This window comes from Streptomyces nitrosporeus (assembly GCF_008704555.1).
Classification (GTDB): Bacteria; Actinomycetota; Actinomycetes; order Streptomycetales; family Streptomycetaceae; genus Streptomyces; species Streptomyces nitrosporeus.
On the sequence record NZ_CP023702.1, the window covers coordinates 4,065,776 to 4,295,243 of the forward strand.

197 protein-coding genes, 2 tRNA genes and 3 pseudogenes (2 of these 202 cut by a window edge) are annotated in these 229,468 nt (G+C 71.9%); 116 read left to right on the top strand and 86 right to left on the bottom strand.

The genetic code is table 11. The annotated features are described in order from the left end of the window. From CP967_RS18125 to kynU, 6 genes are all read left to right on the top strand, one after another. Positions 1 to 73 carry the end of an aldose epimerase family protein gene (locus CP967_RS18125; RefSeq protein WP_150488972.1) on the top strand. Its footprint begins 722 nt before the window's first position, so 73 of the gene's 795 nt are visible here — the last part of the coding sequence; its start codon lies off the left edge, out of view; the stop codon is at positions 71 to 73. A 59-nt stretch (positions 74 to 132) separates the two neighbouring features. Beyond that, the gene (gene pyrE / locus CP967_RS18130) at positions 133 to 672 is read left to right on the top strand and encodes an orotate phosphoribosyltransferase (protein WP_150488973.1); all 540 of its coding nucleotides are present in this window, start codon (positions 133 to 135) and stop codon (positions 670 to 672) included. 189 nt (positions 673 to 861) lie between these two features. Next, positions 862 to 1,884, top strand: a complete 1,023-nt coding sequence (gene fbaA / locus CP967_RS18135) for a class II fructose-bisphosphate aldolase (RefSeq protein ID WP_150488974.1) — start codon at positions 862 to 864, stop codon at positions 1,882 to 1,884. A gap of 158 nt (positions 1,885 to 2,042) precedes the next feature. Then, a complete protein-coding gene (locus CP967_RS18140; RefSeq protein WP_150488975.1) occupies positions 2,043 to 2,456 on the top strand; it encodes a DUF3151 domain-containing protein in 414 nt (137 codons plus the stop codon). A 210-nt stretch (positions 2,457 to 2,666) separates the two neighbouring features. After that, the gene (locus tag CP967_RS18145) at positions 2,667 to 3,515 is read left to right on the top strand and encodes a tryptophan 2,3-dioxygenase family protein (protein WP_150488976.1); all 849 of its coding nucleotides are present in this window, start codon (positions 2,667 to 2,669) and stop codon (positions 3,513 to 3,515) included. Next, the gene (kynU, locus tag CP967_RS18150; RefSeq protein ID WP_150488977.1) at positions 3,508 to 4,695 is read left to right on the top strand and encodes a kynureninase; all 1,188 of its coding nucleotides are present in this window, start codon (positions 3,508 to 3,510) and stop codon (positions 4,693 to 4,695) included. Before CP967_RS18145 ends, kynU begins: the two co-directional genes overlap by 8 nt. Before the next feature lie 95 nt (positions 4,696 to 4,790). On the opposite strand, the gene CP967_RS18155 is transcribed toward kynU, so the two are convergent. Continuing rightward, a complete protein-coding gene (locus CP967_RS18155; protein ID WP_150488978.1) occupies positions 4,791 to 6,008 on the bottom strand; it encodes a L,D-transpeptidase in 1,218 nt (405 codons plus the stop codon). A gap of 225 nt (positions 6,009 to 6,233) precedes the next feature. Here CP967_RS18155 and CP967_RS18160 point away from each other — a divergent pair, with 225 nt between their 5' ends. The 9 genes from CP967_RS18160 to CP967_RS18200 all read left to right on the top strand — a co-directional run bounded on the left by CP967_RS18160 (position 6,234) and on the right by CP967_RS18200 (position 16,254). Then, complete coding sequence (locus CP967_RS18160; RefSeq protein WP_150488979.1) at positions 6,234 to 7,406, top strand: lipid II:glycine glycyltransferase FemX; 1,173 nt, start codon at positions 6,234 to 6,236, stop codon at positions 7,404 to 7,406. Next, positions 7,403 to 9,094: a murein biosynthesis integral membrane protein MurJ gene (gene murJ / locus CP967_RS18165; RefSeq protein WP_150488980.1), complete on the top strand. Its 1,692-nt coding sequence runs from the start codon at positions 7,403 to 7,405 to the stop codon at positions 9,092 to 9,094. Before CP967_RS18160 ends, murJ begins: the two co-directional genes overlap by 4 nt. Before the next feature lie 49 nt (positions 9,095 to 9,143). Beyond that, the gene (locus CP967_RS18170; RefSeq protein WP_150488981.1) at positions 9,144 to 9,827 is read left to right on the top strand and encodes a response regulator transcription factor; all 684 of its coding nucleotides are present in this window, start codon (positions 9,144 to 9,146) and stop codon (positions 9,825 to 9,827) included. Next, a complete protein-coding gene (locus CP967_RS18175; RefSeq protein WP_150488982.1) occupies positions 9,824 to 11,260 on the top strand; it encodes a sensor histidine kinase in 1,437 nt (478 codons plus the stop codon). The genes CP967_RS18170 and CP967_RS18175 overlap by 4 nt, the downstream gene beginning before the upstream one ends. Then, complete coding sequence (locus tag CP967_RS18180) at positions 11,257 to 11,772, top strand: GerMN domain-containing protein (protein ID WP_229888489.1); 516 nt, start codon at positions 11,257 to 11,259, stop codon at positions 11,770 to 11,772. Before CP967_RS18175 ends, CP967_RS18180 begins: the two co-directional genes overlap by 4 nt. Positions 11,773 to 11,870: 98 nt before the next feature. Continuing rightward, entirely contained in the window at positions 11,871 to 12,746 is an 876-nt protein-coding gene (locus CP967_RS18185; RefSeq protein ID WP_150488983.1) for an alpha/beta hydrolase, read from the top strand. 255 nt (positions 12,747 to 13,001) lie between these two features. Next, positions 13,002 to 14,315, top strand: coding sequence for a sensor histidine kinase (locus CP967_RS18190; protein WP_150488984.1), 1,314 nt, complete (start codon positions 13,002 to 13,004; stop codon positions 14,313 to 14,315). Then, positions 14,312 to 14,983 carry a response regulator gene (locus CP967_RS18195; RefSeq protein ID WP_150488985.1) on the top strand — a complete coding sequence of 224 codons (672 nt, stop codon included), beginning with the start codon at positions 14,312 to 14,314 and terminating at the stop codon, positions 14,981 to 14,983. The genes CP967_RS18190 and CP967_RS18195 overlap by 4 nt, the downstream gene beginning before the upstream one ends. Positions 14,984 to 15,048: 65 nt before the next feature. Next, complete coding sequence (locus tag CP967_RS18200) at positions 15,049 to 16,254, top strand: cytochrome P450 (RefSeq protein WP_150488986.1); 1,206 nt, start codon at positions 15,049 to 15,051, stop codon at positions 16,252 to 16,254. Here the strand turns inward: CP967_RS18200 and CP967_RS18205 are convergent. The 3 genes from CP967_RS18205 to CP967_RS18215 form a co-directional block, all read right to left on the bottom strand. After that, positions 16,237 to 16,623 (bottom strand): hypothetical protein, encoded by a 387-nt coding sequence (locus tag CP967_RS18205; RefSeq protein WP_150488987.1) that lies wholly within the window; start codon positions 16,621 to 16,623, stop codon positions 16,237 to 16,239. The two genes, CP967_RS18200 and CP967_RS18205, sit on opposite strands and share 18 nt — an antisense overlap. Positions 16,624 to 16,690: 67 nt before the next feature. Beyond that, positions 16,691 to 18,346 carry an ABC transporter permease gene (locus tag CP967_RS18210; RefSeq protein WP_150488988.1) on the bottom strand — a complete coding sequence of 552 codons (1,656 nt, stop codon included), beginning with the start codon at positions 18,344 to 18,346 and terminating at the stop codon, positions 16,691 to 16,693. After that, positions 18,343 to 19,275 carry an ABC transporter ATP-binding protein gene (locus CP967_RS18215; RefSeq protein WP_150488989.1) on the bottom strand — a complete coding sequence of 311 codons (933 nt, stop codon included), beginning with the start codon at positions 19,273 to 19,275 and terminating at the stop codon, positions 18,343 to 18,345. Before CP967_RS18215 ends, CP967_RS18210 begins: the two co-directional genes overlap by 4 nt. 91 nt (positions 19,276 to 19,366) lie before the next feature. Between CP967_RS18215 and CP967_RS18220 the strand changes: the two genes are divergently transcribed. Continuing rightward, positions 19,367 to 19,861 (top strand): GbsR/MarR family transcriptional regulator, encoded by a 495-nt coding sequence (locus tag CP967_RS18220; protein WP_150488990.1) that lies wholly within the window; start codon positions 19,367 to 19,369, stop codon positions 19,859 to 19,861. A gap of 66 nt (positions 19,862 to 19,927) precedes the next feature. Here the strand turns inward: CP967_RS18220 and CP967_RS18225 are convergent, their stop codons facing one another. Then, complete coding sequence (locus tag CP967_RS18225; protein ID WP_150488991.1) at positions 19,928 to 20,785, bottom strand: diacylglycerol kinase family protein; 858 nt, start codon at positions 20,783 to 20,785, stop codon at positions 19,928 to 19,930. 185 nt (positions 20,786 to 20,970) lie between these two features. Here CP967_RS18225 and CP967_RS18230 point away from each other — a divergent pair, with 185 nt between their 5' ends. Then, positions 20,971 to 22,254, top strand: a complete 1,284-nt coding sequence (locus tag CP967_RS18230; RefSeq protein ID WP_150488992.1) for an adenylosuccinate synthase — start codon at positions 20,971 to 20,973, stop codon at positions 22,252 to 22,254. A gap of 71 nt (positions 22,255 to 22,325) precedes the next feature. On the opposite strand, the gene CP967_RS18235 is transcribed toward CP967_RS18230, so the two are convergent. Then, positions 22,326 to 24,620, bottom strand: a complete 2,295-nt coding sequence (locus CP967_RS18235; RefSeq protein ID WP_150488993.1) for a serine/threonine-protein kinase — start codon at positions 24,618 to 24,620, stop codon at positions 22,326 to 22,328. A gap of 332 nt (positions 24,621 to 24,952) precedes the next feature. On the opposite strand from CP967_RS18235, the gene CP967_RS18240 reads away from it, so the two are divergent. From CP967_RS18240 to CP967_RS18255, 4 genes are all read left to right on the top strand, one after another. Then, the gene (locus CP967_RS18240; protein ID WP_280116544.1) at positions 24,953 to 25,837 is read left to right on the top strand and encodes a glycoside hydrolase family 19 protein; all 885 of its coding nucleotides are present in this window, start codon (positions 24,953 to 24,955) and stop codon (positions 25,835 to 25,837) included. Positions 25,838 to 25,969: 132 nt separating this feature from the next. Next, on the top strand, positions 25,970 to 26,854 hold the full coding sequence (locus tag CP967_RS18245; protein ID WP_150488995.1) for a glycoside hydrolase family 19 protein: 885 nt from the start codon (positions 25,970 to 25,972) through the stop codon (positions 26,852 to 26,854). 97 nt (positions 26,855 to 26,951) lie between these two features. Continuing rightward, a complete protein-coding gene (locus tag CP967_RS18250) occupies positions 26,952 to 27,434 on the top strand; it encodes a hypothetical protein (RefSeq protein WP_150488996.1) in 483 nt (160 codons plus the stop codon). 493 nt (positions 27,435 to 27,927) lie between these two features. After that, positions 27,928 to 29,385: a helix-turn-helix domain-containing protein gene (locus CP967_RS18255; RefSeq protein ID WP_190175154.1), complete on the top strand. Its 1,458-nt coding sequence runs from the start codon at positions 27,928 to 27,930 to the stop codon at positions 29,383 to 29,385. 52 nt (positions 29,386 to 29,437) lie between these two features. Here CP967_RS18255 and CP967_RS18260 read toward each other — a convergent pair whose 3' ends face one another. Continuing rightward, entirely contained in the window at positions 29,438 to 31,447 is a 2,010-nt protein-coding gene (locus tag CP967_RS18260; protein WP_150488998.1) for a serine/threonine-protein kinase, read from the bottom strand. A gap of 229 nt (positions 31,448 to 31,676) precedes the next feature. Here CP967_RS18260 and CP967_RS18265 point away from each other — a divergent pair, with 229 nt between their 5' ends. From CP967_RS18265 to CP967_RS18275, 3 genes are all read left to right on the top strand, one after another. Continuing rightward, complete coding sequence (locus tag CP967_RS18265) at positions 31,677 to 33,068, top strand: aspartate aminotransferase family protein (RefSeq protein ID WP_150488999.1); 1,392 nt, start codon at positions 31,677 to 31,679, stop codon at positions 33,066 to 33,068. Between the two features lie 107 nt (positions 33,069 to 33,175). Further along, the gene (locus CP967_RS18270) at positions 33,176 to 33,895 is read left to right on the top strand and encodes a GntR family transcriptional regulator (RefSeq protein WP_150489000.1); all 720 of its coding nucleotides are present in this window, start codon (positions 33,176 to 33,178) and stop codon (positions 33,893 to 33,895) included. 344 nt (positions 33,896 to 34,239) lie between these two features. After that, positions 34,240 to 34,890, top strand: coding sequence for a hypothetical protein (locus tag CP967_RS18275; RefSeq protein ID WP_150489001.1), 651 nt, complete (start codon positions 34,240 to 34,242; stop codon positions 34,888 to 34,890). An 86-nt stretch (positions 34,891 to 34,976) separates the two neighbouring features. Here the strand turns inward: CP967_RS18275 and CP967_RS18280 are convergent, their stop codons facing one another. Continuing rightward, positions 34,977 to 35,762, bottom strand: a complete 786-nt coding sequence (locus CP967_RS18280; protein ID WP_150489002.1) for an SLATT domain-containing protein — start codon at positions 35,760 to 35,762, stop codon at positions 34,977 to 34,979. A 374-nt stretch (positions 35,763 to 36,136) separates the two neighbouring features. Between CP967_RS18280 and CP967_RS18285 the strand changes: the two genes are divergently transcribed. From CP967_RS18285 to CP967_RS18320, 8 genes are all read left to right on the top strand, one after another. Further along, positions 36,137 to 36,472: a YbaB/EbfC family nucleoid-associated protein gene (locus CP967_RS18285; protein WP_150489003.1), complete on the top strand. Its 336-nt coding sequence runs from the start codon at positions 36,137 to 36,139 to the stop codon at positions 36,470 to 36,472. A 92-nt stretch (positions 36,473 to 36,564) separates the two neighbouring features. After that, entirely contained in the window at positions 36,565 to 37,164 is a 600-nt protein-coding gene (recR, locus tag CP967_RS18290; RefSeq protein WP_150489004.1) for a recombination mediator RecR, read from the top strand. Between the two features lie 95 nt (positions 37,165 to 37,259). Continuing rightward, on the top strand, positions 37,260 to 37,919 hold the full coding sequence (locus tag CP967_RS18295; protein ID WP_150489005.1) for a DUF5063 domain-containing protein: 660 nt from the start codon (positions 37,260 to 37,262) through the stop codon (positions 37,917 to 37,919). A 306-nt stretch (positions 37,920 to 38,225) separates the two neighbouring features. Beyond that, a complete protein-coding gene (locus CP967_RS18300) occupies positions 38,226 to 40,235 on the top strand; it encodes a LamG domain-containing protein (RefSeq protein ID WP_229888488.1) in 2,010 nt (669 codons plus the stop codon). A 220-nt stretch (positions 40,236 to 40,455) separates the two neighbouring features. Then, the gene (locus CP967_RS18305; protein WP_150489007.1) at positions 40,456 to 41,727 is read left to right on the top strand and encodes an aspartate kinase; all 1,272 of its coding nucleotides are present in this window, start codon (positions 40,456 to 40,458) and stop codon (positions 41,725 to 41,727) included. Further along, complete coding sequence (locus CP967_RS18310; RefSeq protein ID WP_150489008.1) at positions 41,724 to 42,788, top strand: aspartate-semialdehyde dehydrogenase; 1,065 nt, start codon at positions 41,724 to 41,726, stop codon at positions 42,786 to 42,788. The genes CP967_RS18305 and CP967_RS18310 overlap by 4 nt, the downstream gene beginning before the upstream one ends. A gap of 358 nt (positions 42,789 to 43,146) precedes the next feature. Next, positions 43,147 to 43,722 carry a SigE family RNA polymerase sigma factor gene (locus CP967_RS18315; protein ID WP_150491919.1) on the top strand — a complete coding sequence of 192 codons (576 nt, stop codon included), beginning with the start codon at positions 43,147 to 43,149 and terminating at the stop codon, positions 43,720 to 43,722. Between the two features lie 386 nt (positions 43,723 to 44,108). Then, complete coding sequence (locus tag CP967_RS18320; protein ID WP_373300406.1) at positions 44,109 to 45,125, top strand: hypothetical protein; 1,017 nt, start codon at positions 44,109 to 44,111, stop codon at positions 45,123 to 45,125. Between the two features lie 212 nt (positions 45,126 to 45,337). Here CP967_RS18320 and CP967_RS18325 read toward each other — a convergent pair whose 3' ends face one another. The 5 genes from CP967_RS18325 to CP967_RS18345 all read right to left on the bottom strand — a co-directional run bounded on the left by CP967_RS18325 (position 45,338) and on the right by CP967_RS18345 (position 52,758). Further along, positions 45,338 to 46,120 (bottom strand): SURF1 family protein, encoded by a 783-nt coding sequence (locus CP967_RS18325; RefSeq protein ID WP_150489010.1) that lies wholly within the window; start codon positions 46,118 to 46,120, stop codon positions 45,338 to 45,340. Between the two features lie 138 nt (positions 46,121 to 46,258). Further along, positions 46,259 to 48,064, bottom strand: coding sequence for a S9 family peptidase (locus tag CP967_RS18330; protein WP_150491920.1), 1,806 nt, complete (start codon positions 48,062 to 48,064; stop codon positions 46,259 to 46,261). A 586-nt stretch (positions 48,065 to 48,650) separates the two neighbouring features. After that, entirely contained in the window at positions 48,651 to 49,445 is a 795-nt protein-coding gene (locus tag CP967_RS18335; protein WP_150489011.1) for an SGNH/GDSL hydrolase family protein, read from the bottom strand. A 619-nt stretch (positions 49,446 to 50,064) separates the two neighbouring features. Continuing rightward, the gene (htpG, locus tag CP967_RS18340; protein WP_150489012.1) at positions 50,065 to 51,981 is read right to left on the bottom strand and encodes a molecular chaperone HtpG; all 1,917 of its coding nucleotides are present in this window, start codon (positions 51,979 to 51,981) and stop codon (positions 50,065 to 50,067) included. 123 nt (positions 51,982 to 52,104) lie between these two features. Continuing rightward, positions 52,105 to 52,758, bottom strand: coding sequence for a TetR/AcrR family transcriptional regulator (locus CP967_RS18345; RefSeq protein WP_150489013.1), 654 nt, complete (start codon positions 52,756 to 52,758; stop codon positions 52,105 to 52,107). Positions 52,759 to 52,870: 112 nt separating this feature from the next. Here CP967_RS18345 and CP967_RS18350 point away from each other — a divergent pair, with 112 nt between their 5' ends. Beyond that, positions 52,871 to 53,431, top strand: coding sequence for an NAD(P)H-dependent oxidoreductase (locus CP967_RS18350; protein ID WP_150489014.1), 561 nt, complete (start codon positions 52,871 to 52,873; stop codon positions 53,429 to 53,431). Positions 53,432 to 53,528: 97 nt separating this feature from the next. Here the strand turns inward: CP967_RS18350 and CP967_RS18355 are convergent, their stop codons facing one another. The 16 genes from CP967_RS18355 to CP967_RS18405 form a co-directional block, all read right to left on the bottom strand. Then, a complete protein-coding gene (locus tag CP967_RS18355) occupies positions 53,529 to 53,777 on the bottom strand; it encodes a hypothetical protein (protein ID WP_150489015.1) in 249 nt (82 codons plus the stop codon). A gap of 86 nt (positions 53,778 to 53,863) precedes the next feature. Next, complete coding sequence (gene lanKC, locus CP967_RS18360; RefSeq protein ID WP_150489016.1) at positions 53,864 to 56,575, bottom strand: class III lanthionine synthetase LanKC; 2,712 nt, start codon at positions 56,573 to 56,575, stop codon at positions 53,864 to 53,866. 45 nt (positions 56,576 to 56,620) lie between these two features. Continuing rightward, positions 56,621 to 58,267: a daptide biosynthesis intramembrane metalloprotease gene (gene mpaP, locus CP967_RS18365; RefSeq protein ID WP_150489017.1), complete on the bottom strand. Its 1,647-nt coding sequence runs from the start codon at positions 58,265 to 58,267 to the stop codon at positions 56,621 to 56,623. A 74-nt stretch (positions 58,268 to 58,341) separates the two neighbouring features. After that, a complete protein-coding gene (locus CP967_RS18370; RefSeq protein WP_150489018.1) occupies positions 58,342 to 59,082 on the bottom strand; it encodes an ABC transporter permease in 741 nt (246 codons plus the stop codon). Then, positions 59,075 to 59,872 carry an ABC transporter ATP-binding protein gene (locus CP967_RS18375; RefSeq protein WP_150489019.1) on the bottom strand — a complete coding sequence of 266 codons (798 nt, stop codon included), beginning with the start codon at positions 59,870 to 59,872 and terminating at the stop codon, positions 59,075 to 59,077. The genes CP967_RS18370 and CP967_RS18375 overlap by 8 nt, the downstream gene beginning before the upstream one ends. A 148-nt stretch (positions 59,873 to 60,020) precedes the next feature. Continuing rightward, entirely contained in the window at positions 60,021 to 60,164 is a 144-nt protein-coding gene (locus CP967_RS34045; RefSeq protein WP_167535402.1) for a daptide-type RiPP, read from the bottom strand. 58 nt (positions 60,165 to 60,222) lie between these two features. After that, positions 60,223 to 60,366, bottom strand: a complete 144-nt coding sequence (locus tag CP967_RS34050; RefSeq protein ID WP_167535402.1) for a daptide-type RiPP — start codon at positions 60,364 to 60,366, stop codon at positions 60,223 to 60,225. Between the two features lie 58 nt (positions 60,367 to 60,424). After that, positions 60,425 to 60,568, bottom strand: coding sequence for a daptide-type RiPP (locus CP967_RS34055; protein ID WP_167535402.1), 144 nt, complete (start codon positions 60,566 to 60,568; stop codon positions 60,425 to 60,427). 58 nt (positions 60,569 to 60,626) lie between these two features. After that, positions 60,627 to 60,773, bottom strand: a complete 147-nt coding sequence (locus tag CP967_RS34060; protein ID WP_167535403.1) for a daptide-type RiPP — start codon at positions 60,771 to 60,773, stop codon at positions 60,627 to 60,629. A 64-nt stretch (positions 60,774 to 60,837) separates the two neighbouring features. Beyond that, positions 60,838 to 60,984: a daptide-type RiPP gene (locus CP967_RS34065; RefSeq protein ID WP_167535404.1), complete on the bottom strand. Its 147-nt coding sequence runs from the start codon at positions 60,982 to 60,984 to the stop codon at positions 60,838 to 60,840. 90 nt (positions 60,985 to 61,074) lie between these two features. Continuing rightward, complete coding sequence (gene mpaC, locus CP967_RS18380) at positions 61,075 to 62,277, bottom strand: daptide-type RiPP biosynthesis dehydogenase (protein WP_150489020.1); 1,203 nt, start codon at positions 62,275 to 62,277, stop codon at positions 61,075 to 61,077. After that, positions 62,274 to 63,575: a daptide-type RiPP biosynthesis aminotransferase gene (mpaD, locus tag CP967_RS18385; RefSeq protein WP_150489021.1), complete on the bottom strand. Its 1,302-nt coding sequence runs from the start codon at positions 63,573 to 63,575 to the stop codon at positions 62,274 to 62,276. Before mpaD ends, mpaC begins: the two co-directional genes overlap by 4 nt. Further along, entirely contained in the window at positions 63,575 to 64,399 is an 825-nt protein-coding gene (mpaM, locus tag CP967_RS18390; protein WP_229888486.1) for a daptide-type RiPP biosynthesis methyltransferase, read from the bottom strand. The genes mpaD and mpaM overlap by 1 nt, the downstream gene beginning before the upstream one ends. Then, complete coding sequence (mpaB, locus tag CP967_RS18395) at positions 64,399 to 65,469, bottom strand: daptide biosynthesis RiPP recognition protein (protein WP_190175148.1); 1,071 nt, start codon at positions 65,467 to 65,469, stop codon at positions 64,399 to 64,401. The genes mpaM and mpaB overlap by 1 nt, the downstream gene beginning before the upstream one ends. A 138-nt stretch (positions 65,470 to 65,607) precedes the next feature. Next, positions 65,608 to 66,606: an LLM class flavin-dependent oxidoreductase gene (locus CP967_RS18400; protein ID WP_150489022.1), complete on the bottom strand. Its 999-nt coding sequence runs from the start codon at positions 66,604 to 66,606 to the stop codon at positions 65,608 to 65,610. Positions 66,607 to 66,679: 73 nt separating this feature from the next. Then, the gene (locus tag CP967_RS18405; RefSeq protein ID WP_150489023.1) at positions 66,680 to 66,895 is read right to left on the bottom strand and encodes a hypothetical protein; all 216 of its coding nucleotides are present in this window, start codon (positions 66,893 to 66,895) and stop codon (positions 66,680 to 66,682) included. 287 nt (positions 66,896 to 67,182) lie between these two features. Between CP967_RS18405 and CP967_RS18410 the strand changes: the two genes are divergently transcribed. After that, the gene (locus CP967_RS18410) at positions 67,183 to 68,199 is read left to right on the top strand and encodes a helix-turn-helix domain-containing protein (RefSeq protein WP_150489024.1); all 1,017 of its coding nucleotides are present in this window, start codon (positions 67,183 to 67,185) and stop codon (positions 68,197 to 68,199) included. A 213-nt stretch (positions 68,200 to 68,412) separates the two neighbouring features. Here CP967_RS18410 and CP967_RS18415 read toward each other — a convergent pair whose 3' ends face one another. Together CP967_RS18415 and CP967_RS18420 are read right to left on the bottom strand one after the other, a co-directional pair. Further along, a complete protein-coding gene (locus CP967_RS18415; protein WP_150489025.1) occupies positions 68,413 to 68,595 on the bottom strand; it encodes a hypothetical protein in 183 nt (60 codons plus the stop codon). A 647-nt stretch (positions 68,596 to 69,242) separates the two neighbouring features. After that, entirely contained in the window at positions 69,243 to 69,554 is a 312-nt protein-coding gene (locus CP967_RS18420; RefSeq protein ID WP_150489026.1) for a hypothetical protein, read from the bottom strand. 702 nt (positions 69,555 to 70,256) lie between these two features. Between CP967_RS18420 and CP967_RS35455 the strand changes: the two genes are divergently transcribed. From CP967_RS35455 to CP967_RS18445, 4 genes are all read left to right on the top strand, one after another. Beyond that, positions 70,257 to 70,520, top strand: a complete 264-nt coding sequence (locus CP967_RS35455; RefSeq protein WP_425281763.1) for a GIY-YIG nuclease family protein — start codon at positions 70,257 to 70,259, stop codon at positions 70,518 to 70,520. Continuing rightward, positions 70,495 to 71,772 carry a DNA sulfur modification protein DndB gene (locus CP967_RS18430; protein WP_150489028.1) on the top strand — a complete coding sequence of 426 codons (1,278 nt, stop codon included), beginning with the start codon at positions 70,495 to 70,497 and terminating at the stop codon, positions 71,770 to 71,772. The genes CP967_RS35455 and CP967_RS18430 overlap by 26 nt, the downstream gene beginning before the upstream one ends. Positions 71,773 to 71,983: 211 nt before the next feature. Then, a protein-coding gene (locus CP967_RS18435) for an IS3 family transposase (RefSeq protein WP_150489029.1) occupies positions 71,984 to 73,224 on the top strand; the annotation gives its coding sequence in 2 pieces (ribosomal slippage) (positions 71,984 to 72,320 and positions 72,320 to 73,224; 1,242 coding nt in all). A gap of 226 nt (positions 73,225 to 73,450) precedes the next feature. After that, positions 73,451 to 74,652, top strand: a protein-coding gene (locus tag CP967_RS18445; protein WP_425281756.1) for an IS3 family transposase whose coding sequence is annotated in 2 segments (ribosomal slippage) — positions 73,451 to 73,742 and positions 73,742 to 74,652 — 1,203 coding nt in all. Because the reading frame shifts where the segments join, the coding sequence is not laid out codon by codon here. Between the two features lie 29 nt (positions 74,653 to 74,681). On the opposite strand, the pseudogene CP967_RS18450 reads toward CP967_RS18445, so the two are convergent. After that, positions 74,682 to 75,242, bottom strand: a pseudogene (locus CP967_RS18450) (helix-turn-helix domain-containing protein); the annotation flags it as partial. A gap of 615 nt (positions 75,243 to 75,857) precedes the next feature. On the opposite strand from CP967_RS18450, the gene CP967_RS18455 reads away from it, so the two are divergent. Beyond that, positions 75,858 to 76,172: a hypothetical protein gene (locus CP967_RS18455; protein ID WP_150489032.1), complete on the top strand. Its 315-nt coding sequence runs from the start codon at positions 75,858 to 75,860 to the stop codon at positions 76,170 to 76,172. Between the two features lie 55 nt (positions 76,173 to 76,227). Here the strand turns inward: CP967_RS18455 and CP967_RS18460 are convergent, their stop codons facing one another. From CP967_RS18460 to CP967_RS18475, 4 genes are all read right to left on the bottom strand, one after another. Further along, positions 76,228 to 76,680, bottom strand: coding sequence for a DUF5615 family PIN-like protein (locus tag CP967_RS18460; protein WP_150489033.1), 453 nt, complete (start codon positions 76,678 to 76,680; stop codon positions 76,228 to 76,230). Next, a complete protein-coding gene (locus tag CP967_RS18465; protein ID WP_150489034.1) occupies positions 76,677 to 77,351 on the bottom strand; it encodes a DUF433 domain-containing protein in 675 nt (224 codons plus the stop codon). Before CP967_RS18465 ends, CP967_RS18460 begins: the two co-directional genes overlap by 4 nt. 254 nt (positions 77,352 to 77,605) lie before the next feature. Then, positions 77,606 to 77,679 (bottom strand) — tRNA-Pro (locus CP967_RS18470). 112 nt (positions 77,680 to 77,791) lie between these two features. Then, a complete protein-coding gene (locus tag CP967_RS18475; RefSeq protein ID WP_150489035.1) occupies positions 77,792 to 78,730 on the bottom strand; it encodes a metallophosphoesterase in 939 nt (312 codons plus the stop codon). Between the two features lie 79 nt (positions 78,731 to 78,809). Here CP967_RS18475 and CP967_RS18480 point away from each other — a divergent pair, with 79 nt between their 5' ends. Next, positions 78,810 to 79,274 (top strand): GatB/YqeY domain-containing protein, encoded by a 465-nt coding sequence (locus tag CP967_RS18480; RefSeq protein ID WP_150489036.1) that lies wholly within the window; start codon positions 78,810 to 78,812, stop codon positions 79,272 to 79,274. 216 nt (positions 79,275 to 79,490) lie between these two features. Here CP967_RS18480 and CP967_RS18485 read toward each other — a convergent pair whose 3' ends face one another. Next, positions 79,491 to 81,728: a transglycosylase domain-containing protein gene (locus CP967_RS18485; protein ID WP_150489037.1), complete on the bottom strand. Its 2,238-nt coding sequence runs from the start codon at positions 81,726 to 81,728 to the stop codon at positions 79,491 to 79,493. A 699-nt stretch (positions 81,729 to 82,427) separates the two neighbouring features. Here CP967_RS18485 and CP967_RS18495 point away from each other — a divergent pair. Then, positions 82,428 to 82,778 (top strand): WhiB family transcriptional regulator, encoded by a 351-nt coding sequence (locus tag CP967_RS18495; RefSeq protein ID WP_190175392.1) that lies wholly within the window; start codon positions 82,428 to 82,430, stop codon positions 82,776 to 82,778. A 286-nt stretch (positions 82,779 to 83,064) separates the two neighbouring features. Here the strand turns inward: CP967_RS18495 and bagB are convergent, their stop codons facing one another. Both bagB and bagA read right to left on the bottom strand, forming a co-directional pair. Next, entirely contained in the window at positions 83,065 to 84,582 is a 1,518-nt protein-coding gene (bagB, locus tag CP967_RS18500) for an ATPase BagB (RefSeq protein ID WP_229888633.1), read from the bottom strand. After that, entirely contained in the window at positions 84,579 to 85,664 is a 1,086-nt protein-coding gene (bagA, locus tag CP967_RS18505; RefSeq protein ID WP_229888634.1) for an ATPase BagA, read from the bottom strand. The genes bagB and bagA overlap by 4 nt, the downstream gene beginning before the upstream one ends. A gap of 71 nt (positions 85,665 to 85,735) precedes the next feature. Here bagA and sp36 point away from each other — a divergent pair, with 71 nt between their 5' ends. The 4 genes from sp36 (at position 85,736) to CP967_RS18525 (ending at position 88,351) form a co-directional block, all read left to right on the top strand. Then, positions 85,736 to 85,894, top strand: a complete 159-nt coding sequence (gene sp36, locus CP967_RS18510; protein WP_003967454.1) for a Sp36 family protein — start codon at positions 85,736 to 85,738, stop codon at positions 85,892 to 85,894. Continuing rightward, on the top strand, positions 85,894 to 86,364 hold the full coding sequence (locus CP967_RS18515; protein WP_150489038.1) for a RidA family protein: 471 nt from the start codon (positions 85,894 to 85,896) through the stop codon (positions 86,362 to 86,364). Before sp36 ends, CP967_RS18515 begins: the two co-directional genes overlap by 1 nt. A gap of 161 nt (positions 86,365 to 86,525) precedes the next feature. After that, positions 86,526 to 87,521 (top strand): NUDIX hydrolase, encoded by a 996-nt coding sequence (locus CP967_RS18520; RefSeq protein ID WP_150489039.1) that lies wholly within the window; start codon positions 86,526 to 86,528, stop codon positions 87,519 to 87,521. Next, positions 87,518 to 88,351, top strand: coding sequence for an MBL fold metallo-hydrolase (locus tag CP967_RS18525; RefSeq protein WP_150489040.1), 834 nt, complete (start codon positions 87,518 to 87,520; stop codon positions 88,349 to 88,351). Before CP967_RS18520 ends, CP967_RS18525 begins: the two co-directional genes overlap by 4 nt. A 154-nt stretch (positions 88,352 to 88,505) precedes the next feature. On the opposite strand, the gene CP967_RS18530 is transcribed toward CP967_RS18525, so the two are convergent. Further along, positions 88,506 to 89,180 (bottom strand): Crp/Fnr family transcriptional regulator, encoded by a 675-nt coding sequence (locus CP967_RS18530; protein WP_150489041.1) that lies wholly within the window; start codon positions 89,178 to 89,180, stop codon positions 88,506 to 88,508. Positions 89,181 to 89,561: 381 nt separating this feature from the next. Here CP967_RS18530 and nth point away from each other — a divergent pair, with 381 nt between their 5' ends. The 3 genes from nth to CP967_RS18545 all read left to right on the top strand — a co-directional run bounded on the left by nth (position 89,562) and on the right by CP967_RS18545 (position 92,566). After that, on the top strand, positions 89,562 to 90,398 hold the full coding sequence (gene nth / locus CP967_RS18535; RefSeq protein ID WP_373300448.1) for an endonuclease III: 837 nt from the start codon (positions 89,562 to 89,564) through the stop codon (positions 90,396 to 90,398). Positions 90,399 to 90,530: 132 nt separating this feature from the next. Next, positions 90,531 to 91,268 carry an NUDIX hydrolase gene (locus CP967_RS18540; protein ID WP_150489043.1) on the top strand — a complete coding sequence of 246 codons (738 nt, stop codon included), beginning with the start codon at positions 90,531 to 90,533 and terminating at the stop codon, positions 91,266 to 91,268. A gap of 92 nt (positions 91,269 to 91,360) precedes the next feature. Next, positions 91,361 to 92,566, top strand: coding sequence for a MarP family serine protease (locus tag CP967_RS18545; protein WP_150489044.1), 1,206 nt, complete (start codon positions 91,361 to 91,363; stop codon positions 92,564 to 92,566). Between the two features lie 222 nt (positions 92,567 to 92,788). On the opposite strand, the gene CP967_RS34705 is transcribed toward CP967_RS18545, so the two are convergent. The 6 genes from CP967_RS34705 to CP967_RS18575 form a co-directional block, all read right to left on the bottom strand. Further along, positions 92,789 to 92,992, bottom strand: a complete 204-nt coding sequence (locus CP967_RS34705; RefSeq protein ID WP_150489045.1) for a hypothetical protein — start codon at positions 92,990 to 92,992, stop codon at positions 92,789 to 92,791. Positions 92,993 to 93,097: 105 nt separating this feature from the next. Next, on the bottom strand, positions 93,098 to 94,078 hold the full coding sequence (locus CP967_RS18555; RefSeq protein ID WP_150489046.1) for an alpha/beta fold hydrolase: 981 nt from the start codon (positions 94,076 to 94,078) through the stop codon (positions 93,098 to 93,100). Beyond that, positions 94,075 to 94,605: a phage holin family protein gene (locus CP967_RS18560; protein ID WP_150489047.1), complete on the bottom strand. Its 531-nt coding sequence runs from the start codon at positions 94,603 to 94,605 to the stop codon at positions 94,075 to 94,077. The genes CP967_RS18555 and CP967_RS18560 overlap by 4 nt, the downstream gene beginning before the upstream one ends. 39 nt (positions 94,606 to 94,644) lie before the next feature. Further along, positions 94,645 to 96,081: a Na+/H+ antiporter NhaA gene (nhaA, locus tag CP967_RS18565; protein ID WP_150489048.1), complete on the bottom strand. Its 1,437-nt coding sequence runs from the start codon at positions 96,079 to 96,081 to the stop codon at positions 94,645 to 94,647. Between the two features lie 611 nt (positions 96,082 to 96,692). After that, positions 96,693 to 98,660 (bottom strand): acetate--CoA ligase, encoded by a 1,968-nt coding sequence (acs, locus tag CP967_RS18570; protein ID WP_150489049.1) that lies wholly within the window; start codon positions 98,658 to 98,660, stop codon positions 96,693 to 96,695. 192 nt (positions 98,661 to 98,852) lie between these two features. Then, on the bottom strand, positions 98,853 to 101,489 hold the full coding sequence (locus CP967_RS18575) for a bifunctional SulP family inorganic anion transporter/carbonic anhydrase (RefSeq protein ID WP_150489050.1): 2,637 nt from the start codon (positions 101,487 to 101,489) through the stop codon (positions 98,853 to 98,855). A gap of 283 nt (positions 101,490 to 101,772) precedes the next feature. Here CP967_RS18575 and CP967_RS18580 point away from each other — a divergent pair, with 283 nt between their 5' ends. Beyond that, positions 101,773 to 103,077: a polysaccharide deacetylase family protein gene (locus CP967_RS18580; RefSeq protein WP_150489051.1), complete on the top strand. Its 1,305-nt coding sequence runs from the start codon at positions 101,773 to 101,775 to the stop codon at positions 103,075 to 103,077. An 83-nt stretch (positions 103,078 to 103,160) separates the two neighbouring features. Here CP967_RS18580 and CP967_RS18585 read toward each other — a convergent pair whose 3' ends face one another. Next, positions 103,161 to 104,156, bottom strand: coding sequence for an ATP-binding protein (locus CP967_RS18585; protein WP_150489052.1), 996 nt, complete (start codon positions 104,154 to 104,156; stop codon positions 103,161 to 103,163). A 102-nt stretch (positions 104,157 to 104,258) separates the two neighbouring features. Here CP967_RS18585 and CP967_RS18590 point away from each other — a divergent pair, with 102 nt between their 5' ends. Continuing rightward, a complete protein-coding gene (locus tag CP967_RS18590; RefSeq protein WP_150489053.1) occupies positions 104,259 to 105,083 on the top strand; it encodes a Fic family protein in 825 nt (274 codons plus the stop codon). 487 nt (positions 105,084 to 105,570) lie between these two features. Here the strand turns inward: CP967_RS18590 and CP967_RS18595 are convergent, their stop codons facing one another. Continuing rightward, positions 105,571 to 106,410, bottom strand: coding sequence for an HAD family hydrolase (locus CP967_RS18595; protein ID WP_150489054.1), 840 nt, complete (start codon positions 106,408 to 106,410; stop codon positions 105,571 to 105,573). Between the two features lie 497 nt (positions 106,411 to 106,907). Between CP967_RS18595 and ssd the strand changes: the two genes are divergently transcribed. The 7 genes from ssd to CP967_RS18630 all read left to right on the top strand — a co-directional run bounded on the left by ssd (position 106,908) and on the right by CP967_RS18630 (position 112,100). Further along, positions 106,908 to 108,041 carry a septum site-determining protein Ssd gene (gene ssd, locus CP967_RS18600; protein WP_150489055.1) on the top strand — a complete coding sequence of 378 codons (1,134 nt, stop codon included), beginning with the start codon at positions 106,908 to 106,910 and terminating at the stop codon, positions 108,039 to 108,041. Further along, positions 108,038 to 109,186: a TadA family conjugal transfer-associated ATPase gene (locus CP967_RS18605; RefSeq protein WP_150489056.1), complete on the top strand. Its 1,149-nt coding sequence runs from the start codon at positions 108,038 to 108,040 to the stop codon at positions 109,184 to 109,186. The genes ssd and CP967_RS18605 overlap by 4 nt, the downstream gene beginning before the upstream one ends. A gap of 44 nt (positions 109,187 to 109,230) precedes the next feature. Then, complete coding sequence (locus CP967_RS18610) at positions 109,231 to 110,055, top strand: type II secretion system F family protein (RefSeq protein WP_150491925.1); 825 nt, start codon at positions 109,231 to 109,233, stop codon at positions 110,053 to 110,055. A 59-nt stretch (positions 110,056 to 110,114) separates the two neighbouring features. Next, positions 110,115 to 110,858, top strand: coding sequence for a type II secretion system F family protein (locus CP967_RS18615; RefSeq protein ID WP_150491926.1), 744 nt, complete (start codon positions 110,115 to 110,117; stop codon positions 110,856 to 110,858). Positions 110,859 to 110,984: 126 nt separating this feature from the next. Then, complete coding sequence (locus CP967_RS18620; RefSeq protein ID WP_308436227.1) at positions 110,985 to 111,281, top strand: DUF4244 domain-containing protein; 297 nt, start codon at positions 110,985 to 110,987, stop codon at positions 111,279 to 111,281. Then, complete coding sequence (locus CP967_RS18625) at positions 111,268 to 111,690, top strand: TadE family type IV pilus minor pilin (RefSeq protein WP_150489057.1); 423 nt, start codon at positions 111,268 to 111,270, stop codon at positions 111,688 to 111,690. Before CP967_RS18620 ends, CP967_RS18625 begins: the two co-directional genes overlap by 14 nt. Beyond that, positions 111,687 to 112,100, top strand: coding sequence for an Rv3654c family TadE-like protein (locus tag CP967_RS18630; protein ID WP_150489058.1), 414 nt, complete (start codon positions 111,687 to 111,689; stop codon positions 112,098 to 112,100). The genes CP967_RS18625 and CP967_RS18630 overlap by 4 nt, the downstream gene beginning before the upstream one ends. A gap of 309 nt (positions 112,101 to 112,409) precedes the next feature. Here CP967_RS18630 and CP967_RS18635 read toward each other — a convergent pair whose 3' ends face one another. Further along, on the bottom strand, positions 112,410 to 114,899 hold the full coding sequence (locus CP967_RS18635; RefSeq protein WP_150489059.1) for a DEAD/DEAH box helicase: 2,490 nt from the start codon (positions 114,897 to 114,899) through the stop codon (positions 112,410 to 112,412). 79 nt (positions 114,900 to 114,978) lie between these two features. Between CP967_RS18635 and CP967_RS18640 the strand changes: the two genes are divergently transcribed. From CP967_RS18640 to CP967_RS18685, 10 genes are all read left to right on the top strand, one after another. Further along, positions 114,979 to 115,332, top strand: a complete 354-nt coding sequence (locus CP967_RS18640) for an STAS domain-containing protein (RefSeq protein ID WP_003967428.1) — start codon at positions 114,979 to 114,981, stop codon at positions 115,330 to 115,332. A 203-nt stretch (positions 115,333 to 115,535) separates the two neighbouring features. Beyond that, positions 115,536 to 115,991 (top strand): ATP-binding protein, encoded by a 456-nt coding sequence (locus CP967_RS18645; RefSeq protein ID WP_150489060.1) that lies wholly within the window; start codon positions 115,536 to 115,538, stop codon positions 115,989 to 115,991. 540 nt (positions 115,992 to 116,531) lie between these two features. Further along, complete coding sequence (locus tag CP967_RS18650) at positions 116,532 to 117,200, top strand: prolipoprotein diacylglyceryl transferase (RefSeq protein WP_150489061.1); 669 nt, start codon at positions 116,532 to 116,534, stop codon at positions 117,198 to 117,200. Between the two features lie 225 nt (positions 117,201 to 117,425). Continuing rightward, positions 117,426 to 118,943 carry a DUF7059 domain-containing protein gene (locus tag CP967_RS18655; RefSeq protein WP_150489062.1) on the top strand — a complete coding sequence of 506 codons (1,518 nt, stop codon included), beginning with the start codon at positions 117,426 to 117,428 and terminating at the stop codon, positions 118,941 to 118,943. Between the two features lie 270 nt (positions 118,944 to 119,213). Continuing rightward, positions 119,214 to 119,411: a hypothetical protein gene (locus tag CP967_RS18660; RefSeq protein ID WP_150489063.1), complete on the top strand. Its 198-nt coding sequence runs from the start codon at positions 119,214 to 119,216 to the stop codon at positions 119,409 to 119,411. Between the two features lie 281 nt (positions 119,412 to 119,692). Beyond that, positions 119,693 to 122,572 carry a type I DNA topoisomerase gene (gene topA / locus CP967_RS18665; protein WP_150489064.1) on the top strand — a complete coding sequence of 960 codons (2,880 nt, stop codon included), beginning with the start codon at positions 119,693 to 119,695 and terminating at the stop codon, positions 122,570 to 122,572. A 236-nt stretch (positions 122,573 to 122,808) separates the two neighbouring features. Further along, positions 122,809 to 125,892: a dTMP kinase gene (gene tmk / locus CP967_RS18670; protein WP_150489065.1), complete on the top strand. Its 3,084-nt coding sequence runs from the start codon at positions 122,809 to 122,811 to the stop codon at positions 125,890 to 125,892. Positions 125,893 to 126,059: 167 nt separating this feature from the next. After that, positions 126,060 to 127,265 (top strand): DNA polymerase III subunit delta', encoded by a 1,206-nt coding sequence (locus CP967_RS18675; RefSeq protein WP_150489066.1) that lies wholly within the window; start codon positions 126,060 to 126,062, stop codon positions 127,263 to 127,265. 256 nt (positions 127,266 to 127,521) lie between these two features. Continuing rightward, on the top strand, positions 127,522 to 129,051 hold the full coding sequence (locus tag CP967_RS18680) for an alpha/beta hydrolase (RefSeq protein WP_150489067.1): 1,530 nt from the start codon (positions 127,522 to 127,524) through the stop codon (positions 129,049 to 129,051). Between the two features lie 99 nt (positions 129,052 to 129,150). Next, positions 129,151 to 129,227 (top strand) — tRNA-Thr (locus tag CP967_RS18685). A 43-nt stretch (positions 129,228 to 129,270) separates the two neighbouring features. Here CP967_RS18685 and CP967_RS18690 read toward each other — a convergent pair. Together CP967_RS18690 and CP967_RS18695 are read right to left on the bottom strand one after the other, a co-directional pair. Further along, complete coding sequence (locus tag CP967_RS18690; RefSeq protein WP_150489068.1) at positions 129,271 to 130,677, bottom strand: tyrosine-type recombinase/integrase; 1,407 nt, start codon at positions 130,675 to 130,677, stop codon at positions 129,271 to 129,273. Between the two features lie 65 nt (positions 130,678 to 130,742). Then, complete coding sequence (locus CP967_RS18695; protein WP_150489069.1) at positions 130,743 to 130,946, bottom strand: helix-turn-helix domain-containing protein; 204 nt, start codon at positions 130,944 to 130,946, stop codon at positions 130,743 to 130,745. A gap of 325 nt (positions 130,947 to 131,271) precedes the next feature. Between CP967_RS18695 and CP967_RS18700 the strand changes: the two are divergent. Further along, positions 131,272 to 132,080, top strand: a pseudogene (locus CP967_RS18700) (IS5 family transposase). A gap of 21 nt (positions 132,081 to 132,101) precedes the next feature. Here the strand turns inward: CP967_RS18700 and CP967_RS18705 are convergent. Continuing rightward, positions 132,102 to 132,919, bottom strand: a protein-coding gene (locus CP967_RS18705) for an IS5 family transposase (RefSeq protein ID WP_150491928.1) whose coding sequence is annotated in 2 segments (ribosomal slippage) — positions 132,102 to 132,577 and positions 132,577 to 132,919 — 819 coding nt in all. Because the reading frame shifts where the segments join, the coding sequence is not laid out codon by codon here. 99 nt (positions 132,920 to 133,018) lie between these two features. On the opposite strand from CP967_RS18705, the gene CP967_RS18710 reads away from it, so the two are divergent. Then, complete coding sequence (locus CP967_RS18710; protein WP_150489070.1) at positions 133,019 to 134,632, top strand: ATP-binding protein; 1,614 nt, start codon at positions 133,019 to 133,021, stop codon at positions 134,630 to 134,632. Positions 134,633 to 135,053: 421 nt separating this feature from the next. Here CP967_RS18710 and CP967_RS18715 read toward each other — a convergent pair whose 3' ends face one another. The 3 genes from CP967_RS18715 to CP967_RS34710 all read right to left on the bottom strand — a co-directional run bounded on the left by CP967_RS18715 (position 135,054) and on the right by CP967_RS34710 (position 137,915). Continuing rightward, positions 135,054 to 136,493 carry a hypothetical protein gene (locus CP967_RS18715; protein WP_150489071.1) on the bottom strand — a complete coding sequence of 480 codons (1,440 nt, stop codon included), beginning with the start codon at positions 136,491 to 136,493 and terminating at the stop codon, positions 135,054 to 135,056. After that, on the bottom strand, positions 136,490 to 137,416 hold the full coding sequence (locus CP967_RS18720) for a hypothetical protein (RefSeq protein ID WP_150489072.1): 927 nt from the start codon (positions 137,414 to 137,416) through the stop codon (positions 136,490 to 136,492). The genes CP967_RS18715 and CP967_RS18720 overlap by 4 nt, the downstream gene beginning before the upstream one ends. Positions 137,417 to 137,585: 169 nt before the next feature. After that, on the bottom strand, positions 137,586 to 137,915 hold the full coding sequence (locus CP967_RS34710) for a hypothetical protein (protein WP_229888614.1): 330 nt from the start codon (positions 137,913 to 137,915) through the stop codon (positions 137,586 to 137,588). Between CP967_RS34710 and CP967_RS18730 the strand changes: the two are divergent. After that, positions 137,809 to 138,605 (top strand): annotated as a pseudogene (locus CP967_RS18730) (IS5 family transposase). The gene CP967_RS34710 and the pseudogene CP967_RS18730 sit on opposite strands and share 107 nt — an antisense overlap. Before the next feature lie 345 nt (positions 138,606 to 138,950). Here CP967_RS18730 and CP967_RS18735 read toward each other — a convergent pair. The 3 genes from CP967_RS18735 to CP967_RS18745 are packed head-to-tail and all read right to left on the bottom strand — an operon-like array spanning position 138,951 to position 141,922. Next, positions 138,951 to 139,937, bottom strand: coding sequence for an aldo/keto reductase (locus tag CP967_RS18735; RefSeq protein WP_150489073.1), 987 nt, complete (start codon positions 139,935 to 139,937; stop codon positions 138,951 to 138,953). Positions 139,938 to 139,986: 49 nt separating this feature from the next. Beyond that, positions 139,987 to 140,760: a thioesterase II family protein gene (locus tag CP967_RS18740; protein ID WP_150489074.1), complete on the bottom strand. Its 774-nt coding sequence runs from the start codon at positions 140,758 to 140,760 to the stop codon at positions 139,987 to 139,989. Between the two features lie 7 nt (positions 140,761 to 140,767). Further along, positions 140,768 to 141,922 (bottom strand): cytochrome P450, encoded by a 1,155-nt coding sequence (locus CP967_RS18745; RefSeq protein WP_229888613.1) that lies wholly within the window; start codon positions 141,920 to 141,922, stop codon positions 140,768 to 140,770. Positions 141,923 to 142,399: 477 nt separating this feature from the next. On the opposite strand from CP967_RS18745, the gene CP967_RS18750 reads away from it, so the two are divergent. The 9 genes from CP967_RS18750 (at position 142,400) to CP967_RS18790 (ending at position 159,913) form a co-directional block, all read left to right on the top strand. Beyond that, positions 142,400 to 144,037: a condensation domain-containing protein gene (locus CP967_RS18750; protein ID WP_229888612.1), complete on the top strand. Its 1,638-nt coding sequence runs from the start codon at positions 142,400 to 142,402 to the stop codon at positions 144,035 to 144,037. Then, entirely contained in the window at positions 144,034 to 147,474 is a 3,441-nt protein-coding gene (locus CP967_RS18755; protein ID WP_150489076.1) for a non-ribosomal peptide synthetase, read from the top strand. Before CP967_RS18750 ends, CP967_RS18755 begins: the two co-directional genes overlap by 4 nt. Continuing rightward, positions 147,471 to 148,709, top strand: a complete 1,239-nt coding sequence (locus CP967_RS18760) for a cytochrome P450 (RefSeq protein ID WP_150489077.1) — start codon at positions 147,471 to 147,473, stop codon at positions 148,707 to 148,709. The genes CP967_RS18755 and CP967_RS18760 overlap by 4 nt, the downstream gene beginning before the upstream one ends. 2 nt (positions 148,710 to 148,711) lie before the next feature. Beyond that, entirely contained in the window at positions 148,712 to 152,611 is a 3,900-nt protein-coding gene (locus CP967_RS18765; protein ID WP_150489078.1) for a type I polyketide synthase, read from the top strand. Continuing rightward, entirely contained in the window at positions 152,608 to 154,068 is a 1,461-nt protein-coding gene (locus CP967_RS18770; protein ID WP_229888611.1) for an MFS transporter, read from the top strand. Before CP967_RS18765 ends, CP967_RS18770 begins: the two co-directional genes overlap by 4 nt. Next, complete coding sequence (locus CP967_RS18775) at positions 154,068 to 155,381, top strand: cytochrome P450 family protein (protein ID WP_229888610.1); 1,314 nt, start codon at positions 154,068 to 154,070, stop codon at positions 155,379 to 155,381. The genes CP967_RS18770 and CP967_RS18775 overlap by 1 nt, the downstream gene beginning before the upstream one ends. A gap of 1 nt (position 155,382) precedes the next feature. After that, entirely contained in the window at positions 155,383 to 156,126 is a 744-nt protein-coding gene (locus CP967_RS18780) for a thioesterase II family protein (RefSeq protein WP_150489079.1), read from the top strand. Further along, positions 156,117 to 156,941, top strand: coding sequence for an SDR family oxidoreductase (locus CP967_RS18785; RefSeq protein WP_150489080.1), 825 nt, complete (start codon positions 156,117 to 156,119; stop codon positions 156,939 to 156,941). Before CP967_RS18780 ends, CP967_RS18785 begins: the two co-directional genes overlap by 10 nt. 188 nt (positions 156,942 to 157,129) lie before the next feature. Beyond that, positions 157,130 to 159,913: a non-ribosomal peptide synthetase gene (locus CP967_RS18790; protein WP_150489081.1), complete on the top strand. Its 2,784-nt coding sequence runs from the start codon at positions 157,130 to 157,132 to the stop codon at positions 159,911 to 159,913. Between the two features lie 107 nt (positions 159,914 to 160,020). On the opposite strand, the gene CP967_RS18800 is transcribed toward CP967_RS18790, so the two are convergent. Continuing rightward, positions 160,021 to 161,070: a DUF2804 domain-containing protein gene (locus tag CP967_RS18800; RefSeq protein WP_150489082.1), complete on the bottom strand. Its 1,050-nt coding sequence runs from the start codon at positions 161,068 to 161,070 to the stop codon at positions 160,021 to 160,023. A gap of 203 nt (positions 161,071 to 161,273) precedes the next feature. Between CP967_RS18800 and CP967_RS18805 the strand changes: the two genes are divergently transcribed. Beyond that, positions 161,274 to 162,638: an alpha-lytic protease prodomain-containing protein gene (locus tag CP967_RS18805; RefSeq protein WP_150489083.1), complete on the top strand. Its 1,365-nt coding sequence runs from the start codon at positions 161,274 to 161,276 to the stop codon at positions 162,636 to 162,638. A 61-nt stretch (positions 162,639 to 162,699) separates the two neighbouring features. Next, entirely contained in the window at positions 162,700 to 163,572 is an 873-nt protein-coding gene (locus CP967_RS18810) for a dioxygenase family protein (protein ID WP_150489084.1), read from the top strand. A 114-nt stretch (positions 163,573 to 163,686) separates the two neighbouring features. Here CP967_RS18810 and CP967_RS18815 read toward each other — a convergent pair whose 3' ends face one another. Continuing rightward, positions 163,687 to 165,393, bottom strand: a complete 1,707-nt coding sequence (locus tag CP967_RS18815; RefSeq protein ID WP_150489085.1) for a bifunctional 3'-5' exonuclease/DNA polymerase — start codon at positions 165,391 to 165,393, stop codon at positions 163,687 to 163,689. Positions 165,394 to 165,473: 80 nt separating this feature from the next. Here CP967_RS18815 and CP967_RS18820 point away from each other — a divergent pair, with 80 nt between their 5' ends. Both CP967_RS18820 and CP967_RS18825 read left to right on the top strand, forming a co-directional pair. After that, on the top strand, positions 165,474 to 166,655 hold the full coding sequence (locus tag CP967_RS18820; protein ID WP_150489086.1) for a DUF2786 domain-containing protein: 1,182 nt from the start codon (positions 165,474 to 165,476) through the stop codon (positions 166,653 to 166,655). A 199-nt stretch (positions 166,656 to 166,854) separates the two neighbouring features. Beyond that, positions 166,855 to 168,945, top strand: a complete 2,091-nt coding sequence (locus CP967_RS18825) for an FUSC family protein (RefSeq protein ID WP_150489087.1) — start codon at positions 166,855 to 166,857, stop codon at positions 168,943 to 168,945. 33 nt (positions 168,946 to 168,978) lie between these two features. Here CP967_RS18825 and CP967_RS18830 read toward each other — a convergent pair whose 3' ends face one another. Next, positions 168,979 to 169,512 (bottom strand): hypothetical protein, encoded by a 534-nt coding sequence (locus tag CP967_RS18830; protein WP_150489088.1) that lies wholly within the window; start codon positions 169,510 to 169,512, stop codon positions 168,979 to 168,981. Between the two features lie 268 nt (positions 169,513 to 169,780). On the opposite strand from CP967_RS18830, the gene CP967_RS18835 reads away from it, so the two are divergent. After that, positions 169,781 to 170,023: a DUF397 domain-containing protein gene (locus CP967_RS18835; protein ID WP_150489089.1), complete on the top strand. Its 243-nt coding sequence runs from the start codon at positions 169,781 to 169,783 to the stop codon at positions 170,021 to 170,023. 223 nt (positions 170,024 to 170,246) lie between these two features. Here the strand turns inward: CP967_RS18835 and CP967_RS18840 are convergent, their stop codons facing one another. Further along, positions 170,247 to 170,813 carry an ATP-binding protein gene (locus CP967_RS18840; RefSeq protein WP_150491932.1) on the bottom strand — a complete coding sequence of 189 codons (567 nt, stop codon included), beginning with the start codon at positions 170,811 to 170,813 and terminating at the stop codon, positions 170,247 to 170,249. Between the two features lie 341 nt (positions 170,814 to 171,154). Between CP967_RS18840 and CP967_RS18845 the strand changes: the two genes are divergently transcribed. From CP967_RS18845 to CP967_RS18860, 4 genes are all read left to right on the top strand, one after another. Then, entirely contained in the window at positions 171,155 to 172,036 is an 882-nt protein-coding gene (locus tag CP967_RS18845) for a helix-turn-helix domain-containing protein (protein ID WP_150489090.1), read from the top strand. 54 nt (positions 172,037 to 172,090) lie between these two features. Further along, positions 172,091 to 173,545 carry an aldehyde dehydrogenase family protein gene (locus CP967_RS18850; RefSeq protein WP_150489091.1) on the top strand — a complete coding sequence of 485 codons (1,455 nt, stop codon included), beginning with the start codon at positions 172,091 to 172,093 and terminating at the stop codon, positions 173,543 to 173,545. Positions 173,546 to 173,645: 100 nt separating this feature from the next. Continuing rightward, positions 173,646 to 174,200 (top strand): DinB family protein, encoded by a 555-nt coding sequence (locus tag CP967_RS18855; RefSeq protein WP_150491933.1) that lies wholly within the window; start codon positions 173,646 to 173,648, stop codon positions 174,198 to 174,200. A gap of 18 nt (positions 174,201 to 174,218) precedes the next feature. Beyond that, complete coding sequence (locus tag CP967_RS18860) at positions 174,219 to 174,854, top strand: PadR family transcriptional regulator (RefSeq protein ID WP_150489092.1); 636 nt, start codon at positions 174,219 to 174,221, stop codon at positions 174,852 to 174,854. A gap of 64 nt (positions 174,855 to 174,918) precedes the next feature. Here the strand turns inward: CP967_RS18860 and gad are convergent, their stop codons facing one another. The 3 genes from gad to CP967_RS18875 all read right to left on the bottom strand — a co-directional run bounded on the left by gad (position 174,919) and on the right by CP967_RS18875 (position 177,413). Beyond that, the gene (gene gad / locus CP967_RS18865) at positions 174,919 to 176,340 is read right to left on the bottom strand and encodes a glutamate decarboxylase (RefSeq protein WP_150489093.1); all 1,422 of its coding nucleotides are present in this window, start codon (positions 176,338 to 176,340) and stop codon (positions 174,919 to 174,921) included. A gap of 10 nt (positions 176,341 to 176,350) precedes the next feature. Then, positions 176,351 to 176,974 (bottom strand): NAD(P)H:quinone oxidoreductase, encoded by a 624-nt coding sequence (gene wrbA, locus CP967_RS18870; RefSeq protein ID WP_150489094.1) that lies wholly within the window; start codon positions 176,972 to 176,974, stop codon positions 176,351 to 176,353. Between the two features lie 73 nt (positions 176,975 to 177,047). After that, a complete protein-coding gene (locus CP967_RS18875; RefSeq protein WP_150489095.1) occupies positions 177,048 to 177,413 on the bottom strand; it encodes a YbjQ family protein in 366 nt (121 codons plus the stop codon). 237 nt (positions 177,414 to 177,650) lie between these two features. Between CP967_RS18875 and CP967_RS18880 the strand changes: the two genes are divergently transcribed. Then, entirely contained in the window at positions 177,651 to 179,060 is a 1,410-nt protein-coding gene (locus CP967_RS18880; protein WP_150489096.1) for a DedA family protein, read from the top strand. Positions 179,061 to 179,123: 63 nt separating this feature from the next. Here the strand turns inward: CP967_RS18880 and CP967_RS18885 are convergent, their stop codons facing one another. After that, positions 179,124 to 180,821: a threonine/serine exporter family protein gene (locus tag CP967_RS18885; RefSeq protein WP_150489097.1), complete on the bottom strand. Its 1,698-nt coding sequence runs from the start codon at positions 180,819 to 180,821 to the stop codon at positions 179,124 to 179,126. Positions 180,822 to 181,024: 203 nt separating this feature from the next. Beyond that, the gene (locus CP967_RS18895; protein WP_150491934.1) at positions 181,025 to 181,516 is read right to left on the bottom strand and encodes an inorganic diphosphatase; all 492 of its coding nucleotides are present in this window, start codon (positions 181,514 to 181,516) and stop codon (positions 181,025 to 181,027) included. An 86-nt stretch (positions 181,517 to 181,602) separates the two neighbouring features. Here CP967_RS18895 and dacB point away from each other — a divergent pair, with 86 nt between their 5' ends. The 6 genes from dacB to folE all read left to right on the top strand — a co-directional run bounded on the left by dacB (position 181,603) and on the right by folE (position 189,253). Further along, positions 181,603 to 183,087, top strand: coding sequence for a D-alanyl-D-alanine carboxypeptidase/D-alanyl-D-alanine endopeptidase (dacB, locus tag CP967_RS18900; RefSeq protein ID WP_373300446.1), 1,485 nt, complete (start codon positions 181,603 to 181,605; stop codon positions 183,085 to 183,087). A gap of 48 nt (positions 183,088 to 183,135) precedes the next feature. Continuing rightward, the gene (locus CP967_RS18905) at positions 183,136 to 184,281 is read left to right on the top strand and encodes a zinc-dependent metalloprotease (RefSeq protein ID WP_150489099.1); all 1,146 of its coding nucleotides are present in this window, start codon (positions 183,136 to 183,138) and stop codon (positions 184,279 to 184,281) included. Between the two features lie 189 nt (positions 184,282 to 184,470). Next, positions 184,471 to 185,550, top strand: coding sequence for a tRNA lysidine(34) synthetase TilS (gene tilS, locus CP967_RS18910; RefSeq protein WP_150489100.1), 1,080 nt, complete (start codon positions 184,471 to 184,473; stop codon positions 185,548 to 185,550). Between the two features lie 96 nt (positions 185,551 to 185,646). Beyond that, positions 185,647 to 186,186 carry a hypoxanthine phosphoribosyltransferase gene (gene hpt / locus CP967_RS18915; RefSeq protein ID WP_150491935.1) on the top strand — a complete coding sequence of 180 codons (540 nt, stop codon included), beginning with the start codon at positions 185,647 to 185,649 and terminating at the stop codon, positions 186,184 to 186,186. 218 nt (positions 186,187 to 186,404) lie between these two features. Further along, positions 186,405 to 188,462, top strand: a complete 2,058-nt coding sequence (ftsH, locus tag CP967_RS18920; protein ID WP_150489101.1) for an ATP-dependent zinc metalloprotease FtsH — start codon at positions 186,405 to 186,407, stop codon at positions 188,460 to 188,462. Positions 188,463 to 188,647: 185 nt separating this feature from the next. Further along, positions 188,648 to 189,253, top strand: coding sequence for a GTP cyclohydrolase I FolE (gene folE / locus CP967_RS18925; protein ID WP_150489102.1), 606 nt, complete (start codon positions 188,648 to 188,650; stop codon positions 189,251 to 189,253). 203 nt (positions 189,254 to 189,456) lie between these two features. Here the strand turns inward: folE and CP967_RS18930 are convergent, their stop codons facing one another. From CP967_RS18930 to CP967_RS18955, 6 genes are all read right to left on the bottom strand, one after another. After that, positions 189,457 to 189,939, bottom strand: a complete 483-nt coding sequence (locus CP967_RS18930) for a DUF3180 domain-containing protein (RefSeq protein WP_150489103.1) — start codon at positions 189,937 to 189,939, stop codon at positions 189,457 to 189,459. 139 nt (positions 189,940 to 190,078) lie between these two features. Then, positions 190,079 to 190,690 (bottom strand): 2-amino-4-hydroxy-6-hydroxymethyldihydropteridine diphosphokinase, encoded by a 612-nt coding sequence (gene folK, locus CP967_RS18935; protein WP_150489104.1) that lies wholly within the window; start codon positions 190,688 to 190,690, stop codon positions 190,079 to 190,081. Further along, positions 190,687 to 191,046, bottom strand: coding sequence for a dihydroneopterin aldolase (gene folB / locus CP967_RS18940; protein ID WP_150489105.1), 360 nt, complete (start codon positions 191,044 to 191,046; stop codon positions 190,687 to 190,689). Before folB ends, folK begins: the two co-directional genes overlap by 4 nt. 193 nt (positions 191,047 to 191,239) lie before the next feature. Beyond that, positions 191,240 to 191,722 carry a nuclear transport factor 2 family protein gene (locus CP967_RS18945; protein ID WP_150489106.1) on the bottom strand — a complete coding sequence of 161 codons (483 nt, stop codon included), beginning with the start codon at positions 191,720 to 191,722 and terminating at the stop codon, positions 191,240 to 191,242. Next, positions 191,719 to 192,579: a dihydropteroate synthase gene (gene folP / locus CP967_RS18950; RefSeq protein ID WP_150489107.1), complete on the bottom strand. Its 861-nt coding sequence runs from the start codon at positions 192,577 to 192,579 to the stop codon at positions 191,719 to 191,721. Before folP ends, CP967_RS18945 begins: the two co-directional genes overlap by 4 nt. Before the next feature lie 86 nt (positions 192,580 to 192,665). Beyond that, entirely contained in the window at positions 192,666 to 193,847 is a 1,182-nt protein-coding gene (locus CP967_RS18955; protein WP_150489108.1) for an ABC transporter ATP-binding protein, read from the bottom strand. 134 nt (positions 193,848 to 193,981) lie between these two features. Between CP967_RS18955 and CP967_RS18960 the strand changes: the two genes are divergently transcribed. The 4 genes from CP967_RS18960 to CP967_RS18975 all read left to right on the top strand — a co-directional run bounded on the left by CP967_RS18960 (position 193,982) and on the right by CP967_RS18975 (position 197,521). Continuing rightward, complete coding sequence (locus CP967_RS18960; RefSeq protein WP_150491936.1) at positions 193,982 to 194,680, top strand: ABC transporter permease; 699 nt, start codon at positions 193,982 to 193,984, stop codon at positions 194,678 to 194,680. Between the two features lie 3 nt (positions 194,681 to 194,683). Further along, on the top strand, positions 194,684 to 195,358 hold the full coding sequence (locus CP967_RS18965; protein WP_150489109.1) for an ABC transporter permease: 675 nt from the start codon (positions 194,684 to 194,686) through the stop codon (positions 195,356 to 195,358). Between the two features lie 52 nt (positions 195,359 to 195,410). Beyond that, positions 195,411 to 196,388, top strand: a complete 978-nt coding sequence (locus tag CP967_RS18970) for an ABC transporter substrate-binding protein (RefSeq protein WP_150489110.1) — start codon at positions 195,411 to 195,413, stop codon at positions 196,386 to 196,388. Between the two features lie 107 nt (positions 196,389 to 196,495). After that, entirely contained in the window at positions 196,496 to 197,521 is a 1,026-nt protein-coding gene (locus CP967_RS18975; RefSeq protein ID WP_150489111.1) for a hypothetical protein, read from the top strand. A gap of 52 nt (positions 197,522 to 197,573) precedes the next feature. Here CP967_RS18975 and CP967_RS18980 read toward each other — a convergent pair whose 3' ends face one another. Then, entirely contained in the window at positions 197,574 to 198,716 is a 1,143-nt protein-coding gene (locus CP967_RS18980) for an NADH-quinone oxidoreductase subunit D (RefSeq protein ID WP_150489112.1), read from the bottom strand. 53 nt (positions 198,717 to 198,769) lie between these two features. Beyond that, positions 198,770 to 199,756: an SAM-dependent methyltransferase gene (locus CP967_RS18985; protein ID WP_150489113.1), complete on the bottom strand. Its 987-nt coding sequence runs from the start codon at positions 199,754 to 199,756 to the stop codon at positions 198,770 to 198,772. A 96-nt stretch (positions 199,757 to 199,852) separates the two neighbouring features. Between CP967_RS18985 and CP967_RS18990 the strand changes: the two genes are divergently transcribed. Next, a complete protein-coding gene (locus CP967_RS18990; RefSeq protein WP_150489114.1) occupies positions 199,853 to 201,058 on the top strand; it encodes a sensor histidine kinase in 1,206 nt (401 codons plus the stop codon). Between the two features lie 20 nt (positions 201,059 to 201,078). Beyond that, a complete protein-coding gene (locus CP967_RS18995; protein ID WP_150489115.1) occupies positions 201,079 to 201,753 on the top strand; it encodes a response regulator in 675 nt (224 codons plus the stop codon). A gap of 204 nt (positions 201,754 to 201,957) precedes the next feature. On the opposite strand, the gene CP967_RS19000 is transcribed toward CP967_RS18995, so the two are convergent. Next, positions 201,958 to 203,058: a DUF5937 family protein gene (locus tag CP967_RS19000; protein ID WP_150491937.1), complete on the bottom strand. Its 1,101-nt coding sequence runs from the start codon at positions 203,056 to 203,058 to the stop codon at positions 201,958 to 201,960. Between the two features lie 103 nt (positions 203,059 to 203,161). Here CP967_RS19000 and CP967_RS34070 point away from each other — a divergent pair, with 103 nt between their 5' ends. Then, positions 203,162 to 203,326: a hypothetical protein gene (locus CP967_RS34070; protein WP_167535406.1), complete on the top strand. Its 165-nt coding sequence runs from the start codon at positions 203,162 to 203,164 to the stop codon at positions 203,324 to 203,326. 81 nt (positions 203,327 to 203,407) lie between these two features. Here the strand turns inward: CP967_RS34070 and CP967_RS19005 are convergent, their stop codons facing one another. After that, positions 203,408 to 204,556, bottom strand: a complete 1,149-nt coding sequence (locus CP967_RS19005) for a threonine aldolase family protein (protein WP_150489116.1) — start codon at positions 204,554 to 204,556, stop codon at positions 203,408 to 203,410. Positions 204,557 to 204,716: 160 nt separating this feature from the next. Here CP967_RS19005 and CP967_RS19010 point away from each other — a divergent pair, with 160 nt between their 5' ends. From CP967_RS19010 to CP967_RS19050, 10 genes are all read left to right on the top strand, one after another. Next, a complete protein-coding gene (locus CP967_RS19010; RefSeq protein ID WP_229888609.1) occupies positions 204,717 to 205,838 on the top strand; it encodes a Rossmann-like and DUF2520 domain-containing protein in 1,122 nt (373 codons plus the stop codon). After that, positions 205,835 to 206,842 carry a pantoate--beta-alanine ligase gene (panC, locus tag CP967_RS19015; RefSeq protein WP_150489117.1) on the top strand — a complete coding sequence of 336 codons (1,008 nt, stop codon included), beginning with the start codon at positions 205,835 to 205,837 and terminating at the stop codon, positions 206,840 to 206,842. The genes CP967_RS19010 and panC overlap by 4 nt, the downstream gene beginning before the upstream one ends. A 1-nt stretch (position 206,843) precedes the next feature. After that, positions 206,844 to 208,607, top strand: a complete 1,764-nt coding sequence (locus tag CP967_RS19020) for an L-aspartate oxidase (protein ID WP_150489118.1) — start codon at positions 206,844 to 206,846, stop codon at positions 208,605 to 208,607. Further along, positions 208,604 to 209,650, top strand: coding sequence for a carboxylating nicotinate-nucleotide diphosphorylase (gene nadC, locus CP967_RS19025; protein ID WP_150489119.1), 1,047 nt, complete (start codon positions 208,604 to 208,606; stop codon positions 209,648 to 209,650). The genes CP967_RS19020 and nadC overlap by 4 nt, the downstream gene beginning before the upstream one ends. After that, the gene (locus CP967_RS19030) at positions 209,650 to 210,447 is read left to right on the top strand and encodes a type III pantothenate kinase (protein ID WP_150489120.1); all 798 of its coding nucleotides are present in this window, start codon (positions 209,650 to 209,652) and stop codon (positions 210,445 to 210,447) included. The genes nadC and CP967_RS19030 overlap by 1 nt, the downstream gene beginning before the upstream one ends. A gap of 139 nt (positions 210,448 to 210,586) precedes the next feature. Continuing rightward, on the top strand, positions 210,587 to 211,162 hold the full coding sequence (locus CP967_RS19035; protein ID WP_150491938.1) for a hypothetical protein: 576 nt from the start codon (positions 210,587 to 210,589) through the stop codon (positions 211,160 to 211,162). Positions 211,163 to 211,339: 177 nt separating this feature from the next. Next, complete coding sequence (locus tag CP967_RS34075; RefSeq protein ID WP_167535407.1) at positions 211,340 to 211,510, top strand: hypothetical protein; 171 nt, start codon at positions 211,340 to 211,342, stop codon at positions 211,508 to 211,510. Positions 211,511 to 211,687: 177 nt separating this feature from the next. After that, a complete protein-coding gene (locus CP967_RS19040; RefSeq protein WP_150489121.1) occupies positions 211,688 to 212,122 on the top strand; it encodes a BlaI/MecI/CopY family transcriptional regulator in 435 nt (144 codons plus the stop codon). Between the two features lie 9 nt (positions 212,123 to 212,131). Further along, the gene (locus tag CP967_RS19045) at positions 212,132 to 212,713 is read left to right on the top strand and encodes an amino-acid N-acetyltransferase (protein WP_268253062.1); all 582 of its coding nucleotides are present in this window, start codon (positions 212,132 to 212,134) and stop codon (positions 212,711 to 212,713) included. Between the two features lie 144 nt (positions 212,714 to 212,857). Further along, positions 212,858 to 213,193: a histone-like nucleoid-structuring protein Lsr2 gene (locus CP967_RS19050; protein ID WP_150489122.1), complete on the top strand. Its 336-nt coding sequence runs from the start codon at positions 212,858 to 212,860 to the stop codon at positions 213,191 to 213,193. On the opposite strand, the gene CP967_RS19055 is transcribed toward CP967_RS19050, so the two are convergent. Beyond that, positions 213,172 to 213,756, bottom strand: coding sequence for an SCO3374 family protein (locus tag CP967_RS19055; RefSeq protein ID WP_150489123.1), 585 nt, complete (start codon positions 213,754 to 213,756; stop codon positions 213,172 to 213,174). The genes CP967_RS19050 and CP967_RS19055 overlap by 22 nt on opposite strands. A 431-nt stretch (positions 213,757 to 214,187) precedes the next feature. On the opposite strand from CP967_RS19055, the gene CP967_RS19065 reads away from it, so the two are divergent. Both CP967_RS19065 and CP967_RS19070 read left to right on the top strand, forming a co-directional pair. Next, positions 214,188 to 216,713 (top strand): ATP-dependent Clp protease ATP-binding subunit, encoded by a 2,526-nt coding sequence (locus CP967_RS19065; protein WP_150489124.1) that lies wholly within the window; start codon positions 214,188 to 214,190, stop codon positions 216,711 to 216,713. A gap of 878 nt (positions 216,714 to 217,591) precedes the next feature. Then, positions 217,592 to 218,275 (top strand): M23 family metallopeptidase, encoded by a 684-nt coding sequence (locus tag CP967_RS19070; RefSeq protein ID WP_150489125.1) that lies wholly within the window; start codon positions 217,592 to 217,594, stop codon positions 218,273 to 218,275. Between the two features lie 150 nt (positions 218,276 to 218,425). Here the strand turns inward: CP967_RS19070 and cseC are convergent, their stop codons facing one another. The 5 genes from cseC to CP967_RS19095 all read right to left on the bottom strand — a co-directional run bounded on the left by cseC (position 218,426) and on the right by CP967_RS19095 (position 222,826). Beyond that, positions 218,426 to 219,742 carry a two-component system sensor histidine kinase CseC gene (gene cseC, locus CP967_RS19075; RefSeq protein WP_150489126.1) on the bottom strand — a complete coding sequence of 439 codons (1,317 nt, stop codon included), beginning with the start codon at positions 219,740 to 219,742 and terminating at the stop codon, positions 218,426 to 218,428. Continuing rightward, positions 219,739 to 220,452 carry a two-component system response regulator CseB gene (gene cseB, locus CP967_RS19080; protein WP_150489127.1) on the bottom strand — a complete coding sequence of 238 codons (714 nt, stop codon included), beginning with the start codon at positions 220,450 to 220,452 and terminating at the stop codon, positions 219,739 to 219,741. Before cseB ends, cseC begins: the two co-directional genes overlap by 4 nt. Before the next feature lie 11 nt (positions 220,453 to 220,463). Continuing rightward, positions 220,464 to 221,180, bottom strand: coding sequence for a hypothetical protein (locus CP967_RS19085; RefSeq protein ID WP_373300455.1), 717 nt, complete (start codon positions 221,178 to 221,180; stop codon positions 220,464 to 220,466). Beyond that, on the bottom strand, positions 221,168 to 221,752 hold the full coding sequence (locus CP967_RS19090; protein ID WP_150489128.1) for a SigE family RNA polymerase sigma factor: 585 nt from the start codon (positions 221,750 to 221,752) through the stop codon (positions 221,168 to 221,170). Before CP967_RS19090 ends, CP967_RS19085 begins: the two co-directional genes overlap by 13 nt. Before the next feature lie 171 nt (positions 221,753 to 221,923). Then, positions 221,924 to 222,826, bottom strand: coding sequence for an HhH-GPD family protein (locus tag CP967_RS19095; RefSeq protein ID WP_150489129.1), 903 nt, complete (start codon positions 222,824 to 222,826; stop codon positions 221,924 to 221,926). A 293-nt stretch (positions 222,827 to 223,119) separates the two neighbouring features. Between CP967_RS19095 and CP967_RS19105 the strand changes: the two genes are divergently transcribed. Continuing rightward, complete coding sequence (locus CP967_RS19105) at positions 223,120 to 223,902, top strand: hypothetical protein (RefSeq protein ID WP_150491941.1); 783 nt, start codon at positions 223,120 to 223,122, stop codon at positions 223,900 to 223,902. A 126-nt stretch (positions 223,903 to 224,028) separates the two neighbouring features. Here the strand turns inward: CP967_RS19105 and disA are convergent, their stop codons facing one another. Both disA and radA read right to left on the bottom strand, forming a co-directional pair. Next, complete coding sequence (disA, locus tag CP967_RS19110; RefSeq protein WP_150489130.1) at positions 224,029 to 225,153, bottom strand: DNA integrity scanning diadenylate cyclase DisA; 1,125 nt, start codon at positions 225,151 to 225,153, stop codon at positions 224,029 to 224,031. Positions 225,154 to 225,233: 80 nt separating this feature from the next. Beyond that, complete coding sequence (gene radA / locus CP967_RS19115; protein WP_150489131.1) at positions 225,234 to 226,646, bottom strand: DNA repair protein RadA; 1,413 nt, start codon at positions 226,644 to 226,646, stop codon at positions 225,234 to 225,236. 186 nt (positions 226,647 to 226,832) lie between these two features. On the opposite strand from radA, the gene CP967_RS19120 reads away from it, so the two are divergent. Continuing rightward, positions 226,833 to 228,596: a BACON domain-containing protein gene (locus CP967_RS19120; RefSeq protein ID WP_425281757.1), complete on the top strand. Its 1,764-nt coding sequence runs from the start codon at positions 226,833 to 226,835 to the stop codon at positions 228,594 to 228,596. A 141-nt stretch (positions 228,597 to 228,737) separates the two neighbouring features. Here the strand turns inward: CP967_RS19120 and CP967_RS19125 are convergent, their stop codons facing one another. Continuing rightward, on the bottom strand, positions 228,738 to 229,468 hold the 3' portion of the coding sequence (locus CP967_RS19125; RefSeq protein WP_150489133.1) for a DUF3109 family protein. The gene runs 100 nt beyond the window's last position; only the last 731 of its 831 coding nucleotides appear in the window; the start codon falls outside the window, past its right edge; it ends in the stop codon at positions 228,738 to 228,740.

Sequence of the window (229,468 nt, forward strand, 5' to 3'; positions counted from 1 at the left end):
CACCACGCCCCGCCTGGTCACCCCGATCGACCCGCTGGAGATCGGGATGACCTGGAGCTGGAAGCGGCTCTGACCACCGGCGACCGGGCCGGGAGGACCGGGCCGGTCGCGGCAGCGCTTACCCTCGTGGGCATGACTGACGTACGTGCTGAGCTGCTCCAGCAGATCAAGGACAAGGCCGTGGTGCACGGCAAGGTGACCCTCTCCTCGGGTCTGGAAGCCGACTGGTACATCGACCTGCGCCGGATCACGCTGGACGGCAAGGCCGCACCGATGGTCGGCCAGGTGATGCTGGACGCCACGGCCGAGCTGGACTACGACTGTGTCGGCGGGCTGACCCTGGGTGCCGACCCGGTCGCCACCTCGATGCTGCACGCCTCCGCGGCGCGCGGGAAGAGCCTGGACGCCTTCGTCGTCCGCAAGGCGCAGAAGGCGCACGGGATGCAGCGCCGGATCGAGGGCACGGACGTGAAGGGCCGCCGCTGCCTCGTCGTCGAGGACACCTCCACGACCGGCGGGTCGCCCCTCACCGCCGTCGAGGCGGTGCGCGAGGCCGGCGGTGAGGTCGTCGCCGTCGCCGTGATCGTGGAGCGGGGGGCCGCCCCCGCCGTCGCCGAGGCCGGTCTGCCCTATGTCCACGTGTACTCGGTCGCCGACCTCGACCTGGCCTGACCTGCGCGTTTCCTGAGGGCGGGGGGTTTCACGCGAAACCGCCCGCCCCTCGTGCCGCTCAGCGGCCCTTCCGGCGCCCACGGGCGGAGTGGAGCCGCGGCGGGAGTCTGGAAAGATGGGGGCGACGATGACGTCGCCCCCAGGTCAGGGACCAAGCACGCACACCCGCACATACCAAGGAGCGGACAGATGCCCATCGCAACCCCCGAGGTCTACGCCGAGATGCTCGACCGGGCGAAGGCAGGCAAGTTCGCCTACCCGGCCATCAACGTGACGTCGACCCAGACCCTGCACGCGGCACTGCGCGGCTTCGCCGAGGCGGAGAGCGACGGCATCGTCCAGATCTCCACCGGTGGGGCCGAGTTCCTGGGTGGCCAGTACAACAAGGACATGGTCACGGGCGCCGTCGCCCTGGCCGAGTTCGCGCACGTCGTCGCCGCCAAGTACGGCATCACGGTCGCGCTGCACACCGACCACTGCCCCAAGGACAAGCTGGACGGTTACGTCCGTCCGCTGCTCGACGTCTCCGCGGAGCGCGTCGCCAAGGGCCAGAACCCGCTCTTCCAGTCCCACATGTGGGACGGCTCCGCCGAGACCCTCGCCGACAACCTGGCCATCGGCCAGGAGCTGCTGGCCAAGGCCGCCGCCGCCAAGATCATCCTTGAGGTCGAGATCACCCCGACCGGTGGCGAGGAGGACGGCGTCACCCACGAGATCAACGACGAGCTGTACACGACCGTCGACGACGCGCTGCGCACCGCCGAGGCCCTCGGTCTGGGCGAGAAGGGCCGCTACCTGCTGGCCGCGTCCTTCGGCAACGTCCACGGCGTCTACAAGCCGGGCAACGTCGTCCTGCGTCCGGAGCTCCTGAAGGACCTCCAGGAGGGTGTGGGCGCCAAGTACGGCAAGACCTCCCCCTTCGACTTCGTCTTCCACGGCGGCTCCGGCTCCACCGCCGAGGAGATCGCCACCGCGCTGGAGAACGGCGTCGTGAAGATGAACCTCGACACCGACACCCAGTACGCCTTCACCCGCCCGATCGTGGACCACGTGTTCCGCAACTACGACGGTGTGCTGAAGGTCGACGGCGAGGTCGGCAACAAGAAGGTCTACGACCCGCGCAGCTGGGGCAAGTCCGCCGAGGCGGGCATGGCCGCGCGCGTCACCGAGGCCTGCGCGAACCTGCGCTCCACGGGCACCCGGATCAAGTAGGCACCGGCACGGACGCCGTCACGGGCCCGGTCCCCCCTCGGGTGGGGGCCGGGCCCGTGGCATGCCCGGAGGGGCCGCGGCGGGGCCCGGGGCGGGCCGCGCGGGGGGTGCGGGCGGGTGGTCTTGGTGGTGGTGCGGGGGGCAGGCACACTGGGGGCATGTCCATCCACGAGAACCTGCTCGGGGGCCCCGCCCCGACCCATCTGCCCGACGATCCGGAGCCGCGTGAGCTGCTCGCCGCCGGCACGGCGCCCGCCGACGTCGCCGCGAAGTACCCCACGTCCTCGCTGGCCTGGGCGCAGCTCGCCGACGAGGCGTTCGAGGGCGGCCGGGTCGTCGAGTCGTACGCGTACGCGCGCACCGGTTACCACCGCGGGCTCGACGCCCTGCGCCGGGCGGGCTGGAAGGGACACGGTCCCGTCCCGTTCGAGCACGAGCCGAACCGCGGCTTCCTGCGGGCCCTGCACGCCCTCGCCCGCGCCGCGCAGGCCATCGGCGAGCAGGAGGAGTACGAGCGCTGCTCGTCCTTCCTGCGCGACTCCTCGCAGACCGCGGCCGACACCCTGGGCTGACCCCCGGACCCCGGAGCCCTCGGTCTCCCGGTCTCCCGGGCCCGGACACCCGGATCCCCCCGGACCCCGCGGGTGCCGCCCGCGGGGTCCGGGGCGTACCAGGACCGGAAGCCGGCGCAGGCTTTAGGATGCGAACAGGGGACCGGAGCTCCACCACCTCACAAGGAAGGGGCGGACCGCTACCCGGAAGCTCGTGTCGAGGAGACAGCGATGTCGACGTATCACCCCGACCCCGAAGCCACCGGTGCGGAAACCCCGTACCTCGACTTCGCGGGAACGACTCCGTACGAGGACTACGTCCAGGCGGATGTCCTGACCCACCTCCAGCACCTGCGCTCGGACGATCCGGGCGAGATGGTCTTCCTGGTCACCACCCAGGTCATGGAGCTGTGGTTCACCGTCATCGTGCACGAATGGGAGACGGCCGCGCACGCGCTGCGCGAGGACCGCCTCCCGGACGCCCGTGACGCGCTGAAGCGCTCGCTGCGGGAACTGGAGGCGCTGAACGCCTCCTGGAAGCCGCTGGCCGGCCTCACCCCCGCCCAGTTCAACTCCTACCGCGGCTCGCTCGGCGAGGGGTCCGGGTTCCAGTCGGCGATGTACCGGCGGATGGAGTTCCTGCTGGGTGACAAGTCCGCGTCCATGCTCGTGCCGCACCGGGGCACGCCCCGGATCCACGCGGAGCTGGAGAAGGCGCTGCACCAGCCCGGCCTCTACGACGAGACGCTCGCCCTGCTGGCCCGGCGCGGGTACCCGGTGCCGCGGTCGGTGCTGGAGCGGGACCTGTCGCAGAAGTACGAGCCCTCGCCCGCGGTCGAGGCCGTCTGGGCGGAGATCTACTCCGGCCAGGACCAGGACGCCGAGCTGGTACGGCTCGGCGAGGTGCTGACCGACGTGGCGGAGCTGGTCTGGCGCTGGCGCAACGACCATCTCACCGCCACCCGCAGGGCGATGGGCTCCAAGACCGGCACCGGCGGGTCGGCGGGGGTCGCCTGGCTGGAGAAGCGGGCCGGGAAGACCGTGTTCCCCGAGCTGTGGACGGCGCGCAGCCATGTCTGACCTCCGGGAGCGCGCCGAGGCGCTCGACACCGCGGACGAACTGGCCGCACACCGGGGGATGTTCGCCCTGGACGACACCGTCTACCTCGACGGCAACTCGCTGGGCGCGCTGCCGGCGCACGTACCGGACCGGATGCGGGACGTCCTGACCCGTCAGTGGGGCGAACTGCGCATCCGTTCCTGGGACGAGAGCGGCTGGTGGACCGCGCCCGAGCGGATCGGCGACCGGATCGCCCCGCTGGTCGGGGCGGGCCCCGGCCGGATCGTGGTGGGCGACTCCACCAGTGTGAACGTCTTCAAGGCGGTGGTGGCCGCGAGCCGTCTCGCCGCCGGGGGACGCGACGAGATCCTGGTCGACGCCACCACCTTCCCGACCGACGGGTACATCGCCGCGTCGGCGGCCCGGATGACCGGCCACCGCCTCGTCCCGGTCGCGCCCGCCGACGTGCCGGACGCGCTCGGCCCCCGTACCGCGCTCGTCCTGCTCAACCACGTCGACTACCGCACCGGCAGGCTCCACGACCTGCCCGGTCTCACCGCCGCCGCGCACGCGGCGGGCGCCCTCGCGGTGTGGGACCTGTGCCACAGCGCGGGCGCCCTGCCGGTCGGCCTCGACGCGCACGGGGTGGACCTGGCGGTGGGGTGCACGTACAAGTACCTGAACGGCGGGCCCGGTTCGCCGGCCTTCCTGTACGTCGCCGAACGCCACCAGGCGGCCTTCGACTCACCGCTGCCGGGCTGGACCTCGCACGCCGACCCCTTCGCGATGACCCCGGGCTACACCCCCGCCGAGGGTTCCGTGCGGGGCCGGGTCGGTACCCCGGACATCCTGTCGATGCTGGCCCTGGAGGCGTCCCTGGACGTCTGGGACGGCGTCCGTGTGGACACCGTGCGGGCCAAGTCGCTGGCGCTGACGGACTTCTTCCTGGAGTGCGTCGCCGCCTACGTCCCCGCGGGGCGGGTCGTCCCGGTGACCCCCTTCGCCCACGCGGAGCGCGGCAGCCAGGTCTCGCTCCGCTGCGAGGACGCGCCCGCGGTGATGGCGGAGCTCATCGCGCGGGGCGTCGTCGGGGACCTGCGCCGCCCGGACATCCTGCGCTTCGGTTTCACCCCGCTGTACGTCGGCTTCGCGGACGCGGAGCGGGCGGCGAGGGTCCTCGCCGAGGTGGTGGCGGTGTGACGCCGTCCCCGACCCGGCCGCGCACACCCCGGGGGTGAGGCGGCCGTCCGCCGGGCGGGGGCCGCGTTCCCGCGCCCCTCGCCCGGCGGCCCGGGTCAGCCCAGTGCGCTCTTCTTCCGCCAGTCGGCCCAGGAGACGTTCCACGCGCCGTACCCGTTGCCCTCCGCCACGGTGCCCTTGGCGTCGGCGCCGGTGATCTCGAAGGGGTCGCCGGCCCGCACCTGCCCGTACAGGGCCGCGGCGTTCGCGTCGCTGAGTCCCACGCAGCCCGAACTCCGGTTGGCGACACCGAAGTACGCGGCGTTCCACGGGGCGGCGTGCACGTACATCCCCGACCAGGTCAGCCGCATCGACCAGTCCACCATCTTGTCGTACGCGTCACCGAGACCCACCGTCTCCGAACGCATGTTGATGGTGCCCTCCTTGGACATCAGGACGGCCGTGCCGCGCCAGGACGCCTTGTCCCCGCCGGGCGTGCCCGCGGACATGGGCAGGTCCAGGACCGTCTTCCCCTCGCGGACCAGGGTGAGGCGGTGCCGGTCCAGGTCCACCCGGGCCACCTGGGCGGAGCCGATCGTGAACGTGGTGGCGTAGTCGCGTACGAAGAAGCCGCCGTCCGGGCCCGAGTCGACGCCGTCGAGGCCGGCGGCGAGCGTGACACGGGTGCCGGGCTTCCAGTACTCCCGGGGGCGCCAGTCGACGCGGTCCTTCCCGGAGTGGTCCCGCAGCCAGCCCCAGGAACCGGTCGTGTCGTCGGTCGTGGTGACCGTGAGGGCCTTCTCGACCGCGGCCTTGTTCTTCACCGGGTGGTCGAACACGATCGACAGCGGCTGCGCGATGCCGACCGTGGTGTCCTTGCCGGGCGCCAGCGTCAGCTTGTTGACCTTGTCCGCGGCGGCGGTCGTGAACCCCGTCCGGTCGCCGCGGCCCGCGGCGTCCTTCGCGCTCACGGTGTACGCCGTGCCGGGGGCCGCGACCCGGTCGGACGTCCAGGTCCTGCCGTCGGCGGATATCCGCCCGGCCAGCGCCTTGCCCCCGGCGGCCCGCACCTGGACCGTCTTCAGCTTCCCCGACTCCGCCGTCACCTTCACCGGTACGCCCGCGACGGCCTTTGTCCCGTGCGGGGCCACGGTGATGTCCAGGGCGGGGGCCGGCGCGACGGCGGTGCCGGCGGGCGCGGCACCCTCCGCCGGGCCGCCGCCCGCGCACGCGGTGAGCGCGGCGCAGACCACGGCGGCCTGGACGGCCAGGAAGAGCCGGGCACGGCTGCGGACCGGACCGGTACGGCGTGCGGACCGACATGCGGAACTCAACGGAGACCTCCAAGGGATGCGCTTCTCGTGAAAGGAGAGGCGATCACCCGAGCGTAGGTTCCGGATTCCGGCGCTCTTCGGGTAATTCCCTCCACGGCGGGGAATGCAGCACAACGGTCATCGTCCGGTCACATGCGCCGCGCGGCCCGGTCACGCTCCCCTGTGAACATCCTGTGCAGCACCCGGGACCGGCCACAGGGGCGGGTACGGGGAAAGGACCGGACGATGTCGATGCTGCTCCTTCCAGGCAACCGCAGCCGTGACCAGGAGACGGTCGTCCGGCCGCTCGGCGCGGCCGAACACCGCGCTTTTCTCGCCACCCGGCCGACGACGAGTTTTCTCCAGTTCCCGTCCTGGGCCGCGGTAAAGGACCAGTGGTCCTCCGAAATGATCGGATGGCACGGTGCGGAAGGGGAATTGGAGGGGGCCGCCCTGGTCCTCTACCGCCAATTCCCCGGCACCCGGAAATACTTCGCCTATCTTCCGGAAGGGCCGGTCGCGGACTGGGCCGGACCGGGGATCGACCGGTGGCTGCGCCCGCTGATGGCCCACCTGCGCCGCGCGGGTGCCTTCGCCGTACGCATCGGCCCGGCACCGGCGTTCCGTGTCTGGGAGGCCGCCCGGCTCAAGGCGTCCACCGGGCCCGGGCAGAGGGTCGCCGACGTCCTGGCCTCCGAGGTGGACCCGCTCGGCACCGTCGTCGCCGAGCGGCTGCGGGCGCGCGGCTGGCGGCGCTGCGGCGGGGACGGCGAGGACGGGGGCGACGGCGACGCGCAGCCCCGCTACGTCTTCCACGTGCCGCTCGCCGGCCGGACCCCCGACGACCTGTGGGCCGGGCTCAACCAGGAGTGGCGGCGCAATGTGCGCAAGGCCCGGAAGGCCGGGGTCGAGGTCGTCACCGGGGACGCGTCCGACCTGCCCGCCTTCCACCGGCTGCTGCGGATCACCGAGGAACGCGACGGTTTCCGGCTCGGCCGCTCCCTCGCCTACTACCAGCGCCAGTACGCCGTCCTCAACGCCGAGCGGCCCGGCCGGATGCGGCTCTGCCTGGCCGTCCACCGGGGCGAGATCCTGGCCGCCCACACCATGATCCTGGCGGGGCGGCGGGTCTGGTACCAGACCGGCGCCTCGGCCGACCACCGCCGCGAGGTCCGGCCCAGCAACGCCCTCCAGTGGCAGATGATGCTCGACTCCCACGCCATGGGCGCACACGTGTACGACATGCGCGGGGTACCCTCCACCCTCGATCCCGAGGACCGCTCGTTCGGGCTGCTGCGCTGGAAGCTCGGCACCGGCGGCCGCCTCGTCGAGACCCTCGGAGAGTGGGAGACATCAGTGGGCGGAGCCGCCAACAACACGCTCTACCGGGCGTTCCACGCCTACCTGGCCCGCCGATGACGGCCACCGGCCCCGCCCCCGCCCCCGCCGCGACACCCGCTCCCGCCGGGGGCGCACCGGAGCGGAAGTCCCGGTCCGTGCTGCGCGGCGGTGCCGTCATGGCCGCGGGCTCCGTCGTCTCCCGCGCCACCGGGTTCGTACGCTCCGCCGTCGTCGTCGCCGCACTGGGCACCGGCCTCCAGGCCGACGGCTACGCGGTCGCCAACACCGTCCCGAACATCCTGTACATGCTGCTCCTCGGCGGCGCGCTCAACGCGGTCCTCGTACCGGAGCTGGTACGGGCCGCCGGGGAGCACCCCGACGGCGGCGCCGCCTACACCGACCGGCTGCTCACCCTCTGCACCGCGGGGCTGCTCGCCCTCACCGCGCTCGCGGTCGCCGGGGCGCCCCTCATCGTCTCCCTCTACACCGGCTACACGGGCGGCCAGGCCGAGCTGACCGTCGCGCTGGCCCGCTACTGCCTGCCCCAGATCCTGTTCTACGGGCTGTTCACCCTGCTGGGACAGGTCCTCAACGCCCGCGGCCGGTTCGGCGCCATGATGTGGACCCCGGTCCTCAACAACCTCGTGATCATCGGGGTGTTCGGCCTCTACCTGGCGGTGGCCGCCGGGTCGGACGGCAGCCTCACCGACGGCCAGGCCCGGCTCCTGGGGTGGGGGACGACCGCCGGTGTGGCCGTCCAGACCCTGGCGCTGGTGCCCGCGCTGCGCGGGGCCGGGTTCCGCTGGCGCCCCCGCTTCGACTGGCGCGGCAGCGGCCTCACCCGGCCGCTGCGCTCGGCCGGCTGGCTCGTGCTGCTGGTCCTGACCAACCAGGCCGCCTACTGGGTGGTGACCCGGCTCTCCACGGCGAGCGGGCAGCAGGCCGTCGAACAGGGTGTGGCGGGCGGCGCGGGCTACACCGCGTACAGCTACGCCTACCAGCTGTGGGTCGTGCCCCAGGGCATCGTCACGGTCTCCCTGGTCACCGCGCTGATGCCGCGGATGAGCCGGGCCGCCGCCGGCGGAGACACGGCCGGGGTGCGGCGCGACGTCTCGTACGCCCTGCGCACCAGTGCCGCCGCCGTCGTCCCCGCCGCCGCCGCGCTGCTGGCGCTCGCGCCCTGGGTGATGGGGGCCGTCTTCGGCTACGGGCGGGCCGGGGCCGACGACATCGCCGTGATGGGGGGCATGATGGCGGCCTTCGCACCGGGACTGATCGCGTTCTCCGGGCAGTACGTGCTCTCCCGCGGCTTCTACGCGATGGGCGACACCCGCACGCCCTTCTTCCTCAACCTCGTGATCGCGGGCGCGAACGCCGGGCTCTGCGTGGCCGCCCACCTGCTGCTGCCGGCCCGCTGGGCGGTGACGGGGATGGCGGGGGCGAGCTCCGTCGCCTACGCGCTGGGCTTCGCCGTCACCGCCTGTGTGCTGCACCGCCGGCTGGCGGTGCGGGAGGCCGCGCCCCGGGTACGGCTGTGGCGTTCGCCCGCACTGGGGGTCCACCTGCGGCTGACGGCGGCCTGCGTGCCGGCCGGCCTGCTCGCCCACGGCGCGGCCCGGGCCGCCGAAGGGGCCGGGGACATCGCGGCCGTCTCGGCGGGAGCCCTCGTGCTCCTGGCGGTGGTCGCCCTGCTGGCCGGGCCGCTCTCCGTCACCGAGATAAACTCCCCGCTGGCGGCGGCGGGCCGGAAGCTGTGGAAGCGGTGAAGCCCGACGGGGGCAGCCGCGTCGCGACGAGTGTGGGGACCAGGGTGCGATGCCTCGCATACTTCTCATAGAGGACGACCCCTCCGTGCGCGAAGGGGTCGAACTCGGCCTGCGCCGGAGGGGCCACGAGGTCCTGGCGGTGGAGACCGGGGAGGCCGGGCTCGGCGCCCTGGACCCCTTCCGGCCGGATCTGGTGCTCCTGGACCTGATGCTGCCCGGCATGAACGGCGTCCTCGTCTGCCGGCGCGTACGCGAGACCAGCCAGCTGCCGATCATCATGCTCACCGCGCGCGGCGACGACTTCGACGTCGTCGTCGGCCTGGAGGCGGGCGCCGACGACTACGTCGTCAAGCCGGCCCGCACCGAGGTGCTCGACGCCCGGATCCGGGCCGTACTGCGCCGGCTCACCGACCCCGTCGAACGCACCGGCACCGAGGTCCACGGCGAGCTGACCGTGGACCGGGCCGGGCTCTCGGTGACCAAGGGGGGCGAGCAGCTGGCCCTGGCCCCCTCCGAACTGAAGCTGCTCCTGCACCTGTCGGCCTCACCCGGCCAGGTGTTCAGCCGGCAGCAGCTCCTCGAATGCGTCTGGGAGCACGGCTACCACGGTGACGCGCGGCTCGTCGACGCCTGTGTGCGGCGGCTGCGGCGGAAGATCGAGCACGCCGAGTCCGCCCCCCGCTACATCCAGACCGTGCGCGGCTTCGGCTACCGCTTCGGACCGCTCGGATGAGACCGGGAGCCACCGGCTTCGGCCTGCGCACCCGGCTCGTCTTCGCCTTCCTCCTCGTGGCCGCGATCAGCGCGGCCACGACCGCCACCCTCACCTACCGGGCGGCGCGTTCCGCGGTCCTGCAACAGGCCCAGGACACGGCGGTCGGCCAGTTCCGGGACCGGATCGCCGCGTACACCGTGAGCCTGCCGCTCGACGAACCCGCCCTGAAGGACCTCTGCATCACCCTGGCCCGGGAGGGGAAACCGCACAGCTGGATCGTCTTCGCGGAGTACGGCCGGCTGCGCGCCTCCTCCTCCGACCGCCCGGTCTCCGACGTGATCACCCGGCAGCTGCGCGACACCGCCCGGACCGAGGCGCACGGATCGTTCCAGCGGGTCGTCAAGGACGGGAGGCCATGGCTCACGGTCGGCATGCCCACGCTCTACGAGCGCGCCGGTGAACGCCGGCCCACCGGCCTCGTCCTGTACGCCGTCATGCCGCTCGACGTGGAGGAGGCCAACGTCGCCGCCATGGTCTCGGCCGCCCGGGACGGCGCCCTGCCCGCGCTGCTGATCGCCCTGGTCCCCGCGCTGCTCGCCTCCCGCAGCGTCCTGCGTCCCGTACGCGATCTGCGGCGGGCCGCGGCGGGTATCGGACGGGGCGAACTCGACACCCGTATCGAGGTCAAGGGGTCCGACGAACTCGCTGAACTGGCATGGACGTTCAACGAGTCGTCCAGGAACCTGGAGCGTTCGGTCGCGGAGCTCCGGCAGGCCGAGGCACGGGCCAGGCGGTTCGCCTCCGACGTCTCGCACGAACTGCGCACCCCGCTGGCCGGTATGCTCGCCGTCACCGAGGTGCTCGACGAGGACGCCGCCCATCTGAGTGCCGACACGGCGGCCGCCGTCCGGCTGATCAGCGCCGAGACCGGGAAGCTGGCCACCCTCGTCGAGGACCTGATGGAGATCTCGCGCTTCGACGCCAAGGCCGCCCGCCTCAACCTCGACGAGGTCGACGGCGCCGAGACGATACGCAAGACCCTGCAGAGCCGCCGCTGGGAGGCATCCGTACACACCGAACTCGCCGAGGGCGTCCGGGTGGTGCTCGACCCGCGGCGGTTCGACGTGATCGTCGCGAACCTGGTCGGCAACGCGCTGCGGCACGGCGCGGAGCCCGTCTCCGTACGCCTGTGGACCGAGGCGCGGGAGGGCCGCTCCTGGCTGGTGACAGAGGTGTCGGACCGGGGGCCGGGCATCGGCCCCGACGCGCTGCCCCACATCTTCGACCGCTTCTACAAGGCCGACGAGGCCCGGACCCGGTCGGCGGGGAGCGGCCTGGGACTGGCCATCACCCAGGAGAACGCGGCACTGCACGGCGGTACCGTCCACGCGGCCGACGGGCCGGACGGCGGGGCGGTCTTCACCGTGACGATCCCGCTGGAGGGCGTGTGAGGGCGCGGCCGGCACGCCGGGTACGGCTGCTGGCCGCCGGGCTGCTCCTCCTCGCCACCGGCTGCGGCATCAGGGCCACCGGCGTCGTCGAGGTCGGTGGCGCGGCCGAGGTGCAGGTGTCCGGGGGCGGGCCCCAGGACACGGTCCTGTACTTCGTCCACGCGGGCGGGCTCATGCCCGTGGTACGCCAGGTCGAGCCGCTGGGGGGAGACCCCTCCGGCACCGTGCGGACGGAGGAGAAGGTACTCGCCATGCTCCTCGCGGGCCCCGACGCCCGGGAGCGGGAGGCCGGGCTGCGGACCGAGCTGCCGTCCGGGAGCGGCGTGGTCTCCCTCGACCTGGTGGAGGACGGGGTCCTGGTGCGGCTGGGCAGGCCGGTCACCGGACTGTCCGGGCTCGCCCGGCGCCAGCTGGTCTGCACCGCGGCGGAGGCCCTCGTGTCCGGCGGGGGCGAGCCGGTGACGGTCGTGGGGACCGACACCTCGTTCGGCCCGGACACCTGCGAGCTGTGAGCGGACCTCCGCCGCGGGAGCGCGCCGGCCCCCTGATAGCGTCCCCGCAGTTCGTACCGGCCGAGCCGCCGGGGCACACACAGGACGGGTGGAGCAGTATGCCGGATTCCGCTGCGCGTGAACGGGACGCCGCCGAGACCGCGTCCGCCTTCGCGCACCCCGCCGTCGCGCCGGACCGGACCGCCGCCTACGGCGGCCATCCCGACCAGGTGATCGACTTCTTCGCCCCGCGGGGCGGCCGGGCCGGGGCGCCGCTCGTCGTCGTCCTGCACGGCGGTGCCTGGCGGGCCCCGTACGACCGGGTCCATGTGTCACCGTTCGCCGGTTTCCTGGCCCGGCGCGGCTTCGCCGTCGCGAGCGTGGAGTACCGGCGCGGCGGGGAGACGCCGGGCCGGGACGGGGGCGCCCCGGTGGCCGGGCGCTGGCCGGACACCTTCGACGACGTGGCCGCGGCGCTGGACGCGCTGCCGGAACTGGCGGCCCGCGAACTCCCGGGGGCCGACGTCCGCAGGACCGTGCTGACCGGCCACTCCGCGGGCGGCCACCTCGCCCTGTGGGCCGCCGCCCGGCACGTACTCCCGCAGGGTTCGCCCTGGCGGCTGCCGGAGCCGCCCCCGCTGCGCGGGGTCGTCGCGCTGGCGCCGGTCGCCGACCTCGCACGCGCGGTGGAACTGGACGTGTGCTCCGGTGCGGTGCACCAGCTCCTGGGCGGTGCGGAGCACTTCGAGGAGCGCCGGGGCCACAGCGACCCCGCCGTGCTGCTGCCCACCGGGGTGGCGACGACCGTCGTCCAGGGGTCCTGGGACCTGACGGTGCCCCGGGAGGTGTCCGAGGCGTTCGTCGGTGCGGCGGCGGAGGCGGGTGAGCTGGTGGGGCTGACCGTGCTCGACGGGGCCGGCCACTTCCCGCTCATCGACCCGGCGGCGGACGCCTGCGCGGTGGTCGCCGAGGAGATCGCCCAACTGGCCTGGTAGGCACCCGCGGTCACGGTCCGGAGGGTGGGCGCCCGCGGTCACGGTCGGGGTGCGGGCGCCAGCGGACCCGGCCCGCGGGGCGGGGCCCGCGGTCACGGTCCGGGTGCGGGGGCCCGCGGTCACGGTCCGGTGGACGGGCCCGCGGGTGTGGTCCGGCGGGCGGGGGACGTCGGCCCGGTAGTCCTCAGGACGGACGGCCCGGGATCCGCATCACTGCTGACGACCCGGGACGAAGCGCCGCCTACCGTGGGACGCGTGACCGAGAACAAGACCAGAAGCCCGGAGTTCCGGCTGGCCGCGGGGGCGATAGGCGGCGCGCGGCAGGACCTCTTCCACGATGTGCTCGCCTACCGCCCGCTGCCGCCCCTGGCGGAGGACGGGCCGATGGTCCGGTGGCTGCCCGGGCGGCTGCGGAAGCGGGCGGTGTGGACGCCGCACGCCGCGGTCGGGGCCCTCGCGCTGATCGTGCTGCTGGCGGGCCTCACCTCCACACCGGCCTCCATGCTGGGGATCTCGGCCCTCATCGCCGGCGGGGCGCCGGCCGCGGCGCTGGGGCTGACACTGATCCGCCCGGTCCTCGCGTTCTGGGTGTCGGTCCTGTCGACCCCGGTGGTGGCCGTCGCGAGCAGCGGTGACTGGCCGTGGGTCCCGAGCTCCTTCGCCGCCCACCTGGGGGTGCTGATCGTCGTCGCGGCACGGACCCGGCCGCGCACCGCCGCCTGGATGTGGCTGATCACGCTCCTCGCCGGCAGCTTCCTGGACAACTTCGGCGGCCACTACTCCTCCACCGTCTCCGGCATGGCCGTCGTGTCCGCCTTCGCCCTGCTCCTGGTCGCCATGGTGCAGGTGCGGCGCGACGCCGAGCGTGAGGTGACCGTGCAGCGCACGGTCACCGCCGTGGAACGCGACCGGCGCACGCTGCTGGAGGAGCGCACCACCATCGCCCGGGAGCTGCACGACGTCGTCGCCCACCACATGTCCGTCGTCGCGATCCAGGCCGAGGCGGCCCCGTACCGGGTGGAGGACCCGCAGCCCGAGCTGGTGCAGGCCTTCGCCACCATCCGGGAGAACGCGGTGGCCGCGCTCACCGAACTCCGCCGCGTCCTCGGTGTCGTACGCGCGGAGGACCACGAGGCGCCGGACGCCCCGCAGCCCACCCTGGCGGACCTCGGCCGGCTGCTGGACAACGTCCGCGAGGCCGGGCTGGAGACGACGAGGGCGGTCACCGGCGCGGTACGCGAACTCCCCCAGGGCGTCGAGCTGTCGGCGTACCGGATCGTGCAGGAGGCGCTGAGCAACACCCTCCGGCACGCGCCCGGCGCCTCGGCCCGGGTGGAGATCAGCTACGTGCTCGGCGGCCTGGGCCTGCGCGTCCTCAACGGACCCGCCCGGGGCCTGGTCAAACCGTCGCCGGGGGCCGGCCACGGGATCACCGGGATGCGGGAGCGGGTGGCGATGCTGGACGGCGAGATGACGGCCGGGGCCACCGAGGACGGCGGGTACGAGGTCGCGGTGTTCCTGCCGGTCGCGCCGGCGGACCGCACGGGGCAGAAGGGGGAGGGGGCATGAGCGGGGAAGGCGCCATCAGGGTGCTGATCGTCGACGACCAGATGATGGTCCGCGAGGGCTTCTCGGTGCTGCTGAACGCGATGCCGGGGATCGAGGTCGCCGGCGAGGCCGTCGACGGCCGGCAGGCGGTGGCGCGGGCCGCCGCGCTGCGGCCCGACGTGGTGCTCATGGACATCCGGATGCCGGAACTCAACGGCATCGAGGCGACCCGGGAGATCGTCGCCGCCGACCCCGACGCCAAGGTGCTGGTGCTGACCACCTTCGACCTCGACGAGTACGTGTACCAGGCGCTGCGGGCCGGCGCCTCCGGCTTCCTGCTGAAGGACGCGTCCGCGCACCAGCTCGCCGAGGGCGTACGGGTGGTGGCCGCCGGGGAGGCGCTGCTCGCGCCGACGGTGACCCGGCGTCTGATCACGGAGTTCTCGAAGCTGGCCGAGGCGCCGAGACCGCCCGCCCTGGCCCGCGTCGGCGACCTCACCGAGCGGGAGACCGAGGTCCTCGTCCTGATCGCCCAGGGCCTGTCGAACCAGGAGATCGCCTCGCACCTGATCGTCGCCGAGTCGACGGTCAAGACGCATGTGAGCCGGATCCTGGTGAAGCTGGGCCTGCGCGACCGGACCCAGGCGGCGGTGTTCGCGTACGAGGCGAGGCTGGTCACCCCGGGGTGAGGGCCCGGGGCGCCGCGGCGGGGTGCTCCCCGGGCCGGCGGGCGGGCGCGGATAGCGTCGGTCCCATGCACGTGTCCTTCGACCCCTGGTCACCGGCGTTCGTCGCCGACCCGTACCCCGCCTACGCCGCGCTGCGCGCCACCGGCCGGGCGCACTACTTCGAGCCGACCCGCCAGTGGCTGATCCCGCACCACAGCGACGTGTCGGGGCTGCTGCGGGACCGGCGGCTGGGCCGGACGTACCTGCACCGGTTCACGCACGAGGAGTTCGGCGTGGCCCCGCCGCCGGCCGAGCACGAACCGTTCCACACCCTCAACGGCCACGGGCTCCTCGATCTGGAGGCCCCCGACCACACCCGGATCCGCCGGCTCGTCTCCACGGCGTTCACGCCCCGCCGTGTCGAGGCGCTCGCCCCGACCGTGGAGCGCCTGGCCGCCGGGCTCGTCGAGCGGTTCGTCCTGGCGGGCGGCGGCGACCTGCTCACCGAGGTCGCCGAACCGCTGCCGGTGGCCGTGATCGCCGAGATGCTCGGCGTACCCGAGTCCGACCGGCCCCTGCTGCGCCCCTGGTCCGCGGCGATCTGCGGCATGTTCGAGCTGAACCCGCCGGAGGAGACCGCGCGGGCCGCCGTGCGGGCGTCGGCCGAGTTCTCCGCCTACCTGCGCGAACTGATCGGCGTACGGCGCGCGGACCCGGGGGCGGACCTGGTCTCCGGGCTCATCGCCGCCCACGACGACGAGGGCCGGCTGACCGAGCAGGAGATCGTCTCCACCTGTGCGCTGCTGCTCGACGCCGGCCACGAGGCGACCGTCAACGCCACGGTCAACGGCTGGTGGACGCTCTTCCGGCATCCGGCGGAACTGGCCGCCCTGCGCGCCGACCACCGCCTGCTGCCGACCGCGGTGGAGGAACTGCTGCGCTACGACACCCCGGTGCCCATGTTCGCCCGGTGGGTCCTGGACGACATCGAGATCGGCGGCACCGTCATCCCGCGCGGCTCGCAGGTCGCACTGCTCTTCGCGTCGGCCAACCGGGACCCGGAGCGCTTCGCCGACGCGGAGACGCTGGACCTGGCCCGGCGGGACAACCCGCACATCTCCTTCGGCGCGGGCATCCACTACTGCCTGGGCGCCCCCCTGGCCCGCCTCGAACTCGCCGCCTCGTTCGGCGCGCTGCTGCGCGACGCCCCCGGTATGCGGCTGGTGGCGGAACCGGAGTGGAACCCCGGCTACGTGATCCGGGGGCTGCGGGGGCTACGGGTGGAGATCTGAGACCAGGGTGCCGGTGAGCCCCACGCGGTCCGGGTCGTACGGGTTCGCCCAGGTGTGCAGGGCCCACGCCGAGACGGCGAGGACGCCCGCCGTGCACACGGCCGCGACGAGGACACGGGAGGGCGCCGCGCCGCGCCCGCGCAGCAGACGCAGCGTCAGCAGCCAGGTCACCGGGGGGGCCAGGGCGCCGGCGAGCAGGACGAGTGGCAACTCCGTCCACAGGACGGAGAGGTCCCGGCCGTGCCCTTCGAGGCCGGTGCCCATGTGGATGCCGGTGCGCCGGGACGAGCCCCAGACGAACAGGGCGGTGGCCGCCCCGAGCGCCGCCGCCGCGCACCCGCCGTACCCGGCCGTGTCACGTTGTTCCATGGGGATCATGACGCCGGCGGGGGCGTGGCCGGTTCCTGGCAGGACACCGGCGGGGCGCGGCCGGTTCCTACGCGGTCCGCAGGTCCCGGCGGCGGTAGCCCTCCAGGCCCAGCAGGAGGAGGCCGGCGGCGATCAGGGTGAGGACGGCCAGGGGCGTCCAGCCCATGGCCGCCGAGGGCAGCCGCGGTACGTGCGCGAAGGGGGACAGGCCGTCCGCCCAGCCGGGGAACCGCAGCAGCGGGCCCAGGTAGCCGGCGACGAAGGCGTACACCGGCACGGCCCAGGCCGCCGGAGCCGCACGGGGCAGCCAGCCGTGGAGGACGGCCGCCACCCCGGCCGTGACCCAGAGCGCCGGCGCGTACGCCAGGGCGGCCCCCACCAGCTCCGGGAGCAGCCCGGGGTCGCCGGCCGACGCCGCCCCCGCGGCGCCGATGCCGAGCCCGGCGAGGAGCAGCAGGAACGTGCCGCCCGCCATGGCCACGGCGAGGTGGCTGCCCGCCCAGCTGGCGCGTGACAGACCGGCCGCGAGCAGGGGCTCCGCCCGGCCCGCGCTCTCCTCGGACCTCGGCCGCAGGGCGGCCGTCACCACGTACACGGCCGTGACGACGGCGAGCACCACCATGACCATCGACGCGAACGACTCGGCCGTGGTCGCGCCGCCGATGCCGTCCAGCGCCTCCTGGAGCGGGTCGATGTCCTTCAGCATGCCCTCCGCGTCGCCGAGGACCGACCCGTACATCGCGCCCATCAGGAAGACCCCGGCGCCGAATCCGGCCAGCGCAGAGCGGTGCAGCCGCAGGGCGAGGCCCGGCGGCCGGACCAGGGACGCGGACGCGGCCGGACTGCCGGGCCGGGCGGCGCGGAGCCCGGCTCCCACGTCCCGCCGGGCGGACAGGGCGAATCCGGCACCGGCGCAGAGGACGGCGAGCACCAGGCAGAGCAGCAGCGGCCACCAGCGGTCGTCCGCGTACGGATAGGCGCGCTGGACCCAGCCGACCGGGGAGAGCCAGGAGAGCGCGTCGCCGCCGCCCGCGTCACCGGCGGCCCGCAGGGCGTAGGCGAGGCCGATGACGGCCACGGCCGTGCCGGAGGCGCCCCGGGTGTGCGGGGTGATCTGCGCGGTGACCGCCGCGACGCCCGCGAAGACGGCTCCCGCGGCCGCGTGCGCGAACCCGTAAAGCAGGGATCCGCCGGGGTCGAGGCCCGTCGCGCCGAGGCCGAGGGCCAGCAGCAGGGCGAGCGCGAGGCCGGCGAGCGACGCGATGGCCAGTGCGGCGGCCAGGTGCGCGTGCCGGCCGACGGCGGTGGAGCGGACCAGCTCGGCGCGGCCGGTCTCCTCCTCGGCGCGGGTGTGCCGGATGACGGTCAGGGCGCTCATCAGGCCGGCCAGGACGACGGTGAAACCGAGCAGCTGATGGGCCGTCATCGCGCCGGAGGTGTAGTCGTCGAGATAGTGGCGGGGCCCTGTCATGGCGAGCCCGGCCGGGCTCGCCATGGCGGCGGCGGCCGAGGCGCGGTCGGCCGGGCCGGCGTACAGCGTGGCGTAGTTGGCGGCCGTGGCGGCCGTGCCGGCGGACAGGGCGAGGAGCCAGACGGGCAGCCGGACGCGGTCCCTGCGGAGGCCGAACCGGATCAGGGCGAGGGTCCCGGCCAGGGCGCCGCCGCTTCGCGCGGGGGGCCGGGCGGGCGCGGGCGCGGGCGCCCGGGTGGCGGCGGAGGTCATCGGCTCTCTCCGCGGGGGTGGCCGCTCACGGAGAGCTCGTCGCCGTAGTGGCGCAGCATGAGCTCCTCCAGGGTCGGCGGGTGGCTGGTCAGGCTGCGTACGCCGCACGCGGCGAGCTCGCCGAGGGCGGCGCCGAGGTGGTCGCCGTCCACGTCGAACCGCACCCGGCCCCCGGCGCCGTCACCGGTGAACTCCACGGAGTGCACACCGGGCAGCCGGCCGAGTCCGGTGGGCGGGCGGTCCGTCCCGGCCTCGATCGTCGTGCGCGTCAGATGCCGCAGCTCCTCCAGCGACCCGGACCGCACGGTCCTGCCGCGCCGGACGATGCTGATCCGGTCGGCCAGCTTCTCGACCTGGGCCAGGATGTGGCTGGAGAGCAGGACGGTCCGGCCCGCCGCCTTCGCCCGCAGGATCTCGTCCTGGAAGACCGCCTCCATCAGGGGGTCGAGTCCGGAGGTCGGCTCGTCCAGGAGCAGCAGCTCCACGTCGGAGGCCAGCGCGGCGACGAGGGCCACCTTCTGGCGGTTGCCCTTCGAGTAGGTACGGCCCTTCTTTGTCGGGTCGAGGCCGAAGCGCTCGGTCAGCTCGTCCCGGCGCCGCCTGTCCGCCCCGCCGCGCAGGCGCGAGAGCAGGTCGATCGCCTCGCCGCCGGTGAGCCCCGGCCACAGCTCCACGTCGCCGGGCACATAGGCCAGGCGCCGGTGCAGCTCGACGGCGTCGTGCCACGGGTCCCCGCCGAGCAGCCGGGCCGTGCCCGCGTCGGGGCGCAGCAGCCCCAGCAGGATTCTGAGGGTGGTGGACTTCCCCGCGCCGTTGGGCCCGAGGAAGCCGTGGACCTCACCGGTCTCGACGGTGAGGCCGAGGCCGTCCAGCGCGTGTGTCCGGCCGAACGACTTCTGCAGCCCGGCCACGGTGATCGCCTTCGTCATGTTTCTGAACGTACGGTGATTTCACAAAATTGTGAAGTTAAGGAACCGTATAAAATCGGGGCCGGAACCGGGCAGGGAAGGCGGCACAGCGATGACCAGCGGCACCGAGGAGAAGGCGGGGCGGGACGAGGAGGCCGTCTCGCGGTTCGTCGAGCGGTTCGCCGCCGACATGACGGAGGCGGGGATGCAGCGGATGGCCTCCCGTGTCTTCGCGGCCCTGCTCGCGGACGACGACGGCTCCATGACCTCGGCCGAACTCGGCGAGCGCCTCAGGATCAGCCCGGCCGCGGTCTCCGGCGCGGTCGCCTACCTCACCCAGGTCAGCATGGTCGGCAGGGAGCGCGAGCCCGGCTCGCGCCGCGACCGCTACCGGCTGCACAACGGGATCTGGTACGAGACGTTCGCCAACCGCGACCATGTGCTGACCCGCTGGGAACGGACCCTGAGGGAGGGCGCGCGCTCCCTGGGCGAGGACACCCCGGCGGGCGCGCGCATCGCGGAGACCGCGGAGTTCTTCGAGTTCCTGCGGAACGAGATCGCCGGTGTGATGGAACGGTGGCGCGAGAGCCGCAAGGCGGCGGAGTAGGGCCTGCCCGGCGGCCGGGGCGCTGCCCGCCGGCGGTTCAGGGTCCGGTGCCCCGCCGGGCGGCGCTCACTCCTCGGGCGGGGCCGGCAGCACCAGGCCCCACGCGCTCGTCCGCACGGTCCAGGTGCGGGTGCGCACCGGGCCGGCGGACTGTATGTCGGCCCGGTAGCGGAAGTCGGGCCCGGAGACCGTGACCGCCTTCGCACGGGTCGTGACCGTCTCGCCGGAGACGGTGTGGATCACCACGTCCGCCGGGCCGCCGTCCCCCCGGGGGGCCATCGCGAGGCCGGTCACCGGCCGGTCCAGATCGGTCAGCAGCACCCCGTCAGCCTCCACCCGCAGCCGGTGCGAACCGGCCGGCGCGGACGGCGCCGGCGGGGCGGGGGCCGGGCGGACCAGGGACGTTATCAACGTCCGGCAGGTGTCCCAGACCGCGGTGACGCCCGTGGGGTGCGGGCCGCCGTCCGGCGCGGGCGCGGGGACGCGCAGGTCGGCCAGCACCACACCGTCGCTGTCGTCGACCAGCAGGTCGAGCCGGCGGGGGGTGCCGTCGAGAGCCGTACGGGCCGCCGCCACCGCTCCCCGGGGGACCCCCAGGGCGTGGGCCAGCCCCAGCGAGCGCGGGGCACCGACCGGGATCAGGGCGAGGGTGCTGCCGGTCAGCTCGCGCTCCCGGTGGAGCTGGGTCACGGCGCGCAGCAGGGCGCGGTCGTCACCGACCACCACCGGGCGCCGGGAGCCCCGCCGGGCCAGGGCCCGTGCGAACTCCTCCGGGCCGTCGGCGAAACAGATCTTGGCGTCCGCGCCCGCGCTCAGGACGTCCTTCGCGATACGCACGGACTCGCCGTCACTGCGGCGGGCCAGGGGGTCCACGAGTACGAGCAGCTGGTGGTCGCCGTCGCCGGGGGGCTCTGCAGCCGACACCTCGGTCCTTCCTCGGGTAGCATCTTGGTGCAAGAGCCCCTTGCGCTATTGCGCCAGGGGCTTCGTCTATTCCGGGGCACCCGGTTCGACGGCTCAGGCTTTGCCGTACATCGTCGTGCGGCAGTACGACCTTGACGTACGCCCCCTGACCTTGGACATGCCCCGCCCGGAAGGGGTGTACGCCTGTGCCCGCACTTGTGCTGCTCGGTGCTCAGTGGGGTGACGAGGGCAAGGGGAAGGCCACCGACCTCCTCGGTGGATCCGTCGACTATGTGGTGCGATACCAGGGCGGCAACAACGCCGGCCACACGGTTGTCGTAGGCGACCAGAAGTACGCACTGCATCTCCTCCCCTCCGGAATCCTTTCGCCGGGGTGTACCCCGGTCATCGGTAACGGTGTCGTCGTCGACCCGGCGGTCCTGCTCTCCGAGCTGAGCGGTCTGAACGACCGGGGCGTCGACACGTCCAAGCTCCTGATCAGTGGCAACGCCCATTTGATCACTCCGTACAACGTCACCGTCGACAAGGTGACGGAACGCTTCCTCGGCAAGCGGAAGATCGGTACGACCGGCCGCGGCATCGGCCCGACGTACGCCGACAAGATCAACCGTGTCGGGATCCGCGTCCAGGACCTCTACGACGAGTCGATCCTGACGCAGAAGGTCGAGGCGGCGCTGGAGCAGAAGAACCAGCTGCTGGCCAAGGTCTTCAACCGGCGGGCGATCGACGCGGAGAAGATCGTCGAGGAGATGCTCCAGTACGCGGAGCAGCTGAAGCCGTACGTCGCCGACACGACGCTGATCCTGAACAACGCCATCGACGACGGCAAGGTGGTCCTCTTCGAGGGCGGCCAGGGCACGCTGCTCGACGTCGACCACGGCACGTACCCCTTCGTCACCTCCTCGAACCCGACCGCCGGCGGTGCCTGCACCGGCGCCGGCGTGGGCCCCACGAAGATCTCCCGGGTCATCGGGATCCTCAAGGCCTACACGACGCGCGTCGGCGCCGGCCCGTTCCCGACGGAGCTGCTCGACGAGGACGGCGAGGCGCTGCGGCGCATCGGCGGCGAGCGCGGGGTCACCACCGGCCGCGACCGCCGCTGCGGCTGGTTCGACGCCCCGATCGCGCGGTACGCGACCCGGGTCAACGGCCTCACCGACTTCTTCCTCACCAAGCTGGACGTGCTGACCGGCTGGGAGCGGATCCCGGTGTGCGTGGCGTACGAGATCGACGGCAAGCGCGTCGAGGAACTCCCTTACAACCAGACCGACTTCCACCACGCGAAGCCGATCTACGAGATGCTGCCCGGCTGGTCCGAGGACATCACGAAGGCCAAGACCTTCGCCGACCTGCCGAAGAACGCGCAGGGGTACGTGAAGGCGCTGGAGGAGATGTCCGGCGCCCCGATCTCGGCGATCGGTGTCGGCCCCGGCCGGACCGAGACCATCGAGATCAACTCCTTCCTGTAGGAGCGGCCGGTACGAAGGGCCCCGGCGGGCGTGTACGCGCCCACCGGGGCCCTTCGTGTGCCGCGGGCCGGTCAGTTCACCCTGCGGTAGGTGAGCGGTTCCTCGCCGTCGTCCGAGTCCAGCCAGGTGAGCGAGAGCCCGTCGGCCCCCTTCATCTGCACCAGGCGGGAGCCGTCGTCGTCGCACTTGTCCTCGGGTTCCGCCGCCGTCACGATCCGGGGGCCGAGCCGAAGCTCCTCGCTGTTGGCGTACACGAGGACGCTCTCCTCCTCGCAGTGGTGGGAGGGGCCGTCGCTGGTGTACTTGGCGACGACCTCCCCGTAGGCGCCCTGGCTCAGCACCAGGCTGGTCTCCTCGGTGTCCGGTGAACTGCCCGTCGCCACGTACTCCCAGGTGCCGAGGAACTCCGCGGGGATGGGGGTGGCGTTCTCGGTGGCCTTGGTGAGCACCGCCGTCTCACCCCCGTCGGCGGTCCAGATGAGCGTGGAGTCGTCCGACGCGCGGATCGTCTGCCGTCCCCCGTCGGAGCACTGGTCCTCGGGGCTGCTGCTGGTCGCCCGGGTGTCGAGCACCATCAGGTTGTCGAACGAGACCAGTTCGCCGGAGCCGGTGCACAGCGCCGAGTCGAAGGAGTTGAAGGTGGTCACGACATCGGCACCCACATTGCCCTGGGTGATGGTGATGCGGCGGAAGGCGAGGAGGTCGCCCTCCTCGTCCTTGCTGGTCCCCTCCCAGACACCCAGGTAGTCGGGCGCGATGATGCCCTCCACCGCGCCGGACGGGGCGGAGGAGGCCGCCGCGGACGGGGACGCCGTGTCCGGGGAGGAGGGTTCCTCGGACGGCGTCCCCTCCGTCTCCCGCGAACTCGGCGAAGCCGCCGCCTTGCCGTCCTTGGAGCCGGTGTCGTCCGACCCGAACTGCACGGCCGCGTAGGTGATCCCGCCGGCGGCCAACGCCACGGCGGCCACCGCCGCGGTGACGATCAGCGCCGTACGCCGGCGCGTCGAGGAGGGTGCCGCGGGCCCCGGACCGCCCGGCGGAACGCCGAGGTCGGCGGGGGTGGTGAGGGGTGCGCCGAAGACACCGAGCGGGGCGGGCGTGCCGGGCGGGGTGGTGCCGGGGCCGCCGGGCGGTGTCCCCTCGGGCCCGGGGCCCGGGACGGACGGGGTCGCGGAGGCCGGTGCCGGGTCCGGGCCGGCGAGAGGCGTGGCGGGGGGTGCGGCCGCCGGGTACGCGGGGGCGGCGGACGGCAGAGGTGTGGGCTCCGCGGCCGGCGGCGGGGCGACGGGAGGCGGCGGTGTGTGCGCCGCGGGCGGCAGGGCCGAGGGCGCCGAGGACGGCGGGGGAGTGGGCGGCGCCGCGGGGAGCGGTGGCACCGCCCCGGTCGTGGGCGCGGCGGACGGCGGGGGCGGTGTCGCACCCGGGGGCGGACCGGCGGGCCTGGCGGGGACCCGCTGCGCCGGGCCGTCGGAGTCCAGCAGTTCCGCTGCCTTGCGGCCGAGTTCGGCGATCAGCCCGGCCGGCAGCCACGGCTCGGTGTCCCCCTCGGCCTCCTGGGTACGGCTGACGACCTCCTGGGGGGACGGGCGGTCGGCCGGGTTCTTCGCGAGGCAGGCGCGCACCAGCCCCTCCAGGCCCTCGGGCAGCCCTTCGAGGTCCGGTTCCTCCTGGGCGATGCGGTACATGACCGCGTGCATCCCGCTCTCCGACGAGCCGAACGGGTGCCTCCGCGTCCCGGCGAACGCCAGCACCGACCCCAGGGAGAAGACGTCGCTGACCGGGGTGAGGGTCTCACCGCGGACCTGCTCGGGCGACATGTAACCGGGCGAGCCGATCACCGCCCCGGTGCGCGTCAGCTTGCCGTCCGCGGTCACCGCGTCCAGGGCGCGGGCGATCCCGAAGTCGATGACCCGGGGCCCGTCGATGGTCACCAGCACGTTGGCGGGCTTGAGGTCGCGGTGGATCAGTCCGGCCGTGTGGACCGCCGTGAGCGCCTGGGCGAGCCGGTGGCCCAGGATGCGCACCGAACGCTCCGGCAGCGGCCCCTCCTGGCCCGCGAGCACCGCGTGCAGCGAGGGCCCGGGGACGTACGCCGTCGCGACCCAGGGCGCGGCGGCATCGGTGTCCGCGTCCAGGACGGCCGCGGTCCACAGCCCGCCGACCCGGCGGGCGGCCGCGATCTCCTGGGCGAAGCGCCTGCGGAACTCCGGCTCCGTGGCGAGCTCGGAACGCACGAGCTTGACGGCTACGGTCCGCCCGCCGCCGGAACGCGCCAGATATACCTCGCCCATACCGCCTGCTCCCAGGCGGGCGAGGAGGCGGTAGGGGCCGATGTGTGACGGGTCGTCATGTGTCAGCTGATCCACGCCCGGATCCTCGCACAACGGCCCCTGTCCGGGCGCCGGGAAGGCGCGCTGTGGTGCAGTTCCGTTACCGAGAGGGCGCCGGTGTGCCCGGAGTGCGCGATTCCGCCACCGGGCCAGGGGAGGGCGGAGGGGCCGGACCCGTGGGCCGCGAGGAACCGGCCCGGGGTCCCACTGCTTCCGGCCCCGGATCCGCCGCTTCCGGCTCGGGGAGCCGTAACGAGGGGCAATGGTCCAGACCTTGACAGGTCCAGACCATTCGGATTCAGTGTCCGGCACCCGTCAAGTCGGCCCGCCGAACCGTCCGGTGCGCCGCGCCGAAGGAGTGAGCAGCGCTGAAACGCATCAAGAGGTTCCTGACCGTCCTGAGCGCGGTCGTCGCCGCGGCCGCCGCGCTCCCCCAGGCCGCCACGGCCGCCGCCGCTCCCGCCGCGGCCACCCAGGCGTGCGCCCCCACCTGGAACGCGACCACGGCGTACACGGCGGGTGGCACGGTCTCCCACCACGGGCGCAACTGGAGCGCCAAGTGGTGGACGCAGAACGAGAATCCCGGCGCCACGACCGTCTGGTCGGACCGGGGGGCGTGTACGGGCGGGGAGCAGGACTTCGTCATCAGCGAGGAGCAGTTCGACGAGATCTTCCCGGACCGCCACCCCTTCTACACCTACCAGGGGCTCGTCGACGCGCTGCACGCCTATCCGCGCTTCGCCAACACCGGGACGCCGCAGACCCGGGCCCGGGAGGCGGCCGCCTTCCTGACGCACGCCGACTTCGAGTCGGTCGGCCTGCGGTACGTCAAGGAGATCAACGAGGCCAACTACTGGCGCAAGTGCGACTACAGCCAGCCGTACGGCTGCCCGGCGGGGCAGGCGGCGTACTACGGCCGGGGACCGATCATGTTCAGCTGGAACTTCAACTACAAGGCGGCCGGTGACGCGCTCGGCCTGGACCTGCTGAACGATCCGTGGCTGGTCGAGCGGGACCCGTCCGTGGCCTGGCAGACCGCCCTCTGGTACTGGAACACCCAGAACGGCCCCGGCACGATGACCTCCCACGAGGCGATGGTGGGCGGTGCCGGCTTCGGCGAGACCATCCGCTCGCTGAACGGGGCGCTGGAGTGCGACGGCGGCAACCCCGGATCGGTCGAGGCGCGGGTCGCCCGCTACGAGCGGATCACCGGCATCGTCGGTACCGCACCCGGGTCCGGTCTCACCTGCTGAACCGGCCGAACTCACCCTGAAGAATGAAGTGTTGGTCTAGACCTTGACAGGTCCAGACCACTCTCGCTTGAGTAGGGACACCCCCATGGCGGCGTACGCCCGTCGGCGGCGCCGCGCCGAAGGAGTGATCACGTGTTCAGACGTGTCATCGGCCTGTTCACCGCGCTGGCCGCGGTCGTCGCCGCTTTCGTCCTGCTCCCCGCCGCCACCGCCTCGGCGGCCGCCTGCGCCACGCCCTGGAGCTCCTCGTCCGTCTACGTAGGAGGCCAGACGGCCTCGTACAACGGGCACAACTGGTCCGCCAAGTGGTGGACGCAGAACGAGAAGCCGGGCTCCACCCAGGTCTGGGCCGACCAGGGCACCTGCGGTGGCGGCGGAACCGAGGAGCCGAACCCCACGGGCTTCGTCGTCAGCGAGGCGCAGTTCAACCAGATGTTCCCGAACCGGAATTCCTTCTACACCTACAGCGGTCTCACCGCGGCCCTGAGCGCCTACCCGGGCTTCGCGAACACGGGCAGCGACACCGTCAAGAAGCAGGAGGCGGCGGCCTTCCTCGCCAACGTCAGCCACGAGACCGGCGGTCTGGTGCACATCGTCGAGCAGAACACCGCCAACTACCCGCACTACTGCGACACCACCCAGTCCTACGGGTGCCCGGCCGGCCAGGCCGCCTACTACGGCCGCGGCCCCATCCAGCTCAGCTGGAACTTCAACTACAAGGCCGCCGGTGACGCCCTCGGCATCGACCTGCTCGGCAACCCCTGGCAGGTCGAGCAGAACGCCTCCGTGGCCTGGAAGACCGGTCTCTGGTACTGGAACACCCAGAACGGCCCCGGCACCATGACCCCCCACAACGCCATGGTGAACGGCGCCGGCTTCGGCGAGACCATCCGGTCGATCAACGGCAGCCTGGAGTGCAACGGCGGCAACCCCGCCCAGGTCCAGAGCCGTATCTCCAAGTACCAGGCGTTCGTCCAGATCCTCGGCACCACGCCCGGCTCCAACCTGAGCTGCTGAACCCGGTCCCACCTTGAGGAGGGGGGCGTGTCCGGCGGCGGCCGGACGCGCCCCCCGATTCGTTCCCGGGGCAGGGCGGTTGGCAGGATCACCGCCCATGACCACGGACAGCGCCACACCCCCCGCTCCCGGGCCCGGGAGCGCACTCGCTCTGATCGACGACGCCCTCGCCCGCCCCTTCCCGGCCGGGGAGGAGAGCGAGGACAACGGCGTACGCAGCAGTGGACCGGGCCACCACCTGCTGATCCTGCGGGCGAGCCGGGACTTCTGGGACGATCGGTCCCTGGAGACGGTGGAGCCCGCCGAGCAGGAGATCGAGGAGGAGTTCAGCCTGCTGGCAAGCGCGTTGAGCGAACGGTGGGGTGAGCCGGAGACCGTCGAGCTCTGGCCCTACCTGGAGGAGGACGGCCCGACGCCGGAACCCGTGTCCCAGCTCAGCAACCTGGCCGGCAGCATGCAGGTCTGGCGGCTGCCGGACCGCGGCGGGCGGTGGCTGGGCCTGGCGGTGGGCCAGGCGGACCCCGAGTTCCCGATCTGGCTGCTCGCCGCCGTCGGCGAGGACTCCGTCCTGCCAGGCTGAACGGGAGACGGCGGAGCGGGGGCGAGACGGCCCGGACGAGGGCACGACGGCCCGGACGAGGGCACGACGGCCCGGACGAGCGGGAGACGGCCGGGAGATGAGGGGGAGACGGCCGGTGCGGCGCGGTGCCGGGCGGCTCTCCGGGCCGTCACCGGCGGCCGGCGACAGCGACCACCCCCGTGGGCCGCTGTCGCCGTACCCCCGGCACGGGCGCCCTCCGGCACCACGGGCGTCCGTGTGGCGCCTCGGTGCTCTTCGGAGTCCTGGATCCGGGACGTTCCCCGACGTCCCCCGACGTTCCCCGAACGTCCCGGAACACCCTGGGGACTCTAGGGGGGCGGGGCCGGGAACCGGGAGATTCAATTCGCACGGTGAGATTGCAGGGGGGTATCAGAGCGCACAGCGAACCGGTAGCCTGCACTCCGGTTTGCCGAGCGGAGCGTGGAGCGGGGGACGGGTGCACACGCGGGAACGGGCCGACGACGTGCTGCGGATGCACCGGCTGACACGCACGGGCGGATCGCCGGAGCTGCTGCGCTGGCTGGCCCAGCGGTCGGACGGGTGGGCCGGACTGCTGGACTGCGACGGCACGGTGCTCCAGGGCGTGTCCGGGACCGCCCGGTGGCCGGGCCAGGACGCCGCCGCGCTCGCCTCCCGCGCGGCACGGGAACTGACGGTGCGCGGGGCGCGCGCCTATTCGCTGGAGACCGAGGAGTGCACGGCCCTGCTGCTCCCGCTCGACGACGTACCCGAGGACCGCGGCACCCTCCTCGCGGTCGTGGCGCCGCGGCCGCTGCCCGGCGGGCTCGCCACCCTGCTCGGTGACGCGACGATGCCGCTCCTGCTGGCCTGGTCGTCGGAGAGCGTGGAGCGCAAGCGCCGCCGCGTCGACCTGGCGGAGTCCCGTGGACGGGAGGCGGTGCTGCACCTCCTCATGACAGGGCAGCTGTCCATCGCCCACCAGGTGGCGGGCGCCCTGCGGCCGAGGCTCCCCGACCCGGTCCGGGTCTGCGTCGTCGAATGCCCGGGCGGCAGACGGGACGAGGTGGCTCGGATCTGTACGGAGGCATCCGGCGGCCGGACCTGGATCGTGCGCTGCCCCGTCTACGCCCGCCATCTGATCCTGATCGCCCCGGCGGACGCGGGCCCGGCGGGCGGAGGGCCGCACGCCGGCACCCCCTTCGACCGGACCGTGGCCGACCTGGTGGACGACTGCGTCGTCGGCGTCAGCGAGGACGTACCCCTGTCCGACACGGCGACGGGCTACCGCCAGGCGTTCCACGCCCTGGCGGTGGCCCGCGGACTCCCGGACCGGCACGCCCGCTTCGGTTCCGCTCCCGAACCCGCGCTCGTGGCCGGCGCCGCCGGAGAGCTGTGGGCGAACACCCTGCTCGCCCCGCTGCTCACCTACCTGCCCCGCCGCTCGCAGGACCCGGGCAGCCAGGAACTGGTGGCCACCCTGGCGTCCTGGCTGGCGTTCTCCTCCCACGCCACCCAGCACCTGAAGATCCACCGCAACACCTTGGCCGCCCGGCTCAGACTGATCGGCGAACTGCTCCACCTGGACCTGAACCGGCTCGCCGACCAGGCCGCCCTCGACCTCGCCCTGTGCATCCGGGCCGTCCCGGCCCCGTACCGCTCCGAGGACGCCGGGGCCGGCGCCGTGCCCGACCTCGACACGATCCTGCGCGGCGCGGGCATCCAGAACTGGGCGGCCCAGCAGTTCCGCGCGCTCGCCCCGGCGGGCCGCACGGCGGAGGAGACACTGCGCGCCTGGCTGCGCTGCGAGGCCCAGCTCGCCCCCACCGCGGCCGATCTGGGCATCTCCGTGCCGGGGACGCGCAAGCGTCTGGTCCGGCTGGAGGGCGTCCTGCACCGCTCGCTGCTCCGGTCGCCGAGCGCGCGGTACGACCTGTGGCTGGCCTTCCGCGCGGTGGACCTGGCCTCCTGAGGAGCGGAGCCCGGAAGCGGTCTGCGGTCTGCGGTCCGTGCTCCCGGCCGGGTCAGTCCGTCCTGGTGTAGGTCAGGCTCTCCCCGGTCTCCGGGATCTCACGGCGCAGGCCGCCGTCGGGCAGCAGGGTCAGGACGGTCGGCCTGCCGGGGGTGCAGGAGGCCGCGGGTTCACCGACCGTGACCCGGGAGGGGCCGATGCGCACCGGGTCGCCGGGGGCCGGTCCGTCCGCCAGCTCCGCCTGGAAGACGCAGTGGTAGGAGCCACCGGAGCCGAGCGGGCCGTCGGCGGTGAGGGAGAGCACCGTGTCGCCCACCTCCCCCTGCCGGATGACGAGCCGGCGGGTGGACGTCCCCGCGTCGCCGCCGACGGTGCCCGTCCAGGTGCCCACGTAGTCCGCGGGGACGGCGCCCCCGGTGCCGTCGCCGGAGCCGCTCCCGGTGGGATCCGGATTCCGCGGGGCCGGGTCCGCGGAGGAACCGCCGGACGAGGACGCCGTGGGGGACGGGGAGGCCGTGGTGCCGCCGTCGTCCTTCATGAAGGCGTAGACGCCCCAGCAGGCACCGGCCGCCACGAGAGCCGCCACCACGACCAGCAGCACGGCCGCCCCTCTGCGCCGCCCCCTCGGACCGGACGAGGGGGAAGGCGCGGAGCCGGGGGCGGGGTGGGGCGGCGGCCCGTACGGGCGCGTGGGACCGAAACCGCCGGTGTGTCCCGGCGCGGGCTGCGTGGCGTAGCCGTACGGCGAGGGCGGGGGCGCCTGCTGCGGATAACCGTACGAGGGCGGGGGCGGCTGCTGTCCGGGGTGGCCGTACGGAGGCGGGAGCGGCTGCTGTCCGGAGTGGCCGTACGGCGGCGGGGGCGGCGGTGTCGCCGGCGGACCCGGAGCGTGTATCGGGGCGGGTCCCGGGGCGGACGGAGGCCGGACGGGCACCGTCCCCGGGGCGGAAGCGGCGGGGGGTGCGGAGGTGCCGGGTGCGGCGGTGGTGACAGGAGGGCTGGGAGGGGCGGGCGTGGCGGGAGCGCCGAGGGGGGCAGGTGCGCCGGTTGTGGTGGGTGCGCCGGCTGCCCCCGCCACCGGTGCGGCCGGGCCGCCGTCCTCCGGCCCGTCCTCCGCCGGCCCGTCCTCCTCCGGGTCCTCGGAGTCCAGCAGTTCCACGGCGTGCCGCCCCAGCTGGGCGATCAGCGCCGCGGGCAGCCACGGTTCCGCCGAGTCCGTACTGCCCAGCCGCTCCAGCACGCTGTCGGTGGACGGGCGGGCGGCCGGGTCCTTGACCAGGCAGTCCTGGATCAGCTCCACCAGGTCCACCGGGACGCCGGTGAGGTCCGGCTCCTCCCGGGCGATACGGAACATCAGCGCGTGCACCCCGCTGTCCGCCGCGCCGAACGGCATCCGCCCCGTGGCCGCGTACGCCAGGACGGACCCCAGGCAGAACACGTCGCAGGCGGTCGTCACCCGCTCGCCGCGCACCTGCTCGGGCGCCATGAAGCCGGGGGACCCGACCAGCGAGCCCGTACGGGTCAGATCGCCCTCGGCGAGGGTCTCCAGGGCCCGCGCGATCCCGAAGTCGATGACCCGGGGGCCGTCGATCGTCACCAGGACGTTGGAGGGCTTCAGGTCCCGGTGCACGATCCCGGCCCGGTGGATGTCCTGGAGCGCACCGGCCAGCCCGCTGCCCAGCGCGCGTACGGAGTGTTCCGGAAGCGGGCCGTACGAGCCCGAGCGGTCCGCCGGGACACCGGGGTGCCCCGAGACGACCCGGTGCAGCGAGGGACCGGCCACGTACCCCGTGGCCACCCACGGCACCGCGGCATCGGTGTCGGCGTCGAGCACCGGCGCGGTCCAGGCGCCCCCCACCCGGCGGGCGGCCCGCACCTCCGCCCGGAAACGCTCCCGGAACCGCTGCTGCTCCGCGAGTTCGGGGCGGACCAGCTTGATGGCGACCGTGCGGCCCCGTTCCGAGCGGGCCAGGAACACCTGGCCCATCCCGCCGGCCCCGAGTCTCCCCAACAGGCGGTAGCCGCCGATGCGTTGCGGGTCCGCGGAGCCCAGCTTCTCCATGGTGCGCTTCCTCCCCCGAACGGCCTCGTGGGGCCGTACGTCCAGAGAATAGCGGCGTGCCCCGCCCGCACACCCGCCCCGCCCGGCGGCCTCCGTGAGCGGGCGGGAGCGCCCGCGGGCGGGAGGCCGTGGGCCGGGCGCGGGGGTGTCGACACCCTGCCGAACGTGGCGGCGCACGCCGTACACAGTGGCCATGGAGTCGCGGCCCGGGGCCGCCTACGCTCGCCGCATGACCCCTCATGCCGCGCGCGCACCCCGTGCCCCCGAAGCCGACCCCGCCGCCGGTGCCGCCGTGAAGGCCACCGACCGCGCACACGTCTTCCACTCCTGGTCCGCCCAGGGCCTGATCGACCCGCTCGCCGTCGCCGGCGCCGAGGGGGCGTACTTCTGGGACTACGACGGCAACCGCTACCTCGACTTCAGCAGCGGTCTCGTCTTCACCAACATCGGCTACCAGCACCCCGCCGTCGTCGCCGCCATCCAGGAGCAGGCCGGCAAGCTCGCGACGTTCGCGCCCGCCTTCGCCGTCGAGGCGCGCTCCGAAGCCGCCCGGCTGATCGCCCGGCACACCCCCGGCGACCTGGACAAGATCTTCTTCACCAACGGCGGCGCCGAGGCCGTCGAGAACGCGGTCCGGATGGCCCGGGTGCACACCGGGCGCACGAAGGTGCTCTCCGCCTACCGCTCGTACCACGGGGCCACCGCCGCGGCGATCAACCTCACCGGCGACCCGCGCCGCTGGGCCTCCGACAACGGCTCGGCCGGGGTCGTCCGCTTCTGGGCGCCGTTCCTCTACCGCTCGCCCTTCTACGCGGAGACCGAGGCGGAGGAGTGCGCCCGCGCCCTCCAGCACCTGGAGGACACCCTGGCGTTCGAAGGCCCCTCGACGGTCGCCGCCGTGGTCCTGGAGACCGTCCCGGGCACCGCGGGCATCATGCCCCCGCCGCCCGGCTACCTCGCCGGTGTGCGCGAGATCTGCGACCGGTACGGGATCGTCTTCGTCCTCGACGAGGTCATGACCGGCTTCGGACGCACGGGGGAGTGGTTCGCCGCCGACCACCACGGCGTCGTACCGGACCTGATGACCTTCGCCAAGGGCGTCAACTCCGGTTACGTCCCGCTCGGCGGGGTCGCCATCAGCGCGGAGATCGCCGCGACCTTCGAGACCCGGCCCTACCCCGGCGGGCTCACCTACTCCGGTCACCCGCTGGCCTGCGCGGCGGCCGTCGCCACGATCAGGGTGATGGAGGAGGAGGGGACCGTCGGGAGCGCCGCGGACCTGGGCGAACGCGTCCTCGGACCCGGGCTGCGCGCCCTCGCCGAACACCACCCGTCCGTCGGCGAGGTACGCGGCCTCGGCGCTTTCTGGGCGCTGGAACTGGTCCGGGACCGCGAGACCCGCGAACCCCTGGTCCCCTACAACGCGACCGGTGAGGCCAACGCCCCGATGGCGGCCTTCGGCGCGGCCTGCAAAAAGAACGGCCTCTGGCCCTTCGTCAACATGAACCGCACCCACGTGGTCCCCGCCTGCAACATCACCGAGGCGGAGGCGAAGGAGGGACTGGCCGCGCTGGACGCCGCCCTCCACGTGGCCGACGAGCACACCGTCCGGGCCTCCTGACGAACGGTACCGGCAGGTCCGGGCACACGCGCCCCCTCCTCCGCGCCCCGCTCGCCGCCGCGGGCGAGGCCGTAAGGTGACCCGAGCCGAGAACGGGAGGGGGCGCCATGCCTGCGAGCGGAGCTGTGAACCGCAGTACGCTGCGGCAGCAGATCGCCGGCGCGCTGCGTGACGAGGTGCTCGCGGGCCGTATGCGCCCCCGGACCGAATTCACCGTCAAACAGATTGCCGAGCAGTACGGGGTCTCGGCGACCCCCGTCCGCGAGGCGCTGTTCGACCTCTCGGCGCAGGGCCTCCTCGAATCCGACCAGCACCGGGGCTTCAGGGTGCGCGAGTTCAGCGTCACCGACTACCGGGCCATGGTGGAGGCCCGCGCGCTGGTCCTGGACGGGGTCTTCCGGGCCGTCTTCGAGGGGGCGGACCCGGACGCCGTACGGACGGGCGAACACGCGGCGGCTCTGGCCTCGGTACGCCGCAGGGCCGAGGAGGCCGCCCGCGCGGTCCGCGTCGGCGACCTCGACATCCTCATCGGCTACGACCTGCGGTTCTGGCGCGAGCTGGGTGCCTTCTTCGGCAACCCGTACATCGCCGACTTCATGCACCGCCTACGGGTGCAGGCCTGGGTCTTCGCCGTCCCGTACCTGCGGGGCGACGCCGATGTGTGCGACTGGCTGTGGAACGGCCACCAGGAGCTGGTGGAGGCCCTCACCGCCCGCGACACCGCCGCCGTACGCTCGGTCCTGGACGCCTACCACGCGCACGGGCTGAACTGGGCGGACCGCCTGGCCGCCGGCGACCCGCCGCATCCGGGACACGGCACGGCCTGACCCGGAGCGGCGGGCCTCCTGTGCCGGGGCGAGGGACGGCCTGGTGCCGGCACGCGGGGGCCAAGCCCCGCACCGGGGGCACGGGGCGACCTGGTGCCCCCGTGCAGGCCGCACGGGAGAGCGTCCCCGCGCCGGACGTGCGGGGGAGCGTCCCCGTACCGGACGTGCGGGAAAGCGTCCCCGCGCCGGACGTGCGGGAAAGCGTCCCCGTACCGGCCGTGCGGGGGAGCGTCCCCGCACCGGGGGGCGCGGGAGGGCCTCGTGTCCCCGCGCCCTGTGCGCCGGGACCCCGCCGCATTACGCTGGCCCGACCATCGCACGAACCCTTCCGAGAGCGAGACTTCGTGGCCTGTGACCTGTGGCTGGTCCCCCTCGTCGATGTGCTGTGCCACAGCCCCGACAACCCCTTCGCCGAAGAGATCGCCCTCTACGACAAGGCGCTGGGCGAGGCGGGTCTGCCGTCCGTCCCCGTCTACGCCTACATGCCGGGCCTGACCGGCGACGTCGCCCCGGTCGCCGGTTTCGACTACGACGCCCTGCACCTCCTGCGCCGCGCCTATCTGCTCCAGCTCAGCGGGCTCGCCGTCACTCCCGTCGACGAACTCGGCGGGGACTACGAGCAGTTGCTGGAGATGTTCGAGCAGAGCGCGCAGGGCTCCCATCTGGTCTGGCACTACGACCACGCCGGGGCGTACGTACCGGTGGACTTCCCCGCGCCGCTCTTCGACGACCAGCTGCTGGAAGGCGGCGGACCGCTGGGTTCGTCGCACGGGCTGCTGCGGGAACTGGAGTTCGTCGCCCCGTCCCTCGGCATCGACCCGGCCAACCCGCCGGCCGCCCCGCTGCCGCCCATCGGACCGACCGATCTCGAGGAACCGGCCGGTCCGGTCAGGGACGACGGCAGTCCCTTCGCCCGGGAACGCCACGTGTGGCTGGGACTGCACGCCGCGGCCACCCGCAGCCTCGCCCAGGGATCCATGATCGTCTTCAGCTGACCGGGCCGCCCCTGCGTACCCCGACCGCGGGGCGCCCTGACGACCAGGCGCCCCGCGGGCACGGGACCCGTACCCGCGGGGGCTTTCTACCGGGGGGGCTCCGGCGGACGCTGGCGCGGCATGTTCGGCCGGGCCACCGGCATGGTCAGGCGCCCGGGATGCGTGCCCGGTTCCGGGCGGCCCCCCGCCGCGCCCGAGACCATCGACTGCACGCCCATGGGCGCGGGACCGGCCCGGAACTCCACCATCCAGTCCGCCGTCTCCATCCGGACGAGCTCGGTGATGTCCTCGGAGAACCGGCGCAGCACCCCCAGGCACCGCTCCGCGGCCTCGCTGGCCGTCCCCTCGGTCGGCCCGAGCACCTCGCGTACGGACTCCGAGGCCCAGTCGAACTGGAGGACCTGGAGACGGCGCTGTACGGCCTGTGCCGTCGCGAGATCCCTTATCCACCCCGAGGTCAGCCCGAAGTACCGGTCGCAGGCCATGCAGGCGGCACCCAGCAGCAGCGAGAGATAGCCCCAGCCGGCCGAGCCGTGCAGCTGCCCCGTCAGGTCGAGCAGCGGCAGCGAGGCCCCGGCGACCAGCCCGGTCGCCGTGCCGGTCCGCAGCGCCCTGGCCACACGCCGTTTGTGGATCCGGTCGTGCAGATACCAGTCGGCGGTCCGCAGGGCGCCCGCCTCCACCCAGCGGTACAGCTCGTCGAGCCGCTCGGCGGGCTCGCCCCAGTCCCCGAGGGGGAAGGGGCGGCCGGTCAGGTCCCCGGGCCCCGGATCACGGCGTGTACCGGACCCATCAGTTCCGGTACTCGCGCCGGGTCCCGCGCCGGACTCCTTTCGGGGCGGCCCTTCGGGCTGCATCTCCGGCTGACTCACCGGGGCACTCCTCTGCACTCTGAGTTTCGGCGCGCATCAGCGCGTGGTGACGCGGATCTGGCACGGCTGGAACGACGGACACGGACGGGTGGACTGCGGCATATGACGTGGGCCCACCGTGTAACTCTGCGTTACCTGGGGTGTGTTTTCGGGTACGGGTACGCCCGCTCTTCCTACCGCCGAATGGTGGGCCATGGGGAAGAAAACGCGGGATTCCCGCCTGCACACGGTCTCTGGTCAGGTATAGGAGCGTGGCAGCCGCTTTTTAAAACTCACTCGAAAGAGTTGGTCCCCGGCGGGTGGGGCAGGCCGTCCGGCGAGCACGTAGGCTCGGTTCACCGAAACAATCCGTCGTCGATGTGCCAGGAGTGACCGTGATTCCCGGTGGTGGCCAGCCCAACATGCAGCAACTGCTCCAGCAGGCCCAGAAGATGCAGCAGGACCTCGCCGCGGCCCAGGAGGAGCTGGCCCGGACGGAGGTCGACGGACAGGCGGGCGGTGGCCTGGTGAAGGCCACCGTCACCGGGTCCGGCGAGCTCCGCGCCCTGGTGATCGACCCCAAGGCGGTGGACCCGGAGGACACCGAGACCCTCGCCGACCTCGTGGTCGCCGCGGTCCAGGCGGCGAACGAGAACGCCCAGCAGCTGCAGCAGCAGAAGCTGGGCCCGCTCGCCCAGGGCCTGGGCGGCATGCCGGGCCTCCCGTTCTGAGTCCCGTCCGGTCCGGGCCCCCGCGGGCCCGGACCCTGTAGCTACCCGCCCGTACCGGCTACGGTACGAGCAGGAGAAGGAAAGGCGTTCCGTTGTACGAAGGCGTGGTTCAGGAGCTCATCGACGAACTGGGCAGGCTGCCCGGCGTCGGTCCCAAGAGCGCGCAGCGGATCGCTTTCCACATCCTCCAGGCCGAGCCCACCGACGTACGCCGGCTGGCCCACGCGCTCCTGGAGGTCAAGGACAAGGTCCGCTTCTGCGAGGTCTGCGGCAACGTCGCCCAGCAGGAGCAGTGCAACATCTGCCGCGACGCGCGCCGCGACCGGACGGTGATCTGCGTGGTCGAGGAGCCCAAGGACGTCGTCGCGATCGAGCGGACGAGGGAGTTCCGGGGCCGCTACCACGTCCTCGGCGGGGCGATCAGCCCCATCGAGGGCGTCGGCCCCGACGACCTGCGTATCCGGGAGCTGCTGGCCCGGCTCGCCGACGGCGCCGTCACGGAGCTGATCCTGGCGACCGACCCCAACCTGGAGGGGGAGGCCACCGCCACCTACCTCGCCCGCATGGTGAAGCCGATGGGGCTGCGGGTGACGCGCCTGGCCAGCGGCCTGCCGGTGGGCGGCGACCTGGAGTACGCGGACGAGGTCACCCTCGGCCGCGCGTTCGAGGGAAGGCGGCTGCTCGATGTGTGATCCGGCCACTCACGTCGCTCTTATACGAAGCGGTACTAGGTTCTACCCACGCCCTGCCCACCGTTCGTGACCGTGCCCACCGGGAGGTCTCCCCGATGTCCGACGCCACGCTGAACTCCGTCACGCAGGCCCCGGACGACTTCGCCGTCCAGATCGCGGACCAGATCAAGACGTTCATCGTCGCGGTCACCGAGGTCTCCAAGGCCGAGGAGCCCGAGGAGGCCGTGCCGGTCCTCCTCCTGCAGGTCTCCCAGCTGCTGCTGGCGGGCGGCCGGCTCGGCGCGTACGAGGACATCCTCCCGGACGAGCGGTACGAGCCGGACCTCGGCGCCGAGCCGGACGCCGACGGCCTGCGTGAGCGCTTCGCCGCCCTGCTGGAGCCGATCGACGTCTACTCCGAGGTCTTCGACCCGTACGAGCCGCGCAAGCCCCCCGTACCGCACCGCATCTCCGACGACCTGGCCGACCTGGTGACCGACCTCGGCCACGGGCTGGCCCACTACGAGGCGGAGCGCACGGCCGAGGCCCTGTGGTGGTGGCAGTTCTCGTACTTCTCCAACTGGGGCTCCACCGCCTCCGCCGCCCTGCGCGCCCTCCAGTCCCTGATCGCCCACATCCGGCTGAACCAGCCCCTGGAGGAGCTGGACGGCCTCGACACCGACCAGGACCCGGGCGACGGCGACCTCGCCGAGGAGGCGGGCCGGGTGATGCTCCAGGAGATCGCGGGGCCGCTGGGGCTGCGGCCGGTCAACTGAGACCGGTTTGCGGGGGCCGGCCCCGGACCGGTGCCCGCGTCCTCGCGCCGCCCGGATGAACGGATCAGGTCGTCCACCGGTCCCCTTCGTGAACCGGGCCGTGAACACGCGTAATTCGAGGGCGGACGGTGGACGCCGTTGCTAGCCTCCCGCCGGGCCCGTGATCTCCACAGGCCCGACGGGAGGGGTACGCACGTGGTGCGAGGCATACGGAGTGGACGAGCGAGACGGACAGCGGGTGCGGCGGCGGTCGCCCTGTGCACGGTGCTGGCGACGCCGGGCATCGGGGCGGCAGCGGACGGACTCGTGCCGAAACAGCCGCTGACGGCGGATCTGGGCACGGGCAGCCTGCCGTGCGCGACGGGTGACGCGCGCCTGTACGTGAATTCCGTCCCCCAGCTCACGGCCCGGCTCCACGGTCCCGGGGACAAGCAGCCGGGCGAGGCCGACCGGGTGCGGGGAGAGTACGAGGCGTGGTGGCGGGGGGAGGACGGCGTGGAGGAGCGCCTGGCCTTCACCACCAGCACGATGTCGGACACCGCGCCGTTCTCCTGGCAGTTGCCGGCCACCGTTCCCGCGGAGACCGTCGTGTCGTGGAGGGTCCGTGCCGTGAACGACGCCGGTGCGTCCGCCTGGAGCAGTGACGGCAGTGGTCACCCCTGCGAGTTCGTGTACGACCGCACCGCGCCCGCGGCCCCCGTCGTCAGCTCGTCCGACTACCCCGCCGACGACGTCTGGCGCGAGGGGGTCGGCCGACGGGGGACCTTCCGCTTCCAGGCGTCCGACGACGACGTCGTCGCCTTCGTGTACGACGTCTCGGCCAAGGGAGCGCCCCGGACGGTGGCGACCGGGCCGGACGGGGCGGCCGACATCCGGTGGATGCCCGAGGAGAAGGGCGTCCACGTGCTCCACGTGCAGACGCAGGACCGCGCGGGCAATCGCAGCGCGCCCGTGAACTACTACATCCGGGTCTCGGAGGGTGCGGGGCCGGTGGCGCGGTGGCAGCTCGCCGACGCGACGGGCTCCCGCAGCGCGGCTGCACAGGCCGGCCCGGCGGCTCGGGCCGGTGCCGGGGTCGCCTTCGGCGCTCCCGCGCCCGCGGGAACCCCGCTCACCTCCACCGCGATGCTCGACGGATCGGGGCACGGCTTCCTGACGCCGGGCGTACCGGCCGTGGACACCACACGGGACTTCTCCGTCGGCGGCTGGGTACGGCCGGCGCGGGTGGACGGCACCCGGACGGTCCTCTCGCAGGACGCGGACGGCGCTCCCGCCTTCACCATGGGCCTCCGTCAGGCCGGGGCAGGCCCCGTGTGGTCGTTCGCGGTCGGCGAGGAGCGGGTGGTGGGCGGCCTCCCGGCGAGCGGCGAGTGGGCTCATGTGCTCGGGCGGTACGACGCGGAGACCGGCACCGCCCGGCTGTACGTGAACGGCCGCGCGGTGGGTGAGGAGACCGAGGCGTCCCCCGCCGAGGTCCAGGGTGACTTCCAGATCGGCCGGGCGCGCGGCACGCTCGGGTACCGCGACCGCTGGCAGGGAGAGATCGGCGACGTGCGGGTGTACGACCGGGTCGTGGTCGCGGGCGAAGTGGCGGAGCTGTCCCGGCGTAAGGCCCGGCAGCTTGCCCACTGGGGTCTGGAGACGGCCCCGAACGGGCTGAGCCCCGAGACGGGCGGTGGCGAAGCCCTGCGGCTGGGTGCCGGAGCCTCCCTCTTCAGCATGGCCGACGGCCCGTGTGACGTGTTCGACCCGGACTGCGTCCAGGACTATCCGCTGGAGGTGGTCGGTGAGGGGCACCTCCGGCTGGACGGTGTGACGGGACACGCCGCCACCGAGGCGCCCGTCGTCGACACCACGGACAGCTTCACGGTCAGCGCCCGCGTCAGGCTGTCGGACAACGAACCGGCGGCTCCCATGACCGCCATCTCCCAGGGCGGCACCCACGGCGACGCCTTCAAGATCCGTTTCGACCCCGCGACCTCCAGCTGGGACGTGGTGATGTCGCACGCCGACGAGCCGGGGGCCCGGGAGACGGTGCTCAGCCAGATCGAACGGCCCGACGGCGATGTCGGCTCCGGGCACCGGCTGACCGTCGTGTACGACGCCGCCGCGGACGAGGTGTCCTTCTATCTGGACGGGATGAAGCTCTACGACGGCACGGCCGCCTTCGACTCCGCCTGGGAGAGCACCGGCGGCCTCCAGATCGGCCGTGGCCGCACCGTAGACGGCTGGGGCGAGTACCTCCACGGCGCGGTGGACAGCGTGTACGTGTTTGCCGGCGCGCTGACCGAGCAGGAGATCACCCAGCTGATGTGAGGCCGCCTCTGTGGGGAGGCCGGTGTCGCCCTGCGTGTGGGCTGGGCCACAAAGGGGAGTGCCCGCGGTCCCGGTGGGCAACAGCACCGTACGAGCGGTTTCGGGACGACACGCCGGACCAGGTGGTGGGCGGGACATCTCACCATCCGGTAAGGACGGGTCGTTTCCGGGCCGCTCGTTAAACTGAGCCGACAGCACCATTATTGAGCGAGGAGCGCACGTGGGCCTTGTCGTGCAGAAGTACGGAGGCTCCTCCGTAGCCGATGCCGAGGGCATCAAGCGCGTCGCCAAGCGGATCGTCGATGCCAAGAAGAACGGCAACCAGGTGGTTGTCGTGGTGTCCGCGATGGGCGACACGACGGACGAGTTGATCGATCTCGCCGAGCAGGTATCCCCGATGCCTGCCGGGCGTGAGTTCGACATGCTGCTGACCGCCGGAGAGCGGATCTCCATGGCCCTGCTGGCGATGGCGATCAAAAACCTGGGCCACGAGGCCCAGTCGTTCACGGGCAGCCAGGCCGGTGTCATCACCGACTCGGTCCACAACAAAGCGCGCATCATCGATGTCACGCCGGGCCGCATCAGGACCTCGATCGACGAGGGCAACATCGCCATCGTCGCCGGGTTCCAGGGTGTGAGCCAGGAGGGCAAGAACATCACCACCCTCGGCCGCGGCGGGTCGGACACGACCGCCGTCGCCCTGGCCGCCGCGCTGGACGCCGAGGTCTGCGAGATCTACACCGATGTCGACGGTGTCTTCACGGCCGACCCCCGGGTCGTCCCGAAGGCCCGGAAGATCGACTGGATCTCCTTCGAGGACATGCTGGAGCTGGCGGCGTCCGGTTCCAAGGTGCTGCTCCACCGCTGTGTGGAGTACGCACGCCGTTACAACATCCCGATCCACGTCCGCTCGTCCTTCTCCGGGCTGCGCGGCACCTGGGTCAGCAACGAGCCGCAAGGGGACCAGCAGGTGGAGCACGCCATCATCTCCGGAGTCGCCCACGACGTCTCCGAGGCCAAGGTCACGGTCGTCGGCGTGCCCGACAAGCCGGGCGAGGCCGCCGCGATCTTCCGCGCCGTAGCGGACGCCGAGATCAACATGGACATGGTGGTGCAGAACGTCTCCGCCGCGTCCACCGGCCTGACGGACATCACGTTCACGCTGCCCAAGACGGAGGGCCGCAAGGCCATCGACGCCCTGGAGCGCAACCGGGACCGCATCGGCTTCGAGTCGCTGCGCTACGACGACCAGATCGCCAAGATCTCCCTCGTCGGTGCCGGCATGAAGACCAACCCGGGTGTCACCGCGGGCTTCTTCGAGGCGCTGTCCAACGTCGGTGTGAACATCGAGCTGATCTCGACGTCCGAGATCCGTATCTCGGTGGTCACCCGCGTCGACGACGTCAACGAGGCCGTGCGTGCCGTGCACACCGCCTTCGGGCTCGACAGCGACTCCGACGAGGCCGTCGTCTACGGGGGCACCGGCCGATGACGTCACGCCGCCCTTCGCTCGCGGTCGTCGGTGCGACCGGGGCGATCGGCGGCGTCATGCTCCAGATCCTGTCGCAGCACGCCGACGTCTGGGGCGAGGTGCGTCTGATCGCCTCCCCGCGTGCGGCCGGCCGCAAGCTGGCCGTACGCGGCGAGGAGACCGAGGTGCTCCCGCTCGACGAGGCCGTCTTCGACGGGGTGGACGTGGCCCTGTTCCTGGTGCCGGAGGACGTGTCCGCCCGTTGGGGCCCGGTGGCGGCCGGCCGGGGCGCCGTGGTCGTGGACGGCTCGGCGGCCTTCCGGCGGGACGACGACGTGCCCCTGGTCGTCCCGGAGGTCAATCCGCATGCCGCGCGGCTCAGACCGCGCGGCATCATCGCCTCGCCGAACTGCACGACCCTGTCGCTGATCGTCGCGGTCGGCGCCCTGCACGCGGAGTTCGGGCTGCGGGAACTGATCGTCTCCTCCTACCAGGCGGTGAGCGGGGCCGGCCGCGAAGGCGTCGCAGCCCTGCGCGAACAGCTGTCCCTGGTGGCGGGCACGGAACTGGGCACCGGGCCCGGGGACGTACGGCGGGCGGTCGGTGACGGGGACACCGGCCCCTTCGCCGCACCGGTGGCGCTGAACGTCGTCCCCTGGGCGGGCACGGACGCCGGTGACGGCTGGTCCTCCGAGGAACTGGCGATCCGCGACGAGTGCCGCAAGATCCTCGGTCTTCCCGGCCTGAAGGTCTCGGCGACCTGTGTGTACGTCCCCGTCGTGGCGACCCACTCGATGTCGGTGCACGCCCGCTTCGAGAACGAGGTGGCCGTGGACCGCGCGCACGAGATCCTCGCGACCGCGCCCGGTGTGGTGCTCTTCGACTCCCCGGCCGCCGGTGACTTCCCCACCCCCTCCGACGTCGTGGGCACCGACCCGACCTGGGTGGGCCGGGTACGGCAGTCGATGGACGATCCGTGTGCCGTCGAGATGTTCATCTGCGGAGATAATCTCCGAAAAGGGGCAGCTCTCAATGTGGCGCAGATTGCCGAATCCGTAGCGGTCGAATTCCCGCGGGATTGATCGAACCTCTTTTGTAGGATCTGTGTGTGCCCTGTGAGTGAATCGGTGGCCTAAACCTCTTGAGCTGGGGCGTTGCCATATCCGACGATGACCTTCTGGCCTTGTGCAACCGCTCGCCGGATGCAGTGCGTCTCTGTCGTCACTTCTTGTGTGGCTGGATGCAGTTATGGGGCATTTGGGAAGAGCAGGTACGAATGAGGGCATGTCGCACAGCATCGAACGCGGTGCCGTACGCGTACAACCCTGACGGGGGGCAGCGTGTCCAACTGGCGTGGCAGAGGTTCTCGACATCACAGTGGTGGGCCCGTTGCGGAGCACTCCGGTGCGCCCGCTCCGGCGGCCCCGCGCGTCCGGTGGCATGCCGGTGATCGCGCCCATGCCCGCCGCGCGTTCCGCACGCCTGCCGTCGCAGCGCGAGGGCGCTGAGGAGACGGTGGCGGCGGGAACGACGGTCGACCATCTGACCGAGACCTATCGCGCCCACTACCGCTCGCTGCTGGGGCTCGCGGCGCTGCTGCTGGACGACACCGCCTCGTGCGAGGACGTCGTCCAGGAGGCGTTCATCCGGGTGCACTCGGCCCGCAACCGGGTGCGGGAGCCGGAGAAGACCCTGGCGTACCTCCGCCAGACCGTCGTCAACCTCTCCCGGTCCGCCCTGCGCCGGCGCATCCTCGGGCTGAAGCTGCTCTCCAAGCCGATGCCGGACATGGCGAGCGCCGAGGAAGGGGCGTACGACCAGCTGGAGCGGGACGCGCTGATCAAGGCGATGAAGGGACTTCAGCGCCGCCAGCGCGAGGTTCTGGTGCTGCGTTACTTCTCGGACATGACGGAGGCCCAGGTCGCCGAGACCCTGGGCATATCGCTCGGTTCGGTGAAAGCCTACGGATCGAGGGGCATAGCGGCTCTGCGCGTCACGATGGAGGCGCAGACATGAGCGGGCCGGAACACAGGCACGACGATGACCGGACTGGAAACGGAATTGTGAACCACGGGCCGGACAACACCTCGGACCCCGTAACGGAGCGGAGCGCGGGCGACCGGACGCGGAGCGACGGAGCGACCGCCGGCGCCCCTGGCCCCGCCGACGCCCCTGGTTTCCCCGGCCCCTTGGGCGCGTCCGGCCCCGCCGTGTGCGGTGGTACGGAAGCCGGTGGTCCGGAAACGGAAGGCCCGGAAACAGAAGACGCGGAAACGGAAGGCGCGGGCGGTGAGGGCGGCGGTGCAGAACCGGCCGGAGCCGGCGGCACCCTGACGGCGCTCTTCGGTGCCGGCGCAGGCTCCGGCCGTCGTGCTGACGGCCCTTTCGCTTCCGGCGGCATCGTGGACGAGACGGCGCTGCGCCGGATGATGCAGGGGGCGGTCGGCGGCCTCGAACCCGCCGAGGGGGTCCTCGACCACTTGCAGCGCGCCGTTCCCGCCCGACGGGCCAGACGGCGTCAGGCCGTCGTGGGCGCCGCCGCTGCCGCCCTGCTCATCGGTACGGCGGTCCCCGCCTTCCTCCATGTGGCGAACTCGGAGGGGTCGGTCGCCGCCAACCCGTCCATCGCCGGCCACGGGGAACAGGCCCAGGGCGGCAACGGCCAGGACACGGGCGCCCGGACGAGCGGCCAGGACTCCGGCGGTGGTCCCGCCGCCCGGCAGAGCGAGGGCAGCAGCCAGGGGCAGACCGACCCGTCCGCCGGCCCGACGCAGGAGCCCGGGGCGGGCTCCGACGGCTCCGGTGCCGAGGGTGCCGACGCCACACCGGGCACCGATGCGGCGGAGGTGCCGGCCTGCGACCCGGGCCAGCTGGGGGTGGCGTCCGCCGAGGCGGGCGCCCCGGGTGCGGACGGCAAGGTGTACGGGAGTTTCAGGATCTCCAACGTCTCGGGCAAGGCGTGCTCGGTGACGAGTGACGGCACCGTCGGCTTCCAGGCGGCGGGGGCTGCCGACCCCTTGAAGATCACTGTCGTCCAGCACTCCGCCGGTGATCCGGCCAGTGGACTGCCCGATCCCTCACTGGAGCCGAGGGCGGTCCTGCTGAAGCCGGCGATGGCGTACGAGGTCCGGTTCGCCTGGGTGCCGACGGACAGCTGCCCGACGACCGGTGGTTCACCCAGCCCCACTCCCACAGTCGGTGACGGCGGCGGGGGCACCGGCGGTACCGGCGGTGCGGCGGGCACCCCCGAGGGAGCCTCGGACACGGCGGCGCAGTTCGGCGCCGCGGACGAGACCCCGGCCAACGGCAGTATCGCGGTGACGCACACACCGGAGACCGGTGCGCCGACCGCCGAGACCACGATCCCCCACGCCTGCGCGGGCACCATCTACCGCACGGGAGTGCTGGACGCCTCGTAACCCACGGGCGGACGGCCGAGGACGTGACGGAACCGGTCCGGGCCGGTCCGCCGGCGGACCGGCCCGCTTCCACCCGGGCAAGGGATGCGGCCCAGGCCGGCCTCCGCACGGGCGGGGCCGCGTCCGGGCCGGTACCACTCGGACGAGGGATGCGCCCGAGCCGGTTCCGCCCGGCCCGGGGAACGTCCGGGTCTGTCCGGCCCGGCCGGATGTCAGTCGGCGTCGGCGGCGAGGCCCAGTTCGACGTCACGCGCCGCCTCGGCCTCGCGGCGCACCAGGCGGAACCACATGAAGAGCACGAAACCGCCGAAGACGAACCACTCGCCGGTGTAGCCGAGGTTCTGGAAGGCCTTCAGGTCCAGCCCGCTGCCCTGAGCCGCCGCGGCGGGCACCGGCTCCAACGCACCGCCGGCCCCGGACCCCGGCCCGGGGCCGGTGAGGGTCACCCAGGCGTCGTACACGTCGTACGGGACGAGGTTGACCAGGGCGGCCGCGCTGATCATGCCCAGCTGCCCGTCGGGCAGGCCGCCGCCGGCGACCACCCCGTCGCTGCCGGTGTTCTCCGAAGCCTGCAGGTCGCCGGTCACCGTGACCTGCCCGGCCGGGACCGCCGGGATCTCGGCGCGGTCCGGTGTGCCGGGCAGCCAGCCGCGCACCACAGGCAGCGCCTTGCCCCCGTCGGTGCGCAGCAGGGCCAGCACGTAGGAGCCGGTCCGGTCGTCCAGCTCGCGCCCGGGGACGAGGAACTGGTCCGCGTACGTCCCCGTCGCCACGGCGGGCCGGCCCGAGGTCTCGGTGCTGACCGGAAGCAGCTCGTCGAGGGGCTTCGCCGCACGGGTCCCGGGATCGGGCCGGTTCTCGGCCTCTTCGTGCGACTGCACGCGGTCCTCGAAACGGCCGAGCTGCCATGTCCCCATGAACACGCAGAACGGAATCGCCAGCACGACGAAGAGGTTGATCCCCCACCACCGCGGGGTCAGCAGGAACCGGTACACCCCACCACGGTACGGTCTCCCGCTCCGGTCCCCCGGAGCGGGGTGCACCATTTATCCGGGCCTTACGCCGTCCCGGGCGCCCTTCAGCTGTGTGTACGGGTACTCCGGTTCAATCTGTACGGATCCCGTGGCTCCCCCTCACGGCCCCGGCCGGGGAGCGGTCTCCGGCCGCGGTGCCCCCGCGAGGTGCCGCAGCGCGAAGTCCAGCTCCAGCCGCACCTGCTTGATCCGTTCGTCCACGACGAGCGAGCCGTGTCCCGCGTCGTAGCGGTACACCTCGTGCACGGCGCCCCGGGCGGCCAGCCGGTCCACGTAGTTCTCCACCTGGCGGATGGGGCACCTGGGGTCGTTGACCCCGGCCGAGATGTAGACCGGGGCGCGCACGGCGTCGACGTACGTCAGCGGGGACGATGCCTCGAACCGCTCCGGCACCTCCTCGGGTGTGCCGCCCAGCAGCGTGCGGTCCATCGCCTTGAGGGCCTCCATCTCGTCGTGGTACGCGGTGACGTAGTCGGCGACGGGGACCGCCGCCAGCCCGAGCGCCCAGGAGCCGGGCTGGGTGCCGAGCCCGAGCAGGGTCAGATAACCGCCCCACGATCCGCCGGCCAGGACCAGCCGCTCCGGGTCCGCGAGACCCGACTCCACCGCCCACTCCCGCACCGCCGCGATGTCCTCCAGCTCGATCAGCCCGACCCGGTGCTTCAGGGCATCGGTCCAGGCGCGGCCGTATCCCGTGGACCCGCGGTAGTTGACCCGGACGACGGCGAACCCGTGGTCCACCCACGCGGCCGGCCCGGACGCGAAGGAGTCACTGTCGTGCCAGGTGGGTCCGCCGTGTATCTCGAAGACCGTGGGGAACGGTCCCTCACCGCCGGAAGGCGTCTGCACCAGGGCGTGGATCCGCCCGCCCGGACCCTCCACCCAGACGTCGCGCACCGGCACGGAGGGGGGAGCCTTCTCCCCCGGGGGGTCCAGGACCACGTCCCCGGTCGTCGACCGGACCACCGGGGGCTGTTCGGCCGAGGACCACAGGTACTCCACCGAGCCGTCGGGCCTGGCCGTGGCCCCCGAAACCGTGCCGGCGGGCGTCTCGACACGCACGGGCCCCGCGGCACCCGGCTCGTACCGCCACAGCTCGCTGCGTGCCTCGAAGCTGTGCTCGATGAGGAGCGCCGAACCGTCCGGATACCACTCGGCTCCCACATCACCGGGCAGGTCCACGGGCAGGTCCGTCTGCGTTCCGGCCACCGGGTCCCAGATCATCGGCTCCCAGCGTCCGCGCCGCTGGTGTCCGACGAGCAGCCTGGTGTCGCCGTCCACCGGTGCGAACCCGAGGACCGACAGCCCCAGTTCCTTCGTGCCGCCCTCGGTGTCGTCCAGCTCCGCGACCGTCGTGCCGTCAGGACGCACCACGCGCAGGGCGGAATGCATCGCGTCGCCGTGCTCGGTGTGCTCCAGCGCGATCAGGGAGCCGTCATGGGAGAGGTCGCCGACACCGGCCGATTCCCGGTGCCGGTAGATCTCCACGGGGTCGGTCCCCGCCCGCACCACGTGGACCGTGGTGCCGTCCTCGTCCGTGGAACGGCCGACCACCGCGGTCCCGTCCCGGCCGATCGCGAGCCCGGCCGGATAGGAAGGACCGAGACCGGGGGTCGCGGGCTCGTCCGGACCGCCTTCGAAGGGCTGCCTCATCCACACACCGAACTCGTCGCCGTCGGTGTCGGAGAACCACCAGACGGACGCGCCGTCCGGTGGCAGGACCCCGTCGGTGGTCCCGTTCGGCCGGTCCGTCACCTGGCGCTGCTTCCCCGACGCCCGGTCCCAGGCGTACAGCTCGTACGTCCCGGTGGCGTTGGAGACGAAGAGGGAGCGGTCGGGCGCGTCCTCGGCCCAGTCGGGCAGCGAGACCCTGGGCGCGCGGAAACGCTGCTCCCACCGGGGCATCCGGTCCCGGTCCGGCTTCCGCTCCCCCCGCTCCGGTGCCCGGCCCGCGGCCCGCTCGGCGTCGGTCCCGGCCGGCTTTCCGGACCGGTGCTGTTCCTGTCCCCCGGGGGACGTCTCGTGCTGTGCGTCGCTCATGGCTCCATACAACCCGATCGGACCGGGTCACCGGAGGGCCTGTGGACAACCCCTCCGTCGGCCGCGATCTGTGGACAACTCGCTCACCCGCCTGCGCGGCCACCGGTCGCGGCCTGTGGACAACTCGTCCACCGGTACACACGGCACATACGGTCATCCGGTGCCGGTGCCGGTGCCGGTACCGCGTGGGACAGCCCGGCCGCGGGTCCCGGCGGCCGAGGGACAGCGTGCTCCGGCCAGTACACCCGGGCGGCACGGACAGCACGGGCACAGCCCCGCCTCCGGCCGGAACGCGTGCAGGCGCCACCCGGGCCGCCCGGGTGGCGCCTGCACGGGGAGGCGAGGGGGAGGGAGGATCCCCGTCGCCGTGCACAGCCCGGTACCGCGCAGCAGGCGGCGCCTGCGGGAAGAGGCGTCAGGACCCGCTCCGCGGACCGGGGCCGGGCGGTCCTCAGGCCGCGGAGCGGAAGGCGGGCAGGTATCCGCCCGACTGCCCGGCGACCTTGGGGTGGTACGAGTTGGTGATCGGGAGGGTCACGCTGTGGAGCCAGGCGTCGCCCGAGCACAGCTCGTGCCCGGTGAACTCGTCGACCACGCTGGAGAAGGTGAAGCCCGCGTCGGCCGCCCGCTTGGCGATCACGCCGTTCAGGATGTCGGAGGCGTTGTTGATCGCCCCGCGCTCGGTCTCGGTCAGCCCGGCGATGCAGGAGCCCGAGAGCTTGTAGAAGCGCGGGTACCCCAGCACCACCACATGGGCCTGCGGGGAGCGCGAACGGATGCTGCTGTAGAGCGAGTCCAGCCTGCCCGGGAGGGTGTTCTGCACCTGTGAGACCGCGGTGTTCACCCGGCTGACGCAGGTGGCCTGGCTCTGTAGCACACAGGTCTGCATGACATCGGCGAAGCCGACGTCGTTGCCGCCCGCCGTGATGCTGACGAGGGTGGTCGACGAGCTCAGCGCACTGAGCTGACTGCCTGCCACCGTGGTGGTCGTGGCTCCCGAGCAGGCGACGAACTTGAAGGAGGCCGGGGCGTTCGCGTCCCGCCAGAGGTACGGGTACGCCTTGGTGCTGCGCTTGCAGTCACCGCTCTCGGAGGTGTAGCTCCCGGCCCCGACCCCTGAGGAGTAGGAGTCGCCGAGAGCGACGTAGTTGTCGCCGGCGGCGGAAGCCGGCTGCGCCAGGCCGAGCACAGCGGCGGCGCCGAGCGCGAGGGTCGAGACGGAGGCCCAGAAGGTACGTACTGACATGGCAGTCAGCCCTTCGAAGTGTGGGGGATGAGTGGGGAGTTGGTGCGACGAGCACGTTTGTAGCAGCTCCCGGTACCCCCCGGTAGCGTCCGGTTGAGAAGTCGCCTGATATGCCCGAATGATCGTTCGGTGGGGTGAGCTCCGCGCGTAGATAAACCTCCAGGAGGCCCTCGGGTCGGTGAAGTTGAGGGACCTTCACGGTGGCCCGCCGACGGCACGGCGCCACCTCCGCGCCATCTCCCGGACCATGCCCGGGTGGCCGGATCGTCGGGTGGCCGGGCGGGCTGGGTGGCCGGGCGGTCGTGGGGGCTGGGTGGCCGGACGGTCAGGCGGGCTGGGTGGCCGGGTGGGTCGTGCGGCTGTCGCCGCTCCGCACAACTCCATGTATCCCCGGCAGTCCCGAGGGGCCCGGGCCCTTCAGGGGGCGCACCGTTGTGACGGAGGGGCGTGCAGAGGTGCGGCAGGCGTGTGGAAGCGCGGTGGAGGTGCAGAGGTGCGGCAGGCGTGTGGAAGCGCGGCGGTCATGCGGAGGTCCGGCGGGCGCGCGTACGACTGCGGCCGCCGGGTCGTCCGGCGGCCGCAGTAGCAGAAAGGTGAGCGCGTGCGAGGATGCGCCGGTCTACAGCGTGCGCTCCAGGCGGTCGGCCATCAGCCTGCTGAAGCGGGCGGGATCGCTCAGCTCCCCGCCGTCCGAGAGCAGTGCGAGCCCGTGGACGAGCTCCGCCGCCTCGGCCAGCTCCGTACCGGCGTCCGCTTCCCCGCCCCGCTCGGCGTGCGCCTTCCTCAGGGAGCTGATCAGCGCGTGCGACGGGTTGAGTTCCAGGATGCGCTTGATGTGCGGCACCTCCTGGCCCATGGCGCGGTACATGTTCTCCAGCGCCGGGGTGACGTCGTGCGTGTCGGAGACGATGCAGGCCGGGGACACGGTGAGCCGTGAGGAGAGGCGTACCTCCTTCACCGTCTCGCCCAGCCGCTCCGTCATCCAGGCGAGCAGTCCGGCGTACTCCTCCTGCTGCTTCTCGCGCTCCTCCTCGGCCTTCGCCTTCTCCTCGTCGGTGTCCAGATCGACCTCGCCCTTGGCGATCGACTGAAGCTGCCTGCCGTCGAACTCCGGCACCGACTGCACCCAGACCTCGTCCACCGGGTCGGTCAGCAGGAGGACCTCCAGCCCCTTCGCCCGGAAGGCCTCCATGTGGGGCGAACTCTCCATGGCGGCACGGGACTCGCCCGTCATGAAGTAGATCTGCTCCTGGCCCTCCTTCATGCGTTCGACGTAGGAGCGCAGGGTGGTCAGGCCCTCCTCGTCCTGGGTGGAGGCGAACGAGGAGATCTCCAGGATCGCGTCACGGTTCTCGAAGTCCTGGAGCAGGCCTTCCTTGAGGACCCGGCCGAACTCCTTCCAGAGCGTCCGGTAGTTCTCCGGCGAGGCGGACATCATGTCCTTCACCGTGGAGAGGACCTTCTTGGCGAGGCGCCGCCGCATCAGCTCGATCTGGCGGTCCTGCTGGAGGATCTCGCGCGATACGTTGAGCGAAAGGTCCTGGGCGTCGACCACGCCCTTGACGAAACGCAGGTACGACGGCATGAGCGCTTCGCAGTCGTCCATGATGAACACGCGCTTGACGTAGAGCTGCACACCGCGCTTGTGGCCCTGCATGAAGAGGTCCTGCGGGGCGTGCGACGGGAGGAAGAGCAGCGCCTGGTACTCGAAAGTGCCCTCCGCCTGCATGCGGATGGTTTCGAGCGGGTCGGTCCAGTCGTGGCTGATGTGCTTGTAGAGCTCGCTGTACTCCTCGTCGCTCACCGAGTCCTTCGACCGGGCCCACAGCGCCTTCATCGAGTTGACGGTCTCGGCCGCCGGCTCGGTTCCGTCCTCGGCGGGCGTCACGGCGGCCATGCGGATGGGCCAGGTGATGAAGTCGGAGTACCGCTTGACGATCTCCCTGAGCTTCCAGGGGGAGGTGTAGTCGAAGAGCCGGTCCTCGGTGTCCTCCGGCTTGAGCCGCAGGGTGACCGAGGTGCCCTGCGGCGCGTCGTCGACGGTCTCGACGGTGTAGGTGCCCTCGCCGTCCGAATTCCAGCGGGTGCCCTGCTCCTCGCCCGCGCGGCGGGTCAGCAGGGTGACCTCGTCGGCCACCATGAAGCTCGAGTAGAAGCCGACCCCGAACTGCCCGATGAGCTCTTCGGACGTGGCGGAGTCCTTGGCCTCCTTCAGTTCCTGGAGGAACTTCGCCGTACCGGAACGGGCGATCGTCCCGATCAGCTGCACGACCTCGTCGTGCGACATCCCGATTCCGTTGTCGCGCACGGTGAGGGTGCGCTTCTCCTCGTCGGCCTCGACGGCGATGTGGAGATCGGAGGTGTCGGCCCGGAGCGATTCGTCGCGAAGGGTCTCCAGACGCAGTTTGTCCAGCGCGTCGGAGGAGTTGGAGATGAGCTCGCGCAGGAATACATCCTTGTTCGAGTAGATCGAGTGGATCATCATCTGCAGGAGCTGACGAGCTTCCACCTGGAACTCGAATGTCTCGGCCGGCATGGGTGCGGGATCCCTTTCTGGGGTACGTCGGATGGCCGGGACATATCGTAACCAGCGGCTCTCCCGCCCGGGGCGGCTTACCGGGATCCCGCCCGGCTCCCCGGCGGGCCGTGGGAGGACCGGCTACAGCCTGGCCCCGAGGCGGTCGACGAGGTCGTGCCAGCCCTGGTCCAACCGCTCGATTCCCAGGCCGCGTTCCACCGTCAGATGGTGGACGAGGGCGGCGTCGGCCGAGCCGAGCAGGGTGTGCGCCAGCAGCTCCGTGTCGCCCTCCACGTGCGCCTGGCGCAGCAGCATGGCGACATGGCTGACCCGCAGACGGCTCGCGGGCATGCTGTACGTGCGCAGCGGGTCCGCGCGGGAGGCCAGGGTCAGCTCCAGGTGCTCGCGCTCATGGCGCATCAGGGCGGGCCCGAAGGCGTGCAGGCGTTCCACCGCGGGGGCGCCGGGGCCCATCGGGGGCGGCCCGGAGAGGAAGGCCGCCTGGAGCAGCTTCTCCCGGTGGTCCAGCAGCGCGACGAGAAGGCCGACGCGGTCGCCGAAGCGCCGGAAGACCGTCCCCTTGCCCACTCCGGCCGCGGCGGCGACCGATTCCATGGTCAGGTTCGCGGCGCCGCAGCCGGCCATGAGGCGCGAGGCGGCGTCCAGCAGGCGGGTGCGGTTGCGTGCCGCGTCCGCCCGGAGCGTCCCGTGGGCGCCGGTGCCCGCGAGAGGGAGGGCGGCCCGCGCGTCGTCGGGGTCGAGCGGCCCGTACGGAGGGGTGGCGGGACCGGTCATGGCTCCAGGGTAGCCCCTGAGCAGCGGAAGTGGACCACGGTCCGCTTAGGTGGTAGAACTTTAAACGGACTACGGTCCGCTTGTCTCGCCGCCTTCCTCTCCAGGAGTTCCCATGTCTGTACGCGTCCTCGCCCTCGTCGGCAGCCTCCGCGCCGGCTCCCACAACCGCCAGCTCGCCGAGGCCGCCGTCAAGCACGCGCCCGCGGGCACCGACGTCGAGCTCTTCGAGGGCCTGGCCGACCTCCCCTTCTACAACGAGGACCTCGACGTCGAGGGCAGCGTTCCGGCCGCCGCGGCCCGCCTGCGCGAGGTCGCGGGCGGGGCCGACGCCTTCCTGCTGTTCTCGCCCGAGTACAACGGCACGATGCCGGCCGTCCTCAAGAACGCGATCGACTGGCTCTCCCGCCCGTTCGGCGCCGGTGCCCTCAGCGGCAAGTCCGTCGCCGTCGTCGGTACCGCCTTCGGTCAGTACGGTGGCGTCTGGGCCCAGGACGACGCCCGCAAGGCCGCCGGCATCGCCGGCGCCACGGTGCTCGCCGACGCCAAGCTGTCCGTCCCCGGCTCCGTGACCCGCTTCGCCGAGACCCACCCCGCCGATGACGCCGAGGTCGTCGCCTCCCTGACCGAGGTGCTCCGCCAGATCGCCGAGCAGGCGGCTCCCGCAGCGGCCTGACGCCCCTGGCACGACCGTGGCGGCGACGCGCCGAGGATGCCGCGTCGCCGCCACGGTGCGTCCGGACCGCCCGTACGGCCGCCCGGGATCCCGGGGTTCAGGAACGTGCCCAGCCCTGCATGGGGGAGGCGGAGAGCGCCTCGTCCACCGTACGCAGGACCTGGGCCTGTGTCGTGCCGTCCGGGGCCGTGACGGTCAGGGTGGCGGTGGCTTCCGTCGTGCCGGCCGGACTCACCGACCAGTCCTGAGGCAGCAGGGAGACGAGGCGGACGACCGCGGTCTCCGGTGACGCCGAGGGCAGGGCGTCCTCCGTCTTGTGGATGCTGACCGGCAACTGCGTGGACATGAGGACTCCGTGGTGGGGGCGTGCCGGCATGCGGCCGAGGGCACGGTGATCGGTGAGGGGCGGGGGCGGCGGAGATACCGGACCGGTCATCCCGCGGCCGCGGCCCGGACAGGTTCCGGCCCGGTGGGCTCGGGCGGGGCGCCCGGCGCCAACGGTACACAGGGCAGGACGCCGGTCCCGTTACGGGCCGCGGTCAGAGCGGCCAGGACCCCCGCGGAGCCGCTGGCGAGGTCGGTGGACAGCCGCAGCAGATGGTCGCCGAGGAAGCCGGTGGCCCCGTCCTCCTGAGGCACCGCGAACAGTTCCAGGCCGGCGGTCAGGGCGCCGATCGCCCGCCGGGTCGCGTCCGAGCCGTCGTCGGTGTGCACCAGAGCCGCGAGCGCGCCCGCCTTACCGGTGAACAGCCCGCAGGCCGGATGGAACTCCGAGGTCAGATCGGTCAGCAGGACGTCCTGTACGGCGGTGAGCCGCGGATCCCGCCGGCGGGCCAGGAAGGCGTGGACCGCGATGGCCTGGCCCGCACCGCCGTACGCCAGCTGGTGCGCGTGCCAGGGCGCCGGCGGCTGCGGTGCCGTGGGCGCGCCGGGCAGCCGGCCGGAGACCAGCAGGTCGTGGGTGAGGGCCGCATGGGCGGCGTCGAGCAGGTCGTGGTCCGGGCCGTGGGCGGTGAGAAGGAAGAGCGCCTCGCCCGAACCGCCGCGCAGCAGGCCGGGGCGGCGGCCGGACTCCGGGCCGGGCCACGCCGCTGACGCGCCGTCACCGGAGAGCCGGGCGGACAGCCCGTCGGCGAGTTCGTCGGCGAGCCGGTGCGCCTCACGGGCCAGGGAGTCGTCCCCGCGGCGGCCCGCGAGGTGCAGCAGGGCCATACCGAGCCCCGCCGTACCGGCCGCGAGGCTGTGGTCCGGGCTGCCGTCCCGGTGGTGTTCGCGGGGCCGGGCCAGGGCGCGGTCCAGGAGCTCGGCGGCCGCGTCGGGGCGGCCCAGGTCGTGCAGGACGCAGGCGATTCCGGCCAGTCCGTCGTAGAGCCCGGGGCGGGCGGACCTCTCCCGGCGGGCGGCTTCGGCCAGCCAGTCGACGTACGGCTCGGGCACCTCGATCCCCGCTCCGTGCAGCGCCCACAGCACACCCGCCGCGCCGTTGGCGATGTTCAGGCCGCCGTCCGGGTGGCTGAACTGGTCGGCGTCACCGGGGAAGAGGCGGTCCGTCCGCTCGGGGGTGGCGGAGGCGAGCACACCCGCGCCGATCCGTCCGGCGGTGGCCAGCGGTCCGTCCACGGGTTCCGCGCGCGGCCCGGTCTCCCCGGACGCGCCGGCCGCCGGGACCGCGGACACTCCGGGCCTCCCGCCCGGTACGGCCGCTGGGGACTTCGCGGACACGCCGGCCCCGAGGGCCAGGTCCGCACGGACCCGCGCCCCGAAGTCCTCCGGAACCGGGAAGCGTTCGGTGATCCGGGCGATCAGCTCCTCGGCCCTGTGCGGTGCCCATGACAGCAGTGCCGTCAGGGGGAGGAAGACGCTGAGGCGTATGCAGCCCAGCGCGTAGCGGTCGACGGCCGTCCCGGTGGTGCCCGCGGGAGCGGCGAAGCCGGGGGCGCCGATGGCCTGCCCGGTGTGGTCCTCGGCGGGCCGGGTGGTCTCCAGGTCGATGAAGGCGATGCTGCCGTCGGGACGTATCAGGACGTTGTTGGGGTGCAGGTCGCCGAAGACCAGACCGCGTTCGTGCATGGAGGAGACGGCGTCCTCGATCCGGTCCAGGACGTCCAGCGCCCAGCGCGTGTACCCGTCGAGACTCATCGCGGTCTGCCGCGCGGTCACGGCGTGGACCAGCGGGTTGCGGGCGGTCGCCTCCTTGCCGAGCGGCTCGCCGTCCACGTACTCCCGGGTCAGGAACCAGTGTTCGTTGCCCTTGCGCCAGTCCAGGACGCGGGGGAAGGCGGGGAGCCCGTCGAGCGCGGCCAGCGCCTCGTACTCATGGCGGAGCCGGGCGACCGCGTCGGCGCCGGTGTCGTCCAGGCCCGCGTGCGGCCGGCCCTCCTTGACGAGCACCGGACGGCCGTCGCGGGTGTCGGTGGCCCGGTAGACGCCGCCGCCGTTGGAGAAGTGCAGCGCCTGGGTGATCTTGAAGGGGAAGGAGCCGAGCCCGCCACCCTTGTTGCGGTCGGCCAGCGCCTGCGCGATGAACGGCGGCAGCGGCACCCACGCCGGGGGCCGGAAGGCGGGGCCGCGCACGTCGGGGACGAGGTTGCCGTCCGGGTCCTCGATGCAGGGGACCGATTCGCCCGAGGGGCCGCGGCCCATGCGGAGGGTGAAGCCGCCGTAGCGGACGTACAGCGGACCGCGGCGCCAGCGCAGGTCGCTGAGGACGGCGGGGCCCGGCCGGCCGCCGATGAGCTCGTCCAGTTCCTCCAGGACGAGCCGGAGCTCCGCCTCGTCGCGGGGGTAGAGGGTGATGAACTTGCCGCTGCTCCCCCGGTCCCCGTACTTGCTGTTGCGCAGCATCAGCATCCCGGGGGTGGTGAGGAACTTGAACAGCAGCGACCGCCGGAAGCAGTAGTCGCGGACGGCGTCGAGCACCTCGGGGGCGCTCCCGGCGGTCGCCGAGACGTGGATCTTCCAGCCCTGCGTGGGGAGCCGGGGGTCCGGAGGCGTCAGCGCGGTCCACTCGCCCATCGCCGAGCGCGTCCAGCCGGCGGGCGGTTCGGCCGCCGCGAGGGGGAAGACCTCCTCACCGGTGACGGCGGCGGGACGGTCGTAGAAGGGGGTGCCCGGCGGGCAGTGGGCAACATGGCGCAGGGACATGGCGGGTCCTCCGGAGCGGCGTACCAGAAGTCGGTGGGGTGGGGATCAGGGCAGGATCGGGCCGAGGTAGGAGACGGCGAACCACTTCCACAGCGGGTGGTCGCCTGCCTTCACCTCGGCGACGCCGGTGTGGTCGGGGCCGTCCGCGGCGGGCGTCGTGGCCCCGCGCTCCAGCGGGTACGCCCGCATCGCGAGCCACGGCCGGTCGTTGTCGACCGGGAGCATCGCGGTCAGCGGCGCCAGCGTCTCGCGCCCGACGGGCTCCCCGAGCTCGGCCGTGCCGACCTCGGGGCGGCTGAACAGACCCGAGCGGCGCAGGGTCACCGAGGTCCCCTCCTCCAGCTCGAAGCCGGAACCGCCCTCGGGGACCAGCAGGCTGAGGCTGCCGTCGCTCTCGGTGGTGTAACCGGCCGAGACGGTGGCGGGGACCTGGACGAGGGTGGCGACGAGGCCGAAGGACACCGCGGCGAGCAGCCCGGCGGCGGCGATGCGGAACGGACGGGCGCCCGCCCGGAGCGCGTCCTTGACCAGGACGGCGGTGCCCTTGCCGAGCCGCCACAGCAGATAACCGAGGCCGCACAGCATCAGCACCGAACCGGCGATGCCCAGCCGCTGGAAGATCGAGGACCACAGGGTCAGGGCGGTCGAGACGAGGTAGAGCGGGAAGAGCAGGCAGGCCAGTCCGTACGGGACGGCCCAGCGGCGGCCGGACAGTTCACGGTCGTAACCACGGCCGCCGAACAGCACCCGGGCGAGGAACCTGCGGGCATCGGTCATGGCCTTCTCCCGCAGGTGGGAGATGTCGAGGTGGCTCATCAGCGCGATGTAGCCATCCAGCTTCACCAGCGGCAGCAGGTTGACCAGGCAGGTCATGTAATTGACGAGGGAGACGAGCAGCAGGGTGTCGCGCGGCGGCCCGGCGGGCACGAACAGCGCGGTGATGCCGGCGGCCCCGGCGGCCACGGCCTGGACGGCGATACCGGCGAGGGCGACCTGGACGCGCTGGCGGGGGGCGGGCAGCCGCCAGCCGTCGGACACGTCGCAGAAGAACGCCGGCGACATGTAGAAGAGCATGAAGCCCATCCGGCTCGGCTTGCCCCCGTGGTGGGTGAGGACCGCGCCGTGCGCCATCTCGTGGACGGCGGTGGTGAGCATGACGCCGAGCATCACCGCGGCGTACGACCACAGCGGCATCGGCCGGCTGAGGGCCGCGCCGAGGGTGGGGCCGGAAGCGGCGAGGGCCAGGACGCCGAAGAGGATGACGGCCGCCGCACCGGCGAGGACCGCGCGGTGGGTCAGCGGCCGGATCAGCGGGGTGAGGCGGCGGAGCATCCGCTCCGGCTTGAGCAGGGTGAACTGGATGGTCAGCGGCCCGGCGAAGCGGACGCGCCGTACGCGCCGGGCGGGAGTGCCGTCGTCCAGCAGGTGGGACTCGGCGAGGTTGCGGACCGCCCGGTCGACGTGGTCCGGCGTCCACGGCCGGCCGAGCTCGCTGGCGAGCTGGTCGTGGTCACGGCTGCCGTCGAGGAGGCGGACCAGCCGGGCCACGTTCTCGCTGGTGCGGAAGTGCTGGTGCTCGCCGCGCTGGATCACCCACGGGGCGCCCTCGGTGAGCGGCTCGTGCACGGCGACGTCACCGGCGGTACGGGGCCGCTCCAGGTCGGGCGCGGCGGCGGACAGGGTTGCGGGCATGGTGGGAGCACCTCGGATCGGCGGGCGGCGCGTGCGTGGCGCCGGCAGGGCGGTGTCCGCGCGGCGGCGGGCGGTCAGGCGATGTCGCGGGTACGGACCAGGCGGCGGGCGACGAAGAAGGCGGCGATCAGCCAGGCGGCGGTCACGGCGTACGCCATGGGCAGCGACAGCAGATCGGGCTTCACATCGCGGTAGATCGAGCTCATCGCGATGGTGAGCAGGTACTGGGCCGCCTCGGGCACGATGCGCTGCAGCCCCGGGTCGACGAGGAGGGTGAGGAGGAGCAGGGTGACCACGGCGACGGTCTGGTTGCGCGCGATCCAGCCGACGAGCGCGCCCCAGGGGCCGGCCAGTGTGCAGCAGACGAAGACCCCGAAGAGGATCAGGGCGGTCTCACCGTCCACGGCGGCCTCGAAGCCGAACGCCCCCGGGGCGAGGTAGACACTGGCGGTGCCGAGCGCCGCGGCCAGCACGCCGAACAGGGCGCCGGCGGCGGTCGCGACGATCAGCTTGGCGCTGAAGAGGCGGGTCCGCGAGCCGGCCAGGAGCACGGAGCGGGTCATGGTCCCGGAGCCGTAGTCGCGGGTGACGGCGACGGCCCCGAAGACGGAGGCCAGCAGGAACATCATCATCCAGGCACGGGCGACGTCCTGGCTGACGGCGAGGGCGGTGGAGCCGGACGCGATGGCCTTCTCGCCTCCGGAGACGTATCCGAAGGTGCTGATCAGGCAGAGCCACGCGCCGGCGAGCGGCAGGTACCACCAGATGTGTCCGGTCAGGGCCTTGCGGGCTTCGCCGGCGACGAGGTTACGCACGGGACGTGATCCTTTCCGGAGTGCGGGCCGCGGCCGGGGCCGCGGTGGCGGGGGTACGGGTCGCGGGGGCCGTCGCGGCGGGGTCGACGAGCTCGAAGAAGCGGTCCTCCAGACGGACGGCGCCGTGACCGGTGAGGTCGTCGAGGGTGCCCGCGTACCGCAGCGAACGCTGCATGATCACCACGTCGTCGACGGTCTGCTCCAGCTCGGCGAGCTGATGGCTGGAGACCACGACCGTGCGGCCCTCTCCGGCCAGCGAACGCAGGGTGTCGCGCAGCCAGCGGATACCGTCCGGGTCCAGGCCGTTGGCCGGCTCGTCGAGGATGAGCACCTCGGGGTCGGCGAGCAGCGCGGCGGCCAGGGCCAGCCGCTGGCGCATACCGGTCGAGCAGCCCTTGACCGGGCGGGTGGCGGCGTCGGCGATGCCGGTGATCTCCATGACCTCGTCGGCGCGGGTGGCGGGGAGTCCGAGCACCGTGCACCAGATGCGGAGCTCGCCTCGGACGGTGGCGCCGGGGGTGCCGCCCATGCCGTCCATGCTGACGCCCACCCGGTGGGCCGCGTGGGGGAGTTCGGCGTACGGCTTGCCGAGGACGGTGGCGGTGCCGGCGGTCGGGGTGGCCAGTCCCAGGAGCATCCTCAGGGTGGTGGTCTTGCCGGCTCCGTTACGGCCCAGCAGACCGGTGACGCGACCGGCGCGGATGTCGACGCTCAGGTCTTCGACCGCGGTGACGCCCTTGTAGGTCTTGGTGAGGTGGCTCAGCGAGACGGCGGCGTCATTCGTGGTCATCGCCGGCACTCCTGTCGTGTCGTGTCATGAGGTGCTCCGGAAGTCCTGATGGTGAAGAGGGGGAGGGCCGAGGGCCGGGCCCAGGCCGGGAGTTCTCCCGGCCCGGCCCGGTCCTCTCGATCCGTCTCGGCTTGCGCCGGGCGGTGGATCAGGTGGCGATGGTGACCGTGGAGATCGCGATGCCGATGGAGACGCCCTCCCAGAAGCCCGGGGCCTCGAGGGCCTCCAGCTCCTGCAGGCCGAGTTCCAGGCTGTCCGCGTCGATGGCGACGGTGTCGAGCTTGTCGTTCATGGCGATGTCCTTTCCGTGGGTGTGAGTTGTGGTTGGTGTTGCGGGTGTTGCGGGTGGATCAGGTGGCGATGGTGACCGTGGAGATCGCGATGCCGATGGAGACGCCCTCCCAGAAACCGGGGGCCTCGAGGGCCTCCAGCTCCTGCAGGCCGAGTTCCAGGCTGTCCGCGTCGATGGCGACGGTGTCGAGCTTGTCGTTCATGGCGATGTCCTTTCCGTGGGTGTGAGTTGTGGTTGGTGTTGCGGGTGTTGCGGGTGGATCAGGTGGCGATGGTGACCGTGGAGATCGCGATGCCGATGGAGACGCCCTCCCAGAAACCGGGGGCCTCGAGGGCCTCCAGCTCCTGCAGGCCGAGTTCCAGGCTGTCCGCGTCGATGGCGACGGTGTCGAGCTTGTCGTTCATGGCGATGTCCTTTCCGTGGGTGTGAGTTGTGGTTGGTGCTGCGGGTGCTGCGGGTGGATCAGGTGGCGACGATGGAGACGATGGAGATGCCGACGACGACACCGCCGGTGGTCCACCAGCCGGGGGCCTCCATGGCCTCCAGCTCCTGCAGGCCGAGCTCCAGGCTGTCCAGGTCGAGGGCGGTGTTCTCGAACTTCTCGTTCATGACTGCTTCCTTCCGTGAGTGATGCGTGGTGGGTGGGGACGGTGGTCCGGTCGGTCCGGGAGGATCAGGTGAGGACCACGGAGACGAGGGACACGCCGACGACGACACCGCCGGTGGTCCACCAGCCGGGGGCCTCCATGGCCTCCAGCTCCTGCAGGCCGAGCTCCAGGCTGTCCAGGTCGAGGGCGGTGTTCTCGAACTTCTCGTTCATGACGTTTCTCCTTCGTAGGGCTCGGCCGGATGCCGAGCGGTGGTGCGTTCCCCGCGCCGGGCCGGCGCGGAAGTCTGTGGGTGCGGCCGCTCAGGCGGCCGCGGTGAGGAGGGCGTTCACGTCCGCCGCCCGCAGTCCGCCGAGCATCGGGAGCCCGGCGCCCCAGGTGCGGACCGTCCGGCGGGCGACCGTTTCGCGCAGCGGCGGCGTGAGGGTGAGGTCCCGTGCCACGCCCCAGCGGTCCATCAGGGCGCTGATGCCCGCTGCCGGCTCGGCGGGCAGCGGGTCGCCGCTGCTGTCGGCCGAGCGCAGCAGGTCCCAGACCCGCCGTAGGCGGGGGGCGGAGCCGAGCCGGGTGTCTCCGGCGAGGACCGCCTGCCACAGCGAGGGCAGGAGAGCCGCGACCGCGGTCATCTTGCGGGCGCCGAGCGCGCTGGACAGTTCGTTCGCGATCATCCAGCCCTCGGTGCTGAACAGGTCTCGGCCGTAGGAGAACCAGGTGGACTGGGTGAGTCCGCTGAGCCGGGCGAGGTCGGTCCGCAGTTCGGCGCCGGGCATGCGGCCCGCCGCGAGCTGCCGGGCGGCTTCGCCGCCCAGCCGGACCAGCTGGGTCGCCGCCGCCTCGGAGAGGGCGTCCTCGACCGGGCGGTCCAGGAGGTTGCCGATGTACGGGCCGATCGTGCGGAAGAGGGCCTCCAGCACGCCTTCGACCAGGAGGTCCGCCGGCAGTGTCTCGGTCGCCGAGGGGTCGAGCAGGGCCGCGTCCGGTGCCAGTGCGTCACTCATCACGAGCCGCTTGCCGCTGTTGTGCGGGAGGCAGGCGACCCGGCTGAGTTCGGCGCCGGTGCCGATGGTGGTGGGTACCGCCAGCAGAGGCCGTGACCTGCGGGTACGCGGATCGAGGGTCAGCAGCCCGCTGCGGCCGGTGGTGCGCAGGGCGGCGCGGGCCCGTGGGTCCTCGTGGGCGACCGCGAGCAGCTTCGCCCGGTCGATCAGGGATCCTCCGCCGACGGCCGCGATCAGGCCGGCGTCGGCGGTGGCGCCGGCCAGGGCGAGGATCTCGTCCGGGCCGCCGTCGCCGTCGGGGACGATACGCCGGACGGTGTGGCCCGCCCGGTCCAGTTCCTCGGTCACCAGGGCGGTGACGGAGCTCTCGGCCACGGCCGGGTCGAGCAGCAGGGCGGTGCCGGCGGGGCCGGAGTCTCCCCGGGCGTCCTCGAAGTCCTCCAGCCAGTCGGCGAGCCCCGCGGAGCCGACCAGCAGCCGGGTGGAACCGGACCAGGCGATGTTCACCGGATGCCTCCCGCGAAGTGCTCGACACCGGTGCGTACGGCCTCGACCAGTTCCTGGATCTCGGCGTCGGTCGCGGTGAGCGGCGGCATGATCTGCACACCGTGGACACCGGCGTGGACGATCGCCCCCGCCGCGCGGATGGCGGCGATCTGGCCGAGCACCTCGGCCTGCGGCAGGAGCCCGCCCCCGGCCGTACGGATCCGCAGCGACCGGAAGAGCCCGCGGCCGTCGGCGGAGTCGAACAGGGGGTGCCCCTCGACGAGCCGGTCCAGAGCGGTGCCGAGCACCTCGGCGGCACGCCGGCCGAGGGCCACCGCGTCCAGCCGCCGCATCTCCTCGATGGTGGCGAGGATCGCGGCACAGGTCACCGGGGTGCCCGCCTGCGTCTCGCCGTGGGTGAGCGTGGCGTCCTCGTCGCGGAAGACGTCGGCCACCTCGCGGGAGACGACCACGGCCGCGGCGGCGCAGGTCCCGTTGGTCAGCCCCTTGGAGGTGACCAGCAGATCGGGCCGGCCGCTCCAGCGCTGGGAGGCGAACATGTCCCCGGTGCGGCCGAACCCGGTGGCCACTTCGTCGGCGGCGAGCAGGAAGCCGTACTCGTCCCGCAGCCTCAGCAGGGTGTCGACGTACTCGTCCGTGAGGGGTACGGCACCGCTGCCGAGCACCGGTTCGACCACGACGGCGGCCACCTGGCGGCCCTGGGCACGCATCAGCTTCTCGATGTCGCCCGGGTCGTTGGGGGTGACATGGCGGACCAGGCGCTGGTCGACGCCGTACACCTGCTGGCCGAGGTTCTCCCCGGTGAGGGCGAACCCGCCGAAGGTGAGCCCGTGGTAACTGCCCCGCAGCCCGACGACGATCTTGCGGGACGCCTGTCCCCTCAGTGCGTGGTAGTGCCGGGCCGTCTTCATGACCAGGTCGTTGGCGGCGCCCCCGGAGGTCGAGAACAGCACCCGGGCGAAGTGGTCGGCTCCGCAGAGCGCGACCAGGGCCTCGGCGGCACGCCGGGCGTAGGTGTGCTCGTAGCGGAAGACGCTCAGGTACGAGGCGTCGCGGAGCGCTTCGTAGGCGGCACGGGCGATGTTCTCGTTGCCGTGGCCCAGATTGGCGTTCCACAGCCCGGAGTCACCGTCGAGGAGTTCGCTTCCGTCGGCGAAACGTACGCGCATGCCCTGGGCGGAGACGGCGCAGATGCTGTCGTCGCCGTGGGCGGAGGGAGGGAGCAGGGAGGTCCACAGCGCGGGGTGGGACCGCGTGCCGGCCTCTTCCGGCAGGGGTGTCAGGGTCGTCTCGGTCATCACAGGGCCTCTGCTTCGAGCAGGACGTCGTGGTGGCGTCCGCCACCGGGTACGGGGGTGAGGGAGCGGACGGCGTAACCGGCCTGCTCCAGCTCGGCGATGAGCCGCTGTGCGGGCAGGACGCCGATGGTGGTGGTGGCGACCGTGACGGGGCCCTCGGCGGGCGGCTCGGCCGGGATCATGGTGACCGTGCGGGTGGTGGCGCCCGCGCTCCACTGCTCGATCATGCGGTAGGTACGGCCGCTCTGGCCCTCCGCGAGGATCTCGGACTCGTCCGTGCCGTCGGCGGCCGGATCGACCTCGACCGTGGTGATCAGGAAGCGTCCGCCGGGGGCGAGGTGCTCCCGTACACAGCGGTAGAGACCGGGGCGGGCCTCGGGCGGCAGCAGCGAGACCGAGGTGGTGCCGAGCACCACGGCACCGAAACGGCGGCCGAGGGCGAAGTCGCTCATGTCGGCCCGCACCGGTGTGCAGCGTCCGCGCAGCGAGGGCGGGGTGGCGGCCAGGCGCTCACGGAGCAGCCCGATCATGTCCTCTGACAGTTCCAGGGCGGTGACCTCGCGGCCGAGACCGAGGAAGGGGAAGGTCAGGCGGCCGGAGCCGGCCGCCAGGTCCAGCACCGGGCCGGGCAGTCTGCGCAGGGCCGCGAGGAGTTCGCGTACCTCGTGCGGGGTGGTGCCGGCGATGTCGTGGTAGACGGGGGCTCCCGCCTCGTCGTACAGGTCGCACAGGACGGCCTGTTCTCCGAGCCCGGCGACGGCCTCGGCGGCGCGGCCGGTGAGCGGGGTGCCCGCGAGGGCGGGACTGAGCAGCATGGCGCCCATCAGGCGTTCACCTCCTCGGTGACCGTGCGGGGCTCGGCGGATTCGGTGAGGGGCAGGCCGATGCCGGCGAAGTAGGCGGCGACGGCGTCGACGGTGTCCGGGGCGGCGTACCGGGCGGCCTCCTGAGCGGAGCCCGTGACCAGCAGCGCCTCGGCGGCGAGGGCCGCGTCGGTGGAGAGGGCGACGGTGCGGCGGTCCACGGGGTGGTGGATCAGGGCGCGTTCGCCGTTGTGGAGGAGCAGCGGGGCGGTGGCGGACCGGTCGAAGGGCTCGGCGAAGCCGTTCAGCGCCTCGGTCATGCGGCCGCCGAACCCGGAGACGCGGGGCTGTTCCATACCGCGGGTCACGGCCTCCCTGACCGCGCCCAGAGCCGCCAGGTAACGACCGGTCCAGGGACGGGAGGCCAGCTCCCGTGCCCGGGAGGCGCTGTCCGGCACCGCTCCGAGTGCGTCGGGGAACTCCTGCCACGCGCGGTGCAGTTCGTCGCGCGGGGTACCGACGGGGCCGAGCGGGGCGCCACCGGGGGAGACGCTGACGGTGCCGTCGGCGGCCACGTACAGCCGCAGGCCGGGTCCGTCCTCCCCGGGGCCGCCGCCCAGCGCGGAGAGGTCCCCGAGCTGTACCGCGGGATGGGTGAGGTATTCGGAGAACTCGCCCTGGTCCAGCGCACGTCCGGCGTCGTCGAGGTAGGCCTGGAAGTCGGCCTCCTCGGTGATCCGGACCAGCGTCGGACCCAGCACCGAGAGGTAGGGGGTGATCGAGTAGGCCTGCACCTGGAGGTAGAAGTCGGGGTGCAGCCCCGCCTCCGCGCCGGGCTCACCGAGCGAGCCCTGCCAGGTGATGATCTCCGCGCCGGTCGGCTCGTGGCGTACGGGTTCGGCGCTCGGCTCGTCCCCGGGGACGAGGACGGTGGTTCCGGGGCCGGCCACACCCGAGCCGAGCAGGGCGTCGAGGTGGGACGCGTCCTCCAGGACGACGGTCGAGGTGTACGGCGGACGGGCGGAGAGGGCGGACACGGGACGTCCCGTGCCCCACTGCAAGGCGTGGGCCTTGGCCGAAGAATGTGTCATGAGCATGCCTAACGTGAGTGCGTGAGGAGCCGACGGCAGGGGGCTGCCTGCGAAGTCCGGGTGGTGGAGCGCGTACGTGCGAAGTCCAGGGGACGCGGGGAGGTACCCGCGAGGAGGGCGGCCGGGTCTGCCGCGAGGTCAGACGGCCAGGCCGAGCAGGGTCAGCAGGGCGCGCAGCTCCTTGGTGGCCGCCTGTGGCCCGAAGACCCGGGCCACACCGGTGACGTTGAGGACGATCTCGTCGACCCCCGCCTCCCGGTAGGCGTCCAGCCCGGCCCGCAGCCCGTCCGGTCCGCCGTACAGGAAGGCGTCGCCGGCGATCAGTGCCTTGCCCTGCAGGAGCTCGTTGTCGTCGGGCGGTCCGGTGCCCTCGGGAACCTCGTCCGGCAGGTCCACACCGCCGCGCCGGAGCATGTCGCGGTAGTGCGCCGCACGCAGATGGTTCCGGTTCGACGCGAGGGCGAGCTGCACGGGGTCGCGGTCGTGGGCCTCCAGGGCGAGGGGCACCATGGCCACCACACGGGGGGCGGGCCGTCCGGTCCTCTCCGCGCTCTCCCGTACCGCGGGCACGATGTGCTCCCGCAGATAACGGGCGGGCGTCAGCCAGGTGATGGCCGCGTCGGCCACCTCGCCGGCCACCCGGGCCATCCCGGGCCGCAGCACACCGAGTCCGAGCTCGACCTTCGGGCCGGGCACGGGCCGCAGCAGCGACTCCTGGTGCACGTACGTACCGTCCAGCACCTCCGGACCCCCCGCCAGCGCGGCACGTACGGCGCCCAGGTACTCGCGGGCCGCGGTGAGCGGACTGCGGTACGGGGCACCGAGCAGTGCCTGCTGCACACCCGGGGCTCCGGGGCCGTACCCCGCCAGGACCGGTTCGCCGGTCATCAGGGAGAGCGATCGTGCCTGGAGCGCGGCCTCGGTGGGATGCCGCAGGGGCATCAGGGTCACTCCGAGCCCCGCCGGCACCCGGAATCCCGCACCGGCGGCGTAGGCGAACCCCTGGTGGGACTCGGTGGAGAGGCTCTGCCCCTGCCACAGCCGGTGGGCACCGGTCCAGTGCACGAGTCCCGCGAACGGCAGCATCTGCTCGGGTCTGCTCGGGACGAACGGTACGAGGACCGAGTAGGCGGTCATCGGGGGTTCCCTCCTTGTTCCTGGCCGAGGTCCTGGCTGATGGACGGCTGACGGACGGCTGACGTCGTGGTGGCTAGATCCAGTCGTGGATCAGCGGGACGGCCGGCACCACTTCGTCCAGGATCAGCTCGGGGAGGGAGGACAGCTGGAGAAGGGCGGAACCGCCGGTCGTGGCGGTGGAGACCACCTCGGCCGCGGGGCCCGCCGGGGCGTCCGCCTGGGCGGTACCGGCGCCGGCGATGCTGAGCAGGGCGGTGGCGACGAGCGAGATGGCGAAGCGCTTCTTCATGACTGTTCCCCCTGATCGATACGTGTGGATCTGGAATCCGGCCCGTTCCGGTCCGGTTGCCCGGAGCTTCCGGTGTGTTCCCGGCGGCTCCTTGTGACCACAACTCTGCTGTCCGGGAAGCCCGAGCGGGAGGGGACTTGCGCGCAGCTTGCTGCGCCCGCCGATGTCACTTCCTGCGCATCTTCTGCCCTTGGCTTGAACGGACCTGACGATCTACATCGTTCTTGCCTGGTCAGCCTGATAGATCTATGAGAACGACCGGAAGTCGTCGGCCATTGGGGGGAACCATGCCGCACACGAGTCTTGAGTTTCTGGGCGTCAGACCGGAGGAGGAGGCGTTCTACCGCGCACTGCTGCGGACGGGCGGAGCCGGCCTGGAGGAGCCGGCCGAACACCGTTCCCCGGACGAGGAGCCGACGCGCGCCCTGCGGGAACGGGCCGTCGGACTCGGACTCGCCACCAGTGCCGACGGCCTGCTGCGCCCCGTCGCCCCGGCGAGGGCGATCGAGGCCCTCGTCGAGCGCCGGGTGGCCCTGGTCCGGGCGGAGCTGGAGAACGCGGTCGCGGACAACGACATCGTCGCCTCACTGCTCGCGGAGCGGAACCCCGCACCGGCGGACAACGCCGTCGCCGGGAACGACCGCCCCACGATGGAGCGTCTGGAAGGAGTCGACCGGGTCCGCGCCGCCATCGACGAACTGACCTTCTTCACCCGCACGGAGAGCCTCACCACATGGCCGAGCGGGCTGATCCCCCCTCAGGTCGTCGCGACGTCCCGGCCCGCGGACGAACGCATCCTGCGTCGCGGCATACGGATGCGGACCCTGATCGGGGCCGCCGCGCTGGACGATCCCGGCACCATGGCGTACCTGCACGAACTGATCGCCAAGGGAGCGGAGATCCGGATCTCCCGGCTGCCGCTGGAACGTGTCCTGATCTTCGACCGGGCCGCCGCGCTCACCCCGATCGACCCCGCCGCCAGCAGCCGCGGTGCCCTGCTCACCCGGGAGCCGGGGCTCGTCGCCACCCTGGTCTCACTCTTCGAACGGATGTGGGGCCAGGCCCACGAGCCTCCGCCGCCGTCGGGCGAGAGCGGCCCGGAGCCGGCCGACGACCGCCCCGGCGAGATCGAGCGCAGGGTGCTGGAGTCCCTGTGCACGGCGGACAAGGACGAGACCGGAGCCCGCGACGTCGGCATCTCGGTGCGTACGTACCGCAAGTACGTGGCGTCCCTGATGCAGCAGCTGGGCGCGTCGAACCGTTTCCAGGCCGCACTCCTCGCCCGCGAGCGCAGCTGGATCTGAGCGGCGCGTGCGTCCGGGACGGTGCTTCCGTCCGGGACTGTGCTTCCCGGACGGCGTATCCATCCGGACGTAGCTTCCCGGGACGGCGCGTCCATCCGGACGGCGCTTCCCGGACGACCGCTCCCGGACGGCACGACGGGGGTCGGAGCACCGTGGAGCAGGTGCTCCGACCCCCGTCGGAGAGATCCCGCGGCCCCCGCCGCCCCGCGCCGGTTACCGTCTGGCGGCCCGGGCCAGCGAACGGGCGCTGAACAGCGCTCCGAGGGCGAACACGGACACCGCCACGATCTGTGCGGCGCCGTCGAGGATCACGAGAGAACAAGCGAGAGCGATCAGCAGGCCGGTCAGCCCGGCCAACGGATTCCGAGTACTCCCGCCCGTGGATTTCTGGGCCATCTGCCGGCTCCTTCCGCATGGGGATTGGTCATTCCACTGTCCCAGGCCCCGCCTCCCCCTCGCCCCGAACGAGGTGCAGCTTCCTGCGAGCCGCCTCGCAGCATCCTGCGAGCCCGGAAACGTGTGAAAACCTCCCCGCCGACGCCCCACGGCCCTCGCGCTCCCCGCGCTCTCCCTCGTACACCCGACGCAGGCCGGCACCGGCCGGCATCCGTACCGACGGGAGAGGGCGAGCCCTCCCTACCGACCGGGGGACACACGCACGGCCGGAGACACACGGCGGGGGGAACAGGCCCGAAGGGCCGACGGGCATACAACGGCAGCCACGTCCCCGGGCTCCCGCACCTGCGAAAGAGGGCGGCCCGGACACGGCAAAGGGCAGGTTCTCCGTAGATAACCTGCCCTTTGACCTGATATTTCAGCTGTCGGGGTGGCGGGATTTGAACCCACGACCTCTTCGTCCCGAACGCGATCAGGCGCCTTGTGACCCTACTTTGGGGCCGCTGACCTGCCTGTTGCCCTCCATGACAGTCCATGACTGTCCGGGACAGTCATGCGGCGGCTGCTGCGTTTGGCCCCCTGTTTGGCCCCCGGCTCTGGTATTGCCCGAAGGCCGAAGGGCAGCCTCACGCCGTTCGCCAGATCGGTTAGTCGTCGTCCTCGTCGAAGTAGTCGTCATCCTCGTCGAAGTCGTAACCGTTGCTTGCGGCCTTGGCCCCGTCAAGGAGGCCGTGGGCGTAAGCCGCCGCGTTCGCCCTACGTGCGGAGTTGTGTGTCGCGGCGAGGGTGACGACGACTGTGCCCACTACGGTGACAGCAAAGCTGCCGGCCGCTACGGCAACCTGCTTCCAAGACGGCCCGGACCTGACGGGGCCTGCTTCGGCTTGAGCAGCCTCGCTGGCTACAGGACCGGAGGCCTCGGACGCCATCTTTTCACCGTTCTCCGGGACCTTGCTCATCAGGCTGCACCTTCCAACTGCCCTGGCAGCCAGACCGATACGGCTGCTTTCCGATCGCTCTCCCCCGCATTCTGGGTCATTCGACCCGTGAGACACCACCTGGTTCGGTCAAGTCGATCCAGCCTGTCACCAGACACTGGTGTGGAACTTGCCTTCCGTGCGGGCGGCTGGCCCTCCCAGGGTTCTAGCGACCTCCTGACCGTCCTCGGCCCGGCCCCGCCGCAACCTCCTCCAACAACACTCCGGCTTCCGGCTCACCGCAGAAGGTCCGGGGCAGCCTGACTTTGTTCAAGACCGCTTCTCCCGAACGCGATCGACCCCCCTCCGTGACCTTGCTACGACGCCGCTGACCTGCACGTTTATCCCTCAGGACTGTCCGTCGCGTCCAGGGCGGCCCGTGCATGAGCGCGTCGATTGACCCCTCTCCGGTCCCCCGTGTGCGGCGATGGACGCATGTGACTGACCGTCTGTTTGTGGCCAGAGCTTGCCAGTTTGCACAAACGGTGCCATGGTGAAGACGCGTCAGAAGTTTGTGCAAACAATCGTGAGGTAGCGATGGTGGTGGGCGGTGCGGGTGCTGAGGTGCGTGATGAGAACGCGCTCCTTGAAGCTCCTGCTCTGGCAGTAGATGGTTCGGTTCCCTACCGGCCGAGTCAGTCTCTGGCGGTGCCGAGGCAGGGTGGCGTTTACGTCATCCATGACATGCGGGGCTCCCTGTACATCGGCCGAAGCGACAACTTGTATCACCGCTTTCACGCTCACTACGAGTACAGCCACAACCAGCGGCTCCGTCGCGCATTGCGACGGCCCGCCGGGTGCATTTGCTTCTCATGGGTGCTGGCTCACGGCGAGCACCAGAAGGCTCTTGAACAGCGCCTCATCCGTGACCTGCACCCTCTGTGCAACCACATCCGGTACACCACCACCAAGGAAAGTGAACATGGCGACCACTGTTCCGGCGATTAAGAGCAAGATGGGTTCCATTGAGTACTACAACGCCAAGCTGCGCGCCGCAGACCTTGCCGCTATCGCCCGCGCGGCAAGCAAAGGCGACGACTGGGCCAACCTGAGCATCGAAGAGCGGCTTCAGCGGGCGCTCAATGACAAGCGAGTCCGCGAGGAGATCGTGCCTTATCTCGCGAATGCGGAGGACCGCTTCTTCGGCTCCATCATCGTCCTGGTCTACGAACCAAACGTCTTCGCCTATGAGTCGTTCGGTAAGTGGCTCAACGGAGAGACGCCAGCGGCGTACAACGAGGTCATCCAGCAACTGGGCGTCCTGACCATCGATGGCGGCGACCTGATCGTTCTGGATGGTCAGCACCGATGGTCAGCGTTGCGTGCCCTCATCAACCGCGTGAACGACAAGGGGCAGGAGATTACTGGTCCGTTCGTCGGCGCGGTGCGGGAAGATGAGCTGGCCGTGATCTTCATCCCGTTCTACGGGTCGGAGACCACTCGGCGAATCTTCAACAAAATCAACCGGTCGGCCAAGCCCACTGGGCGCAGCGACAACATCATCACCAGCGAGGATGATGGGTACTCCATCCTCACCCGCAAGCTCCTCGCGGCCGGGGAGCCCCTCAGTGTTGCGGACTCCAAGGGTGAGCTCATCGTCAACTGGAGGAGCAACACTCTGTCGGACCGAAGCTCTCAAATCACCACCGTCAGCGCCGTATACGAGACCGTCAAGGCGATCTGCAAGGAGAACGGCTTCCACTTCGAGGAAAAGGACCGCGTCGTCCGCCCGAGTGACCATGAACTGGACGCCGCTTACGACCATGTGGCGCAGTGGTGGACCAGCCTCCTTGAGCACATCAGCGTCTTCAAGGAAGCCGTCGATGCACCGGACCTCATCTCCACGCTTCGCAAGAACGAAACCGACAACCTGCTGCTGAAGCCTGCAGCGCAAATCGCGGTCATGCGCGGGCTCCTCGTGGCCACTCGACGCTATGGTCTTAAGAACGTCCAGGCAATCAAGCGGCTCAACAAGATCAACTGGGACATGCACAGCCCGCTGTGGCGCGACGTGCTCGTCTCTGCAGGAGATCGAATTGTTGCCCGAAACGAGAACTACAACCGCACGGCGGAACTCATCGCCTACCTGCTCGCGGGGAGTAGCGCGAACTACACTGATGAAGACAAGGACCGCCTCCGCGAGAGCCTTGCAGACTTCAAGAGCGATTCGGCCTATGAGCTGCCCAAGCCCGTAGCCTAGTGAGTTCAGAAACGCATCGAAAAAGGGGCCCGCTCCATGAGCGAGCCCCTTGGTGCGTTGCAGGAGTTCAAGGCTAAAGAAACTCCAGTCAGGTGTGCGTGACCTTCTACCGAGGCATGAAGCCCGGTTTTTGTTCGGCGGGGCCTCCCCCTGAGTGGTGGACACGCTGATACTGGATCTGCTTGATCCGGAGGAAGCGAGAAGACCGCCGATGGCGATGAAGGACTACTCGGACGAGTTCAAGGCTGATGCCGTGGCCCTGTACGAGTCCACACCCGGGGCGACCTACAAGAGCATCGCCGCCGACCTGGGCATTAACAGGAACACTCTGCGGAACTGGGTACTGCGCTCCCAGGAACTCCGCAGCGGCGCCCCGGACGCCCGGGGCGCCAGGACAGCGGTCCGGGCCACGCAGGCGACGCCGGCCGCGGAGCCTGACGAGCGGATCCGGCAGCTCGAGGCCCGGGTCGCCGAGCTCGAGGCCAGTGAGCGGAAGCTGGCGACCGAGCGGGACATACTCCGCAAGGCGGCCAAGTATTTCGCCGGCGAGACGAACTGGTGAGCCGCTTCGAGTTCGTCCACGACCACCGGGACGCCTTCGAGGTGAAGCGGCTCTGCGAAGTCCTGCAGGTGAACAGGTCCAGCTACTACAAGTGGCTGTCCGGCCTGCAGACCAGGCGGGCCAGGCAGCGGGCCGATGAGCGCCTGGCCGCGAGGATCCGCGAAGTCCACGCGGCCTCCGGCGGCGCCTACGGCTCCCCGCGGGTCACCGCCGAGCTGAAGGACAAGGGTCTGCACGTCAACGAGAAGCGCGTCGCCCGGGTGATGCGCACGTTCTCCATCACCGGCGTCCGCCTGCGCAGACGCGTCCGCACCACTGTTTCCGACCCGTCGGCCGCACTGGTCCCGGACCTGTTCCGCAGGGACTTCACCGCACCCGAACCCGGCATCAAATACATGGGCGACATCACCTACCTGCCCCTGGAGAACGGAGAGTTCCTCTATCTCGCTACGGTGCTGGACTGCTTCAGCCGGAAGGCCGTCGGCTGGTCCATCGCCGACCACATGCGCACGGACCTGGTTGCCGACGCCCTGAAGATGGCCGCCCGCACCCGCGGCGGCCTGGACGGCGCGGTCTTTCACTCCGACCACGGAGCCCAATACGGGGCCAGGGCCTTCGCCGCCCTCTGCGACCAACTCGGGGTGACCCGGTCGATGGGCGAGGTCGGCTCGAGCGCGGACAACGCGGCCTGCGAGAGCTTCCACGCGTCCCTCAAATGCGAGACCCTCCAGGGCGCCCGCGACTACGGCGACGCCGCCACCTGCAGAAGAACCGTCTTCGCATGGCTGACCCGCTACAACACCCGCCGCCGGCACTCCGCCAACGGCCACCTCAGCCCCGACGAATACGAACGACGACACCACACCGCTAAGCTCACGCTCGCCGCGTGATCAATGACCGCGTGTCCACCACAAAGGGGGAAGGCCCGGCAAGCGAGTGAAGCCGCGTAAGGTAGTCCCGTGCCGCCGGCTCGGAGCTGTACCGGCGCCGCATCTCGGCGGCAAGTTCGCGGCTGGTCATGATCAAGGACGGCACCGACTGACGGTCTCCGGGCCTTGACCCCGGATCTTGGACACACGAGACACTGGGTCCTGAGGATCTGAGAACGGACATCTCGTGGTCATGAAGAACTGTCCGCCGCAGTTCGAGGCGGACGCTGTCGCGCTGTACGAGTCGCGGCCCGAAGCGACGATCAGGTCGGCCGCCGCTGATCTGGGGGTGAACCCGGAGACGTTGCGGAACTGGGTCAGGGCGGCCGGTGCGAGTCGGCCGCGGGGACGTCGGGCCGAGGCGTCCGTCGAGCCGCCCACTGCGCTGGGGGCGCAGAACGCGGCCCTGCGCAAGAAGATCCGCGAGTTGGAGGAAGAGCGCGAGATCCTGCGGAAGGCGGCGAAGTATTTCGCCGGGGAGACGCGCTGGTGAACCGCTTCCAGTTCGTCGCCGACCACCAGCGCCGTTACGGCGTGAAGCGGCTGTGCACCATCCTGGGCATTGCCCGCTCCAGCTTCTGCTACTGGCGCCGCACCGCCGCCTGCCGGGCAGCCCGGCAGGCGGCCGACGCCCATCTCGCCGCACGGATACGGGCCGTGCACCGGGAATCGGACGGCACCTACGGTGTCCCCAGGATCACCGCCGAGCTCCGCGAGGACGGCGAGCGTGTCAACCACAAGCGGGTCGCACGCGTGATGCGGAGCATCGATCTGGCGGGCGTGAGGCTGCGACGAAGACACCGCACCACGGTCGCGGACCCGGCCGCGGCGAAGGCCCCGGGCCTGATCGGCCGCGACTTCACCGCGAGGGAAACGAACACGAAGTACGTCGGTGACATCACCTACCTCCCCCTGGAGAGCGGGAGGTTCCTTTATCTGGCCACCGTCATCGACCTCGCCTCACGGCGTCTGACTGGCTGGGCGATCGCGAATCACATGCGCACCGATCTCGTCATCGACGCCCTGGCCGCCGCGAGATGCACCCGCGGCAGCCTTGCCGGAGCTGTCCTGCACACCGATCATGGAGCCCAGTACACCAGCCGGGCCTTCGCCGACGCCTGCAACCAGGCCGGCGTCCGCCAGTCCATGAGCGCGATCGGCTCCAGCGCGGACAACGCACTTGCCGAGTCCTTCAACGCGACGTTCAAACGCAAGACCCTCCAGGGCCGCAAGCACTGGACCGGCGAGCGCGAGGCCCGCCTCGACGCGTTCCGATGGCTGCACCGCTACAACGTCCGACGCCGTCACTCCCGCCTCGGACACCGCAGCCCCATCGCTTACGAGAACGCCCTCCGAACGACGTCAACCACGCTGAAGCAAGCCGCATAACCCGTGTCCAGAACCCGGGGTCAAGGCCCCGTCTTCGCGTGCGGTGGCGTCATGGAGAAGCCTGCTTCGTCCTCGAAGACCAGCCATGCCTCACGGGCCACCGCTGACCTTCCGCGCGGGGCCACACCTCCTTGACCCACCCCGCGACCGCGTCATCGTCCCGCTCCATCGCACGACGGGCCGGAACCTGACAGGACCAGCCGTTACGCACCAACAGCTTCCGCACACCCTGGATCGTGTACGTCAGATGGAAGCGCCGGCCGATCACCGTCTTGACCCGGGCCGGCGTCCAGCGCTGGTCCTCCCAGCCATGAGCGGCCGAGCCCCTTGGCCAGCTCCGCCTCAAGCTGCGTGAACTGCTGATCGCTCAGCCTCGGCAGCGACGCCGGCCCCTGCGACCGCAAGGATCGAGGGCCGCCCTCGGCCCACGCGTGACGCCATCGCTGGACCGAGCGGACACTGACCCGCAGATCTATGGTGATCGCGGTACTGCCCTCGCCCAGGGCGAACCGCTCGGCCGCCTTGAGCCGTAACTCCTCGCGGAACTGCTGCCGTTCGGCGGACAGCCCGCCCCCTTGTGGATACCGCATGACTTCGGTGATACCGCAGCCACCGGCCAGCCGTCACCCCCTACGACACCACGAGTTCAGCGTCAGTAATCATTGAAGATCTGCTGGAAGCTGATATGTAGCCGCATCGACGCAGGTCAACGTCCTGATGCTGGGCCTATCGGCGAACGGTACTGATGTAGCGTCAGCTTCTGGGGAGGGGTAGAATATGTGCTGACCTGACCGTACAGCTCCTGGCTCAGATGCGGTAATAGCTGGGCTTGGGCTCGGCAATGCCCATGCATCGCCGAGCCGTGGGCTACGCGGGCCTTGTTACACGGCCTTGAGTCAAGGCCCCCCCACCCGGCAGGGACTAGCTTGGCCGCCCTCTTCGAATGTGCTGTGTGTCTTCCATCGCGGCGAGAACTGGGCGGGGCAGGACTACGCGGAGGGGGTGTGGCCGCCCGGTCGTCGACGGTGAAGAAATGACCCACGGTGCCCCCCGTGCGCCGGACGTCCAGAGCGTACGTGGCGGGGGCACCCCTTCAGAAAGACTCGGCTCAGCTGCGCACCGCTCACAGAAGGAGGCTTACGCGAGCTTCGAAACTGTCATGCTCTGCCGAGTCGAATAAATGTTCCGCCCTCTGGAAGAGTCATGTGGCAATCCGTAAGAGCATGGAGGAGGTCCTCGTGGTTGCCGGGCAGCGCGAGGAGTGGCTTACCCGCTGCGAACAGGGCCTCATCACCGCAGGGTTCAAGGACGTGCGGACACTCGCAGACCTCGGGCAGGTGACGGGAACGTACAGAAGGTTCCCCACCTGGGGCGAGCTCACGATCACGGTCGTCCCGGGCGCTCAGTCGGGAGACACGCGACTGACGCTTCGCTCGACCGCCGCAGTCGACAACATATACGCCATTTTCTCCAGCCCGAACAAGAAGGTTCTCGAGGTTGCGAAGGCCGGTTTCGCGTGAGCACGGCACCGTCTGGAACTGGAGGTTACGGCGCGGTCGGAACAGCCGTGGCGGGTCAGCCCGTGGGCCAGAATTTGGGTGCGTCCACCTGAGGGTCGACGGTGCGGACACGGGTGGCGCGAGTTGGGTCGACAGAGGTGAGGGAGACCAGACGTTGGCCGTCTGCGACCGATAGCTCGGCCAGAGCGTGGGGGAGACCCGCGCAAACCGTGGCGATGGCCGAGCCCAGGCCAACCAGCCCGCCGTGCTTGTTGTTCTGTCGGTACTCGATCCGATGGAGCCCGGATGCAGCGATCGCCGCGACTTCAAGGTGCCGGCTCATCTGTTTGGTGTCGTTGGTAAGGACTGCGTCGAAGCCTTCAGCGCGGGCCTTCTCGAACAGCTCGATGTCTTTGGTGCCAGCCCATCCAGGCAGGTCATGCACGTGCAGGATGTCATGAGCCTTGAGAAGGATGCGGACGATGTCGGCCATAGGGCGTGGCACGTTCTCGTCGAGCAGCAGCTTCAAGCGGCGCCTCGGCTCGTACCCGCGCCTGCGCCGGTTGGCGTTCCGGCGTAGCTGTCGACGTAATCGGTGAAGTCGGTTGCTTCAAGTGCTGCTCCGGCGCTGACCCCGGGGAAGAAGTCGGCGATCTGCTCCGGAGGAATTCCATCTCGGATCAGGGCCGCGACCTCGGCTGCGGGGACGCGAGTGCCACGGATTACCGGTTCACCGCCGCGTACGGATGGATCCACGGCGACATCTGGGCGGGGGGACAGCAGGTCGGGAATGTGTCGGCCGTTTCGGTAGAACGGGGCTAGGACATCGACGAGCTGGTGGATGACGAGGTTGCTTTTGCCACCCTTGCGGCCGATCAGGTCGACGGCATGGTCAGGATCGGCCAAATACACCGTGCCCCCGTCGGTGACGAGCTGGTAGGCCGAGAGGTGCTCTCGCTCACCCAGATCGTCCCTGAGGGAGTCCACTGCGCGACGGATCCGCTGCAGCGAGGTCTCCTGCCGGAGGCGTACGCAGGTTCGCAGTGCGACGACATCTCGGAAGGAGTACAGGATGGGCCGTATAGCTGAGATCTCTGGGACGAGGACTGCGCCTCCTGCGCCTGAGGCGTGACGCCAGTGAGAGAGCTGGGCCATCGTCGCGCCGGACAGCGCCGCTGCGAGCTTTGGTTCGTACGACATGGCCCCTCCTCTCTGTGCCTACCCGTGTGAGCGCGACCGTACTGCATTCTCTGTCGAGGGCCCGCTCAGTGCGACCCCTTCGAGACAGGGGAGTCTGAACGTCTTGCTGCGCGGTGGCTGCCCCATCCAACGCAGGGGCCTGGGGAGCCGCTTTCCTGCACTTGGCTCCCAAACGGCTCCCAAGGCGCCCCAGGAAACCACGCAGGGACCTGATCCACTAAGTGGATCAGGTCCCTGACCTGGTGTTTCAGCTGTCGGGGTGGCGGGATTTGAACCCACGACCTCTTCGTCCCGAACGAAGCGCGCTGCCAAGCTGCGCTACACCCCGATGTCCACCGTTTGTCCCGGCGACAACGATTACTTTAGCCCACCGGCGCCCGGAGGCGAAATCCGGTTTCCGTGGTGCCCGGGCGGGCCGCTGCGTGACCCGTCCCTCACCCTCAGTCGCGTGGCGTCAGGGTCAGCAGGGTCGCCTCCGGAGGGCAGGCGAAGCGCACCGGGGTGTAGCGGTTGGTGCCGCAGCCCGCCGAGACGTGCAGGTAGGCGCGCCGGTCGCCGACCGTGTGGCTGGAGAGGCCCTTCACCCGGTCCGTGTCCAGGTCGCAGTTGGTGACGAGGGCCCCGTAGAAGGGGATGCAGAGCTGGCCCCCGTGGGTGTGGCCCGCCAGGATCAGGGGGTAGCCGTCCGCGGTGAAGGCGTCCAGCGAACGCAGGTAGGGGGCGTGGACCACGGCGACCGACAGGTCGACGCCCGTCTCGGGACCGCCGGCCACCTCGGCGTAGCGGTCCCGCTTGATGTGCGGGTCGTCCAGGCCGGTGAAGGCGATCTCCAGGCCGTCGGTCTTGAGCCTGCCCCTGGTGTTGGTGAGGTTCAGCCAGCCCGCCTCGTCGAACGCGTCCCGCATGGGTTCCCACGGGTTGTGGACGGCGCCGGTCGCCGGGGCGTTGCCGTTGAGCCCGTGCTTGCCCTGGGCCTTCTCCAGCAGGTAGCGGGCGGGGTTGCGGAGCTTGGGGCCGTAGTAGTCGTTGGAGCCGAAGACGTACACCCCGGGGAACTCCATCAGCGGGCCGAGTGCGTCGAGCAGCTCCGGCACGGCCTGCGGGTCCGAGAGGTTGTCACCGGTGTTCACGACGAAGTCCGGGCGCAGCCCGGCCAGCGACTGGAGCCAGGCCCGCTTCTTGCGCTGTCCGCTCACCATGTGGATGTCGGAGACCTGGAGGACACGCAACGGCCGCGCCCCGTGCGGGAGTACGGGAACCGCCACCCGTCGCAGCCGGAACGACCGGGCCTCGAACCCGGCCGCGTAGGCGAGGCCGGCGGCCCCGACCGCTGCGCCGACTGCCGTGACTTTCAGGGGTACTCCGTAGCGTGCGCGCATGGGGCCATCGTCGCAGACACGGTGCCGCGAGAGGAAAACAGGCGGGCGGCGAGTGCTCCGTACCTGACACAATCGCTGTATGACCACGCTCAAGTCCAAGCTCAAGGAAGACCTCACCACGGCCATGAAGGCGCGTGACGAGCTCACTTCGTCCACGCTCCGGCTCACCCTCACCGCGATCTCCAAGGAAGAGGTCAGCGGCAAGTCGGCCCGCGAGCTCTCCGACGACGAGGTGCAGAAGGTGATCGCCAAGGAGGCGAAGAAGCGCCGTGAGGCGGCCGAGGCCTTCGCTCGGGGCGGACGGGCGGAGCAGGCCGAGCGGGAGCGGGCGGAGGGCGAGCTGCTCGACGCCTATCTGCCCCGGCAGCTCTCCGACGACGAGCTGGACACGATCGTCGCGCAGGCCGTCGAGGAGGCGCGGGCCGCCGGAGCCGAGGGGCCGCGGGCGATGGGCGCCGTCATGAAGGCCGTCAACCCGAAGGTCGCGGGGCGCGCGGAGGGCGGCCGGGTGGCCGCCGCGGTGAAGAAGCTCCTGGCGGGCTGAGGCGCCGGATGCCCGTCCCCGCGCTCCGGCTCCCACCGGCGCGTACGGCGAGGGGGCTGCCCGGCCCGTGGCGTACCTCTCCGGTGGGGAGGGGGCCGAGGCCGGGACGTGCGCGGAGACGAAGAAGACGTACGGATGTGGAGGAGGGGCACCCCGGCCGGGGTGCCCCTCCTCCACATCCGTACACGTCCGTCCGCCGGAGACCGGCGGCGGGCGTCAGGGACCGTTGCCGGCGTCGCGCCGGTCGGAGCCGGCCCCGCCGAGGAAGCCGGGCGGGATGGTGATCCCGCCGGGGGTGTCGCCACCGGCCCTGTCGCCGGGGTTCCCCTCGCGGCCCTTGTCCCTGTCCCTGTCCTTGTCGTTCTTCGGCTTGTCTTCCTTCTTCTTCGCCCGCGGCACGTCGACGGGGTTGAAGGCCGGGGTCTCCGAGGCGTTCAGCGCGCCGGTCATCGCCGTCTTCCAGATGGGACCGGGAAGACAGCCACCGCAGACCTTGTCGTAGTACTGGCCGCCGATGGTGATGTCGTACATCGGCACCTTCTGGCCGCCGTCGGACCCGACCCACACCGCGGTGGAGAGGTTCGGGGTGTAGCCGACGAACCAGGCGTCCTTACGCTGCTCGGTCGTACCCGTCTTGCCCGCGTTGTCGCGGTCGGTGAGGCCGGCCGCCGTGCCGGTGCCGTCCTGGACCACGCCCTTGAGCATCTGGTTGATCATGTCCGCGGTCCGCTCGCTCATCGCGCGTGAACACGTGGACTCGGGCACCTTGACGGCCTTGCCGTCGGCGCCCGTGATGGACTCGATGGCGACCGGCGTGCAGTACGTGCCGCGGTTGGCGAACGCCGCGTACGCGGCGGCCATACCGAGCGGGGTGCTCTCCGTGGTGCCCAGCGTGATGGCGGGGTCCGCCGTGAGCGGCTCTCCGTTGCCGCGCTGGTAACCCAGCTTCTCGGCCATGGTGAGCGTCTCGCAGAGGCCGGCCTTCTGCTCCAGCAGCGCGAAGTAGGTGTTGATGGACTTGCCGAGCGCGCCCATCATGTCGAAGGCGCCCTTCTCGGACTCCAGCTCGTTCTGCACCGACCAGGTGCCCTCGCCCGCGGAGCCGCCCTCACAGGTCTTGTAGGTGTTCTTCGGGACGGGGATCTTCCACGGCGTGTCGAAGGTCTGCGCCGGGCTGATCCCCTTCTCCAGGGCGGCGGCCGCGGTGAACGGCTTGAAGGTCGACCCCACCTGGAAGCCGTAGGTGCTGCCGCCCAGCTTGTTGCTGACGGCGAGGTTGAGCACCGTCTGGTGCTGGTTCATGTCGAGCCCGTACGGGCGGGACTGGCCCATCGAGAGGATCTTGCCGGTGCCGGGCTGGACCTGGACCACCGAGGCGGCGACCTTGTCGGCCTTGGAGACCTTCGAGGTGGCGGCCTCGTTGGCGGCCTGCTGCGCACGCGGCGAGAGAGTGGTCTTGATGGTGAGACCACCGAGGTTGTACAGCTTGGAGCGCTCCTCCGGGGTCTTCCCGAAAACCGGGTCCGTGAGGATCGTCTTGCGCACGTAGTCGCAGAAGAAACCGGCGCCGCTGACCGCGGTGATGCAACCGCTCCTGGGCTGCTTGATCTTCAGCTTGATCGGCGTACCGATGGCCTTGTCGGCTTCCTCCTGCGAGATGCTCCCGACGGTCGCCATGCGCCGGAGCACGGTGTTGCGGCGCTTGGTCGCCTCCTCGGCGTCGTTGACCGGGTCGTAACGGCTCGGGGACTGGACGAGGCCGGCCAGCATGGCCGCCTCTCCCACGTCGAGGTCCTTGGCGTGCTTGGAGAAGTAACGCTGCGAGGCGGCCTCGATGCCGTACGCCTGCTGCCCGAAGAACGTGATGTTGAGGTAGTTCTCCAGGATCTTCTTCTTGCCGAGCTCCTCCTCGACCTGGATCGCGTACTTCAGCTCACGGACCTTGCGGCCGATCGTCTGCTGGGTGGCCTCGAGGACCTTCTCCTGGTCGTCGCCCGCCTCCTCGACGAAGACGTTCTTCACGTACTGCTGGGTGAGGGTCGACGCGCCCTGGGTCTCGCCGCTCTGCACGTTGCTGTTCACCGCGCGCAGCATCCCCTTGAGGTCCACCGCCCCGTGCTCGTAGAAGCGCGAGTCCTCGATCGCGATGATCGCGTCCTGCATGTGGGGCGAGATGTCCTTGAGCGGGACGACGGTCCGGTCGCGCGAGTAGTCGACCGCGATGAGGCCGCCCTCGCTGTCCAGGATCGTGGTCCGCTGGCTCAGCGGCGGAGTCTTGAGGTTGGCCGGGATCTCGTCGAATCCCTCGACCGTCCCCTTGGCCGCGAGTCCCAGCGCCCCGGCGGCCGGCAGCGCGATGCCCGCCAGCACAGCTCCGGACAACGCGGCGACCCCGAGGAACTTGGCGGCCTGCTGGGTCGTGCTGAGACCCCCGCCTGAGCGCTTCTTTGGCATGGAGGCAGCCTAATCCGTCGGATACGGCGTTCCGAGGGAGTGGGGGCCCGAGGGGCCTTTCGAGTACCAGACCGTGACATCCGGCGGGTCCGCGGGCCGCCCCGGTCCGGTTTCCCGCGCAGGCCGGCCGGGCCGCGGAGCCTCTGCCCGTGAGGAGGGGAGCGGCGGGATCCGGCGCCGGGGGCCCGGCCCCGGGCGGCGGGGCCCGGGGCGCGTCGGCCGGACGGGCGGTACGAAGAGCCCCGGGACACGGCGGCCGGACGACCGGTACGGAGAGCCCCGGGACATGACGGTCCGAAGACAGCGACCGTCTCCCTCGGCATTCGCCGGACACACGGGCAGGCCTTGGCCTAAGCTGCTCTCAACTGTCACAGCAATCCAACGGCGCATCAAGCCCCGTGCATGCCCCTCGCGTAATTCAGCCACACATGAGGCGCTCCCGAATTCGCCCTGTGTGTCGCTGAATGTCCGTTGCGGATTGGGTATCCTGTCCCGATATCAGTCGGGATGGTCAGGCATGTCCATAGGTCACTCCTCTGGGTGATCTCCCGTGTACGCATAGTCCGTTCGGGCCATTCAAGATTGGGCCCGAAGGGGGTGTTGTGCTGTCCCCACCTTCCGTAACGTCCTCAACTGGCAGCGGTGAATATGCCGCTGCCGCCGTGGGGGAGCCTCGATTCGGGAGAGGACGGCGCCGGCATGGGCTGGGTTACCGACTGGAGTGCGCAGGCAGCCTGCCGCACTACTGATCCGGATGAACTGTTCGTACAAGGGGCAGCGCAGAACAGGGCCAAGGCGGTGTGCACCGGTTGCCCGGTGCGGACCGAGTGCCTGGCCGACGCGCTGGACAACCGCGTCGAGTTCGGCGTGTGGGGCGGGATGACGGAACGGGAGCGCCGCGCGCTGCTGCGACGGCGGCCCACCGTGACGTCCTGGCGACGGCTGCTGGAGACCGCGCGCAGCGAATACGAGCGGTCCACGGGCATGCTGCCCGCGGCGGTGGGTCTGGACGACGACGAACTGCACGAGACGTACGCCGCCGTGGGGTAAGGGCCGCCCCGTGTTCCCCGGCGGGTGCGCGAAGACGGGCAGGGCATCTCGCGGCGTTGCCGGAACGTCCCCGTACGCCGGTACGCGGACGTCCTCCGCCTTGTGACGAGCCGCCGTCCTCCGCCTCGGGGCGACGCCGCGTCCGACTCCGCGCGCCGATCTGCCAGGGTTTCCACCAGGGTTGACGGGGGAGCCCCCGGCCCGCGCCGAAGGCACCCGGCGCCGGTGAGCGCGCGCTCCCGGTTGTGCGGACGGCGCCGGAGCCGCGGTGCGCGGCGGACCGGCGTCAGGCGCTGCCGGTCGCGAGCCGTTCTCCGACGGCGCGCAGGCCCGACAGGTCGTGCACGTCTCCGGGCAGCGCGTCCACCGCGGTCACCGGCACCTCGGGATGGCGCGCGGTGAAGCCGTCACGCGTGCGCTGTTCGCGCGCGACGACCTGCATGCGTTCGGCGTGCAGGCGCAACAGGCCCGCTGTGAGCTGCTCGACCGATACGTCCGACGCTCCGTCAGGAAGCGCCGTACCGGCCGGAGTCGCGCTGTCGGCCGGTTCTTCCGTCATGTCCTCTCGTGCGGGGTCACCGGCTGCTGTACGCGCCGGACCGGGCGGTGCCTGGGGCCGCGGCTCGGCGGCCCCGCGCCCGCGCGGGGTGCGGCCGGGGGACGGTTCGTGGGAGTGCTCGGGGGAGAGCGGTGATCCGGGGGATTCGCGGGGCTCGGGGGCTCCGGCGGACTCGGGAGAGGTGAGGTCCGCGGGGCCCGCACATGGGCCAGCCTTCCCGGCCGGCTGATCCACAATGCCGGAGCCCTCAAGATTTTCCGCGGCGGCCAGGGCCCGTTCCGCGGAGAGGCGGGCGGCCCCGCTGCCGTGCACCCGGTTCAGTACGAGGCCGGCCAGTGGCATCCGCTCCGTGGCGAGCCGCTCCACGAAGTACGCGGCCTCGCGCAACGCGTCCCGCTCCGGTGTCGCCACCACGAGGAAGGCCGTCCCGGGGGCCTGGAGGAGCTGGTACGTCGCGTCGGCCCGGGTCCGGAACCCTCCGAACATGGAGTCCATCGCCGCGACGAACGTCTGGACGTCCCGCAGGAACTGGCCGCCGAGCAGTTTCCCCAGCGTGCCGGTCATCATCGACATGCCGACGTTGAGGAACTTCATCCCCGCCCGCCCGCCGATCTTCGCGGGGGCGATGAGCAGCCGGATGAACTTCCCGTCCAGGAAGGAGCCGAGACGTTTCGGCGCGTCCAGGAAGTCCAGCGCCGAGCGTGAGGGCGGGGTGTCGACGACGATCAGGTCCCACTCGTCGCGGGCCCTCAGCTGGCCCAGCTTCTCCATCGCCATGTACTCCTGGGTGCCGGCGAAACCGGCCGACAGGGACTGGTAGAAGGGGTTCTCCATGATCGCCCGGGCCCGCTCGGCGTCCGTGTGCGCTTCGACCGTCTCGTCGAAGGTGCGCTTCATGTCCAGCATCATGGCGTGCAGTTCGCCGTCGCCCTCGATGCCCTCGACCCGGCGGGGGACGTTGTCCAGCTGGTCGATGCCCATGGACTGGGCGAGCCGTCGGGCCGGGTCGATGGTGAGGACCACGACCCTGCGGCCGCGCTCGGCCGCCCGTACGCCCAGTGCCGCCGCGGTCGTGGTCTTGCCCACACCGCCCGAGCCGCAGCACACGACGATCCGGATCCCGGGATCGTCCAGGAGCGCGTCGGTGTCCAGACGAGGCGTGGGGCCGGTGTCCGGACGGGGCGTGCCGTCGGTGCCGGGGCGCGGTACGGCGCCGGTGTGCGTGCTGCTGGTGCCCGGTGTCATGAACCCGCCCCTCGTCCCGGGCCGCCGCTCCGGGTGCCGTCCTGGTGCCCGCCGTCCCCCGGGCCGCCTCCGGTCCGCCGTCCGGGTTCCCCGGCCCCTTGTACGGCCTCGTCCACGGACCCGTCGCCCATGCCCTGCTTGCGGAACTCCGTCGCCATCTCGTACAGCGCGGAGAGGCTCACCCCCTCGCCCATCAGCGGGAGTTCGGCGGTGGGCAGGCCGAGACCGGCCAGCACCGCGCGCTGTCCGCGTTCGAGCTCCACTCGCCGGGCGTGCTCGGCGGCCTGCTCGACCAGGGGCCGGACCAGGGACGCCGCCCCCTTCACCCCCGCCCGGGTCAGGGCCTTGCCGATCTCCCCGCGCCGGCCGCCCGAAGCCGTACGCAGCGCTTCCTCGTCCAGCAGATGGGGCCGGACCATGTTCACCACCACCCGGCCGACGGGCAGACCGGCCGCCCGCAGCTCGGCGATGCCGTCGGCGGTCTCCTGGACCGGCATCTCCTCCAGCAGTGTCACCAGGTGCACCGCCGTCTCGGGGGACTTCAGGACCCGCATGACGGCCTGCGCCTGGTTGTGTATGGGGCCTATCCGGGCCAGGCCCGCCACCTCGTCGTTGACGTTGAGGAAGCGGGTGATGCGGCCGGTCGGCGGGGCGTCCATGATCACGTAGTCGTAGACGAACCTGCCCTGCCTGTCCTTGCGGCGTACCGCCTCGCAGGCCTTGCCGGTGAGCAGCACGTCCCGGACACCGGGCGCCACGGTGGTGGCGAAGTCGATCGCGCCGAGCTTCTTCAGGGCCCGGCCCGCGCTGCCCAGCTTGTAGAACATCTGGAGGTAGTCGAGGAGGGCGAGCTCGGCGTCGATGGCCAGCGCGTGGACCTCACCGCCCCCCGGCGCCACGGCGATCCTGCGTTCCTCGTAGGGAAGGGCTTCGGACTCGAACAGCTGGGCGATGCCCTGCCGGCCCTCGACCTCGACGAGGAGGGTGCGCCTGCCCTCGGTCGCGAGGGCGAGCGCGAGGGCGGCGGCGACCGTGGTCTTACCGGTACCGCCCTTGCCGCTGACGACCTGGAACCTGCTCACACCTTCGAGCCTAACCAGTCGGTGGCCGGGCTACGCACGAGGCCGTGTATGCCAGGCATTACAGTCGGCCCATGACCAAGTGGGAATACGCGACCGTGCCCCTTCTCGTGCACGCGACCAAGCAGATTCTGGACACCTGGGGCGAGGACGGCTGGGAGCTGGTCCAGGTCGTTCCCGGCCCGAACAACCCCGAGCAGCTCGTGGCCTACCTGAAGCGGGAGAAGGCGTAGTGGCGGGCGCCGTCGAGGCCCGGCTCGCCGAGCTGGGCCTGACGCTCCCGGACGTCGTCCCGCCGCTCGCGACGTATCAGCCGGCCGTGCGGTCCGGGGTGTACGTGTACACCTCCGGCCAGCTCCCCATGGTGGACGGCCGGCTCGCGGTGACCGGGAAGGTCGGCGCGGAGGTGACGCCGGACGAGGCCAGGGAACTGGCCGGGACCTGCGCGCTGAACGCCCTCGCGGCCGTGAAGTCGGCCGTCGGCGACCTGGACCGGATCGCCCGGGTCGTGAAGGTCGTGGGCTTCGTCGCCTCCGCCGCCGACTTCACCGGACAGCCCGGCGTGGTCAACGGCGCGAGCGAACTGCTCGGCGCGGTGCTGGGCGACAAGGGCGTGCACGCGCGCAGCGCGGTGGGCGTCGCGGTGCTGCCCCTGGACGCGCCGGTGGAGATCGAGATCCAGGTCGAGCTGACCGAGGACTGAGCAGCCGTTCCGGCCCGGTCCCGTCCGGTCCACCCGACCGGGCGGGACCGGGTGCGTACGGACCTGTGTGCACGGGCCGGTGTGTACGGGCCGTGGTGCGGGACCCCGGACGGTTCCCGGGGCCTCTCGAACATCGTCTCGGTTCCGGATAGCCTCCGGCCATGTCCAACGGTCAGTGGTACCCCCCGGAATGGCCCGCCCGTATCAGGGCCCTCGCCAGCGGTGAGCTGACGGCCGTGACGCCCCGGCGGGCGGCCACCGTCATGCTGCTGCGGGACGGCGCACCGGACGCGGCCGGGGCGGGGCCCGTCGTGTACATGCTCCGCCGACGCACCTCGATGGCCTTCGCCGCGGGCATGTACGCCTATCCGGGCGGTGGTGTCGATCCGCGTGACGACGACCGTTGCGTGCGGTGGTCCGGTCCGTCCCTGGAGACCTGGGCGGCCCGGCTGGGTCTCCGGACGGCCGCCGGGGCCCAGGCCGTCGTCTGCGCCGCGGTACGCGAGACGTACGAGGAGGCGGGCGTGCTGCTCGCCGGGCCCACGGCCGATTCGGTGGTCGGCGACACCACCGGCGCCGACTGGGAGGCAGACCGCCAGGCACTCGTGGACCGGAAGCTGTCCTTCGCCGAGTTCCTCGACCGGAGGGACCTGGTACTGCGCTCCGACCTGCTGGGGGCATGGGCGCGCTGGATCACCCCGGAGTTCGAGCCGCGCCGGTACGACACCTGGTTCTTCGTCGCGGCCCTCCCGGAGGGCCAGCGCACCCGGAACGCCTCGACCGAGGCCGACCGCACGGTGTGGATCCGTCCGGACGCGGCACTCGCGGGGTACGACCGGGGCGAGCTGCTGATGATGCCGCCGACCGTGGCCACCTTGCGGACGCTCCTGCCTCATGGGACCGCCGCCGGGGCACTGAGGGCCGCGGCAGAGGCCCCGGGCCTCACTCCGGTGCTCGCGGAGGCCCGGCTGGAGGGCGACGGCCTGGTGCTGAGCTGGCCGGGCCACGAGGAGTTCACCCAGCACATCCCTGCCACCCCCACCGCAGTCGGCGGTGTCTCCCGTACGGACGGTGGCGGGGGCACGGGCGGTGCGGATGGTGGCGAGGGCGCGGACGGTGCGGTCGGCGGCGAGGGCGCGGGCGGTGGCCGGGCATGAGTGACGCCGCGGCCCTTCCCGGCCAGCCCCGTGACGTGGTCCTGTCCGGGCCCGCCACCGCCCGTACGGTCAACGTGCTCGCGCCCAACGCCTCGGCGATGACCCTGGACGGTACCAACACGTGGATCGTCGCGGAACCGGATTCCGGCCTCGCGGTCGTGATCGATCCGGGCCCGCTGGACGACAGGCATCTGCGGGCCGTCATCGACATGGCGGAGCGGGCCGGGAAACGTGTCGCACTGACGCTGCTGACCCACGGTCACCCCGACCACGCGGAGGGCGCGGCCAGGTTCGCCGAGCTCACCCGCACGAAGGTGCGGGCCCTGGACGCGGCGCTGCGCCTGGGGGACGAGGGCCTGTCGGCGGGTGACGTGATCACCACGGGCGGCCTGGAACTCCGGGTCGTGCCGACCCCGGGCCACACCGCGGACTCGCTCTCCTTCCACCTGCCCGCCGACCGGGCCGTTCTGACGGGGGACACGATCCTCGGGCGCGGTACGACGGTCGTCGCCCACCCGGACGGGCGGCTCGGCGAATACCTCGACACACTCCGCAGGCTGCGCTCCCTGACCGTCGACGACGGCGTGCGCACCGTGCTCCCGGGGCACGGCCCGGTGCTGGAGGACGCCCAGGGGGCGGTGGAGTTCTACCTCGCCCACCGGGCCCACCGGATCGCCCAGGTGGAGACGGCCGTGGAGGCCGGACACCGCACCCCGGCAGAGGTCGTCGCGGCGGTCTACGCCGATGTGGACCGTTCGCTGTGGCCTGCGGCGGAACTGTCGGTGCGGGCCCAGCTCGAATACCTGACCGAGCGAGGGCTGATCCAGTGATCCTGTCCCGATGACAGGACGCGGAACGGACGAGAGGCCCCGCCGCTCCCGGCGGCAGGGCCTCTCGACGACTGCGTACGGGTGGCGGAGCCCCGGAGCGAACCGTTTCCTCCGTCTCCGGCCGAGCCGGTTCCGACCGCTGCCCGCCGGGTGGTCAGCGGGACCGCTTGGCCAGCCGCTCGACGTCCAGGAGGATCACCGCGCGCGCTTCGAGCCGCAGCCAGCCCCGGCCCGCGAAGTCGGCGAGCGCCTTGTTGACCGTCTCGCGGGAGGCGCCGACCAGCTGGGCCAGCTCTTCCTGGGTCAGGTCGTGGACGACGTGGATGCCCTCCTCGGACTGGACGCCGAAGCGGCGCGACAGATCCAGGAGCGCACGGGCGACACGGCCCGGCACATCGGAGAAGACCAGGTCGGACATCTGGTCGTTGGTCTTGCGGAGCCGACGGGCGACGGCGCGCAGCAGCGCGGTCGCGACCTCGGGGCGGGCGTTCAGCCAGGGCTGGAGGTCTCCGTGGCCCAGGCCCAGGAGCTTCACCTCGGTCAGGGCGGTCGCGGTGGCGGTGCGCGGGCCCGGGTCGAACAGCGACAGCTCGCCGATCAGCTCACCGGGGCCGAGGACGGCCAGCATGTTCTCCCGCCCGTCGGGGGAGGTGCGGTGCAGCTTCACCTTCCCGTCGGTGACCACGTACAGCCGGTCCCCCGGGTCTCCCTCGTGGAACAGCGCGTCACCGCGCGCGAGGGTCACTTCACTCATCGAGGCGCGGAGCTCCGCGGCCTGTTCGTCATCGAGCGCCGCGAAAAGCGGGGCGCGCCGCAGAACGTCGTCCACGAGTTCTCTCCTTGTCGGCCTGTTCAGGGAAGCGTGGTCCCCATGATGCAGGACGGTAAAACAGTGCGATCAATCACAAACCAGTTTGACGCACGGGCGTGCCGGACCCTACGGCAGGGGGGCCGATCGGGCGGGGGAACGCGGTGACCGGCCCGGATGCCGGTGCCTGGCCCTAGGCTGGCCGGGTGTCCGAAACGCCGGTGAGTGCGCAGGTCCAAGGGGGCTGATGGGGTGTCCGAAGAAGTGAATTCCGCTGTGGGCGAACAGTCCGCAGGGCGCCGGAAGAAGGCCGCCGACGACTCCGGCCGAGCGCGGGGCGCCTCGGAGCGGACCGGCCGGAACACGGCGCCGAAGGCCGGGGCGCGGCGGACGGCCGCACCGGTGAAGAAGCCTGGAGATGCCGCACCCGCGAAGAAGGCGGGAGGGGCCGCATCCGCGAAGAAGCCGGGAAAGCCGGAGACCCACCTCGCGATGGTGCGCCGGGCCCGCAGGATCAACCGGGAGCTCGCCGAGATCTACCCGTACGCCCACCCCGAGCTCGACTTCCGTAATCCCTTCGAACTCCTCGTGGCGACGGTGCTGTCCGCCCAGACCACCGACCTGCGGGTCAACCAGACCACCCCCGCGCTCTTCGCCGCTTATCCCACCCCCGAGGACATGGCCGCCGCGGTCCCTGAGGAGCTGGAGGCGATCATCCGTCCGACCGGGTTCTTCCGGGCCAAGGCACGGTCCCTGATCGGTCTGTCGGCCTCGCTCCGTGACGATTTCGGCGGGGAGGTCCCCGGCCGGCTCGACGCCCTGGTGACACTGCCCGGGGTGGGCCGCAAGACCGCCAACGTCGTCCTGGGCAACGCGTTCGGGGTCCCCGGCATCACGGTGGACACCCACTTCGGGCGGCTCGTCCGCCGCTGGAAGTGGACCGTGCAGGAGGACCCGGTGAAGGTGGAGGCCGACGTCGCCGCGATCTTCCCCAAGAGCGAGTGGACGATGCTCTCCCACCGGGTCGTCTTCCACGGCCGCCGTATCTGCCATGCCCGCAGACCGGCCTGCGGTGCCTGCCCGATCGCCCCGCTCTGCCCGGCGTACGGGGAGGGGGAGACGGATCCGGAGAAGGCCGGAAAGCTGCTGAAGTACGAGCTGGGCGGCTACCCGGGCCAGCGCCTCAGCCCGCCCCCGGACTACCCGGGGCGGCCGGCCCCGCCCCTGGGGACCGCCTGAGCGGAACCGCTGCCTCCCGGGGCGCCGCGGGAACCGCTCCTTCCCGGGAGCCGCAGGAGCCGTGGCTCCGGACCGATGGCGCGGTACGGAACGAAATGGATGAGGGCAGGCGTTGGAACGACGGGGGTGCCGATGACGCACGCACAGAGGACACGGGCCGCGGGGGACGCGGCCACCGCACAGGCGGGCGCGCAGCAGGACAGCGCGATCACCGTCACCACCGAAGGGATGCCGGACTGGCTCGGTCCCGTCGCCGAGGCGGCGCGGACCGTCAGGGCGCGGCAGCTCAGCCGTTTCCTGCCGCCGAAGAGCGGTGAGGGCCGGCAGTCCGCCGTGCTGGTCCTCTTCGGCGAGGGTGAGCGCGGGCCCGAGCTGCTGCTGATGGAGCGTTCCGGCTCCCTGCGCTCCCACGCCGGCCAGCCGTCGTTCCCCGGGGGCTCACTCGACCCGGAGGACGGCGACCCCGCGACCACGGGACCGCTCCGGGCGGCTCTGAGGGAGGCCGAGGAGGAGACCGGTCTCGACCCGAGCGGTGTGCAGCTCTTCGGCGTGCTCCCCAGGCTGTACATCCCGGTCAGCGGATTCGTCGTCACCCCCGTCCTCGGCTGGTGGCGTGTGCCGAGCCCGGTGGGGGCGGTCGATCCGGCGGAGACCGCACGGGTCTTCACCGTCCCCGTGGCGGATCTCACGGACCCGGCGAACCGGGCCACGGCCGTTCACCCCAGCGGCCACGCGGGCCCGGCGTTCCTGGTCGAATCCGCACTGGTCTGGGGGTTCACCGCCGGTGTGATCGACCGCATCATGCACTACGCGGGATGGGAACGCCCCTGGGACCGGGCCAAGCAGGTGCCGCTCGACTGGCGCGCATGACAGGCTGACTTCCGTGCTGCGCTGTTCCGGGGTCCGGCCCGGACCCCGTCGGACCGGACGGGCCAGGTGACGATTCTGCGAGGCTATAGACGGTGAACGTGCTGGACATCCTGCTGCTGCTCGGCGCCGTATGGTTCGCGGTCATCGGCTATCGCCAGGGTTTCGTGGTCGGCATCCTGTCCGTGATCGGCTTTCTGGGCGGCGGTCTGGTGGCCGTCTACCTGCTTCCGGTCATCTGGGACCGGATGACCGACGGGTCGGAGGTGTCTTCCACGGCCGCCGTGGTCGCGGTGGTGATCGTGATCGTGTGCGCCTCCGTGGGACAGGCCTTCACCACGCATCTGGGCAACAAGCTCCGCCGGTACATCACGTGGTCGCCCGCCCGCGCCCTGGACGCCACCGGGGGCGCCCTGGTCAACGTCGTCGCCATGCTGCTGGTCGCCTGGCTGATCGGCTCGGCGCTCGCGGGCACGTCCCTGCCGACCCTGGGCAAGGCGGTCCGCAACTCCTCGGTGCTGCTCGGGGTCTCCCGGGTCATGCCGGACCAGGCGTCCAACTGGTTCACGGACTTCTCCTCGGTCCTCGCCCAGAACGGCTTCCCCCAGGTCTTCAGCCCCTTCGCCAACGAACCCATCACCGAGGTGCGGGCACCGGACCCGGCTCTGGCGGGCAGCCCCGTCGCGGCCCGCGCGAAGAAGTCCATCGTGAAGGTCGTCGGCATGGCACCGGGCTGCGGCAAGGTACTCGAAGGCACCGGCTTCGTCTTCTCCGACCGGCGCATCATGACCAACGCCCACGTGGTCGGGGGCGTCGACGAGCCGACCGTCCAGATCGGCGGCGAAGGCCGGCTCTACGACGCCAAGGTCGTCCTCTACGACTGGCAGCGTGACATCGCCGTACTGGACGTCCCGGACCTGGACGCGAAGCCGTTGGAGTTCACCGGGGCCGACGACGACGCGGAGAGCGGCGACAGTGCCATCGTCGCCGGCTTCCCGGAGAACGGCGCCTACGACGTACGTTCCGCCCGCATCCGGGGCCGCATCGACGCCGACGGCCCGGACATCTACCACCGGGGCACGGTGCGGCGCGACGTGTACTCGCTGTTCGCGACCGTGCGCCAGGGGAACTCGGGCGGCCCGCTGCTCACCCCCGAGGGCAAGGTGTACGGCGTGGTGTTCGCCAAGTCCCTCGACGACCCGGACACGGGTTACGCGCTGACGGCCGACGAGATCCGCGAGGACATCGAGCTCGGCAGGAACGCCGCCCAGCAGGTCGACAGCGAGGGCTGCGCCCTCTGACCCCGTCCCGGCACATCCCCGGCCCGGCGCGGCGCACCCGCACGTACCGGTGCCGGGGACCCGCGCGTACCGGCGCCGCGACGCGCAGTGCCGGTACGCGAGAGACCGGGGCGGCCCCGTGATTCCGGGAAAGCCGGGTGGGTGCGGGTGGCAGGCGGGGCTCATGAGGCCGCCGCTACGAGGTCCTGCTCAAAGGCGGTGCCGAGCCGGACGGGAACCTGATCAGCTGCGAGGATGCCTCAGGCGGGCCGAGAACCACCGTGCCCGACGGTGGAGGATGTGCGGAATGCCCAGCTGCGGATCGTGGAAATCGTTCATCTCGTGCATCCGGCTCCGGGAGCCGTCCCCCTCATGAATGCTCGGACCAGCGGGAGCGGTCGAGCGGCGGTTGCGTGCTGCGTCACTGAAGTCGCGCGTCCAGCCCATACCCCGACGTCTGCCCCCGACCCATGGTCGGTAATCGTGCGGGAGTCAGCCAATTGGCTTATGCGGCAGGCAAGTGGCTGTTCGTCAGACATCTGTTCGCAGCGGTCACCGATCGGGTTCGGGATCCTTGAGCCAGTTGATGACTTCGGTCGAGAAGCCGACCGGATCCTCCTCGTGGGGGAAGTGCCCCAGACCGTCGAAAAGTCGCCACCGGTAGGGTGCCTCGACGTACTCTCCGGACCCGGCGGAACTACGGGTCCGCATCGCTGGATCGAGTGAACCGTGCAGATGCAGTGTGGGCACCCGCACCGGCCGTTTCATCCGGCGGTTGAACTGGACACCGTCCGGACGCAGCAGCGAACGCACCATCCAGCGGTACGGCTCGACCGAGCAGTGCGCCGTCGACGGGATGCACATGGCCCGGCGGTAGACCTCCAGGGTCCCGTCGTCGGGGAAGTCCGGGGTCCGGGGGCCTGACCAGTCGCGGATCAGGCGGCCCACCAGAGCCCCGTCGTCCGCGACCAGCTGACGCTCGGGCACCCACGGACGCTGGAACCCCCAGATGTGTGAACCGGCCCGTGACTGGGACAGGTCGGAGAGCATCGAGGAACGCCAGCGGCGGGGGTGCGGCATCGACGACACCACGAGCCGGCGCACCAGCTTCGGCCGCATCACGGCGGCCGTCCACGCGAGGTAACCGCCCATGTCGTGCCCGACCAGCGCCGCGTCCGGCTCGCCGAGCGACCGGATCACCCCGGTGACGTCGAGCGCCAGGTTGGCGGGGTCGTAGCCCCGGGGCGTGCGGTCGCTCCCGCCCACCCCGCGCAGGTCCATCGCCACCGCCCGGTAACCGGCGTCGGCCAACGCGGTCAGCTGGTGGCGCCAGGTCCACCAGAACTGCGGGAAGCCGTGCAGCAGCAGCACCAGCGGTCCGTCACCGAGTTCGGCGATGTGGAAGCGCGCACCGTTGGCCGCCACGTCGCGGTGGGTCCAGGGACCCTCGATCCGTACGGGACCGCCGGTGCCTCCCGGAGGCACGACGGGTCCCGCCGGGCCGGTGGATGCGCTGAAATCGGGGTCGGTCATGTGGACGAGCGTGTCACAGATGCCGGCTTGTCCTGGACCGGGCGGTTCTCGATGGCCTTGTCCAGGAGCGTGCTGCCCTGGTTCCGTTCGAGCGACGCCACCGCGACGGCGGGCCGGGGGTGGGGCTTGGCGCTCTGCAGGACCGCGGCGGTCTGCTTGGCGGAAGCGATGGACTTCTCCGGCGGCTTGACCTTCTTCAGCTTGGCGAGCCCGAAGAGGAAGATCAGGGCCCCCAGAAGAATGAAGGCTCCGCCGACGATCAGGAACGACCAGGCGAGGCCGAGCCCGAGGTTGTGGATGCCGTAGGCCGCCGCGAAGCTCAGCACGGGGATCGAGAAGAGGAGCAGTACTCCGGCGACGGCGGCCGAGGCGCTGCCGATCACGCCGCGCTTCACGTCCTGGCGCATCTCGGCCTTGGCCAGGGCGATTTCGTCGTGCACCAGCGCGGACATCTCGGCCGTGGCTGACGCGAACAGCTGACCGAGACTGCGGTCGGTGCTGCCCGGGTAGTTGCTGGGGTCGCTCATCCCTGACTCCCTCTCCTCATCCGTACATCCGATGTCAGATCATGCCGGACCGTCCGGCTTGTCGCGCGCTGCCCCCGCCTGTTCGGCCAGGCGTCGGTGCTCGGCGGCCTTCTTCTCGTGCAGGGCGGCCATACGACGGTGGTACTCGGGGTCGTCCTGCTCGTAGACGTCGGGTACCCCCGACTCGTCCTCGTCGAGCTCCTCCGCCTCATACAGCGCCTTGTACTTCCGTACCCGGAGTTTCAGCAGTACACCGGAGAGTACGGCGGCGATCAGCGAACCCATCAGCACCGCGGCCTTGACTTCGTTGATCATCCCCTCGTCGTCCGAGAAGGCGAGTTCTCCGATGAGGAGCGAGACGGTGAAGCCGATGCCGGCGAGTGCGGCGACGGCGAAGACATCGGCCCAGGCCAGGTCCTTGTTGAGTTCGGCCCTGGTGAAGCGCGCGACGACCCAGGTGCCGCCGAAGACGCCGAGCGTCTTACCGGCCACCAGGCCGAGGACCACACCGAGGGTCTCGGGCCGGGTGAACACACCGGCCAGGGCGTCGCCCTTGAGTGTCACACCGGCCGAGAACAGGGCGAACAGCGGAACCGCGACACCGGCCGACAGGGGACGCACGAGGTGCTCGATGTGCTCCCCCGGGGAGTGCGCCTCTCCCTCGCGCCGGGTGCAGCGGAGCATGAGCCCCATGGCCACACCGGCGATGGTGGCATGGACCCCGCTGTTGTACATGAGGCCCCAGATGACCAGGGCGAGCGGCAGATAGACGTACCAGCCCCGCACCCCCGTGCGCAGCAGTACGTAGAAGACGGCGAGCCCCGCGAAGGCGCCGCCCAGGGCCAGGAAGTCGAGGTCGTCGGTGAAGAAGACCGCGATGATGAGGATCGCGAACAGGTCGTCGACCACGGCGAGCGTCAGGAGGAACGCGCGCAGCGCCGAGGGAAGCGACGTACCGATGACCGCGAGTACGGCCAGCGCGAACGCGATGTCGGTGGCGGTGGGAACGGCCCAGCCCGCTGCCGAACCCCCACCGATCAGGATCGTCAGGGTGTAGACGAGCGCGGGCACCGCCATGCCGCACAGCGCGGCCGCCACCGGCAGGGCCGCGGCCTTCGGGTCACGGAGCTCACCCGCGACCAGTTCGCGCTTCAGTTCGACCCCGGCGACGAAGAAGAAGACGGCGAGCAGGCCGTCGGCCGCCCAGTGGGCCACGGAAAGGTGCAGCCCCAGGGCCTCGGGCCCGAAGTGGAAGTGACTGACGGCCGCGTAGGCGGAACCGAAGGTGTTGGCCCAGATCAGCGCGACGATCGCGGCTACCAGCAGGATGACGCCGCCGACCGTCTCCGTACGGAGGGCCTCGGCGATGTAGTTGCGCTCGGGCAGGGGCAGGCGGCCCAGCAGGGAACGGCGAGGGGCAGGGGGGACGGGCGCGGCCACAGGAAGACCTCCGGAGGGATACGGCAGCGATGGCATGGCAAATGCACGTGCCGACCAGACTTCCCGGCGCCCCTGTGGAGATGTGTATGCGGTTGTCGGCGTCGGGTCGACCAGCACCCTCGGCGAAGTGGCCACTTTACCCGGGGCACCTGGAACCGTAACTGGATACGCTGCCCGCTGCCCGCTGCCCGCTGCCCGCTGCCCGCTGCCCGCTGCCAGGGGCCCGCTGCCCGCTGCCCGCTGCCAGGGGCCAGGGGCCAGGGGCCAGGGGGACAGGGACCGGGCGCAGCGCGGGGCGGGTCTCTACGGCTCGTACGGATGGAGCCCGGCCGCTGTGCAGGTCCTGACGGGAACGCCGGGGCCGGAGGCGAGGGAAGAGAGCCCTCCCGGGGGACGAGGTGCCGGTCCCCCTGAACCACGTGATCACGCGGACGGCAGACAGGCGCGGTACCTCGCGGTGCCGGGCGGATACCCACCCGGCGTATGCGGTCGTCGGCTCGTGCCACTCCCGGCCGGCGGCGGCCAGGCCCCGGCAGCACGGACCGGTGCCACGGAGGTGTGCTCGTATACGCCGGCACGAAGGCGCGCGCGTGCCCGGCAAGCACGAAGGGGCACCCGTCGCCGGATGCCCCTTCTGTTCTGAGCGCTCAGTCCTCGGAGGGAGAGGCAGGCAGCTGTGTCTGGATGAGGTCCATGACCGACGAGTCGGTCAGCGTGGTGACATCGCCCAGCTCACGGTTTTCGGCGACATCCCGCAGCAGACGCCGCATGATCTTGCCGGAGCGGGTCTTCGGCAGCTCGGCGACCGGCAGTACCCGCTTCGGCTTGGCGATCGGACCGAGCGTGGCACCGACGTGGTTGCGCAGCTCGGCGACCAGCTCTTCGGAAGCCGTGGCCGTGCCCCGAAGGATCACGAAGGCCACGATCGCCTGGCCCGTGGTCTCGTCGTTGGCACCCACCACGGCAGCCTCGGCGACCGACGGGTGCGACACCAGGGCCGACTCGACCTCGGTGGTCGAGATGTTGTGCCCGGACACGAGCATGACGTCATCGACACGGCCCAGCAGCCAGATGTCGCCGTCCTCGTCCTTCTTGGCACCGTCACCCGCGAAGTACATACCTTCGAAGCGGGACCAGTAGGTGTCGATGAAGCGCTGGTCGTCACCCCAGATGGTGCGCAGCATCGAGGGCCACGGCTCGGTCAGGACCAGGTAGCCGCCCCCGCCGTTCGGCACCGCACGGGCTTCGTCGTCGACGACCGTGGCGGAGATACCGGGCAGCGCGCGCTGCGCCGAACCGGGCTTGGTGGCGGTGACGCCGGGGAGCGGCGCGATCATCATCGCGCCCGTCTCGGTCTGCCACCAGGTGTCCACGACCGGGCACTTGTCGGCACCGATGTGCTTGCGATACCAGACCCACGCCTCAGGGTTGATCGGCTCACCGACGGAACCGAGGACGCGCAGCGACGACAGATCGAACTTGGCGGGGATGTCGTCCCCCCACTTCATGAACGTCCGGATCGCGGTCGGCGCCGTGTAGAGGATCGTGACCCCGTACTTCTGGACGATCTCCCAGAAGCGCCCCTGGTGCGGGGTGTCAGGGGTGCCCTCGTACATGACCTGGGTGGCGCCGTTGGCCAGAGGCCCGTAGACGATGTACGAGTGGCCCGTCACCCAGCCGATGTCGGCGGTGCACCAGTACACATCCGTCTCGGGCTTGAGATCGAAAACGGCGTGGTGCGTGTAGGCCGCCTGCGTCAGGTACCCGCCGGAGGTGTGGAGGATCCCCTTCGGCTTACCCGTCGTCCCCGAGGTGTAGAGGATGAAGAGCGGGTTCTCCGCGTCGAAGGCCTCGGCGGTGTGCTCTGCGGACTGCCGGCCGGTGATCTCGTGCCACCAGATGTCCCGGCCCTCGGTCCACGCTGTGTCCTGCCCGGTACGCCGGACGACCAGGACGTGGTCGACCCCGGTGAGCCGGGACACCGCCTCGTCCACGGCGGGCTTCAGGGCGGACGGCTTGCCGCGGCGGTATCCGCCGTCGGCCGTGATGACGACCTTGGCGTCGGCGTCCTGGATACGTGCGGCGATGGCATCGGCGGAGAAGCCGCCGAAGACCACCGAGTGTGCGGCCCCGATACGGGCACAGGCCAGCATCGCGATCGCGGCCTCGGGGATCATCGGCAGATAGACGGCCACCCGGTCGCCCTTGCCGACGCCGAGCTCGATCAGGGCGTTGGCCGCACGGGAGACCTCGTCCTTCAGCTCCGCGTAGGTGATGGCACGGCTGTCACCGGGCTCGCCCTCGAAGTGAATGGCGACCCGGTCGCCGTTGCCCGCCTCGACGTGACGGTCCACGCAGTTGTACGCGACGTTGAGCTCACCGTCCGCGAACCACTTCGCGAAGGGCGGGTTGCTCCAGTCGAGCGTTTCGGTGGGCTCGGTGGCCCAGGTCAGGCGACGGGCCTGCTCGGCCCAGAAGCCCAGCCGGTCCGCCTCGGCCTGCTCGTACGCCTCTGCCGTCACGTTGGCGTTCGCGGCCAGATCGGCAGGCGGTGTGAACCGCCGCTCCTCCTTGAGCAGATTGGCCAGGCTTTCGTTGCTCACGACATCTCCCATTCCCAGGGTGTCCGTTGTGTCCCGGGGACAGCTCATCAGGCCGCAGGCCAGGTGACAAGTGTCTTCCCGGAATTGGTTTAGACCTGTGTTTCGTGTATGGGGGCACGTGTCCCGCCTCCTCGTCGGCATGGCGCGGCGCGAAAGCGGGACCACAAGGTCTCACGGACCAGATGTGCGGAAGGTTCAGGCCGCTCAAGCGCCTACCGACGCGTCGGAGGCCGGCTGGAGAGGATCGGATCGAGAACTCTTGCCATGTCCGCCCCCAGGCGCGGCGCCCGGGCCGGTGCCGGAATCCGGCCACGGAGCAGAGCCCGGTCCGGACCCGGCGGTCTGCCCGTGGAGGGTGCCCGACCGTGACGGAGCGGCATGCTCCGGTGGAGCATGGGGAGCTACCCGGAGGAATACCTCATCGGGGCCGGTGCCGGAACTCGCTCCCTCTGTCAGCAGGTACGCCTGGGCCTCTCCGACGTGGAAGTACATGCCGTGCAGCTGCAGAGTGCCCGCTGCGACCCGGCGTGCGACCGAATCATGGGCTCTGAGGTGCTCCAGCTGCTGGACCACGTTGGTCAGGCAGAGCTGCTCGACCGCGTCGGTGGGCAGCCGGCCGGCGATACGAGCCCAGGAATGGTGGCGTGATCTCATCCGGCGGAGGCTCGGCGAACCGTGCCGGAGCCAGCGCCACAGCGGCGTCCGGGGGCTGTCCGGCGCACCGTTCAGGAGAGCCTGCATGGCACCGCACCCGGAGTGGCCGCATACGGTGATGGACTCCACCTCCAGCACGTCCACCGCGTACTCGATCGCAGCCGCCACCGAATCGTCTCCGCCCGATGCCTCCGCCGTCTCCGGTGGTGGCACGAGGTTCCCCACGTTTCTGACGGTGAAGAGATCACCCGGACCGCTCGCGGTGATCATGCTGGTGACCAGGCGCGAGTCGGCACAGGTGATGAACAGCTGGGAGGGCCGTTGCCCTTCGGCAGCCAGCCGTGCCAGCTCCTCACGGACCAGCGGCGCTGTGGTGCGCTGAAAGGAGCTGAGGCCGCTGAGCAGGCGGTGGGCCCCCGGGCGTTCGGCTGCGAAGGTCGAGGGAACGGTCGGTGAGTCCGGGGCCTCGCGGGCGAGGGCAGCGGCGGCGAGGGGGACGACGGTGACGGTGTCGGCGCCGACCGCATCCGCGCTGTGGCAGTGGTGGTTGCGCCAAGGTGTCCAGGGGCGGCAGCAGGAATGAGCAGCCGACGCGGGTTCGGCGATGTGCCCTCCCGCACGCCCGGTGATCACGATGTTGCCGCCCAGAGCGGTTTGCGTGGTCTGCCAGTCCTGAATGGCCTCGTAGGCGGCGTGGTCCATGAAGGAGCCGTCCAGCTCGACCGTGACGTCGGCTCCGTCGGGGAGCCGGCCGAGCGCCCGGCTGAGGCGTGGGACCGCCAGAAACGTGAGCTGCCCACGAGCCGTCACCGCATACCGGCCGTCCCGCTCGGACACGGTGACTCGTGTGTGAGCGAGGCGGTGCAGGGCCAGAACCACCGCGACGACGATTCCGATCGCCACACCCTTGAGGACGCCGGCCAGCAGCACCCCGAGGATCGTGGCCGCGTAGACGGGGAACTCGCGGTGCCGGTGGACGTTACGGATGTGGGCGATGTTGACCATCTGGACACCGACCATCATCACCAGTGCTGCCAGGGCCGCCAACGGGAGCCATTCGAGCACGGTGACCAGGAACAGCGAGGCGAGCAGCACCCAGACACCGTGCAGCACGGTCGCCGCCCGGCTGCGGGCCCCCGCCCGTACGTTGGCCGAACTCCGCACGGCTCCTCCGGACACAGGGAGTCCTCCGAGCAGCCCCGCCAACGAGTTGGCCACACCCTGTGCCCGCAGTTCACGCTCGAGGTCCGAGCGGACGACGGGAGCCGAGGGGGTGGAACCGTCCCCGGGCGGGGCCGCAGCCCGGCCCGCGGTGAGTTTGTCCACGGCCACAGCGGCGAGCAGCGACTCCAGACTGGCCACCAGCATGACGGTGAACACGGCGGTGGCGAGGGCGGCTGCGGGGCCGTGCGGCAGTTCGGGCAGTACATGAGCGCGCCAGGACGGCAGATCGACCCGGGCGATATGGGGCGCGGCGAAAGCGGCTACGGCTGTTGCCAGTGCGACGGCGGCGAGTGCGGCGGGAATCCGGCCCAGTGCCGCCCCGGCACGACCGGGCAGCCGTGGCCAGAGGATGAGCAGGGTGATGGTCAGTATCCCGATCGCGGGAGCTGCCGGACTGAAGTGCTGGAACTGGGCAGGGAGCGCCCGGGCGTTGTCGAGGGCCGAGTTCTGCGGCGATCCGCCGAGCACGATGTGCAACTGCGCGAGCGCGATGGCTACGCCGATGCCGGCGAGCGCACCGTGCACGATGGCCGGACTGACCGCGAGAGCGCTGCGGGCGGCTTTCAACGATCCGAGGAGGATCTGCAGAAGTCCGGCGCCGACCGTGATGGCACAGGTGGTGCGCCAGCCGTAGAGCTGGATCAACTCGGCTGTCACCACGGTGAGTCCGGCTGACGGGCCGCTGACCTGGAGAGGTGATCCCCCCAGCAGGCCGACGACGACTCCGCCGATGACTGCGGAGACCAGTCCGGCCGCGAGCGGGGCGTCCATGGCGACGGCGAGGCCGAGCGACATGGGCACCGCGATCAGGAAGACAGTGACTGATGCGGAGAGGTCCGCGTTCGATACGCCGAAGCGGCGGCCGGCGTGCGGCGGACTGTGAGGGCGTTTGACGCCGGAGGCCCGCGAAAGGCGCCATCGGCTGGATGGCCGGTCATTTCGAGTGGGATCGAAGGTAGGCATATTCCCGTCTCCTCCGGGGCGACGCGAACACCGAAAGGGGGGTCGCGTGGCCGTGGGTTGGCTTGCAACGGCGGGATAACTCAACTCTCGGTAAACGAATCGTAATGCAGAGTAAAGAGAGGTGTCCATGTTTTCGAGCAAGTAGCGGATGGACTCACCCTTTCAAGTGAATAAGCAGCTTTTCATCAGAGTTGCCGTCCTGATTCTTCGTATCTGCGTGCGAGGTTGACCGCGCTGTGTGGGCAGTGCAATCGCACGATTTCCGGAGGAAGAGGGTGGACGGATGATGGCCGCCACGAAGAGGGCTGCCGTGGGTGCTGTGGCCGCTGCGCTGATCACGAGCCTGGCGGGTTGCTCGGTCGCGGACACCGGCAGTCCTGGAACGGGCAAGAAGGCCGCCCCCGGCACGGAGGAGCGCTCGCCGGCCGCGGCTCCCAAGGGTGCGGTCAGGCTCATCGGTGACGGGTCGACCGCGTTCACCGGGGCTCAGCCGAAGATGCCGGTGGCCGAGCGGATGCAGCCGGGCCGGAAGCCGCCTCAGTTCGTGGTGTTCTCCTGGGACGGTGCGGGAGAAGACAGCCAGAAGCTCTTCTCCCACTTCCGCGAGGTCGCGAAGAAGTACGACGCGAACATGACCTACTTCCTCAGCGGCGTGTATCTCCTGCCGGAGGGGAAGAAGGCGCTTTACAATCCGCCGCAGCACTCGGTGGGCCGTTCCGACATCGGCTTCAACGACATCCAGGGAATCCGCGACACGCTGACGGAGCTGCGCGCGGCATGGCTCGACGGGAACGAGATCGGCACCCACTTCAACGGGCACTTCTGCGGTCCCGACGGCGGTGTCGGCACATGGTCGGCCGAGGAGTGGAAGAGCGAGATCAGTCAGGCGAAGGCGTTCGTGAAGAACTGGAAGACGAACGCCCCTGCGCTCAAGAACGAAGCACCGTTGCCCTTCGACTACGACAAGGAACTGATCGGAGCGCGCACTCCGTGCCTCGAAGGCCAGAAGAACATGGTCGCCGCAGCGCGGACGATGGGCTTCCGCTACGACTCCAGCGGGGTCGGCAACCAGGTCTGGCCGACGAAGAAGAACGGCCTGTGGGACCTTCCTCTCCAGTTGGTTCCGGTGCCCGGCCGCGCCTTCGAGACCCTCTCGATGGATTACAACTTCATGTTCAACCAGTCCGGAACGACACAGGGTGACCCCGCGCAGCACACCTTCTGGGGAAATCAGATGCGGGACGGCCTGCTACAGGCGTTCGACCGCGCCTACAACGGCAATCGTGCTCCGCTGATCATCGGCAACCACTTCGAATCCTGGAACGGTGGTACCTACATGCGCGCGGTCGAGGAGACGGTGAAGACGGTGTGTGTGCGGAAGGAAGTGCGCTGCGTCTCCTTCCGGCAGCTGGCCGACTGGCTGGACGCCCAGGACCCGGCGGTGCTGGCCGCGCTCGGCACGCTGAAGGTGGGCCAGAAGCCCGAACAGGGGTGGGAGGCATTCCTGAAGACCTCCGCAGACAGCAGCCCCGTACCGGCGGGCCCGGACGGCCGCGCGGCAAAGGATGCCGACCGGAGCGCGGAGTAGGAGCGAGTCGTCCGCCACCACTCCGCGTTCGGGCTCCGGTGTGCGAGTGCGCCTTGTCCGCGGGGCCTCGACGGGCCAGGGTGTCAGGCGGGCTGGGCGGCGCTCGCCCCCGCGAGCTGCTCGTTCAGTACGAAGGCGGGGTCGACCTGGGCGGCCAGGTCGGCGCCCGTCCTCTCGTTGCCCCAGCTCTCCGCGTTCTTCAGGTGGAAGTGCACCATCTGACGTGTGTAGCGCTCCCAGTCACGCTGTTCGTACGAGTCCTCCGCGGCATCCTGCAAGGCCTGCAGGGCCATCCGGTTGTCCGCCTCGAGCCGGTCGAAGGGGGCGGGCCTGCCTTTCTCCATCGTCCGTACCCAGTCGGAGTGACCGACGCCGACCAGCAGGTCGTCGCCGACCTCCGTGCGCAGGAAGTCGAGGTCGTCCTTGTTCTGGACCTTGTTGCCCACCACCTTCAGCGCCACACCGAAGTCCCGGGCGTACTCCTTGTACTGGCGGTAGACGGAGATACCCTTCCGGGTCGGCTCCGCGACGAGGAAGGTCATGTCGAACCGCGTGAACATTCCGGAGGCGAACGAGTCCGATCCCGCGGTCATGTCGACGACCACGTACTCGTCCGGGCCGTCGACCAGGTGATTGAGGCAGAGTTCCACAGCGCCGACCTTGGAGTGATAACAGGCCACTCCGAGATCGGACTCGGTGAACGGTCCGGTGGCCATGAGCCGGACCGTGCCGTCGTCGAGCCGGACCGTGCGGGCGCAGGCCGCGAAGACGGGGTTGTCCTCCCGTACACGAAGGAGCCGTGAGCCTTCACCGGGAGGCGTCGTCTTGATCATCGTTTCGGACGACGTGATGCGGGGGTTGCTGCCCCGCAGGTAGTCCTTGATGAGCGGCAGATGCGCGCCCATGGCCGGAAGTGCGGCTGCCTGCGCGTCGTCAAGGCCCAGGGCGGCGGGGAGATGCTGATTGATGTCCGCGTCGACCGCGATGACATGTGCTTCGTTGGCTGCGAGGTGACGGATGAAGAGCGAGGACAGAGTGGTCTTGCCACTGCCGCCCTTGCCCACGAAAGCGATCTTCATGTTCACCTAGGGTAGCTGATCGATCGCAATGTGCAGTCGTCATTGGTGAAGAAGGCCACTCCCGGGTGGTAACGGGGTGCGGGACGCGTAGCCTCCTTACCTATGAGTACGACTTCCTCCGACCCGCTCGCCGCACTGGGTGCCCTGCCTGGGGTGGCCGACGCGGTGGATTCCGTACGCAAGGCCGTGGACCGGGTCTACGGTCACCGGGTCATGCGGCGGCGCAGCAATGAGGTGACGGCCGAGGCGGCTTTGCGCGGGGCGCGCGCGACGGCGGCACTCTCGGGCGCCGACTGGAACCTTGAGGAGGTGCGCAGGCGCAGCGACTTCAGCGGTGACAGCGAAGCGCGTGTCGTGGGGGCGGCTCTGCGGCTCACCGCGGAAGCGGGACAGCTGCTCTCGATCTGGAGGCAGTCGCCGATCCGTGTGCTGGCGCGGCTGCATCTCGTGGCGGCCGGCGGTGCGGCCGCCGATGAAACGGTGGGCCGGCCCCGCCTCGCGGGGGAGCCGGTCGATGACGCTCTGATCGACGTCCCTCTCCCCGGAGCGGACGAGGTGGCGGGACGGCTGGACGGACTTTCCGGTCTCATCCTCACCGGAAGCGAGGCGCCCGCCCTGGTGACGGCGGCTGTCGTGCACGGGGAGTTGCTCGCTCTGCGACCCTTCGGCTCCTGCAACGGCCTGGTCGCGCGCACTGCTGAACGGATCGTGTTGATCGGCAGCGGCCTCGACCCGAAGTCGATCTGTCCTGCCGAGGTGGGGCATGCCGAACAGGGCCGGGCGGCTTATGCGGAAGCGTTCAGCGGCTACCTGTCGGGCGAGCCGGAGGGAATGGCTGCCTGGATCGAGCACTGCGGACGAGCGGTGGAGCTGGGAGTGAGGGAATCGACGGCAGTGTGTGAGGCCCTGCAGCGCGGAGCGGCGTAAGAGGTATCCGTCAGAGGGCCTCGGGGCGGTCACCGGGCCGTGGCCCGGTGACGAGGGCTGCACGGGATGCGTGGGGAAAGAGGTGGTGGCGGCACCGTTCCGATGCCGCCACCGGCGTGTCCGCCCGGTTACCAAGCGTCCTCGGTATACGCCCATCAGGTCGGGTTCTTTGCCCGCCACCTGGTGCGGCTGGCCCGTAATCGACGGGTCGACGTCGCGTGGGTTTCCGGCTTCCATGCCCGGTCCGTGGGGCCACTGTGCGTATGAAAGGTGATCCTCTCGGATGTCCTTGGTCTCGCGGGCCGTTGACTCCTTTGTACTCCTGGCCGGGTCGCGGTGGAAGCCCTGATGGCACTCTTTAACCTTTCTGCTCAATAGGGGCAAGTCGGGCTTCGGGTCTCTGAAGCCGGTCGCGCCCTGTCGGCGGGCCCCCTGGGGCGGCATGCCGATCGGGAGAGGGGGCGGCGCCGCGCGGAACGGCCGGACGTCAGCTGCTGAGGGCGTGGTTGCGCCGACGGCCGGCGTACCAGACGACTCCAGCTGCCATGGCTGCTGCGCCCACTGCTGCGGCGGCCACCAGTGCCGGACGCGTGGGCATGGAAAGGGCGGGCAGCCGCTGCTTGAGTCGTACCGGACGGTCGAAGACGAGAATCGGCCATTCCCGCTGGGCCGCTTCCCGCCGAAGTGCTCGATCCGGGTTGACGGCATACGGGTGGCCTACCGATTCGAGCATGGGTACGTCGGTGGCGGAGTCGCTGTACGCGTAGCACCGCGAAAGGTCGTAGCCCTCGGAGGCGGCGAGTGCCCTGACCGCCTCCGCCTTGGTCGGTCCGTAGGCGTAGTACTCCACTTCGCCGGTGAAGCATCCGTCGTCGCCGACGACCATGCGGGTGGCGACGACCCGGTCGGCGCCGAGCAGTTCGCCGATCGGCTCGACCACCTCGGCGCCGGAAGTCGACACGATGACCACATCGCGCCCAGCGGTGTGGTGCTCTTCGATGAGCGTCGCGGCCTCGTCGTAGATGATCGGGTCGATCAGCTCATGCAGGGTTTCGGCGACCAGCTCCTTGACCTGCTGGACGTTCCAGCCCTTGCAGAGGGATGAAAGGTATTCACGCATCCGCTCCATCTGGTCGTGATCGGCGCCTCCGGCAAGGAACACGAACTGTGTGTACGCGGTCCGCAGTACGGCGCGGCGGTTGATCAGCCCACCCTGGTAGAAGGACTTGCTGAAGGTGAGAGTCGATGACTTCGCAATGACCGTCTTGTCCAGGTCAAAGAAGGCTGCTGTACGCGGCGAGAAGCAGTTTTCCACAAAGGTGAGCATAAGGGCCCGCCATTCGGCGTAAACCCCGGCGGTTGGGTTTGCCTGAGAGGGGCCTCGGGTACACCATGGAAGTCACGGATCGTTCGCGACCGTGCTAACCCGGTTCGACTCCTCCCCCCCCCGAGTCGGCCGTGGAGACGACCCCCGCTCTCCCCCCCGGCGGGGGTCGTCGCATGTCCGGATGCGTTTCTGCTGCTGCTGGACGGCTCGCCGCTCTTTCCTCTGTCGTGACGACCGTGCTCCGGGGTGCTGGCCCCAGATTGCCCCGTCACGGGGTGTAGCGGAAGCGATGCTCTCCGAAAGCCCTCGGACGAGCTACGGAGATATTCACAACGAGGGCAGTTGTCCACAGTTTTCGAGCAAGATCCACATGTTTTTCCGGGGTGATGCATGTTGATTCCGCCCGTGAAGTCCGCGGGTTCCGGAATCACGCCTCTCGGACGGCTCCGAGATCTCCGTGATCCGCACTGACCCAGCAGTGAGAAGGGGCGGAGTCCATGGCTGGATCCCTCGCACGAGAAGGACTGACGAACACCGGGGAGCGGGGCGGCGGACCGCTGATCATGACTGAGGACGCGCATTTGCTGGACGACCTGCTGAGGCTGTGCGCGGCGGCCGGAGCCATGCCCGAGGTGCACCACGGGCTGCCGGAGACGAAGGGGGCCTGGGAGCGGGCGCCGATCGTCCTCGTGGGGGACGACGCGGCCGCGCGATGCCGTGGGGCGGCGCGCAGGCGCGGCGTGATGCTGGTCGGCCGTGATCAGGACGACCCGGGTGTCTGGCGTCGCGCGGTTGAGATCGGGGCCGAATACGTGCTGTGCCTTCCTGACGCGGAGAACTGGATCATCGATCAGATCGCCAATGCCGCGGAAGGGGTCGGAAACCCGGCGCTCACCATCGGGGTACTGGGCGGGCGAGGCGGATCCGGCGCGTCCACCCTGGCCTGCGCGCTTGCCGTCACTGCGGCGAAGTCCGGCCGGCGCACCATGCTGGTCGACGGTGACCCCCTGGGGGGAGGCATCGACGTTCTGCTCGGGGGAGAGAACGTCGAGGGGATGCGATGGCCGGATTTCGCTCGTTCCACAGGAAGGATGGGCGGCGGAGCGCTGGAGGAGTCACTGCCTGCGCTGCACGGACTGCGTGTACTCAGCTGGGGCCGGAACGACGAAGTGGCCATCCCACCACAGGCGATGCGAGCCGTGCTCGCTGCAGCGCGCCGGCTCGGAGGGGTGGTGGTCGTGGACCTGCCGCGCCGTGTGGACGAGGGCGTGGCGGAGGCGCTGACCCAGCTCGATGCCGGGCTCTTGGTCGTCCCGGGTGAGCTCAGGGCGGTCGCGGCAGCCAGGCGTGTGGCGTCGGTGGCCGGAATGGTCCTGAACGACCTTCGGATCGTTGCCCGGGGCCCCTATGCCCCAGGGCTCGACGAGCGATGGGTCGCCCGGACTCTGGGGCTGCCTCTGGTCGGAGATCTCCCGTCGGAACCCGGCCTGGCCGCGGCGTTGAACAGCGGCGAGCCGCCGGGAGCCGATCCCCGCGGTGCACTGGCTCGTTTCTGCAACGCCTTCTGGGAACAGGCCGATATGCGAAGGGCCCCTCACGGCCCGGCGTCCATCGGGACGGGGGCATCATGACGGAGGTTCTGCTCGACGCGGTGAGGCAACGTCTGGCTCGCAGCGGTGCGGCGCCCACCCCCGCCGGGGTCGCGGCGGCACTGAGGGAGCAAGGCCGTCTGCTGAGCGACGCGGAAGTGCTCGGAGCCGCGGAGGAACTGCGAGGGGAACTCGTCGGTACGGGGGTACTGGAGCACCTCCTCGCCGATCCCTCGGTGACCGACGTCCTGGTGTCGGGTCCCGACCGGGTATGGGTGGACCGGGGGCGAGGACTCGAACTCACCCGGGTCACCTTCAGGGACGCGGCGGCGGTCAGGCGGCTGGCACAGCGTCTGGCCGCGGTGACGGGCCGTCGGCTGGACGACGCCCGGCCGTGGGTGGACGCGCGGCTGCCGGACGGGACACGGATGCACGCGGTACTGCCACCGGTGTCGGTCGGATCAACCTGCCTGTCGTTGAGGGTCGTCCGTCCTCGTGCTTTCACACTGGAGGAACTCGTCGACGCCGGCACCGTGCCACCCGGCGGGGACCGCTTTCTGGAGCAGTTGATCGAGGCGCGGGTCTCCTACCTGATCAGCGGGGGCACGGGCGCTGGAAAGACGACCCTGCTGTCGAGTCTGCTCGGTGCCGTCGGGCCCGGGGAACGCATCGTGCTCGCCGAGGACTCAGCTGAACTACGCCCCGACCACCCCCATGTCGTACGTCTGGAGTCACGCCCCGCCAATCAGGAGGGGGCGGGGCAGGTGACTCTCCGGGACCTGGTGCGCCAGGCGCTGCGCATGCGCCCCGACCGGCTGGTGGTGGGCGAGGTGCGAGGCGCCGAGGTGACCGATCTGCTGGCAGCCCTCAACACGGGTCATGAAGGCGGCTGTTGCACGGTGCACGCCAATGCCGCGGAACATGTCCCGGCTCGTCTCGAAGCGTTGGGCACAGCCGCCGGTCTCGACCGTGCGGCATTGCACAGCCAGTTGGCGGCTGCCTTGTCCGTCGTGCTTCACCTCGTGCGAGGCCGGGACGGACAGCGGCGACTGGCCGAGGTACACGTGCTCAAGAGGGACGACGCCGGACTGGTGATCACCGTCCCGGCATTGCGGTGGGGATCCGGGAGTTTCCTTGCCGAGCGGGGCTGGGAGCAACTGGAGCCGCTGATCGGAGCGACCGCGTGACGGCCGCGTACACGGTCCACCTGGTCCATGTCCCGTCCTTGGTCATGGCCGTCGGCGCAGGGCTGGCGGGAGGTCTGGCGGTCATCAGGGACCCCGCGGCAGGGCGGGCGCGGAACATGTTCGCGGGCCACCGGACCGGGAGCGTGCCACCCGCTGCCGGATGGGTGGCTGTCCGCGCGAAGCTCGGCGCACACCAGGAGTGGTTGTGCGCCCCACCGGCTGTGTTACTCGCGATGCTGGGCCAGTCGGTGCTTCCGCTGCTGGCCGGTGCCGTAGCCGTGCCACTGGTGGGCCGGTGGATCCGGCGGCGGACGATGCGGCGGGACCGCGAGCAGGCGGCGCACGCGGTGACGGACCTGTGCGGAGCGATCGCGGGGGAGCTCCGGGCCGGCCGTGAACCTGGGCAGGCTCTGCTCACCGCGGAACGGAGCGAGGGAGCGCTGGGGGCGGCCGAGCCCGCAGTCCTTGCCGCCGCGCGCTTCGGCGGTGATGTGCCGGATGCGCTGCGGAAAGCCGCGGTCGTACCGGGCCGGGAAGGGCTTTCCGGGATGGCGGCCTGCTGGCAGGTGGCGGTGGACGGTGGAGCCGGGCTCGCCATGGGTCTGGCACGCCTTGAACGGGCGTTGCGCGCGGAGAGCCGGGCGCGGGAGGAACTCCGCGCGCACCTGGCCGGTGCCTGGTCGACGGTGGTCGTGCTCGCCCTGTTGCCGGTGGCCGGTCTCGGCCTGGGAGCGGCGATGGGTGCCGACCCGCTGGGGGTTCTGCTGCACAGCCCTGAAGGTCTTGCGTGCCTCCTCGTGGGTTCACTGCTGGAAGCCGTGGGGCTGTTCTGGGCAGCGCGCATCGTGCGGGCCGGGGAGGCTATGTGAACAGCGTGCCCGACGGGTTCGGCGGACCGGTCTTCCTGGGCGTGTCGGCAGGTGCGGGCATGTTTTTGGCCGCCCTGTGGAGCGGGTTCAGGCGAGGGCGGGTGTCTCGTCGGCGAGGAATTCGGCTGGTGGACCCTTTGGGGCATCGTCGCCCGGCCGGCAGTCGGAGGTTCCAGTGGGTGAGCCGAGACGGTGCCCGACGGTGGGGACCTGTGGCAGCTGCCTGGGTGGCCTGCTGGTTCCTCCTGGGCGGGGCCATCGGATGCGGAGCCGGCCTCGTGGCGGCATACGGCACGTTCCGGTGGCGGCGTTCCGTGGAGACATGCGAGGCCGGTGCGGAGGAGAAGGCGGAATCCTCCTTCCTCGCCGCGCAGTTGCCGCTCGTGGCCGATCTGCTGGCCGCATGCCTGTCCGCCGGGGCCGGGCCACTGGACGCGGCAGTGGCGGTGGGGAGATCCGTGGGCGGGCCTGTCGGTGACCGGCTGACACGTATCGCGGCGGAGATCCGCCTGGGGGCTGAACCGTCGGACGCGTGGGGCCGGTTGGGCGAGATACCCGGTGCTCGGCCACTCGCGCGTTGTCTGGAGCGGGCCGGCGTGACGGGGGCTCCGGCAGCGGAGTCCGTGTCCCGCCTCGCGGACGAGATGCGTGCTGAGCGGGCGAGTGCGGCCGTGGCACGTGCTCAGCGTGCGGGCGTGCTGATCACCGCACCGGTCGGGCTGTGCTTCCTGCCCGCCTTCCTCTCCGTAGGCGTGGCACCGGTGGTGATCGGGCTGGCCGACGGTCTCCTTCACAGGGGCTGACCGGAAGCACTTGTCCACGCGGGCGGCCCGGGATGTGCGAGGGCCCGGCGGAATACGCAGGTGCACCACGAGGGTGCTGAGCCGGGCGTGGTGGCGGGCGCAGGGGTGAGGAAGCGGAACCCGTACATGACACCTGACCACAACACGATGAAGCGGTACACGGGAAGGCAGGGCAACGAGGTGGAGAAGCGGAAGAACGCCGTGACGCGGGCGCTGGTCTCGGCGCGCCGTTCCTGGGACGTCAGGGTCGGCAGGCTGCTGGCGAGGAACTGGCGGGAACAGGGCATGACCACGTCCGAATACGCGGTGGGAACGATCGCGGCGTGTGCATTCGCCGCCGTTCTCTACAAGGTGGTGACCAGTGGAGCGGTGCAGTCCGCCCTGCAGTCGTTGATCAAGGAGGCTCTCGATGCGAAGTTCTGAGGGGGCCGGAAAAGGGATGCCCGGCCCGGTGAAGGCCCGGGGCCGGAGCCCGGGATACGGGGCCACCGAACGGGGAGCGGTGACCGCGGAGGCTGCTATGGCGATTCCCGTTCTGATCACGTTCGTTCTGGCCCTCGTCTGGGCGTTGGTCGCCGCATGCGATCAGATCCGCTGCGTGGATGCCGCGCGGGCCGGGGCCCGTGCGGCTGCCCGCTCGGAGCCGGAGTCCGATGTGCTGTCCGCGGCACGGGAGGCGGCACCGGACGGCGCCCGGATCGTGGTGGAACGGGCAGGAGAGCTGTGGAGGGTCCGCGTGGAGTCGCCCGCGCCGGGGCCGGGCGCCGGGGCCCTGACCCTCAGAGCGGAGGCAGCCGCGCTCGCGGAGGAGACCGTGGGAGCCGGTTCATGAGAAAGAACGCCAGGAATCCTCGGGACCGGTGGGGTGACCAAGGTGTCGCCACGGTGTGGGTGGCAGTGACCACTGCAACGCTGTGTGCGGTTTTCGCAGCGGTGCTTGCGGTCGGCCAAGCGGTGGCCGCACGGCATAAAGCGGGTGCGGCAGCGGATCTCGCCGCCCTGGCGGCCGCGGATCATGCTCTTGACGGGAGTCCGGCAGCGTGTGGAGCGGCGATACGAGTGGCCGATGCCCAGGGGGCGGAAGTGGTGCGGTGCGTCATTCAGGGGGATGTCGCCGATGTGGTCGTACGAGGGTCCTTCGGTCCGTACGGTCCGGAGGTCAGGTCGCGGGCCGGACCTCCTGAGGCCGGGCCGGCTGGTGGGCAGACCGTGCTATCGAGGCCGGGCGTGGCCGGACGGTGAGGGGAGGGTCCAGCCGTGTGGGGCCGACGGGGGAGGGAGAAGCGTCCGGGCGCCGGACCGGATGGAGGGGGAGCCTGCGCGGAGGCTGGGACCTGCCGGGAGGTGGTCGTGGCGGCCGAGGCGGTGGCAACCGGGCAATCGAGACGTGATGACTGAGGCCGTGGTGACCAAGACGTGGTGACCGAGGCCGTGGTGGCTGAGCCCGTGGCGACCGGGAGGTGGCGGCTGAAGCCCGTGGCACGAGCCTGCCGGTGCCCCGGCATGCGTCTTGGCCCGTTTGGCCGTGCCTCAGCGGTCGCACAGGCCCGTTCACTGTTCGCTTCCCTCCGGGCGGGGGCCCCCGCCCGGGTCCGGCGGCGCGTTTCGCAGAAGCTCGGCCAGAAGGCGGACGGCACCACGCTTGTGCAGGGGCTCATTGCCGTTACCGCACTTGGGGGACTGGATACAGGACGGGCAGCCGGCCTCGCACTCGCAGGACGCGATGGCCTGCCGGGTGGCCGTCAGCCACGCGCAGGCAGTCCGGAAGGCCCGCTCGGCGAAGCCCGCGCCACCTGGGTGCCCGTCGTAGACGAAGACGGTCGGCAGGAGCGTGTCCGGGTGGAGCGGCACCGACACCCCACCGATGTCCCAGCGGTCGCAGGTGGCGAACAACGGGAGCATACCGATCGACGCGTGTTCGGCTGCGTGAAGGGCGCCTCCGAGGATTTCGGGGCTGATCCCGGCGGCGTCGAGCTGGTCCTCCGCGACCGTCCACCACACGGCACGGGTGCGGAGGGTGCGGGGAGGGAGATCGAGCTTCGTCTCCCCCAGAACCTCTCCGGTGATCAGTCTGCGGCGCAGGAAGGAGACGACCTGGTGGGTGACTTCCACCGAACCGAAACACAGCCGCCCGTCCCCCCAGGGGATCTCGGTGTCGGTCTTCAGGACGGCGACGGCGGTGGTGTCCCGTGCGGTGGTCGAGTACGGGGGGGCCGCTTCTTCGACCAAGGCCACCGATTCCTGGAGGTCCAGTGTCCGCACCAGGTAGGTACGGCCCTGGTGCAGGTGCACGGCGCCTTCGTGCACGGCGGTATGCGCGGCCGACTCCTCGACCGTGCCCAGGAGCCGGCCGGTGCCCTCCTCGACGATCTGCACGGGCCGGCCGCCCCCGCCGCGGATGTCCGTGAGGTCGGCGGCACGCTCACGCCGGGTCCAGTGCCAGCCGGCCGCACGTCTGCGCAGCAGTTTCGCGGCCTCCAGCTGCGGCAGCAACTCGGGAACCGCTGGGCCGAACAGAGGAATGTCGGCTTCGGTGAGCGGCAGTTCGGCGGCGGCTGCGCACAGGTGCGGGGCGAGGACGTACGGGTTGTCGGGGTCGAGGACGGTCGATTCCACCGGTTGCCGGAACAGGGCCTCGGGGTGGTGGACGAGGAAGGTGTCCAGAGGGTCGTCCCGGGCGACCAGCACAGCGAGCGCCCCCTGCCCGGACCGTCCGGCGCGGCCGGCCTGCTGCCAGAGCGACGCCCTGGTTCCCGGGTAACCGGCGATGACGACGGCATCCAGCCCCGAGACGTCGATACCGAGTTCCAGTGCTGTCGTGGCGGCCAGGCCGAGCAGCTCACCCGAGTGCAGGGCCTGTTCCAGGGCCCGGCGCTCCTCCGGCAGGTAACCGCCGCGATAGGCCGCGACCCGCCCGGGCAGGGAGAGGTCGGTCTCGGCCAGCCGTTCCTTGGCGATCAACGAGATCAGTTCGGCGCCACGCCGTGAACGGACGAAGGCGACGGAGCGGACGCCCTGAAGCGTCAGACCGGTCAGCAGGTCGGCCGTCTCGGCGGTGGCGGTACGGCGCACGGGTGCGCCCTTCTCGCCATGCAGCTCGGTCAGAGGGGGTTCCCACAGAGCGAAGACCATCTCGCCGCGGGGGGAGGCGTCGTCGGACACCTCGGTGACGGGGATGCCGGTGAGACGGCCTGCGGCGACGGAAGGCTCGGCCGCGGTGGCCGAGGCGAGGAGGAATACCGGATCGGAGCCGTATCGCGCACAGAGACGGCGCAGGCGACGCAACACCTGGGCGACATGGGAGCCGAAGACACCCCGGTAGGTGTGGCACTCGTCGATGACGACGAAGCGCAGGGCACGCAGGAAGGAAGCCCAGCGGGGGTGGGAGGGCAGTACGCCCCGATGCAGCATGTCGGGATTGGTGAGTACGTAGTTGGCGTACTGGCGCACCCATTCGCGTTCTTCCACCGGCGTGTCCCCGTCGTAGACCGCGGGCCGGACCGAGGAGCCGAGCGGGGCGGCGAGTGCCTTCACCGAACGGAGCTGATCGGCGGCGAGGGCCTTGGTGGGGGCGAGGTACAGCGCGGTGGTCCCCTGGCCGTTCGGGGCGTCGGAGCCGTCCAGGAGGGCGCTCAGGACCGGGGCGAGGTAAGCGAGGGACTTGCCCGACGCCGTTCCGGTGGCGATGACCACGGATTCACCGTCCAGGGCGTGCTCGGCGGCGACGGCCTGGTGGGTCCACGGATGGTCGATCCCCGCCCGGGCGATTGCCGCGACCACTTCCGGCCGGATGCGGTCGGGCCACAAGGCATGGCTTCCCGTCCGCGGGGGCAGGTGCTCCGTATGAGTGATGCGCGCTGCCCGGCTCGCCCCTGCGGCGAGCCGGTCGAGGACCACTGCTGGAGACAGGCGCGAGCTGCCGTTCTCGGGTGGTTGACTAGGGCGGTGTTTCTTGGCCATCGGCACCGAGTGTGTCACCGGCGTGACGGACAATGGGCCCAAGGCGTCGTGCATGGCTGCTGGTAAGTGATTGAATGCCATCGCGGCTGGCGATCCGTCCCCTGGCCTCCGTCGGGGAGACCGAGGGGCGACCGCTCGATAGCAAGGTGCTGGAGGATCCGTGGACCTGTCCCTGTCGACTCGCAATGTGTCCGGCCCTGGTGGCGACCGTACGGTCGTCGAGGTCGGTGGCGAGATTGATGTGTATACCGCGCCCAAGCTGCGCGAGCAGTTGGTCGAGTTGGTGAATGACGGCAGTTACCACCTGGTCGTCGACATGGAAGGTGTCGACTTCCTCGACTCCACCGGACTCGGCGTGCTGGTGGGCGGCCTGAAGCGTGTCCGGGCCCATGAGGGCTCGTTGCGCCTGGTGTGCAACCAGGAGCGCATTCTCAAGATCTTCCGGATCACGGGTCTGACCAAGGTGTTCCCCATCCACACCACGGTCGACGAGGCTGTCGCGGCCACGGACTGATCCGCCGTCGATCGGCCGGGTCCGCCCGGTCGGTGGCATGGTTCCGGGCCGGCCGGCGGCAGAAGGCGTGCCGCCGCGAACGGGCGGTCGGCTCTCCTGCCGGCTGCCGGTTTCGTCGGTCCCCGAAGTGAATGGGGAGACGGGGCGCCGGGCGTCATGCCCGGACTCCGGAAACGCACGCCCGAACGTTTGAGGGGGATGGCATGCCAACCGTTGAACTCCGCTTCAGCGCTCAGCCCGAACACGTCAGGACGGCCCGCCTCGTGGCAGCCGCCGTGGCGCGTCGGGCCGGAGTCGACGAGGCGGTGCTCGACGAGGTCAGGCTGGCCGTCGGGGAGGCGTGCAGCCGTGCGGTGGGACTCCACCGGGGCCATGGCATCACCGCCCCGGTGTCGGTGGTGCTGACCGAAGGGGAGAAGTCGTTCTCCATCGAGGTCGGTGACGCCGTTCCCGGGCATGGGAGTGATTCCGTGTCCTCCGGGCGCCGGCAGGGCGTGGCCGGGGGGCCCGACGAGCCGGAGACGGATACCGACAGCGAGGACGAGATGGGCCTCGCGGTCATCAGTGGTCTCGTCGACGACGTGGAAGTCAGATCGGCCCCCGACGGCGGCGTCATCCGTATGAGCTGGCCCGCGGCGCCCGCGGTGGTCGTTTCCTGATCTCCACGTCCCGTGATCCCCACCTCCCGTGATCCCCACCTCCCGTGGCTCACCGGTGCACCGGCTGGTGCTTCGGCGGATACCCGCGGCGGGCCTTTCTCCCTGCCCCGGAGATCCGGGCCGGGATCTCCGGGCCAGGGGCGCCACAGGTGCGTATGGGGCAGGACACCGCTGCCACTCGGTCCCGCTGCGAAGGCCGGGCGCCGCGATGGAAGGTCGGGCGTGGCCAAGGCCGGGCGGACGATCTCAGGGATGAGAGCTGTGCGTGGCCTTGAGTGCGGATCAAGCCGGGTGACGGCACATCAGGAAGCGAACAGCTGGTTCAGCCGGTGTGCACCGTGCCGCGGTGGGACGGGAGGTGACGTCGCGTCGGTCCGGAGAAGAACGAGCCGGGCAATTCCGGTGCGGGTGAGTTGTATCTCCCTCACTCCTCTTGGTGCAAATGGCTTCAAAGGTGTACATACCGGACGTCCGGCGCCTGAATGTCGCCCAGTTGGCGTGTAAGTTCCGGGGCCGAGAGCCTTGGAAGGGACCGATCCGGTGAACAAGAAGTTTGCAGCCGCGCTGTCCGGCGGTGCGGTACTCGTACTGACGCTGTCGGGCTGCAGCGACGACAGCGACGACAAGGTGAACGACTGGGCGAAGAAAGTCTGCGACCAGGTTCAGCCGCAACTGCAGAAGATCGCGAACGCCAACGCCGCGATCCAGGAGCAGACGGCGGACAACAGCAAGCCCGCAGACGTCCAGAAGACCGACTCGGCGGCTTTCCAGCAGATCTCGCAGGCTTACAAGGCGTTGGGCGCGGCTGTGGATTCGGCGGGGCCGCCCCCCGTCGACGACGGTGAGACCACGCAGAAGGAGGCCGTGAAGGAGCTCAACGCCTCCTCCACCGCATACGCCGGCCTCAAGACGAAGGTCGACGGTCTCAACACCAAGGACCAGGCCGAGTTCGCCGATGGCCTCAAGGGCATCGCGGACGAGCTGAACAAGATCAGCACCAACGGTGACCAGGCGCTGAAGAAGCTCCAGTCCGGCGAGGTCGGGTCGGCGATGTCGAAGCAGAAGGGCTGCCAGAAGCCCACAGCCTCTTCTTCGCCCGCGGCCGGCCAGCCGGCTCCGGCGGTGGACGGATCCGGGAAGGAGTCCCCCGAGTCGGAGAGCGGTACCTCCGAGAAGGAGAAGGAGACCTCGCCCAAGGCATCGTCGTAGGGCGAGCGGTACGGCAGGACAGGGCGGGCGGGGGGCCCGGACCCTTCGGGCGCGGGGCGCCCCGGGCAGGGGCCCGGCGCGTTCTCGCGGGGAAGCGCCACGGCATCCGGTTCCGGGGGCCGGCGGCAGGCCCCGGGTGCAGGGCGGCCGAGTGCGGCAGGGCCGTGGCGGCCCCGGCGGGGCGGGCCCGCTGCCGTTGTCGGAGGAAGCGGACACAATGGGTGGGTGAGTACCAGTCTCCCCGCATCCACCCACGCCCCCCGGCTCCGTGAAGCCCTGCTCGCCGGTGACTTCACCGCAGACGGGCTTCTCGAACGGCTCGGCGCCCCCGCCTACGCCGCGCTCGCCCGCAGCGAGACCGTCCCCGCCCTCAGGGCGACCCAGGGCGACTCGCCGCTGGACACGCTGGTGCGGCTGTTCCTCCTCCAGCGTCAGGTTCCGGCCCGGGCCGCCGCGGCGGCTCTCCCCCTGGAGGAGTGCCTCCAGGACGGCTGGGTGGTCCAGGACGGCGATCTCGTCCGGGCGGCCGTCGACGTACGGCCGTACGGCGGTCCCGAGGGCGAGGACTGGTACATCGTCTCCGATCTGGGCTGTGCGGTCGGCGGAGCCGGTGGCATCGGTTCGCGGGAGGAAGGGGTCGTCCTCGGCGTCGGCGGAGCGTCCACCACGCTGGCGGGCATCACCGTGCGTGAGCCGGTCGCCTCCGCGCTCGACCTCGGCACGGGTTCCGGGATCCAGGCGTTGCACGCCGCGCAGCACGCCACCCGTGTCACGGCCACAGACGTCAACCCGCGCGCCCTGGACTTCACCCGGCTCACCCTGGCCCTGTCCGGCGCCGCCCCCGCCGACCTGCGGGAAGGTTCGCTCTTCGAGCCGGTGGGCGCCGAGACGTATGACCTGATCGTGTCCAACCCCCCGTTCGTCATCTCGCCGGGAGCGCGGCTCACCTACCGGGACGGCGGGATGGCCGGCGACGACCTGTGCCGGACCCTGGTGCAGCAGGCGGGCGACCGGCTGAACGAGGGCGGGTACGCCCAGTTCCTCGCCAACTGGCAGCACGTCGAGGGCGAGGAGTGGCAGGACAGGGTGCGTTCCTGGGTGCCGCGCGGCTGTGACGCGTGGATCGTGCAGCGGGAGGTCCAGGACGTCACGCAGTACACCGAGTTGTGGTTGCGGGACAGCGGGGACCACCGGTCGGATCCCGCCGATTACACCGCGCGGTACGAGGCATGGCTGGACGAGTTCGAGGCCCGGGGCACCAAGGCCGTCGGGTTCGGGTGGATCACGCTCAGGAAGTCGGCTGCCGCCGCCCGGCAGCCTTCGGTGGTCGTCGAGGAGTGGCCGCACCCGGTGGAGCAGCCGCTCGGCGACGCGGTGGAGGCGCACTTCGCCCGCCAGGACTATCTGCGTGAGCACGACGACGCGGCGCTGCTCGCGGCCCGTTTCACCCTTGCCGGAGAGGTCGTGCAGGAGCAGGTCGGCCTGCCGGGGGCGGAGGACCCCGAGCATGTGGTGCTGCGTCAGCACCGGGGGATGCGCAGGGCGACCAAGGTGGATGCTGTGGGAGCGGGTTTCGCGGGTGTGTGCGACGGATCCCTGCCCGCGGGCCGCATCCTGGACGCCATCGCCCAGTTGATGGCTGAGGACCCGGTGCTGCTGCGTGACCGCACACCCCAGGCGATCCGGCTGCTGGTCGAGGAAGGGTTCCTGGAACCGCTGCCGGAGACCTCTCCCGGGCTATGAGGACCGCCCTCTGACCGGTGGCCGCCGCGGGCCTCCGGTTCGGTGGGGTCCGGGAGTGCGCACCGGGCCGGAAACCCCTTTGAGCAGCGGTTCTTCCGGGCCTCGGGACACCGGCGGTGGGAGGGGAGGATTCCGCCGGACGGTGTGCCGGCGCGGGCGCGGGTGGTGTTCACCCGGGGTTCGCGTCCGCGTCGTCCGGGGGTGGCAGCCTCCCCTCTGCCACGGGCGGCGAGTGCCGCATCCGGATGGGAAAAGCCGAGGGGTACGGACATGGAGAGCGCCACCGCCGTTTTCGCCGGTACGGCATTCACACTGTTCGGGGCTGCGCTTCTCGTCTGGACGGGGGCGCGTACCGTCCGCCGCGCGCCGGTCGCACACGGTGTGAGCCCCGCTGTCTCCACCGCTCTCGCCACGGTCTTCGGCGTACTCTTCGTCCTTCTCGGCGTGTGGTGCCTCACCCGCGTCTGATCCGTTTCTCCCGCCGGTCCTTCTTCCCGGCGCGCAGGCGCTGTGCGGCAGACGTATTACCTGACCGGTTTTCGCAGGCGACAGACGTGCGAAGCGCGTACCGGGCGGTCCGGGCGGCAGGAATGCCGGAAGTCGGGTTACCGTTCGAGTGGCCGTTGCGGGCTTTTGCCGTTTGACACGGGGGCGGGTTGTACCGTCACACTCCGCAGCGACAGCACCGCGTGCAGCGCCCCAGCTCTGCCCGGATGCCCCACGAGTGCCGACCGGAGAGAAGAGCGAAGTTGTCCCCGACCAGCGAGACCGCACAGGGCGGCCGCCGACTCGTCATCGTCGAGTCGCCTGCCAAGGCGAAGACGATCAAGGGCTACCTCGGCCCCGGATACGTCGTCGAGGCGAGCGTCGGGCACATCCGCGACCTGCCGAACGGCGCGGCCGAGGTCCCCGACGAGTACACCGGTGAGGTCCGCCGGCTCGGCGTCGACGTCGAGCACGACTTCCAGCCGATCTATGTCGTCAACGCGGACAAGAAGGCCCAGGTCAGGAAGCTCAAGCAGCTACTGGCCGAGTCCGACGAACTCTTCCTGGCCACCGATGAGGACCGCGAGGGCGAAGCCATCGCGTGGCATTTGCAGGAAGTCCTCAAGCCCAAGGTCCCGGTCCACCGGATGGTCTTCCACGAGATCACCAAGGACGCGATCCGGGCGGCCGTCGCCAGTCCGCGCGAGCTCAACCAGCGCATGGTCGACGCCCAGGAGACCCGCCGTATCCTCGACCGCCTCTACGGCTACGAGGTCTCGCCGGTCCTGTGGAAGAAGGTCATGCCGCGGCTCTCCGCAGGCCGTGTCCAGTCCGTCGCGACCCGTCTCGTGGTCGAGCGGGAGCGGGAGCGCATCGCGTTCCGCTCCGCTTCGTACTGGGATCTGACCGGCACCTTCGCGACGGGCCGCAGCGGCGACACCTCCGACCCGGCCACGTTCACCGCGCGCCTCAGCGCGGTCGACGGGCGGCGCATCGCCCAGGGCCGCGACTTCGGTCCGGACGGTCTGCTGAAGTCCGCCTCCGCCCAGACGCTGCACCTGGACGAGGAGAACGCGCGCGCCCTGGCCGCCGCCCTCGCCGGCTCCGCGTTCGCGGTCCGGTCGGTCGAGTCGAAGCCGTACCGCCGCTCGCCGTACGCCCCCTTCCGGACGACGACCCTCCAGCAGGAGGCGAGCCGCAAGCTGGGGTTCGGCGCCAAGGCCACCATGCAGGTCGCGCAGAAGCTGTACGAGAACGGCTTCATCACCTACATGCGTACGGACTCCACGACGCTCTCGGAGACCGCGGTCTCCGCGGCCCGTGCGCAGGTCACGCAGCTGTACGGGGCGAACTACCTCCCGGACAAGCCGCGCACCTACGCCGGGAAGGTCAAGAACGCGCAGGAGGCGCACGAGGCGATCCGCCCCTCCGGGGACCGCTTCCGCACGCCCGCCGAGACCGGTCTCACCGGTGACCAGTTCCGGCTGTACGAGCTGATCTGGAAGCGGACCGTCGCCTCCCAGATGAAGGACGCCACCGGGAACTCCGTCACCGTCAGGATCGGCGGCCGGGCGAGCGACGGCCGGGACGCCGAGTTCTCCGCGTCCGGCAAGACGATCACCTTCCACGGCTTCATGAAGGCATACGTCGAGGGCGCCGACGACCCGAACGCCGAGCTGGACGACCGCGAGCGGCGGCTGCCGCAGGTCGCCGAGGGCGACGCGCTGAGCGCCGAGGAGATCACGGCCGACGGGCACGCCACCAAGCCCCCGGCCCGTTACACCGAGGCCTCGCTGGTCAAGGAGCTCGAAGAGCGCGAGATCGGCCGCCCGTCGACGTACGCCTCGATCATCGGGACGATCCTGGACCGCGGTTACGTGTTCAAGAAGGGCACGGCGCTGGTGCCGTCGTTCCTCTCGTTCGCCGTGGTCAACCTGCTGGAGAAGCACTTCGGCCGGCTCGTCGACTACGACTTCACGGCCCGCATGGAGGACGACCTCGACCGCATCGCACGCGGTGAGGCCCAGTCCGTGCCGTGGCTGCGGCGCTTCTACTTCGGAGCGGGTGACGACGCCTCCGGCGCGGGCGCGGCCTCCGCCGCGGGCAACGGCGACGGCGACCACCTCGGCGGACTGAAGGAACTCGTCACGGACCTCGGAGCGATCGACGCCCGGGAGATCTCCTCCTTCCCGGTCGGCAACGGCATCAAGCTCCGGGTCGGCCGGTACGGGCCGTACATCGAGCGGGGCGAGAAGGACTCCGAGGGCCACCAGCGCGCGGACGTCCCCGAGGACCTGGCACCCGACGAGCTGTCCGTGGAGTACGCGGAGGAGCTGCTGGCCAAGCCGAGCGGCGACTTCGAGCTGGGTACCGACCCGGTCAGCGGGAACCAGATCGTCGCCAAGGTCGGCCGCTACGGCCCCTACGTCACCGAGGTGCTGCCCGAGGGCACGCCGAAGACGGGCAAGAACGCGGTGAAGCCGCGGACCGCCTCGCTCTTCAAGTCGATGTCGCTCGACACGGTGACGCTGGAGGACGCCCTCAAGCTGATGTCGCTGCCGCGCGTGGTCGGCGAGGACGCCGAGGGCGTGGAGATCACCGCGCAGAACGGCCGGTACGGGCCCTACCTCAAGAAGGGGACCGACTCGCGTTCGCTGACGTCCGAGGAGCAGCTCTTCGACATCACGCTCGAAGAGGCCCTCGCCCTCTACGCCCAGCCCAAGCAGCGTGGCCGGGCCGCCGCCAAGCCGCCGCTGAAGGAGCTGGGCACCGACCCGGTGAGCGGGGCTCCGGTGGTCGTGAAGGACGGCCGCTTCGGCGCGTACGTCACCGACGGCGAGACGAACGCGACGCTGCGGACCGGTGACAGCGTCGAGGAGATCACCCCGGAGCGCGGGTACGAACTGCTCGCCGAGAAGCGGGCCAAGGGGCCCGCGAAGAAGAAGACGGCGAAGAAGGCTCCCGCCAAGAAGGCCCCCGCGAAGAAGGCGGCGGCCAAGAAGACGACGACGGCGAAGAAGACCACGGCCAAGAAGACGGCAGCGACGAAGAAGACGGCCGCGACGAAGTCGGCCACGAAGGCCACGGCCGCGAAGGCGACGGCCACCAGGGCGGCCTCGCCCTCGGCGGCCGAGGAGAGCTGAGTCCGGGCCTCCCGGACCTTCGGCCGAGTCCCCCGTCCGGTTCGCCGGGCGGGGGACCCGTCGTCGCTCCGCCTGGAGTCCGCCACCCGCGTCGAGGTCTGCGCCCGTCGCCGGCAGGAGCAGGAGCAGGGGCGGCGCGCCGGCGACCGGGGCCCCGGGGAGTCCGGACCCGCACCGGCGCCCATATGTTCGGGTGCGGCCCCCGGCCACGCTCACACTGCCGATAGGCTGGGCGGATGACGCGAGCCGAGCAGCCATTGGTCGTGAGCCCCACCTCCGACACACTTGCCGCAGACTCACGCGAGCGCGCCGTACGGGCCCTGCTACGTGTTCCCCCGCTCAGGCGGCTGTGGAGCGCCCAGGCCCTCGGCAGCATCGGCGACGCACTCGCCGTTCTCGTGCTTGTGCTGTTGTCGCTGCAGGCGGCGGTCCAGGAGGGGTCCTTCGGGGGTGGATACCGCGGGGCGGCCTTTGCCGTCGCCGCCGTGTTCGGCGCCAGACTCCTTTCCACGGTGCTCTTCGGAGCGGTGCTCCTGGGTCCGCTGACCTCGCTCACCGGACCCGGCGGGCCGCTGGACCGGCGCTGGCTGATGATCGGTACGGACGCGCTGCGGCTGGCTTCGCTGGTCGTCGCACCGCTGTGGATCGACTGGGTGCCGGACAAGGCACTGCTGATGATCCTCGTCACCGTCTTCGTGACCGGTGCCGCCGAGCGCCTGTGGACGGTGGCCAAGGAGAGCGCGGCCCCCGCGCTGCTGCCGGCGCCTCCCGTCGAGGGAGCCGCGGTACGCCCGCTGCCCGACCACCTCGACGCCCTGCGACGGCTCTCCCTGCGGACGGACTTCCTGGCCCTCCCGGTGGCCGCCGCCGTACTCCTGGTCGCGACGCTGATCGGCAATCTGCTGGGCACCGGCTTCGAGTGGTTCTCCTTCCACCAGGCTGCGCTCGGCTCGTACGTCGCGGCCGGGCTGTTCTCCGCCTCCGTGTCCGTCCTCTACTTCCTCGAATTCCCCGGCATCCCCACCCCGCGCCCGCGCTCGCCCCTCGAAGGGCTGCGCCGGCCCGCCTCCGGCCCGGGGCCCGACAAGGGCCGCACCGGGTCGGCCCGGCTCGTCACCGCCGCGTGCGCCCTGGTCGCCGGAGCCGTCGCCGCCGCCGCCGGTGTCTTCGCGCTGCACGCCTTCGACCTGGACGGCGGGTCCGTCACCTTCGCCCTGCTGATCCTCGTCCTCACCGGAGGCACCGCGCTCGGTATCCGTACCGCGCGGATGGTGCTGCCCGCGCTCTCGCGGCGCCGGATGCTGGCCCTCTCCATCGCCGTCACCGGGGTGGCGCTCCTCGCGCTCGGCCTGGTGCCGGACACCGCGACCGGGGTGTTCCTCACGCTGCTGGCCGGTTACGCGGCGGGTGTGGCGGCCAACACCGGTCACGCGGTCCTCGACCAGGAGGCCGAACCCGCCCGGCAGGCCAGGACCACCGAGCACCTGCAGGCCGTCGTCCGGGTCCTGATCGCGGTCGGGGCGGTGGGGGGCCCGCTGCTCGCCGGCGCCATCGGCCGTCACCGGCTCGGTTCCGGTGACTTCGTCTTCGCCCACGGTGGCGCCGCGTTCACCCTGATGCTGGTCGGCGCGCTGCTGCTGCCGGTCGCCGTGGTCGTCCTGGCCAGGATCGACGACCGCTCCGGAGTGCCGCTCCGCCGGGACCTGCGGGAGGCGCTGCGCGGGGGTGACACGGCGGTGGCGCCCGCCTCCACCGGCTTCTTCCTCGCCGTCGAGGGCGGTGACGGAGCGGGCAAGTCCACCCAGGTCGAGGCGCTCGCCGAATGGATCCGGGCCAAGGGCCACGAGGTCGTCGTGACGCGCGAACCGGGGGCCACCCCGATCGGGAAGCGGCTGCGCTCGATCCTCCTCGACGTCTCCTCGGCGGGACTCTCCAACCGGGCCGAGGCCCTGCTGTACGCCGCCGACCGGGCCGAACACGTCGACTCGGTCGTACGTCCGGCGCTGGAGCGGGGCGCGATCGTCATCTCGGACCGCTACATCGACTCGTCCGTCGCCTACCAGGGGGCCGGACGCGACCTGTCCCCGACGGAGATCGCCCGTATCTCGCGCTGGGCGACCGGCGGACTCGTACCGAACCTGACGGTCCTGCTGGACGTCTCCCCCCGGACCGCGCGGGAACGCTTCACGGAGGCGCCCGACCGGCTGGAGTCCGAGCCGCCCGAGTTCCACGACAGGGTGCGGTCCGGCTTCCTCACCCTCGCCGCCGCCGCCCCGTTCCGGTACCTCGTGGTGGACGCCGGGCAGGAACCGGAGGCGATCACCACCGTCGTACGCCACCGGCTCGACCAGCTCCTGCCGCTCTCCGAGGCCGAGATCGAGGCCCGGGAGGAAGCGCGCCGGGCGGCCGAGGAGGAGGCCCGCCGCAAGGCCGAGGAGGAAGCGGCCCGGAAGGCGGAGGAGGAGCGGCTGGAGCGCGAGCGCCAGGCCCAGCTCGCCAAGCTCCGTGCCGAGGAGGAGGAGCGCCGGCGCCGCGAGGAGGAGGAGGCGCGGCAGCGCGAGGCCGAGCGGCAGGCGGAGGAGGCGCGGCAGCGTGCCGAGGAGGCCCGTCGCCGTGCCGAGGAGGAGCGCGCCCGGCTGGAGGCCGAGGAGCGCGCCCGCGAGGCCGAGCAGGAACGTCTGCGCAAGCAGGCCGCGGAGGAGGCCCGGCTCCGCAAGGAGGCGGAGGCGCTGCGGCTGGAGAAGCAGCGCAAGGCCGAGGAGGCGCTGCTGCGCGCCGAGGAGGCGAGGCGCCGGGCCGAGGCCGAGGCGGCCGCCGCGGCAGCGGCCCGCGATGCGGCGTCCCGGGCGTCCGGCGGTCCTTCCGTGCCCGACAACGAGATCACCGTGCCGACCCCGGTCGTGAACCCGAACGAGATCACGCAGCCCGTGCCGCTGGCCGAGCCGCAGGGCCGTCCCTCTCCCGACGCCGACGAGACGGCCGTACTGCCGCCCGTCCGGGACGAGGAACCGTCCGACCGGGTCCCCCCGCACATGTTCCGCGAGGAGCGGAGGGCCGACGGGGCCGAAGGGGAGAACGAGCGCACCCGGGAGCTGCCCCAGATCAGTGACGATCCCCAAGCCAGGCAGGCCGGCCGGACCGGCCGCTCCGGCCAGGACGGCCGCTCCGGCGACGGCGCGGGCCGTCGGCAGCGTCCACGCCCCGACTGGGCCGAGGAGACACCGCTCGACGACCTGCCGACGCTGGCGGACGAACTGCTCGGCGGGTACGACGACGACCCGGACCGGCGCGGCGGGAACGGACGCCGTCCGGGCCGCTGACGTCCACGGCACCGACGTCCATGGAGGGCGGAGGCCGGGCGGTCCCGCAGGGGGCGGCCCGGCCTCCGTGCGCCGCGGCCCGGACCGCGGGTGGCCGGGGCTGTCGTACCCCTCCCGCACAATGGAGTCCGGCTCCTCGCCACCACACCACGGAAGGGCGGTGACCCATGACCGTATGGGACGACCTGGTCGGGCAGGACCGGGTGCAGGAGCAGCTGGGCGCCGCAGCCCGGGACGCCGACGCGCTGGTCACGGCCCAGGCCGCGGGTGAAGCGGTGCCCGCCGGCTCGAAGATGACCCACGCCTGGCTGTTCACGGGACCGCCCGGATCAGGCCGGGCCACCGCCGCCCGCGCCTTCGCCGCGGCGCTCCAGTGCACCAGCCCCGACCGGGCCCTGGGCGGGGTGCCGGGCTGCGGGTTCTGCGACGGCTGCCACACGGCGCTGATCGGGACCCACGCGGACGTCGAGGTGATCCGCACGGAACTGCTCTCCATCGGGGTGAAGGAGACACGCGACCTGGTCCGCCGGGCCCAGCTCTCCCCGGCCGTGGGGCGCTGGCAGGTCATCGTCATGGAGGACGCGGACCGGCTCACCGAGGGCGCGGGCAACGTCCTGCTGAAGGCGGTGGAGGAGCCCGCCCCCCGCACCGTGTGGATGCTCTGCGCACCCTCGCTGGAGGACGTGCTGCCCACGATCCGCTCCCGCTGCCGCCACCTCACGCTGCGTACGCCCCCGGTGGATGCCGTCGCGGACGTCCTCGTCCGGCGCGACGGGATCGACCCGGAGCGTGCCGCGTCCGCCGCCCGGGCCACCCAGGGCCATATCGACAGGGCCCGCCGGCTGGCCACGGACGAGCAGGCCCGGGCGCGGCGTGCCGCCGTGCTCAAGCTGCCCCTGCGCGTCCATGACGTCGGCGGCTGCCTCAAGGCGGCCCAGGAGCTGATCGACACGGCGACCGAGGACGCCAAGCAGATCGCGGAGGGGACGGACTCCAGGGAGACCGAGGAGCTGAAGGCCGCGCTCGGTGCCGCCGCGGGCGGGCGGATGCCGCGGGGTACGGCCGGGGCGATGAAGGAGCTGGAGGACAAGCAGAAGCGCCGCAGGACACGTACGCAGCGCGACAGCCTGGACCTGGCGCTCACCGAACTCACCGGCTTCTACCGCGATGTACTGGCCCTCCAGCTGGGCTCGGCCGTCGCCCTCGCCAACACCGATGTGCGGGACGCGCTCGACCGGGTCGCCGAGGACTCGACGCCCGAGCGCACCCTGCGCCGGATAGAGGCCGTGATCGCCTGCCGCGGCGCACTGGACCGCAATGTCGCCCCGCTGCTGGCGGTGGAGGCGATGACGATGGCGCTGCGGGCCGGCTGACCGGCCGCGCGGCCCCGGCGCGCACCCGGTGGCAGGGGCGTTCCGCGCCGTGCCGGGCCGTGTTGCGCCGATCCGGGCCGTGTTGCTCCGTGTCGTGCCGGGCTGTGTTGCGCCGTGCCGGGCTGTGCTGCGCTGCGCCGTGCTGCGCTGTGCCGTGTCGTGCCGCTCCGCGCGGCTGTCAGGACACGGGACGCGCGGATTCACCCGTAAGTGAGGGAAAACGGTCGGGTCGTCCCCCTGCCGCTACGCTCCGGGGATGGAAACCAGGCGCCTGCTCCGCATCCTCGCCACCGGTCTCGGTACTGCCGGCCTCCTCGTCTCCGGTTGCAGCGGTGGTGGTTCGGCGCCCAGCGCCTCGGCCACCGGCTCCGCCGTCGCCGAGGAGCTCCGGCCGTACTACACGCAGAAGCTGCGCTGGCGGGACTGCGGGGTGGAGGGCTTCCAGTGCACCACCATGAAGGCCCCGCTCGACTACGCGAGGCCGGACGGCGGGGACGTCGATCTGGCCGTCGCCCGTAAGAAGGCCACCGGGCCGGGCGAGCGGATCGGCTCGCTCCTGGTGAACCCGGGCGGCCCCGGCGGCTCGGCGATCGGCTACCTCCAGGGGTACGCGGGCATCGGCTACCCGGCCCCCGTGCGCGCCCGCTACGACATGGTGGCCGTGGACCCGCGCGGGGTGGCCCGCAGCGAACCCGTCGAATGCCTCACCGGCAAGGAGATGGACGCCTACACGCAGGTGGACCAGACCCCCGACGACCCGGCGGAGACCGCCGCGCTGAAGGAGGCCTACGGCGCGTTTGCGGCGGGCTGCGAGAAGCGCTCGGGCAAGATCCTCCCGCACGTCTCCACGGTCGAGACGGCACGCGACATGGACATCCTGCGCGGCCTGCTCGGCGACGAGAAGCTGCACTACGTGGGCGCCTCCTACGGCACCTTCCTCGGGGCGACGTACGCCGACCTGTTCCCCCGGAGGGTGGGCCGGCTCGTGCTCGACGGGGCGATGGACCCGTCACTGCCCGCGATCGACGTCAACCGGGACCAGACCGCCGGTTTCGAGACCGCCTTCCAGTCCTTCGCCGCGGACTGCGTCCAGCAGCGGGAGTGCCCGCTGGGCACGGCCTCCGCCGACGCCGCGGCGAGGGCCATGAAGAAGCTCTTCGCCGAACTGGACGCCGAGCCCGTCCCGACCGGTGAGAGCCGGATGCTGGGCGAGTCGCTCGCGACGACGGGCGTGATCGCGGCGATGTACGACGAGGCGGCCTGGCCGCAGCTCCGCGAGGCCGTCGCCGGAGCCCAGGAAGGCGACGGCTCGGGCCTCCTGGCCCTGGCGGACAGCTACTACGAGCGGGAACCGGACGGCACGTACGCCAACCTGATGTTCGCCAACTCGGCGGTGAACTGTCTCGATCTCGCCCCCGCGTTCACCGGCCCGGAAGCCGTCGAGGAGGCGCTGCCCTCCTTCGAGAAGGCGTCACCGGTCTTCGGCAAGGGCTTCGCCTGGGCGGCTCTGAACTGCGCGTCCTGGCCCGTCCCCGCCACCGGCGAGGCCCACCGCATCGAGGCGGAGGGCGCCGGCCCCGTCGTCGTGGTCGGCACCACCCGCGACCCGGCCACGCCGTACCGCTGGGCGCAGGGGCTCGCGGACCAGCTCTCCTCGGGCCGCCTCCTCACCTACGAGGGCGACGGGCACACGGCGTACGGGCGGGGCAGCGACTGCGTCGACACGGCGATCAACACGTACCTGCTGGAGGGAACTCCGCCCGAGGACGGCAAGAAATGCTCCTGACCTGCGGTTACGCTCCCGGGGGCGGGCGGTTCGGAGCACCCCTGGAAACTGTGTAGACTTGGCGTCGCTGCTGGTCGCACCATGGTGTGCCCGGAGCGTGCCGCCTTAGCTCAGTTGGCCAGAGCAACGCACTCGTAATGCGTAGGTCTCGGGTTCGAATCCCGAAGGCGGCTCCACTCAAAGCCCAGCCCAGACAGTGTCTGAGCTGGGCTTTTTCGTTCAACGGATGCGACGACGGCGCCGGGCGCGGTCCGCTCGGGTGTCGGCGGTCTCACTTCTGGTCTCAGTCGGGCCAGGTTCCGGGACCGACGGGGGCGCCGGCGGCGGCACAAAGAACTCGCCCATCCGCCGCATGGCGTCCTTGGACAGGTGGGACCGCCCCTTGACGTACCGCCGGGTCTGACTGATCTGTGTGTGCCGCAGGATCTCCATGATCGTGGGCATGTCGACGCCCAGCTCGTTCAGGATCGTGCCGGCGGTGTGGCGGCTCCCGTCGTACAGGCGGCGGTCATCGATCCCGGCTTTTTTGAGTAGTTCCTTGAACTCTTCGTAGTCCACGCGCGGGTCCAGCGGTCGGCCATCCGGTCGCGAGAACACGACATCGTGCTCCTGCCACAGCTCCCCGGCTGCCTCTCGCATTGCTTCCTGCTGAGCCTTGTGGTCGAGCAGGAAGGGAATGAAGACGGGCGGGATCGGCACGGCGTTCCGGCTCTTCTTGGTCTTGGGACGGGTGAAAGTGAGCCCGCCGTCTTTGCGCTCAGGGCAGGCGCTCGCATGTTTGATGCACGTCTTGGCGCGCGGCTTCGGACAGCCGCGCTTGTAGCCCTTGTGGGTGGGGCAGTCGGGCGGGCACGGCTCGAAGCGGTGCAGACGCTGCCCACAGGCCTGCGGGTCGTCGCAGCCGTGCCGCCACGTGAGCCGCTGAAGCTGCCACTCGGGGCGGAACAGTTCCGCTTCCAGGTCGACGTACGACCAGCGGAGCCCGAGCGTCTCGCCCTGCCGGAACCTCATGCCGACACCGACGATCCACCGCATGAAGGTGGGCCGCCTCGCCGCCGCTTCGAGGAACGCCTTGGCCTCCTCCTTGGTGAAGGGGTTGGCCTCGGTCTCGTCGATGCTCGGCGGGTCCACGAGCGTGGCGACGTTCTCGCCGACGACGCGGCGCCGGTGGGCGATTTTCAAGGCGCGGGACAGGATGCGGTGCACTTTCACGACGTGGGAGGGAGCGTGGCCGGCGTCGAGCATGGCCCGGTACATCCGCTCCAGGTGCTCGGGCTGCAACTTGTCGATGCGGTGCTTACCGACGCCGGGGATGATGTCGTTGCGCGTCTTGGACCAATAGTCGTCGAGCGAGCGCGGCTTGAGCTTCAGGCTCGCGATGTCGGTGAGGTAGGTCTCCATCCAGGCCGCGACGGTCGGCTTGCGACCGGCGGCGGGTGCGCGTCCCTGGTCCCGCTGGCGCTCCAGCTCCTTCACCTTGCGCTTGATCTCGGCTTCCGTCCGGGCCCGGCGGTGGCGTCGGTCGGGACCGCCGTCGCTCTTTACACCCATCGTCACGCGGCCGTGCCACCAGCCGTCGGCGCCGAAGTAGATGGATGACTCCATGTTGGGCTTGCGGGGGCTCATGTGCTCCTCCATGCGGGAGGCGCCCCGAGCGAGGTGCTCGGGGCGCCTTGGTGACGTGCTCGGAGTCAGTTGGGCAGCGGGGCGAGGTTGGCCACGTAGGCTTCGAGGTCGGTACGACGGATCCGACGTGTACGTCCCAACTTGATGTACTTCAGGGCGCCTTCGGCCATCAGCTCGTAGACCGTGGAACGGCCGATGGCGAGTGCTTCGGCGACCTCTTCGGGCTTGTACAGGAGCCGGTCGACGGAAGCGGTAATCGCGATACTCATCCGGGCGTCTCCTTTGGGCTTGGGCATAGTCAGGGCTCGCGCCTGTCCGAGGTGCGGATTTCTGCGTCACCTGCGTCATCTGCGTCACTCATCGCTTTGACATGCGGTTTTGTTGTGACGCAGCGCGGTGGGGGTGTGTCACCGGTGACGCAGACCTGCGTCATTGGGTGACGCAGGTGACGCGGGGTGACGCAGGAATCGGCCGTCTGCGTCACCCGTCTTCCGGCAGGTCACCGGCCGTTTTCGGGGTGCGGGTGACGCAGGTGACGCAGTGTCTTCCTACTTAGAAGTCATCTCATTTGGGCGACTCGGTAGTCTGTGAGCCATGGTGGGGATCGTTGAGCGGCTGGTGCCGGACGAGTTGTGGGCGTTGTTCCAGCGGGTGGTGCCGGAGGCGCCGTCGCGGCCGCAGGGTGGTGGTCGGCGTCGGTACGGCGACCGGGAAGTGCTGGCGGCGATCGTCTTCGTGGCCACGTCAGGTTGTACCTGGCAGCAGCTGCCTTCGGCGTCGTTCGGCCCGTCCGGAGCGACCGCCCACCGGCGGTTCTCGGAGTGGTCGAAGGCCAGGGTGTGGGCCAGGCTCCACCGCCTGGTCCTCGACGAACTCGGTGCCCGCGGCGAGCTTGACTGGTCAAGGTGCGCGATCGACTCGGTGAACATGCGAGCCCTGAAAAGAGGGACCTGACAGGTCCGAATCCTGTCGACCGGGGCAAGTACGGCTCGAAGATCCACCTGATCACCGAACGGACCGGTCTGCCCATATCCGTCGGCATCTCCGGGGCCAACCTGCACGACAGCTAAGCCCTGATACCCCTCGTGAAGGGCATCCCGCCGATCCGCTCGCGCCGAGGCCGGCGACGGCGCAAGCCCGCCAAACTCCACGCCGACAAAGGATACGACTACGCCCACCTGCGGCGATGGCTACGCGAACGCGGCATCACCCACCGCATCGCACGCAAGGGAGTCGAGCCCTCCCAACGGCTGGGCCGCCACCGCTGGACCGTGGAACGCACCATGGCCTGGCTCGCCGGCTGCCGCCGACTCCACCGACGCTACGAACACAAGGCCGACTACTTCCTCGCCTTCACCAGCATCGCCTGCACCCTCATCTGCTACCGCCGACTCGCCAAATGAGATGACTTCTTAGACCGTGTCCTATGTGGTGATCCGGAGGAGTCGTTTGTAGCAGCAGAGTGCTGCGGCGAGGCCGAGGAAGGCCAGGTAGTTGCGGGGGTGGCGTTCGTAGCGGTGGTTGAGGCGGCGGTAGCCGGTCAGCCAGGACATGGTGCGCTCGATGACCCATCTGCGGCGTCCTAGCCGTTCGCTGGACTCGACTCCCTTGCGGGCGATACGGACCCCGATGTGCTTGCCCCATAGCCATTTCCGCAGGTGAGGGACGTCGTACGCTTTGTCCGCATGTAGACGCTGGGGCTTGAAGTAGCGGCCGCGGTGGGGGTTGTGTCTCGTTTGGTGGCCCTCGATCATGGGCTTCAGGGCGAGGCTGTCGTGGGTGTTCGCCGCGGTGAGGCCGACGAGGAGGGGCAGTCCGTTCGCGTCCGACAGGACGTGCATCTTGGAGCCCGGCTTGCCCCTGTCCACGGGGCTCGGACCTGTGAGTTCGCCCCCTTTTTAGCCCTCACGTGGGCGGAGTCGAGGACTGCCCGGGAGAGGTCGAGGAGGCCGGCGTCGTCCAGGCGGTGCAGGATCTCCTCGTGGAGCCGACCCCAGACACCGGCTCTCGACCAGATGAGGAATCTGCGGTGGGCTGTCGACTTCGATATCCCGAAGCACGGCGGCAGGGCCCGCCAGGCGCATCCGCTGACCAGGACGTAGATGATCGCGGCGAACAGCGTCTCATCAGGCGTGTCCTGCGTCCCGCCGCCCTGCGGCCTCACCCTCGACGGCGGGATCAGCGGCTCCGCGATCTCCCACAGCCCGTCCGGAACAATCCAACTCCACGTACCCCGCCCCATACCGAGCCCAACGAGCAAAGCCCACATAGGACACGGTCTTAGGGAGTCAACTTGACTCGTACCGTCGCCACCTGACGGGGCATCTTCTACAATCTCGACATGGAGAGGCGGACCATCCCTGTATCAGACGCGCTGGACCTCATCGAGCGCGAGGAGTCGCACTTCTGGGATCACAAAAGTGCACAGAGTAAGGGCACGGTAGTCCAGAAAATTGCAGCCGGTCTCGCCAATGCGGATGGCGGAGAATTCATCGTTGGAATCGAAGACCGGGGAAAGCAGGCCATCGGCTTGGACAGGTGGCAAGGGTACAGCACAATTGAAGACGCAAACATTGTCCTAGAGGCGCTCGCCCGTGACATCCAGCCGCCGGTTCCGTATTCAATGGAATATCTTGTCATTCAAGGACGCGAGCGCCAGGGTTTAGCATGCCTGGTCAATATTCGTAAAAGCGAGAGCGTCCATTATGCCGCTGACAAAAAAGTCTACGTGCGACGCGGAGCCGCCACCCATTCGATCACAGGGCAGGCAGTTACAGACCTGAGCCTGGCAAAAGGTGCGCGCACTTACGAAGATCAGCTACTCGCAGACTACGATAAAGAAGATTTGGTAGTCGAAGATGAGCTTGCCTACTTCCTGAGGTCCTACAGCCCGTCGACACCGCCGGATATTTTCATCCGCAAGCAGCGCCTCATCGACAGGGAATCCGGCGCCGCGAAAGTATCCGCCGGAATTCTATACGCTGAATCGCCACCTGCGGTTGTACCGAAGCGTTGCGCGGTGAAGGTCGCACGGTACAACACCAGGGAGAAGGAACCTCGCAGGGAGCACCTGGCAGCCACCCCGGGCACCATTGAAGGGCCAGCGCGGGTCGTCATTGAAGAGACAATCGCTGCGGTCACGGCATTGATCGAGTCAGTCTCTGTGCTTCAGCCGACCGGGGAAATGGCACCCGTAAAATATCCGCCCGAAGTTTTGAAGGAAATCATTGTAAACGCGGTAATTCATCGCGACTACAATATCTCCGATGACATCTTGGTGTACGTCTTCGACGACCGCGTCGAGGTGCGGAGTCCCGGATCACTGCCAGGAAGTATGACGCTTGACACGCTTCTTCAGGATCGCTTTTCGCGAAACCCGACAATTGTGCGCCTGCTAAACAAGTACCCCGACCCGCCAAATAAGGACATCGGTGAAGGGCTGCGTACAGTCGTTGCGAAGATGGCTGAGGCTAGGTTGCAGTCACCCATTTTCACAATTGAAGGAAACTACTTCGTAGTGAACTTAGGGCACACGCCGCTGGCTCGGGCTCACGAGATCGTTATGGAGTACCTTGAGAACCATGACGAAATCACGAACTCCATCGGTCGGAGCCTTACGGGAATACACTCCGAGAACAGCATGAAGGATGTTTTCTACGCCTTGCGTAAGGCGAATAAAATCGAGATGGTTCCCGGTAAGCGAGGTAACAAGTCTGCATGGCAAAAGGTGCAGCCAGTAGAAATGGCTGGCGATGCTGATGCCCCATCAGAGGTGGCATCAAGATCCAGTTCCGGTGTCACGGTCCAGCAGGCGGAGGCGTCAGGAGGAGCTGTCCGCAGGGCGCCGAAGAGGCTAAAGGAGCGCAAGAACACGACCGGCCCTGCCCGTAATCGGCCGTGTTCTTGCGGGAGCGGATTTAAGTACAAGAGATGCTGTGGCCGGACAGCGTCCTGATGAGGGGCGCCAGACAGCGCCGGACACCGTTCGAACTCTCCCCTGGCCAGCGGCTTGTGTCGGTCTCATTTCCAGTCTCAGTTGCCGCCCACTCCGCAGTCGTTCAGGCTCGTTCGCTGCTGTCTGAGATGACCGGTAAGCAGGTCAGCTAGCTGCATGACGGACGTCTATGGACCGCGTCGGAGTGAGATCGGACAACTCGTAATGCGTAGGTCTCGGGTTCGAATCCCGAAGGCGGCTCGGAATTACCCCAGGACTCACTCGCCGTGACCTGGGGTTTTTTCATGCCCGGGTGGTGCGCGTCGCGTGATGGGAACGCCGTGGGAACGGCTTGCGTGAGCGATGCGTGAGCGTTCGACAGGCCGACCGGCTCGGCATCAGGTCGGCGAGCGGCTTCCGTCGGGGGAGTGCCCGCGTTGCTTCACCAGTTGGGGTCGAGGACCAGCGGGGCGTCCTCGGACGCCATCCAGGTGTCGAACTCCTCCGGTGTCAGGAAGATGGGACGGCTGGCCTCCTCAGCCGTCAGCGCCGCCAGACCGGACAGCGCGGCCGCCGGATCGGTGCCCGCGAGTCGTTGCCGTACGTCTTTCAGCCCGGGCAGCACGACGGCCGACGCGCGCGTCGCCGGACCCAGGCCGGCCGCCGCTGAGCCCAGCAGCCCCGAGGTCAGGGAAGCCGTGAGCAGCTCCCGCTCCAGCAGCTGCGCGCCCGGCGCACCGGTGCCGCGGACCGCCACCAAAGCGGCCTGCAGGCCCTGCACGATCAGCGTGCCGGCTGCCTGGCCCACCAGACCGCCCACCAGTGCCCCGACCACCGGCACCGGGATCACTGTCTGCGTCACCGCCCCGCACGCCCAGCCCAGAGCGGTCCGCAGGGTGGCCTCAGCGCTGCAGGCCGCGAACTCGCCCGCGTCGATCCGCCCGAGCGCCAGTGCCACACCGGCCTCCGCCACCGCGTACGCGGCACCGGCCGTCGCGAACGCCAGGTCTCCGCCGCCCAGTACCGCAGGCAGACGCCCGGCCCGCGACGCCGTACGGATCACCGATCCCAGCCCCGCCACGGCCCCGGACCGCGCCGCAGCCCGGGCCGCCGACGCGGCTGCTGTGAGGGCTGCCGACGCGGCCGAGGTCTCACCCGCCCGCACCCGGGCCAGCTGTCCGGCAGCGGACACGGCCCCGGCCACCAGCCCGCCGGCCGCCGCCGCCGTTCCCGCTACGGCCGCCGTCTCCCGGCCGGCCGCTCGTACCGCCTCGCCGCGCGCCCAGCGCATCGGGTCGAGGGCCGAACGGTGCGCGTCGGCCAGGTCGATCGGGTCGGAGGCGACGTCGCCGTACTTCAGCCGGTCCTTCAGATGCGCGTGGGCGTCAGCGTAGTCGGCGAACCGCACTCCCTCGGGAGACATGGTGAGTCGGCGCTCCAGCAGACTGTCCACGGCGGCGACCCGGTCGCCCGCCACCAGCCGCGTCATCCCCTCGTAGTGCGGCTGGGCCACCTGGTGCGCGGTCTTCGGGACGCTGTCCATCAACTTGGCCTGCGCCTGGCCCACGAGCCGGCCCCGGTCGACGAGCCAGAGATCGGCCGGGGCCGTCTGCGAGCCGCCTTCGGCCCACTCCGTGACCACAGCCCGGACCGACGCGCCGGCCCGGATCGCGTTCTGGTTGAAGGAGAGCGCGTGCTGTACCTCGAAGAGGTGTCCGGCACGCTGGGCGTTGCCGATGTTGACGTACCGGTGCACCAGCCGCTCCACCGTCTTCTGGGTGCACAACGTCTCGACGGTGGCCTCGGCCAGCCGGCGGGTGGCGGCGTCCGCGACCGTCCAGGCGGCCTGGTCGGCGGCGCCGGGCAGGACCGTACGGCTCATGCGGCGGATGCCAGTTCGGCAAGGTGGGCCCGGGCGTCCGCAACGACACGGCCGGACAGCTCGCCGACCCGGCCGTCCTCTCCGGCCGGCGGGGCCGCCATCACCTTCACAGTCGTGCAGGCGAGATCGAAGACCTCCTTGACCTGAGCTCGCTGCTCCGCGTCGTACGCCCTGTAGTCGTCATGGTCGGCGGCCAGTGCCGCGAAGGCCGGCAGCCGCTCTTCCATGGCCACGCAGAGGTCCTTGAGTACGAGGCGGATCTCCCGGCTGCGCTGGAACACCTCGGACAAGGTCCGGCGGGCCTCCGCCAGTTCTGACTCCGCCGCTCCCAGTTCCTCGGCGACCTTCTCCTGGTCCTCGCGGGCCGAGCGGCCCCGCCATTCAAGGAGGACTCCGCCCACGACGAGCGTAGGCACCGCGACAACCGCGGCCAGGACCGCCGTCCCGGCGGCCATTCCACCGCCGCCCGCCGCCAGCGAACCACCGCCCAGCCAGGCCATGGTGGCGCTACTCGCGGCGGCCCCGGAAAGCCCGGAGATAGCTGTGCCGGTGGACGCGGTGGCAAAGGCGCCGACGGCCAGGTAGGTGGCCGCGCCGATGCCCGCTCCGGCGGCTCCGCCCCCGATGAGCGACCCGACCGCGGACACCGCGAGCCGCTGTATCTCCAGCAGTTCGACGTCGGCCGTGGTGTGCCCAGCCGGATCCACCGGGGCAAGTTCGGCCAGATCCACCCGCTTGAGCCGCGCGAAAGCGTCCCGGAAGGGGACGAGGGCCCGCTCGTAGGTGGCCTGCCGCTGCTTCTCCTGCGCCGTACTCTCCTGGACGACGTGCCGGTCGAGCTTCCTGCGGCGGGCACTCAGCTTCTCATTGCGCTGTTTGTTCCTTCGCGCGAGCAGGACGGCTCGGTACATGGCTACGGCCATGCGGCATTCCCTCCCTGGACAGTCGCACTGACTGGGTGTCAGGCTATCGCCGTCCGGGTGCTCGCCAGGGCATGTCCGTGATGTGGAACGTCCTGGAGGGACGCCACAAGGCAGGTGCGATGGCTTGTGGGCGCGGCGCGTGAGCGAAGCGGTGGTCAGCCCTTCCGCGTCACCTTTTGGCCTTGCTCTTCCTCTTGGCCTTCTTCGCTTCCTCGGCGGCCTCGCGGACCTGCTTCTCCTGGTCGGCCTTCCGCTGGAGCGGTACCAGCTCGGCGGTGGCCTCGGCGGCGTTCTTGCCGACGTGGGGGAGCACGCTCTGGTAGATGTCGCGCGTGATCCGGGTGTCACTGTGCCCGATCGTGTCCGAATAGGGGCGGGGGGCGTGGAGTCGAATCGTTCCGGACGGGTTGTGGGAGATCGCGGGGCCGCTGATCCCGCCGTCGAGGGCGAGGCCGCAGGGCGGCGGGACGCAGGACACGCCTGATGAGGCGCTGTTCACGGCGATCGTCCACGTCCTGGTCAGTGGATGCGTCTGGCGTGTGTTGCCGCCCTGTTTCGGGATTTCGAAATCGACGGCCCACCGCAGGTTCCTGATCTGGTCGAGAGCCGGTGTGTGGGGCCGGCTGCACGAGGAGATCCTGCACCGCCTGGACGGCGCCGGCCTCCTCGGCCTCTCCCGGGCAGCCCTCGACTCCGCCCACGTGAGGGCTGAAAAGGGGGCGTACTCACAGGCCCGCGGACCGGGGTGAGCCGGGTTCCAGGATGCACGTCCTGTCGGACGCGGACGGACTGCCCCTCCTCGTCGGCCTCTCCGCGGCCAACACTCACGACAGCCTCGCACTGAAGCCGATGGTCCTGGGTCACCAAACGAGACACAGCCCCTGCCGAGGCCGGCAGCAGCCAACCTCGACGCCTATTAGGCATACGACGTGCCTCACCTGCGGAAATGGCTATGGAGCAAGCACATCGGAGTGCGTATCGCGCGTAAGGGAGTCGAGTCCGGCGAACGGCTGGGCGCCGCAGTCGGGTCATCGAGCGGGCGAGGTCCTGGCTGGCCGGCTACCGCAGACTGAACCACCGCTACGAACGCCATCCCCGCAACTGCCTGGCCGTTCCCGGCCTCGCCGCCACCCTCCGCTGCCCGCTGCCCGCCCTCCGCTACAGACGACTCGCCCGACTCACGGCATAGGACACGGTCCATGGGCCCCGGTTGTGTGAGCGCTGCGTGAGCGGACTGGGTGGCACCAGGGTGGACCCGGCGTCGTGGTGATCACGGTCGGACGCCTCTGAGCTGGGGAAACGGGATTCCGCGGCACCGCCCAGCACCACCCGGGATGATCGTGCGGGCCCTCGTAATGCATAGGTCTCGGGTTCGAATCCCGAAGGCGGCTCAGAGGGGGCCCAGGCCGGATCGTCATCCGCCCTGGGTTCTGTTCTTCTCCGGGGTGCCCCCTTCCGGGTGGTGTCGCGTCGCACGGCGACGGCCGGTCCCGGGGACCGGGGCCGGCCGTCGGTGGCGGGTGGGCGGGCGGGGTCAGTTGGTGGTGTCGAGCTTCTCCCGCTGTTCCGGGGTCAGTTCGAGGTCGACCGCGGCGAGGTTCTCGTCCAGCTGGGCGGTCGACGAGGCGCCGACCAGGGGCAGTACGGGGATGTCGCCGCCCATCAGCCAGGACAGCACGACCTGGTTGACGGTGGCGCCGGTCTCCTCGGCGACCTCGCGCACCGCCTTCAGGCGGGGGTCCGTGCCCGCGTGCTCGAAGCCCGGGCCCAGCGGCTTGTCGTCGCGGACGTATCCGCCGGAGAGCAGCGGGGAGTAGGCGATCTGGGTGAGTGAGGGGTTCGCGCGTACGTAGCTCAGCAGGTCGCCGCTGACCAGGCCCTGGTTGCCGTCGGGCGAGCGCAGGCTCGGGGTGTCGGTGCGCTGGCGGAGGTAGCTGTGGTGGTGCTGGAGGACCTCGTAGCCGGGGACGCCGGCCGCCGCGGCCAGGCTCCGGGCGCGCTCCACACGCCAGGCCCAGTGGTTGCTCGCGCCCAGCAGTCCGGCGATGCCGTCGGCGACGATCTCGCCGAACGCCCCGACGGTCTCCTCCAGCGGGGTCTTCTCGTCCATGACGTGTGCGTAGAGCAGGTGGATGCGCTCGATACCGAGACGCTCCCGGCTGCGTTCGGCGGACTCGCGGATCACCTTGGCGGAAAGGCCCTCGATGTCGAGGCTGAATCCGCTCGTGGGGGCGTTCGGGCGGGCGCCGAGTTTGGTCGCGATGGTGATCTCGTCACCGATTCCCCGGCTGCGGATCCAGCGGCCGAGGAGTTCCTCGCTTTCCCCGCCCTGGGTGCCGTTGACCCAGAAAGCGTAGTTGTTGGAGGTGTCGATGAAATTCCCGCCCGCCTCGACGAAACGGTCGAGAACGGCGAACGATGTCGATTCGTCGGTCACCGTTCCGAAGAGCATCGAACCCAGGCTCACCACGCTCACCTCACGGCGGGTGGCGGGGTCGCTGCCGATGACGCGGTACTTCATGGTGAGTCCTATCCGATGGTCGGTGCGTAGGTGAAGGATTACGGATCTGTTAATTCCGGGTGAGCAGTTCTTGATCGCCCGGGCCCACGGTGGCGCCGATACTCTCCGCGAGGGCGTCGAAGTGCCTGGCCAGAAAGAAGTGGCCGCCGCTGAAGGTGTGCAGCTGGAAGCGGCCCGTGGTGTGGCGGGCCCACGCCTCGGCCTGGACGGTGTCCACCCGGGGGTCGGCGTCGCCGATGAAGGCGGTGACGGGGCAGCGGAGCGGGTCGGCCCCCTGGTAGCGGTACGTCTCCGTGGCGACGTAATCGCTCCGGACCGCCGGGAGGATGGCGGCCAGCAGCTCGGCGTTGTCCAGCATCCGCGACTCGGTGCCGCCCAGCAGCCGGATGTCGGCGACCAGCTCCTCGTCGGTCGCGAGGTGGACCGAGCCCGGTGCGGGGATCGACGGCGCCCGGCGGCCGGAGACGAACAGGGCGGACGGCTCGGCGCCGTTCGCGCGCAGCCGGCAGGCCACCTCGAAGGCGAGGGTCGCGCCCATGCTGTGCCCGAAGAGCGCGAAGGGCACCCGGGTCCAGCCGGTGAGTTCGGCCGCAATGATGTCGGCCAGCTCGGTCATGCTCTCGATGCGGGGTTCGTTGAACCGCTCCTGACGGCCCGGGTACTGGACGGTCAGCATCTCGGTCCGGGGCGCCAGGAGGGTGGACAGCGGGAAGAAGTACGAGGCGTTGCCGCCGGCGTGCGGGAAGCAGAAGAGCCTGAGGGCGCCGTCGTCGGCGGTGTGGAAGCGGCGCAGCCACGGGGTGTCCGCAGGGGTCACGGGCATCTGGGGCTCACTCCGGGCGGCGGACGCCGGCACCGGCGCGGGGCCGGGCCGTGAGGGGGACGCGCTTGTAGCCGGACACGAAGTTCGAGGCCAGGCGCTCGGGCTTGCCGGCCGGCTCGAACCGCTCGAAGCGGGAGAGGAGTTCCTCGAAGAGGATGCGCAGGGTGACCCGGGCGACACTGTGTCCGACGCAGTAGTGCGGGCCGATGCCGAAGGCGAGGTGCTTGTTGGGCTTGCGGCGGATGTCGAAGACCGTCGCGTCGGGGAAGGCGGACTCGTCCCGGTTGGCGGCCCCGAGCCAGACCACCGCCGCGTCACCCTCGCGGATCAGGGTGTTGCGTACCTCGACGTCGCGCGTCGCGTAGCGCAGGAAGTGGTTCACGGGGGAGGCCCAGCGCAGCGCCTCCTCGACGGCCGTCACGTTGACGTCCGGGTGCGCCGCCCAGTCCTCCAGCACCCCGCTGCCGATGAACTCCGCCATGACGTAGTTCGGTGAGTGGGGGGTGGTGACGTTGGCGCCGAGCAGCAGGCTGTAGCAGTTCGCCACGATCTCCCCGGAGTCCATGTGGCGGCCCTCGAACTCGGTCGAGATCAGCACGCTCAGCAGGTCGTCACCGAGGTCGTTGCGGCGGAAGCGGACCAGGTCCTGGAAGTAGGCGAACAGCTCGCGGTGGGCCGACTCCAGGGTGGCCTCCTTGCCGCCGGGGTCCTGGTAGTCGGGGTCGTCCGCGGCGATGCAGACCGTGGTGAGCCGGCTCAGCCAGGGCCAGTCGGCCTTGGGTAACCCCATCATCGTGCCGGTCACCGACATCGGCATGGCCAGCATCGCCTCGGCGAAGTCGAAGGTGCCGCCGTCGCCGAGCGGGGCTATCAGCTCCAGGATCAGGGACCTGATCATGTCCTTCTGCCGCTCGACGGCCCGGATGGCCAGGGCCTTCTTGAGCCGGGTCTGCATCTCCGTGTGCCGGGGCGGGTCCGTGACGGCCAGCTGCTTGCCGCCGGCCGGGTCGTCCGTGCCGAGGAGGTCGAGCATGGTGCCGCGCTCCGAGGTGAAGAGCGAGGTCTCCCGCAGCACGAATTCGGCGTCGTCGAAGCCGACGATGTTCCAGAAACCGCGCTTCTCGTCCACCTCCTGACGGGTCAGCGTGGGCTGTGCCCGCATGCGGCTCCACACGGCGTGCGCGTCGCCACTGCTGTGGAGCAGCGGATCGACGAGGTCGGCCGTTCCCCGGTGTACAGGGCATCCGGAAATCGCGGCATCGTGGACTTTCAAGGCTGTCGTCCTTTCGTCCGAGGCTGAGCCGGCCCTCTCCCGAATGTGACGGGCGGGACGCCGCCGAACAACGTACAGGACAGGGACCGCCCTCGGTGGCGCATTGACAACAACAGGCGATTTTGGGCCACTTGGCTAAAAGAGAGCGTTCCGCGAGACCCGGCGGGGCCCCCTTGACATGCGCATTGGGGCGGTCATAGCTTCAATCCGGCCGTTGCCCGGCTCATTCCCTGGGGGGGTTCAGGGAAAGCAATGGCAAAGGCTGTTCCAAGTCTACGTATTCGTTGTCCGGTGCTGTGTGCACCGGATTCCTGCGTTCTCTTCGGCTGAGTCTTCGGGGGATTCCTCTTGCTGTCCGATCCGTTAGTGGAAGAGCCTTCCTGGTATCCGGCCACCAGGATGCAGCAGGGTTTATGGGTGCTGGACCGCGATGAATTACTGAAGCCCACCCAACTGGTGCCCTCGGTCATCGAGTTCACCGGGCCGGTGGACCACCCGGTCCTGGTGGACGCGGTACGCCGGGCCCTCGGCAGGCACCCCTCGCTGCGGGCGAGGTTCCGGCTCGACGTGAAACGCCGCCGGGTCGAATACAGCACCCACGGGGCGCCGGCCGACGCAGGCTTCCTCGACGCGGCGGCCGAGGGCTGGACCGCGGCCGAAGTCGACCGGCTGGTCAGCGCCTTGTGCAGCACCCCGTTCGACCTCGCCACCGAGGCACCCGCGCGGGCCGAGGTGATCCGGCTGGACACCGAACGCACCCTCCTCGTCCTCACCTCGCACCACATCGTCTTCGACGGCCTGTCCCGCACGATGCTGCTCGAGGAGATATTCACCCTCTACCGGGCCGCGCTGGCCGGCGTGGAGCCGGAGCTGAGCAGTCCGCCGCACCCCGCCTCGGTGGTCGCGGAGCCCTCCGAAGAGGAGACGGCCGCCCAGGTCCAGGAGGTGGTCGAGCGGCTGCGCGGCGCTCCCACCGGTGTACACCTCCCCTTCGTACGCGCCTCCGAGGAAACGTCACTGGTCGGGGCCTCCGCCGCCACCCGCCTCGACCCGGGAACGACCGCGAAGGTCCTGGCCGTGGCGGCCCAGGAGGGCTGCACCACCTTCATGCTCGGGGTCGCGCTGCTGGCCGCCGCCCTGGCCCGCGGCAGCACCCAGCGGGACTTCCTCATCGCCTTCGCCTGGCCGGGCCGCGACCGGCCCGAGGCCGCCGACGTGATCGGCATGTTCATCACGACGGTGGTGCTGCGGGTCTCCCTCGACGGATCCACCACCTGGCGCGAGCTGCTGCGCAACGCACGGACCGGCAGCATGGAGGCGTTCATGGACAGCGATGTGCCGCTGGACGCCATATCCGCCGAGCTCAACCCGAAGCGCAACGCGCTCTGGCCGCCGCTGACCCCGGTGCTCCTCAATCTGGACGACGCGCCGCACACCCCCGAACTGGCCCCCGGCACGACCGGCCGGCTGCGGCCGCTCGACCCCCTGTACATCAAGTACGACCTCGCGGTGTTCGTCCGCGTCGAGGAGAGCACCGAAGGACGGCGACTGGAGCTGTCCCTGGACCACCCGGTCGACATCACCGACCCCTCAGCCGTCCCGGCCTTCCTGTCGGATCTGCGGCGCAGCGCCGTGGACCTTGCCACTTCACCGGAGGAACCCGTGCTCGAACAGCCCGTCCACGCGATCGACCTGGACGATCCCGCCGAGCGGCTCGACCTCGTGCGGTCCATCTGGCAGGAGGTGCTGGAGACCGACGAGGTGGACGACGACGTCAGCTTCTTCGAGTCGGGCGGCGACTCCCTGCTGCTCGTCGTGCTGGTGGAGAAGCTGAGCCAGGCTTCCGGGCGCATGCTGCGCACCGTCGACCTGTTCCGTTCGGCCACCGTGAGCGGCCAGGCCGACCTCCTGGCGGCCCCCGCCGAGGTTCCGGCACCCGCCGGCGGCGCCGGCGCGCTCGACGCCGCCCGCCACCGCCGCACGGCCGGCGAGGCCGCCCGATGACACCCGACGATCTCGCCGTCTCCGTCCTCGGCGAGGAGACCGGCCCGGCGGGCTTCGCGACGGAGAGCTTCCTCGCCCTGGGCGGGGACTCGCTGCGCGCCATGCGCCTGGCGGCACTGCTGCGCGAGCGGCTGGGCCTGGGCGTCGCGGTGAAGGCGCTCCTGGGGGCGGAGCCCCTGGCCAGGGTGCTCGACGGCGCGCGGCCCGTGGAGCGGACCGACACCGGTGCCGGGGAAGCCGGCGCCGACGACGCCTCCCTCTCACCGGCGCAGCGCGGGATGTGGCTCATCGAGCGGGTGGCCGGAGGTTCCCCGTACAACCTGGTCTTCCGCTGTGCGGCCGAGGACGCCCGGCTGGACCCCAAGGCGCTCGCCGAGTCCCTGGCCCGGACCGCCGCCCGCCACGAAGGGCTGCGCACCGTCTTCCGGGAGACCGACGAGGACGCCGTGCGCGAGGTGCTGCCCGCCCACGTGCCCCGGCTGGAGACGTTCCCGTACGACGGCCCGGCGGACGGTTTCGAGGAGTACGTCGGCCGTGAGTCGGCGGCCTCGGCACGGGAGCCGTTCGTGCTGTCGGCCGCGCCCGCCTACCGCTTCCTGCACTTCACCCGCCCGCGGGGCGGCGACGCCGTCGTCCTGGTGGCGCACCACATGGTGCTGGACGGCTGGGCGGTGGGGCTGCTGCTCAAGGAGGTCTTCGCCCGTTACGGAGCGCTCGTCCAGGGGGCCCCCGAGCCGGACCTCGGCCCGGACGTGCCGGTGCGGGTGCTGTCCGGCCGGCAGCGGGCGCTGCGGGAGGCCGGGGTGTGGGACAGCCAGGCCGCGTTCTGGGAGAAGCACCTCGACCGGGTGCCCTCGGTGATCGAACTGCCCGCCGACCGGCAGCGCCCCGCGGTCCAGGACGCCGCGGGCGCCCGTACGGCTCTGGACCTGGGGGCCGAGGTGACCGGGGCGGTGGCGGCGCGGGCCCGGGAGCTGGGCATCACCCCGTTCGCCTTCCTGCTCGGCGCCTTCGGCCTGACGGTCGGCCGCCGGACGGGCGCGGGCCGGCTGCTCGTCGGGGTGCCCCTGCTCGGCCGGGACTCCCATGAGCTGGAGCACCTGGTCGCGGTGTCCGGGAACCTCGTGCCGGTACGCGTGGACGTGGACGACGAGGCGAGCGCCTCGGCCTATCTGCGCTCCGTGCACGCCTCGCTGGGGCAGAGCATCGACGCGGGCGACCTGCCCTTCGAGGAACTGGTCTCCCGCCTCGGCACCGAACGCAGCCTCGGCTGCCACCCCCTCGTCCAGGTCTGCTTCGGCATGCACGACCAGCTGGTCCCGCCCGTCGTGGACGCCGGCCCCGTGCGGCTGCGGGTCGAGGAGGGGCACGGCGGGGGGTCGCAGTTCGACCTGACGATGCTGATCGGCCGGGCCGAGCCCTCGTTCGCCGGGCACGTGGAGTACGCGACGGGGGTCTGGACCGAGGAGGAGACCGGCGCGTTCGTCGCCGACTTCCGGGCCGCCGTGGAACAGCTCGCGACCGGCCCGGACGTCCCGCTGGAGGAGGTGCGCTGTGTCTCCGAGGCCGGCCGGGCCCGGCTCGACGAGATCAACAGCGGTGTCCAGGACCTGCCCGCCACCTCCCTCGACGCGCTGTTCCGCGCGACGGCCGCGCGCACCCCGGACGCCGTCGCCGTACGCGACGAGTCGGCCGAACTCACCTACGCGCAGCTGGCGGAGGCCGCCGCCGAGCAGGCGCGCCTGCTCATCGAGGCGGGTGTCCGGCCGGGCGACCGGGTGCTGGTGGGGGTGGAGCGGTCGGTCGCCGAGGCCGTGGCCGTACTGGGTGTGCAGTGGGCGGGTGCCGCGTACGTCGGTGTGGAACCGGGGGACGCGGACGCCCATCTGACGAGGATCGTCAGGCGCGCGGAACCGGCCGCGGCGCTGGCCGGACCGGTCGGGGGACCCGCCGCGAACAGGATCGGGTCGCTGGGCGTCACACCGGTGCCCACCTGGGAACCGTCCTGGGCGGACGCCGGAGCGCCCCGGGCCGCCGGGCCGGTGGCGGGGGAGGACCCGGCACGCCTGGCCTATGTCGCGTTCACCTCGGGATCGACCGGTGAGCCCAAGGGCGTCGCCGTCCCCCACCGGGCGGTGCTCCGGCTGGTGCACGAGGCCGGTTACGTGCGCCTCGGGCCGGGCGAGCGGATGCTGCGGCTGTCGCCGCTGGCCTTCGACGCCTCCACGCTGGAACTGTGGGGCGCCCTGCTGACCGGGGCCACCCTGGAGGTGCACCCGCCCGGGCCGGCGTCGCCCACCGAGCTCGGCACCTTCCTGCGCGAGCGCGAGGTCACGGTCGCCTGGCTGACCGCCGGACTGTTCCGGCTGGTCGAGGAGTTCGCCCCCGACTCGTTCGCCGGGATGCGGCAGCTGCTGACGGGCGGTGACGTGGTGCCCCACGAGCACGTGGCCCGCGCGCTCGCCCGCCACCCCGGTCTGGTGATCACCAACGGCTACGGGCCGACGGAGAACACCACCTTCACCGCCACCCACACGGTGCGGCGGCCCGAGGAGGCCGACGGCCCGCTCCCGATCGGCCGGCCCGTGCCGGGCACCCGGGTGTACGTGCTCGACGAGCGCCACCGGACCGTGCCGCCGGGAGCGGTGGGGGAGCTGTACGCCGGCGGGGCCGGGCTGGCCGACGGCTACCTCGGTGACGAGAAGGAGACGGCGCGCTCCTTCGGGGAGTTCTCACCCGATGTGCCCGAACGCCTCTACCGGACGGGCGACGTCGTACGGATCGACGGCCAGGGGCGGCTGCGTTTCCTGGGCCGCGCCGACGACCAGGTAAAACTCCGCGGCTACCGGGTCGAACTCGGTGCCGTCGCGGACGCCCTGACCTCACATCCGGAGGTCCGGGACGCCGTGGTGAGCGTCACGGACGGCGGCGGCGCGGACAAGCGGCTGGTGGCCGCGGTGGTCCTGGCCGACGGCGCCCGGATCGACGCGGCAGGGCTGCGCGCCCTGCTGCGGGAGCGCCTCCCGGCCTACATGGTGCCGGCCCTGTGGGCCGTGGTGGACCGGCTGCCGGTGACGGCCAACGGCAAGGTCGACCGGCGGGCCCTCGCGGCGCTCGCGGTGCCGGCCGGGCGGGCGTCGTCCGCGGCTCCCGCCGGCGCGGACCCGGGGGAGGCCGCCCCCGATCTCACGGGGCAGATCATGGAGTTGTTCGCCGAGTCCGTCGAGAGCGACGAACCGGTCACCGGGATCACGGCCGACACCGACTTCTTCATGGTGGGCGGGAACTCCCTGGGGGCGGTCCGGCTCATGCGCAGGCTCAAGAGCCGGCTGGGAGTGGGCGTGCGCCTGCGTGACTTCCTGCTCTCCCCGACCCCGGACGGTCTGCGGGTGCTCGTGGAGAAGGCCGCCGGCGCCGGGAAGGCCGCCGGCCGGTGAACCGTACGCAGCCGGCCGCGGTGCCTCTGGTGATCCCGGAAGGCGCGGCGCCCCCCGAGTGGGACGACGGACTGGACTGCTGGGTCGTCGCGGATCCGCGACTGGCCCGGCAGGTCCTCAACCACCCCGGCTTCGCCTCCGGGACCTTCGAGCGCTCCTTCCAGCTGTACATGACGGACACGGCACGGGCGGAGTACCACGAGCTCACCGAGTTCCTGCGGCTCTGGTTCGTCCAGACCGACGCCCCCGAGCACACGGAACTGCGCAGGCCGGTGCAGCGGATGTTCTCCGCCTCCTACGTCCGCTCCCTGGCCGGGCGGGTGGAGGAGATCGTCGACGAGTGCCTCGACGCGCTCGCCGCGGCCCGGCCGCACGACGTGGTGCCGACGGTCGCCGACGGGATCTCCGGCACGGTCATGGCCCACGTGGTCGGTGTCGACGAGCGTCCCGAGACGCTGCACCGCTGGTCGCGGATGCTGTCGTTGTTCATCGGCGCGATGTACCGGCAGGACTACGCCAGGGACGCGCACCGGGCCATGACGGAGATGGCCGACGCGCTCTCCCGGGCCTCGGCCCCCGCGGCCTTCCCCCGGGACACCCCGCGGGACCGGGCCCGTACGACCGCGACCTGGGCGATGAACCTCTTCGGCGGCCTGGAGACGACGGCGTCGCTGCTGGGGTCGGTGGTGCTGACCGCGCTGGGCGACCGGGACGTGTGGGACGCGGTCCGGGAGGAGCGGGAGGGCGCGGTGGAGGCGCTCGTGGAACGGGTGCTCGTCACCCGGCCGCCGCTGCGGCACCTGGGGCGTGTGGTCGCCTACGACCAGGAGGTGGCCGGAGCCCGCCTGGAGGAGGGCGACCTGGTGATGGTCAGCCTCACCGGGCAGGGGCTGCTCGCCGACCCGGACGCCGGGGACGGCCCGGACGCCGGGAGCGGCCCGGTCCCGGGGAGCGGTCCGGCCGCAGGGCCCTCCGGCGGGTGCCCGGTCACGGGGCCGGCCGGCCGGCCGGAACAGCACCTCGTCTTCGGGTACGGGCCGCACTACTGCGTCGGCGCACCGCTCGCCCGGCTGGAGGCGGCGGTGCTCCTGCGCCGCTTCGCACAGCGGTTCCCGGACGCCCGGCTCGCCCCCGAGGCCGCCGAGTGGGGCCCCAACCTGTCGTACGTCGGACTCGACCACCTGTACGTCGACCTGGGGACGGCCGCCGCCGGTCCCCGGACCGGAGGAGTGTGACCGTGCCGACGGAGAACGCGGTGGCCGTGGTGGGCATGGCCTGCAGGCTGCCCGGCGCCGACGACGTGCCCGCCTACTGGGCCGCGCTCACGGGCGGGGTGGACGGGATCACCCGGTTCGACCCCGAGTGGCTGCTGGCCGAGGGGGCCGACCCGGCCTATGTGCGCCGGGAGAACTTCGTCCCGGCCATGGGGGTCATCACCGGCTCGCGCCGGTTCGACCGGGCGTTCTTCAGGTACAGCAGGGCCGAGGCCGCGGCGATGGACCCGCAGCAGCGGGTCTTCCTCGAATGCGCCTCGACGGCCGTGGACGACGCGGCCATCGACCCGTCCCGCTTCCCGGGCCGGATCGGGGTGTACGCGGGAGCCGACCGGGTCGGCCACCACGCCGACGAGGAGCAGGGCGAACTCGCCCGCTACATAGGCCAGGAGAAGGACTTCCTCGCGACACGCGTCGCCTACCGGCTGGGGCTGCGGGGCCCCGCCCTCACCGTCCAGACGGCCTGCTCGACCTCGTTGACGGCGGTGCACCTGGCCGCGCGCGCCCTGGTCGGGGGCGAGTGCGACGCGGCACTGGCCGGCGGTGTCACCGTGATGCCGGAAGGGGAGTGGGGCTACCTCTTCGAGCAGGGCGGCATCCTGTCGCCGGACGGGCGCTGCCGGCCCTTCGACGCCCGTGCGGCGGGCACCGTGCCCAGCGAGGGCGTCGCCGTCGTCGTGCTCAGACGTCTCGCGGACGCGCTGCGCGACGGCGACCGGATCGCCGCGGTGATCACCGGTACGGCGGTCAACAACGACGGCTCGGACAAGATGGCGTACACCGCGCCGTCCGCCGCCGGCCAGAGCGAGGTGATCCGCGCCGCCCAGCGGATCGCCGGCGTCGACCCGGCGGACATCGACTACGTCGAGGCGCACGGCACGGCGACCCGGCTCGGCGACCCGGTCGAGGTGCAGGCCCTGGCCGAGGCGTTCGGGACCGTGGGCCGGGACGGCGGCCCCTGCCTGCTCGGTGCGGTCAAGGGGAACATCGGGCACACCGGTGTGGTCTCCGGTGTCGCCGGGCTGATCAAGACCGTACTGATGCTGGAGCGCGGGCAGCTGGTGCCCACCGCCCACTTCACCAGCCCCAACCCGCTGCTGGAGCTGGAGGATTCGCCGTTCCGGATCGCCGACGCCAACGCGCCCTGGCCGGAGCGCGGAACCCGGCTGGCGGCGGTCAGCTCCTTCGGGGTGGGCGGTACCAACGCCCATGTGGTGCTCCAGGGCGCGCCCAGCCACGTACCGCGCACGGTACGCGGGGGTCCCCGCCCGCTGGCCCTGTCGGCGGCCACCCCCGAGGCGCTCGGGCGGCTGGCCGGGGCGCTCGCCGACCGGCTCGACCCGGACGGCGGCGGCGCTGAACAGCCCCCGACGCTCGCCGGGACGGCCCGGACCCTCGCCGCACGGCGGGTCCACCGGCACCGCCGGATGCTGGTGGCCTCGGACCCGGCCCAGGCCGCCCGGCTGCTGCGCGGTGTGCAGGAGGGAGCGGACACCGCGCCGGACACCGGTGGCGGGGCGGGTTCCGGGGGCAGGACGGCGGCCGCACCACCGCGGAAGCTGGGCAAGGCCGCCTTCCTCTTCCCGGGGCAGGGCACCCTGCGGCACGGCGCGGGCGCCGCGGCGTACCGGCTGCTGCCCGGGTTCCGGGCGGCGTTCGACGAGATCGCCCGGACCGTCCGGGACACGCACGGCATCGACCTGGCGCCCGTGGTCACGGACGCCGGGACCGGCACTGGGACCGGTACCGACCAGGCGCCCGACGCCTCCGGCACCGGAGCCGGCACGGGTGCCGGGGACTGGTTCGCGGACACCGTGCATCAGCAACTCGGCCTGTTCGCCCTGGGATACGCCTTCGGCCGTCAGCTGGAGGCGTGGAACGTCCGCCCCGCCGCGATGCTCGGCAACAGCGTCGGTGAGTACGCCGCCGCGGCCCTCGCCGGGGTCTGGTCCCCGGCGGACGCCGCGGAGCTGGTGTTCCGGCGCGCCCGCGCGATGTGGGACACCGAACCGGGCCGCATGGTGAGCGTCAGGGCCTCCGCCGCGGAGGTCCTGTCCCGGCTGCCGGCCGGCTGCGAGGCCACCGTCGCCGTGGACGGTCCGGGCTCCGTCGTCCTGTCCGGTCCCGAGAAGGCCATGGACGACCTGCTCGCCGGGGACCCGTTCGCGGGACTCCGGACCACGCCGGTCCACACCCGGCGCGCCTTCCACACGAAGGCCATGGAACAGGCCGCCGAGGCGGTGCGGGCGACCCTGTCGTCGGTGCCCGCCCGCCCGCCACGGCGGCCGCTGATCTCCGACACCACCGGCACCTGGGCCGATCCGCAGGAGGTGGCGGGCCCGGACTACTGGGCCGCCCAGCTGCGCCGGCCGGTCCTCCTCGGCGCGGCGATGGAGACCCTGCTCGGCTCGGGCTGCACCACCTACGTCGAGCTGGGGCCCGGGAGTTCGATGATCGCGGGCCTGCGTTCCAGCCCCGGCTGGAACAGCGCCCACCAGACGGTCCGGCTCACCTCCGGCCCGGACGAAACCGGGGACGCCGCCCTGCTGGCGGCCCTCGCCGCCTTGTGGGAACTGGGTGCGGACCGTGTCCTGGCGGACGTACCGGATGTGCTGGACGTGCTGGACGCGGCGGACCCGCGGCACGGCGAGGAGCGGGTGCCACGCTGTTCCCTGCCCGCCCACCCGTTCCTCGGCGAGGACCTGCGGAGGCGGGGGCGGGGGCGGCGGACGGACGCCACGGGCCCGGCGGCCCCCGCGGAACGGGCCGTGGCACCGGCGCCGGACCCCGTCACCGCACCGGCCGCGGCAGCACGTCCCGCACCGGCCGCGGCAGTACCTCCAGCACCGGCCGCGACGGTGCGCCCCGTGCTGGCGGAACTCTGGTGCCGCACCCTCGGCGTTGACGGGGTACGGGACGACGACGACTTCTTCGCCCTGGGCGGGGAGTCGCTCCTGGCCGTCACCCTGACGGCCAGGATCCGCGAGCGCACCGGCTGCGCCCTCTCCGTCACGGACTTCTCCCGGGCGCCGTCCTTCGGCGACCTGGTCGGTGAGGTGGAGCGGCACCTGCCCGCGCCCTCGGCCACGCCGCCCGCCGGAGCGGTGTCCGCCTCCCGGGGCGTCCCGGGCGTCGCCGTCCTCGGCGACGGCGGTACGGGGCGGCCGGTGTTCCTGGCCGCCGACGCGACGGGTACCGCACTTCCCTACCGGACCCTGGCCGGCCTGCTGGAGAACGCCGGAGGCCGCCCGGTCCTGGGGCTGGAGGACACCGGGGGCCCGCGGCCGCGCACGGTCGAGGCCGTCGCGGCCGGCCATGTCCGCGCACTGCTCCGCGCCCAGCCCGAGGGGCCTTACACAATCGGCGGCTGGTCCTACGGGGCCGTCGTCGCCCACGAGATGGCGCGGCAGCTCGCCCGGCGGGGCGAGCGGGTGGACCTGCTCGTCTGCCTGGACGGTTTCGTCCCGGACACCGGAGGGCTGCCGGCGGCGTTCGCCCCCGACTTCCTGGGCGCGGGCCTGCGCGCCCAGGCCGGCATGGTGCTCGGGACCGGGCCGGCGGCCCGCCGGCTCCGGCGCAGTCCGGAGCTGCGCAGACGGTTCGTCGCCGGTCAGGCGGCGGTGCTGCGTTACCGGCCCCGGCCCGTGCCCTGCCCGGCGGTGCTCCTGAAGGCGTCGAGCGGGCAGGCCGAGGCCGACCGGCTGCGTGACCGGCTGGCCGGTCTCTACCGGGGCGGGATCACGGTCGAGCCGGTCGACGGGGACCACTGGTCCATGCTCGCGCGTCCGTACGCGCCGGAGCTGGCCCTGAAGCTGCTCAAGGTGCTTCCGGCCGATACAGCGGCTGAGCGAGGAAAGGTATGACGATGGCCGAAAAGCCACCGGGCGAGAGCACCGCACAGCCCGGCAGGGACGTGCCACGGCCCGGCGGGGAGGCCCCGTCCCCGGACGGGGGCGCGTTTCCCGGTACGAGGGCCGTCACGACGGCGGATCCGGCCGGGGAACCGGGCAACGCCGCCGCGCCGGACGCGGACGGGAAGGGGGCTCCGGGAGCGGACGCCGCGCCGGAGAAACCCCTGCTGCGCAACGGGAACTTCCAGGCGCTGTGGACCAGCGAGGCGTTCGCCGCGCTGGCCAAGGAGACCGCCGAGGTCGCCTACCCGCTGCTGATCATCTCCTCCACCGGCTCCGCGTTCTACGCGGGCGCCGTCGGATCGGCGCAGCTGATCACCGCGAGCGTGATGTCGATCGTCGGCGGCAGCCTCGCCGACCGGATCGACCGGAAGCTGCTGCTCATCGGCTGCAACCTGGTCCGGGTCGTGCTGCTCGGGCTGTTCGCCCTGCTCATCACCACCGGCCATGCCAACACGTTCGTCATCTTCGCCACGGCCGTCGGCTCCGCCGCCGCCCTGGGGGTCTCGAACCCGACCGGGCTGGCGGTCATCAAGCAGTTGGTGCCGCCGTCGCAGCTCACCCAGGCGACGGCGCAGAACCAGGTCCGGTACTTCGCCGCGACCATGGGCGGACCGCCGGTGGGCGGTGCCCTGTTCGCGGTGGCCCGTGCCTTCCCCTTCCTCAGCGCGGCCATCGCCTTCCTGGTCTCGTCGCTGCTGATGCTGTTCATCCGCAAGCCGCTCAAGGTGGAGAGCCCGGAGCCGGGGGAGAAGCGCAACGCGGCCGAGGGCTTCCGTTTCCTGGCCCGGCAGCCGGTCCTGCGCCTCCTGATCATCTGGATCATGGGCTCGAACATGGCGTTCACCCACACCGGGGTCTTCCTCGCGCTGATCGCCACCGCCGAGAGCAGGGGCGCCTCCCCGTCCTTCATCGGCATGCTGCTGTCGATCGCCGGCATCGGCGGCCTCGTCGGCTCGCTGCTGGCGAGCCCGATCATCAAGTGGGCCAGTCCGCCGGTGATCTTCCTGACCGCCGCCTGGATCGGTCCGGTCGCCGCCGTACTGCTGGCGAACGTGTCCGGACTCGTACCGCTCGGCATCATCGTCGCCTGCGTGTTCCTGCGCGGGCCGATCACCAGCGCGCTCTTCCTCGCCTACCTGGCCGCCATCGCTCCCGACAAGGTGCAGGGGCGGGTGCTCGGCGCGGTGATGTTCATGTCGATGATCGCGGCCCCGGCCGGGGTGTTCGGCGTCGGTGCCATCTTCGATCTGTCCGGCTCCACCTGGGTGTTCACGACGATGGCCGTCATATCCGGCCTGGCCGCCCTGCCCACGCTCAGCCCGCGCATCCGCAAGCTGGTCCCGCCCGAGGAGTACGCCGCGACCGCGACGGCCCCCGTGGCGGACTCGACTCACCAGGAGAAGTGATGACCGCCGAGACAACGGACGTGACGACCACCGACCGGGCGGCGGACGCCGCGGGGACCGGCGCGGCCGGTGCCGACCGGCTCCCGCCGGAGTTCTTCACGGACCCCGAGCCCGGTGGTACGCACGCCGCGAACACCAGGCTGCGCACCTCCGGCTGCCCCGTCCACGCCATCAACTACCCGCCGGGCGGGGACGCGTACGTCGTCGCCGACTACGCGACCGCGCTCGAAGGGTTCAGCGACCCCCGCCTGTCCAAGCAGGTGGAGAACGCGCCGGCCTGGTTCCGGGACCTCCTGGAGGACAGCAGCCCGGTCCTCATACGCAACATGATCACTGCCGACGCCCCGGAGCACACCCGGCTCCGCAGGCTGGTCAGCAGGGCGTTCGTACCGCGCCGGATGGCCCTGCTGCGGCCCCGCATCCAGGAGATCACCGACGAACTCATCGACGCGCTCCCCGAGTCGGGCGAGGTCGACCTGATGGAGTTCGCGTTCTCCCTGCCGATGCGTGTCATCTGCGAGTTCCTCGGGGTCCCGATCGAGGACCGGCCCGACCTGCACGCCTGGGGCTACTGGCTCAGCGGCGCCCCGTTCGCGGACGAGGAGTCGAACGCCGAGCTGAAGCGCGCGAGCGACAGCATCGAGCGCTACCTGGTCGACCTGCTCGACGAGCGCCGCCGTACCGGCCTCGGTGAGGACCTGGTCAGCATCCTGCTGCGGGCCGCCGACGAGGAGGACGTCTTCACCAACGACGAACTCGTCTCCACCCTGGTCCTGTTGATCATCGCCGGACACAAGACCACGGCCAACCTCATCGGCAACGGCATGCAGGCGCTGTTCGCCCACCCCGACCAGCTGGAACTGCTCCGTGCGAAGCCGGAGCTGGCCGAGTCGGCCGTCGAGGAGTTCCTGCGCTTCGAGCCGCCGGTCTACCGGGGCACCCTGCGGGTCGCCACCGAGGACATGGAGCTGGCGGGCTGCCCCATCCCGAAGGAAGGTTTCGTCCATATCCTGATGGACTCCGCCAACCGGGACCCGGAGGCGTTCGAGGACCCCGACCGGCTCGACATCACCCGTGGCCCCAACCGGCATCTGGCCTTCGGCCAGGGCGCGCACTTCTGCGTGGGCGCCCCGCTCTCCCGTGTCGAGGGGCAGGTGGCCTTCCCCACCCTGCTGCGCAGACTGCCCGGCCTGACCCTGGCCGTCCCGCACGACAGCCTCGACTGGGTCTTCGACAACTCGACCAGCCGCGGCCTCAAGAAGCTGCCCGTGCGGTACGACGCCCGGCTGGCCGCCGGGGAAGGGGACCACTGAGATGAGCACCGGCACCACCCTGGTCTGCCTGCCCTTCGCGGGGGCCGGGGCCTCCTTCTACCGCCCCTGGCAGCGGTTCGCCGGCGAAGGGCTGACCATCCTCCCGCTCCAGCTCCCGGGCCGGGAACGGCGGCTCGACGAGGACCCGTACACGGACGTCCCCACCGCGGTCGAAGGGCTGCTGGCCGAGCTCCGCGAGACGCTCGGCACCCCGGACGGGCCGCACCGGGTCGCCCTGTTCGGGCACAGCCTGGGAGCCGTACTCGCCTACGAGCTGGCGCACCGGCTGGTCGCCGACCCGGACTTCGAGCTGGTCCGGCTGTTCGTCAGCGGTTCCCCGCAGCCGGCCGAACAGCGTGAGCGCCGCGCCACCGGTCTGCCGGACGACGCGTTCCTCGCGCGGGTCAACGAGTTCGCCGGCTACACCCACGAGGCGCTGGAGGACCCCGAGATGCGCGAGCTGATCCTCCCGGCCCTGCGGGCGGACGTCGAGATGCACGAGAACTACGTGCCGGGGACGGACCTGCCGCTGCCCGTGCCCCTCACCTCCCTGCGGGGCGCCGACGACACCCTGGTCACCCGGGACCAGGCCGCCGCCTGGGCGAAGGTCGCCGGAGCGGACTTCACCTCCGCCGAACCGGCGGGCGGCCACATGTACCTCACCGGTTCGCCCCGGGAACTGCTCTCGCTCGTCACCGCCGGTCTCGCCGCGGCCGGCCGTGAGGCGGGTGAGCCGTGCGCCTGAGGGGGAAGACCGTCCTCGTCACCGGAGCCGCCCGCGGACTGGGCCGGGCCACCGCGGCGGCCTGCGCGGCCGAGGGGGCCGACCTGCTGCTGCTGGACCTCTGCGGAGACCTGCCCGGCGTGCCCTACCCGCTCGGTACCCGGGCCCAGCTGGAGCACACCGCGAAGCTCTGCCGCGCGGAGGGCGGGACGGTGCTCACCGCCCGGTGCGACGTACGGGAACTGAGCTCGGTCGAGGCGGCGGTGGAACTGGCCGAGGACCGCTTCGGCCGGATCGACGGCGTCGTCAACAACGCGGGCATCGCGTCCCCTTCGGGGAAACCGGTGCACGGGATCGACGAGGACGAGTGGTCGTTGATGATCGACGTGGACCTGTCCGGTGCCTGGCGGGTGATCCGCACGGTGGGCAGGGCCATGAGCGCGCGCCGCTCGGGGAGCATCGTCAACATCGCCTCCACCGCCGGCCTGGTCGGCTACCGGCACTTCGCCGGGTACGTGGCCGCCAAGCACGGTCTGATCGGCCTGACGAAGGCCGCGGCCCTGGACTACGCCCCCGCGAAGGTCCGGGTGAACGCGGTCTGCCCGGGGTCCGTCCGTGACGATCCGGCGGTCGAGGGGCGGATGCTCGCGGAGATCGCCCGGGCACTGGAGGTGCCGGTGAGCGAACACGAGCAGACGTTCGTCACGGCACAGCCGATGAACGCGCTGATCGAGCCCGGGGACGTCGCCGACACGGTGGTCCATCTGCTGTCGGACGGTTCCCGGCAGGTGACCGGGTCGGTGCTGACCGTCGACGGCGGCTTCACCGCCCGCTGACCGAGCCGCTTGCTGACCGCGCCGCCCGCCGACCGCGCCGCCCGCCGACCGCGCTGTCTGCCGGCCGGGCCGCTCACCCGGCCGGGCCGCCCGCCCGCCCGGACCGCCCACCACCCGGGCCGCCGCCCGCCGGGGACGGCGGCCCGGCCACCCACCGAACCACCGCTGAACTGACTGGGAGGACACCCGTGTCGGGTGCTAAGTGCCATGCCGTCCGCGTCCGGCTGACCGGCCCCTCGGCGTCCCCGCGCACGCTCGGCGCCCGGCTCGCCGGCACCGGTGACCGGCGGCTGTGGGTGGACGACGTGCCGGCCGGACCGGCGGACCCGCTCGCCGTCCGCCGCCGCGAGGCCGAGATGAACAGGCCGACGGCGGACGTGCGGTGCGTCCTGCTGCGGTACGAGGGCGGTGAGGCGGACCTGGTGGTCGTCGCGGACCGGGCCAGGCTGGACCGGCGGGGGCTGCGGCACCTGCTCGCCACACTGACCGGCACCGGGGAGCCCGGTGGGAACCCCGCTCCTCCTCCCGCCCTTGGAGCGGACCCCTCGCCCGGAGCAGACACCGCCCCCGGAGTGGACCCCGCCCCCGGAACGGACACCGCCCCCCGAGCGGCCCCCGCGCCCGCCCCGGCCGCCGCACCGGACTGGGGCGGCGGCGAGCCCGGTGCCCCGGGGCACGGCACGCACCACCTCGACCTGCCGGACGCCGGTGCCGGTGACACCTCCCGCCTGCTGGCCGCGCTCGCCCTCACCCTGCACCGCTACGGCGGACACGGCGCGAGCGGTCCCGTGGCCGTCGCGACGGACCGCGCGGGGGTGCTGGAGATCGATGTGGAACGGGCCGCCACCCTGGGGGAGCTGTGCGCGGCGGAACCCGCCCCGGCGGACCGCCCCGTCACGGCCGGGCTGATCGAGGGACCGGACCAGGACACCGGACCGCTCGGTGACGGCTTCCTCCCCTTCCTCGCCCCCCGCTTCCCGCTGACCTACGGGCTCGCCCCGCTGCCGGACGGCGGCGTACGGCTGTGGTGCGGTTATCTGCGCGGCCATTTCTCGGCCCCGGCCGTCGACCGGTTCACCCGGCACCTGGCCCGGGTGTACACGTCCACGACCAGCGCCCCGAAGACCCCGGTCGCCGAGGTGGAGCTGCTGGACGGAGCGGAGCGGGACGCGGTCGCGCGGCTGGGCCGGACAGAGGCCCCGGCCCCCGCACCGGACGACGGCCCCGGCCCGGCGGCGACCCTGCCCGAGGCGTTCGGCCGGGTCGTCTCCGCGACGCCCGACGCCCTCGCGGTGTGCGAGGGCGGGGTACGCCTCACCTACCGCGAGCTGGACGAGCGGTCCACGCTGCTCGCGGCGGGGCTGCGGGCGCGCGGCGTCCGGCACGGCGACCGGGTGGGCGTCTGCCTGGAGCGCACCGCGGACCTGGTCGTCACCATGCTCGGGGTGCTCAAGGCGGGTGCCGCGTACGTGCCTTCGGACCCGGCCTATCCCGCGGACCGCCTGGCCCACCTGGTCGAGGACGCCGGGCCGGGCCTGGTGGTCACCCGGCTGCCCGGCTTCCCGCACGGCGGGAGCACCGGTGTGGCGACGCCCGACGAACTGGTGGCACCCACGGGGCGGCCCTCCGGGCCGCCGGCGCGTACCGCTCCGGACGACCCGGCGTACGTCATCTACACCTCGGGTTCCACCGGACGCCCCAAAGGCGTGGTCGTGCCCCACCGCAACGTGCTCGCCCTCGTCGAGGCCACCCGCGACGAGTACCGGCTCGGCGGCCACGACGTGTGGACGCTGTTCCACTCCGGGGCCTTCGACTTCTCGGTGTGGGAGATCTGGGGCTGCCTGCTGACGGGCGGGCGGCTCGTGGTCGTGCCGTACGAGGTCTCCCGTGATCCGGAGGAGTTCTGCGGTCTCCTCGCCGCCGAAGGGGTCACGGTCCTCAGCCAGACCCCCTCGGCCTTCTCGCAGCTGCTGCGGACCGGGCACGGACCGCTCGCCGTACGCCTCGTCGTGTTCGGCGGTGAGCCGCTGGACAGCCGGATGCTGCTGCCGTGGTTCGACCTGCACCCCGAGGAGATCTGCCGGGTGGTGAACATGTTCGGCATCACCGAGACGACCGTGCACGTCACCGCCCAGACCCTGACCCGTGAACTCGCCCTCCGGGGCACGCGGTCGGTGGGCCGCGCCCTGCCCGGCTGGCACCTCTACGTGACCGACGAGCGCGGCCGGCCGGTACCGCCCGGGGTGACCGGCGAGATCCGCGTGGGCGGCGCCGGAGTGGCCGCCGGCTACCTCGGCCGCCCCGAACTGACCGCCGAGCGGTTCCTGGCCGACCCGCTCACCGGCGGACGGCTGTACCGCAGCGGCGATCTCGGCCGGCTCCTGCCCGACGGGCGGCTGGAACACCTGGGCCGGATCGACAGCCAGGTGAAGATCCGAGGCTTCCGTATCGAACTGGACGAGATCCGCTCCGTACTCCTGGAGGACCCCGAGGTCCGGGCGGCGGCCGTGGTGGTGCGCCGCGACGATCCCGCCGACCCCGCCACGGCCCGGCTGGACTCCTACGTCGTACCGTCCGAGGGCGTCGCCGTCGCCGGTACCCAGGACATCCGCAAGCGTGCCGCGGGCATCCTGCCCGAGCACATGGTCCCCGCCACGGTCACGGCCCTGCCCGCGCTGCCCCTGACGACGAACGGGAAGCTCGACGTCTCCCGGCTCCCGGCCCCGGTCCGGTCCCCGGCGCCCCGGCCGGCCGGGGCCACCGGGGACGGGGGGCCCGCCGAGGTGCTCCTGGAGATCTGGACGGACGTCCTGGGCACCCCGGTCGGGCCGGACGACGACTTCTTCGAACTCGGCGGCAACTCCCTCTTCGCCGTACGGATCAACGCGGCCCTCCGCAGCCGCGGCCTCCCGCCGCTGCGCCTGCGCGACCTCTACCGCACCCCGACGGTCCGCGCCCTGGCCGCGGGCTGACCGCCGGGGCTCCGGCCCCACCGCACCGAAAACCACCACCGGGGGGCCCGGGGACCCGAATCCGGCCCACGGCCCCCCGGCCGCGTCCGGCCGGCCCGGCCCGTCCGTCACCAGCGCATGTGGACGTCCTCGGCCCAGCCCAGCAGCCGGTCCACGGCGATCTCGGTGCCGTCGTCGGTGCGGATCCGCCCGTCGTAGTGCCCGAAGCACTGGTCGGTGCGGTTGGCGATCAGGCCGGCGTCCGTGCGCGTGGAGCGGTTGTGGAACGGCGTGAACGTCAGGTCCACCTGGCCGGAGGAGGGCGTACGGATGCTCCAGGGGGCCAGCGGGTCGGAAGCGGACCAGCGCCAGTCCAGCTCTTCGCCGATCTTGCTGAGCCGTCCGTCCACGCAGAGGCCGTTCTCGGTGGAGCCCGTCCCCGCGGTCCAGCGCCCGCCGAACTGGAGGCCCACCGTGTGCCCGTCCGTACGGCCCGAGGCGGCGCCCCAGTTCCAGTCGACGGTGCGGGGCCAGCGCCCGCGGCCGTGGTCCAGGACCGCCCAGCTGTCGTCCCCGCCGAAGGCGAGGACCTCGTCACCGATCCTGACCCGCCCGGCGGCCGGGAGCGCGGTGTGCTTCGACGTGTACTGGAAGCGCCGGCCGCTCCACGGCACCACGACGGAGAGCGACTCGTGGCCCGCGGGCCGGGAGACCAGGAGGTCGGCCTCCAGCGGGAGCCGGGAAGGCGTCAGGCAGCGGGCCCGCAGCCGGGTGCCGGCGTTCTCGTCGCGGATCTCGACGCGTACCTTGCCGCTCGACGGCCGGGCGGGGCCGGCCACCACGTCCTCGGACCCCGGAGCGCCGGCGACGGTGTCGGGGAGGTGGACGCCCCGGGCGCCCGGAACGATCGAGGTGCACTCGAACTCCCGCCCGCCGGGCCCGTACTCGAGGAAGTAGACGGTGCTGAGGGCCAGGAAGTCGAGGTCGCTGACGGTCACCGCCACCAGGTGGGTGGGGGTCGTCACGCACCAGTACTCCCACCGCTTGGTCCGGCCCCAGCCGCGGAGATTGGCACGGTGCAGCGGTGTGCGCGACCAGCCGACCGCCGCCGGGTTCAGGCTGCCGTCGGCGAGGCAGAGGTCGACGGGCTCGGTGATCTCGTGCTCGTGCGTGGCCATGGGCGCGAGCCTATAGCCGGCACCTGCGCGGCGGCGGACTCCGTCCCGGTCGCCGTCCCGCTCCCGCCCCCATAACGCGGCGGTAGGGGGTGAGCGGGATCTCCTTTGGTACAGACCACTCGGCTACGTTTTCGGCATTCCCCACCTCCTTCCGAGCCCCCCGCCCCCGGGGGCCCGACCCCCTTGAGAACAAGGAGATTCACGTGGAGAGAACCACGCTCCGCAAGCGCGCGCTCGCCACCGCCACCGCCGCGGTCGCGGTGGGCGCGCTCGGTCTCGCCGGCCTGACCGGTGTGGCCTCGGCCGATCCCCAGGGAACCGCCTCCCCGGCCGCCGCCGACCAGCTCTCGCCGGGCCTGGTCGAGGCCATGCAGCGGGACCTCGGCCTGGACGCCGGTGAGGCGAAGGCCCGGATAGGCAACGAGTACCGTGCCGCCGTCGTCGCGGCCGGGCTGGAGAAGTCCCTCGGCGCCGACTTCGCCGGTGCCCGGGTGAGCGGCGCGGACGCCGTCCTCACCGTCGCCACGACCGACAGCGCCGACGTCGCCCGCATCACCGGGGCCGGAGCCCGGGCCGAGGTCGTCGGCCACAGCCTGGACCGCCTGGAAGCGGCCAAGGCGGCACTGGACGCGGTGGCCCTGAAGAAGGCCCCCCAGGGCGTCCCCTCCTGGTACGTGGACGTGAGCACCAACCGCCTCGTCGTCAACGCCGCGAAGACCGCGGCGGCGGACAGGCTCATCGAGGCCGCGGGCGTCTCCCGGGAGCTGGTCCAGGTCAACCGCTCGGCCGAGCAGCCCCGCACCTACGCGGACCTCCGCGGCGGCGACGCGTACTACATGAACGGCTCGGGCCGCTGTTCCATCGGCTTCCCCGTGAAGCGCGGCACCCAGAACGGCTTCGTCAGCGCCGGTCACTGCGGCACCCCGGGCGTCACCACCAACGGCGTCAACCAGCAGGCGCAGGGCTCCTTCCAGGGCTCCACCTTCCCCGGCCGCGACTACGCCTGGATCGCCGTCAACGCCAACTGGACGCCCCGCGCCCTGGTCAACGGCTACGGCAACGGCGATGTGACGGTCGCCGGATCCACCCAGGCCGTGGTGGGCTCGTCGGTCTGCCGCTCCGGGTCCACCACCGGCTGGCACTGCGGCACGATCCAGCAGCACAACACCAGCGTGACGTACCAGGAGGGCACCGTCTCCGGCGTCACCCGCACCAACGTCTGCGCCGAACCGGGCGACTCCGGGGGCTCGTTCATCTCCGGCAGCCAGGCGCAGGGCGTCACGTCCGGCGGCTCCGGCAACTGCTCCTCGGGCGGTACGACGTACTACCAGCCCATCAACCCGGCGCTCTCCGCCTACGGTCTGACCCTGGTCACCAGCGGTACGCCGACCGACCCGCCCACCGACCCGCCGACCGGTGAGCCGGGCGGCACCTGGGCCGCGGGCACCACGTACGCCGCCGGCGCCACGGTGACCTACGGCGGCGCGACCTACCGCTGCCTCCAGGGCCACCTGGCCCAGCCCGGCTGGACGCCGCCCAACGTCCCGGCGCTGTGGCAGCAGATCTGAACTCCACTCCTGTTCCGAGGAATCCGAGCAGTCCGAGTCCCGAGTACCCGAGGAATCAGACATGACCGAGACATCAGCCGTGCCCCCGGAGCCGTCCGAGGCCGCGTTACGGAACGGTTCGAGGGGCGGCCGCCCGATCAGCCGTAAGAGCCTGCTGCGCGCGGCGGTGGCGGCGGGCGCCGTGCCCCTGGTCGCCGGAGGAGGGGTGGCACTGGCCCGGGACACCGGAGCCGGCAACGCCCCCCTCGCGCTCACGCCGGCCTGTGACGACGGGGACGACCCGACCCCGCCGCAGATGGAGGGCCCCTACTTCAAGCCCAACTCCCCGCTCCGCACCAGCCTGGTGACGTCCTCCACCCCCGGAGTGCCGCTCACCGTGAGCGGTTACGTGTTCGGCCGGGCCTGCCGGCCCGTGCCGGGAGTGCTCCTCGACTTCTGGCAGGCGGACACCAACGGCGCCTACGACATGGCCGGGTTCGCCTTCCGGGGGCACCAGTTCACCGGCGCCGACGGGTCGTTCAAGCTCACCACCATCGTGCCGGGCCTCTACCCCGGCCGCACCCGCCACATCCACGTGAAGGCGCAGGCGCCCGGCCGGCCCGTGCTGACCACCCAGCTGTACTTCCCGGGTGAACCGCGCAACGCCACGGACGCCCTGTACGACCCGGCACTGCTGATGAACGTCCGGTCCGCCGGACAGGGCCGGGAGGGCAGCTTCGACTTCGTCCTCGACGTGGCCCAGCAGCCCGGCCCCACCGACCCGCCGACCGACCCGCCCACAACCCCGCCGAGCGGGACCTGGGCGGCCGGGACCACCTACCGCGCGGGCGACCGGGTGACCTACAACGGCGGTTCCTACCGCTGCCTTCAGGGTCACACGGCCGTCCCGGGGTGGGAGCCGCCGCTGGTCCCCGCGTTGTGGGAACGCGGGTAGAGAAGCGGCACCGGCCCGGACCGGGATCCTGCGTCCCGGTCCGGGCCCCTTCCGTCCCCCCGCCCGCGGCCGTACGGGCGGGGGCGCACCGCGTACGGGCCCGGCCGCCGGGCCTCACTTGGCGTCGGAGTAGCGCTCGACGACCGCCGTGGTGAACGGGAAACGCACCGGTGTGTCACCGAACGCGGTCCGGCCCGCCAGCTCCCCGGCCGCCCGGATCGCCTCCACCACCGCGGCGGCCTCCCCGGCCGGACAGTGCACGATCACCTCGTCGTGCTGGAAGAACACCAGTTCGGCCCGCATCCGCCCGGCGGCCAGGGCCTGCCTCAGCGCCGCGAGCAGCAGCAGAGCCCAGTCGGCGGCACTGCCCTGCACGACGAAGTTACGCGTGAACCGGCCCCGGGCACGGGCGTCGGACGAGGCGTAGCCGGGGACGTACCCGTACCCGCCGGCTCCCTCCCCGGGCGCGTCCGGGGCGGACTCCTGCGGGATGCCCGCCTCCTCCTGCTCGCCGGCCCCCGCCGCGGGCGGGCTCGTGCGGCCGAGCCAGGTGCGTACGAGACGGCCCTCCTCGCCCGCCTTCGCGGCGTCGTCGACATAGGCGACGGCGCGCGGGAAGCGGCGGCGCAGCGCCGCCAGGTTCTTCAGGCCGTCACCGGAGGTCTGCCCGTAGACGGCGCCGAGCAGGGCCAGCTTGGCGTGGTCCCGGTCGCCGTGGAACGCCCGGTCGGACAGCGCCGTGTAGAGGTCGCCCTCGTGCCCGGCCACCTCCATCAGCCCCGGGTCCCGGGAGATCGCGGCCAGCACCCTGGGCTCCATCTGGTCGGCGTCCGCGACGACCAGCCGCCAGCCCTCGTCGGCGACGACCGCCCGGCGTATCACCTTGGGGATCTGGAGCGCCCCGCCGCCGTTGGTCGTCCAGCGTCCGCTGACCGCGCCGCCCGGCTGGTACTCCGGACGGAAGCGGCCCCCGCGCACCCAGTCCGACAGCCAGCCCCAGCCGTGCGCCGTCCAGAGGCGGTACAGCTTCTTGTAGCGGATCAGCGGCTCGACCGCCGGATGGCCGAGCCGCTCCAGTTCCCAGCGGCGGGTCGACCGCACCCTGATCCCGGCCTGCGCGAACGCCTTCACCACATCGGCGGGCAGCTCGGGGCGCACCCGTCTGCCGAACGCCGCGGACACCTCCTTCGCCGCCTCGGCCAGCTTCCGGGGCTCCCCGCCGCCCGCGTACCGTTCGCCCAGCACCTCGTCCAGGACCTCCCGGTGCACATCGGCCCGCCAGGGCAGACCGGCCCGGTTCATCTCGGCGGCGACCAGCGCCCCCGCCGACTCCGCCGCCGTGAGCAGCCGCATCCTGTCCGGATGCTCCGTCCGGCCGTGGCGGCGCAGTTGCCCGGCGTACACCTCCAGCAGTGCCTCGAAGGGCAGGTCCTGGCCAGACTGCGGCTCGAACAGGGCGGACTGGGCGCCCGGTTCGGCCGAGCGGGGTGGCGGGTCGGGGGGCACCGGGGCGTCGCGCAGCCTCGCCCAGGCCGCCGCGGCCGAGCGGGGCTCGCCGAACCGTCCCTCGTGGCCGAGCAGCAGCAGTTCGGCGCACTCGATGTCGTAGCACCGCTCGACGCGCACGCCCGCCGCGAGCAGCACGGGGTAGACCGCGGCGGTGGAGCGCCAGACCCAGCGGAGCACACCGGGCCGGGACCGGACCGCCTCCACGAGATCGGGCTCGGTCAGCACGGGCCCGGCGGGCAGGCCGTCCGGGCCCAGCGGCACGAGCTGCGCGCCGCCCCCTTCCCTGGCGTCCAGGGCCCAGCGTCCGGTCATGGTGCGAGTCTGGCACCCGCCACCGACAACGGGCCGGTCCGCGGTCCGCCGGTGGTGTGCCCGCCGCCTACCCTGGCCTGATGGAACCGGTGATCGACCAGGCGTGCGCGGCGGCCCTCTACTCGGCGGACGACGCCGGGCTGGACACCGGGGCCTCCCTGCTCGCCGCCGATCCCGCCTCCGACGGGGCGGCGCACCGCAGGGGCGAGGAGTTCCTTCGGCGGGCCTGGGAGCGCGGCTGGCAGCCCGCGGACGTCGTACGGGTCGTCAGGCGCGAGCTGGGCGAGGACCGGGCCGCCCTGGCCGCCGCTCTGATCACCGCCGAGACCGCGCGGTATCCCGCTCTGCCGCCCCGCTGGGCGGACCAGCTCGCCGGGCTGCCGGCCCCCGCCCCGCGCGGCCTGCCCGACCGCTTCGGTTACGCCTGGGCGCTGCTGGAGCTGTACCGCCTGCTGCTGGGACTCCCGGTGATCGAGCCGGTCGGCCCGCCGCCCGGCCGCGGCCCGCGGGAGACCGGCTTCCCGCACCGGCCGCCCGCCGCGGAAGAACCCCGCATGCTCACGCGGATCCGGGCCCTGCTCGCCAAGGCGGAGGCGACCGGTTTCCCCGAGGAGGCCGAGGCCCTCACTACCAAGGCCCAGGAGCTGATGGCCCGGCACAGCATCGACGAGGCGCTGCTGGCCGCCCGGGGGCAGGGCACCGGCGGCCCGGGCGCGTGCCGGATCGGGGTGGACGCGCCGTACGAGAGCGCGAAGGCGATCCTGCTCGACGCGGTCGCCTCGGCCAACCGCTGCCGGGCCGTCTGGAACAGCGAGCTGGGCTTCACCACGGTCGTCGGCTTCGAACCGGACCTGGAGGCCGTGGAGCTGCTGTTCACCTCCCTGCTGGTCCAGGGCACGGCCGCCATGACGAAGGCGGAGGCCGGGCAGCGGGCCGGCGGGAGGAAGCGGACCAAGACCTTCCGGCAGTCGTTCCTGATGGCGTACGCCCAGCGCCTCGGCAGCCGCCTCGCGGCGGACACCGCCAGGGTCACGGCCGCCGCCGGCGCCGAGGAGGCGTCCGGCGGAGCCGGCCGGCCGGGCGGGCTGCTGCCGGTGCTGGCCGCCCGGGACGTCGCCGTCACCGAGGCGGCGGAGCGGATGTTCCCCCGGACCACCACCACCCGGGTACGCGGAGCCACGGACGCCGAGGGCTGGACGCACGGCACCGCCGCGGCCGACCGGGCGAGGATGGGCGGCAGGACGGGGGAGATCGGGGGCTGACCCGGCACCCGGTCCGCGCGACGGGCGGACGGACGGGGCGGACGGGCGGACGGGGCGGACGGGGCGGACGGGGAGACGGGGAGACGGGGAGGAAGGACGGACGGGCAGCCGGATCCGGGTCCGTGTCCGCCCCGGCTCACAGGAGCCCCATAAAGCCCTTTGAAGCCGTTTCTGGGGCATTTGGGGTTAGGCTCGGCTCATGAGCTGGCTCCGGGCGCTGAAGGAGACCGCCCGCTCCGGTTTCAGGATCGAGCGACGACGTCTCGAACCCCTCGTCGCGGTGCGCGGTGCCGCGGGCCTGGCGCTCGTCGTCGGCTTCAGCCTCCTCTTCTTCGGTCCCGCGATCGCGGCCAGCTCCGCCTTCGGCGCCTACCAGGCGGCCGTCGCCACCTTCCAGCGCAGCTGGCGCCCCCGCCCCGTGCTAGCGCTGGTCTCCGGCGCGAGTCTGGCCGTCTCGACCTTCGTCGGCTACGTCACCGTCACCCACACCGTCCTGTTCGTCCTCGTGCTCGTCGTCTGGACGTTCGCCGCCGGGATGAGCTGGGCGGCCGGGTCGACAGGCGGCATCATCGCGGGCTCCAACGTCGCGATCATGCTGGTCACCGTCACCCTCCCGACCTCCGTCGCGAACGCCGCCGGACACGCCGCGATGATGGCGGTCGGCGGCCTGGTCCAGGCGTCGCTGATCGTGCTCTTCCCGGTCCGCAGATGGGGCGCCCAGCGCGACGCGCTGGCCGACGCACTGGCGGCGGAGGCCGCCTACGCCCGCCGGCTGCGCCACGACCCCGTCGCCCACTTCGACCCGGTCCCGCTGATGACCGCCCGCAGCGCGGCGGCCGTCACCCCGGCGCAGGCCCGCAGCCGCCCGGCCGAACTGCACGGCGCCCGCAAGATCGCCGAGCGGCTGCGGCCGGTGCTGGCCTCGCTGGCGGACCCGGCACTGGGCGTCCCGCCGGAGGGGCTGGAGCGGGCCTGGGTGCGGGAGCTCCTCGCCGCCGCCGGCCATGTGCTGGAGGCGGCGGCCCGCGCGATCCGGCACGGCGAGCCCGTCCACGTCGATCCCACGGACCTCGGCGTCCTGCGGACCCCGGACAACGAGGTGATCCTCACCGGCCCGCCCCGCCGGGCGGCCGAGCGGCTCGACGTGCTGCTCGCCGACGTCCTGGAGATCGCCGAGGGCACGGGCACCCGTGTGCCGCCCCGCGACGATCTGGAGACCCACCGCCGCCCCACCCTGCTGCGCCTGGTCCCGGTGGTGCTGGCGGCCATGCGCCGCGAACTGCGCCGGGGCTCACCGGTCCTCCGGCACGCCGTGCGGGTCTCGGTGGTGTCCGCCGCCGGCTATCTCATGGGCACGGCGCTGCCGCTCGGCCACGCCTACTGGGCGCCGATGACCGCCGTGATGGTGATGCGCCCGGAGTTCTCACAGACCTACTCCCGCTCGGTCGCCCGGTTCGCCGGCACCCTCGTCGGGGTCGGAGTGGCCACCGGGCTCGTCCAGGGCCTCGAACCGGACGCGAGGCTCGCCGCCGCCCTCGCGGTGGTCTGCGCCCTGCTGAACTACCTGCTGATGCGCACCGGATACGTGGTCAGCCAGGTCTGCGTGGCCGCCTACGTGGTGTTCCTGCTCGGCATGGCGGGTGACGACTGGTCGCAGACGGTGCCCGAACGCATCCTCCTCACCCTGGTCGGCGGGCTGCTCGCGATGGTCTCGTACGCCCTCTACCCCGCCTGGGAGACACCGCGACTGCGCACCCGGCTCGCCGACTGGCTCAGCACGGACACCGGATACGCGGCCACCGTCCTGGAGTACTACGCGGATCCGGCCGCCGGGGACCTGGACGACGTACGCAAGGCCCTGCTCACCACCCGTCAGGCACGTGTCGCCTGGCAGGAGGCCCTGGAGAACGCCCAGCACGAGCCGGTACGCCACCGGGGCATCTCCAGGGCCGCCGCGGACGAGGCCCAGGACGCGCTGGCCCAGCTCGGCCGGGTCGCGATGCTCCTGGAGGCCCACCTGCCGTCCCGGACCGCCGGCCCGTCGCCCGGCGCGGCGGAGCTGGCGGCGGCCCTGCGCAGGACGGCCGACCAGGGGGCGAAGGCGGTACGCGAACGCCGGGTCCCCGACTGGGAACAGGTCCGCCGGGTCATGGCCCGCTGGGAACTCCCCGAGGACGACCCGGAGTCGAGGCCCGCTCCGGACGCCTTCCTGCGTGACGGGACGCGGATGCTGGTGGAGGCGCTGGAGGAGTTCTCACGGGCGTTCGAAGGCCCCGCCGGGAAGTCCTGAGCCCCCGGGCGGTGCCCGGCGGGACGAGGCCGGTCAGGGGGCGGGGGCCTTCGGCGGCTCCGTCGGTGCCCTGCCGACGTCCTTCCTGGCCAGGGTGTCCTTCTCCCCGCCGTCCCAGGTGATGACGAGCTTCCCGTCGGCACCGGACTCGGCGGCGCCCGCGGTGCGGGTGGTGTCGCCGCCGGTGCACTCCAGCACCAGCCGGACCTCGGCGGCGCCGCTCGCCTCGCCCTGGCAGACATGCCCGCCGGCCACCAGGGCGGCCTTGCCCGAGGAGATGGACAGCACCACCTCGGTGCCGCCGGTGGTACCGGTCCAGGTCCCCTTCAGCGTGCCGGCGGCCCCGTCGGCGCCGCCCCCCGGCACGGGGCTCTCCTCGTCCGGTGCGGGGTCCTCCCCGGAGGGAGGAGCGGACGGAGGGCCGGAGGGGGGTGCCGGCGCGGTGGAGCCGGTCGCCGCCCCCGCGTCGTCGGAGGCGCCGGACCCCCCGCCACCGCCGCAGGCCGCCAGGAAGCACCCGGCCGCGAGAACGGAGGCGGCAAAGGCGGTACGCGCACGTGTGGTCACAGGGTTCCCCCTCGCTGGTTCCCGGCCGTCCCGACCGCGTCAAGCTACCAAAGAGCTCTGCGCGGCCCCGGGGAACGGGAGCCGGATCGCGGCCCCGTACGTCTCTCCTACCGGTGGCGGTCCCGGACCACGGGCCGGCGGGTGCGCACGGGAGCTGTAATCGTCCGGGCACCGCACGTGCACGTGCATCTGCTCATGCGTATGCATATGAACAGAGCTATGATCCCAGGTAGTTGACACTTGCACCTTGCAACTCGGGGAGCGTCCTGTGCACGACGTGTACAACGGCATGGCGGCCACAGAGCTTCGCGGTGTCGTCTGGCAGAAGAGCAGACACAGCAACTCCCAGGGATCATGTGTGGAGTTCGCGAAACTGCCCGGCGGAAACGTGGCGATGCGCAACTCGCGCCATCCCGACGGTCCGGCCCTGGTCTACACACCGGCCGAGATAGAGGCGCTCCTTCTGGGCGCCAAGGACGGGGAGTTCGACCACCTGGCGACGGGCGGCTGACCACCGCCGTATCCGGAAGCGGGTGAAGCGGGCGGGGGCCGGCCGTCTCCGTCCGGAGCCGCGCGGGCGGTCCGGGGCGTCCGCGCGCGCCGGTGTGCGCCCGTATGCCGGACGGCCGCCCGGTACCGCGCTTCGGTGTGCGCCCGTACGGCGACGTGCCGGGGCGGCGGACGCCCCCGGCCGGCCGGGGGCACGGGCCCGTCCGGTAACCGGCCGGCCCTTCTCACACCCTGTCGGACAAGGACCCGGCCGGTGCCGTCGGGCCCGGCCGTCCGAATGTCTCGGCGGTGTTCCCGGGGGTCTGGTCGGCGAGCCGGAACAGCGCCCACACCACCTTGCCGCGCGTCCCCTCGGCCGGCGCCCCGCCGGCCGGTGCGGGGGACGGGTGCCAGCCCCACGAGTCGCTGAAGGCCTCGACCAGGAAGAGCCCCCGGCCCGATTCGGCGGAATCGGCCGCCTCGCCCGCCACCGGGCTCTCCTCGCTGTGGTCGCGCACCGCGCAGATCAGCCGGGAGGTCCAGCGCATCAGGTGCAGCCGTACGCATCCTTCGGAGCGTTCGGGTGCGGGATCGCAGGGAAGGCCGTGCCGCAGCGCGTTGGTGACCAGTTCGGAGACGACCAGCGCCACATCGTCGAACCGGTCGCCCAGGTCCCACGAGGTGAGCGTCGTTCGGGTGAACTTCCGTGCCCCGCGCACCGCTTCGTAGCGGGACGGCAAGGCGCAGGAGGCCGATCCGGCGACCGCTGAGGGGTCGATGGGGGGAAGCCCCTGCCGTAACGGCTCGAGCATCGTCGATCCATTCGTCCCCATGCGAGGCACTCCCGGGATTCGCGGCTGTAGCGGCACTGCTGGTAGCGGCACTACGGAGGTACAGCGGCACAACACGAACGAGCACGCAGGTGCGCGGGGACCATGGTTCCCAATGCGCAGAGCAGATGCAAGGGCAGATGCACGTGCACGCGCCGGACTCGCCCGATACCATGCCGTTTCTTGGTCATTTCTTCCACCAACGGGTTCGGGGCCTTTCCGGAACCCTTGCCATTTCCGTAACCGAATGAGTACGGGCTGAAGCGTTTTGGTGGCAGAATCCCGGTCCGGGGTTCGGGGGTGCTCCGGGTGCAAGGGAAGCGATGGGGAGGGAACCGCCGGTGTCGGCAGGCGAGTCGAGTGGATCTGTGGTGCGGCGCATCCTGCTGGGCTCACAGCTCAGGCGACTGCGCGAGTCGCGGGGGATCACCCGTGAGGCGGCCGGCTACTCCATCCGCGCCTCCGAATCGAAGATCAGCCGCATGGAGTTGGGACGGGTGAGCTTCAAGGCCAGGGACGTGGAGGACCTGCTCACGCTGTACGGCGTCGCGGACGAGGCGGAGCGCGAGTCACTGCTCGGCCTGGCCCGTGAGGCCAACGTGGCGGGCTGGTGGCACAGTTTCGGCGATGTGCTGCCCGGCTGGTTCCAGACCTACATCGGTCTGGAGGGCGCCGCCTCGCTCATCCGTATCTACGAGGTCCAGTTCGTGCACGGCCTCCTGCAGACCGAGGCGTACGCCCACGCCGTCGTCTCCCGCGGCATGCCCGGGGCGCCCGCCGCGGAGATCGACCGCCGGGTCGCGCTGCGCCTGGAGCGCCAGAAGGCGCTCGTCTCCGAACGGGCACCCCGCTTCCACGCCGTGCTCGACGAGGCCGCGCTGCGCCGCCCCTACGGCGAACGCGACGTGATGCGCGCCCAGTTGCGGCACCTGATCGACATGTCGGAGCAGCCGAACGTCACGCTCCAGGTGATGCCCTTCAGTTTCGGCGGACACGCGGGCGAGAGCGGCGCTTTCACCATGCTGCGCTTCCCGGAGTCCGACCTGTCGGACATCGTCTACCTGGAACAGCTGACGAGCGCGCTCTATCTGGACAAGCCGGAGGAGGTTGCCCAGTACGAGAAGGCGATGACGCGGCTCCACACCGACAGCCCGGGTCCCGAGGAGAGCCGGGATCTTCTCCGTGGACTGCTCCAACTGACCTGATACACACGTACGATGACGGTCCGACAGGGGATTGAACCTGCAGTAAGGGATTGCATGTCGTTCAATGAACTGGCCCACCAGTACATAGACGGCGAGTGGCTGACCGGCAGCGGCTCGTGGGACATCATCGATTTCAATCCCTACAACGGTGAGAAACTCTGCTCCGTCACCGTCGCCACCGCCGCCGAGGTCGATCGGGCCTACCGGGCGGCGGAACGCGCCCAGCCCGAATGGGCCGCGGCCGGCCCCTACGAGCGCCGTTCCGTGCTGGAGAAGGCCGGGCTCCTGATCGGTGAACGCTTCGACGAGATCGTCGAGATGATCATCGACGAACTCGGTGCCACCCGCTTCAGGGCCGGTTACGAGGTGCGTGCCGCACAGGACTTCCTGCGCGAGGCGGCGGAGCAGGCCCTGGGACCGGCGGCCCGGCTGCTCCCGGCAGCCGCGGAGGGCAAGGAGAACCGGCTCTACCGGCTCCCCGTGGGCGTGGTGGGGGTCATCAGCGCCTTCAACTTCCCCTTCCTGGTGACGATGAAGACCGTCGCGCCCGCCCTGGCCCTCGGGAACGCGGCCGTGGTGAAGCCCCACCAGAACGCGCCGGTGGCCGGCGGGGCGCTGGTGGCGAATATATTCGAGGACGCCGGGCTGCCCGCCGGGCTGCTCAACGTCCTCGTCACCGACAGCGCCGAGATCGGCGACAGCTTCATCCGGCACCCCGTGCCGAAGGTCATCTCGTTCACCGGCTCGGACCGGGTGGGACGCCATGTCGCCGCCACCGCGGCGGGGCTCTTCAAGCGGACCATTCTCGAACTCAGCGGCAACAGCGCCCTGGTGGTCCTGGACGACGCCGGCATCGACCAGGCCGTCGAAGCGGCGGTGCACAGCCGCTTCATGTTCCAGGGCCAGGTCAGCATGGCCGCCAACCGCATCCTGGTGGACCGGTCCGTCCACGCGGAGTTCACCCGGCTGTTCACCGCACAGGTGGCGGCCCTCAGGACGGGCGACCCGCGCGACCCCGACGTGCGTATCGGCCCGGTCATCAGCGGGTTCCAGGCGGACGCGCTGACGGCACTGGTCGAGGAGGCCCTCGCCCAGGGGGCCACCGCGCCGGTGCGGGGCCGCACCCGGGGCAACCTCGTCGAACCGACCGTACTGACCGGCCTCCCGGAGGACTCGCCCCTGCTGAGGCAGGAGATCTTCGGCCCCGTGGCCCTGCTCGTGCCCTTCTCCGGCGACGACGAGGCCGTACGCCTCGTCAACGACACGCCGTACGGCCTCAGCGGCGCGGTCCACACGGCGGAACTCGAACGGGGCGTGCGGTTCGCGCGCCGGATCGAGAGCGGGATGTTCCACGTCAACGACTCGACCGTGCAGGACGATCCCAAGGCCGCCTTCGGCGGGGAGAAGATGTCGGGCCTCGGCCGGCTGAACGGCGACGCGGCTGTGGACGCCTTCACCACCTGGCAGTGGATGTCGGTCCAGCACGGGCGCACACACTTTCCCTTCTGACGGCGCCCGTAGAGGACAGGAAGTGTCCTGATCCGCTCCTATGTTGTGGGTGCGGGCCGAGGCCCGCGCAGTACATCGCGACATGAAGGCGGACATCACCGTGGTCACTTTTGTTCCCCCCGAAGCCCCTGGCGACGAGCGCGGCGCGCTCCTGGCCTTCGTCGAGGCCCAGCGGGGCGCCGTCCGCCGCTCGGTGCTCGGGCTCACCGAGGAGCAGGCGGCGAGCCGTCCGGGCGTCAGCGGCCTCTCCCTCTCCGGACTGCTGAAGCACGTGGCGGAGATGGAACTGAACTGGCTCCGGATGGCCCAGCGGCAGCCGAACGACAAGGAGCGCGACGAGCGGACCTGGGCGGACGGGTTCCGTCTCACCGGCGGCGAGACCGTCCCCGACGTTCTGGAGGAGTGGTCGAAGACCGCCGCGGAGACCGAGGCGTTCATCCGGTCCGGCATCGACGGCATGGACGACACCTTCCCGCTGCCCGAGGCGCCCTGGTTCCCCCCGGGCACCCGCTGCTCCATGCGCTGGATGCTGATCCACCTCGTGGAGGAGATCGGACGGCACGCGGGCCACGCGGACATCCTCCGGGAGACGCTGGACGGCAGGTCCGCGCTCGAACTGGTCGCCGAGGAAGCGGGCTACGCTGGCCGGAACTGACTACGGAGGGTGGGTGGTATGTCCGCGATCCGGCTCCTGGTCCTGGGCGCCGTCCGCCGGCACGGACGGGCCCACGGCTACCAGGTCCGCAACGACCTGGAGGCCTGGGGCGCGCACGAGTGGTCCCGTGCCAAGCCGGGCTCGATCTACCACGCGCTCAAGCAGATGGCCAAGGAGGGACTGCTGCTCGCCCACGGGACGGCCCCGTCCACGGCGGGCGGCCCGCCCCGCACCGAGTACGAGATCACCGAGCGGGGGACCGAGGAGTACCTCGCCCTCCTGCGGTCGTCCCTGACCGCGCACGACCAGAACACGGACGTGCTCACCGCGGGCGTCGGGTTCGTCGTCGATCTGGAACGCTCCGAGGCGGTGGCACTGCTCCGGGAACGGATCGACGCCATAGAGCGCCGGCGGGCCTCGGTCACCGGGCACTACGTACCGGCCGGCGGCACCGGGTCGCTCGGGCACATCGGCGAGATCATGAACCTGTGGATGCACACGGCCGACGCGGGAGCCGAGTGGACCCGGGGCCTGATCGCCCGGATCGAGGCGGGCGCCTACACCTTCGCCGGTGAGGGCGGCCCGTCCGCCGGGACTGCGGCGCCCGCCCGGCCCGCCCAGGACGCGGCCGGGGCCGGCGGCCGGGACACCTGAGGCGTCCGGCCGCCGGCCCCGGCGGACACCGCGAGCCGGCCCGGCCCTCCTTTGCCCGGATCCCTCAGTGGTGGAAGGACGTCATGGCCGCCCGGTCCGTGCTCATCGGGTGCGGCTGCGCCCGCAGCTCGGGCAGCAGCCGGGTCATGTCGTCCAGCAGCAGCTCGGCGAGGTCCGAGGTGAAACCGTTGCGGCAGACCACCCGGAGCACCGCCAGGTCCTGCCGGTTGGCCGGGAAGGTGTACGCGGGCACCAGCCAGCCGCGCTCCCGCAGCCGCCGTGACACGTCGAACACGTCGTACGCCCCGACACCGGGGCCCGTCGTCAGGGCGAACACCGGGAGCTGGTCGCCCCGGCTCAGCAGCCGGAAGTCGCCCAGCGCCTCGAACCCCCCGGCCAGCCGCGTCGCCACGTCCCGGGACGCCTGCTGGACCGCACGGTAGCCCTCGCGGCCCAGACGCAGGAACGTGTAGTACTGCGCCACCACCTGGGCGCCCGGCCGGGAGAAGTTCAGCGCGAAGGTCGGCATGTCACCGCCGAGGTAGTTGACCCGGAACACCAGCTCCTCCGGAAGTTCGGCGGGCGAACGCCACAGCACCCAGCCGACACCCGGGTAGACCAGGCCGTACTTGTGCCCCGAGGTGTTGATCGAGGCCACGCGGGGCAGCCGGAAGTCCCACACCAGGTCCTCGTCGAGGAACGGGGCCACCATCGCGCCGGACGCCCCGTCCACATGGACCGGGATGTCGAGACCGGTACGTTCCTGGAGTTCGTCCAGCGCCGCGCAGAGCTCGGCGACCGGCTCGTAGGAGCCGTCGAAGGTCGAGCCGAGGATGCCCACCACCCCGATGGTGTTCTCGTCGCAGAGCTCGGCGGCGGCCTGCGGGTCCAGATGGAAGCGCTCGCCCTCCATCGGGACCTGCCGCGCCTCGATCTCCCAGAACGTGCAGAACTTCTCCCAGCACACCTGCACGTTGACGCCCATCACCAGGTTGGGCCGGGCCCGGGCCGGATAGCGGCCGGCGTTCCGGGCCGCCCAGCGCCGTTTGAGCGCCAGGCCGGCCAGCATGCAGCCCTCGCTGGACCCGGTGGTCGAGCAGCCCATCGCGGTACGGGGCTCGGGCGCGTTCCACAGGTCCGCGAGCATCGCCACACACCGTCGTTCCAGTTCGGCGGTGCGCGGGTACTCGTCCTTGTCGATCATGTTCTTGTCCCGGCACTCGCCCATGAGCGTGCCGGCCTCGGGCTCCATCCAGGTGGTGACGAAGGTCGCGAGGTTGAGCCGTGAGTTGCCGTCGAGCATCAGCTCGTCGTGGACGAGGCGGTAGGCGGTCGACGGGGGCATCGGGCCGTCCGGCAGCCGGTACCGCGGCGGGGCGGCGGCCATCGAGGCGGTCGGATCGGCCTCCCCGAGCATCGGGCTCAGGGCCAGCCTGCGGTGCTCGTCGGACGGAACGCGGTCGGGGGAGCCCCGGTGGAGCGGCATGGCGGTCCCCTCAGTTCCCGGCCGCGAGCCCGGCCTTGAGGGCCCGGGTGAACTTCACGACCCGCTCGGCCTGCACCCGGGCGGCGGTCAGGGCCACCTCGTCCACCGGGAGGTCGCCCTGCCCGGAGACGTGCGACGTGCCGTACGGGTTGCCGTCGGCGAACTTCGAGGGGTCGGTGTACCCGGGCGGGACGAGGATGCCGCCGAAGTGGTAGACGGTGTTGTACAGCGCCAGCAGGGTGGACTCCTGGCCGCCGTGCGCGGTGCTGCTCGCGGTGAAGCCGCTGTAGACCTTGTCGGCGAGCTGCCCCGCCTGCCAGAGGCCGCCCAGGGTGTCGAGGAACTGCTTGAGCTGCGCGGTGACGTTGCCGTACCGGGTGGGCGTGCCGAAGATCACCGCGTCCGCCCAGACCATGTCGTCCGGCGAGACCTCCTGGATGTCCGCGGTGGCCTTCGCGTGCGCGGCCCAGGCCGGGTTCGAGTCGATGGCGGCCTGCGGGGCGAGTTCGGCGGCCTTGCGGAGCCGCACCTGCGCCCCCGCCCGCCCGGCGTCCTCGGCGATGGCCTTCGCGAGGGTGGAGACGGTGCCGGTGGACGAGTAGTAGACGACGGCGACGTTGACGGACGTGGGCATGCGGTACCTCCGGAACGGGAACGGATGCGGGACGGGGGAGGAGGGGCCGGGCGGGTGCGCGGCGGTGCCGGCGTCAGGTGCCGCTGATCACGACGGCCGTTCCGTAGGCGCAGATCTCCGTGCCCACGTCGGCCGCCTCGCTCACGTCGAACCGCGTCATCAGGACCGCGTTGGCCCCGCGGGCCCTGGCCTGCTCGACGAGGCGTTCCAGCGCCTGGTTGCGGGTCTCGACCAGCGTCTTGGTCAGCCCTCTCAGCTCGCCGCCGACCAGGGACTTCAGACCGGCCCCGATCTGGCTGCCGAGATGACGCGACCTGACCGTGAGGCCGAACACCTCACCGATGACCCGGTCGACCCGGTGGCCGGGCACGTCGTTCGTCGTGACGACCAGCACGTCCGTCCGGCCGGTCTGGCCGCCGCCGTATTCCTCGATGCCCATGGATGACACCTCCGGGGCCAGCTTTGTACCGTTTCGTTCCATCCGCATCCTTGCCTGGACCGACCGGCAGCCGGGGAGCGGCGCCGCCGGGCCGGGTCCGCGCCTTTGCCGCGTGGCCCTCTGCCCGCCCCCGGGCGCAGGCCCGTCCCGCGTAACCGGAACCCTGGGCGGCGGCGTCACGTTGATAGCGTGGAGCGGCGACGCAGCCGCCATCGACCGATCCTGGAGCCCGGACCCTTGAATACGCTTGCGCTCGGCCCGAGCTGGCTGGACCCGGACTATCTGCTCAACACGTTCGGGCTTCCCGGCCTGCTGCTCATCGTCTTCGCCGAGTCCGGTCTGCTGATCGGTTTCTTCCTGCCCGGTGACTCCCTGCTGTTCACCACCGGCCTGCTGGTGACCACGGGCGACCTGAAGTACCCGCTCTGGCTGGTGTGCGTCCTGGTGGCGCTGGCCGCGATCATCGGGGACCAGGTCGGCTACCTCTTCGGACGCAAGGTGGGGCCGTCGCTCTTCAAGCGGCCGGACTCCCGGCTCTTCAAGCAGGAGAACGTCGAGAAGGCCCACGACTTCTTCGAGAAGTACGGCCCGAAGTCCCTGGTGCTGGCGCGCTTCGTGCCGATCGTGAGGACCTTCACCCCGATCATCGCGGGCGTGAGCCGGATGAACTACCGCTCGTTCATCATCTTCAACATCCTCGGCGGCATTCTCTGGGGCGTCGGTGTGACACTGCTCGGGGCGGCCCTGGGCAAGATCGACTTCGTGCACGAGAACATCGAGATGATCCTCATCCTGATCGTGCTGGTCTCCGTGCTGCCGATCGTGGTCGAGTTCCTGCGGGCCAGGAGCAAGGCGAAGAAGGAGGGCGGCACCGCGGAGCGCGGCGCGGACGGGTCCTCCGCCGACGCCCCCCACGCCGGTGACGCCCCGGACGCCGGCCACAGCCACCCCGCCGGCCGCCCGGGCCCCTACGACGGCTCCCAGAACCTGTACGACGGCTCCCGGAACCCGTACGCCGACGGCTCCCAGGACCCGTACGCCGCAGGCCAGGGGAACGGCCCGCACGACCCCTACGGCCGGCCGGCCTCCCCGTACGACGGCCCCTCGTACGGCGGCGCCCCCTCCGGCCCCTACGGCAACGGCCCGCAGGGCAACGGCGGCAGCGGCGGCGTCCCCTACGGCAACGGCGGCAACGGCAACTACGGCGGCGACAGCGGTTACGGCGACGCCCCCTACGGCGGCCCCCGGCCCGGCGCCTACGGCAACGGCCCCTACGCCGGCGGCCCCCAGGCCCCTGCCCCGTCCCCGTACGGCGACGGCGGTCACGGCGACGGCGGTCACGGCGCCCCCTCCCAGGGCTCCCCGTACGCCTCCCCCTCCCAGGGCGCCCCGTACGGCGGTGCCCAGCCGGGCCCGTACGACGGCCGGCCGTACGCCGCCGGCCCGTACGGCGGCCCGCAGGTCTCCCCGTACGCCGGCGGCCCGGCGGGCGCCCCCGGTGACGCGTACGACACCGGCCGGGCCGCCCCGTACGGCGGGGGGCACGACACCGGCCGGCCGTACGGCGACGGTCAGGAAGAGGAGCCCGGCCGGTACGGACAGCAGCAGGACGGGCCCGGGCAGTCCGGGTGGCAGAACGGGCGCTGAGCCCGCACGGACACCGACGGTGCCCGGGTCCCCCGCGCGGGGGACCCGGGCACCGTCCGTTCCTCAGAAGCCGCGCGTCCGTTTCGCGGCGCGGCGGGAGGGGCCGCCCGAGATCCCGCCGGGCACCCGCATGAAGAGCCGTGAGATCTCGCTCCCCAGGTTCACCCCGATCGCGATGGCCAGCGCCGTCGCCACCGCGGTGGAGAGCGAGGCCAGTCCGGTGTCCAGCTCGTTCTGGGCGACGCCCAGCAGACCGAAGTAGGTGGCCGAACCGGGCAGCAGGGGCCCGATCGCCGCGGTGATGTAGGGCAGCGACGAGGCGTAGCGGTAGCGCGAGAACAACTGGCCGAAGAGGCCGACCAGGCCGGCCGCCACCGCCGTCGCCGCCACCGGGGAGATCCCGCCCGCCCGCGCCATCGCCCCGTAGACCACCCAGGCCACGCCCCCGTTGAGGGTCACCGCCAGGACGGTGGAGCGCTCCTGCTGGAGAAGGATGGCGAAGGCCAGCGTCAGGGCCATCGAGGCGAGGATCTGCACCACCGGCCGGTCGTTCGGCACGAACCGTGCCTCGGGGTTGAGCTCGGCGCCCAGCTGGACGCCCAGGTAGAGCATGAGCAGCACCCCGGCCACGATGCCGATGAAGAAGTACATGACCTCCAGCAGCCGGGCGCCCGCGGTGATGTAGTAACCGGTCAGGCCGTCCTGCACCCCGGCCACCAGCGCCCGTCCGGGCAGCAGCGCGAACAGCCCACCGGTGATCACCGCGGAGGGCCGGACGTCGGTGGAGTGCGTGAGGGTGAGCAGGATGCCCATCGCGGCGGGAGGCATGGCGGCAGCCACGAACTGGTAGAACTCGGGCATTCCGCGCCCGGCGAAGAGCCAGGCCAGCCGGTCGCCGAGCATGGCGCCCGCCGCCGCCACGAAGAAGACGAGCACGCCGCCCCCGACCAGCACCGACGCGGAGCCGGCGAGCAGCCCGGCGGCGGCCGTGAGCACCCAGCCCGAGTAGGGGTGGCGGTTGCGGCGGATCTCGGCGAGGCGCCGGTAGGCCTCCTCCAGCGAGACCTCGACGTGCTCCGCGGTCGTGATGTCGTCGATCAGCACGTACACCGCGGCCAGCCGGGTGTAGTCGGTGCCCCGGCGGCGCACCGTACGGCTCGCGGTGACCGGGTCCTCCACCAGTGACGGCTGGTGGGAGATGGACAGCAGGGTGAAGGTCACGGTCGGTTCGCAGCGGTCGAGCCCGTAGGAGCGCGACACGGCGAACATGGCGGCCTCGACGTCCTCGGCGCCCTCTCCGCCGGCCAGCAGGAGCTCCCCGATACGCAGGGTCAGGTCGAGCACCCGGGGCACGGCCGGCCCCGTGTCGTCGGTCTTCTGGACGCTCTCGGGCGCCGGGCGCTCGAAGACGGGCATCCGCAGCATCGTGCGCATCCGGTCCTGCCAGGGCGCCTCCTTGGTCAGCCGGACCATCGGGATGCCCTGGGCCGGGGTGAAGGCCGGCGGATGGGGTGTGACGCCGCTCGGCGTGGTGAACGCGGAGGTGGTCCCGGCCGCGCCGCCGGGGGCCGAAGCGGAACCCGGACCGGGACCGGGCGGCGGGTCGTTCTGCACGCCTGCCGGAAGGGCGAACTCCGACGTGGGGTGGTCGTCGTCCGAAGGGCCGGGCGACTGTTCCACGCCCGCCGGAGGGACGAAGGCGCTGTGTGCCTCGTCGGACTGGGGCTTCTGGTCCTCCGTACCGCCCTGCTCCGCCACCACTCGACCTCGTTCCTCCTCGACCGCGTTCCGGAACGCTCCTGCCCAGTATGGCCAGCGGCAAGGGTCGGCACGCGCGACGGGCGGCGCACCGGTGAAAGGTGCGCCGCCCGTCGTACGTGCGGTCGGTCAGGGCTCCCGGCCGGGACGGCCCGGGAGCCGCGGCCCGTGCCGTCCCGCCCTCAGACGGAACCGGAAGGGCTCCTTCAGTGGCCGCCCTGCTCCTTGAGACGCTTGTAGGAGGCCTCGATCTCGGCCTCGGCCTCGGCGCGGCCGACCCAGTCGGCGCCCTCGACGGACTTGCCGGGCTCCAGGTCCTTGTAGACCTCGAAGAAGTGCTGGATCTCCAGGCGGTCGAACTCCGACACGTGCTGGATGTCCTGCAGGTGCTCGACGCGGGGGTCGGACGCCGGGACGCACAGCAGCTTGTCGTCGCCGCCGGCCTCGTCGGTCATCCGGAACATGCCGATGGCCCGGCACTTGATGACACAGCCGGGGAAGGTCGGCTCGTCCAGGATGACCAGCGCGTCCAGCGGGTCGCCGTCCTCGCCGAGGGTGTCCTCGACGAAGCCGTAGTCGGCCGGGTAGCTGGTCGAGGTGAAGAGTCGACGGTCCAGGCGGATCCGACCGGTCTCGTGGTCCACCTCGTACTTGTTCCGCGAACCCTTCGGGATCTCGATGGTGACGTCGAACTCCACGGGTGGCTCCTCCATGATCAAGACATACGACTGGTGGTTAAGTGTCCCTCACGCAGATGTGTGCTCGCGAAAGGGGCTGGTCAACGGTGGCCGAGCCGGTGCAGAGACCGACAGAAGAACCGTTGGACCGGTGGCGCGGGTGGAAGCACCGGACGCGTCCGGCGCCCGGGAACCGGACGGACGACCGGCGATTCGTCGCAGGCGCCGCGGTGCTGGGCCTGGTGGTCGCCGCCGGGGCCGTCCTGACCGCCGGTCCCTGGGACTCGGGTCAGCGTAAGGCCGAGCTGGACCGGGTGGCCGCCCTTGAGCGCGCGGGTGGCGCACATCACGAAGGGGACGGGCCCCAGGCCCCCGAACCCGCCCCCAGCGCCGTCCCCGTGCTGGCCGCCCTGGGCGAGCCGTCCGGCGCCAGGGGCCCGGCCGCGGCGGACCTGCGGGCCTCCCTCGGGCCGCTGCTGAAGGCACCCGGCCTCGGCACCGCGAGCACCGCGGCCGTCGTCGACGTGGCCACCGGCGAGCAGGTGTACGCGCGGGGCGCCGCCACACCCATGACACCCGCCTCCACGGTGAAGATCGCCACCGCGGCCGCCGCGCTCTCCGCGCTGGGCCCCGGCCATCGCATCGCCACCACCGTCCGGGTGTCGAAGGACTTCCGGACCGTCACCCTGGTCGGCGGCGGCGATCCCACGCTCGGCGAGGCCGGCCTGCGCTCCCTCGCCGAGGGCACCGCACGCGCGCTGCGCGCCGGCGCCGCGCGTGAGGTCCGGCTGACGTACGACACCTCTCTGTACGCGGGCCCCGCCCTGCACCCCATCGGCCCCAACGAGAACATCGCGCCCGTCAGCGCGCTGATGGTCGACGAGGGACGGCTGGACGACAGCGACCGGGGCCCCGCGCCGCGGACCGCCGATCCCGCGGGCGAGGCCGCCCGCGCCTTCGCGGAGCTGCTGGGCGACGCCGGGGTGGACACCGGGTCCGCCGGCCCGGCGCCCGGCCGGGCCGGCGCCGGGGCCGAAACGGTCGCCACGCACCACTCGGCCCCGCTCTCCGCCCTCGTCGAACGGGCCCTGACCAACAGCGACAACGACATCGCCGAGGCCCTGGCCCGGCAGACCGCCCTGAAGGCCGGCCGGCCGGCCTCCTTCGCCGGGGGCAGGGCCGCCGTGACCGACCGGCTGAAGAAGCTGGGGCTGCCGGTGGCGGGGTCCGCCTTCGCCGACGGCAGCGGCCTGGACCGCGAGGACAAGGTGACCGCCGGGATGCTGGCCGCCCTGCTGGCCCTCGCCGCCGACCCCGCCCACCCCGAACTGCGCGCCGTCCACACCGGTCTGCCGGTCGCGGGTTTCAGCGGCACGCTCGGCACCCGCTACTCCCCGGCGTCCCGGGGGACCGGGACCGTACGGGCCAAGACGGGCACCCTCACCGGGGTGAACGCGCTGGCGGGCACGGCGGTCGGCCCGCACGGCAGGCTCCTCGCCTTCGCGTTCCTGGCCTCGGGCACCACCTCCGCCGCGGAGGCCGAGGACTCCCTGGACGCGTTGGCCGCCTCGCTCACCCGGGGGGCGAGGTAGACGGCTGACACCCCACCACCGGGCGACCTCCTCACGTACCGTTGACGCATGACGCGCATCGGTGGTGCCGAGATGGTCGACTGGAATCTCGCGGTCGCGACAGCGACCAGGTTCGTACGGCCGGGACCCGAGATCAGCCGTGAGGAGGCCCGCGCGGTCGTCGCGGAGCTCCGGCGGCACGCCAGGGCCTCGGAGGAGCACGTCCGTTCGTACACCCGGATGATTCCGGAGGGTCACGAACCGGAGGACACCCCGGTCCTGGTCGTTGACCGGGCCGGCTGGATCAAGGCCAACGTCGCGGGCTTCCGCGCACTGCTGGGGCCCTTGCTGGGCAAGATGCAGGACCGGCGCGGCGGCGGGGCGCCGGGGGCGGTGCTCGGCGCGGTCGGCGGCAAGGTGACCGGTGTCGAACTGGGCATGCTGCTCTCGTTCCTGTCCTCCCGTGTCCTCGGGCAGTACGAGACCTTCGCCCCCGCCACCCGCGAGCTCCCCGGCTCCGCCGACGGCGGCGGGCGGCTGCTGCTCGTCGCCCCCAACATCGTCCACGTCGAGCGCGAACTCGACGTCGACCCGCACGACTTCAGGCTCTGGGTGGCGCTCCACGAGGAGACCCACCGCACCCAGTTCACCGGGGTCCCCTGGCTCCGCGACCACCTGCAGGGCGAGATCCAGTCGTTCCTGGACGAGACCGACGTCGACCCGATGACCGTCCTGGAGCGCCTGCGCGAGGCGGTCCAGGCCTTCGCGGGCGGCAGCCGCCCCGAGAGCGAGCGCGGGGAGGAGGGTGACGACGCCGGACGCAGCCTCGTCGAGATCGTCCAGACGCCCGCCCAGCGCGAGGTGCTCGGCCGTCTCACCGCCGTGATGTCCCTGCTGGAGGGCCACGCGGACTTCGTGATGGACGGGGTGGGCCCCGAGGTCGTGGGCTCCGTCTCCGAGATCAGGGAGAAGTTCCAGCAGCGCAGGGCCCGGGGGGCGAGCCGGCTGGACCTGGCGCTGCGCAGGCTGCTCGGCCTCGACGCCAAGCTCCGGCAGTACCGCGACGGCGAGAAGTTCGTCCGGGCGGTCGTCGAGGAGGTGGGGATGGAGGGCTTCAACCGGGTCTGGACCTCCCCCAACACCCTGCCGACCAAGGCCGAGATCTCGGCTCCCGCGGACTGGGTGGCGAGGGTGCACGGTAAGCCGGGCCCATGACCAAGGCCCGCCCGGCGGCAGAAGATTGCCCCTCCAATCACCCATCCGAGGGACCATAGGGGCATGGGAAGGCGTGCAATGCTCGGTGGGCAGCTTTGCTCTGTCACCATCGACGCACTCTGAGTGACGGGACTTCTCCGTCCAGACACTCCGAGGCGCCTCCCGAAACTCCACCGAAGGGCACCGGACATGGGTCCCCATCCTGCGGTCGCGGCGATACGCCTGGCGGTCCGCCGCGTACTCCACGACGTCGTCACCGAACACAACCGCCACACCGGACAGGAAGCCCGCGCCGAACTCGCCGAAGCCGGGGCGACGGCCGGCGGACGGGGCGGAACGCTGCCCGACCGCCCCGGCACCCCGCTGGTGCTCGTCGCATGCTCGGGAGGCGCCGATTCGATGGCGCTCGCCTCCGCCCTCGCCTTCGAGGCCCGCAAGCTCCCCGTCCGGGCGGGCGGCATCACCGTCGACCACAACCTCCAGCCCGGTTCCGGCCTCCGCGCCACCGAGGTCGTCGCCCGCCTGGCCGGGATGCGGCTCGACCCCGTCGAGTCGGTCTCCGTGCACGTCGGCCGTGACGGCGGACCCGAGGCCGCCGCGCGTGACGCGCGCTACGCCGCGCTGGACGCCGCCGCCGAGCGGCACGGAGCCGCCGCGGTCCTGCTCGGCCACACACGCGACGACCAGGCCGAGACCGTCCTGCTCGGCCTGGCCCGTGGCTCGGGCATCCGCTCGCTGTCCGGGATGGCGGCCGCCTCGGGCCCCGCCGGCCGCTACCGCCGCCCCTTCCTCGGCCTGGACCGGCAGACCGCCCGTACGGCCTGCATGGCCCAGTCGCTCCCCGTCTGGGACGACCCCCACAACATCGACCCCGCCTACACCCGGTCGCGGCTGCGCCACGAGGGCCTGCCCGCCCTGGAGAAGGCGCTGGGCAAAGGTGTCGTGGAAGCCCTCGCGCGCACGGCGCAGCTCTCCCGTGACGACGCGGACGCCCTGGACACCTGGGCGGCGGAGGCCGCCGGTTCCGTGCGCGACGACGACGGACGGCTGGAGTGCGCCGGACTCGCCGTCCTGCCCTCCGCGGTACGCCGCCGGGTGCTGCGCCGGGCCCTGATCGACGCCGGGTCCCCCGCCGGCTCGCTCTTCGCCCGTCACATCGAGGAAGTGGACCGCCTCATCACCGGCTGGCGCGGCCAGGGAGCCATCAACCTGCCCGGACGCGTCGAGGCGCGCCGCCAGGGTGGCAGACTGGTGATTCGGCAGAGCTGAGGCGGAAAGCGGCCGAGGCGCAGGCGAGACGGCCGGCCCGGCCCGGGGTTCCCGGGCCCGGCGGGCAGAGAAAGAGACGCGGTGAACGAGAAGGACATGGGTACCGACCTTCAGTCGGTGCTCCTCACCAAGGACGAGATCGACGCCAAACTGGCCGAGCTGGCCGCCAAGATCGACGCGGAGTACGCGGGCAAGGACCTGCTCATCGTCGGGGTGCTCAAGGGCGCGGTGATGGTCATGGCGGATCTGGCGCGCGCCCTGTCCACCCCCGTCACCATGGACTGGATGGCCGTCTCCTCGTACGGAGCGGGCACCCAGTCCTCGGGCGTCGTCAGGATCCTGAAGGACCTCGACACCGACATCAAGGGCAAGCACGTCCTGATCGTCGAGGACATCATCGACTCGGGTCTGACGCTGTCCTGGCTGCTGACCAACCTGGGCTCGCGCGAGCCCGCGAGCCTGGAGGTCTGCACCCTGCTCCGCAAGCCCGACGCGGCGAAGGTCGCGATCGACGTGAAGTGGGTCGGCTTCGACATCCCCAACGAGTTCGTCGTCGGCTACGGCCTGGACTACGCAGAGAAGTACCGCAACCTGCCGTTCGTCGGCACGCTCGCCCCGCACGTGTACGGCGGCTGACCCCTGACCGGTCCGCGACCCGGCGGCCCCGGCCGAAGCCGCCCGGGCGCCGGGGAACCCTCGTGGCCCTCCCGCCGTTGGAGCCTTCGAAGGCGGGATTGTCGGACGTCCCCTGCGGTCGCGGGTGACAATGCTGGGGTACCGTCCGAAGAACAGTCTTTTCTCACAGCAGCATTTACCTACGGGCAGGAGGGACGGGGCGACTTCGCTCCGTATGGATGGACGTGAAGCGATACTTCCGTGGGCCGGTCATGTGGATCGTGCTGGCCGTCCTCGCCGTGGTCGTGTTGATGCAGGTCGTCGGCTCGTCCGGCGGCTACAAGACGGTGGACACCGGCGAGGTTATCCAGGCGATCAGCAAGAACCAGGTGGAGCAGGCCAAGCTGACCACCGGTGACGAACAGATCATCAAGATCGAGCTGAAGGACAAGGAAAAGCTCAAGGGCGAGTCCGGAAGCAAGTTCCAGGCGAGCTACATCGGCAACCAGGGCGTCGAACTGGCCGACACCCTTCAGCAGAAGTTCGAGAGCGGTGACATCGAGAAGGGTTACACCGTCTCGCCGTCGAAGCAGTCGCCGTTCGTCTCGATCCTCCTCTCGCTGCTGCCCTTCGTCCTGATCGTGGTCGTCTTCCTGTTCCTGATGAATCAGATGCAGGGCGGCGGCTCCAAGGTCATGCAGTTCGGCAAGTCCAAGGCCAAGCTGATCACCAAGGACACCCCGAAGACGACCTTCGCCGATGTGGCGGGGTCGGACGAGGCGGTCGAGGAACTGCACGAGATCAAGGAGTTCCTCCAGGAGCCCGCGAAGTTCCAGGCCGTGGGTGCCAAGATCCCCAAGGGTGTCCTGCTCTACGGCCCGCCCGGAACGGGTAAGACGCTGCTCGCCCGTGCGGTCGCGGGTGAGGCGGGTGTCCCCTTCTACTCGATCTCCGGTTCCGACTTCGTCGAGATGTTCGTCGGTGTGGGTGCCTCCCGTGTCCGTGACCTCTTCGAGCAGGCCAAGGCGAACGCCCCGGCGATCGTCTTCGTCGACGAGATCGACGCCGTCGGCCGGCACCGCGGTGCCGGTATGGGCGGCGGCCACGACGAGCGCGAGCAGACGCTCAACCAGCTGCTCGTCGAGATGGACGGCTTCGACGTGAAGGGCGGCGTCATCCTGATCGCCGCCACCAACCGGCCGGACATCCTGGACCCGGCGCTGCTGCGCCCCGGCCGTTTCGACCGGCAGATCGCCGTGGACCGGCCCGACATGCAGGGCCGCCTGGAGATCCTGAAGGTCCATCAGAAGGGCAAGCCGGTCGCGCCCGACGTCGACCTCAACGCGGTCGCCCGTCGTACGCCCGGCTTCACCGGTGCCGACCTGTCGAACGTGCTGAACGAAGCGGCGCTCCTCACGGCGCGCAGCAACCAGAAGCTGATCGACAACAAGATGCTCGACGAGGCCATCGACCGCGTCGTGGCGGGGCCGCAGAAGCGGACCCGGATCATGTCCGAGAAGGAGAAGAAGATCACCGCGTACCACGAGGGCGGACACGCCCTGGTCGCGGCGGCTTCCCCCCAGTCGGACCCGGTCCACAAGATCACGATCCTCTCCCGCGGCCGTGCCCTCGGTTACACGATGGTGCTTCCGGAGGAGGACAAGTACTCCACGACGCGCAACGAGATGCTCGACCAGCTGGCCTACATGCTGGGCGGGCGCGCGGCCGAGGAGCTGGTCTTCCACGACCCGACGACCGGTGCCGCCAACGACATCGAGAAGGCCACGGCCACGGCCCGCGCGATGGTCACGCAGTACGGCATGACCGAGCGCCTGGGTGCCATCAAGTTCGGCGGTGACAACACCGAGCCCTTCGTGGGCCGGGAGATGGGCCACCAGCGCGACTACTCGGAAGAGGTCGCGGCGCTCGTCGACGAAGAGGTCAAGAAGCTCATCGAGACCGCGCACAACGACGCGTGGGAGATTCTCGTCGAGAACCGGGACATCCTCGACAACCTGGTTCTGGAGCTCCTGGAGAAGGAGACGCTCGGCAAGGAGGAGATCGCCGAGATCTTCGCCCCGATCGTGAAGCGTCCGGCGCGTCCGGCGTGGACCGGTTCGTCCCGCCGTACGCCCTCGACCCGGCCGCCGGTCCTCTCCCCCAAGGAGCTGGCCCTGACCAACGGCGCCACCACCGCCAACGGTTCGGCTGCCGGGGAGACCGCCCCGAAGGACATCATCTCCAAGGAAGGCGGTTCCTCCGTGGAGCCGCGTCACGAGGAGCGTCCCGAGAGCTGATCACCCGGCCGATCCGGTGTGGTACCCGTCACGGGTGCGCTGCCGGGCCCGGAATGGATGCCGCGCCCCCCAGGTTCTAGCCTGTGGGGGCGCGGCTATTTTCGAATCCCTGCGCGAAGCCCGGTGTGTTTCCCTTCTGTCCGGGCGGGCCTGCGCATGTGACAGCACAGAGGAACGAGGCACAGATGACCGACCCGGTGACGCTCGACGGGCAGGGTCCGATCGGCGAGTTCGACGAGAAGCGGGCCGAGGCCGCTGTACGGGAGCTGCTCATCGCGGTCGGGGAGGACCCGGACCGCGAGGGACTGCGGGAGACGCCGGGCCGGGTCGCGCGGGCCTACAAGGAGATCTTCGCGGGACTCCGGCAGAAGCCCGAGGACGTCCTGACGACGACCTTCGACCTGGGCCACGACGAGATGGTCCTGGTGAAGGACATCGAGGTCTTCAGCACCTGTGAACACCACCTGGTGCCGTTCCGCGGTGTCGCGCACGTCGGGTACATCCCGGCGACCAGCGGCAAGATCACCGGCCTCTCCAAGCTGGCCCGGCTGGTCGACGTGTACGCCCGGCGCCCCCAGGTGCAGGAGCGGCTCACCACGCAGATCGCCGAGTCCCTGATGGAGATACTGGAGCCGCGCGGGGTCATCGTGGTCATCGAGTGCGAGCACATGTGCATGTCGATGCGGGGCATCCGCAAGCCGGGGGCGAAGACGTTGACATCGGCCGTCCGAGGCCAGCTGCGGGACCCGGCCACCCGCGCGGAGGCGATGAGCCTCATCATGGCGCGCTGAACCGCAGGCGACGACAGGGGACGGGGCGCGGTCCGGGGTCGGGCCCGCCGCGGGCCTCCGGCAGCTGCGGGGGCCTTTGGCGGGTGGCCGGGCGCGCCGTGTCCGTCCGCGCTGTGTCCGTCCGTGCCGTGTCCGTCCGCGTGCGCCAGGGGGCCGGGGCTGCGCTGCGGCCGGGCCGCCGTGCCGCGGCCCGGGGAGGCGCCTCAGGCGGCTGCGGCCGTGCCGTTGCGGTCGCCGTCCTCGGGGAGCTTGCAGACACGCTCCAGGAACACGGCGGCCGCGATCACGGCGATGCCGGCCGCGAACGCGAGACCCGCGTAGATCGCCTGGTCACGCCGGGGCGGGATGTCGAGGTACCCGAGCAGGAAGACACAGGTGCCGCCGTACATCCCGGCGACCAGCGAGGCGACGAGCGCGCTCGCCTGGCCGAAGACCACGGCGCGTGCCGCCATCAGGGGCTCGACTCCCTTGGCGCCCGGCCGGCGCTCCCGCTGGGCGCGCAGCCGCGACCGTATCGACAGGGCTGTGGCGAGCAGGACGGCGGCGATCACCGCGAGTACGACGGGCGCGGCGAGGGGGACGCTGGGCAGGGTCCCCAGGGAGTCCCAGAGCCGGGCACCGGCCCAGGACAGCACGCCGGCCCCGGCGAGGAGTCCGGCCAGTGGCCCGAGCCGTAGTTGCTTCACCGCGAGTGCCGCCCTTCGCCGCCGTGCCGTACGGGCGGTGCCGTGCGGCGTCCGCCCGTGTCCTCGGACCCGGGACCGCCCTACGGGTCCCGCGTCGTGACCGGGCCGTGTGCCCGATCCGTGTCCCTGAGCCTAACGACTACTCGGGCAGGCGGAGTTCCAGGTCGGCGCGGGGGGCCACCCCGTCGCCGCCGACCGAGGCCAGCAGGCCGGCCACCGGACCGGAGCCGGGCAGCTGCGCCTCGGGCTCCACGTCGTGCCACGGGGCGAGGACGAAGGCGCGCTCGTGGGCACGGGGGTGGGGGAGGGTGAGCAGCGGGTCGTCGGAGACCACGTCGGCGTACGAGATGATGTCGACGTCGAGGGTGCGGGGGCCCCAGCGCTCCTCGCGGACCCGCTCGAACGCCTCCTCGATGGCCTGGCCGCGCTCCAGCAGGGACGAGGGGGGCAGGGTTGTCCTCACGATGACCACGGCGTTGAAGTACGACGGCTGGGAGCCCGGGTCGACGCCCCAGGGCTCGGTCTCGTAGACCGGGGAGACTGCCTTGACCCGCAGCCCGGGGGTGTCCTCCAGGGCGTCGACGGCCCCCTGGAGGGTCTCCAGCCGGTTGCCGAGGTTGGAGCCGAGGGCGAGCACCGCGCGTTTCGGGTTGGAGAGGGTGACGTCGGCCGCGTCGACCTGCTCGACGACGGCCGCGGGAACCGGCTGGACGGTCGGGTCGCTCTGCCCTCCGGTGGAAAAAGCTGTCATGCTCGGCTCCGGGTGATGGTGATGGTCACGTCGTCGAAGGGGACGGTGATCGGGGCGTCCGGCTTGTGGACGACCACCTCGACCTCCTCCACCCCCTCGTGCTCGAGGCACCGCTGCGCGATGCGTTCGGCGAGGGTCTCGATCAGATCGACCGGCTCGCCCTGGACGACGGCCACGACCTCTTCCGCGACCACGCCGTAGTGCACGGTCTTGGTGAGGTCGTCGGCGGCTGCCGCGGGGCGGGTGTCGAGGCCGAGCACCAGGTCCACGATGAAGGTCTGGCCTTCTTCCCGTTCCTTGGGGAAGACACCGTGGTGCCCACGGGCCTTGAGGCCGCGCAGCGCGACACGATCCACGCGAATCACTCCTGCTGTCGTCGTCTCCGGCGGCACCTGTCCGTGTGCGGGCGAGGGGGTGCCGTCTTCCGAATCTACCCGCGGGCACCGACAGGGCCCGCGCGCGGGTGGGCGCGGGAAGCCGGGGTCACGGGCCGGTAGCCGCGTATACCCTCAGATGCGGGAGTCCAATCCCGCCGGGCGGGACGACCGCTCAGGACGTGGGCTCTTCGTCCTCTTCCTCCCCGGTTTCGGTCAGTACCGGTGACCCGTGGTGCGACCAGAGCTTCCAGCCCTCCGGTGTGTTCCGGAACACATTGGTGGCGACGACGAGCTGGCCGACGAGGGGGCCGAGCGCGTCGCCCTCCTGGGCCGGACCGCCGCTCAGGATGTTCTCGGTGCAGGTCACCAGGGCGGTGTCCCCGGTCATGGCGACCTGGACGTCGGTCAGGAAGAACTGGATGTACTCCGTGTTCGCCATGATCAGCGCATAGCTGCGGAGCACCTCACCGCGCCCGGACAGCACCGGCCAGCCCGGGTGCACACAGGAGACCGTGAGGTCCTCGCCCGGCAGCCACAGCGCCGAGAGCGCGTCGAGGTCGCCGCGCTCCAGCGCCTCGTAGAAGGCGGTGTTGGCCTCCTCGACGGCCCGGATGTCGGCGGCCGCCGCCTCGTGGTCGTCGCGCGGGGAGCTCATGCGGCGCCCTCGACGGCGCGGGAGACCCGTACGGCGTCCGCGGTCGCGCGGACCGAGTGGACGCGGACCGCCCAGGCCCCCGCGTGCGCGGAGAGGGCGGAGACCGCCGCCGTCGCCGCGTCCCGCTCCCGGGCCGGCGGCGGGGTCCCGTCCGGGCCGGCCAGGACCTGGCCGAGGAAGCGCTTGCGGGAGGCGGCCACGAGCAGCGGGCGGCCCAGTTCGCGCAGCCGGTCCAGCCGGGCCACGAGGGCCAGGTCGTGGGCGGCGTTCTTGGCGAAGCCCAGGCCCGGGTCGATCACGACGCTCTCCGGGGCGATCCCGCCGCCGACCACGGCGTCCATACGGTCGCGGAGCTCCGTGAGGACCTCGGCGACGACGTCCCCGTACACCGCCCGGCTGTTCATCGACTCGCTGAACCCACGCCAGTGCATGACGACGAAGGGCACCGAGGCAGCGGCGGCGACCGGGATCATGTCGGGGTCGGCGAGACCGCCGCTGACGTCGTTCAGCAGGGACGCCCCGGCGGTGACCGCCTGCTCGGCGACCCGGGCCCGCATGGTGTCCACCGAGACGGTGACGCCCTCGGACACCAGGCCCCGCACGACGGGGACCACCCGGCGCAGCTCCTCCGCCTCGTCGACCCGGGTGGCGCCGGGACGGGTCGACTCGCCGCCGACGTCGACCAGGTTCGCGCCTTCGGCCACCAGTTCGAGGCCGTGCTTGATGGCGGCCGTGGTGTCGAACCAGCGGCCGCCGTCGGAGAAGGAGTCCGGGGTCACGTTGACGACCCCCATGACCGCGCAGCGATCCCACTCCGGCAGTCCCCGGACCGTGCCCCGTCCTTGCGATGTACTCATGTCACCAGCCTAAGAGCTCCGGACGGAAGGGGGCTCCGCGCCGGCTCGCGGGGCCCGGGGCCCGCCCCACGGGCGGCGGGGCCCGGTCAGGGGGCGGAGACCGTGGCGACGGACTCCACCGCGACACCGGCACGCGGGACGGCCCGCGCGTCCGCGCCGATCGAGCGGCGCAGCGCCTCGTGGAGGCGGGCCGGGGTGAGGACGCCGAGGAGACGGCCGGTGCCCTCCGGGCCGGTCACCGCGACCCAGCCGGCGTCGTGCCCCAGCATCGCGGCCAGCGCCTGCTTGAGGGGCGCGCCGAGGGGCAGCGACGCCTCCATGCGCCGGGCGCGTTCACGTACCGTGCCACCGGTGCCGCCCGGCGCGGTGTCGTCCGCCGTGATCCAGCCGTGCGGCCGGCCCCCGGCGTCCAGTACGACCGCCCAGCGGGCGCCCTCGGCGCGCAGCCGCGCGGCCGCCTTCGGCAGCGGGTCGTCGAGGCGGACGGCCGGGGGGTGGTCCAGGTCGCTCTCCTCGACCGGGGTGACCGATAGCCGCTTCAGCCCCCGGTCCGCCCCCACGAAGCCGGCGACGTACGGGGTGGCGGGCGCGCCGAGCACGGTGGCCGGCGGGTCGAGCTGCTCGATGCGGCCCTGCCCGTACACGGCGATCCGGTCACCGAGGCGGACGGCCTCCTCCAGATCGTGCGTCACGAACAGGACCGTCTTGCGGACCTGCTCCTGGAGGGAGAGGAACTCGTTCTGCAGCCTCTCCCGTACGACGGGGTCGACCGCGCCGAAGGGCTCGTCCATCAGCAGCACCGGGGGATCGGCCGCCAGCGCCCGTGCCACGCCGACCCGCTGGCGCTGTCCGCCGGAGAGCTGCCCGGGATAGCGGTCGCCGTAAACGGAAGGATCGAGTCCGACGAGGTCGAGGAGTTCCGCCGCGCGTTCACGTCCCTTTCCCCGCTTCCAGCCCAGGAGCCGGGGGACGGTGGCGGTGTTCTCCAGGACGGTGCGGTGCGGAAAGAGGCCGACCTGCTGGATCACATAACCGATACGGCGGCGGAGCCGCACCGGATCGATGGTGGATATGTCGTCCCCGTCGAGGAATATCCGTCCCTCGGTCGGTTCGGTCAGCCGGTTCACCATCTTCATGGTGGTGGTCTTCCCGCACCCGGAAGGCCCGACGAGCGTGACGAGTTCGCCTTCGGCGACCTCGAAGGAAAGGCCGTCGACGGCGGTGGTGCCGTCCTCGTACCGCTTGGTGACCTGCTCGAAACGGATCATGGTTCCCCAGGGTGAAGTGGGTTCTGTGAAGGACATGTTGCCGGAATGCCGCAAGCCTCTGCGATTGTCGGTGGCCGGGGATAGGGTCGCCCGTGACCGGGTACCGGCGGTGGGAGAGGGAACGGGGGGAGCGGATGGCCGGGCAGGGCTGCCTGGTGGCGAACGACTGGATCTGCGGAGAGTATCTGCGCTCGCGCGGGCAGGAGTTGACCGACGCCACCCTCCAGCACGTGGGCATCACCGCGGTCTCGGTGCTGACCGGACTTCTGGTGGCATTCCCGCTGGCGCTGCTCGCCCGCCGCGGCCGGTATTTCGCCGGCCCGGTGCTGGGACTGACCACCGTGCTCTACACCGTGCCCTCGCTGGCGATGTTCTCGCTGCTGCTGCCGCTTTTCGGACTCTCGACGGCACTGGTCGTCACCGGCCTCGTCCTCTATTCGCTGACCGTTCTCGTGCGGAACATACTGGCCGGACTCGAAGCGGTGCCCCCGGAGACCAGAGAGGCCGCGAAGGGCATGGGATACGGCCCCGTACGGCTGCTCTGGGAAGTGGAACTCCCCCTCGCTCTCCCCGCGCTGACGGCCGGGGTGCGTATCGCCACGGTCTCGACCGTCGCCCTGACCACGGTGGGCTCGCTGGTCGGCAGAGGCGGGCTGGGCAACCTCATCGAGGACGCGCTGCCGAGCTTCTTCAAGGCGCAGGTGCTGACCGCGTCGGTGCTCTGCGTGCTGCTCGCGGTCGCCGCCGACCTGCTCCTGCTCGGCGTCCAGCGCCTGCTGACGCCCTGGACCCGGATACCCGGCCGGGCCGCGGCCGCCGCGAAGGCGGTCTGATCCGTGGGAGTGGTCCAGGAGGCCTTCGACTGGCTCACCACCGGCGCCAACTGGTCGGGGGAGGACGGTGCCGCGCACCGGCTCGGCGAGCACCTGTACGTCAGCGGGGCCGCCCTCGTGGTGGCCGCGGCCATCGCCCTCCCGGCCGCCCTGTACCTCGGGCACATCGGCAGGGGAGGCGCGCTCGCGGTCAACCTGACCAACGTGGGGCGGGCGGTGCCGGTCTTCGCGGTGCTGGCGCTCTTCATGATGACGCCGCTGCGCGACTCCGGCTTCCTGCCCACGGTCATCGCCCTGGTGCTGTTCGCCGTGCCGCCCCTGCTGACCAACGCCTACGTCGGGATGCGGGAGGTCGACCGGGCGGTGGTCGAGGCGGCCCGGGGCATGGGGATGTCCGGCGCCCAGCTCTTCGTACGCGTCGAACTGCCGCTGGCCTACCCGATGATCATGACCGGGCTGCGGTCCGCCGCGGTCCAGGTGGTGGCCACCGCGACGATCGCGGCCATGGTGGGCCTGGGCGGGCTCGGCCGGATCATCACCGCCGGCTTCAACACCTACGACACGGCACAGGTCTTCGCCGGAGCGGTGCTCGTCGCGTCGCTGGCCCTGGCGGTCGAGGGCGCCCTCGTCGGCCTGGACCGGCTGCTGTCCCCCGCGCGCCGGCGCAAGGCCGTCTGAAAACGGTCCCCGGACCGTACACACCCCTTTCCCCTCGCGGACGGAGAACAACATGAGCAGGACCTCGCGCACGGCCGGAGCCCTCGTCTCGGCGGCCGTACTGGCCGGGGCGCTCGCGGCCTGCGGTGGCGACAGCCTGGAGGAGAAGAACGGGACCGGCTCCGCCCCGGACGGGGACGGGAAGAAGGAGACACTCGTCGTGGGCGCCGCCGCGTTCACCGAGTCCAAGGTGCTCGCCGAGCTGTACGCGCGGATACTCGCCGACGCCGGGTACAGCACCTCCGTCACCACGGTGAAGAACCGTGAACTCTACGAACCCGCCCTGGAGAAGGGCGAGATCGACATCGTCCCGGAATACGCCGCGACCCTCGCGGAATTCCTGAACGCCAAGGTCAACGGCGCCGGCGCCGCCACAAAGAAGCCCGTCGCCTCCGGGGACACGGCGGCGACCGTGGCCGCTCTGGAGAAGCTCGCCGGGCCGCTCGGCCTGAAGGTTCTCCCCGCGGGCGGGGCGGTCGACCAGAACGCCTTCGCGGTGTCGAGGGAATTCGCCGAGAAGAACAGCCTCAGGACCCTTTCCGATCTCGGCCGTTCGAAGATCAAGGTCAAGATCGCGGCGGGGGACGAGTGCGAGATACGCCCGTTCTGCGCGCCCGGCCTGAAGAAGACCTACGGTATCGACGTCACCGGCGTCGACCCCAAGGGCGTCGGCACACCGCAGTCCAAGCAGGCCGTCGAGGACGGCAAGGTCCAACTGGTCCTCACCACCACCACGGACGCGGTACTGGACCCCTACGGACTGGTCTTCCTGGAGGACGACAAGAAGCTGCAGAACGCCGACAACGTGCTGCCGGTGGTCAATGCGAAGGACGCGGGCGCACCGGAGATCGCCGCGGCACTCGGGAAGCTCACCGGCGTACTCACCACCGAGGACCTCGCGGAACTGAACCGCAAGGTCGACGCGGAGCGCGCCAAACCGGCGGACGCGGCCCAGGAGTACCTGCTCTCGAAGGGACTGGTCGAGAAGTAGGAAATGGGCGCGGCGGGCACGCACGGAAGAGGCCGTGAGGTAACCGGCGGGGAACAGATTGCCGAGCGGCCTCCCGGGCGGCCCGCACGCACGGTAAATTTCGAGACATGCCACGAGGACGCCACCGCCATTCGCCACCCCTGCACAGAATCCTGCCGCCTTCCGTGGTGGCCGGTGTTCCGGTCGTCTGCGCGGCAGCGGCCTGGCTGACGGTGGAACCCCTGGTCCTGCGCGCCCTGGTGGCCGCCACGGCGGCGGCGGCCGTCACGGGCGCCTGGCTGATGCGCGGCTGGGACCGGGCGGCGGGGCTCCGGGTGGCCGAACTGACCCGGGCCAGGGCCAGCGACGAGTGGAAGGCCGAGGAGCGGATAGCCGAGCTCGAGTCCGGCCTCGAGGAAGCACGCGAACTGCGTACCCGGCTGGAGGCCAAGCTGCGCCGCAAGCGGGTGGAACTCGCCGGGCTGCGCGGCGAACACGCCGCCCTGCTGCGCCGCTACGCCAACGCGGAGACCGAGCGGGCCAGCGCCCTGGAGGGCCGCAGGCAGCTCGCCGTCGAGGCGTCCGCGCCCCGCGAACTCCCCGCGGCCCCCTCCACCCCCACGCCCGCCGCGTATCTGCGTGCCGCGCAGGCGCTGGAGGACCTCACCCGTAACGCCGCGCTCCAGGAGGCGCGCCGCACCGCCGAACTCGCCCGGCGGCGCGATCTGGCCGAGCGGTCCGCGGAACGCGACACGGAGGGCGACGGCCCGAAGGGGAAGCACGCGGCGGCCGCCGAGGGGGGAGCCGCCCCGCACCGCCGGCCGCCGGCCGCCCTGCCCGCGCCCCGGCCGGGGGACGCCTCCGTGCCGGCGGCCCGTGCGGTGCCCGTGGCGTCGGCCGTGGTGCCCTACGCGGCCCGCCGCCATCTCGTACCGCAGGGCAGCTTCGACTTCTTCGGTACGCAGAAGGCGGAGGAGGCGATCGAGTCCGTGCAGGACGAGGACCTCGCGGACGTGGTGGGCGAGGAGGCGCTGGCCGCGCACCGCACCGGCGCGGCCGGGGACCGTGCCGTCGGCAAGGTCATCGATCTGACCGCGCACGACGAGACCGAGCAGCTGGACCTCGGCTCCCTGCGCAGCGCGGTCTCCTCGTAACCACCGGAGCACTTCCCACGGCCCCGCCCGCCCCTGCCGGCGGGCGGGGCCGTCACTTGTCGATGTCGCCGACGACGAAGAAGAGCGACCCCAGGATCGCGACCATGTCGGCGACCAGCGTGCCCGGCAACAGCTCGGCGAGCGCCTGGATGTTGTTGTACGAGGCCGAGCGGAGCTTCAGCCGGTACGGCGTCTTCTCACCGGTGGACACCAGGTAGTAGCCGTTGATCCCGAGCGGGTTCTCGGTCCACGCGTAGGTGTGGCCCTCCGGGGCCTTCAGCACCTTGGGCAGCCGCTGGTTGACCGGGCCGGGCGCCAGGTCCGCCATCCGGTCCAGACAGGCGTCGGCCAGGTCCAGCGCGTTGTGCGTCTGTTCCAGCAGGCACTCGAAGCGGGCGAGGCAGTCGCCCTCGGTCCGGGTGACGACCTTCAGGGTGTCCCGCAGCTCGCCGTAGGCCAGGTACGGCTCGTCGCGCCGCAGGTCGAAGTCGACGCCCGAGGCACGGGCGATCGGGCCGGACACCCCGTAGGCGTGCACCGCCCCGGCGGAGAGCACGCCCACGCCCCGGGTGCGCCCCCGGAAGATCTCGTTGCCGAGGACCAGGTCGTCGTACACGTCCATCCGGGAGCGCACCGAGGCGACGGCGTCCCTGGCCCGGCCCGTCCAGCCCGCAGGCAGGTCCTCCTTGAGGCCCCCGACCCGGTTGAACATGTAGTGCATCCGGCCGCCGGACACCTCCTCCATCACCGCCTGGAGCTCCTCGCGCTCCCGGAAGGCGTGGAACATCGGGGTGATGCCGCCGAGTTCGAGGGGGTAGGAGCCGAGGAACATCAGATGGTTGAGCACCCGGTTCAGCTCGGCCAGCAGCGTCCGGGTCCAGACCGCGCGTTCGGGGACCTCCATGCCGAGCATCCGCTCGACCGCGATGACGACCCCGAGTTCGTTGGAGAACGCCGAGAGCCAGTCGTGGCGGTTGGCGAGCATGATGATCTGCCGGTAGTCGCGGGCCTCGAAGAGCTTCTCCGCACCGCGGTGCATGTAGCCGATGACGGGTTCGGCCCGCTCGACGCGTTCCCCGTCGAGTACGAGCCGGAGCCGGAGCACACCGTGCGTGGAGGGGTGCTGGGGACCGATGTTGAGCACCATGTCGGTGCTCTCTGCCGCGCCGCCGATGCCGACCGTCGTCTCCGTCATGCCGGACAGTATCCCCCCTGGGCGTCAGGCGGTGCCCGGCGGATCGAGGCCGGTCAGGGAGCCGGCCGGATCCGCTGCCGCAGCCAGCCGAAGTCGCCCAGGCCGCCGCGGGCGGTGAGTTCGGCCGCCTCGCCCGCCGAGGCCAGCGCCCGGACGTAACCCGCCGGGTCGGCCGACGCCCGGGCGAGCGGCGGCCGCTCCCCGCTGACGCCCAGCTCCCGCAGGGCGGTGCGCTGGTCCAGCAGTTCGGCGCCGTCACCGGTCCCCGCGGTGGCGGCGGCGCAGGCGTCCAGGGCGACGTGGGCCGTCACGTCGCAGCTGCCGTCCGGCACCGGGGGCACCTCGCGCCCCGCCCGGAACCCGGTGAGCGTCCCGAACGGCGGACGCGCCCCGCGTACGTGGGCGTAGTCCACCGCCACGGCCAGCCCGCCGGCCACCGCTTCGACGGCACGGGCCCAGGCCTCGTCGCGCGGGCGGCCGATCTCCGCGCGCTCGCCGGGCCGGGCGGGCGGCCACCACCGTTCCAGCCACTCGGCGTCCGCGCCCGTCACCGGGTCGCCCAGCCGCTCGGCCCCGTCCGACCGGCGGACCAGGACGTAGCGGGGCACCCCGTCCCCGTCGGCCTCGGCGACGTCGAGGGGGACGTTGTCCAGCCACTCGTTCGCGAACAGCAGTCCGTGCACCCGGGGCGGGAGCGCGCGGGACCACTCGATGTCCGGGTCGAGCGCCGGTGGCCGCGGGGCGAGTTCCACGGCGTACGCCCGCACCGACGGCGCGTCCGGAACGGCCCGCAGCGCCGCCAGCACACCGGTCAGCAGTTCGCCCCGGCCCGCCCCCACGTCCACCAGGTCGACGGTGTCCGTACCCAGTTCGAGGGCCGTCCGCGTCAGCAGCCGGGCGACGGCCGAGGCGAACAGCCCGGACGCGTGCACCGAGGTGCGGAAGTGGCCCGCGGGGCCTTCCGGACGCCGGTAGAACCCGTCTTCCCCGTACAAAGCGGTCCGAGTCGCTTCCCGCCAGCCGCACCAGTCATCCGTCACATGGGCAAGTCTCCACCTTGGGGAGTACGGTCCCAGGACCCGGATCGGCCCTTCGGCTGACCCGGCCACCGTCCGGCCCTCCCTACGCTGGGTAATGTGCAGCGCTTCTACGACTTCATCCGCAGACACCCGACGGGCGTCGACACCTTCTGGGCTGTCGTCCTCCTCGGGCTCTCCGGCATGTCCGTCGTGGGCGGGTCCGGCGACGGCCCGGAGCGGGTCGCCGCCGTGCCCGTCGCCCTCGGTCTCTGCGCCGTGGTCGCGCTGCGCCGGCGGGCACCGGAGAAGATGCTGCTGCTCGCGATCGGGACGGGTCTCGCCCAGCTGGTGCTCGGAGTGCGGCCGGACGTGGCGGACTTCGCCCTGCTGGTGATCACCTACACGGTCGCCGCGGTGGGGGAGCGCTGGGCCTCCCGGCTGGCCCTCGGGTGCAGTCTGGCCGCGGCGGGCGTCTCGCAGCTGCGCTGGCCGCCCGAGACACAGACGGGCAGCTGGGCGCAGAGCGTCTTCGTCGTCGTCGTGATGACCGTGCCCTTCGTCCTGGCCTGGGTGCTCGGCGACTCGGCGCGCACCCGGCGGGCCTACTTCAGCCAGCTGGAGGAGCGTGCCGCCCGGCTGGAGCGCGAACGCGAGGCGCAGTCCAAGGTCGCCGTGGCCGCCGAGCGCGCCAGGATCGCCCGGGAACTCCACGACGTCGTCGCGCACAACGTCTCGGTGATGGTGGTGCAGGCGGACGGTGCCGCCTATGTCATGGAGGCGTCCCCGGAACAGGCCAAGCAGGCGCTGGAGACCATTTCCGGCACCGGCCGGCAGGCGCTGGCCGAGATGCGGCGGCTGCTCGGGGTGCTGCGGACCGGTGACTCTCCCGAGGGCGGGGAGTACGTGCCCCAGCCCGACGTCGAACAGATCGAGGAGCTGATCGGCAAGGTCCGGGAAGCGGGCCTGGCGGTCGACTTCAAGATCGAGGGGACGCCGCGTCCGCTGCCGAGCGGGGTCGAACTGACCGCCTACCGCATCGTGCAGGAGGCCCTCACCAACACCCGCAAGCACGGCGGCCCCGACGCCGGCGCCAGTGTGCGGCTCGTCTACTTCGACGACGGGCTCGGGCTGCTGGTCGAGGACGACGGCCGGGGCGCCTCCCACGAGCTGTACGAGGACGGCGGGGCCGACGGCGCGGGCCACGGCATGATCGGCATGCGGGAGCGGGTCGGCATGGTGGGCGGCACGCTGGACGCGGGCCCCCGCCCCGGCGGCGGCTTCCGGATCAGCGCCCTGCTCCCCCTGAAACCCGCCAGCCAGTGACCGAAGGACAGGAATCCCCCATGGCCATCCGTGTGATGCTCGTCGACGACCAGGTGCTGCTGCGCACCGGTTTCCGGATGGTGCTCGCGGCCCAGCCGGACATGGAGGTCGTCGCCGAGGCGGGCGACGGGCAGGAGGCGATCGAGGTCCTCGGTTCGGCGGCCGTCGACGTCGTCCTGATGGATGTGCGCATGCCGAGGCTGGACGGTGTGGAGGCGACCCGGCGGATCTGCGCGCAGACCGATCCCCCCAAGGTGGTCATCCTGACCACCTTCGACCTGGACGAGTACGCGTTCTCGGGGCTGAAGGCCGGCGCCAGCGGCTTCATGCTCAAGGACGTACCGCCCGCCGAGCTGCTCTCCGCGATCCGCGCGGTGCACAGCGGCGACGCGGTGGTGGCCCCGTCCACGACCCGCCGGCTGCTGGACCGTTTCTCCCCGATGCTGCCGAGCGCCGTCGCCGGGCCCGTCAACAAGCACGTGGAGCGGTTGACCGAGCGTGAGCGCGAGGTGATGCTGCTGGTCGCCCAGGGCCTGTCGAACGGCGAGATCGCCGGCCGGCTGGTGCTGTCCGAGGCCACGGTGAAGACCCACGTCGGCCGCATCCTCACCAAGCTGGGCCTGCGCGACCGGGTGCAGGTCGTCGTGCTCGCGTACGAGAGCGGCCTGGTGCGGGCGGGCGGACAGCAGGGCTGAACAGGGCGCGGGGCTGAACAGGACAGCGGGGCTGACCGGACAGCGGGGCCGGCCGGGCAGCGGGCGGGGCTTCGCCCGCTGCGGTGCGGTGCGCGCCCGGCGGGGCCCGGCCCGGTACACGCCCGGCGGTCCGGCGCCGTACGCCCTCCGTACCCCTCCGTCCCGCGCGGTGCACCCCCCGCCCGGCGCCGTACGGCCTCCGGTTCAGCGCAGTACGCCCTCCAGGAAGTCGCTGCCCAGCCGGGCGACCACCGTCAGGTCCAGCGCGTGCAGGACGTACCGGCCCCGGCGGCGGGTGGTGACCAGGCCGGCCTTTTTGAGCACCGCCAGGTGCCGGGAGACCTCGGGCGCCGTGATGCCGTGCAACTCGGCGAGTTCACCCGTGGTGTACGGGGAACGGGCGAGGTTGCGGCACATGCGCATCCGCATGGGGTGGGCCAGGGCCTCCATCCGGAGCCGGAGCAGATCGACCGAGGCCGGGGAGGGCAGCTCGGGGCGGTGCACCGGGTAGAGGATCACCGGCCGCCAGTCCGGGGCGTGCAGCACCGTCAGGTGCGGCCAGCCGAACGTGGTGGGAAGGAGCGTCATCCCCGTCGAGGTGGCGTCGGTACGGCCCTCCGCCAGTTTGTCGACACTGAGCCTGCCGCCCTCCTCGTCGAGGGACAGGGCCGCGGAGACCGCGCCCATGGCCGCCGCGAGGCCCTTGTGCCGCAGCACCTCCGTCTTGTGCCGGGCGTCGGCCGCCAGCTGGATCCTGGCCCGCTGCCAGGTGGCGGCGAAGAACGCCTGGTCGCAGTCCTCGAACAGGCGCCTGATCCAGCCCCGTACGGAAGCCGGGTCGTCGAGGAGCCGCCGGCTGAACTCCACCTGCCGGGGCCCCCTGGCCGCCGCCGTCTCCAGCGCCTGGGACCGGGATTCCGCGTCGGAGAGCGGGGACAGCCCCCCTGCCCCGTACACACCGGCGCAGACGAACTCCAGGGCCGCGGAGACGAACCGCTCGTCGTCGAGCCCGTCCAGGATGTCCAGGTCCTCGGCAAGGGTCGTACCGGGCCTGGCGTCCGTGCCCCGGACACCGGCGAACGGCATGAAGATGTCGGAGAAGGTGTTCCGCCAGAGGAAATCCGCCTCGCTCATCCGGTCCGCGAGGTCCGGCTCCAGCGACGCGGACGTGGCGGTGACCCAGCCGTGCAGCCCCGGATGGTGGCCCGGTTCGGAGAGCGCGTGCAGGGCCAGCCCCAGCTCGGCGAGGGGAGAGGTTCCGAAAACGATGCGCTCCGGGGGCAGCCCCGTGATGTCGATGTGCACACTCACCCCTCCATGGTGGGGGCACCGGACCGCTGGACCAGCCCGTTTGACGGGCCGCGTCAATCCACGCCCCGGCCGGCCGGGGCGGAGCCACGCTGGAGACATGGACACCGTTCAGCAGCAGATCCTCGACAGCTACCGCGCCGCCCGGCACGGCGACGTACCGCCGCCCCCGCCCGGCCGCCACGAAGCGGAGGTCCTGCGCTCCCTCCTCGGGCGCCTCCTGGCCCCCGGCCCGCGCGGCCCCGGCCCGCCGCCGCGCGGCTGAGCGCCCCGTACGGCAGAGCCCTCCGGCCGGCGCCTCCCTCCGGGCCCCGCCCGGTGCCTCACCCCGGGCGGGGCCCGGTGCTCACTCCAGGCGGGACACGAACCCCGCCACGGCGTCCCGCACGTCGCGGGCGGTCCACTCCAGCCCCGGTGCGGCGACCGTGACCTCGGTGTACGACAGACCGGGCGGCCCCGCGGCGGCCGGGAACCAGCGGCGGAACAGCGCCACCCCGGTCTCCTCCGCCTGCCGTACGGACGCCTCGTCCAGTACCTCGGGCGGGTACGGCAGCCACACCTGGAACTGATGGGTGTGGGGCGGGTCGGGGTGTACGCGGAAGAACGGCACCCCGCTGTCCGCGAGCCCCTTCGCCAGCGCGGCGGCGACCAGCTTCGCGTGGCCCACGTAGGACGGCAGCCTCGGGAGCTCCCTCTCCAGGCCCAGCAGGGCGGCCAGGGCGGCCGGGTACTGCTGGTAGAGCTGCCCGCCGTAGCGGTGGCGCCAGGTCCTGGCCTCCTCGACCAGCGTGGCGGGCCCGGCGAGCACCGCGCCGGACATCCCGCCCAGGGACTTGTAGAAGGAGACGTACAAGCTGTCCGCGAGCGCGGCGGTCTCCGCAGGGCCCCGCCCCAGATGGGGACCGCACTCCCAGAGCCGGGCCCCGTCCAGGTGCACCACCGCGTCGCGGTCCCGGGCCGCGGCCGCCACGGCCTCCAGCTCCTCCCACGAGGGCAGCACGAAACCGGCGTCCCGCAAGGGAAGTTCCAGCATCAGGGTGCCGAACCGCTCGGGGAAGTCATGGATCTCGTCGGCCGTGGGCAGCCGGGGCCGGGTCGTCGGGTGCACCGTGCGCAGCCCGCTCACCGCCGTCAGCGCGCCCCCTTCGCGCAGCTCGGGGTGGGCGAGGGGATGCAGGGCCACGACCGGGTCGCCCGTGCATGCCGCCCAGCACCGCAGCGCGACCTGCTGCGCCATCGTCCCGGTCGGGAAGAAGGCCGCGGCCTCCATGCCCAGCAGGTCCGCGGTCCGCCGTTCCACCTCCGCGACGACCCCGCCGCCGTAGGCGTCCGTCCACTCGTCCGGGGCGTGGACCGTGCCGGCGTCGGCGGCCAGTGAGGCCAGGACCTCGGCCAGGGTGCGGTCGCCGGGGGGCCGGGACAGCACCTTCGCCGACCGCCGCCACGCGGCCAGCCTGCGGTGCTGCCGCTGTTCATGTACGTCGCTCTCTGCCATGGGACGATCATTCCTCCGGTGGTCCGCCGGTGCCGGCATCCCCCGCGCGCGGAGTTGTCCACAGGCTGTGGACGGCCGGGGGTGCCGGACAGGGGCTGGCGTAGCATTCAGAGAAGTCGTCCGGTACCCCCTGCGGACTGGAACGGAAGGCCACCGCCCCGTGAACGCATCAGTTTCCAAGGAGCCCCTCGACGCGAGGGACCGCCCCGCCCGCCTGACCGTGGGCGTCGTCGGCGCGGGCCGCGTCGGACCCGCGCTCGCCGCCTCGCTGAGGCTCGCCGGGCACCGCCCGGTGGCCGTCTCCGGGGTCTCCGACGCCTCGGTGCGCCGGGCGGCGGCTCTGCTGCCCGGCGTCCCCCTGGTCACCCCCGCCGAGGTCCTGGCACGGGCCGAGCTGGTGCTGCTGACCGTCCCGGACGACGCCCTGCCGGGCCTGGTCGAGGGCCTGGCCGCGACCGGCGCCGTCCGGCCGGGGCAGCTGCTCGTCCACACCTCCGGGCGGTACGGCACCGGGGTCCTGGACCCCGCCCGGCGCGCCGGGGCCCTGCCGCTCGCCCTGCACCCGGTGATGACCTTCACCGGCACCACCGTCGACGTCCAGCGGCTGGCCGGCTGCTCCTTCGGGGTCACCGCCCCCGAGGAGCTCCAGCTCGCCGCCGAGGCGCTCGTCATCGAGATGGGCGGCGAACCGGAGCGGATCGCCGAGGAGGCCAGGCCGCTCTACCACGCGGCCCTCGCCCTCGGGGCGAACCACCTGGTCACCCTGGTCGCCCAGGCCATGGAACTGCTCCGCGGGGCCGGGGTGGGCGCACCCGACCGGATGCTCGGACCGCTCCTCTCGGCCGCCCTCGACAACGCCCTGCGCTCCGGCGACGCGGCGCTGACGGGCCCCGTCGCCCGCGGGGACGCGGGCACCGTGGCCGCGCACATACACGAGCTGCGTACACACGCCCCGCAGACGGTGGCCGGATACCTGGCCATGGCCCGCGCCACGGCCGACCGGGCGTTGGACCACGGCCTGCTCAAGCCGGAGTTCGCCGAGGACCTCCTGGAGGTCCTCTCGGACCGCGCGAACGGCGTGCCCGGCCGCCCGGACGGGCATTCCGCCCGAGGCGGACGGAGCCGCCCGGACGAGGACGGCCGGGACGCGGGGGACGCCCCGCACAGCGAGGACGGCCGGGACCGGAAGAGCGGCCCGGACGACGAGGACGGCCGGGACCGGAAGAGCGGCCCGGACCAGGAGAACGGCCCGGAGGAGTCCGGGCCGGGAGAGAGCCGATGACCACCGCACCCGCCACCCTGCTGCCCACCGCCGCCGCGCTGCACGCCCTGGACCGGCCCGCCGGCGCACGGCGCGCCGTCGTGATGACCATGGGCGCCCTCCACGACGGCCACGCCACCCTGATCCGCGCGGCCCGGGACGCCGTGGGCCCCGGGGGCCAGGTCGTCGCCACCGTCTTCGTGAACCCGCTGCAGTTCGGTGAGGCCGCCGACCTGGAGCGCTACCCCCGCACCCTCGACGCCGACCTCGCCGTGGCCGGCCGGGCCGGGGCCGACGCGGTCTTCGCCCCCTCCGTCGACGAGGTCTACCCCGGCGGCGACCCGCAGGTCAGGATCACCGCAGGCCCCATGGGCGAGCGGCTGGAGGGCGCCGCCCGCCCCGGCCACTTCGACGGCATGCTCACCGTCGTCGCCAAGCTGCTCCACCTCACCCGGCCCGACGAGGCGTTCTACGGTCAGAAGGACGCCCAGCAGCTGGCACTGATCCGCCGCATGGCACGGGACCTGAACTTCGGTGTCGGCATCACCGCCGTGCCCACGGTCCGCGACCCGGACGGCCTCGCGCTCTCCAGCCGCAACCGCTTCCTGAGCCCCGGGGAGCGGCGTACCGCGCTGGCCCTGTCCCGGGCGCTGTTCGCGGCCCGCGACCGGCTGGCCGCGCAGCAGGCGCTGCACGCCCGCGCCCACGCCGTACAGCCCGGCAACGACCGGGCGGCCGGGCTCACCCGGCTCGGCGAGGCCCGGCTGGCGGCCGACGCGCAGGCGGTGGCGCTGGCCCGGCCGGCCGTGGAGGCCGGCGCGGTGCGCGCCGCCGCGCAGGCCGTGCTGGACGAGGCGGCCGGGGAGCCGGTGCCGCTCCACCTCGACTACCTGGCGCTCGTCGACCCCGCGGACTTCACCGAGCTCCCCGACGACCGTGCCGAGGGCGAAGCGTTCCTCGTCGTCGCCGCGCGGGTGGGCTCCACCCGTCTGATCGACAACATCCCGCTGAACCTCGGAGTCTGACGTGACCGGAATACGGCTGACCGCCCCCGCCCCGGGCTGGTCCATCGAAGCGGACGTGGTCGTCGTCGGCTCCGGCGTGGCGGGTCTCACCACGGCCCTGCGCTGTGCGGCGGCCGGCCTCGCCACCGTCGTCGTCACCAAGGCCCGGCTGGACGACGGGTCCACCCGCTGGGCGCAGGGCGGCATCGCCGCGGCGCTGGGCGAGGGCGACACCCCCGAACAGCACCTGGACGACACCCTGGTCGCCGGAGCCGGGCTGTGCGACGAGACCGCGGTGCGGACCCTGGTCACCGAGGGCCCCGGCGCGGTGCGCCGGCTGATCGGTACCGGCGCCCGGTTCGACACGAACGACTCCGGCGCCATCGCCCTGACCCGCGAGGGCGGCCACCACCGCCGCCGTATCGCGCACGCGGGCGGCGACGCGACGGGCGCGGAGATCTCCCGCGCCCTGGTCGGGGCGGTCCGTGCCGCCGCCCTGCGCACCATCGAGAACGCCCTGGTCCTCGACCTGCTCACCGACGCCGAAGGCCGTACGGCGGGCGTCACCCTGCACGTCATGGGCGAGGGCCAGCACGACGGGGTCGGCGCCGTCCACGCCCCGGCGGTGGTCCTCGCCACCGGAGGCATGGGACAGGTCTTCTCCTCCACCACCAACCCCCCCGTCTCCACCGGTGACGGGGTCGCGCTCGCGCTGCGGGCCGGCGCGGAGGTCTCCGACCTGGAGTTCGTCCAGTTCCACCCGACGGTCCTGTTCCTCGGGGCGGACCGAGAGGGGCAGCAGCCGCTGGTCTCCGAGGCGGTACGCGGAGAGGGCGCCCACCTCGTGGACGCCCAGGGCACCCGCTTCATGCTCGGGCAGCACGAACTCGCCGAGCTGGCCCCCCGCGACGTCGTCGCCAAGGCCATCACCCGGCAGATGCACCTGCACGGCACCGAGCACATGTACCTCGACGCCCGCCACTTCGGTGCCGCCATGTGGGAGCGGCGCTTCCCGACGATCCTGGCCGCCTGCCGCGCCCACGGCATCGACCCGGTCACCGAGCCGGTACCGGTGGCGCCCGCCGCGCACTACGCCTCGGGCGGGGTCCGGACGGACCTCAGGGGCCGTACGACGGTCCCCGGCCTGTACGCCTGCGGGGAGACCGCCTGCACCGGTGTGCACGGCGCGAACCGGCTGGCGTCCAACTCCCTCCTGGAGGGACTGGTCTTCGCCGAGCGCATCGCGGACGACATCGTGGCGGCGGGTCCCAGGGAGCGGCCGGTGCCGGCCCCCCGCGGTGCCGGGGACCCGGCGCCGGTCCCGCTGCTGGCCGCCGAGTCGCGCACCGAGATCCAGCGGATCATGACCCGGGGCGCCGGAGTCATCCGCTCCGCCGAGGGCCTCGCCGCCGCGGCCGGACAGCTGGAGGAGCTCCGGCGCACCGCCGAGGCCGCCGGTGAGGAGCCGGGCGCCGCCAAGGACGCGGTCCCCGGAGTGGAGGCGTGGGAGGCCACCAACCTGCTCCTCGTCTCCCGGGTCCTGGTCGCCGCCGCCCGGCAGCGTGAGGAGACCCGCGGCTGCCACTGGCGCGAGGACCGGCCCGACCGTGACGACACCGAGTGGCGCCGCCACATCATCGTCCGTACCGCCCCCGGCCGGCAGCCGGCCGTGAGCCGCACGGACACCGCCGCGTTCCCGCCCGTACGCCCCGCGGGCCGGGCGGAGGCCGCCGCACCCAGCACCCCGAACCACCCCGCCGACGCCCCTCAGGAGCCGCAGCCGTGAGCACGCCCGAAGAGAACCCCCGCCCCACCCCCGTGGACGTACCGCTGATCCACATCGGTGCCGCCCCCGAGGCGTCCGGCGGCTGCGGTGACGGCTGCGGCTGCGGCGGTTACGACGCCGACGCCCTGGAATGCGGGCTGGACCCGGCGCTCGCTCAGCTCCTCGCCGACTCCGGCCTGGACCCGGTGCAGATCGAGGACATCGCCCATGTCGCGATCGAGGAGGACCTGGACGGCGGGGTGGACGTGACGACCGTGGCGACCGTCCCCGAGGACGCGGTCGCCACCGGTGACTTCACCGCCCGTGAGGCCGGTGTGGTCGCTGGCCTGCGCGTGGCCGAGGCCGTCCTGTCCATCGTGTGCACGGACGAGTTCGAGGTCGAGCGGCACGTCGAGGACGGCGACCGCGTCGTACCGGGCCAGAAGCTGCTCACCGTCACCACCCGCACCCGCGACCTGCTCACCGGCGAGCGCAGCGCGCTGAACCTGCTCTGCCGCCTCTCCGGCATCGCGACCGCCACCCGGGCCTGGGCCGACGTCCTCCAGGACACCAAGGCACGGGTGCGGGACACCCGCAAGACGACCCCGGGGCTGCGCGCGCTGGAGAAGTACGCGGTGCGCTGCGGCGGGGGCGTCAACCACCGGATGTCGCTGGTGGACGCGGCCCTCGTCAAGGACAACCACGTGATCGCGGCAGGCGGTGTGGCCGAGGCGTTCACGCGTGTGCGGGCCGCCTTCCCCGAGCTGCCGATCGAGGTCGAGGTCGACACCCTGCGGCAGGTCGGCGAGGTGCTGGAGGCGGGCGCCGACCTGATCCTGCTGGACAACTTCACCCCGGCCCTGACCGCCGAGGCGGTGGCGCTCGTCGGCGGCCGCGCGGTACTGGAGTCCTCGGGCCGGCTCACCCTGGACACGGCTCGCGCCTACGCCGAGGCGGGCGTCGACTACCTGGCCGTCGGGGCGCTCACCCACTCCTCGCCGATCCTCGACATCGGCCTGGACTTCCGTGACGCCGAGGGCCAGGCCGACGGGACCGGCGTCTGATGCTGCTCACCATCGACGTCGGCAACTCGCACACGGTCCTCGGGCTGTTCGACGGGGAGGAGATCGTCGAGCACTGGCGTATCTCCACCGACGCCCGGCGTACCGCGGACGAACTGGCCGTACTGCTCCAGGGGCTCATGGGGATGCACCCGCTGCTCGGGATGGAGCTGGGCGACGGCATCGAGGGCATCGCGATCTGCTCCACCGTCCCCGCCGTCCTGCACGAACTCCGCGAGGTCACCCGCCGTTACTACGGCGACGTCCCGGCCGTCCTGGTGGAGCCGGGTGTCAGGACGGGGGTGCCGATCCTCATGGACAACCCGAAGGAGGTCGGCGCGGACCGCATCGTCAACGCGGTCGCCGCGGTCGAGCTCTACGGCGGTCCGGCGATCGTCGTCGACCTCGGCACGGCCACCACCTTCGACGCGGTCTCCGCCCGGGGCGAGTACACGGGCGGTGTGATCGCGCCCGGTATCGAGATCTCGGTGGAGGCCCTCGGGGCCAAGGGCGCCCAGCTCCGCAAGATCGAGCTGGCCAGGCCGCGCAGCGTGATCGGCAAGAACACCGTCGAGGCCATGCAGTCCGGCATCGTGTTCGGCTTCGCCGGCCAGATCGACGGGGTCGTCGAGCGGATGAAGAAGGAGCTGGCGGCCGACCCGGACGACGTCACCGTCATCGCGACGGGGGGCCTTGCTCCGATGGTGTTGGGAGAGTCCTCCGTCATCGACGAGCACGAGCCCTGGCTGACGCTGATCGGACTGCGCCTGGTGTACGAACGCAACATCGCCCGTACCTAGGCGACCGGGCGGTCACCTGCGGGAACAGCCCGGCGGCCGGGGTGGAAACGCCGCGCCGCCGGGCGGCCCGTTAAGCCGATTTTGTCCATTTAGCACGTATTGTCAGGCCATGCCCACGCCCTACGGATCACGCGGCGGCATGGCGTTCGGTGCGGACGAGCTGCGGGTGCTCCGACGCGCTCTCGCCCATGCCCTCCACTCCACGCCCCTGCCGGAAGAGGATGTCCAGGACTGTCTGCGGCTCGCGGACCGCGTGGACGAGGTGGCGCGCGAGGCGGGCAGGCTCCGCGCCTTCCTCCTCGCCGACCTCGCCCGCTACCGGGAAGCGCTGCCCGGCTCGCTCAGCGGCTATCTGGAGCTGCTGCAGGACGCCCTCGCCGCCGGCTACGACCCCCGCCCCGAGGACCTCGCGGCCCTGCGTGCCCTGCGCGGCGGCCCGGACGCCGCGGCGCTCCTGGAGCGCTGCCAGGTGATCGCGGAACGCTCGGTCCGGGCCCGCCTCGCCGGGCACCCGGCACCGTCCGCGCCGGCCCCCCGCAGCCGGCTCCTGGCCCTGCCCGGCGGCCGGGCCGCCGCCGGACCGGAGCACCCGAAGACGCCGGCGGGCCCGGACGCGCCCGCCCGCCCGAGGCCGGCGCCCAAGCCCTCGGAGGTCTTCCCGCCGCGCCGCCGCCCGGCTCCGGCGCCCCCGTCGGAGGAGCGGGCCGTGTCCTGACACGGCCGCGCACGGGAGGCGGCCCGCCCCTGAGGGCCGCCGCCTCCCGGCGGGCGGTGCGGGCTCTGGCGGCCGGGAGGCCGGGCCGGGCCCGCGCTCCCGGCCGCACGGCGGAACCCGGCCGTGTCCGAGGGGTCCCCGCAGGGGCCCGGACGCCCCACTCGCTACCCTGGGGCCATGGACTACGTATCCGCGCTCGTGCCCCCCGTGGTGATGGCCGTCTTCTTCATCGGTCTCGTCGTGACGATCATCAAGAGCCAGGGCGGCCCGAACAAGAACAAGGAAGACGCGGCCGTGGACGCGGCCATGGCCCGGGCGGAGTCGGGCTCGCGGACCGAAGGCGCCTGAGGGCCCCGACCTCCCTCCCGCCCGGAGCCCCGAGGGCGGAGAACGGCCCGGCGGGCAGCACGCCCGGTCCGGGCCCGGCACGCGGGGCGCACGGCTCCTGAGGGGCCGCGCGCCCTTTTTTCATGTCCCGCGCGCCAGAAATGCCCTGTTTGCGACGTCTGGCACTAGGGTGGCGCTGTGCCCCGCCCATTGGGAGAGCTGGAAGACGCCGTGATGACACGGGTCTGGCAATGGAACCGCCCGGTCACCGTGCGGGAAGTTCTCGAGGACCTTCAGCAGGAGAGGTCCATCGCATACACGACCGTGATGACGGTAATGGACAATCTCCATCAGAAGGGCTGGGTGCGCCGGGAAGTGGACGGCCGGGCTTATCGATATACGGCCGTCTCCACCCGCGCCGCCTACTCCGCCGCACTGATGAACGAAGCCTGGTCGCGCAGTGACAACCCGGCCGCCGCGCTGGTCGCGTTCTTCGGCATGATGTCCGCCGGGCAGCGTGAAGCACTTCAGGACGCCATGCGCATCGTCGCGCCGGGGCTCCTGGAAGAGCGGACGGACGCCGCGGGGGGCGAGGCACCCGCCGATGAAGCGCCGCCGGAGTCCGGGCGATAGCGTCGGGGGATGTCCTCCGAGCAGCCGCAAACCGATCCTCCCACCGTCCCGGACCCCGATTTCCGTACCGACCCGTCGGTAAAAGGGGTGGCCATCACCGTCCGGCGCGCCAGGACGGGCGATGTGGCGGCCGTACGCGGCCTGCTCGACGGCTACGTACGCGAAGGCATCCTCCTCGACAAAGCGACGGTGACGCTTTACGAGGACATCCAGGAGTTCTGGGTCGCCGAACGCGACGAGGACGCGCGGGTCATCGGCTGCGGCGCACTCCATGTGATGTGGGAAGACCTCGCCGAAGTGCGCACTCTCGCCGTCGACCACGCCATCAAGGGCGCCGGGGTGGGGCACCAAGTTCTCGACAAGCTGTTGCAGACCGCGCGCTGGCTGGGCGTCCGCAGGGTTTTCTGCCTCACCTTCGAAGTGGACTTCTTCGCGAAGCACGGCTTCACCGAGATCGGCGAGACGCCGGTCGACGGAGATGTCTACAGCGAGCTGCTGCGTTCCTATGACGAGGGTGTCGCGGAGTTCCTGGGTCTCGAACGAGTGAAACCGAACACCTTGGGCAACACCCGGATGCTTCTGCACCTGTGAACGGCGGGCGGCGCCGGAACCCTATGTCCGAATCGCGCATGTTTCCCGCGTTCTTGAGCTCCTGAACCTCTCCCAGGGGTTTGTGTTTTCCGAGGAAAAGCGGTTTCCTTTCCGCGTACTGCATTTTCGATGAAAGGAAATCCGGTGGCGCAGAAGGTTCAGGTCCTTCTTGTCGATGACCTCGACGGTGGCGAGGCGGACGAGACGGTGACGTTCGCTCTGGACGGCAAGACCTACGAGATCGACCTCACCACGAGCAACGCGGACAAGCTCCGTGGTCTTCTCGAGCCGTACACCAAGAGCGGCCGTCGTACCGGTGGCCGCGCGGCGACCGGCCGCGGCAAGGGCCGTGCCGTTCAGGGTGGCAACAAGGACACCGCCGAGATCCGCAAGTGGGCCCGCGAGAACGGCCACAACGTGAATGACCGCGGCCGTGTTCCGGCCGATGTCCGTGAGGCTTACGAGAAGGCCCACGGCTGATCTGCCGACCGGCCGGCCGTCAGGTGCGTCCGGGCGAGCGTGAGCCGGGCTCGGTGGCATTCCGTCGCCACCACGTCCACGAGCCGTACGAGATCGGGAGTACCCCCACCGCTGCTCCCGAAGCAGGCCGGTGCGGGGAGCGTCCGCTCCACGGCCCGGCGCGGTCCGGGGGGGCGCAGCCAGCGTGCGGCCCCCGGCGGGCCCCCGGCGGCGCCCGGGGGGACGGGAGCCGTGATGTGCCCACCGGCACCGATCACGGACAGGCCGAGCGCGATCTGGCCCCATTCGAGCCAGTCGAGCAGTTCCGGGACCTCATCGGCGGCCCCGGGGGCCACCAGCAGCCACATCCGCCGCCCCGCCAGGGCCACCGGGCCCGTGCGCCCCACCCGGCGCAGGACCGCGTGTCCCGCCACGGCGGGCAGATCGAGCACGTCGAAGCTCAGCCCCGTCGGCAGCCGTACCGGCGCGGTGCCCGCCGTGGCCCAGCCGAGCTCGTGTGCGTACCACCGCGCGTGGTCGCCGGTCCCGTACGAGGAGCGGGGAGGCGGAAGGGTGAGGGCCATGCCCGATGAACCGCCGGCCCCCACCCGGGGTTACGCAGGGTTGCGGCGCGGGCGCTCTTCGTGTACGGGGCGTGGAGCGGCGCGGATGTCCGCGCGTACCAACTTGTTCGCCCGTAGCGGAGGGAACGGGGGTGTGCCGCATGGACTGTCGGTGGGTGCGGGTAAGACATCCCTAGTGGGAAGGGGGCGACACGCGGGCAAAAGCGTCTCACGTTCGCCATCGGCGTACTGGCGAAAGGGCTATCTGCCTGGCCTGCGGGAACATCGTCTCGCACCATCGGGTTGGAGCAGTTGTCGGCGTTCGGGGCAGGAGGCCATCGATCGGGTGTCGGCAGTTGAAATGAGCGGTCCCCGCTTGCGGGACTAAGCTGCGGAAGGACAGGGAGGGGACCGACCCCTTACTGCCTGACCGCTCTGAGGAGCGATTAACGATGTTCGAGAGGTTCACCGACCGCGCGCGGCGGGTTGTCGTCCTGGCTCAGGAAGAAGCCCGGATGCTCAACCACAACTACATCGGCACCGAGCACATCCTCCTGGGCCTGATCCACGAGGGTGAGGGTGTCGCCGCTAAGGCCCTGGAGAGCCTCGGGATTTCGCTCGAGGCGGTCCGCCAGCAGGTGGAGGAGATCATCGGCCAGGGCCAGCAGGCCCCGTCCGGGCACATCCCCTTCACCCCCCGGGCGAAGAAGGTCCTGGAGCTGTCGCTCCGCGAGGCCCTTCAGCTCGGCCACAACTACATCGGCACGGAGCACATCCTGCTCGGCCTGATCCGCGAGGGCGAGGGCGTCGCCGCCCAGGTCCTCGTGAAGCTGGGCGCCGACCTGAACCGGGTGCGGCAGCAGGTCATCCAGCTGCTCTCCGGGTACTCGGGAGGCAAGGAGGCCGCCACCGCCGGCGGTCCCGCCGAGGGCACGCCCTCCACCTCCCTGGTGCTCGACCAGTTCGGCCGGAACCTCACCCAGGCTGCCCGGGAGTCCAAGCTGGACCCGGTCATCGGGCGTGAGAAGGAGATCGAGCGGGTCATGCAGGTGCTGTCCCGCCGCACCAAGAACAACCCGGTGCTCATCGGCGAGCCCGGCGTCGGCAAGACCGCCGTCGTCGAGGGCCTGGCCCAGGCCATCGTCAAGGGCGAGGTGCCCGAGACCCTCAAGGACAAGCACCTCTACACCCTGGACCTCGGTGCGCTGGTCGCCGGCTCCCGCTACCGCGGTGACTTCGAGGAGCGCCTGAAGAAGGTCCTCAAGGAGATCCGCACCCGCGGCGACATCATCCTGTTCATCGACGAGCTCCACACCCTGGTGGGTGCGGGTGCCGCCGAGGGCGCGATCGACGCGGCGAGCATCCTCAAGCCCATGCTGGCGCGGGGCGAGCTCCAGACGATCGGTGCCACCACGCTCGACGAGTACCGCAAGCACCTGGAGAAGGACGCCGCGCTGGAGCGCCGCTTCCAGCCGATCCAGGTCGCGGAGCCGTCGCTGCCGCACACCATCGAGATCCTCAAGGGCCTGCGCGACCGTTACGAGGCCCACCACCGGGTCTCCATCACGGACGAGGCGCTGGTCCAGGCCGCGACGCTGGCCGACCGCTACATCTCGGACCGCTTCCTGCCGGACAAGGCGATCGACCTGATCGACGAGGCCGGTTCCCGGATGCGCATCCGCCGGATGACCGCGCCGCCGGACCTCCGCGAGTTCGACGAGAAGATCGCGGGTGTCCGCCGCGACAAGGAGTCGGCGATCGACTCCCAGGACTTCGAGAAGGCGGCTTCGCTCCGTGACAAGGAGAAGCAGCTGCTGGCGGCGAAGGCCAAGCGGGAGAAGGAGTGGAAGGCCGGCGACATGGACGTCGTCGCCGAGGTCGACGGCGAGCTGATCGCCGAGGTCCTGGCCACCGCCACCGGCATCCCGGTCTTCAAGCTGACCGAGGAGGAGTCCTCCCGGCTGCTGCGCATGGAGGACGAGCTCCACAAGCGCGTCATCGGCCAGAAGGACGCCATCAAGGCCCTCTCGCAGGCCATCCGCCGTACGCGGGCCGGCCTCAAGGACCCGAAGCGCCCGGGCGGTTCGTTCATCTTCGCCGGCCCGTCCGGTGTCGGTAAGACCGAGCTGTCCAAGACGCTGGCGGAATTCCTCTTCGGCGACGAGGACGCGCTGATCTCCCTCGACATGTCGGAGTTCAGCGAGAAGCACACGGTTTCCCGTCTCTTCGGTTCGCCTCCCGGTTACGTCGGCTACGAAGAGGGCGGACAGCTCACCGAGAAGGTGCGCCGTAAGCCGTTCTCCGTCGTTCTCTTCGACGAGGTCGAGAAGGCCCACCCCGATATCTTCAATTCCCTGCTCCAGATTCTGGAGGACGGTCGTCTGACCGACTCCCAGGGCCGGGTCGTGGACTTCAAGAACACGGTCATCATCATGACGACCAACCTCGGGACCCGGGACATCTCCAAGGGCTTCAACCTGGGCTTCGCCGCTCAGGGCGATGTGAAGACGAACTACGAGCGGATGAAGGTCAAGGTCAACGAAGAGCTCAAGCAGCACTTCCGGCCCGAGTTCCTGAACCGTGTCGACGACACGGTCGTCTTCCACCAGCTCAGCCAGGAAGACATCATCCAGATCGTCGACCTGATGATCGCCAAGGTGGACGAGCGCCTCAAGGACCGCGACATGGGCATCGAGCTCAGCGCGGACGCCAAGACGCTCCTCGCCAAGAAGGGCTACGACCCCGTGATGGGCGCCCGGCCGCTGCGCCGGACGATCCAGCGCGAGATCGAGGACATCCTCTCGGAGAAGATCCTCTTCGGCGAGCTGCGGCCCGGTCACATCGTGGTCGTGGACACCGAGGGCGAGGGCGAGGAGAAGAAGTTCTCGTTCCGCGGCGAGGAGAAGTCGGCTCTGCCCGACGTCCCTCCGATCGAGCAGGCGGCGGGCGGCGGCCCGAACCTGACGAAGGAAGCGTAGGGGCGCCTGCGGCGCGACAGCGTGACAAGGGGCCGGCCCCCGGACCGTTCGACGGTCCGGGGGCCGGCCCCTTTCGCCGTGGGAGGGACCGGCCGGGCGTGAGGCCCCGGGAACCGGGTGTACGGCGCAGAGGCCCCTTGCGCCCCAGCCGCCCCTGTTTCCAGGTCCTCCGGGCCACCCCGGCCGCCCGGCCCCGGTCCCGCCGTGCCGCCCGGTCTCGTCCCGCCGTGCCGGCAGGAGTGGCCATGCCGATCAGGCCGCCCGGGGGCGGTCCATCCGGCCGGGGCGGCCGTGCCGACCACACCGCCCGGGGGCGGTCCGTCCTGCCGGAGAAGCCCACCTGCCGGAGAAGCCCGCAAGGGTGGCCGTCCAGGTGGGGGCAAAGGTGGACGGAGAGTCGGAGCGAGGTGTCTGACGGTGACCGGATGACGGGGTTCCGGGGGGCCCGGAGCTTCCTTCGGGACGGTTCCGGGAGCCGTCGGCAAGGGGGGAAACGGGGGGTCCGGGCGGGTCTGCGGTGACAAGGCGCACAGGCCGTTTCGGGCCTACTAACCGGCGTAGGAGAAGCGCGGGTTCCTCCAGGCGGGACCTTGGTCCCGGGCCGGTGGAGTCCTTCGGCATCGTGGGCGAAGTGTCTGTATAAGGGGCTCATATCCCGGAAAATGGCAGTCGGAGCAGGGTTTAAACCCCGCCCGAGGGGTTTTCCGGGGGTCGGCAGGGGGTGTCGTCAGGGGACTTCGGCGGTGAATTCCCGACGGTCTGCCTACGGCCTTTGATCGTAGATGGGGTGTTTGAGGCTTTTGGGGGTTCCGGGTTACCAAGGTGGAGCAAGCCCGGTCCGAGTGGCCGGGTCCAGTCATCCCGGAGGTTCACCCCGCATGTCGAAGCGCGTTACGTTCCAGCTCTCCCGCCGCCCGTCCATGCCCCGCGTCAGTGGCGCCGTCGTGGCCGCCGGCCTGGGAGCGTCGATGGTGTTCGGTGCGGGCGCTGCGTTCGCGTCCGGCACGACGGGCAACGTCGCCCTGGCCGCTGCCACCACCACCGCCGACTCCGTCGCCAAGCAGGCGTCGGCGCAGAGCAAGGCCGCCGTCGCCGCCGAGAAGTCCGCAGTCACCGCGCAGGCCGCGGCCAAGAAGAAGGCCGTCACCTGGAAGACCCCGGTCAGCAAGTACGTGCTGAGCGCCACCTACGGCACCGGCGGCGACCGCTGGAGCAACAAGCACTCCGGTCAGGACTTCGCCGTCCCGATCGGCACCAAGGTCGTCGCCGCCCACAGCGGCACGGTCGTCAAGGCCGGCCCGAACGGCGGCGGTGACGGTCCGGCGTACGGCAACGCCATCGTGATCAAGCACGCCAACGGCAAGTACTCGCAGTACGCCCACCTGTCGAAGATCCAGGTCAAGATCGGCGAGAAGGTGAACACGGGCGAGAAGATCGCGCTGTCCGGCAACACCGGTAACTCCAGCGGTCCGCACCTGCACTTCGAGATCCGCACCACCGCGAACTACGGTTCCGCGATCAACCCGGTGGCGTTCCTGAACTCGCAGCACGTCCACATCTGATCCACCCGGCCCGCCCGGCACGACCTGATCGCGCCGGGCGTCCGGCCCGAAGACGCACACGGCGGTGACGCCGTGGAAACGGGGCCCCGGAGGCGATTCGCCTCCGGGGCCCCGTCGTCGTGTCCGGAGCCCCGGACCGGCCGTGACCGGTCAGTCGTCCGGACGCAGCACGGGGAAGCTCCCGGTGTTCGTCGGGGCGTGTTCGGGCAGCCACAGCACGGCGACGGCCCCGCCGGTGCCGTCCGTGGTGCCGGAGGGCGCGGCGTTGCGGAAGGTCAGCCTGGCCCCCAGTACCCGGGCCTGCCCCGCGGCGATGGTGAGGCCCAGCCCGTGCCCGCGGCCCGCCCGGTCGCTGCTTCCGGTACGGAAACGGCTCGGCCCCTCACGCAGGAGGTTCTCCGGGAACCCCGGCCCGTGGTCACGTACCCGCACCACCCGGCCCTCGACCGTGACCTCGACCGGGGCCGAACCGTGCTTGGCGGCGTTGCCCAGCAGATTGCCCAGGATGCGTTCCAGGCGCCGGGGATCCGTGGAGACCCAGGACTCGTGCACCACCCGCACCGTGATCCCGGGGTCGAGCAGACCGACCCGCCGGCTGACGAATTCGCCCAGCGGCAGTTCCTGGAGCTCGGCGCGTTCCGAGGCGCTGTCCAGCCGGGCCACCTCCAGCACGTCCTCCACCAGCGTCCGCAGCGCCTGGGCGCGGTCGCGTACCAGCTCCGTGGGCCGGCCCGGGGGCAGCAGCTCGGCCGCGGTGAGCAGACCGGTCACCGGGGTGCGCAGCTCATGGGCGATGTCGGCGGTGACCCGGCGCTCCGCCTCGATCCGCTCGTTCAGCGCGTCGGTGAGCGCGTCCACCGCGCGGGCCAGTTCGTCGGTCTCGTCCCGTACGACGCCGCCGACCGCCTCCCGTACCCGTACGTCGGTGTTGCCCTGGGCGACCTTGCCCGCCGCCGCGGCCGCCTTGCGCAGCCGCCGGGACAGCTGGCCGCCGATGAGGACCCCCAGCGCGCAGCCGCCGACGACCACCGAGACCGAGCCGATGACCAGCGCCCGGTCGAGATCGCCCATGATCATGGCGCTGCGGTCCGCGAAACGGGTGTGGAGGGAGAGGACGTCGCCGTTGGCCAGCGGGACCGCCGCCCAGACGTCGGGCACCCCGTCGTACTCGTCGACATGGGTGGCCCGGCGGTTCTCCCGGATCTGGCCGCGCAGGCTCGCCGGCAGCGCGGGGTCGTTGAGCTTGGCACCGAACTTCGGCGACGGTTTCTGGGCGCCCGAGGCCTCGTAGAGCCGCTGGGCGAACAGCAGCCGTTCCAGTTGCACCTCGCGGGCGTTCTCCAGCATCGAGACCCGGGCGGCGTTGTGGACGACCAGGCTCAGCGTCAGGGCGATGAGAGCGCCCACCGCGGCGATCGCGACGCTGATCTTCCAGCGGACCCCGGTCCGCAGCGCCAGCCGCCTCATGCGCGGAGTTTGTAGCCGAAACCGCGGACCGTCTCGATCCGGTCCTGCCCGATCTTGGTGCGCAGCCGCTGCACATGGACGTCCACGACACGGGTGTCGCCGCCCCAGCCGTACTCCCAGACGCGTTCCAGGAGCCGGTCGCGGGAGAGCACGGTGCCCGGCGCCGAGGAGAACTCCAGCAGCAGCCGCATCTCCGTGGGCGTCAGACCCACCGGCGCGCCCGCGCGGCGGACCTCCATGCCCTCGGTGTCGATCTCCACATCACCGAAGACCAGCACGCCGTCGTCCCCCTCCGTCTCCCGCGCGTCCGTGCCCCCGGGCCGCCCGCCCGGCCCCGAGGCATGGCCGAAACGTCTCAGCACCGCGCGGATACGGGCGACGAGCACCGCGCCGTCGAACGGCTTGGTGACGTAGTCGTCGGCCCCGGCCTCCAGGCCGAGCACCACGTCGATCGCGTCGGCGCGTGCCGACAGCATGATCACCGGAACCGTGGACTCGTCCCGGATACGGCGGCAGAGGCTGACCCCGTCCATGCCGGGGACCATCACGTCGAGGAGGGCGATGTCCGGCCGGTCGGCACGGAACGCCTCCAGGCCCAGCAGACCGTCCGGTACGGCGGTGACGGCGAAGCCGACCCTTTCCAGGGCGAGCTGGGTGGCCTCGCGGATGACGTCGTCGTCCTCGACGAACAGGACATGGGTGTCGGCCATGCCGGAAGTCCTCAGTTCTGTGCCGTCGGCAGGGGGAGGGCGCCCTCCCCGGTGCCGACGGCACGGTTGAAGTCGTTGTGCACCCGGTCGGTCTCGGCGAACCGGCGGCCCGTCCAGCGGTAGGTGATCACGTCCTCGCCGGACGGGAACGTGACCTCGTCCTTCCACCCGTACACCTGGGTGGTCACCACCAGGTCGCCCCGGTCGATGGTCCCGTAGACCGCGGGCACCTCGGCGGCGAAGACGTTCTCGTACGCCCCGTCCTCGTCCCGCCGGTAGACATAGGTGCCGACGCCGACGGACTCACCGCAGGTCAGCACATTGACGACGACATCAGGGGCGGAGTTGTCGGTGAGGGTGCCGTAGGAGGTGTCGACCGGGTACGCGCTGCCGGCGCACGGCTTCAGGTCGTTCCTCACCCGGGGGTCGACCTCGGGGTCGTTCTTGAGGAGCCGGACGGCGTCGACGCGGGGCGCAGGGCTCGCCGTCCCCATGGGCGTCGCCGACGACGACGGGGAGACCTGGGCGACCGGCTGGGTGCCCGCCGGGCCCTCGTCACGGGTGCCGGTGCCACCGGCGGAACAGCCCGCGCACAGCAGGGCGGCGGTCAGCAGGACGGTCAGCGCCGCCCCGCGCGTCACCGGTGAGGAAGGCGGCCGGCCCGTGCCGGGCCCCCGCTCCCCGCCGGGCGCCGTACCGCCGTCACCGGCGCCTGTCAGGCCGCGCACCGCTTCCGCCCCCGCTCGTCATGACGCCTGTCCCGCTGTGCCGGGATCCGCGCCGCTGCCCCCTCGGCCTCCCGGCCGGCGGCCGCACGGCTCTCCAGCTCCTGGCGCAGACGCGCCAGGGCCCGGTGCAGCGTGCTCTTCACCGTACCGGCCGACATGCCGAGCGCCGCGGCCGTCTCCTCCGTGCTCATCTGCTCCCAGTGTCGCAGCACGACCACACTGCGCTGCTTCGGTGCCAGGATCCCCAGCACGTCCATGAGCAGGGCGCGGTCGGCACGCTGCTCGGCACCGTCGTCGACGCTCGCGTCGGGGAGCTGCTCGGTGGGGACCTCCTCCAGCTTGCGGGCCCGCCACCACTCCGTACGCGTGTTGATCATGACGCGGCGCAGATAGGCGTCGGCGAGGGACTTGTCGGCGATGCCGTCCCAGCGGCCGTAGGTGCGGGCCAGGGCGGTCTGGAGCAGGTCCTGGGCGTCGACGGGGTCCGGGACGAGCCGGCGGGCACTGCGCAGCAGCGCCTCCTGCCGGGTACGTACGTACTCCTCGAAGCCGAGCACCTCGCCGTGCGCCATGACAACCGCCTCCGTCGCCTTCGTTCCCCGTGGTCCCGCTGCCGGCGACAGGTCCGGCCGCCGACAGCGGTTGACGCTACGGAGGTGTTGTCACGAGGGTGTGCGGAGCAGCCGTACGCGGACGCACGGCTGTCCATCGGTTGTGTAACAGCGCAGGCCGGACGGGCCGGATCAGCCCAGGGGGAGGCGGTAGCGGGCGCCCGCCAGCGGTTCGACCAGACCGTCGGCGACCAGCCCGTCCAGGGCGCGGGCCCGCTGGACGGGCTCCTCCCACACCGAGTCCAGAGCCGCCTGGGTCACCGGGGCGACCGACTCGCGCAGCACCGCCAGCAGCCGGCCGCGCACCTGCCGGTCCGTGCCGGCGTACGTCTGACCGCGGCGCGGGGCCCCCTGGTGGGCGGGTTTGCCGGCCAGCCGCCAGGCGCACTGCCCGGAGATCGGGCAGCGGCCGCAGTCCTCGTTCTTCGCGGTGCACACGAGCGCGCCGAGCTCCATCGTGGCGGCGGCCCACCGGGCCGCGCGGCCGTCCTCCTCGGGGAGCAGGGCACGGGCCAGCTTGCGCTCGGCGGCGGTCGTGGCGTTCGGCGGGTACTGGATGCCGGACGCGGCCCGGGCGAAGACCCGGCGCACGTTCGTGTCGAGGACCGCGTGGCGCTGCCCGTACGCGAACGAGGCGACGGCCGCCGCCGTGTACTCGCCGATACCGGGCAGGGCGAGCAGCTGGCCGTGCTCGCTCGGCACATCACCGCCGTGCCGTTCCGTTATCGCCTGCGCGGCCCCGTGCAGGCGCAGCGCGCGGCGGGGGTAGCCGAGCCGGCCCCAGGCGCGGACGGCCTCCCCGGGGGCGTCGGCGGCCAGGTCCGCGGGGCGGGGCCAGCGGGCCATCCACTGTTCGTACACCGGGAGGACCCGGCTCACCGGGGTCTGCTGCAGCATGAACTCGCTGACCATCACACCCCAGGCGCCCGCTTCGGGGCGTCGCCAGGGCAGATCGCGGGCGTGCTGCTCGAACCACCCGATGACGGGGGTGTGGAGGGAGGCGGGGGGCGTGTGTGTCGAAGTCATGGCAGTCATGGCACCTACGATCCTGGCACGGAAGCGGCGGTAACGGGCACGGCTGCGGGGGTGTCGGGACGAGCGATGGCTCACGGGGTGATAACGCCACCCGTTTCGACCCCTCACGCTCGGCCACCCGGTTCGGGAACCGGGCAAAGCGGCTGGAAGCGACCGGAACGGCCGCTCCGTGATGATGATCCGGAAAACTTGTCGAGCAGAGCGGCGGGTAGGGGCCGGAGTTGCTCCGGAACTCTCGTAAAGTTCGGTACGTGGGTTCTCTGCGCAGTCCGGTCGGTCCGCTCCCCTCCAGCATCTACTGGCGGAGGAGGGCAGTTGCGGCGGTACTGATCGCGCTGCTCGCGGCGCTCGTCGTGTGGGCCGTCACCTCCGGTGGGGGCGGCGGGAAGAACGACGACGGGAAGTCCGGCGGCTCAGCCCCCGCCCCCTCCATCACACCAGGGCCCTCCGGTTCGGGCCCGGTGGTCGGCCAACCGCCGGGCGGGCGCGAGGAGTCGGAGGAGAACGGCGGCGGATCGGGCTCCGGACCGGGTTCCGGCACGGGCTCCGCCGGCGGCGACGGGAGCACCGGCACCGGCGGTTCCGGCGGCACGGCCGCGGGTGGCACGGGCGGTGCCGGCGCGGGCGGTACGGGCGGTTCCGGAACCGGCCCGCAGGTCCCGGCAGGTTCCCCGCTCCCCGACTGCGCCGCCTCGGCACTGCAGTTGAGCGTCAGGACGAAGAACAGCTACGGCCCGGACGACAAGCCGGTGTTCCAGCTGGTCGCCGAGAACACCTCCGCGGCGGACTGCAAGGCCGACCTGGGCCCGAAGACCGCGGTGCTCACCGTCACCGAGGCCGGCGAGGACGACGAACAGGTGTGGTCCTCGAAGGACTGCCCCCGGGCCGGGGCCGTTTTCCTGAGGGTCCCGGCCGGTGCCACGGTCGTGCACACGGTGGAGTGGGACCGCGTGAAGAGCACGCCGGGCTGCGGGACACCGCCTCCGGGCAAGGCGGCCCCCGGTACGTACCTGCTGGAGGCCAAGGCCCCGGGGGAGACCGTGCAGCGGGCCTCCTTCGTCCTGGCGAAGGACTGACGAAGGACTGACGAAGGACTGGCCAAGGGCTGTGACACCGGGAGTGCCGGGAACCGGCACCGGGCGGGAGCAGCCCCCCGGCCGGGGGCGCGGTGCCCCGCCGGGCACCGCTTCGCCGACGGGCCCTCAGACGTACCGTTCGAGGATCGAGGACTCCGCGAGGCGTGAGAGGCCCTCGCGGACACTGCGGGCGCGGGCCTCACCGACGCCGTCGACGGCCTGGAGGTCGTCCACACTGGCGGCGAGCAGCTTCTGCAGACCGCCGAAGTGCTCCACCAGCCGCTCGATGATCGCCCCAGGCAGCCGCGGCACCTTCGCCAGCAGCCTGAAGCCCCTGGGCGAGACCGCCGAGTCCAGCGTCTCCGGTGAGCCGCTGTAGCCCAAGGCGCGCGCCACGACCGGCAGTTCGAGCAGCTCGGTGTGGGTGAGGGTGTCCAGCTCGCCCAGCGCCTCCGCCACCGTCCGCGAACGCTTCGCCGTCGGCTCGGGGACGTAGTCACGGACGACCAGCTCGCGCTCCGGCTCCACACCGGCGATCAACTCGTCCAGCTGGAGCGCCAGGAGGCGGCCGTCGGTGCCCAGCTCCACCACGTACTCGGCGATCTCCGTGGCGATCAGGCGCACCATCTCCAGGCGCTGGGAGACCGCCGTCACGTCGCGGACGGTCACCAGGTCCTCGATCTCCAGGGCGGAGAGCGTCCCGGCGACCTCGTCCAGACGCAGCTTGTACCGCTCCAGGGTGGCGAGCGCCTGGTTGGCCCGGGACAGGATCGCGGAGGACTCCTCCAGGACCCGGCGCTCGCCGTCCACGTACAGGGCGATCAGGCGCATCGACTGGGAGACCGAGACCACGGGGAAGCCGCAGGCCTTGGAGACGCGGTCGGCGGTGCGGTGACGGGTCCCCGTCTCCTCGGTCGGGATGGCGGCGTCCGGGACCAGCTGCACGCCGGCCCGCAGGATCTTGGTCATGTCCTTGTCGAGGATCATGGCGCCGTCCAGCTTGCACAGCTCACGCAGCCGGGTCGCGGTGAACTCCACGTTCAGCACGAAGCCACCGGTGCACATCGACTCCACGGTCTTGTCCATGCCCAGGACGATCAGCCCGCCGGTGTTCCCGCGGAGGATGCGCTCCAGGCCGTCACGCAGGGCCGTCCCGGGCGCGACCGCGCTCAACGAGGCGCGCATCAGCGCCTCGTTCCCCGTGCCTTGGCCGGACTTTCCGGGCGTTGCTGCCCGGTCGTTGGCTGCCACTGCACTCCTCCGGTCACAGGTTTGCGATGCCCTTGCGTCCCTCATACCGTTCGTACGGGCGGGCGAGACCAGGGCAAAGTCTACCGGCGTGCGCCGTCCTCCCGTGGTCCGTCCGGGCGAGAGCGGCGGGGGAGCGCCCGCAGGGCGTCGCCCATGTCGGCGACTTCTGTGACCTTCATACCGGAAGGGACCCGTCCCGGATCCCTCGGGACCAGGGCGTGCTTGAAGCCGAGCCGGTGCGCCTCGGCCAGTCTGCGCTGGACCCCGGTGACCCTCCTGACCTCGCCAGCCAGGCCCACCTCGCCGATCGCGACCAGGTTCTTCGGCAGCGGTGTGTCACTCGCCGCACTGGCCAGGGCCAGAGCGATCGCCAGGTCCGCGGCGGGCTCGGTGAGCTTCACACCGCCCACCGTCGCGCTGTAGATGTCGCGCTTGCCGAGCGCGCTGATCCGCCCCCGCTGCTCCAGGACGGCCAGCATCATCGAGACCCGCGAGGTCTCCAGGCCGGAGGTCGTGCGCCGGGGCGAGGGGATCTGCGAATCGACCGTCAGCGCCTGCACCTCGGCGACCAGGGGGCGCTTGCCCTCCAGGGTGACCGTCAGGCAGGTGCCGGGAACAGGCTCGTCGCGGCGGGTGAGGAAGAGCCCGGAGGGGTCGGCGAGGCCGGTGATGCCCTCGTCGTGCAGCTCGAAGCAGCCGACCTCGTCCGTGGCGCCGTACCTGTTCTTGACGCCGCGCACGAGACGCAGGCGCGCGTGCCGGTCGCCCTCGAAGGAGAGCACCACGTCGACCAGGTGCTCCAGGAGCCGGGGGCCCGCGATCGCGCCGTCCTTGGTGACGTGGCCGACCAGGAGCGTCGACATCCCGCGCTCCTTGGAGGCCCGGATGAGGGCCCCGGCCACCTCCCGGACCTGGGCCATGCCGCCGGGGGCGCCGTCGATCTCCGGCGAGGCGACCGTCTGCACGGAGTCGAGGACGAGCAGTGAGGGCTTGACCTGGTCCAGGTGGCCCAGGACCGCGGAGAGGTCGGTCTCGGCGGCGAGATACAGGTGGTCGTCGATCGCCCGGATCCGGTCGGCCCGCAGCCGCACCTGGCTCGCGGACTCCTCCGCCGTGACGTAGAGGGTGCGGTGGTCCTCGCCCGCCGCCTTGGCGGCGACGTCCAGCAGCAGTGTCGACTTGCCGACCCCGGGCTCGCCCGCGAGCAGCACCACGGCGCCGGGCACCAGGCCGCCGCCGAGGACCCGGTCCAGCTCGCTCACGCCCGTGGAGCGCGCCGTGGCCTGCCGGCTGTCGACCTGGCCGATGGGCAGGGCGGCGCTGGAGACCCGGCCCGCGGCGGTGGTGCGGACCGCGGGTGCGCCGCCGAACTCCTCGACGGTCCCCCATGCCTGGCACTCCGGGCAGCGGCCGAGCCATTTGGCCGTGGTCCAGCCGCATTCGGTGCAGCGGTAGGACGGCCGGTCCTTCGTGGATTTCGTACGGGCAGCCATGGCGCCACCGTACAGACGGGTACTGACAGCACCGGCCACGAGCACGGTGGACGAACCAGTGTGCGATGCGGCAATCCCGGCGGAATCGATGATTCACGTCCTCTTTCGAGGGATACCGTCACTCGTAAGGATGAAATGTACGCAAGCGCCGTCAGGGGTGTGTCCCTCTCTGCCTACGGTCGCCGGGTGACGAGCAGCAGGCCGGAGTCCTCCGCACTCCCCACCGACACCTCCCGGGCGGACCGCCGCGCGCCCCGCCCGTCCGCGCAGCCGGCGCCCGTGCGGTACGAGCCGTACCTCGACGGCCTGTTCACCTACTGCCTCTCCGTGCTGTGCGACCACGAATCGGCCACCGAGGCGCTCGGCTCGGTCCTGGCGCTCGCGGAACGCCGGCGGTCCCGGTGCCCCGAGGCCGAGGAGGAACGTAAATCCTGGCTGTACGCCCTGGCCAGGTGGACCTGTCTGCGCGCGCTCGCCGAGCAGAAGCGGGGGCGGCGGGCGCACCGGCGCCCCGCCGGCACGCCCCGGGCGCCGGCGCCCACCCCCGAGGCGGCGGCCGTCCCGGACCCCGCCGCCTCCCCGGCGGCCGAGGCACGCCGGCGCGAGCTCGCCCGGCTGGCGTGGCCGGAGGCGGCGGGCACCACCCCACAGCAGCGCGAGGCGCTGGAGCTCGCCGTGCGCCACCGGCTCACCCCGCGTGCCGTCGCCGCCGTCCTCGGTCTCGAACCGGCCGGTGCCCGCCAGCTGCTGGCCGCCGCGGCCTGCGAGGTGGAACGCACCCGCGCCGCGCTCGCCGTCGTCGGGGCCGGGGACTGCGCCACCGTCGCCCGGCTCACCGGCGCCCACCCGGTGCTGCTCTCCTCGGCCCTGCGCGGGGAGCTGGTCCGGCACGTCGACGACTGCCCCGGCTGCCGGCGTGCCGCCGAGCGGGCCGGTGCGGCCGGGCCCTGGCCGGGCGCGGCCGCCACCCCGGACGCCGCGCTGCCCGTCGTCGAGGCGCCGCGCCCCTCCGTGCACGTCGCCCTGGCGCACGCCAGGCGGTCCCGTCCGCCCGCCCCGCGCTTCGGACGTACGGGCTTCCCGCTGGACCCCAAGGACCACGCGGCCCGCCGCGACCGGCTGCGCGCCCGGGCCGTGACGACGGCCGTGGTGGCCACGGTCGTCGCCGCCCCCGTGATCGCCCTGTGGGCCGCCTACCGGGGCGCCCCTTCGACCGGTGAGGGCCGCGACGGCTCGTCGGTCACCGCGACGGACGCGGACGGGCCCGGCGCGGGCGCCGGCGGCCCCGGGTACGACTACGAGAGCGCGGGCAACGCCCGGCGCGGCTCAGACGGCGGCTTCACGGGCCCGGGCCGGCGCTCCGGCGACGTATCGGCCGAGGTCGTCAGCGTCTCCCCCGGCTCCCCGGCGGCGGGTGCCCTCCGGATCGAGGTCCGCTCCGTGGCCGGGCGGACGGCGGTCGCGCTCACCGCGACGGGGGACGGGCCGGTCTCCTGGTCGGCTCGCGCCGACGCCCCCTGGCTGCGCCTCAGCCGCTCCTTGGGCACGCTCGCGCCGGGCCGGAGCACCGTGCTGTACGTCGAGGTGGACCGGACCGCCGAACCGGCCGGCCCGTGGGGCGCCCGGGTGGTGTTCGACCCCGCCGGACAGGCCGTGGCGGTCACCGGCCACGGGGCGGGCGCCCCGTCGCCGGACCGCCCCCCGCCCGTACGTCCGTCACCGGTCCGCCCGTCCGCCGGCCCGTCGTCAGGGGCCCCCGGCCCGTCGCCGGCCTCCCCGCCGCAGACATCGGGCCCGGTGCGGCCCGGCCCCACGCAGGGCCCGGCCACGGAGCCGGCACCCGGCCCGGCGGACCCCACGACCGCCCCCGCCGGCGGCACGCCCCCGACGGACCCCTGGGCGGAGCCGCCCACGGGCCCCTCGCCGGACGGCGGCGGACCGGGTGGTTGACGGCGGGGCGACCGGGCGGCCGGGCCCCGCCGTGCCCGGCTGTGCTCCGCCCGCGCCCCGCGGCCCCGGCCCGGGCGGCGGATCAGGCGGGCCGGTCGCCCCCACCGGCGGCGGCCGCCCGGGGAGGGCGCGCCGGCCGCGTCACGCCGGGTCCGCCGGGTGCGGGGCCATCGGCAGCAGGGACGCGAGGCGCTGCTCGCACAGCCCGGCGAGCACGGCGTACGCCTCCTCACCCATCAGCTCGGTGAGCTCGGGCCGGTAGGAGACGTACACCGGCTTCCCCGCGCCGTGCGCGGAGGTCGCCGAGGTGCACCACCAGTGCAGGTCGTGACCGCCCGGCCCCCAGCCGCGCCGGTCGTACTCACCGATGGAGACCTGGAGGACGCGGGTGTCGTCGGGCCGGTCGATCCAGTCGTAGGTGCGCCGCACCGGCAGCTGCCAGCACACGTCGGGTTTGGTCTCCAGCGGCTCCCTGCCCTCGCGCAGCGCCAGGATGTGCAGTGAGCAGCCCGCACCCCCCTCGAAGCCCGGCCGGTTCTGGAAGATGCAGGAACCCTTCCAGCGCCGGGTCTGGCGTTCGCCGTCGTCGTCGACACCGACCCAGCCCGTCCCGGTGCCGACGTCGTGGAACTGCCAGATCTCCGGCGAGAGCCTCGCCACATGGGAGGCCACCCGTTTCTCGTCGTCCTCGTCGGAGAAATGGGCGCCCAGGGTGCAGCAGCCGTCGTCCGCGCGGCCGGCCTGGATGCCCTGGCAGCCGCTGCCGAAGACACAGGTCCACCGGGACGTCAGCCAGGTGAGGTCGCAGCGGAAGACCTGCTCGTCGTCGGCGGGGTCGGGGAATTCGACCCAGGCCCGCGGGAAGTCGAGCC

Excerpts from the sequence above, each read along its gene's own strand:
- pyrE (WP_150488973.1), top strand. The coding sequence starts at position 133 with ATGACTGACGTACGTGCTGAGCTGCTCCAGCAGATCAAGGACAAGGCC.
- fbaA (WP_150488974.1), top strand. The coding sequence starts at position 862 with ATGCCCATCGCAACCCCCGAGGTCTACGCCGAGATGCTCGACCGGGCG.
- CP967_RS18140 (WP_150488975.1), top strand. The coding sequence starts at position 2,043 with ATGTCCATCCACGAGAACCTGCTCGGGGGCCCCGCCCCGACCCATCTG.
- CP967_RS18145 (WP_150488976.1), top strand. The coding sequence starts at position 2,667 with ATGTCGACGTATCACCCCGACCCCGAAGCCACCGGTGCGGAAACCCCG.
- kynU (WP_150488977.1), top strand. The coding sequence starts at position 3,508 with ATGTCTGACCTCCGGGAGCGCGCCGAGGCGCTCGACACCGCGGACGAA.
- CP967_RS18160 (WP_150488979.1), top strand. The coding sequence starts at position 6,234 with ATGTCGATGCTGCTCCTTCCAGGCAACCGCAGCCGTGACCAGGAGACG.
- murJ (WP_150488980.1), top strand. The coding sequence starts at position 7,403 with ATGACGGCCACCGGCCCCGCCCCCGCCCCCGCCGCGACACCCGCTCCC.
- CP967_RS18170 (WP_150488981.1), top strand. The coding sequence starts at position 9,144 with ATGCCTCGCATACTTCTCATAGAGGACGACCCCTCCGTGCGCGAAGGG.
- CP967_RS18175 (WP_150488982.1), top strand. The coding sequence starts at position 9,824 with ATGAGACCGGGAGCCACCGGCTTCGGCCTGCGCACCCGGCTCGTCTTC.
- CP967_RS18185 (WP_150488983.1), top strand. The coding sequence starts at position 11,871 with ATGCCGGATTCCGCTGCGCGTGAACGGGACGCCGCCGAGACCGCGTCC.
- CP967_RS18195 (WP_150488985.1), top strand. The coding sequence starts at position 14,312 with ATGAGCGGGGAAGGCGCCATCAGGGTGCTGATCGTCGACGACCAGATG.
- CP967_RS18200 (WP_150488986.1), top strand. The coding sequence starts at position 15,049 with ATGCACGTGTCCTTCGACCCCTGGTCACCGGCGTTCGTCGCCGACCCG.
- CP967_RS18205 (WP_150488987.1), bottom strand. The coding sequence starts at position 16,623 with ATGGAACAACGTGACACGGCCGGGTACGGCGGGTGCGCGGCGGCGGCG.
- CP967_RS18210 (WP_150488988.1), bottom strand. The coding sequence starts at position 18,346 with ATGACCTCCGCCGCCACCCGGGCGCCCGCGCCCGCGCCCGCCCGGCCC.
- CP967_RS18215 (WP_150488989.1), bottom strand. The coding sequence starts at position 19,275 with ATGACGAAGGCGATCACCGTGGCCGGGCTGCAGAAGTCGTTCGGCCGG.
- CP967_RS18220 (WP_150488990.1), top strand. The coding sequence starts at position 19,367 with ATGACCAGCGGCACCGAGGAGAAGGCGGGGCGGGACGAGGAGGCCGTC.
- CP967_RS18250 (WP_150488996.1), top strand. The coding sequence starts at position 26,952 with ATGACCACGGACAGCGCCACACCCCCCGCTCCCGGGCCCGGGAGCGCA.
- CP967_RS18255 (WP_190175154.1), top strand. The coding sequence starts at position 27,928 with ATGCACCGGCTGACACGCACGGGCGGATCGCCGGAGCTGCTGCGCTGG.
- CP967_RS18260 (WP_150488998.1), bottom strand. The coding sequence starts at position 31,447 with ATGGAGAAGCTGGGCTCCGCGGACCCGCAACGCATCGGCGGCTACCGC.
- CP967_RS18265 (WP_150488999.1), top strand. The coding sequence starts at position 31,677 with ATGACCCCTCATGCCGCGCGCGCACCCCGTGCCCCCGAAGCCGACCCC.
- CP967_RS18270 (WP_150489000.1), top strand. The coding sequence starts at position 33,176 with ATGCCTGCGAGCGGAGCTGTGAACCGCAGTACGCTGCGGCAGCAGATC.
- CP967_RS18295 (WP_150489005.1), top strand. The coding sequence starts at position 37,260 with ATGTCCGACGCCACGCTGAACTCCGTCACGCAGGCCCCGGACGACTTC.
- CP967_RS18310 (WP_150489008.1), top strand. The coding sequence starts at position 41,724 with ATGACGTCACGCCGCCCTTCGCTCGCGGTCGTCGGTGCGACCGGGGCG.
- CP967_RS18315 (WP_150491919.1), top strand. The coding sequence starts at position 43,147 with ATGCCGGTGATCGCGCCCATGCCCGCCGCGCGTTCCGCACGCCTGCCG.
- CP967_RS18330 (WP_150491920.1), bottom strand. The coding sequence starts at position 48,064 with ATGCCCCGGTGGGAGCAGCGTTTCCGCGCGCCCAGGGTCTCGCTGCCC.
- CP967_RS18335 (WP_150489011.1), bottom strand. The coding sequence starts at position 49,445 with ATGTCAGTACGTACCTTCTGGGCCTCCGTCTCGACCCTCGCGCTCGGC.
- htpG (WP_150489012.1), bottom strand. The coding sequence starts at position 51,981 with ATGCCGGCCGAGACATTCGAGTTCCAGGTGGAAGCTCGTCAGCTCCTG.
- CP967_RS18345 (WP_150489013.1), bottom strand. The coding sequence starts at position 52,758 with ATGACCGGTCCCGCCACCCCTCCGTACGGGCCGCTCGACCCCGACGAC.
- CP967_RS18350 (WP_150489014.1), top strand. The coding sequence starts at position 52,871 with ATGTCTGTACGCGTCCTCGCCCTCGTCGGCAGCCTCCGCGCCGGCTCC.
- CP967_RS18355 (WP_150489015.1), bottom strand. The coding sequence starts at position 53,777 with ATGTCCACGCAGTTGCCGGTCAGCATCCACAAGACGGAGGACGCCCTG.
- lanKC (WP_150489016.1), bottom strand. The coding sequence starts at position 56,575 with ATGTCCCTGCGCCATGTTGCCCACTGCCCGCCGGGCACCCCCTTCTAC.
- mpaP (WP_150489017.1), bottom strand. The coding sequence starts at position 58,267 with ATGCCCGCAACCCTGTCCGCCGCCGCGCCCGACCTGGAGCGGCCCCGT.
- CP967_RS18375 (WP_150489019.1), bottom strand. The coding sequence starts at position 59,872 with ATGACCACGAATGACGCCGCCGTCTCGCTGAGCCACCTCACCAAGACC.
- CP967_RS34045 (WP_167535402.1), bottom strand. The coding sequence starts at position 60,164 with ATGAACGACAAGCTCGACACCGTCGCCATCGACGCGGACAGCCTGGAA.
- CP967_RS34050 (WP_167535402.1), bottom strand. The coding sequence starts at position 60,366 with ATGAACGACAAGCTCGACACCGTCGCCATCGACGCGGACAGCCTGGAA.
- CP967_RS34055 (WP_167535402.1), bottom strand. The coding sequence starts at position 60,568 with ATGAACGACAAGCTCGACACCGTCGCCATCGACGCGGACAGCCTGGAA.
- CP967_RS34060 (WP_167535403.1), bottom strand. The coding sequence starts at position 60,773 with ATGAACGAGAAGTTCGAGAACACCGCCCTCGACCTGGACAGCCTGGAG.
- CP967_RS34065 (WP_167535404.1), bottom strand. The coding sequence starts at position 60,984 with ATGAACGAGAAGTTCGAGAACACCGCCCTCGACCTGGACAGCCTGGAG.
- mpaD (WP_150489021.1), bottom strand. The coding sequence starts at position 63,575 with ATGACCGAGACGACCCTGACACCCCTGCCGGAAGAGGCCGGCACGCGG.
- mpaM (WP_229888486.1), bottom strand. The coding sequence starts at position 64,399 with ATGGGCGCCATGCTGCTCAGTCCCGCCCTCGCGGGCACCCCGCTCACC.
- mpaB (WP_190175148.1), bottom strand. The coding sequence starts at position 65,469 with ATGACACATTCTTCGGCCAAGGCCCACGCCTTGCAGTGGGGCACGGGA.
- CP967_RS18400 (WP_150489022.1), bottom strand. The coding sequence starts at position 66,606 with ATGACCGCCTACTCGGTCCTCGTACCGTTCGTCCCGAGCAGACCCGAG.
- CP967_RS18405 (WP_150489023.1), bottom strand. The coding sequence starts at position 66,895 with ATGAAGAAGCGCTTCGCCATCTCGCTCGTCGCCACCGCCCTGCTCAGC.
- CP967_RS18410 (WP_150489024.1), top strand. The coding sequence starts at position 67,183 with ATGCCGCACACGAGTCTTGAGTTTCTGGGCGTCAGACCGGAGGAGGAG.
- CP967_RS18415 (WP_150489025.1), bottom strand. The coding sequence starts at position 68,595 with ATGGCCCAGAAATCCACGGGCGGGAGTACTCGGAATCCGTTGGCCGGG.
- CP967_RS18420 (WP_150489026.1), bottom strand. The coding sequence starts at position 69,554 with ATGAGCAAGGTCCCGGAGAACGGTGAAAAGATGGCGTCCGAGGCCTCC.
- CP967_RS35455 (WP_425281763.1), top strand. The coding sequence starts at position 70,257 with ATGCGGGGCTCCCTGTACATCGGCCGAAGCGACAACTTGTATCACCGC.
- CP967_RS18430 (WP_150489028.1), top strand. The coding sequence starts at position 70,495 with ATGGCGACCACTGTTCCGGCGATTAAGAGCAAGATGGGTTCCATTGAG.
- CP967_RS18465 (WP_150489034.1), bottom strand. The coding sequence starts at position 77,351 with ATGTCGTACGAACCAAAGCTCGCAGCGGCGCTGTCCGGCGCGACGATG.
- CP967_RS18475 (WP_150489035.1), bottom strand. The coding sequence starts at position 78,730 with ATGCGCGCACGCTACGGAGTACCCCTGAAAGTCACGGCAGTCGGCGCA.
- CP967_RS18480 (WP_150489036.1), top strand. The coding sequence starts at position 78,810 with ATGACCACGCTCAAGTCCAAGCTCAAGGAAGACCTCACCACGGCCATG.
- CP967_RS18485 (WP_150489037.1), bottom strand. The coding sequence starts at position 81,728 with ATGCCAAAGAAGCGCTCAGGCGGGGGTCTCAGCACGACCCAGCAGGCC.
- CP967_RS18495 (WP_190175392.1), top strand. The coding sequence starts at position 82,428 with ATGGGCTGGGTTACCGACTGGAGTGCGCAGGCAGCCTGCCGCACTACT.
- bagB (WP_229888633.1), bottom strand. The coding sequence starts at position 84,582 with ATGACACCGGGCACCAGCAGCACGCACACCGGCGCCGTACCGCGCCCC.
- sp36 (WP_003967454.1), top strand. The coding sequence starts at position 85,736 with ATGACCAAGTGGGAATACGCGACCGTGCCCCTTCTCGTGCACGCGACC.
- CP967_RS18520 (WP_150489039.1), top strand. The coding sequence starts at position 86,526 with ATGTCCAACGGTCAGTGGTACCCCCCGGAATGGCCCGCCCGTATCAGG.
- CP967_RS18525 (WP_150489040.1), top strand. The coding sequence starts at position 87,518 with ATGAGTGACGCCGCGGCCCTTCCCGGCCAGCCCCGTGACGTGGTCCTG.
- CP967_RS18540 (WP_150489043.1), top strand. The coding sequence starts at position 90,531 with ATGACGCACGCACAGAGGACACGGGCCGCGGGGGACGCGGCCACCGCA.
- CP967_RS34705 (WP_150489045.1), bottom strand. The coding sequence starts at position 92,992 with ATGGGCTGGACGCGCGACTTCAGTGACGCAGCACGCAACCGCCGCTCG.
- CP967_RS18555 (WP_150489046.1), bottom strand. The coding sequence starts at position 94,078 with ATGACCGACCCCGATTTCAGCGCATCCACCGGCCCGGCGGGACCCGTC.
- CP967_RS18560 (WP_150489047.1), bottom strand. The coding sequence starts at position 94,605 with ATGAGCGACCCCAGCAACTACCCGGGCAGCACCGACCGCAGTCTCGGT.
- nhaA (WP_150489048.1), bottom strand. The coding sequence starts at position 96,081 with ATGCCATCGCTGCCGTATCCCTCCGGAGGTCTTCCTGTGGCCGCGCCC.
- acs (WP_150489049.1), bottom strand. The coding sequence starts at position 98,660 with ATGGGAGATGTCGTGAGCAACGAAAGCCTGGCCAATCTGCTCAAGGAG.
- CP967_RS18575 (WP_150489050.1), bottom strand. The coding sequence starts at position 101,489 with ATGCCTACCTTCGATCCCACTCGAAATGACCGGCCATCCAGCCGATGG.
- CP967_RS18580 (WP_150489051.1), top strand. The coding sequence starts at position 101,773 with ATGATGGCCGCCACGAAGAGGGCTGCCGTGGGTGCTGTGGCCGCTGCG.
- CP967_RS18585 (WP_150489052.1), bottom strand. The coding sequence starts at position 104,156 with ATGAAGATCGCTTTCGTGGGCAAGGGCGGCAGTGGCAAGACCACTCTG.
- CP967_RS18590 (WP_150489053.1), top strand. The coding sequence starts at position 104,259 with ATGAGTACGACTTCCTCCGACCCGCTCGCCGCACTGGGTGCCCTGCCT.
- CP967_RS18595 (WP_150489054.1), bottom strand. The coding sequence starts at position 106,410 with ATGCTCACCTTTGTGGAAAACTGCTTCTCGCCGCGTACAGCAGCCTTC.
- ssd (WP_150489055.1), top strand. The coding sequence starts at position 106,908 with ATGGCTGGATCCCTCGCACGAGAAGGACTGACGAACACCGGGGAGCGG.
- CP967_RS18605 (WP_150489056.1), top strand. The coding sequence starts at position 108,038 with ATGACGGAGGTTCTGCTCGACGCGGTGAGGCAACGTCTGGCTCGCAGC.
- CP967_RS18610 (WP_150491925.1), top strand. The coding sequence starts at position 109,231 with ATGGCCGTCGGCGCAGGGCTGGCGGGAGGTCTGGCGGTCATCAGGGAC.
- CP967_RS18615 (WP_150491926.1), top strand. The coding sequence starts at position 110,115 with ATGTTTTTGGCCGCCCTGTGGAGCGGGTTCAGGCGAGGGCGGGTGTCT.
- CP967_RS18620 (WP_308436227.1), top strand. The coding sequence starts at position 110,985 with ATGACACCTGACCACAACACGATGAAGCGGTACACGGGAAGGCAGGGC.
- CP967_RS18625 (WP_150489057.1), top strand. The coding sequence starts at position 111,268 with ATGCGAAGTTCTGAGGGGGCCGGAAAAGGGATGCCCGGCCCGGTGAAG.
- CP967_RS18630 (WP_150489058.1), top strand. The coding sequence starts at position 111,687 with ATGAGAAAGAACGCCAGGAATCCTCGGGACCGGTGGGGTGACCAAGGT.
- CP967_RS18635 (WP_150489059.1), bottom strand. The coding sequence starts at position 114,899 with ATGGCATTCAATCACTTACCAGCAGCCATGCACGACGCCTTGGGCCCA.
- CP967_RS18645 (WP_150489060.1), top strand. The coding sequence starts at position 115,536 with ATGCCAACCGTTGAACTCCGCTTCAGCGCTCAGCCCGAACACGTCAGG.
- CP967_RS18660 (WP_150489063.1), top strand. The coding sequence starts at position 119,214 with ATGGAGAGCGCCACCGCCGTTTTCGCCGGTACGGCATTCACACTGTTC.
- tmk (WP_150489065.1), top strand. The coding sequence starts at position 122,809 with ATGACGCGAGCCGAGCAGCCATTGGTCGTGAGCCCCACCTCCGACACA.
- CP967_RS18675 (WP_150489066.1), top strand. The coding sequence starts at position 126,060 with ATGACCGTATGGGACGACCTGGTCGGGCAGGACCGGGTGCAGGAGCAG.
- CP967_RS18680 (WP_150489067.1), top strand. The coding sequence starts at position 127,522 with ATGGAAACCAGGCGCCTGCTCCGCATCCTCGCCACCGGTCTCGGTACT.
- CP967_RS18690 (WP_150489068.1), bottom strand. The coding sequence starts at position 130,677 with ATGAGCCCCCGCAAGCCCAACATGGAGTCATCCATCTACTTCGGCGCC.
- CP967_RS18695 (WP_150489069.1), bottom strand. The coding sequence starts at position 130,946 with ATGAGTATCGCGATTACCGCTTCCGTCGACCGGCTCCTGTACAAGCCC.
- CP967_RS18710 (WP_150489070.1), top strand. The coding sequence starts at position 133,019 with ATGGAGAGGCGGACCATCCCTGTATCAGACGCGCTGGACCTCATCGAG.
- CP967_RS18715 (WP_150489071.1), bottom strand. The coding sequence starts at position 136,493 with ATGAGCCGTACGGTCCTGCCCGGCGCCGCCGACCAGGCCGCCTGGACG.
- CP967_RS18720 (WP_150489072.1), bottom strand. The coding sequence starts at position 137,416 with ATGGCCGTAGCCATGTACCGAGCCGTCCTGCTCGCGCGAAGGAACAAA.
- CP967_RS18735 (WP_150489073.1), bottom strand. The coding sequence starts at position 139,937 with ATGAAGTACCGCGTCATCGGCAGCGACCCCGCCACCCGCCGTGAGGTG.
- CP967_RS18740 (WP_150489074.1), bottom strand. The coding sequence starts at position 140,760 with ATGCCCGTGACCCCTGCGGACACCCCGTGGCTGCGCCGCTTCCACACC.
- CP967_RS18745 (WP_229888613.1), bottom strand. The coding sequence starts at position 141,922 with ATGCGGGCACAGCCCACGCTGACCCGTCAGGAGGTGGACGAGAAGCGC.
- CP967_RS18755 (WP_150489076.1), top strand. The coding sequence starts at position 144,034 with ATGACACCCGACGATCTCGCCGTCTCCGTCCTCGGCGAGGAGACCGGC.
- CP967_RS18770 (WP_229888611.1), top strand. The coding sequence starts at position 152,608 with ATGACGATGGCCGAAAAGCCACCGGGCGAGAGCACCGCACAGCCCGGC.
- CP967_RS18775 (WP_229888610.1), top strand. The coding sequence starts at position 154,068 with ATGACCGCCGAGACAACGGACGTGACGACCACCGACCGGGCGGCGGAC.
- CP967_RS18780 (WP_150489079.1), top strand. The coding sequence starts at position 155,383 with ATGAGCACCGGCACCACCCTGGTCTGCCTGCCCTTCGCGGGGGCCGGG.
- CP967_RS18800 (WP_150489082.1), bottom strand. The coding sequence starts at position 161,070 with ATGGCCACGCACGAGCACGAGATCACCGAGCCCGTCGACCTCTGCCTC.
- CP967_RS18810 (WP_150489084.1), top strand. The coding sequence starts at position 162,700 with ATGACCGAGACATCAGCCGTGCCCCCGGAGCCGTCCGAGGCCGCGTTA.
- CP967_RS18815 (WP_150489085.1), bottom strand. The coding sequence starts at position 165,393 with ATGACCGGACGCTGGGCCCTGGACGCCAGGGAAGGGGGCGGCGCGCAG.
- CP967_RS18820 (WP_150489086.1), top strand. The coding sequence starts at position 165,474 with ATGGAACCGGTGATCGACCAGGCGTGCGCGGCGGCCCTCTACTCGGCG.
- CP967_RS18825 (WP_150489087.1), top strand. The coding sequence starts at position 166,855 with ATGAGCTGGCTCCGGGCGCTGAAGGAGACCGCCCGCTCCGGTTTCAGG.
- CP967_RS18840 (WP_150491932.1), bottom strand. The coding sequence starts at position 170,813 with ATGCTCGAGCCGTTACGGCAGGGGCTTCCCCCCATCGACCCCTCAGCG.
- CP967_RS18845 (WP_150489090.1), top strand. The coding sequence starts at position 171,155 with ATGGGGAGGGAACCGCCGGTGTCGGCAGGCGAGTCGAGTGGATCTGTG.
- CP967_RS18850 (WP_150489091.1), top strand. The coding sequence starts at position 172,091 with ATGTCGTTCAATGAACTGGCCCACCAGTACATAGACGGCGAGTGGCTG.
- CP967_RS18860 (WP_150489092.1), top strand. The coding sequence starts at position 174,219 with ATGTCCGCGATCCGGCTCCTGGTCCTGGGCGCCGTCCGCCGGCACGGA.
- gad (WP_150489093.1), bottom strand. The coding sequence starts at position 176,340 with ATGCCGCTCCACCGGGGCTCCCCCGACCGCGTTCCGTCCGACGAGCAC.
- wrbA (WP_150489094.1), bottom strand. The coding sequence starts at position 176,974 with ATGCCCACGTCCGTCAACGTCGCCGTCGTCTACTACTCGTCCACCGGC.
- CP967_RS18875 (WP_150489095.1), bottom strand. The coding sequence starts at position 177,413 with ATGGGCATCGAGGAATACGGCGGCGGCCAGACCGGCCGGACGGACGTG.
- CP967_RS18905 (WP_150489099.1), top strand. The coding sequence starts at position 183,136 with ATGACGCGCATCGGTGGTGCCGAGATGGTCGACTGGAATCTCGCGGTC.
- tilS (WP_150489100.1), top strand. The coding sequence starts at position 184,471 with ATGGGTCCCCATCCTGCGGTCGCGGCGATACGCCTGGCGGTCCGCCGC.
- hpt (WP_150491935.1), top strand. The coding sequence starts at position 185,647 with ATGGGTACCGACCTTCAGTCGGTGCTCCTCACCAAGGACGAGATCGAC.
- ftsH (WP_150489101.1), top strand. The coding sequence starts at position 186,405 with ATGGACGTGAAGCGATACTTCCGTGGGCCGGTCATGTGGATCGTGCTG.
- folE (WP_150489102.1), top strand. The coding sequence starts at position 188,648 with ATGACCGACCCGGTGACGCTCGACGGGCAGGGTCCGATCGGCGAGTTC.
- folK (WP_150489104.1), bottom strand. The coding sequence starts at position 190,690 with ATGACAGCTTTTTCCACCGGAGGGCAGAGCGACCCGACCGTCCAGCCG.
- CP967_RS18945 (WP_150489106.1), bottom strand. The coding sequence starts at position 191,722 with ATGAGCTCCCCGCGCGACGACCACGAGGCGGCGGCCGCCGACATCCGG.
- folP (WP_150489107.1), bottom strand. The coding sequence starts at position 192,579 with ATGAGTACATCGCAAGGACGGGGCACGGTCCGGGGACTGCCGGAGTGG.
- CP967_RS18955 (WP_150489108.1), bottom strand. The coding sequence starts at position 193,847 with ATGATCCGTTTCGAGCAGGTCACCAAGCGGTACGAGGACGGCACCACC.
- CP967_RS18960 (WP_150491936.1), top strand. The coding sequence starts at position 193,982 with ATGGCCGGGCAGGGCTGCCTGGTGGCGAACGACTGGATCTGCGGAGAG.
- CP967_RS18970 (WP_150489110.1), top strand. The coding sequence starts at position 195,411 with ATGAGCAGGACCTCGCGCACGGCCGGAGCCCTCGTCTCGGCGGCCGTA.
- CP967_RS18975 (WP_150489111.1), top strand. The coding sequence starts at position 196,496 with ATGCCACGAGGACGCCACCGCCATTCGCCACCCCTGCACAGAATCCTG.
- CP967_RS18980 (WP_150489112.1), bottom strand. The coding sequence starts at position 198,716 with ATGACGGAGACGACGGTCGGCATCGGCGGCGCGGCAGAGAGCACCGAC.
- CP967_RS18995 (WP_150489115.1), top strand. The coding sequence starts at position 201,079 with ATGGCCATCCGTGTGATGCTCGTCGACGACCAGGTGCTGCTGCGCACC.
- CP967_RS34070 (WP_167535406.1), top strand. The coding sequence starts at position 203,162 with ATGGACACCGTTCAGCAGCAGATCCTCGACAGCTACCGCGCCGCCCGG.
- CP967_RS19005 (WP_150489116.1), bottom strand. The coding sequence starts at position 204,556 with ATGGCAGAGAGCGACGTACATGAACAGCGGCAGCACCGCAGGCTGGCC.
- panC (WP_150489117.1), top strand. The coding sequence starts at position 205,835 with ATGACCACCGCACCCGCCACCCTGCTGCCCACCGCCGCCGCGCTGCAC.
- CP967_RS19030 (WP_150489120.1), top strand. The coding sequence starts at position 209,650 with ATGCTGCTCACCATCGACGTCGGCAACTCGCACACGGTCCTCGGGCTG.
- CP967_RS19035 (WP_150491938.1), top strand. The coding sequence starts at position 210,587 with ATGGCGTTCGGTGCGGACGAGCTGCGGGTGCTCCGACGCGCTCTCGCC.
- CP967_RS34075 (WP_167535407.1), top strand. The coding sequence starts at position 211,340 with ATGGACTACGTATCCGCGCTCGTGCCCCCCGTGGTGATGGCCGTCTTC.
- CP967_RS19045 (WP_268253062.1), top strand. The coding sequence starts at position 212,132 with ATGTCCTCCGAGCAGCCGCAAACCGATCCTCCCACCGTCCCGGACCCC.
- CP967_RS19055 (WP_150489123.1), bottom strand. The coding sequence starts at position 213,756 with ATGGCCCTCACCCTTCCGCCTCCCCGCTCCTCGTACGGGACCGGCGAC.
- CP967_RS19065 (WP_150489124.1), top strand. The coding sequence starts at position 214,188 with ATGTTCGAGAGGTTCACCGACCGCGCGCGGCGGGTTGTCGTCCTGGCT.
- CP967_RS19070 (WP_150489125.1), top strand. The coding sequence starts at position 217,592 with ATGTCGAAGCGCGTTACGTTCCAGCTCTCCCGCCGCCCGTCCATGCCC.
- cseC (WP_150489126.1), bottom strand. The coding sequence starts at position 219,742 with ATGAGGCGGCTGGCGCTGCGGACCGGGGTCCGCTGGAAGATCAGCGTC.
- cseB (WP_150489127.1), bottom strand. The coding sequence starts at position 220,452 with ATGGCCGACACCCATGTCCTGTTCGTCGAGGACGACGACGTCATCCGC.
- CP967_RS19090 (WP_150489128.1), bottom strand. The coding sequence starts at position 221,752 with ATGGCGCACGGCGAGGTGCTCGGCTTCGAGGAGTACGTACGTACCCGG.
- CP967_RS19095 (WP_150489129.1), bottom strand. The coding sequence starts at position 222,826 with ATGACTGCCATGACTTCGACACACACGCCCCCCGCCTCCCTCCACACC.
- radA (WP_150489131.1), bottom strand. The coding sequence starts at position 226,646 with ATGGCTGCCCGTACGAAATCCACGAAGGACCGGCCGTCCTACCGCTGC.